General features: G+C 65.3%; 158 protein-coding genes, 5 tRNA genes and 2 pseudogenes (1 of these 165 running past the window's edge). 102 read left to right on the top strand and 63 right to left on the bottom strand.

Translation table 11 applies throughout. The features are described from left to right. Window positions 1-2,743 (top strand): beta strand repeat-containing protein (locus J6500_RS02355; protein ID WP_225711042.1); only part of this gene is annotated, 2,743 nt, incomplete at its 5' end. Between the two features lie 140 nt (window positions 2,744-2,883). Here J6500_RS02355 and J6500_RS02350 read toward each other — a convergent pair. The 5 genes from J6500_RS02350 to J6500_RS02330 all read right to left on the bottom strand — a co-directional run bounded on the left by J6500_RS02350 (window position 2,884) and on the right by J6500_RS02330 (window position 7,623). Continuing rightward, a complete protein-coding gene (locus tag J6500_RS02350) occupies window positions 2,884-4,026 on the bottom strand; it encodes a hypothetical protein (protein WP_225711041.1) in 1,143 nt (380 codons plus the stop codon). A 110-nt stretch (window positions 4,027-4,136) separates the two neighbouring features. Continuing rightward, window positions 4,137-4,403: a hypothetical protein gene (locus J6500_RS02345; RefSeq protein WP_225711040.1), complete on the bottom strand. Its 267-nt coding sequence runs from the start codon at window positions 4,401-4,403 to the stop codon at window positions 4,137-4,139. After that, a complete protein-coding gene (locus J6500_RS02340; RefSeq protein ID WP_225711039.1) occupies window positions 4,396-4,572 on the bottom strand; it encodes a hypothetical protein in 177 nt (58 codons plus the stop codon). The genes J6500_RS02345 and J6500_RS02340 overlap by 8 nt, the downstream gene beginning before the upstream one ends. A 129-nt stretch (window positions 4,573-4,701) precedes the next feature. Next, a tRNA-Ser gene (locus J6500_RS02335) sits at window positions 4,702-4,795 on the bottom strand. 248 nt (window positions 4,796-5,043) lie between these two features. Next, window positions 5,044-7,623: a transglycosylase SLT domain-containing protein gene (locus J6500_RS02330; RefSeq protein ID WP_225711038.1), complete on the bottom strand. Its 2,580-nt coding sequence runs from the start codon at window positions 7,621-7,623 to the stop codon at window positions 5,044-5,046. A gap of 399 nt (window positions 7,624-8,022) precedes the next feature. On the opposite strand from J6500_RS02330, the gene dapA reads away from it, so the two are divergent. The 4 genes from dapA (at window position 8,023) to J6500_RS02310 (ending at window position 10,521) form a co-directional block, all read left to right on the top strand. Next, on the top strand, window positions 8,023-8,913 hold the full coding sequence (dapA, locus tag J6500_RS02325) for a 4-hydroxy-tetrahydrodipicolinate synthase (protein ID WP_225711037.1): 891 nt from the start codon (window positions 8,023-8,025) through the stop codon (window positions 8,911-8,913). 61 nt (window positions 8,914-8,974) lie between these two features. Then, window positions 8,975-9,391, top strand: a complete 417-nt coding sequence (gene mscL, locus J6500_RS02320; protein WP_225711059.1) for a large conductance mechanosensitive channel protein MscL — start codon at window positions 8,975-8,977, stop codon at window positions 9,389-9,391. Window position 9,392: 1 nt separating this feature from the next. Beyond that, on the top strand, window positions 9,393-9,866 hold the full coding sequence (gene smpB, locus J6500_RS02315; RefSeq protein WP_016843999.1) for an SsrA-binding protein SmpB: 474 nt from the start codon (window positions 9,393-9,395) through the stop codon (window positions 9,864-9,866). A 79-nt stretch (window positions 9,867-9,945) separates the two neighbouring features. Continuing rightward, on the top strand, window positions 9,946-10,521 hold the full coding sequence (locus J6500_RS02310) for a peroxiredoxin (RefSeq protein WP_225711036.1): 576 nt from the start codon (window positions 9,946-9,948) through the stop codon (window positions 10,519-10,521). 73 nt (window positions 10,522-10,594) lie between these two features. Here the strand turns inward: J6500_RS02310 and J6500_RS02305 are convergent, their stop codons facing one another. Then, the gene (locus J6500_RS02305) at window positions 10,595-11,254 is read right to left on the bottom strand and encodes a uracil-DNA glycosylase (protein WP_225711035.1); all 660 of its coding nucleotides are present in this window, start codon (window positions 11,252-11,254) and stop codon (window positions 10,595-10,597) included. Further along, window positions 11,235-11,867, bottom strand: coding sequence for a LabA-like NYN domain-containing protein (locus tag J6500_RS02300; protein ID WP_050400972.1), 633 nt, complete (start codon window positions 11,865-11,867; stop codon window positions 11,235-11,237). Before J6500_RS02300 ends, J6500_RS02305 begins: the two co-directional genes overlap by 20 nt. A gap of 363 nt (window positions 11,868-12,230) precedes the next feature. Here J6500_RS02300 and rpoZ point away from each other — a divergent pair, with 363 nt between their 5' ends. From rpoZ to J6500_RS02235, 13 genes and pseudogenes are all read left to right on the top strand, one after another. After that, a complete protein-coding gene (rpoZ, locus tag J6500_RS02295; protein WP_016844003.1) occupies window positions 12,231-12,623 on the top strand; it encodes a DNA-directed RNA polymerase subunit omega in 393 nt (130 codons plus the stop codon). Between the two features lie 217 nt (window positions 12,624-12,840). After that, entirely contained in the window at window positions 12,841-15,132 is a 2,292-nt protein-coding gene (locus J6500_RS02290; RefSeq protein WP_225711034.1) for a RelA/SpoT family protein, read from the top strand. A 100-nt stretch (window positions 15,133-15,232) separates the two neighbouring features. Then, entirely contained in the window at window positions 15,233-15,997 is a 765-nt protein-coding gene (locus tag J6500_RS02285) for a pyridoxine 5'-phosphate synthase (protein ID WP_225711033.1), read from the top strand. Further along, window positions 15,994-16,410 carry a holo-ACP synthase gene (acpS, locus tag J6500_RS02280; RefSeq protein ID WP_225711032.1) on the top strand — a complete coding sequence of 139 codons (417 nt, stop codon included), beginning with the start codon at window positions 15,994-15,996 and terminating at the stop codon, window positions 16,408-16,410. Before J6500_RS02285 ends, acpS begins: the two co-directional genes overlap by 4 nt. 289 nt (window positions 16,411-16,699) lie before the next feature. Next, the gene (gene lepB / locus J6500_RS02275) at window positions 16,700-17,458 is read left to right on the top strand and encodes a signal peptidase I (RefSeq protein ID WP_225711031.1); all 759 of its coding nucleotides are present in this window, start codon (window positions 16,700-16,702) and stop codon (window positions 17,456-17,458) included. Then, entirely contained in the window at window positions 17,455-18,276 is an 822-nt protein-coding gene (gene rnc, locus J6500_RS02270) for a ribonuclease III (protein ID WP_225711030.1), read from the top strand. Before lepB ends, rnc begins: the two co-directional genes overlap by 4 nt. Beyond that, window positions 18,269-19,189 carry a GTPase Era gene (gene era / locus J6500_RS02265; protein ID WP_225711029.1) on the top strand — a complete coding sequence of 307 codons (921 nt, stop codon included), beginning with the start codon at window positions 18,269-18,271 and terminating at the stop codon, window positions 19,187-19,189. The genes rnc and era overlap by 8 nt, the downstream gene beginning before the upstream one ends. A gap of 15 nt (window positions 19,190-19,204) precedes the next feature. After that, window positions 19,205-19,585, top strand: coding sequence for a hypothetical protein (locus J6500_RS02260; protein ID WP_225711028.1), 381 nt, complete (start codon window positions 19,205-19,207; stop codon window positions 19,583-19,585). Window positions 19,586-19,807: 222 nt separating this feature from the next. Next, complete coding sequence (gene recO / locus J6500_RS02255) at window positions 19,808-20,557, top strand: DNA repair protein RecO (protein WP_225711027.1); 750 nt, start codon at window positions 19,808-19,810, stop codon at window positions 20,555-20,557. Window positions 20,558-20,629: 72 nt separating this feature from the next. Beyond that, window positions 20,630-22,885, top strand: a complete 2,256-nt coding sequence (gene parC / locus J6500_RS02250) for a DNA topoisomerase IV subunit A (RefSeq protein WP_225711026.1) — start codon at window positions 20,630-20,632, stop codon at window positions 22,883-22,885. Window positions 22,886-23,005: 120 nt separating this feature from the next. Continuing rightward, window positions 23,006-23,953 (top strand): cation diffusion facilitator family transporter, encoded by a 948-nt coding sequence (locus tag J6500_RS02245; protein WP_225711025.1) that lies wholly within the window; start codon window positions 23,006-23,008, stop codon window positions 23,951-23,953. A gap of 36 nt (window positions 23,954-23,989) precedes the next feature. After that, complete coding sequence (gene dmeF, locus J6500_RS02240; protein ID WP_225711024.1) at window positions 23,990-24,970, top strand: CDF family Co(II)/Ni(II) efflux transporter DmeF; 981 nt, start codon at window positions 23,990-23,992, stop codon at window positions 24,968-24,970. 10 nt (window positions 24,971-24,980) lie between these two features. Beyond that, window positions 24,981-25,117: pseudogene (locus J6500_RS02235) on the top strand (N-acyl homoserine lactonase family protein); the annotation flags it as partial. Window positions 25,118-25,127: 10 nt separating this feature from the next. Here the strand turns inward: J6500_RS02235 and J6500_RS02230 are convergent. Continuing rightward, window positions 25,128-25,274, bottom strand: a complete 147-nt coding sequence (locus J6500_RS02230) for a hypothetical protein (protein WP_225711061.1) — start codon at window positions 25,272-25,274, stop codon at window positions 25,128-25,130. Window positions 25,275-25,519: 245 nt separating this feature from the next. Between J6500_RS02230 and J6500_RS02225 the strand changes: the two genes are divergently transcribed. Then, window positions 25,520-26,776, top strand: a complete 1,257-nt coding sequence (locus tag J6500_RS02225; RefSeq protein ID WP_225711023.1) for an adenylate/guanylate cyclase domain-containing protein — start codon at window positions 25,520-25,522, stop codon at window positions 26,774-26,776. 108 nt (window positions 26,777-26,884) lie between these two features. Here the strand turns inward: J6500_RS02225 and J6500_RS02220 are convergent, their stop codons facing one another. The 4 genes and pseudogenes from J6500_RS02220 to J6500_RS02210 all read right to left on the bottom strand — a co-directional run bounded on the left by J6500_RS02220 (window position 26,885) and on the right by J6500_RS02210 (window position 30,780). Continuing rightward, window positions 26,885-28,126 carry an MFS transporter gene (locus J6500_RS02220; protein ID WP_225711022.1) on the bottom strand — a complete coding sequence of 414 codons (1,242 nt, stop codon included), beginning with the start codon at window positions 28,124-28,126 and terminating at the stop codon, window positions 26,885-26,887. A 215-nt stretch (window positions 28,127-28,341) separates the two neighbouring features. Then, entirely contained in the window at window positions 28,342-28,941 is a 600-nt protein-coding gene (locus J6500_RS32325; RefSeq protein WP_512699704.1) for a flotillin domain-containing protein, read from the bottom strand. Window positions 28,942-29,583: 642 nt separating this feature from the next. Further along, window positions 29,584-30,057 (bottom strand): annotated as a pseudogene (locus J6500_RS32320) (SPFH domain-containing protein); the annotation flags it as partial. Window positions 30,058-30,117: 60 nt separating this feature from the next. Then, on the bottom strand, window positions 30,118-30,780 hold the full coding sequence (locus J6500_RS02210) for an OB-fold-containig protein (RefSeq protein WP_225711020.1): 663 nt from the start codon (window positions 30,778-30,780) through the stop codon (window positions 30,118-30,120). A 350-nt stretch (window positions 30,781-31,130) separates the two neighbouring features. Here J6500_RS02210 and J6500_RS02205 point away from each other — a divergent pair, with 350 nt between their 5' ends. After that, window positions 31,131-32,507 carry an Nramp family divalent metal transporter gene (locus J6500_RS02205; RefSeq protein WP_225711019.1) on the top strand — a complete coding sequence of 459 codons (1,377 nt, stop codon included), beginning with the start codon at window positions 31,131-31,133 and terminating at the stop codon, window positions 32,505-32,507. A 76-nt stretch (window positions 32,508-32,583) separates the two neighbouring features. On the opposite strand, the gene J6500_RS02200 is transcribed toward J6500_RS02205, so the two are convergent. The 3 genes from J6500_RS02200 to hemB form a co-directional block, all read right to left on the bottom strand. Then, window positions 32,584-33,360 carry an arginyltransferase gene (locus J6500_RS02200; RefSeq protein ID WP_225711018.1) on the bottom strand — a complete coding sequence of 259 codons (777 nt, stop codon included), beginning with the start codon at window positions 33,358-33,360 and terminating at the stop codon, window positions 32,584-32,586. 104 nt (window positions 33,361-33,464) lie between these two features. After that, window positions 33,465-34,046 (bottom strand): RDD family protein, encoded by a 582-nt coding sequence (locus tag J6500_RS02195; RefSeq protein WP_225711017.1) that lies wholly within the window; start codon window positions 34,044-34,046, stop codon window positions 33,465-33,467. A 218-nt stretch (window positions 34,047-34,264) separates the two neighbouring features. Next, entirely contained in the window at window positions 34,265-35,329 is a 1,065-nt protein-coding gene (gene hemB / locus J6500_RS02190; RefSeq protein WP_225711016.1) for a porphobilinogen synthase, read from the bottom strand. Window positions 35,330-35,519: 190 nt separating this feature from the next. On the opposite strand from hemB, the gene J6500_RS02185 reads away from it, so the two are divergent. The 7 genes from J6500_RS02185 to J6500_RS02155 all read left to right on the top strand — a co-directional run bounded on the left by J6500_RS02185 (window position 35,520) and on the right by J6500_RS02155 (window position 41,201). Next, entirely contained in the window at window positions 35,520-35,981 is a 462-nt protein-coding gene (locus J6500_RS02185; protein WP_225711015.1) for a DUF6163 family protein, read from the top strand. Window positions 35,982-36,620: 639 nt separating this feature from the next. Beyond that, window positions 36,621-37,139, top strand: a complete 519-nt coding sequence (ldtR, locus tag J6500_RS02180) for a transcriptional regulator LdtR (protein ID WP_225711014.1) — start codon at window positions 36,621-36,623, stop codon at window positions 37,137-37,139. Window positions 37,140-37,338: 199 nt separating this feature from the next. Continuing rightward, window positions 37,339-37,569 carry a hypothetical protein gene (locus tag J6500_RS02175; RefSeq protein WP_225711013.1) on the top strand — a complete coding sequence of 77 codons (231 nt, stop codon included), beginning with the start codon at window positions 37,339-37,341 and terminating at the stop codon, window positions 37,567-37,569. A 22-nt stretch (window positions 37,570-37,591) separates the two neighbouring features. Continuing rightward, complete coding sequence (locus tag J6500_RS02170) at window positions 37,592-37,813, top strand: hypothetical protein (protein ID WP_139483136.1); 222 nt, start codon at window positions 37,592-37,594, stop codon at window positions 37,811-37,813. A gap of 423 nt (window positions 37,814-38,236) precedes the next feature. Further along, window positions 38,237-39,205: a Bug family tripartite tricarboxylate transporter substrate binding protein gene (locus tag J6500_RS02165; RefSeq protein WP_225711012.1), complete on the top strand. Its 969-nt coding sequence runs from the start codon at window positions 38,237-38,239 to the stop codon at window positions 39,203-39,205. Next, a complete protein-coding gene (locus J6500_RS02160; RefSeq protein WP_225711011.1) occupies window positions 39,202-39,702 on the top strand; it encodes a tripartite tricarboxylate transporter TctB family protein in 501 nt (166 codons plus the stop codon). The genes J6500_RS02165 and J6500_RS02160 overlap by 4 nt, the downstream gene beginning before the upstream one ends. Continuing rightward, complete coding sequence (locus J6500_RS02155; RefSeq protein ID WP_225711010.1) at window positions 39,702-41,201, top strand: tripartite tricarboxylate transporter permease; 1,500 nt, start codon at window positions 39,702-39,704, stop codon at window positions 41,199-41,201. Before J6500_RS02160 ends, J6500_RS02155 begins: the two co-directional genes overlap by 1 nt. A gap of 63 nt (window positions 41,202-41,264) precedes the next feature. Here J6500_RS02155 and J6500_RS02150 read toward each other — a convergent pair whose 3' ends face one another. The 4 genes from J6500_RS02150 to J6500_RS02135 all read right to left on the bottom strand — a co-directional run bounded on the left by J6500_RS02150 (window position 41,265) and on the right by J6500_RS02135 (window position 45,422). Beyond that, window positions 41,265-41,744, bottom strand: a complete 480-nt coding sequence (locus tag J6500_RS02150; RefSeq protein ID WP_225711009.1) for a hypothetical protein — start codon at window positions 41,742-41,744, stop codon at window positions 41,265-41,267. A gap of 365 nt (window positions 41,745-42,109) precedes the next feature. Continuing rightward, entirely contained in the window at window positions 42,110-42,448 is a 339-nt protein-coding gene (locus J6500_RS02145) for a hypothetical protein (RefSeq protein WP_225711008.1), read from the bottom strand. Between the two features lie 306 nt (window positions 42,449-42,754). Next, the gene (locus J6500_RS02140) at window positions 42,755-43,108 is read right to left on the bottom strand and encodes a DUF2200 domain-containing protein (protein WP_225711007.1); all 354 of its coding nucleotides are present in this window, start codon (window positions 43,106-43,108) and stop codon (window positions 42,755-42,757) included. 28 nt (window positions 43,109-43,136) lie between these two features. After that, entirely contained in the window at window positions 43,137-45,422 is a 2,286-nt protein-coding gene (locus tag J6500_RS02135) for a TonB-dependent siderophore receptor (RefSeq protein WP_225711006.1), read from the bottom strand. Window positions 45,423-46,055: 633 nt separating this feature from the next. On the opposite strand from J6500_RS02135, the gene glyA reads away from it, so the two are divergent. From glyA to J6500_RS02090, 9 genes are all read left to right on the top strand, one after another. Then, window positions 46,056-47,357 carry a serine hydroxymethyltransferase gene (glyA, locus tag J6500_RS02130; protein WP_225711005.1) on the top strand — a complete coding sequence of 434 codons (1,302 nt, stop codon included), beginning with the start codon at window positions 46,056-46,058 and terminating at the stop codon, window positions 47,355-47,357. 69 nt (window positions 47,358-47,426) lie between these two features. Further along, entirely contained in the window at window positions 47,427-47,909 is a 483-nt protein-coding gene (gene nrdR / locus J6500_RS02125) for a transcriptional regulator NrdR (RefSeq protein ID WP_225711004.1), read from the top strand. Further along, window positions 47,906-49,054, top strand: a complete 1,149-nt coding sequence (gene ribD, locus J6500_RS02120; RefSeq protein ID WP_225711003.1) for a bifunctional diaminohydroxyphosphoribosylaminopyrimidine deaminase/5-amino-6-(5-phosphoribosylamino)uracil reductase RibD — start codon at window positions 47,906-47,908, stop codon at window positions 49,052-49,054. Before nrdR ends, ribD begins: the two co-directional genes overlap by 4 nt. Continuing rightward, the gene (locus J6500_RS02115; protein ID WP_225711002.1) at window positions 49,054-49,662 is read left to right on the top strand and encodes a riboflavin synthase; all 609 of its coding nucleotides are present in this window, start codon (window positions 49,054-49,056) and stop codon (window positions 49,660-49,662) included. The genes ribD and J6500_RS02115 overlap by 1 nt, the downstream gene beginning before the upstream one ends. A gap of 217 nt (window positions 49,663-49,879) precedes the next feature. Next, window positions 49,880-50,371, top strand: coding sequence for a 6,7-dimethyl-8-ribityllumazine synthase (ribH, locus tag J6500_RS02110; protein ID WP_225711001.1), 492 nt, complete (start codon window positions 49,880-49,882; stop codon window positions 50,369-50,371). A 2-nt stretch (window positions 50,372-50,373) separates the two neighbouring features. After that, the gene (nusB, locus tag J6500_RS02105; RefSeq protein WP_225711000.1) at window positions 50,374-50,868 is read left to right on the top strand and encodes a transcription antitermination factor NusB; all 495 of its coding nucleotides are present in this window, start codon (window positions 50,374-50,376) and stop codon (window positions 50,866-50,868) included. 137 nt (window positions 50,869-51,005) lie between these two features. Further along, on the top strand, window positions 51,006-52,007 hold the full coding sequence (thiL, locus tag J6500_RS02100; protein ID WP_225710999.1) for a thiamine-phosphate kinase: 1,002 nt from the start codon (window positions 51,006-51,008) through the stop codon (window positions 52,005-52,007). Between the two features lie 224 nt (window positions 52,008-52,231). Next, window positions 52,232-54,352 (top strand): sodium-translocating pyrophosphatase, encoded by a 2,121-nt coding sequence (locus J6500_RS02095; protein ID WP_225710998.1) that lies wholly within the window; start codon window positions 52,232-52,234, stop codon window positions 54,350-54,352. Window positions 54,353-54,557: 205 nt separating this feature from the next. Then, complete coding sequence (locus J6500_RS02090) at window positions 54,558-56,105, top strand: peroxidase family protein (RefSeq protein ID WP_225710997.1); 1,548 nt, start codon at window positions 54,558-54,560, stop codon at window positions 56,103-56,105. 223 nt (window positions 56,106-56,328) lie between these two features. Here the strand turns inward: J6500_RS02090 and J6500_RS02085 are convergent, their stop codons facing one another. Together J6500_RS02085 and J6500_RS02080 are read right to left on the bottom strand one after the other, a co-directional pair. Beyond that, window positions 56,329-57,336, bottom strand: a complete 1,008-nt coding sequence (locus tag J6500_RS02085; protein WP_225710996.1) for a Bug family tripartite tricarboxylate transporter substrate binding protein — start codon at window positions 57,334-57,336, stop codon at window positions 56,329-56,331. An 86-nt stretch (window positions 57,337-57,422) separates the two neighbouring features. Then, window positions 57,423-57,896, bottom strand: coding sequence for an outer membrane protein assembly factor BamE (locus tag J6500_RS02080; protein WP_225710995.1), 474 nt, complete (start codon window positions 57,894-57,896; stop codon window positions 57,423-57,425). A 134-nt stretch (window positions 57,897-58,030) separates the two neighbouring features. Between J6500_RS02080 and J6500_RS02075 the strand changes: the two genes are divergently transcribed. The 7 genes from J6500_RS02075 (at window position 58,031) to J6500_RS02045 (ending at window position 62,870) form a co-directional block, all read left to right on the top strand. After that, window positions 58,031-58,582, top strand: coding sequence for a ubiquinol-cytochrome C chaperone family protein (locus tag J6500_RS02075; protein ID WP_225710994.1), 552 nt, complete (start codon window positions 58,031-58,033; stop codon window positions 58,580-58,582). After that, a complete protein-coding gene (locus J6500_RS02070) occupies window positions 58,579-59,157 on the top strand; it encodes a YceD family protein (protein WP_225710993.1) in 579 nt (192 codons plus the stop codon). Before J6500_RS02075 ends, J6500_RS02070 begins: the two co-directional genes overlap by 4 nt. A 405-nt stretch (window positions 59,158-59,562) precedes the next feature. Beyond that, entirely contained in the window at window positions 59,563-60,624 is a 1,062-nt protein-coding gene (plsX, locus tag J6500_RS02065) for a phosphate acyltransferase PlsX (protein WP_225710992.1), read from the top strand. Continuing rightward, window positions 60,621-61,598 (top strand): beta-ketoacyl-ACP synthase III, encoded by a 978-nt coding sequence (locus J6500_RS02060; RefSeq protein ID WP_225710991.1) that lies wholly within the window; start codon window positions 60,621-60,623, stop codon window positions 61,596-61,598. The genes plsX and J6500_RS02060 overlap by 4 nt, the downstream gene beginning before the upstream one ends. A 130-nt stretch (window positions 61,599-61,728) precedes the next feature. Next, window positions 61,729-62,061: an integration host factor subunit alpha gene (locus J6500_RS02055; protein ID WP_225710990.1), complete on the top strand. Its 333-nt coding sequence runs from the start codon at window positions 61,729-61,731 to the stop codon at window positions 62,059-62,061. 31 nt (window positions 62,062-62,092) lie between these two features. After that, the gene (locus J6500_RS02050) at window positions 62,093-62,698 is read left to right on the top strand and encodes a MerR family transcriptional regulator (protein WP_225710989.1); all 606 of its coding nucleotides are present in this window, start codon (window positions 62,093-62,095) and stop codon (window positions 62,696-62,698) included. A 94-nt stretch (window positions 62,699-62,792) separates the two neighbouring features. Next, a tRNA-Pro gene (locus J6500_RS02045) sits at window positions 62,793-62,870 on the top strand. Window positions 62,871-62,958: 88 nt separating this feature from the next. Here the strand turns inward: J6500_RS02045 and J6500_RS02040 are convergent. Further along, entirely contained in the window at window positions 62,959-63,471 is a 513-nt protein-coding gene (locus tag J6500_RS02040) for a MarR family winged helix-turn-helix transcriptional regulator (protein ID WP_225710988.1), read from the bottom strand. Window positions 63,472-63,921: 450 nt separating this feature from the next. Here J6500_RS02040 and J6500_RS02035 point away from each other — a divergent pair, with 450 nt between their 5' ends. The 3 genes from J6500_RS02035 to J6500_RS02025 all read left to right on the top strand — a co-directional run bounded on the left by J6500_RS02035 (window position 63,922) and on the right by J6500_RS02025 (window position 67,162). Then, complete coding sequence (locus tag J6500_RS02035; protein WP_225710987.1) at window positions 63,922-65,481, top strand: porin; 1,560 nt, start codon at window positions 63,922-63,924, stop codon at window positions 65,479-65,481. Between the two features lie 472 nt (window positions 65,482-65,953). Beyond that, the gene (locus J6500_RS02030) at window positions 65,954-66,175 is read left to right on the top strand and encodes a hypothetical protein (RefSeq protein WP_312018189.1); all 222 of its coding nucleotides are present in this window, start codon (window positions 65,954-65,956) and stop codon (window positions 66,173-66,175) included. 78 nt (window positions 66,176-66,253) lie between these two features. Beyond that, the gene (locus J6500_RS02025) at window positions 66,254-67,162 is read left to right on the top strand and encodes a dihydrodipicolinate synthase family protein (RefSeq protein WP_225710985.1); all 909 of its coding nucleotides are present in this window, start codon (window positions 66,254-66,256) and stop codon (window positions 67,160-67,162) included. A gap of 110 nt (window positions 67,163-67,272) precedes the next feature. Here J6500_RS02025 and J6500_RS31925 read toward each other — a convergent pair whose 3' ends face one another. Further along, window positions 67,273-67,401 (bottom strand): hypothetical protein, encoded by a 129-nt coding sequence (locus tag J6500_RS31925; protein ID WP_283842874.1) that lies wholly within the window; start codon window positions 67,399-67,401, stop codon window positions 67,273-67,275. Window positions 67,402-67,508: 107 nt separating this feature from the next. Continuing rightward, on the bottom strand, window positions 67,509-67,646 hold the full coding sequence (locus tag J6500_RS02020; RefSeq protein WP_225710984.1) for a hypothetical protein: 138 nt from the start codon (window positions 67,644-67,646) through the stop codon (window positions 67,509-67,511). Between the two features lie 216 nt (window positions 67,647-67,862). Here J6500_RS02020 and J6500_RS02015 point away from each other — a divergent pair, with 216 nt between their 5' ends. Further along, a complete protein-coding gene (locus J6500_RS02015) occupies window positions 67,863-68,831 on the top strand; it encodes an SDR family oxidoreductase (RefSeq protein WP_225710983.1) in 969 nt (322 codons plus the stop codon). Window positions 68,832-68,914: 83 nt separating this feature from the next. On the opposite strand, the gene J6500_RS02010 is transcribed toward J6500_RS02015, so the two are convergent. From J6500_RS02010 to J6500_RS01995, 4 genes are all read right to left on the bottom strand, one after another. Beyond that, entirely contained in the window at window positions 68,915-69,379 is a 465-nt protein-coding gene (locus J6500_RS02010) for a GcrA family cell cycle regulator (protein WP_225710982.1), read from the bottom strand. Window positions 69,380-69,425: 46 nt separating this feature from the next. Continuing rightward, window positions 69,426-69,626 (bottom strand): hypothetical protein, encoded by a 201-nt coding sequence (locus J6500_RS02005; protein ID WP_016844973.1) that lies wholly within the window; start codon window positions 69,624-69,626, stop codon window positions 69,426-69,428. 184 nt (window positions 69,627-69,810) lie between these two features. Next, window positions 69,811-71,634 (bottom strand): AMP-binding protein, encoded by a 1,824-nt coding sequence (locus J6500_RS02000; RefSeq protein WP_225710981.1) that lies wholly within the window; start codon window positions 71,632-71,634, stop codon window positions 69,811-69,813. A 218-nt stretch (window positions 71,635-71,852) separates the two neighbouring features. Then, complete coding sequence (locus tag J6500_RS01995; RefSeq protein ID WP_225710980.1) at window positions 71,853-72,794, bottom strand: acetamidase/formamidase family protein; 942 nt, start codon at window positions 72,792-72,794, stop codon at window positions 71,853-71,855. Between the two features lie 66 nt (window positions 72,795-72,860). Here J6500_RS01995 and J6500_RS01990 point away from each other — a divergent pair, with 66 nt between their 5' ends. From J6500_RS01990 to J6500_RS01980, 3 genes are all read left to right on the top strand, one after another. Next, window positions 72,861-73,661 (top strand): YdcF family protein, encoded by an 801-nt coding sequence (locus J6500_RS01990; protein WP_225710979.1) that lies wholly within the window; start codon window positions 72,861-72,863, stop codon window positions 73,659-73,661. A gap of 91 nt (window positions 73,662-73,752) precedes the next feature. Beyond that, window positions 73,753-74,538 (top strand): DUF169 domain-containing protein, encoded by a 786-nt coding sequence (locus J6500_RS01985; protein ID WP_225710978.1) that lies wholly within the window; start codon window positions 73,753-73,755, stop codon window positions 74,536-74,538. 159 nt (window positions 74,539-74,697) lie between these two features. Further along, window positions 74,698-75,876, top strand: a complete 1,179-nt coding sequence (locus tag J6500_RS01980; RefSeq protein ID WP_225710977.1) for a saccharopine dehydrogenase family protein — start codon at window positions 74,698-74,700, stop codon at window positions 75,874-75,876. A gap of 270 nt (window positions 75,877-76,146) precedes the next feature. Here J6500_RS01980 and J6500_RS01975 read toward each other — a convergent pair whose 3' ends face one another. Next, a complete protein-coding gene (locus J6500_RS01975) occupies window positions 76,147-77,343 on the bottom strand; it encodes an FAD-dependent monooxygenase (protein ID WP_225710976.1) in 1,197 nt (398 codons plus the stop codon). A 144-nt stretch (window positions 77,344-77,487) separates the two neighbouring features. Between J6500_RS01975 and J6500_RS01970 the strand changes: the two genes are divergently transcribed. Continuing rightward, a complete protein-coding gene (locus tag J6500_RS01970; protein WP_225711058.1) occupies window positions 77,488-77,961 on the top strand; it encodes a MarR family transcriptional regulator in 474 nt (157 codons plus the stop codon). Here the strand turns inward: J6500_RS01970 and J6500_RS01965 are convergent. The 4 genes from J6500_RS01965 to J6500_RS01950 form a co-directional block, all read right to left on the bottom strand. Next, window positions 77,933-79,204, bottom strand: a complete 1,272-nt coding sequence (locus J6500_RS01965; protein ID WP_225711057.1) for an O-antigen ligase family protein — start codon at window positions 79,202-79,204, stop codon at window positions 77,933-77,935. The two genes, J6500_RS01970 and J6500_RS01965, sit on opposite strands and share 29 nt — an antisense overlap. 137 nt (window positions 79,205-79,341) lie before the next feature. Then, on the bottom strand, window positions 79,342-80,883 hold the full coding sequence (locus J6500_RS01960) for an undecaprenyl-phosphate glucose phosphotransferase (protein WP_225710975.1): 1,542 nt from the start codon (window positions 80,881-80,883) through the stop codon (window positions 79,342-79,344). A 115-nt stretch (window positions 80,884-80,998) separates the two neighbouring features. Continuing rightward, complete coding sequence (locus J6500_RS01955; protein WP_225710974.1) at window positions 80,999-82,141, bottom strand: glycosyltransferase family 4 protein; 1,143 nt, start codon at window positions 82,139-82,141, stop codon at window positions 80,999-81,001. Window positions 82,142-82,144: 3 nt separating this feature from the next. Then, window positions 82,145-82,753: a polysaccharide biosynthesis/export family protein gene (locus J6500_RS01950; protein WP_225710973.1), complete on the bottom strand. Its 609-nt coding sequence runs from the start codon at window positions 82,751-82,753 to the stop codon at window positions 82,145-82,147. A 186-nt stretch (window positions 82,754-82,939) separates the two neighbouring features. On the opposite strand from J6500_RS01950, the gene J6500_RS01945 reads away from it, so the two are divergent. Beyond that, window positions 82,940-85,264, top strand: coding sequence for a GumC family protein (locus J6500_RS01945; RefSeq protein WP_225710972.1), 2,325 nt, complete (start codon window positions 82,940-82,942; stop codon window positions 85,262-85,264). Window positions 85,265-85,300: 36 nt separating this feature from the next. Here the strand turns inward: J6500_RS01945 and J6500_RS01940 are convergent, their stop codons facing one another. Next, window positions 85,301-86,494 carry a GNAT family N-acetyltransferase gene (locus J6500_RS01940; RefSeq protein ID WP_225710971.1) on the bottom strand — a complete coding sequence of 398 codons (1,194 nt, stop codon included), beginning with the start codon at window positions 86,492-86,494 and terminating at the stop codon, window positions 85,301-85,303. A gap of 165 nt (window positions 86,495-86,659) precedes the next feature. Here J6500_RS01940 and J6500_RS01935 point away from each other — a divergent pair, with 165 nt between their 5' ends. Then, window positions 86,660-87,676, top strand: coding sequence for a polysaccharide deacetylase family protein (locus J6500_RS01935; protein WP_225710970.1), 1,017 nt, complete (start codon window positions 86,660-86,662; stop codon window positions 87,674-87,676). Here J6500_RS01935 and J6500_RS01930 read toward each other — a convergent pair. Next, window positions 87,673-87,882 (bottom strand): DUF2842 domain-containing protein, encoded by a 210-nt coding sequence (locus J6500_RS01930; RefSeq protein ID WP_225710969.1) that lies wholly within the window; start codon window positions 87,880-87,882, stop codon window positions 87,673-87,675. The genes J6500_RS01935 and J6500_RS01930 overlap by 4 nt on opposite strands. 100 nt (window positions 87,883-87,982) lie before the next feature. Between J6500_RS01930 and J6500_RS01925 the strand changes: the two genes are divergently transcribed. Then, window positions 87,983-89,068, top strand: coding sequence for a COX15/CtaA family protein (locus J6500_RS01925; protein ID WP_225710968.1), 1,086 nt, complete (start codon window positions 87,983-87,985; stop codon window positions 89,066-89,068). A gap of 4 nt (window positions 89,069-89,072) precedes the next feature. On the opposite strand, the gene nadC is transcribed toward J6500_RS01925, so the two are convergent. The 8 genes from nadC to J6500_RS01885 all read right to left on the bottom strand — a co-directional run bounded on the left by nadC (window position 89,073) and on the right by J6500_RS01885 (window position 96,804). Further along, the gene (gene nadC / locus J6500_RS01920) at window positions 89,073-89,924 is read right to left on the bottom strand and encodes a carboxylating nicotinate-nucleotide diphosphorylase (protein WP_225710967.1); all 852 of its coding nucleotides are present in this window, start codon (window positions 89,922-89,924) and stop codon (window positions 89,073-89,075) included. Next, a complete protein-coding gene (locus J6500_RS01915; protein ID WP_225710966.1) occupies window positions 89,921-91,471 on the bottom strand; it encodes an L-aspartate oxidase in 1,551 nt (516 codons plus the stop codon). The genes nadC and J6500_RS01915 overlap by 4 nt, the downstream gene beginning before the upstream one ends. Then, on the bottom strand, window positions 91,468-92,454 hold the full coding sequence (nadA, locus tag J6500_RS01910) for a quinolinate synthase NadA (protein WP_225710965.1): 987 nt from the start codon (window positions 92,452-92,454) through the stop codon (window positions 91,468-91,470). The genes J6500_RS01915 and nadA overlap by 4 nt, the downstream gene beginning before the upstream one ends. Before the next feature lie 54 nt (window positions 92,455-92,508). Next, on the bottom strand, window positions 92,509-93,465 hold the full coding sequence (locus tag J6500_RS01905) for an NUDIX hydrolase (protein ID WP_225710964.1): 957 nt from the start codon (window positions 93,463-93,465) through the stop codon (window positions 92,509-92,511). A 14-nt stretch (window positions 93,466-93,479) separates the two neighbouring features. Continuing rightward, window positions 93,480-93,818, bottom strand: a complete 339-nt coding sequence (locus J6500_RS01900; protein WP_225710963.1) for a hypothetical protein — start codon at window positions 93,816-93,818, stop codon at window positions 93,480-93,482. Between the two features lie 118 nt (window positions 93,819-93,936). Further along, window positions 93,937-95,217 carry an O-acetylhomoserine aminocarboxypropyltransferase gene (locus J6500_RS01895; RefSeq protein WP_225710962.1) on the bottom strand — a complete coding sequence of 427 codons (1,281 nt, stop codon included), beginning with the start codon at window positions 95,215-95,217 and terminating at the stop codon, window positions 93,937-93,939. A 144-nt stretch (window positions 95,218-95,361) separates the two neighbouring features. Continuing rightward, complete coding sequence (locus tag J6500_RS01890; protein ID WP_225710961.1) at window positions 95,362-95,946, bottom strand: CoA-binding protein; 585 nt, start codon at window positions 95,944-95,946, stop codon at window positions 95,362-95,364. A 33-nt stretch (window positions 95,947-95,979) separates the two neighbouring features. Further along, window positions 95,980-96,804, bottom strand: coding sequence for an enoyl-CoA hydratase (locus tag J6500_RS01885; RefSeq protein ID WP_225710960.1), 825 nt, complete (start codon window positions 96,802-96,804; stop codon window positions 95,980-95,982). A 70-nt stretch (window positions 96,805-96,874) separates the two neighbouring features. On the opposite strand from J6500_RS01885, the gene J6500_RS01880 reads away from it, so the two are divergent. From J6500_RS01880 to J6500_RS01860, 5 genes are all read left to right on the top strand, one after another. Continuing rightward, window positions 96,875-97,303: a PaaI family thioesterase gene (locus tag J6500_RS01880; protein WP_225710959.1), complete on the top strand. Its 429-nt coding sequence runs from the start codon at window positions 96,875-96,877 to the stop codon at window positions 97,301-97,303. Between the two features lie 153 nt (window positions 97,304-97,456). Continuing rightward, window positions 97,457-97,921 (top strand): 50S ribosomal protein L13, encoded by a 465-nt coding sequence (gene rplM, locus J6500_RS01875; protein ID WP_225710958.1) that lies wholly within the window; start codon window positions 97,457-97,459, stop codon window positions 97,919-97,921. Further along, a complete protein-coding gene (rpsI, locus tag J6500_RS01870) occupies window positions 97,921-98,397 on the top strand; it encodes a 30S ribosomal protein S9 (protein WP_225710957.1) in 477 nt (158 codons plus the stop codon). The genes rplM and rpsI overlap by 1 nt, the downstream gene beginning before the upstream one ends. A gap of 233 nt (window positions 98,398-98,630) precedes the next feature. Beyond that, window positions 98,631-99,845, top strand: coding sequence for a GGDEF domain-containing protein (locus tag J6500_RS01865; protein WP_225711056.1), 1,215 nt, complete (start codon window positions 98,631-98,633; stop codon window positions 99,843-99,845). Window positions 99,846-99,892: 47 nt separating this feature from the next. Continuing rightward, window positions 99,893-100,129: a hypothetical protein gene (locus J6500_RS01860; RefSeq protein ID WP_225710956.1), complete on the top strand. Its 237-nt coding sequence runs from the start codon at window positions 99,893-99,895 to the stop codon at window positions 100,127-100,129. A gap of 5 nt (window positions 100,130-100,134) precedes the next feature. Here the strand turns inward: J6500_RS01860 and J6500_RS01855 are convergent, their stop codons facing one another. Then, a complete protein-coding gene (locus J6500_RS01855) occupies window positions 100,135-101,277 on the bottom strand; it encodes an AI-2E family transporter (protein ID WP_225710955.1) in 1,143 nt (380 codons plus the stop codon). A 167-nt stretch (window positions 101,278-101,444) separates the two neighbouring features. On the opposite strand from J6500_RS01855, the gene J6500_RS01850 reads away from it, so the two are divergent. The 4 genes from J6500_RS01850 to J6500_RS01835 all read left to right on the top strand — a co-directional run bounded on the left by J6500_RS01850 (window position 101,445) and on the right by J6500_RS01835 (window position 106,843). Continuing rightward, on the top strand, window positions 101,445-102,140 hold the full coding sequence (locus tag J6500_RS01850; RefSeq protein WP_225710954.1) for a hypothetical protein: 696 nt from the start codon (window positions 101,445-101,447) through the stop codon (window positions 102,138-102,140). Window positions 102,141-102,298: 158 nt separating this feature from the next. Continuing rightward, window positions 102,299-103,066 carry a gamma-glutamyl-gamma-aminobutyrate hydrolase family protein gene (locus J6500_RS01845; RefSeq protein ID WP_225710953.1) on the top strand — a complete coding sequence of 256 codons (768 nt, stop codon included), beginning with the start codon at window positions 102,299-102,301 and terminating at the stop codon, window positions 103,064-103,066. A 292-nt stretch (window positions 103,067-103,358) separates the two neighbouring features. Continuing rightward, complete coding sequence (locus J6500_RS01840) at window positions 103,359-105,629, top strand: hybrid sensor histidine kinase/response regulator (RefSeq protein ID WP_225710952.1); 2,271 nt, start codon at window positions 103,359-103,361, stop codon at window positions 105,627-105,629. A 146-nt stretch (window positions 105,630-105,775) separates the two neighbouring features. Further along, window positions 105,776-106,843, top strand: coding sequence for an extracellular solute-binding protein (locus J6500_RS01835; RefSeq protein WP_225710951.1), 1,068 nt, complete (start codon window positions 105,776-105,778; stop codon window positions 106,841-106,843). 389 nt (window positions 106,844-107,232) lie between these two features. On the opposite strand, the gene glnA is transcribed toward J6500_RS01835, so the two are convergent. Both glnA and J6500_RS01825 read right to left on the bottom strand, forming a co-directional pair. Next, on the bottom strand, window positions 107,233-108,642 hold the full coding sequence (gene glnA, locus J6500_RS01830) for a type I glutamate--ammonia ligase (RefSeq protein WP_139483224.1): 1,410 nt from the start codon (window positions 108,640-108,642) through the stop codon (window positions 107,233-107,235). Between the two features lie 147 nt (window positions 108,643-108,789). Next, the gene (locus J6500_RS01825; protein WP_011441447.1) at window positions 108,790-109,128 is read right to left on the bottom strand and encodes a P-II family nitrogen regulator; all 339 of its coding nucleotides are present in this window, start codon (window positions 109,126-109,128) and stop codon (window positions 108,790-108,792) included. A 356-nt stretch (window positions 109,129-109,484) separates the two neighbouring features. On the opposite strand from J6500_RS01825, the gene J6500_RS01820 reads away from it, so the two are divergent. Beyond that, a complete protein-coding gene (locus tag J6500_RS01820) occupies window positions 109,485-110,984 on the top strand; it encodes an NAD(P)H-hydrate dehydratase (RefSeq protein ID WP_225710950.1) in 1,500 nt (499 codons plus the stop codon). A 57-nt stretch (window positions 110,985-111,041) separates the two neighbouring features. On the opposite strand, the gene J6500_RS01815 is transcribed toward J6500_RS01820, so the two are convergent. Then, on the bottom strand, window positions 111,042-112,127 hold the full coding sequence (locus J6500_RS01815) for an enolase C-terminal domain-like protein (protein ID WP_225710949.1): 1,086 nt from the start codon (window positions 112,125-112,127) through the stop codon (window positions 111,042-111,044). Between the two features lie 18 nt (window positions 112,128-112,145). Continuing rightward, a complete protein-coding gene (locus tag J6500_RS01810; protein ID WP_225710948.1) occupies window positions 112,146-113,411 on the bottom strand; it encodes a multicopper oxidase family protein in 1,266 nt (421 codons plus the stop codon). 191 nt (window positions 113,412-113,602) lie between these two features. On the opposite strand from J6500_RS01810, the gene J6500_RS01805 reads away from it, so the two are divergent. From J6500_RS01805 to lon, 5 genes are all read left to right on the top strand, one after another. Then, window positions 113,603-113,687 (top strand) — tRNA-Leu (locus J6500_RS01805). Between the two features lie 163 nt (window positions 113,688-113,850). Beyond that, complete coding sequence (gene tig / locus J6500_RS01800; RefSeq protein ID WP_225710947.1) at window positions 113,851-115,212, top strand: trigger factor; 1,362 nt, start codon at window positions 113,851-113,853, stop codon at window positions 115,210-115,212. 221 nt (window positions 115,213-115,433) lie between these two features. Continuing rightward, a complete protein-coding gene (locus tag J6500_RS01795) occupies window positions 115,434-116,069 on the top strand; it encodes an ATP-dependent Clp protease proteolytic subunit (protein WP_016847729.1) in 636 nt (211 codons plus the stop codon). Window positions 116,070-116,508: 439 nt separating this feature from the next. Next, window positions 116,509-117,783, top strand: coding sequence for an ATP-dependent Clp protease ATP-binding subunit ClpX (clpX, locus tag J6500_RS01790; RefSeq protein ID WP_024506813.1), 1,275 nt, complete (start codon window positions 116,509-116,511; stop codon window positions 117,781-117,783). Window positions 117,784-118,104: 321 nt separating this feature from the next. Continuing rightward, complete coding sequence (gene lon / locus J6500_RS01785; RefSeq protein WP_225710946.1) at window positions 118,105-120,531, top strand: endopeptidase La; 2,427 nt, start codon at window positions 118,105-118,107, stop codon at window positions 120,529-120,531. A gap of 72 nt (window positions 120,532-120,603) precedes the next feature. Here lon and J6500_RS01780 read toward each other — a convergent pair whose 3' ends face one another. Next, complete coding sequence (locus J6500_RS01780; protein ID WP_225710945.1) at window positions 120,604-121,827, bottom strand: MFS transporter; 1,224 nt, start codon at window positions 121,825-121,827, stop codon at window positions 120,604-120,606. A 1-nt stretch (window position 121,828) separates the two neighbouring features. Beyond that, window positions 121,829-122,497, bottom strand: a complete 669-nt coding sequence (locus J6500_RS01775; protein ID WP_225710944.1) for a GntR family transcriptional regulator — start codon at window positions 122,495-122,497, stop codon at window positions 121,829-121,831. A gap of 163 nt (window positions 122,498-122,660) precedes the next feature. Between J6500_RS01775 and J6500_RS01770 the strand changes: the two genes are divergently transcribed. The 5 genes from J6500_RS01770 to J6500_RS01750 all read left to right on the top strand — a co-directional run bounded on the left by J6500_RS01770 (window position 122,661) and on the right by J6500_RS01750 (window position 124,893). After that, the gene (locus J6500_RS01770; protein ID WP_225710943.1) at window positions 122,661-123,065 is read left to right on the top strand and encodes a GFA family protein; all 405 of its coding nucleotides are present in this window, start codon (window positions 122,661-122,663) and stop codon (window positions 123,063-123,065) included. Window positions 123,066-123,121: 56 nt separating this feature from the next. Further along, window positions 123,122-123,198, top strand: a tRNA-Val gene (locus tag J6500_RS01765). 200 nt (window positions 123,199-123,398) lie between these two features. Next, window positions 123,399-123,704, top strand: a complete 306-nt coding sequence (locus J6500_RS01760) for a hypothetical protein (RefSeq protein ID WP_225710942.1) — start codon at window positions 123,399-123,401, stop codon at window positions 123,702-123,704. 23 nt (window positions 123,705-123,727) lie between these two features. Next, the gene (locus tag J6500_RS01755; protein WP_225710941.1) at window positions 123,728-124,033 is read left to right on the top strand and encodes a YciI family protein; all 306 of its coding nucleotides are present in this window, start codon (window positions 123,728-123,730) and stop codon (window positions 124,031-124,033) included. Continuing rightward, window positions 124,033-124,893, top strand: coding sequence for a class I SAM-dependent methyltransferase (locus J6500_RS01750; protein WP_225710940.1), 861 nt, complete (start codon window positions 124,033-124,035; stop codon window positions 124,891-124,893). Before J6500_RS01755 ends, J6500_RS01750 begins: the two co-directional genes overlap by 1 nt. Window positions 124,894-124,902: 9 nt before the next feature. On the opposite strand, the gene pepT is transcribed toward J6500_RS01750, so the two are convergent. Together pepT and J6500_RS01740 are read right to left on the bottom strand one after the other, a co-directional pair. Continuing rightward, a complete protein-coding gene (pepT, locus tag J6500_RS01745; protein ID WP_225710939.1) occupies window positions 124,903-126,159 on the bottom strand; it encodes a peptidase T in 1,257 nt (418 codons plus the stop codon). A gap of 282 nt (window positions 126,160-126,441) precedes the next feature. Continuing rightward, a complete protein-coding gene (locus tag J6500_RS01740; protein WP_225710938.1) occupies window positions 126,442-126,741 on the bottom strand; it encodes an HU family DNA-binding protein in 300 nt (99 codons plus the stop codon). 310 nt (window positions 126,742-127,051) lie between these two features. Here J6500_RS01740 and J6500_RS01735 point away from each other — a divergent pair. Together J6500_RS01735 and J6500_RS01730 are read left to right on the top strand one after the other, a co-directional pair. After that, window positions 127,052-127,128, top strand: a tRNA-Asp gene (locus J6500_RS01735). A gap of 346 nt (window positions 127,129-127,474) precedes the next feature. Next, entirely contained in the window at window positions 127,475-129,868 is a 2,394-nt protein-coding gene (locus tag J6500_RS01730; RefSeq protein ID WP_225710937.1) for an FG-GAP-like repeat-containing protein, read from the top strand. A gap of 153 nt (window positions 129,869-130,021) precedes the next feature. On the opposite strand, the gene J6500_RS01725 is transcribed toward J6500_RS01730, so the two are convergent. Continuing rightward, window positions 130,022-130,894 (bottom strand): right-handed parallel beta-helix repeat-containing protein, encoded by an 873-nt coding sequence (locus tag J6500_RS01725; RefSeq protein ID WP_225710936.1) that lies wholly within the window; start codon window positions 130,892-130,894, stop codon window positions 130,022-130,024. Here J6500_RS01725 and J6500_RS01720 point away from each other — a divergent pair. After that, on the top strand, window positions 130,878-131,081 hold the full coding sequence (locus J6500_RS01720) for a hypothetical protein (RefSeq protein WP_225710935.1): 204 nt from the start codon (window positions 130,878-130,880) through the stop codon (window positions 131,079-131,081). The two genes, J6500_RS01725 and J6500_RS01720, sit on opposite strands and share 17 nt — an antisense overlap. A 53-nt stretch (window positions 131,082-131,134) precedes the next feature. Here the strand turns inward: J6500_RS01720 and J6500_RS01715 are convergent, their stop codons facing one another. From J6500_RS01715 to J6500_RS01700, 4 genes are all read right to left on the bottom strand, one after another. After that, window positions 131,135-132,442, bottom strand: a complete 1,308-nt coding sequence (locus J6500_RS01715; RefSeq protein WP_225710934.1) for a hypothetical protein — start codon at window positions 132,440-132,442, stop codon at window positions 131,135-131,137. 226 nt (window positions 132,443-132,668) lie between these two features. After that, a complete protein-coding gene (locus J6500_RS01710) occupies window positions 132,669-132,860 on the bottom strand; it encodes a hypothetical protein (RefSeq protein ID WP_225710933.1) in 192 nt (63 codons plus the stop codon). A 14-nt stretch (window positions 132,861-132,874) separates the two neighbouring features. Further along, window positions 132,875-133,075, bottom strand: a complete 201-nt coding sequence (locus J6500_RS01705; RefSeq protein ID WP_225710932.1) for a hypothetical protein — start codon at window positions 133,073-133,075, stop codon at window positions 132,875-132,877. Between the two features lie 186 nt (window positions 133,076-133,261). After that, window positions 133,262-133,465, bottom strand: coding sequence for a hypothetical protein (locus J6500_RS01700; RefSeq protein ID WP_225710931.1), 204 nt, complete (start codon window positions 133,463-133,465; stop codon window positions 133,262-133,264). Between the two features lie 201 nt (window positions 133,466-133,666). Here J6500_RS01700 and J6500_RS01695 point away from each other — a divergent pair, with 201 nt between their 5' ends. Next, on the top strand, window positions 133,667-134,680 hold the full coding sequence (locus tag J6500_RS01695; protein ID WP_225711055.1) for a TRAP transporter substrate-binding protein: 1,014 nt from the start codon (window positions 133,667-133,669) through the stop codon (window positions 134,678-134,680). Window positions 134,681-134,685: 5 nt separating this feature from the next. On the opposite strand, the gene J6500_RS01690 is transcribed toward J6500_RS01695, so the two are convergent. Further along, window positions 134,686-135,978, bottom strand: a complete 1,293-nt coding sequence (locus J6500_RS01690) for a spinster family MFS transporter (protein WP_225710930.1) — start codon at window positions 135,976-135,978, stop codon at window positions 134,686-134,688. Window positions 135,979-136,019: 41 nt separating this feature from the next. Then, window positions 136,020-137,210: an aromatic ring-hydroxylating dioxygenase subunit alpha gene (locus tag J6500_RS01685; RefSeq protein WP_225710929.1), complete on the bottom strand. Its 1,191-nt coding sequence runs from the start codon at window positions 137,208-137,210 to the stop codon at window positions 136,020-136,022. 130 nt (window positions 137,211-137,340) lie between these two features. On the opposite strand from J6500_RS01685, the gene J6500_RS01680 reads away from it, so the two are divergent. The 22 genes from J6500_RS01680 (at window position 137,341) to mtnK (ending at window position 157,886) form a co-directional block, all read left to right on the top strand. Then, a complete protein-coding gene (locus J6500_RS01680) occupies window positions 137,341-137,856 on the top strand; it encodes a MarR family winged helix-turn-helix transcriptional regulator (RefSeq protein ID WP_225710928.1) in 516 nt (171 codons plus the stop codon). A 212-nt stretch (window positions 137,857-138,068) separates the two neighbouring features. Further along, on the top strand, window positions 138,069-138,434 hold the full coding sequence (locus tag J6500_RS01675) for an NADH-quinone oxidoreductase subunit A (protein WP_225710927.1): 366 nt from the start codon (window positions 138,069-138,071) through the stop codon (window positions 138,432-138,434). Beyond that, window positions 138,425-139,030 (top strand): NuoB/complex I 20 kDa subunit family protein, encoded by a 606-nt coding sequence (locus J6500_RS01670; RefSeq protein ID WP_225710926.1) that lies wholly within the window; start codon window positions 138,425-138,427, stop codon window positions 139,028-139,030. Before J6500_RS01675 ends, J6500_RS01670 begins: the two co-directional genes overlap by 10 nt. 12 nt (window positions 139,031-139,042) lie before the next feature. Further along, window positions 139,043-139,660, top strand: a complete 618-nt coding sequence (locus J6500_RS01665; protein WP_225710925.1) for an NADH-quinone oxidoreductase subunit C — start codon at window positions 139,043-139,045, stop codon at window positions 139,658-139,660. After that, window positions 139,657-140,853, top strand: a complete 1,197-nt coding sequence (locus tag J6500_RS01660; RefSeq protein WP_225710924.1) for an NADH-quinone oxidoreductase subunit D — start codon at window positions 139,657-139,659, stop codon at window positions 140,851-140,853. The genes J6500_RS01665 and J6500_RS01660 overlap by 4 nt, the downstream gene beginning before the upstream one ends. A gap of 43 nt (window positions 140,854-140,896) precedes the next feature. Beyond that, window positions 140,897-141,508: an NADH-quinone oxidoreductase subunit NuoE gene (gene nuoE / locus J6500_RS01655; protein ID WP_225710923.1), complete on the top strand. Its 612-nt coding sequence runs from the start codon at window positions 140,897-140,899 to the stop codon at window positions 141,506-141,508. Then, window positions 141,508-141,717 carry a hypothetical protein gene (locus J6500_RS01650; RefSeq protein ID WP_225710922.1) on the top strand — a complete coding sequence of 70 codons (210 nt, stop codon included), beginning with the start codon at window positions 141,508-141,510 and terminating at the stop codon, window positions 141,715-141,717. Before nuoE ends, J6500_RS01650 begins: the two co-directional genes overlap by 1 nt. Before the next feature lie 19 nt (window positions 141,718-141,736). After that, on the top strand, window positions 141,737-143,062 hold the full coding sequence (gene nuoF, locus J6500_RS01645; protein ID WP_225710921.1) for an NADH-quinone oxidoreductase subunit NuoF: 1,326 nt from the start codon (window positions 141,737-141,739) through the stop codon (window positions 143,060-143,062). Window positions 143,063-143,070: 8 nt separating this feature from the next. Beyond that, window positions 143,071-143,559 carry a hypothetical protein gene (locus J6500_RS01640; RefSeq protein WP_225710920.1) on the top strand — a complete coding sequence of 163 codons (489 nt, stop codon included), beginning with the start codon at window positions 143,071-143,073 and terminating at the stop codon, window positions 143,557-143,559. Window positions 143,560-143,566: 7 nt separating this feature from the next. Continuing rightward, window positions 143,567-145,642 carry an NADH-quinone oxidoreductase subunit NuoG gene (gene nuoG / locus J6500_RS01635; RefSeq protein WP_225710919.1) on the top strand — a complete coding sequence of 692 codons (2,076 nt, stop codon included), beginning with the start codon at window positions 143,567-143,569 and terminating at the stop codon, window positions 145,640-145,642. Between the two features lie 10 nt (window positions 145,643-145,652). Next, window positions 145,653-146,723: an NADH-quinone oxidoreductase subunit NuoH gene (gene nuoH, locus J6500_RS01630; RefSeq protein WP_225710918.1), complete on the top strand. Its 1,071-nt coding sequence runs from the start codon at window positions 145,653-145,655 to the stop codon at window positions 146,721-146,723. Between the two features lie 7 nt (window positions 146,724-146,730). Next, the gene (gene nuoI / locus J6500_RS01625; RefSeq protein WP_225710917.1) at window positions 146,731-147,225 is read left to right on the top strand and encodes an NADH-quinone oxidoreductase subunit NuoI; all 495 of its coding nucleotides are present in this window, start codon (window positions 146,731-146,733) and stop codon (window positions 147,223-147,225) included. A 9-nt stretch (window positions 147,226-147,234) separates the two neighbouring features. Continuing rightward, complete coding sequence (locus J6500_RS01620; protein ID WP_225710916.1) at window positions 147,235-147,873, top strand: NADH-quinone oxidoreductase subunit J; 639 nt, start codon at window positions 147,235-147,237, stop codon at window positions 147,871-147,873. Beyond that, complete coding sequence (gene nuoK, locus J6500_RS01615; RefSeq protein ID WP_076857700.1) at window positions 147,870-148,178, top strand: NADH-quinone oxidoreductase subunit NuoK; 309 nt, start codon at window positions 147,870-147,872, stop codon at window positions 148,176-148,178. The genes J6500_RS01620 and nuoK overlap by 4 nt, the downstream gene beginning before the upstream one ends. Before the next feature lie 7 nt (window positions 148,179-148,185). Then, a complete protein-coding gene (nuoL, locus tag J6500_RS01610) occupies window positions 148,186-150,264 on the top strand; it encodes an NADH-quinone oxidoreductase subunit L (RefSeq protein WP_225710915.1) in 2,079 nt (692 codons plus the stop codon). A 1-nt stretch (window position 150,265) separates the two neighbouring features. After that, window positions 150,266-151,780, top strand: coding sequence for an NADH-quinone oxidoreductase subunit M (locus J6500_RS01605; RefSeq protein WP_225710914.1), 1,515 nt, complete (start codon window positions 150,266-150,268; stop codon window positions 151,778-151,780). 11 nt (window positions 151,781-151,791) lie between these two features. After that, window positions 151,792-153,228: an NADH-quinone oxidoreductase subunit NuoN gene (gene nuoN / locus J6500_RS01600; RefSeq protein WP_225710913.1), complete on the top strand. Its 1,437-nt coding sequence runs from the start codon at window positions 151,792-151,794 to the stop codon at window positions 153,226-153,228. 53 nt (window positions 153,229-153,281) lie between these two features. After that, window positions 153,282-154,088: a biotin--[acetyl-CoA-carboxylase] ligase gene (locus J6500_RS01595; protein WP_225710912.1), complete on the top strand. Its 807-nt coding sequence runs from the start codon at window positions 153,282-153,284 to the stop codon at window positions 154,086-154,088. Beyond that, window positions 154,088-155,758 carry a ribonuclease J gene (locus J6500_RS01590; protein ID WP_225710911.1) on the top strand — a complete coding sequence of 557 codons (1,671 nt, stop codon included), beginning with the start codon at window positions 154,088-154,090 and terminating at the stop codon, window positions 155,756-155,758. The genes J6500_RS01595 and J6500_RS01590 overlap by 1 nt, the downstream gene beginning before the upstream one ends. A gap of 40 nt (window positions 155,759-155,798) precedes the next feature. Continuing rightward, complete coding sequence (gene mce / locus J6500_RS01585; protein ID WP_139862514.1) at window positions 155,799-156,203, top strand: methylmalonyl-CoA epimerase; 405 nt, start codon at window positions 155,799-155,801, stop codon at window positions 156,201-156,203. Window positions 156,204-156,209: 6 nt separating this feature from the next. Then, window positions 156,210-156,494: a DUF1467 family protein gene (locus J6500_RS01580; RefSeq protein ID WP_225710910.1), complete on the top strand. Its 285-nt coding sequence runs from the start codon at window positions 156,210-156,212 to the stop codon at window positions 156,492-156,494. An 87-nt stretch (window positions 156,495-156,581) separates the two neighbouring features. Continuing rightward, on the top strand, window positions 156,582-157,886 hold the full coding sequence (gene mtnK, locus J6500_RS01575) for an S-methyl-5-thioribose kinase (protein ID WP_225710909.1): 1,305 nt from the start codon (window positions 156,582-156,584) through the stop codon (window positions 157,884-157,886). Window positions 157,887-158,090: 204 nt separating this feature from the next. On the opposite strand, the gene J6500_RS01570 is transcribed toward mtnK, so the two are convergent. The 4 genes from J6500_RS01570 to J6500_RS01555 all read right to left on the bottom strand — a co-directional run bounded on the left by J6500_RS01570 (window position 158,091) and on the right by J6500_RS01555 (window position 162,182). Beyond that, complete coding sequence (locus J6500_RS01570; RefSeq protein ID WP_225710908.1) at window positions 158,091-159,125, bottom strand: ABC transporter permease; 1,035 nt, start codon at window positions 159,123-159,125, stop codon at window positions 158,091-158,093. A gap of 12 nt (window positions 159,126-159,137) precedes the next feature. Further along, window positions 159,138-160,640 carry a sugar ABC transporter ATP-binding protein gene (locus tag J6500_RS01565; RefSeq protein WP_225710907.1) on the bottom strand — a complete coding sequence of 501 codons (1,503 nt, stop codon included), beginning with the start codon at window positions 160,638-160,640 and terminating at the stop codon, window positions 159,138-159,140. A 9-nt stretch (window positions 160,641-160,649) separates the two neighbouring features. Continuing rightward, complete coding sequence (locus J6500_RS01560) at window positions 160,650-161,657, bottom strand: sugar ABC transporter substrate-binding protein (protein WP_376707741.1); 1,008 nt, start codon at window positions 161,655-161,657, stop codon at window positions 160,650-160,652. Window positions 161,658-161,756: 99 nt separating this feature from the next. Continuing rightward, window positions 161,757-162,182: a globin gene (locus tag J6500_RS01555; RefSeq protein WP_225710905.1), complete on the bottom strand. Its 426-nt coding sequence runs from the start codon at window positions 162,180-162,182 to the stop codon at window positions 161,757-161,759. Between the two features lie 461 nt (window positions 162,183-162,643). On the opposite strand from J6500_RS01555, the gene J6500_RS01550 reads away from it, so the two are divergent. Both J6500_RS01550 and J6500_RS01545 read left to right on the top strand, forming a co-directional pair. Next, window positions 162,644-163,009, top strand: a complete 366-nt coding sequence (locus J6500_RS01550; protein WP_225710904.1) for a DUF2946 family protein — start codon at window positions 162,644-162,646, stop codon at window positions 163,007-163,009. An 87-nt stretch (window positions 163,010-163,096) separates the two neighbouring features. Then, a protein-coding gene (locus J6500_RS01545; RefSeq protein WP_225710903.1) for a TonB-dependent receptor family protein crosses the window boundary here: on the top strand, window positions 163,097-164,358 show its 5' portion. 1,129 nt of this gene lie beyond the right edge of the window; 1,262 of the gene's 2,391 nt are visible here — the first part of the coding sequence; the start codon lies at window positions 163,097-163,099; its stop codon lies beyond the right edge, outside the window.

The following is a 164,358-nucleotide window of genomic DNA, read 5'->3' as shown; positions in this document are numbered from 1 at the left end:
CTCGGTCACCGCCGGCAGCTACACCGACGTGGCCGGCAATCTCGGATCGACCGGCGCCGACACGGTGGCGATCGACACCCAGAATCCGACCGTGGTGGTCGAGATCGCCGATGCATCGCTGAGCGACGGCCACAACAGCTCGAACGTGACCTTCACCTTCTCGGAGGCGGTCAGTGCGGCGACGGTTGCGACGCTGGCCGGGGGGGCCGGGATCACGGTGGCCGGCGGCACGCTGTCGGCCTTGAGCTGGGCGGCGGATCACACCTCGGCGACGGCGACCTTCACCGCCACCGACGGCGTCACCGCCTCGGGCTCGGTCACGGTTGCCGCTGGCGGCTACACCGACGTGGCGGGCAATCTCGGATCGACCGGCGCCGACACGGTGGCGATCGACACCCAGAACCCGACCGTAGTGGTCGGGATCAGCGATACAGCGCTGAAGATCGGCGACGTGGCGACGGTGACCTTCACCTTCAGCGAGGTGCCGTCGAACTTCAGCGCCGCCGACGTGACCTATGACACCACCAGCGCCACGCTTGGCGCGATCACGGCGACGGCCAATCCGCTGGTCTTCACCGCCAGCCTGACACCGATCGCGTCGATCACCGATGCCACCAACATCATCACGGTGGGTACCGCCTGGCAGGATCCGGCCGGAAACGCGCCGGCAGCGTCGGTCAACTCGGTCAACTACACGGTCGACACCGTCGCGCCGACGGTTGCGGTCAACATCGTCGACACGTCGCTCGACAACGCAGATCCGAGCTCAGTCGTGACGTTCACCTTCTCTGAAGCAACATCGGATTTTCTTCTTACAGACATCACGGCTGTCGGTGGGACGGTCTCCGGCCTCACAGGGTCGGGGACGACCTATCAAGCAACGTTCACGGCCACACCGGGCTTTACTGGAACCGGCTCTGTCTCAGTGACGAACGGGAGCTACACCGATCCGGCCGGAAATACCGGCGCATCAGGCTCCGACACCGTGGCGATCAGTCGTCCAAATGACTCGACGCCGCCGACGCTTAATTCCATTACTGCGACCAACCTCGGTAATACCCAGGGTGCAACCGCAACGGTCACTTTCACTTTCTCGGAGCAGGTCACCAACTTCGACTTGACCGACGTCACGATAGATCAGCCGACCCGGATCTCGCTATCCAACCTTCACGTTACGGCAGATCCCCTGGTGTGGCAGGCAACGGCCACGAGATTGGCGGCCAACGGCTCGTATAAGCTGACGGTTGCGAGCAACACCTTCACGGACCTGGCGGGCAATGCCAACACCACATCCACTACGAGCGGACAGCTCGCGCCCGCCGGCGTTGCCGGCTCCGAGATCAATCTTGCCTTGACGGATCAGGCCGATCACATCGGTGCCACCTCGGTCACGGTCTCCGGTGTGCCGATCGGCTGGATGTTGAGTGATGGTACAAGCAATGGCGACGGTACCTGGAATATCGTGACCAACGATCTTTCGTCGCTCACGATTACGACGCCGAGCAACTATACCGGCGCTCTCGTGCTCTACGTTACCGAAAGCTGGACCAACATCGACGGCAGCATCGGGCAGGCGACGATCGCCGACAACATCGAAGCCTTCGCGGCAGGCAATCCGATCTTTGCGATATCGGGTGACGACACGCTCACCGGCTCGAGCGGCCATGATACGTTCGTGTTCTCGCAGCCGATCGGCCATGATGTCTTGTACAGCTTCGAGGTGTCCGCCGATGTCATTGACCTGATCAGCTACGGCTGGCAGACCTTCGCGGACGTTCAGGCCCACACCGCGGACGACGTGAGAGGAAATGCAGTGATCACGTTGGCGTCCGGCCAGACGATCACGCTCGATGGCGTGCACGCGGCGGACCTAACCGCTGCAAACTTCGAGTTCGACGTGACGCCGACCACCGAAAATGCAGGCCAGATGACCATCGGCGACGGCGCGATACTGCCGCTGTCCGGCATCATCGACAACACCGGTTCGATCGAACTGCAGGCTTCCGGGGACGGTACGCTGCTGCAACTGATCCAGACCGGGATCACGCTCAACGGCGGCGGCCACGTGACGCTGTCCGACGATGACCACAACTTCATCGCCGGCACCACCACAACCGTCACGCTCGACAACGTCGACAACGTGATCTCGGGCGCGGGCTGGATCGGGCAGGGCAATCTGGTGCTCAGCAACGCCGGCACCATCGATGCCACCGGCACGCATGCGCTGGTGATCGACACCGGCGCGAGCGTGATCGCCAACACCGGCACGTTGGAGGCGTCCGGCTCGGGCGGCCTCGTGCTGAACAGCGCGGTCGACAACAGCGGCCTGATCTGGGCCAATGGTGGCATGGTCACAGCAGAGGGGGCGGTGAGCGGCAACGGCAACGCTCTGATCAGCGGTGCGGGCACCATCGACTTCGGGGCGAGCGCGACAGCGAACGTCACCTTCGATGCAACTGCCGCCGGCCACCTGATCCTGGACGACGCCTTCCACTTCTCCGGCACGGTGAGCGGCTTCGACGGCAATGACATCATCGACATCAAGGGCGTCAGCTTCGGCGCCGGCACCACGTTGAACTTCTTGGAAAACGAGGCCGGAACTGGCGGCACTCTGACCGTGTCGGACGGTGCCCATACGGCGAACATCGTTGTGCTCGGTCAATACGATCCGACGGGCTTTGCCGGGAAGGCCGATGCGACGAACGGCGTGGTGATCACCTACGATGCGTATCATCTCGTCTGAGCAAGCGAACGCTTTCCAGCGCGCGGCGCTCGAGGCGATCGCTAAAGCGCGATGAGATTGGGTTGAATCCTCATCGCGCTTTCGCTCCTTGTTTGAGCATGATCTGTTCGGAAAACCGCTTCACTTTTCCGGATCATGCTTTAGTTCGGCATCAGCACCGCGTCGACGCGGCGGCTGTTCCGCGTGCTGATGATGATGGCGCCGTTGCGGGTCGCGAACCTGGCGCCGACAAGTCTCGGCAATTTCTCCGTCAACGAGGAGGGCAGCGGGATCATTCCGCCGGTGACGGGATCGCCGACCTTGGCCGTCACCGCCGTCGCGCCCGGCGATGGAGCGGCCTTGATGTATTCCCTGACCAGCTGGACTTCTTCCCGCGAAAGGTTGAGGGCGCTCTGCTCGCTGGCGCTCTCGGAGGCCTTCCTTTCGGCCTCCGCCCTGGCTTGCGCCTCTTCCTTCTCGGCGGCTTCGCGCCTCGCGCTTTCGGCCTGCTCGAGTTTTGCAAGACGCTCCCTGAGCGGAGCCTGCTCGCGGCGGAGCGCGGCGATATCCGATCTCAGCGAGGAGATCTGGCCGATTGCAACCGCCGCGGCGAGGCCGGCGATGACCGAGATCACGCTGAGGCCGGCAACGGCGAGGCGCGACGTTCCAGCTCCGCCCTCCAGCTTGCGAGCCGGGACGTTGCGCGCGGAACGCCGTCGCCAGATCCGGGTAAATCCCGGCGCTTCGGTGCCGAGCAAGCCGGCGAGCGCCGCCAGCCGTGAATCGCTTCGGTCCGTCCGCTGAATGGAGCCGAACGCCGGCCCGGGGATAATCGGGGTCTCCGGTGCAGAGGGCTCGCGCGAGGGGAGCTCGGGAGCTGCGGCCGAATGGCTCGGCGCCGGCATTGGGTGATCGGCAAGGTGATCGCTGGTCAGAGCAGGGAGCCCGAGACCGAGATCGTCCGAGCGGACGATCGCGGCTGCCGCATCGGCACGGCGGGCGTCGGCAGCAACCATTTCCAGCAGATCGGATGGCTGCGCCTCGCGTTCCTGCTCGGCACGCGAGGCCTCGAGCGCGTGCCACAGCGAAAGGCCCTTGTCGGTGATTTGCAGGCCGGCGTCGCTGATCGAGGCCCATCCCGACTCGAAGATGTCGGCATCGCCGAGCTTCGACGATCGGTTGAGCCTTGCGGCGTCATCGCCGCTTGCGATCATGCGCCTGACCTCGCGGCTGACATCGTCGATCGGAATGCGCTGCTCGGGCTTCGCAGCCAGCACGGTCAGGATCGCGAGATTGAACTTCATGCGGCGCCTCCGTCAGCCAGAGCGCCGGGCGATTGTAAACGGTCGCATCGGTGCGAACAATGCAGGCGCGGCGCGGGCCGATCGATGCGATCGCCCGCGCGCGCGGCTGTTCACAGGAAATCCCGAAGGCGGGACAATTCGACGATGTGCTCCGGCGACAGGATCTCCGGCACCAGCGGTGCCTGAGGCACCGTACGGATTTCATAGAGGTGGCGCGCCTTCTCCGGCTTGGCCATGAATTCGCGGATGCATTCGTCCAGCGTGGCCTCGGCAACCATGTATGGTGCGCGATCCTCGCGGCGGGCATTGCCGAGCGAAGGCCATTTGTAGAGGCGGGCGGACGCACCGAAGTTCAGTTGGGATATGTCGTCAGACATGGATCATCGCAGCCTGGGCAAGTGGATCAAACTTCAAATCGGCATTCGCGAACGCAATGAGCAAGGTCAGGCGCGAGGCAATGATTGCGCGGCAACGTCGAGGGCCAACCGCGCCCGGGGGCTTGGCCGTCTGGCCCAAATTGCAATCGGCCAGGCCGGTCACCATCATGATCGCATCTTCTTACCAAAGCCCACACGCGGCTTCATTCGCACGTCGTGCGGGGAGAAATTTGTCACCGATCCGCGCTGTCGGCGGATTCCGAATTCCGGTGAAAATCCAGGTGCTGCACATGCAGGCTGGCGGAGACGGAGGGATTCGAACCCTCGATAGGCCTTTACAAGCCTATAACGGTTTAGCAAACCGCCGCCTTCAGCCACTCGGCCACGTCTCCGGTGGCGCCGATATGCCCGAGCGGGCGCCAAGCCGCAAGCGGCAGATTGAGATTGCGGCTGGATGATTTGGTGGCGGCTCCGGGGGCAGCGGAGCCTGACATAGCCCTGCACCTTCACCGCGCGACCGGGAGGTGCGCCGTTGACGCAGCGGCGCGTCGAAATATGTCAGTAGTAACAAATAGTTATATCGATATTCGTCGCAAACGGGTGAGGCCGCCCATAACCCTGTTGAAAAACCGCTGCGCGGTCATTCCACGCTGGCGCCGCGGCGCAGGTCGGCCTCGATCTGCAATCTGGTCCCGCCGCCGAAGCGGGCGCGATAGACCTGCAGGTTCTCCATGATGCGTTGGACGTAGTTCCGCGTCTCCGAGAACGGAATCAGTTCGACCCAGTCGACCGCATCGACCTTGGGATCGCGCGGATCGCCGTAGCGCTCGATCCACTTCTTCACGCTGCCGCGGCCGGCATTGTAGGCGGCGAAGGTCAGTATGTAGGAGCCGCGATAGTCCTCGAGCAGGCCACCGAGTTCGGCGGCGCCAAGCATCGCGTTGTAGACCGGATCGGTCTTCATCCGGTTGAGGTCGAAGCCGATGCCGGCACGCTTGCAGACGTAACGACCGGCATCCGGCGTCACCTGCATCAGGCCGTAAGCCTGGGCCGGGGACACCACGGCCGGATTGAACGCGCTCTCCTGGCGCGCGATGGCGTAGACGATGCTCTGCTCGACCTCGGGCCCGACCTGGCGGAACGAGGGGATGCCGTTGATCGGATAGGCGTAGTGGTCGAACGGCAGCCCGCGGTTGAGCGCGGCCTTGCCCATCAGCAGCATGCCGCGCGCATCGCCGTGCCGCGCCGTCAGCTCGCCGAGCCCGGCCAGTGCTTCCGGATCGCCATTCTCGCCCATGTCGGCGAAGATCGGGATCGCGAGCTCGCGCTCGTCGATGTCGTAAAGCAGCGCCACCGCGCGCACGATCTCGAGCCGGTCGGCGCCGCGGCCGCGCGGCACGCCGTTCAGCTCGATCTGCGGCAAGCCGAGCTTGGCGCGCGCGAGCTGGCCGTAATAGCTGGTCGATTGCTCGGCGGCGCGGCCATAGGCGGCGCGCGCCTCCTGGCCGCGGCCGGCGGCTTCCGCGGCGCGCCCCTGCCAGTAGCCGGCGCGCGCCAGCGCAGTCGGATTGGTGCTGCCGACGCCGATCCGCGCGAAGTGCTGGGCGGCCAGTGCGGGATCCTTGAGGAAGCGCAGCGCGATCCAACCTGCGGTGAATTCCTGCTCGGTCTTGTAGATGTCGCGCGCCGGCAGTGCCGCGTCGCGTGCGATCAGATAGGCCGAGCGATACTCGCCGACGTCGATCATCTTGCGCGCCAGCAGGCGGCGCTCGATCCACCACTCGTCGACATTGAACAGCCGCGCGGCGTCCTTCGGCGCGCTCAGCATCAGCTGCGCGGCTTCGCTGAATTTCTCCTCGCGGCGCAGCAGCTGGATCCTGGCAAATATATATCCGGTGTCGCCGGACAGTTCGCGCGGCACATCCTCCAGCAGCGCGCGCAGGTTGCCGCCCTTGCGGTTGGCGGCGATGCGCGCCTTGGCCAGCGCCACATAGCCGGAGCCGAGGCGTTTTGCCGCGCGCATGCCGGCAGCCTCGTTGTCGGTGCCGTAGAGCATGGTGTCCATGCGCGCCTTGTGGTCGCCGGCGGTCAGGAACGATCCGAACAGGTCGAGCGCGGCGGTCTCGGTGTCCTCGCTCATCGGGTCGTTGCGCCAGGCCTCGCGCACCAGGCGCTCGGCATTGCCGCGGTCGCCGCGGCCGATCATCACCTTGGCAAGCGCGAGGCGGCCCTTGGCCGAGACGGGCGATTCATTCTGGAACCAGGCCCAGACAGCGGAATCGTCGCGGCGGTCGTCCCACAGCGCCGCCTCGATGCGGCGGCGGAGGAAGATCTGCGACGGCCAGCTCGGATTGGCGTCGAGGAAGGCGCGGTAGCGCTCGACCGAGGCGCCGTTGTTGTCGCTGCGCAGGATCAGCCATTCGGCCAGCTTGCGCGCGACCGGATCGGAGATCGAGGCCTCGACGTCGGTCGCATCGCTCGGCTTGCGCTTGCGCAGCAGTTCGACGACGTTTGCGAGTGCCTCCTTGTCCGACTGCGAGGTCGACGAGGTCGCGGCTAGCGCCGCGGGCGCGACCGGCTTGCGCACGGCAGGCGTGGCGTGCTGCCGGGTCGCCGGGACCAGTGCGGGGGCGGCGGGACTGGCGGGCAGCGACCTGGTCGTCACGGTTCCCGTTGCAGCCGGCGCAGCGGTCCTGGAAGGGACAGTCTTGGAAGTGGTCTTCGCAGTGCTGTCCTTATGAGCACCGGCCTTGGGTGCCGGGCTCTTGTCATGATTGGCCCTGTCATGAGCGGCCTTGGCGTCACCAGCTTTGGTGTCGCCCGACTTTGCAGTGCTGGGCTTGGCGGCAGTGGCCTTGTCAGCGCTGGACTTGTCGCCATTCGACTTGTCGCCGCCCGACTTGGCAGTGCCGGACTTCGCGTCGCTCGACTTTTCGCCGCTGGTCTTGGCTGCAGCTGGCTTGGGAGCCGTCTTGGCAGCAGGGGTCTTGTCAGCAGCGGTCTTGGCAGCAGGGGTCTTGGCAGCAGGGGTCTTGGCAGCGGCAGCCTTCGGAGCCGCCTTCGGCTCGGCAGCCTTTGATGCCGCGCTGTGGGCTGCCGGCTTCGCATCATCATCGCCGGCCCACGCATCAGCCGTGACGGCCGCGAGGCCGACCACGAGCGCCAGGCTGGTGGCCAGCGCGGTCGATCGCAATATGCCTGCGCGGGGGAAGCGGATCACGGTGTCCTCTGCGGCCGCCGAATCACCTGGTCGTTCGGGCCATGAGTTCTTATTTGATTGAATATGTGCACAAAATACTAAGAAGCGTCGCCGTGCGGCTGTTTGCGCCAGCACCACGGCAAAATCGCGGCCAGGGCGCCTCAGTGTGATCCAGGCCCAAGAAACCGTACCAAAACAAGACCCTGGAGTTTCAGCCTCAGATTCCCATCAGGAACGGGCGCGAAAACAGGCCCCTGGGAATAGGTACGGTGCGGCCCTTTCGCCGGTCCGCCAGACCCGGTATGAATTGCGTTTCCCGGCGCTTTTCGCAGGCGCCGGTGCTCGGTCGCGCGGACGACATTACGCTGAAACGACGCTCCGCCGACCTAGCCTTACGCCTGAAGCAATCGGAGGAACTCCATGGCAGCCAAGACAAAATTCCGAGGATCATTCACTGCCTTGGTGACGCCCTTCAAAAACGGTGGCGTGGATGAGGCCGCGTTCCGCAGCCTGGTGAATTGGCAGATTTCCGAGGGGACGCACGGTCTGGTGCCGGTCGGCACCACCGGCGAGAGCCCGACGCTGAGCCACGACGAGCACAAGCGGGTGGTCGAATGGTGCATCGAGGAGACCAAGGGCCGGGTGCCGGTGATCGCCGGGGCCGGCTCGAACTCGACCAAGGAAGCCATCGAACTCGCCGAGCATGCCGAGAAGGCGGGCGCGACCGCCGTGCTGGTCGTGACGCCCTATTACAACAAGCCGACCCAGGAAGGTCTGTACCAGCACTTCAAGGCAATCAACGACGCGATCGGCATTCCGATCATCATCTACAACATCCCGCCGCGCTCGGTGATCGACATGTCGGTCGCCACCATGAAGCGGCTGTTCGAGTTGAAGAACATCGCCGGCGTCAAGGACGCTACCGCGAGCATGGTGCGAGTCTCGCAGCAGCGCGCGGAGCTGGGCGAGGACTTCAACCAGCTGTCGGGCGAGGACGCCACCATCATCGGCTACATGGCGCATGGCGGCCATGGCTGTATCTCGGTAACCTCGAACGTCGCGCCAAGGCTGTGCTCGGAATTCCAGACCGCCTGGCAGAAGGGCGACGTGAAGACTGCGCTTGCGATCCACGACAAGCTGATGCCGCTGCACACCAACCTCTTCATCGAGAGCAATCCCGCACCGGTCAAATACGCGATGTCGCTGCTCGGCAAGCTGGACGAGAAGCTGCGCCTGCCGATGGTGCCGGTCACCGAAGCGACCCGCGACGCAGTCCGCAGCGCCATGGTGCATGCCGGCCTGATCAACTGAGAGGCTGATCGAGGCCGTCGTGAGCGACACAGTGCGTAACGTTGAACAGAAGGGGATGGGCATGCTGAAGGAATTCCGCGAGTTCGCCATGAAGGGCAACGTCGTCGACCTCGCGGTCGGCGTCATCATCGGTGCAGCCTTCGGTGCGATCGTGACGTCGCTGGTCGGCGACATCATCATGCCGGTCATCGGCGCGATCACCGGCGGCCTCGACTTCTCCAACTATTTCACCGGGCTTTCCAAGGCGGTGACCGCGACCAATCTGGCCGACGCCAAGAAGCAGGGCGCGGTGCTTGCCTGGGGCAACTTCCTGACGCTGACGCTCAACTTCCTGATCGTCGCCTTCGTACTGTTCCTGGTCATTCGCGCCATGAACCAGTTCAAGCGCAAGGAAGAGGTCAAGCCCGCCGAGCCGCCGAAGCCGACCGCCGAGGTCGTGCTGCTGACGGAAATCCGCGATCTCCTCAAGAAGAGCTAAAGTGGCCGAGAAGAACGAACGCCCGATCAAGGTTGTCGCCGAAAACCGAAAGGCCCGCTTCAACTACGCAATCGAGGACACCATCGAGGCCGGCATTTCGCTGACCGGCACCGAGGTGAAGTCGATCCGCAGCGGCAAGAGCACGATCGCGGAATCCTATGCGGATTCCAAGAACGGCGAGCTGTGGCTGATCAACGCCAATATCCCGGAATATCTGCAGGCCAACCGCTTCAACCATGAGCCGAAGCGGCCGCGCAAGCTGCTGCTGCACCGCAAGCAGATCAACAAGCTGCTCGGCGCGGTGGATCGCGAGGGCATGACCCTCATTCCGCTAAAGCTCTATTTCAACGAGCGCGGCCGTGCCAAGCTGCTGCTCGCGGTCGCCAAGGGCAAGAAGCTGCACGACAAGCGCGAGACCGTGAAGAAGCGCGACTGGGGCCGCGAAAAAGGCCGCCTGATGCGGGCGAGGGGATAGAAGCGAGTAGGAAATGGCGACTAGCGAATAGGGCGCAGGTGCCCGCTCTCCATTCGCTATTCGCCTTGCGGAGCCGGACATGACTCAATCCAGCCTCACCGACGTCGACTGGAGCAAGATCCCGGCGCCGGCGGACGACGGCGGCGCGGCACACCTAAAGGGCATGGCGGTCCCGCCGATTAGCCTGCGTGCAACCAACGATACCTCGGTGATGCTGTCCGCGCTCGACGGCCGCACGGTGGTGTTCGCCTATCCGCGGACCGGCGAGCCTGGCAAGATCGGTCTGGTCGATGACTGGGACATGATACCCGGTGCACGCGGCTGCACGCCGCAGGCCTGCGCGTTCCGCGACCTGTTCGCCGATCTGAGGGCGGCCGGTGCCGCGCAGGTGTTCGGCCTGTCGACCCAGAGCAACGACTACCAGACCGAGATGGCCTCGCGGCTGCACCTGCCGTTTCCTGTGCTGTCGGACGAGGCGCTGGAAATGACCCGTGCCCTGAGGCTGCCGACGATGTCGGTCGCCGGGCTGACGCTGATCAAGCGGCTCGCGCTTGTCATCGACGATGCGCGCATCACCCACGTGTTCTACCCGGTGTTCCCGCCCGACCGGAACGCCGGCGATGTGCTGGATTGGCTGAAGCACAACCCACGGTAGTTCCGGTCCCGATTGCGTAAGGCTCGGCAAAGGAGCGTCCGCGACCTGCCCACCCTACGAATTGGCTACGCGATCAGCCCAGATCCTTTCGCACGTTCGCGAACACCTTGCGGAACATGTCGGCCGTCAGCACACCGGTGTTCGTGTTGTAGCGCGAGCAATGATAGCTGTCGTAGAGCTTTACCTGGCCGGACTTATGCACTGCACCATGCGCAAAGGGTGCCGCGGCCAGACGAAGCCCCAGCGCCTTCAAGGTCGATTCGTGGGCGATGCGGCCGAGCAGCACGATCGCGCGCAGCTTCGGCATCGTGGCGATGGTCGCGCTGAGAAACTGCCGGCAGGTGTTGATCTCCGCCGGCAGCGGCTTGTTCTGCGGCGGCACGCAGCGTACCGCGTTGCTGATCCGGCAGTCGACGAGCTTCAGGCCATCGTCTGGCCGCGCCTGATAGACCCCGCTGGCAAAGCCATATTCGAGCAAGGTCGCGTAGAGCAGGTCACCGGCGTAATCGCCGGTGAAGGGACGGCCGGTGCGGTTGGCGCCCTGCAAGCCCGGAGCGAGCCCGACGATCAGCAGCCGCGCATTCGCCTCGCCGAACGAGTCCACCGGTGAGTTGAACCAGCCCGGCTGCCGCGCCCGTGCCTCGGCACGGAAGGCGGCGAGCCGTGGACAGAGCGGACAGTTGCTGTCGGGGCGGGTGGAGGCGGTGACGAGATTACTCGTCGAAATCGTCATCGGCTCCCCGTGGGGCCATGGTGGTCGCGCGCTGCAGGAATTGCGGGGAGTGGTGGCGGGGCTCGCGCGGCGCCGGACGCTCGGAGGGATCGCGGCCAAGCTTGGATTGCAGCTCGACCAGGTCGGTGAAGACGTCGGCCTGGCGGCGCAGCTCGTCGGCGATCATCGGCGGCTGGCTGGCGATGGTGGAGATCACGGTGACGCGGACGCCGCGGCGCTGCACCGCCTCGACCAGCGAGCGGAAATCGCCGTCACCGGAGAACAGGATCATCTGGTCGATGTGCTCGGCGAGTTCCATGGCATCGACGGCGAGCTCGATGTCCATGTTGCCCTTCACCTTGCGGCGGCCGCTGGCGTCGATGAATTCCTTGGTCGCCTTGGTGACGACGGTGTAGCCGTTGTAGTCGAGCCAGTCGATCAGCGGACGTATCGACGAATACTCCTGATCCTCGATGATCGCCGTATAATAGAACGCTCGAAGCAGCGTGCCGCGGCCCTGGAATTCCTTGAGCAGGCGCTTGTAGTCGATGTCGAATCCCAGCGTCTTTGCGGTTGCGTAAAGATTCGCGCCATCGATGAAGAGCGCGATCTTGTTGGAAACAGGTGACGACATCAAAGTGTTCTCGCGTGGTTGTTAGTGTTCTTAGCGCAGCGGCAACGGACCGCGCGCAATTTCCTTAGTCGCTGCCTAAAGTTCGGTGAATCTTTCCCCACGACAGTCACCACTGGAATTATGGTGAGGCGAGGGCAAAAAGCCCAGACTTTTGACATCGCAATGAGAGATTTACTTCTCTGGCTCGGCAACCTGGCCATGCATGTAGCCTGCTGCCTCGGCCGTCCCGCCCCCAATATACCCGGTTATCAGAGCCTGTTCGGAAGGCAAATCACAAATTTTACCTTGCGAAACCGAACCCGGCCCTATAACTAACCCTCATAACCAACATGTTCGGTCCCTTTTACCACGGAGCGCCTCGCAATGGCTCGCGTCACCGTCGAAGATTGCATTGATAAGGTCGACAATCGCTTCGACCTCGTTCTGCTGGCGGCCCATCGCGCCCGGATGATCTCGTCGGGCTCACAACTGACGGTTGATCGCGACAACGACAAGAATCCGGTCGTTTCGTTGCGGGAAATTGCCGACTCCACGATCTCGCCGGAAGACCTCAAAGAGGAACTCGTGCACTCCCTGCAGAAGTTCGTCGAGGTGGACGAGCCGGAGCCCGACACCGTGCCGCTGATCGGTTCCGCCGGCGCCAGCGTCGATGCCGACGATACCGAGGTCGCGGTCGAGCGGATGACCGAGGAGGAGCTGCTGAAGGGGCTCGAGGGCCTCGCGCCGCCGGAGGAGCAGCCCGAGGAAGACGAGTAAGGCTTCCAGCCCCGCAAACTTTCGCAATCAATATGGCACGGCCCGGACATCGCTCCGGGCCTTTGCTTTTGTTGACAATTTTGCAGTTAAGATGCGTCCTATGCGGGCGCGGGAAATTGAACGGTTCTGCTCTCGCGCGGGGTGCTGCTTCATTCGAAGACGCACTAGATTGAGCAGGCAGGGGCCATTGGGCCCCGCGTGGGAGGCATCATAGTCCATGGCGTACCGACGCCGCAGTTCCAGCCAGATGCAGGCTGCGACCGAGACGGTCGCGGTGGCGCCGGCTTCGTCCATGACCGAAAAGCCGGCCAGGCCGCGGGCCCGGATGATGCGGCAATATGACCTCGTCGAGCGTGTCCGCTCCTACAACCCCGATACCAACGAGGACCTGCTCAACCGCGCCTATGTCTATGCCATGAAGGCGCATGGCACCCAGACCCGGGCCTCCGGCGATCCCTTCTTCTCGCATCCGCTCGAGGTCGCCGCGATCCTGACCAACCTCAAGCTCGACGACGCCACCATCGTCGCGGCGCTGCTGCACGACACGATCGAGGACACCGAGGCGACGCGGGCCGAGATCGACCATGTGTTCGGCCACGAGATCGGCGCACTGGTCGAGGGCCTGACCAAGCTGAAGCGGCTGGAACTGGTCTCGCGCGAGGCCAAGCAGGCCGAGAACCTTCGCAAGCTCCTGCTTGCGATCGCAGACGACGTCCGCGTGCTGCTGATCAAGCTCGCCGACCGCCTGCACAACATGCGCACGCTGGAGTTCGTGCCGCCGGCATCGCGCCGCCGCATCGCCGACGAGACGCTCGACATCTACGCACCGCTGGCCGGCCGCATGGGCATGCAGGAGATGCGCGAGGAGCTCGAGGACCTGTCCTTCTTCGTGCTCGATCCGGAGGCCTATGCGGTGGTCAAGCAGCGCCTCGACGCGCTGGCCGACCGCAACCGCAACCTGATCGGCGAGATCGAAACACAGCTTTCCAAGAACCTGCAGAAGAACGGCATCACCGCGCGCGTGGTGGGCCGCCGCAAGCAGCCGTTTTCGATCTGGACCAAGATGGAGCGCAAGTCGGTCGGCTTCGAACAGCTGTCCGACATCTACGGTTTCCGCATCATCCTCGACGACATCGGCGCCTGCTACCGCGCGCTCGGCATCGTCCACACCACCTGGCCGGTGGTGCCGGGCCGTTTCAAGGACTACATCTCGACGCCGAAGCAGAACGACTACCGCTCCATCCACACCACGGTGATCGGGCCGGGCAAGCAGCGCGTCGAGTTGCAGATCCGCACCGAGGAGATGCACCGGATCGCCGAGTTCGGCATCGCGGCGCACGCCTTCTACAAGGAAGGGATGGGCTCGCCGAACGAGCGGCTGAAGCACGAATCCAACGCGTTTGCCTGGCTGCGCCACACCATCGGCATTCTCTCGGAAAGCGCCAACCCGGAGGAATTCCTCGAGCACACCAAGCTCGAATTGTTCCACGACCAGGTGTTCTGCTTCACGCCGAAGGGCAAGCTGATCGCGCTGCCGCGCCAGGCCACCGCGATCGATTTCGCCTATGCGGTGCATACCGACGTCGGCGCCAGTGCGGTCGGCTGCAAGATCAACGGCAAGTTCGCGCCGTTGTCCTCCGAGCTGCAGAACGGCGACGAGGTCGAGGTCCTGACCTCCAAGGCGCAGTCGGCGCCGCCATCGGCCTGGGAGGCGCTCGCCGTCACCGGCAAGGCGCGCGCCGCGATCCGCCGCGCCACCCGCAATGCGGTGCGCGACCAGTATGCCGGCCTCGGCCGCCGCATCGTCGACCGCCTGTTTGCCCGCGCCAAGATCGAATATGCCGACGACAAGCTGAAGGGCGCGCTGCCGCGGCTCGCCCGCACATCGATCGAGGACGTGATGGCCTCGGTTGGGCGCGGCGAGATCAAGGCTTCCGACGTCGCGCGGGCGATGTACCCCGACTACAAGGAAGAGCGGCTAGTCCGCTACGGTGCCAAGAAGGGCGCCGGCGCCAAGCCGAAAACGGAGGCCGCGCCGCATCCGACCCGCGTCGCCTCGGTCATCCCGGTGCGCGGCATCAATTCCGACCTGCCGGTGAAGTTCGCGCCGAACGGCGGCGCGGTGCCGGGCGACCGCATCGTCGGCATCGTCACGCCGGGCGAGGGGATCACGATCTATCCGATCCAGTCGCCGGCGCTGAAGGATTTCGAGGAGGAGCCGGAGCGCTGGCTCGATGTGCGCTGGGATATCGACGAGACCATGCCGCAGCGTTTCCCGGCGCGCATCCTGGTGCACAATGTCAACGAGCCCGGCAGCCTTGCCCAGATCGCCACGGTGATCGCCGAGCACGACGGCAATATCGACAACATCCATATGTCGCGCCGCTCGCCCGACTTCACCGAGCTGACCATCGATCTCGAGGTCTATGACCTCAAGCATCTCAGCGCTATCATCGCGCAGTTGCGCGCCAAGGCCGTCGTTGCGCGGGTCGAGCGCGTCAACGGCTAGGTTCTCGTCGTTGCCGGGCGGACCCGGCAACCCATCTTTCATGGCAATGGCTGCACGGCTGATGTCCGCGCGTCATTGGTTGGAATTGCAGGTCAGGGACATGTCAAAGCCTCCTCCGCTGCGTCTCGGTATCAATGTCGATCACGTCGCGACCCTGCGCAATGCGCGGGGCGGGGCGCGGCCCGATCCGGTGCGGCTGGCACTGGCCGCGATCGCGGCAGGCGCCGACGGCATCACCGCGCATCTGCGCGAGGATCGCCGTCACATCCGGGATGAAGACATGGCGCGGCTCAAGGCCGAGATTTCCAAGCCGCTGAACTTCGAGATGGCGGCGACCGACGACATGCTGCGGATTTCGCTCGCCACCAAGCCGCATGCGGTCTGCCTGGTGCCGGAGCGGCGCCAGGAACTCACCACCGAGGGCGGCCTCGACGTGGTCGGCCAGCACAATGCGCTGGCGCCGTTCATCGCCCGGCTCAGCGACGCCGGCATCCGGGTGTCGCTGTTCATCGCCGCCGATGTCAGGCAGATCGAGATGGCTGCCAAGCTGAAGGCGCCGGTGATCGAGATCCACACTGGCGGCTGGTGCGACGCGGTGGTCGACGGCCACACAGACAAGGCCGAGGCCGAATGGACGCGCATCGTCGAAGGGGCGAAGCTGGCGCATTCGGCCGGGCTCGAGGTCCATGCCGGCCACGGCCTCGACTATGAGACATCAGAGACGATTTCGGCGCTGCCGGAGATTCGCGAGCTCAACATCGGCTACTTCATGATGGGGGAGGCGCTGTTCGTCGGCATCGCCGAGACCGTGCGCGCCATGCGGGCGGCGATGGACCGCGGCCGCGCCAAGGCCGCCGGCGCATGATCATCGGCATCGGCTCTGACCTGATCGACATCACCCGCGTCGCCAAGGTGATCGACCGCCATGGCGAGCGCTTCCTCGAGCGCATCTTCACCGAGACCGAGCGTGCCAAGGCGATGCGCCGCGCCAACAGCGAGAAGATGGTGGTCGCGACCTATGCCAAGCGCTTCGCCGCCAAGGAGGCCTGCTCCAAGGCCCTCGGCACCGGTATCCGGCGCGGGGTGTGGTGGAAGGACATGGGCGTCGTGAACCTGCCTGGGGGGCGGCCGACCATGCGGCTGACCGGCGGGGCCCTGGCGCGGCTGCAGGAACTTACCCCCGAGGGAATGGAAGCCCGGATCGACCTCTCGATCACGGATGACTGGCCGTTGGCGCAGGCTTTCGTCATCATTTCGGCGGTTACCCCAGGTAAATGAGTCGGGTGGCCCCGCGGCGTCGCCGGAAAACTTCAGAAAACTAAAAAGTCATTGATATTTCAATGGATTGCGAAGTTTTGAGGCGGCGATTGATTGCACCCTTGCGAACAACCGTCTAAAACGCCGCAGGGATAGACATCGAGCGAGACGCGGATTTCGGGTTTACGCCGGAATTTGCCCTCAAGATCAGAATTCAAGGCCATTTTCCTCACGCGAGGGCCGAACGCTTCGCGTGGTGAGAACGTTCTGCCACCGCGCGGGCTCTGGGCTTGCGGGAATTGGGATAGCAATGAGCGCGACCACCGGGACCAAATCTGAGAGCGGCTTGGGCGAGACCATCCGCGTCGTCATCCATGCCCTTCTGATCGCGCTCGTGATCCGGACCTTCCTGTTTCAGCCGTTCAACATCCCCTCGGGATCGATGAAGGCGACGCTGCTGGTCGGCGACTATCTGTTTGTGTCGAAATACTCCTACGGCTACAGCCACTACTCGATCCCGCTGTCGCCGCCGCTGTTTTCCGGGCGCATTTTCGGCTCCAACCCGAGCCGCGGCGACATCGTCGTGTTTCGCCTGCCCAAGGACGACACCACCGACTATATCAAGCGCGTGATCGGCCTGCCGGGCGACCGCATCCAGATGAAGGAGGGGCTGCTCTACATCAACGACGTCCCGGTCAAGCGCGAGCGCGTCAGCGATTTCGTCGGCGAGGATCCCTGCGGCTCGGATGCCGTGGCGCGGGTCAAGCGCTGGAAGGAGACGCTGCCGAACGGCGTCAGCTATGAGACGCTCGATTGCGTCGACAACGGCTTCTACGACAACACCAACGTCTACACCGTGCCCGAAGGCCATTTCTTCATGATGGGCGACAACCGCGACAATTCGACCGACAGCCGGGTGCTGTCGGCGGTCGGCTACGTGCCGCTCGAGAATGTCATCGGCCGGGCCCAGATGATCTTCTTCTCGATTGCCGAGGGCGAGCAGGCCTGGATGTTCTGGCGCTGGCCCACCGCAGTGCGGTGGAATCGCCTATTCTCCATCGTGCGATGATCGACGAGACGACAGCCATCGAGAATCAACAGCCGCCCGGCGAGCCGAGCCAGACCCCTGCCGCCGGCGGCACGGCTGCGCCCAGAAAGCGGCGCAGCAAGGCCGCCAAGGTCGCGGAGGAGAAGGCCGCGATCGCGGGGATCGAGGCGCGCCTCGGCTACAGCTTCTCCGATCCGGCACTGCTGACCACCGCGTTCACCCACGTCTCCGCGCTCAAGCCGGCCAGCCGCAACCGCGCCGACAGCTACCAGCGGCTGGAATTCCTCGGCGACCACGTGCTCGGCCTGATCGTCTCGGACATGCTGTTCCGCGCCTTCCCGAAGGCCGACGAGGGCGAATTGTCGAAGCGGCTCGCCGACCTCGTGCGCAAGGAAAGCTGCGCCGACGTCGCCAAGTCGCTCGGACTGCTCGACGACATCAAGCTCGGCATGGTGAAGGCGGTGGAGGGCGCGCGCCTGCGCAAATCCGTGCTCGGCGACATCTGCGAGGCGGTGATCGGGGCGATCTACCTCGACGGCGGCGTCGAGGCCGCGCGCCAGTTCGTCGAACGCAACTGGACCGAGCGGATGAACAAGCCGCGCCGGCCGCTGCGCGATCCCAAGACCGTGCTGCAGGAATGGGCGCAGGGCAAGGGACTGCCGACGCCGGTCTATCGCGAGGTCGAGCGCACCGGGCCGCATCACGATCCGCAATTCCGTGTCGCCGTCGATCTGCCGGGACTGGCGCCCGCCGAGGGCCTCGGCGGCAACAAGCGCGCGGCCGAGAAGGCCGCGGCATCCGTGATGATCGAGCGCGAAGGCGTCGGTACCCATGACTGACACGAAAGGGCAGCCGGACGCGACGCGCTGCGGCTTCGTCGCGCTGATCGGGGCGCCCAATGTCGGCAAGTCGACGCTGGTCAACGCACTGGTCGGCTCCAAGGTCACGATCGTCTCGCGCAAGGTGCAGACGACGCGCGCGCTGATCCGCGGCATCGTCATCGAAGGCAATGCGCAGATCATCCTGGTCGACACGCCCGGCATTTTCGCGCCGCGGCGCAGGCTCGACCGCGCCATGGTGTCGACCGCCTGGAGCGGCGCCCATGACGCCGATCTCGTCTGCGTGCTGATCGATGCCAAGGCCGGGCTCGACGAGGAGGCGCAGGCCATCCTGGCCAAGCTCGAATCCGTCGCGCATCCGAAGATCCTGGTCCTGAACAAGGTCGACCTCGTCCAGCGCGAGAAGCTGCTGGCGCTGGCGCAGGCGGCCAACGAACGGATGCGCTTCGAGCACACCTTCATGATCTCGGCGCTGTCGGGCGACGGCGTCGACGATCTCAGGCGCACGCTGGCGCAGATGGTGCCGGCGGGGCCGTTCCACTATCCCGAGGACCAGATGTCGGACGCGCCGATGCGGCATCTGGCGGCCGAGATCACCCGCGAGAAGATCTACGGCCATCTGCATCAGGAGCTGCCGTACCAGTCGACGGTCGAGACCGACAGCTGGACCGACCGCAAGGACAAGTCGATCCGCATCGAGCAGACGATCTATGTCGAGCGCGAGAGCCAGCGCAAGATCGTGCTCGGCAAGGGCGGCGCCACCATCAAGTCGATCGGCGCGCAGGCGCGTGCCGAGCTCGCCGAGATCATGGGCGTGCCGGTGCACCTGTTCCTGTTCGTCAAGGTGCGCGAGAACTGGGGCGACGACCCGGACCGTTACCGGGAAATGGGGCTGGAATTCCCCAAGGAATAGAGCCGGCGTCCTGCGATGAACGTGCCCAGAAACGTGCTGTGGTTTGAAATCCTGCTCTATCTCTCGCTGGCGCTGGACGCGCTCTCGGTGGCGTTCCAGGATCGCACGCCGCACGGCGAGATGACCGAGCAGATGGTCATGGTTGCGGCGCTGATGGCGGGCGGCATGATCCTGCTTTTGATGTATTTCGTCTGGCTCGCCGCGCAGCATCGCAAGAACTGGCCGCGCTGGGTGCTGGCCGCGGTGCTGGTGCTGTCGGTGATGTCGCTGATCCAGGTGATCGGCGACCGCGGGCTGGAGCTCGACAGCGGCATCGAGGTGGTATCCTGCATCCTGACCACGGCAGGGCTATATTTCTCCTTCACCGGCGACGCGCACGGCTGGTTCGACGCGTAGGCGACGGCCGCCGCAGGGGCGCGCCGTCAAAATGGCGAAAACAACCCCATGCAAAGGAGTCGGCGGCGGCCGCGCCCGGCCAGGCAACTCGCCAGGCCCTTGACACGTCGGGCAACTCAACCCTGTTATTCCAATATTCCGAAATCGTGCAGACGCCCCCGTTCACGGGATACCGGCGCATCGTGACTGCGCGATACGCTGGAATCCTGTAATCTATCCCTCATGGAATGGACCGACGAAGGCATCGTGCTGGGCGTGCGGCGGCATGGCGAATCCTCCGCCATCGTCGAGCTCCTGACGCGCGAGCACGGCCGCCACCTCGGCCTCGTGCGCGGCGGCGCCGGCTCGCGGATGCGGCCGCTGCTGCAGCCCGGCAACAGCGTTACCGCGGTATGGCGGGCGCGGCTCGACGAGCATCTCGGCATGTACACGGTGGAGGGGACGCGGCTGCGCGCCGCAACGCTGCTCGGCTCGTCCTTCGCGGTCTACGGCGTGACGCATCTAGCCGCGCTGGCGCGGCTATTGCCGGAGCGCGATCCGCACGAGGACATCTACGAGATGCTGCAATGGACGCTCGACGATTTCGAGGATGCCGGCACAGCCGCGGTGCATTTGATCCGCTTCGAGCTGGCCATGCTGGCCGAGCTCGGCTTCGGGCTCGATCTCGAAAACTGCGCCGCGACGGGCGCGACCAGCGACCTGATCTACGTCTCGCCGAAATCCGGCGGCGCGGTGTCACGCGCGGCCGGCGAGCCGTGGGCCGATCGGCTCTTGCCATTGCCGGCCTTCCTGCGCGAAGGCGAAGTAGCCACCAACAGCTGGTCGGAGCAGGATCTGCGCGACGGCTTTGAGATCACCGGCCTGTTCCTGCTGCGCCACGTGCTGGAGCCGCGCGGCCAGGGCCATTCCGACGCCCGCGATGGATTTATCAACGCCGTGACCAGGCGACGGAGCCGCACGGCGGTTCCGTAGGGCCGATTCGCACCCTAAATTGCCGGTGATTCGCGTCTTGCCCGATTCATCGTCTCGGTTTAACGCCTGCCCATGGGAAAACGACAGAAACCGCCGGAAGAGCCGGCCGAAATCCACGAGGTGCCGCTGCGTGACGCGCTCGAGGAGCGCTATCTCGCCTATGCGCTCTCGACCATCATGCATCGCGCGCTGCCGGACGCCCGCGACGGGCTGAAGCCGGTGCACCGGCGTATCCTCTACGGCATGCGGCTGCTGCGGCTCGACCCCGGCACCGCCTTCAAGAAATCTGCAAAGATCGTCGGCGACGTGATGGGCTCGTTCCATCCGCACGGCGACCAGGCGATCTATGACGCCATGGTGCGCCTGGCCCAGGACTTCAACTCGCGCTATCCGCTGGTCGACGGCCAGGGCAATTTCGGCAATATCGACGGCGATAACCCCGCTGCCTACCGCTATACCGAAGCGCGCATGACCGAGGTCGCGCGGCTCTTGCTCGACGGCATCGATGAGGACGGCGTCGAGTTTCGTCTCAACTATGACGGCCAGTCGAAAGAGCCGGTGGTGCTGCCCGGTGGCTTCCCGAACCTGCTCGCCAACGGCGCGCAAGGCATCGCAGTCGGCATGGCGACCTCGATTCCGCCGCACAACGCGGCCGAGCTCTGCGACGCTGCGCTCCACTTGATCGAAAAGCCCGACGCCAAGTCGAAGGCGCTGCTGCGCTGGGTCAAGGGTCCGGATTTCCCGACCGGCGGCATCATCGTCGATTCCAAGGAAGCGATCATCGAGGCCTACACCACCGGCCGCGGCTCGTTCCGCACCCGCGCGCGCTGGAGCCAGGAAGAGGGCGCCCGCGGCACCTGGGTCGTCGTGGTCACCGAGATCCCCTGGCTGGTGCAGAAATCGCGGCTGGTCGAGAAGATCGCCGAGTTGATCGACCAGAAGAAGCTGCCACTGGTCGCTGAGGTCCGCGATGAATCGGCGGGCGACGTCCGTCTCGTCATCGAGCCGAAATCTCGCACCGTCGATCCGGCGCTGATGATGGAATCGCTGTTCCGGCTGACCGAGCTGGAAAGCAAGATATCGCTGAACCTCAACGTGCTGGTGCAGGGCCGCATCCCCAAGGTGATCGGCCTCGCCGAGTGCCTGCGCGAATGGCTCGACCATCTGCGCGACGTGCTGATCCGCCGAACCAACTTCCGCAAGGGCCAGATCGAGCATCGGCTGGAAATCCTCGGCGGACAGCTGATCGCCTATCTGAACGTCGACAAGGTGATCAAGATCATCCGCACCGAGGACGAGCCGAAGCCGGTCCTGATGAAGACCTTCAAGCTTTCGGACGTCCAGGCGGAAGCCATCCTCAACATGCGGCTGCGCAACTTGCGCCGGCTGGATGAAATGGAGATCAACCGCGAGGACAAGGAGCTGCGCAAGGAGCTGAAGGGCATCGAAGGCCTGCTCGGCTCGGAGCCGCAGCAATGGGCCAAGGTCGCCGAGCAGGTGACGAAGGTCCGCGACATGTTCGGGCCGAAGACGCCGCTCGGCAAGCGCCGCACCACCTTCGCCGACGCCCCCGAGCACGATCTCGCGGCCATCGAGGAGGCGTTCGTCGAGCGCGAGCCCTGCACCGTCGTGGTGTCCGAGAAGGGCTGGGTGCGGACGCTGAAGGGCCATGTCGAAGATCTCTCGGGGCTCGCCTTCAAGACCGACGACAAGCTCGAACACTCGTTCTTTGCCGAGACGACCTCGAAGCTGCTGCTGTTCGCGACCAACGGCAAGTTCTACTCGCTCGATGTCGCCAAGCTGCCGGGCGGCCGCGGCCATGGCGAGCCGATCCGGATGTTCATCGACCTCGAGCAGGACGCGGCGATCGTCGCGCTATTCGTCAACAAGGGCGAACGCAAGTTCCTGATCGCGAGCAGCGAGGGCCAGGGCTTCGTCGTCAAGGAAGAGGACTGCGTCGGCAATACCCGCAAGGGCAAGCAGGTGCTCAATGTCGAGATGCCGAACGAGGCCCGCGCGATCGCGACCGTATCGGGCGATACCGTCGCCGTGATCGGCAGCAATCACAAGATGGTGCTGTTCGGTCTCGACCAGGTGCCGGAAATGGCCCGCGGCCGCGGCGTGCGATTGCAGAAATACACCAGCGCGACGCTGTCGGACGTCGCGGTGTTCGACTCCAAGACCGGTCTGACCTGGAGGGATTCCGCCGGCCGCGAGCGCAGCATGACCATGAAGGAACTGGCCGACTGGCGCGGCAGCCGCGCCGACGCCGGCCGGCTCGCCCACGGCCTGCCGACGTCGAACAAGTTCAACCGCGGCGTGGAGTAAGAAGACCCGTAGCCCGGATGGAGCGCAGCGCAATCCGGGCTACGGGACCGATCGCGGTGTGATAGTATCCACATTCTGCCGCGCTATAACCGTCGCCAGCGATAGCGGGCGACGGTTGCCATGGCGCACAATCACGACCACGACCACACCGGTCATTCTCATTCCCACGATCCTTCCCATGCCGGGCACAGCCACGCGCCGGCGAGCTTCGGCACCGCGTTTGCAATCGGCGCGTCGCTGAACACGGCGTTCGTCGTTGCGGAACTGATCTTCGGCTATGCCGCCAATTCGCTGGCGCTGGTCTCCGACGCGGTTCACAATCTCTCCGATGTGATCGCGCTGCTGCTGGCCTGGGGCGGGGTTTGGCTGGCGGGCAGGCGGCCGACCGATACCCACACCTATGGCTATCGCCGCGCCTCGATCCTGGCCGCGCTGGCCAATGCCGGGCTGCTGCTGATCGCGGTCGGCGGCATCGCGGTCGAGGCGATCAACCGCTTTCGCGAGCCGGCCGAGGTCGCGAGCTGGACGGTGGTCTGGGTTGCCGCGCTCGGCATTCTGATCAATGGCGGCACGGCGCTCTTGTTCATGCGCGGCCGCGACACCGACCTCAACGTCCGCGGCGCCTATCTGCACATGGCGGCGGATGCCGGCGTCTCGTTCGGCGTCGTGGTCGCCGCGCTGCTGATCATGGCGACCGGCTGGCAATGGCTCGATCCCGCGATCAGCCTCGTCATCGCCGTGGTCGTGCTGCTGAGCGGCTGGGAGCTGGCGCGCGACAGCGTCAACCTTGCGCTTGACGCCGTGCCGAAAGGCATTGATCTCAAACAGGTGAGGGACTACCTCATCACGCTGGAAGGCGTCACCGAGGTGCACGACCTGCACATCTGGGCGATGAGCACCAGCGAGACCGCGCTGACTGCGCATCTGGTCCGCCCCGGCGGCCATGACGATGCCTTCCTGCATCTGGTTTGCGCGGAACTCTCGCACCGCTTCAGCATCCACCATGCGACATTGCAGGTCGAGATCAGCAGCGAGACTTGCCGGCTGGCGCCGGCTGAAATGGTGTAGCAGCATCGCCAGCAAAGCACGTACCGGAGAATTCTCATGCACTCGCATTCGATCGACCAATGGACCCACGAGCACGTCTTCCTCGGCGATACGCATACCCGCAACGAGCGCCGCACCTGGATCGTGGTGGCGCTGACGGCGGCGATGATGGTCGGCGAGATCGTCGCCGGATGGCTGTCGGGATCTATGGCGCTGCTGGCCGACGGCTGGCATATGGCAACCCATGCGGCCGCGCTCGGGATTGCCGGGCTGGCCTACCTGCTGGCGCGGCGGCAGGCGCGCAACGCGCGCTTCTCGTTCGGCACCGGCAAGTTCGGCGACCTGGCAGCGTTCTCCAGCGCCATCATCCTCGCCATGGTCGCGATCCAGGTCGCCTGGGAAAGCGTCGACCGGCTGCTGCACCCGGTGCCGATCGCCTACAGCGAGGCGATCGCCGTCGCGGCGCTCGGCCTCGTCGTCAACCTCGCCAGCGCCTGGCTGCTGCGCGGCGACCATGACCACCATCATCATGGCCACGCGCACGGCCACGATCATGATCATGACGATCACCACGATCATGATCACCACCACCACCATCATCACGACAACAATCTGCGCGCCGCCTATGTCCATGTGCTGGCCGACGCCGCGACCTCGATCCTGGCGATCGGCGCGCTGCTGGTGGCGATGGGTGCGAACTGGGTCTGGGCCGACCCGCTCGTTGGCATCGTCGGCAGCATCGTGATCGCGAGCTGGGCCTACGGCCTGATCCGCGCGGCCGGCGCCGTGCTGCTCGACGTCAGCGCCGACGATCGTCTGGAAACCACCATCCGCGAGCGGATTGAGGCCGAGGGCGACCGCGTCACCGATCTGCATCTGTGGCAGGTCGGCCCCGGCCACCGCGCCGCCGTGATCTCGCTGGTGTCGGATCATCCGCTGGCGCCGGCGGCCTACAAGCACCGGCTCGCCGGGCTGCGCGGCCTCAGCCACATCACGGTCGAGGTGCAGCTCTGCCCGCATCACGATCACGCGCATTAAGCGGGCAGTGTTGACCATTCTGTCGGCGCCTGGCCATACGCTCGGCCGCCAGTCGCTGCTGGTGAAGTTGCCGAAAACCGACGCAATCGTGCTGTCGGGCGACACCGTCCATTCAAGGACAATTGGGACAGTCGGCGCGTGCTGAGTAGCGAGCCCGTCAGCTCCGCGGCGCCGACGTCGTCGGTGCCGGGGCGGGCGCCTGCTTGGGCTTCAGCGTGCCGGCGTAGAACGAGAAGATGAACACCACGACCAGGGCGACGAGGTAGACCCCATAGGATTGCGGCGGGGTGATCGCCCATTGCACGAGGCGCCGGATCGGGTTTGCTGGGCCGGGGGTCGCTGTCTATGCAGCTTTGTGCGCGAAGGCCGCGGCAAAGGGAAGCGGAATCGCCGCTGCTCGATGGGCGTGATCGGTGCGCAAATGGTGAAACCGGCCGGTCTTGCAATGCCGTATCCGCATCTGCATCTGTAGGCGGACCGTCGCCACGGCAAGGCCACGTCGACGGACCAGCCCTTTCTCCCGCAGCAATTGCCCGGCATACTCAGCCCATGGAACTGACGCCCCGTTTGCGCCTTTCGAACTGGCTGGTCCGGCAGGGTCTCACGGGCCTGCCCGAAAACGACCTGCTGCGCGGCTTCTGCGAGCGCTGCCGGGCCGCCGGCATGCCGCTGTCGCGCGCCATCGTCTTCATCGACACCCTGCATCCGATCTTCGAGGGCCGCGGCTTCCGCTGGAACGACGGCGAGAGCAACGAGGCCGACATGTTCGAATACGGCTCGACCAGCACCGGCGACGCCAACCAGAACTGGCGCAGATCGGCCTTCTACCACATGCTCGAAAATGGCCATGAGGAGATGCTGATCGATCTCGCCGACACGTCTCACGGCTTCTCGATGATCGGCGAGCTTGCCGAAAAGGGCCACAAGCACTTCGCCGCCTTCGTGCATCGCTTCGGCGAGGCCGGCACGATCGGCGAGATGGACTGCTTCTACTCCTACTGGACCACGCGGCATTCGAACGGCTTCGAGCAGGCCCATATGGATGCGCTGCGCGAGCTGGTGCCGGTGCTCGGGCTCGCGGTCAAATCCGCGGCGCAGGTCGAGATCGCCCGCACACTCGGCCGGGTCTATCTCGGCCGCGACACCGCCGAGCAGGTGCTGCGCGGCCGCATGCAGCGCGGCGTCACCGAGAAGATCAAGGCCGTGCTGTGGTACTCCGACGTCCGCGGCTCCACCGCGATCAGCGAACGCATCGGCCCGGACGAGATCATCCCGTTCCTCAACGATTATGCGCAGGCCTCGATCGACGCGATCCATGACGCCGGCGGCGAGGTGCTGAAGCTGATCGGCGACGGCGTGCTGGCGATGTTCACCGGCGAGAACATGGGCGGCGCCAAGCGGGCGGCGCTGCGCGCCGAACACAGATTCCGGCACAATATGCGGGTGCTGAACGATCGCCGCGAGAACGAGGGGCGGCCGACCACCACGGCCTATGTCGGCCTGCATGTCGGCGAGGTGTTCTACGGCAATATCGGCAGCGAGGACCGGCTCGATTTCACCGTCGTCGGCCCCGCCGTCAACGAGGTCAGTCGCATTGCCTCGATGTGCGCCTCGGTCGACCGCGAATTGCTGACCTCGACCGCGTTCCGCACCGGGCTCGACGCCGCGGGCCGCAACTATCTGGTCTCCACCGGCCGTTTCGTGCTGCGCGGCATCAGCCATGCGCAGGATCTCTACACCCTCGATCCGGCGGTCGCCGCCGACGAAGTGGTCGGCGGCAAATACGAACGGTATCTGGCGAGCTGAAGTCGGCTCTGACCCCGTCATTGCGAGCGAAGCGACGAAGCAATCCATCCATCCGCAAGCGGAGAAAATGGATTGCTTCGCTCCGCTCGCAATGACGGAGGCAGTGGATCAGCACCGCGCCGGTTCGCCGACCATGTCGGGCTGCCGGGTCAGCGACACCGCCGGTGACATCAGGATCACCAGCGCCTGGGCGGCGAAGATCGCGGCTGCCAGATAGAGGCAGGCTTCGGCGCCGTAGAGGCCGCCAACGACGGCGCCGAGCGCGGAGCCGAGCGGGCGGGCGCCGTAGCTCATGATGTTGATCGCCGAGACCCGGCCGAGCAGCGAGGGCGGCGTCACCGACTGCCGCAGCGTGGTGGTGGAGATCACCCACAGGATCGGGCCGACGCCGAGCAGGAAGAAGCTGAGGCCGGCGAGCAGCGGCGTCGGAATCCAGGTGGTCAGCGCCATCACCGCCGCGGCGACGAAACCGGTGACCGGGCCGAGTCCGATCACGGTGCCGAACGCCAGCCGCTTCATGACGCGAGTCGCGAACAGCGCGCCGACCACCATGCCGACGCCGTACATCGCGAGCACAGTGCCGACGCCGGTGGCGCTGAGGCCGAGATGGCGCACGGCGTAGGGCACGAACACCGCGAGCAGCAGGAACGATGCGGTGTTGAAGATGAACTGGGTGACGAACACCGGCCGCAGCAGCGCGTGATGCAGCACGAAGGCGGCGCCTTCCTTGATGTCCTGCAACGGATGGCGCTGCGGCGCCGGCGCGCGCGCGGGCTCGTAGATGCCGGCGAGCAGCACGACCGCGATCGCGGACAATGCAGCGGCGAAACCGAAGGCCGGCGCGGCGCCGACCCAGCCGACCAGTACGCCGCCGAGCGCCGGGCCGCTGGCGAATGCGACTGTGCGCGCCAGTTCGATGCGGGCGTTCGCCGCGGGCAATTGCTGCGCGGTGACCAGCGATGGGACCAGCGCCGGCGCTGCGACGCTGTAGGCGACCGTGCCGCAGACCGCGACAAAGCCGAGCAGAGCCAGCAGCGGCAGGGTCATCAGGCCGAGCCAGAGCAGCAGCAGGATCGCCGCCAGCGCCGCCGCGCGCAGCGCCTCGGAGCCTGCCATCACCCAGCGTCGCGACACCCGGTCGGCCAGCAGGCCGGCGGGGATCGCGAACAGGATGAAGGGCAGCGTCAGCGCGGTCTGCAACAGGCCGGTCTGGCCTTCGCCGACCCCGAGCAGCAGCACCGCGACGATCGGCGCTGCCGCAAGCGCGATCTGCTCGGCCGATTGCGCGGCGAGATTGGACCAGGCGAGGCGGTTGAAGGTCGCGGGCAGGCGAGGCGTGTCGGCGGACATGGCAGAATCCCTTGGAATTTAAATCTGCCACAGTGTGGGGGAGGAGGAGGCCCGATCCCACCCGTTTCCCGACAAGGCAAGCCCGCTGCGCAATTGCAGCGGGCGCTTGGAGCACCGTCAACGAACGCGCGGACTACGCTTTGACGGGGCATTCGTCTCCGGTCGTTACGTGGGATGTAACCCGACATGATCCGCATTCACGCAGCCGCCCCATGTCAGGACTTCGGGCCAAGCGTCGCCTTGCCGATCCCCGAGATGGCCGCGGGCTGCGGCGTTGCGCTATCGGCAAGTGCGCCCTTGGCTTGCGTTTCGGTCGGGTCGATCGGCCCAGTTGCGGCACGCAGCGCGCTCAACAGGCTCAGCATGTTGTCCTGTCCGGGCGCGAAACCAGCCTCGTCGAGGATCTTGTCGATGATCGGCTTGAACGCCGACACCGACAGCAGCTGCGCCGCGAGGCCGTCGCCGAGCCCAAGGCCGCCATTGCCGCCACCATGGCCATTGGCACTGCCATTGCCGCGGCCGAGCAGGCCGCCGGTGTCGAAGATGCGGATGTCGGAGATCTTCTCGATCGGCTTCACCGCTTCGGCGAGCGCGTTCGGGATGATGTTGATGCGCGCGAGCGTGAGATCGTAATCCACCATCGCCGCGCTGAGCTTGTTGCGCGCTTCCGCCTTCAACTGCGCCACTTCCGCCTCGGCCTGGCCGAGTGCCTTGACGCCGGCGGCGCGGGTGGTGGCCGCATCGGCGTCGGCCTTGGCCAGCACGTTGGTGGCTTCGGCCTTGTTGGCCGCGGCCAGCCGTTCGGCTTCGGCCATCACCGTGATCGGCATCGCGTTGGTTTCCGCGACCTTGCGCGCGGCGATCACGTTGATGATCTTGTCGCGCTCGGCGACCTCGGTGGCGCGCGCGGTGGTGACCTTTTCCTCGGCCGCGATCGCCAGTGCGCGCGCGGTTTCGGCGATGGTCTGCGCCTCCGACTGTTCCTTGCTCTTGGTCGAGACCGCGATGGCGGCTTCCTGCGCCACGATCTGCAACTCGCGCTCCATCTCGGTGGTGCGGCGCTTCACTGCGAGATCGGCCTCGATCTTGCGGGTGTCGCGGGCCTGGTTGGCCTCGGTCTGCTTGTTGGCGACCGCAAGCTCCTGCTGAATCCGGTACTCGGCCTCGTTCTGCAGCGCGGCCTGTTCGACCTGCGCGGTCTGCGCGCGCATCGCCGCTGTCTTGTTGGCGATGTCACGCTGCTGCGCCAGCTCGGCCTCGCGCTTGGTGCTTTCGATCTGCAGCGTGGTCTGCCGCGCCACCAGGTCCTGCTGGGCGATGTTCACCTCGGTGGTGCGGACGATTTGGTTGCGCTCCTGCTCGCGCTGTTTTGTGATTTGCGTCAGCGTGGTCAGGCCGTGCGCATCGAAGAAATTGCTCGGGTTGAAGTGCTTGATGTCGCTCTGGTCCAGCCTCGTCAGCGACACCGATTCGAGCTCGAGGCCGTTGTTTTGGATGTCGGCGCCGACCGCGTCCTGCACCGCCTTGACGAAAGTCGCGCGCTGCTCCTGCAATTCTTCGAGGTTCATGGTTGCGGCGACCGAGCGCAGGCCGTCGACGAACTTGGCCTCGACCAGCTCGCGCAGCTCGGCGGCATCGTTGGTGCGGTTGCCGAGCGTCTGCGCGGCGAGCGCGATCGACGACGAGTCCGGTTTGACGCGGAGATAGAACTCGGCGCCGATGTCGACGCGCATGCGGTCCTTGGTGATCAGCGAATCCGGGCCGCCGCGCGCGACCTCGAGCCGCAGCGTCTTCAGGTTCACCGCGGCGGTGGAATGGAAGATCGGCAGCACGACGGAGCCGCCGTCGAGCACGACCTTCTGGCCGCCGAGCCCGGTGCGGACATAGGCCTCGTCGCGCGTCGATCGCTTGTAGAGTCTGGCGAACAACACGCCGATGACGAGGATGGCGATGACGGCAATGAGGACGGGTATAGCAAATTCCCACATGTGTTATGTCCTGTTGAAGGATTGTCGTTGCTCGATGAGGCCGCCGCTTGCGGCAACCGCGATGAAGCTCTTGGCGTCGCGATTGACCAGCAGCACGTCGGCGCCGACCGGGAGCGCATCGGACTCCGGGCCGGCCCGCGCCACCACCGTGTGCCAGTTGCCGTGGACGTCCTTGACGCGGACGCGCCCGGGCAACCCGTGGTCGAGCGGGCCGACCGAGACTTCGCCGATATGGCCGACGAAATCGGCCTCATCCACCGCATAGCTCTCGTCGCGCGGGATGATGCGCGCGATGCGCCGGCTGGTGACGCGCGTCATCGGCAGACTCCAGACGCCCGCGACCAGCGCGGCGACCCAGGCCGGCACGGAAAGGCCGATGCCATGGGCGATGCCCTGGACGAAGAAGCCGAGGATCGAGAAATAGCCGAGCACCAGGATGATCAGGATCAGCAGCGGCAGGTGTCCGGTATTGACCCAGAGGAACAGCCCTTCGAGGACACCGGGGTGCTCGCCCTCGACGGCGACTTCCTTGCCGAACATGTCGTTGATCGAGAACCCGACCAGCATGCAGAGGATTTCGATGCCGCCGAGCGCAACCATGATCGCGGCCGCCACCGCGAACGGCCGCACGTCGGGGGCGAGCAGAAGGTCGCCAATTGCACTCATCGCCGTGACTTGATCCTTTCAGGCCGCGCCGCGGGAACTCCGGTGATCCGGCGATCGCCGCCATGCTGCGCAAGCACTCAGCTCTTTGTCGCCCATGGGGCTCAGCTGGTTTCGTTGCCGAGCGTCATAATCCTGGGCATCTCAAGATGTGTCGGACGACAATGCTAATGGTCGGTGAAGTTGGGCCGTCGATCGCAGACAACCTGTCGTCGAGCGGTATTAGGCTGACGGAAGCTCCAACGCCGCAGGCAGGCCAGGGAACGGGCAGCTTCCGCCGGTAGCGGTATCGTGAGTCCAGATGCAGTTGCAAATGAGTTGCATTAACGGGGCGGATCAGCCATCTTTTCAGTATGGACGCTCGCACGCCTGAAATGCCCCCGGCTTCCCTGTCTGCGGCGCTGCCGGCCGAATCCGGCTGGCGCGGCGACGCCGGGCGTGCCCGCAGCCTCCCGGAAGTGAACTCGACGGTTGCGGTGCCCTCGGGGGGGCTGTGGTGGCGCCGGCTGCTGGCCTTCGCAGGGCCCGGCTATCTTGTGTCGGTCGGCTACATGGACCCCGGCAACTGGGCCACCGACCTCGCGGGCGGCTCCAAGTTCGGCTACACGCTGCTGTCGGTCATCCTGCTCTCCAATTTGATGGCGATCCTGCTGCAGGCCTTGGCGGCGCGGCTCGGCATCGCCACCGACCGCGATCTTGCACAGGCCTGCCGCGCCACCTATTCGCGCCCGGTCAATTTCATGCTGTGGCTGGCCTGCGAAGCCGCCATCATCGCCTGCGATCTTGCCGAGGTGATCGGCACCGCGATCGCGCTGAAGCTGTTGTTCGGCATTCCGCTGATCGGCGGCGCGCTGCTCGCGGCGCTCGACGCGTTCCTGCTGCTGCTCCTGATGAACCGCGGCTTCCGCTTCCTGGAGGCCTTCGTCATCGCGCTCCTGATCGTCATCGCGGTCTGCTTCGTGGTGCAGATCGCCGCTGCGGCCCCGCCGGTTCGCGCCGTGCTCGGCGGCTTCATCCCGTCGCGCGAGATCGTCACCAATCCGGAGATGCTCTACATCGCGATCGGCATCATCGGCGCCACCGTGATGCCGCATAACCTCTATCTGCATTCCTCGATCGTGCAGACCCGCGCCTATCCGCGCACCGAGGAGGGCAGGCGGGACGCCATCAAATGGGCGACCACCGACTCCACCATCGCGCTGATGCTGGCGCTGTTCATCAACGCCGCAATCCTGGTGGTGGCGGCCGCGACCTTCCACAAGAGCGGCCATTCCGACGTCGCCGAGATCGACCAGGCCTTCGAGCTGTTGTCGCCGCTGCTCGGCCTCGGCATCGCCTCGACCTTGTTCGCGGTGGCGCTATTGGCCTCCGGCCTCAACTCGACGGTGACGGCAACCCTGGCCGGCCAGATCGTGATGCAGGGCTTCCTCGACCTGCGGCTGCCGGACTGGGCGCAGCGGCTGGTGACGCGCGGCATCGCCATCGTCCCGGTCATCGCCGTGACTGCACTCTACGGCGAGAGCGGCACCGCGCAGCTTCTGGTGTTCAGCCAGGTGGTGCTGTCGATGCAGCTGCCGTTCGCAGTGATCCCCCTGGTTCGCTTCGTCTCCGACAAGCGCAAGATGGGCGCGTTCGCGATCCCGCTGCCGGTTGCGATGGCGGCGTGGACGGTCGCCGGAGTGATCGTGATTTTGAACGTGAAGCTGCTGATCGATACGTTCTTCGGCTGAGCGCGGCGAATAGTGAATAGGGAGTAGCGAATAGGGTCGCGACCATTCGCTATTGGCTACTCGCCATTCGCCCTCTTCAATCCTGCGGCTCCGCCAGCGCCTCGCCTGTTGCGTCGACGCGCAGCCAGCCGCTCGGGGCGAGGCGCTGCTGCGGCAGGAAGCGGCCCTTGTAGTCCATCTTCTTGGAGCCCTCGATCCAGTAGCCGAGATAGACGTAAGGCAGGCCCTGGCGGCGGGCGCGGGCGATGTGGTCGAGGATCATGAAGGTGCCGAGCGAGCGGCTCTCCTGCGACGGCTCGAAGAACGAATAGACCATCGACAGCCCGTCGCTGAGCACATCGGTCAGCGCCACCGCCAGCAGTTCGTCGCCGCGGCCGGTGATGGCGCTGTCGGCGTTGCGCCGACGGTACTCGATGATCCGGGTCTCGACATGGCTGTCCTCGACCATCATCGCGTAGTCGAGCACGGTCATGTCGGCCATGCCGCCGTTGCGGTGGCGGCGGTCGAGATAGGCGCGGAACACCGAATATTGCTCTGAGGTCGGCACCGCGCTGCGCTGCTCGCCGATGATGTCGGCGTTGCGGGCCAGGATCTTGCGGAAATTGCGCGAGGGGCGGAATTCGTTGGCGACCACCCGGACCGAGACGCAGGCCCGGCACTGGTCGCAGGCCGGGCGGTAGGCGATCGACTGGCTGCGGCGGAAACCGCCATGGGTCAGGAGGTCGTTGAGATCGCCGGCCTTTTCACCGACCAGATGCGTGAACACCTTGCGCTCATGGCGGCCCGGCAGGTAGGGGCAGGGCGATGGCGCCGTCAAATAGAACTGGGGGGTATCACGCGAGTGCTGGGTCACGTCAGATCGTCAGGCTCCACAACAATACAGGCAGCCAAAGGCTCCACAACAATACCGGTCAGCATCGCCTCCCGAAGGTTAACGGTCAATTGGTTTAAGCGGACCTAATAGGCCCGCGCCGCCGGCGCCACCGAGGCCCGGACCGAGCTGTTGATCATGACGGTTCCGAGGATGACGTCGTGCAGCAACTGACGGCGGCGGCTGAACAGGCTCACCAGCAGCACCAGCGGCGTCAGAAACGAGATCGTCGCCCAGAACAGCACCGCATGGACGGCGCCAAGCACGAAGTAGCCGCGGGCGCCGTACCAGGTGCGCAGTTCCAGATCCATCATCCGCATGCCGATGGTCGCCGAATGCGGCCCGCCGATCGACCAGCCATAATAGACGATCGCCCAGATGATCGAGAGCGGGGAGAGCAGGCCGAACAATGTCCAGCCCAGGAAGAAGGTGACGAAGCCGAGCAGGAAGATGAAGATCACCGCCAGGATCACCGGCACCGCGATCACCACGAGGTCGATCAGGAACGCGAACACCCGCCGGGTCAGCACGCCGCGGAACAACTCCGGCTGCGACATCGGATCAAACGCATGCGGGGGAATGCCACCGTCGCTGCGCCAAGTATCGTTGCGAGTATTGTTGCGAGAAGCATCGTTCCGCCCACGGTCGCCGTCATTGCTGTAGGACATCGCATCCTCCAATTCCGGTCCCGGCAGGACATGGGAACTGGAGGCTCGCCTGCCAAGCCGGGCAAACATTAACTTGCCGAAATATTCCGGCGATTCGGCGGCGGGTGGAGCGGCGCTGCCTCCACCGCGTCATTGCGAGCGAAGCGAAGCAATCCACGCTTCCCCGAGCCGAGAGATGGATTGCTTCGCTTCGCTCGCTACGACGGAGGAAACGGTCGTCAGCTCTCGGCCTTGATCTTTTCCGCCGCCCGCGGCGCGAAGTAGGTCAAGATGCCGTCGGCACCGGCACGCTTGAAGCCGATCAGGCTTTCCATCATCGCGCGCTCGCCGTCGATCCAGCCATTGGCGGCGGCGCCCGCGATCATCGCGTATTCGCCGGACACCTGGTAGACGAAGGTCGGCATCGCGAAGGTGTCCTTCACGCGGCGCACGATGTCGAGATAGGGCATGCCCGGCTTCACCATCACCATGTCCGCCCCCTCGGCGATGTCGAGCTCGACCTCGCGCAGCGCCTCGTCGGTGTTGGCGCTGTCCATCTGATAGGTGCGCTTGTCGCCGGTCAGCGTCTTGGCCGAGCCGATCGCATCGCGGAACGGTCCGTAGAACGCCGAGGCGTATTTCGCCGCATAGGACATGATCTGCACGTCGACGAAACCATTGTCGTCGAGCGCGTCGCGGATCGCGCCGATGCGGCCGTCCATCATGTCCGACGGTGCGATCACGTCGCAGCCGGCCTCGGCCTGGGTCAGCGCCTGCTTCACCAGGACCGCGACCGTCTCGTCGTTGAGGATCTTGCCGTCCTCGATCAAGCCGTCATGGCCGTGGCTGGTGAAGGGATCGAGTGCGACGTCGCAGAGCACGCCGATATCGGGAAACTCCTTCTTGATCGCGCGCACCGACTGGCAGACCAGATTGTCCGGGTTGAGCGCCTCGGAACCGGCCTCGTCGCGCAGCGACGGCTCGGTGAAGGGGAACAGGGCGATACAGGGGATGTTGAGCTTGGCCGCGCGCTCGGCGTCGCGCACGATCTGGTCGACGGTGAGGCGCTCCACGCCGGGCATTGAGGCCACCGGCGTGCGCGCGTTGCGGCCGTCGACCACGAACATCGGCCAGATCAGGTCGTTGGTGGTCAGCACGTTCTCGCGCACCAGCCGCCGCGCCCATTCGGTCTTGCGATTGCGGCGCGGGCGGATTGTCAGGTCGAGCGACGGCGAGGCGAGGGTATCGGCCTGGCGCCGCGGCGCATCGCGCAGTTCGATCGGGCGCCCGAATTTGATCGCCATGATGTTCTCCCCTTCGGCGGCCGGCCGGTCTCGATTTGATATAGGTCCACTTCTAGCACCTGTCAGGGGTGCCGTCATTGTGCCCCTCGGCGGCCCCTGATCTGCCGCAACGGCAATTGATTTTGCCGGCTCCACGGGCCAAGACTGGCCGCCATGAATACCTCCTTGCAGCCCGGCCGCGGCGATTCGCATGTCTGATACCTCCGCACGCGATCCGGCGCGGGACAGCGCCATGACGGTCGCCGGCCTCTCGTCCGACCGCATCGAGGCTGACGACAATGCATGGACACGGCGGCTCGTCATCTTCCTGCGCATCATGGCGGTCGTCTCGATCGCCAAGGGCCTTTATCACTGGGCCCAGGTGACCGGCTTCGTCGGCGGCGAGGAGGAGGCCTTCGAAAACCAGTCGATGGCCTGGCAGACTGCCACGATCTATTTCGCCGTGATCGAACTCGTCGCTGCCGTCGGGCTGTGGCTCGCGACGCCCTGGGGCGCCGTGGTCTGGCTGACGACCGTGGTCTCGATGGCGGTCATCGAATTGATGTTCCCGGGCATCTATGGCGGCAGCCTGCTGGTGGTCGGGCTCGAGGCCGTGATGCTCGCGGCCTATCTGGCGCTGGCCTGGATGGCCGCCCGCGAACGGCCCCCGTAGCAGCCGGCCGCCGCGACGGCCACGCGGACGCTGCCAATGAATCCTTGCCATCGCCGCCAAGATAGTGGCGTGCGTGCGCGCAATGAGAAGACAGGACATGCCGGTCTGGTAGGTGAGCGGCCACAGACCGCGCACCCAAGACCTCGGTCGCGGAGCGCTTCTGCGGAACCGCCGTCGGGACCGATATTCCCGGTCTCGGCATCTGTGTCAGCCGGCGTTGCGCTGGCCGACGGCGGGACCGGTCTGATCCGAACGGCCAGCCCACCTCACTCCATCGGTGACGTCGCGACCCGGGCGGGGCGGTCCCATAAAATTTTCGAAGAATTTTCCGGCCGCCTTTTGCGCAGCGGTAAGGGTTCCCTCACACCCGTTACGCGGCCGTTTCGATTTCAAACGAAGCTGTTTCCGAATGCGACAGGACACGCAGACGAAGCGTGAACAACGGCGTTGCACCGTCAATGAAAAGTTGCGAAAAGTCCTTGATCCATGGGCTTAATCCGCGATTCACTGTCTTAAATTCATGATCTCTTTATTCTCTTATTTAAGCGGATATTCAAACGGCCCCGTTACGTTGGACCTATCAGGCGGGACACAAGTTTCGTCGAATAAGTCGATAAAAACGACAACAGGGGAAGTGTCATGATGAAAGCCGTTGCATCAACGGCGGTGGATGCCGCTGATCGCGCTGCCGGTCAATCGCCGGTGCAGCCGCTCTATCTGGAAGCTTTGACCTTGGTGGAGCGGCTGCATCGCCGGCTGCTCGACGTGATCAAGGACGAGTTCGATCGTCGCGGTCGCGCCGACATCAACTCGGTGCAGGCACTGCTTCTCTACAACATCGGCGACAAGGAGCTGACCGCCGGCGAACTGCGCACCCGCGGCTACTATCTCGGCTCCAACGTCTCCTACAATCTGAAGAAGCTCGTCGAGCTCGGCTTCCTCGATCACCAGCGCTCGCGCGTCGACCGCCGCTCGGTTCGCATTCGCCTCACCGCGCAGGGCCAGGAGGTCCGCCGCATCGTCGAGGCGCTCTACCAGAAGCACGTCAAGACGGTCGAGCAGGTCGGTGGCATCTCGAACGAGGAGTTCGCCAGCCTCAACAAGTCGCTGCACCGCCTCGAGCGGTTCTGGACCGACCAGATCCTGTATCGGCTCTGATCTTTCTTTTCGGCCTTCCTTTCTTCGCCTGATGGGCCAAGCCGGCCGAGCAGAAGACTGGCAGCCTTCCTCCAGACAGCGCATCGGCCATGCCCGGCCGGTGCGCACTGTCATGCTGCAACTGCGAGAAAAACGCCCCCAGACAGGGAACCAGGACATTCCCGGCGACTTATCCCATGTCCAATGGAGACGCAGGGATATGCTGGTCGAGCGTGGAATTGAGGTGGTCAGTGTCGAGGTGGTCGGTGACGCCTACGCGATTGCCTCCAATTACCTGCGCAAATCCGGCGCCATTCCCGACAATTTCGCGACCAACGAGCGCCTGCTCGGCATCATCGTCAAGCTCGCCCAGCGCGGCGAGATGAACCGAATCCGCCTCGCCAACAAGGCGATCGCCAGGTTCGAGGCCGAGACGCTGGTGGTTGCCTGAGCTTCAACTCCCGGAGACCGCAATGGAAGCCGCGATCGATCGCATCATGCAGACCTATGACCTGCTGCTCAACCGCACGGCAGCAGCGAGCGACGAAGCGCGCGCCAAGGTGACCGAGTATGTGCGGACGCTGGTCGAGGCGGGTGAGACCGACACGCACCGTCTGACCGTGTGCGGCCTGACCTATCTGCGCCAGCTCGACGGCAGCACCGACCACGTGAAGGCCGGGTATACCGGGCTGTAGGCGTCTGCCGCATGCGGAATGCCGCTGTCTTGTCCTGCTTTGAATAGGGGCAACGCTGCAGCTTTAGGACCCGTCACCCTAGGAGGGTGTGAAACTTTGTCCTCATCTACCGCTATCATCCGCCCGGCTTGATGTTCAGCTCGGGCGATGACAGTGCAGCGGGGATGCGGCGTCATTCCTGGGCAAGCGCCGCAACCGGCGCGGGCCTCATAAAAGCAAGCGAAAAAACGGAGCGATGGGTGCGACGATTTGCTGCATAAGCTTGTCGCCCTCGTTGGCTTGCCGACGGCTGTGTCAAATGGTCGCTAGAGGAATCCGAGATCGGCGGCGCTGCCAGCAGACGGCGCCGCCGGTTGACGATCCAGCCACGTGACGAAAGCGCCGCCAGCGCGCTGCCTTTCGCGAAAATCAGGAGGAAGCCCAATGATCCCGTCCCACAAGCGCCTGTTCGGCGCCGTCGTCGCGCTGTTGCTCGGGGCGGGCGGTCCTGTGGCCGCGCAGCAGCTCGAGCTGAAGGTGATGGCGCCGGCCGCGCCCGGCGGCGGATGGGATCAGACCGCGCGCGCGATGCAGCAGGCGCTGGTGGCCTCCGGCATCGCGCGAAGCGTCCAGGTCACCAATGTCGCCGGCGCCGGCGGCAGCGTCGGCATCGCGCAGTTCGTCAACGGCGCCAAGGGCGACGGCAACCAGCTGATGGTCAACGGCTTCGTCATGGTCGGCGCGCTCGCGATGAACAAGTCGCCGGTGACGCTCGAGCAGGTGACGCCGATCGCGCGGCTCACTGAGGAGATCCAAGTCATCGTGGTGCCGGCGAACTCTCCGCTGAAGACGGCGCAGGATCTCGCCGCGGCGGTCAAGGCCGATATCGCCAAGGTGACGTTTGCCGGCGGCTCGGCCGGCGGTGTCGACCATGTGATGGCCGCGCTGTTCGCCGGCACGATCGGCGCCGACGCCAAGAAGATCAATTACATTCCGTTCTCCGGCGGTGGCGAGTCGCTTGCCGCGATTCTCGGCGGCAAGGTCACGGCCGGCATCTCGGGGCTCAGCGAGTACGAGGGCCAGATCAAGGCCGGCAAGCTGCGCGCGCTTGGCGTGACCTCGGAGAAGCGCCTGCCGGGGTCGGATATTCCGACCTTCAAGGAGCAGGGCATCGATCTCGTGCTGGCGAACTGGCGCTCGGTGGTCGCGCCTCCCGGCATCACACCGGAGCAGCGCAAGACGCTGAGCGACGCCGTGGAGAAAATGGCAAAGTCTGACGCCTGGAAGGAGATCCTCAAGCAGAAGGGCTGGGATGACGCCTATCTCGGCGGCGATGCGTTCGCCGATTTCCTCAAGAAGGAGATCGTCCGCGTCACCGACGTGCTGAAGTCGGTCGGCCTCGTGAAGTCATGAGCTCCGAGGACGCTCCCGGCGATCGTCCGGCAGAGCCGGCGCATCACGTCGATCGCGCCGGCCTTGTGATCGCGGCGGCGCTTGCCGCGCTCGCCGCCGTGCTGGTGTGGGACGCCAGCAAGCTGCCGGCGACCTCGATGTACGGCATGGGGCCGGAGGCGATGCCGGTCGTCATCGCCGTCGGTCTCGTGCTGCTGGCGATCGGCAATCTCATCGACGCGCTGCGCGGAAACCTGCCGCCGCGCGAGAGCATGGATCCGAAACCGGTGTGGCTGATCCTCGCGGGCCTGGCGCTCCTGATCGGCATCATCGGCTTCGGCGGCGGCTTCATCCTCGCGACCTCGGCGCTGTTCGTGACGACGTCGGCAGCATTCGGCCGGCGTGCGATCCTGACCGACACCGCGATCGCGCTGGTCATGACCACGCTGATCTATCTGGCGTTCGACAAGCTGTTGACGCTGAGCCTTCCCGCCGGCCCCCTGGAGCGACTGCTGTGATGGACACCTTTGCCGCGCTGGCGCATGGCATGGCGGTTGCCGTCCAACCGATGAACCTGTTGTACGCGCTGATCGGCGTGTTCCTCGGCACCGCGGTCGGCGTGCTGCCAGGCATCGGCCCGGCGCTGACCGTCGCACTGTTGCTGCCGGTCACCTACAAGCTCGATCCCGGCGGCTCGCTGATCATGTTCGCCGGCATCTACTATGGCGGCATGTATGGCGGCTCGACCACCGCGATCCTGATCAACACGCCTGGCGAGAGCGCCTCGATGGCGACCGCGCTCGAGGGCAACAAGATGGCCAAGGCCGGCCGGGGCGGGCCGGCGCTGGCGACCTCGGCGATCGGCTCGTTCGTCGCCGGCACTATCGCCACCATCGGGCTCGCGTTCCTCGCGCCCTGGCTGGTCGATTTCGCGGTGCGCTTCGGGCCCGAGGACTATTTCGCGCTGATGTGCGTCGCCTTCGTCACGGTGTCGGCGACCTTCGGCGACTCGCCGATCCGCGGCCTCACCAGCCTGTTCATCGGGCTGACGCTCGGGCTGATCGGCATCGACAAGCTGACGGGGCAGCCGCGGCTCGCGTTCGGCATCCCCGAGCTGCTCGACGGCGTCGAGGTGACGACCTTGGCCGTCGGCCTGTTCGCGGTGGGGGAGGCGCTCTACGTCGCCTCGCGCCGCCATCACGCCGAGGAGAAGCTCGAGCCGGTGCGCGGCTCGCTGTGGATGACGAAGGAGGACTGGAAGCGCTCCTGGAAGCCGTGGCTGCGCGGCACGCTGTTCGGCTTTCCGATCGGTGCGCTGCCTGCCGGCGGCGCCGAGATCCCGACCTTCCTGTCCTACTCGACGGAGCGGCGGCTCACAAAACATCCCGAGGAATTCGGCAAGGGCGCGATCGAAGGCGTCGCCGGGCCCGAGGCCGCCAACAATGCGTCCGCCGCCGGAACGCTGGTGCCACTGCTGACGCTGGGGCTGCCGACCTCAGCAACTGCCGCGATGATGTTGGCGGGCTTTCAGCAATACGGCCTCAACCCGGGACCGCTGCTGTTCGCCGAACGGCCGGACCTGGTGTGGGGCCTGATCGCCAGCCTGTTCATCGCCAACGGCATGCTGCTGGTGCTGAATCTGCCGCTGGTCGGACTATGGGTGCGGCTGCTCGCGATCCCGCAGCCCTGGCTCTATGCCGGCATCCTGGTGTTCGCGACGATGGGCACTATCGCGGCAAAACCGTCGGTGGCCGAACTGTCGATGCTGGCCGCGTTCGGCGTGATGGGTTTTCTGATGCGCCGGTTCGATTTCCCGATCGCGCCGGTCGTGATCGGATTAATCCTGGGGCCGATCGCCGAAAGCCAGCTGCGCCGGGCGCTGGCGATCAGCCTCGGCGACCCCATGGTGCTGCTGCAAAGCCCGATGTCGGCGACGCTGCTCGGCATAGCCCTGATCGCGCTGCTGGCGCCGTTCGTGCTTAAGGGGCTGGGGCGGTTCAAGGCGAACGAGGATTGACCTTGCGCCGAGTAAAGAAGGCGGCCGTTACGGCCGCCTTCTTCGCTTCCCTGGTGCGAGGAGCTACTGGCAGAGATGTTGCCGGCCGTCCGGCCCCTTGAACGTGGTGCCGGGCGTGCAGGAGAGGTTGTTGCGGGACGCGTAGGTCTTCCAGTCGCGGCCGCCATAGCCATAGCCATGGTAGCTGTAGCTGCCATCGAAGGCCTGGAACGGGGCGGTTGCGATCGCCCCCGCGGTCGCGACGGCGCCGCCCACGACATTGCCCGCCGCCTCAGCAGGCCCGGCAGGCCTGCGGTACGCTCTTTCGCTCGGCAAGGCGGCGTTGGCGCTGCGCATCCGGTGGCTGCGATAGGTCGCGTGGCGCTGTCCGGTGGCGAGAGCGTGAGCTCCCTTGCTCTTGCCTTGGGTCTGCGTGTACCTCGCCTGCGTGTATTTGGCCTCCTTGGCCATCTTGCCCTCGGCCATCGCCGGGCTCGAGAGCACCGAAGCGACAATGGCCGTGGTGCCGAGGATGGCAAGACTTGCAGCCTTCAGTTTCGTCATTGGACGCTCCCTTTTCCATGATTTGCGACCGAGGCAAGCGCGGAGGAGCGACGTATGTTCCTGGCGCCCCTCCTCACACCCATGTGATCGGACACCGAGTTCTTGGAAGCTGGGAACATGAGGGAACGGGCCAAGTCGCCAATGCTGGCAAGGATGAGTTACCAGGGCCAGGGAACGGGGTGATCGGAGAACACTGATCCTTCCGGCCACACCATGATCGGCTCGTTGAAGTTCGCGGCGGGCCGGCCGACGAACACCATTGTTGTGAAAACCAGGTCGAAAACCCGCGCCACCATGGACGTGTCTTGCGCGCAAAAGAAGAGGCAGCTGCGAGGCTGCCTCTTCGATACTTATGCCGATTGCAATTACTGGCAGAGGTGCCGCTGTCCATCGGCACCTCTGAATACGGTGCCGGGCTGACAGACGAAGCCCTGACGGTAGTAACCGTCATTGTAGGCATAGCGGTCATAGCCGTAATCGTTGCGGAACGGCGCCGTTGCGATTGCGCCGGCCGTGCCGATGGCGCCGCCCACCACGCCTGCCGCAACATCACCCGGCCAGAAGCCGCTGTTGTAGTGCTGATGATAGATCTGGGTTCGCGGATGCTGAACCGGCGCTGATCGCGCCGCCGGGTCCTGGGCAAACGCCGGTGTCGCCACCGCCGCCGTCAACGCAGCCGCGGCTACAAGCCTCTTCAGTTCCATTGTCGACTCCTTTCGTCGTCGTTTTGCATGAGCCAACGACAGACGAGGGGAGATGTTGCGGGGAACGCGAAGTTTCATCGTGAACAAATGGTCACGTTCCCTGTTCCGTCGAGAAACCGATCGGGCTCGTGAAACCGGTGGTCGTGAAACCATGCGGCTGCTGTCCCGTAGCTGGACCGCCGGCCCATTTCTTCCAATGGTCCTACGAGCCGGCTGGGGCCGTTCGGATAACCCAGTCACGAGCGGCCCCAACCTGTTTCGTCCCTTGACCCGGTCAAGGAGACGGATCAGGCCGCTCGCTCGACATCATTGTTGCCGCAGGATCTTGTCCATGGCTTTGCCACGGGCCAATTCGTCGATCAGCTTATCCAAATAGCGGATCTCCCGCATCGTCGGTTCTTCGATCTCCTCCACCCTGACGCCGCACACCACGCCCTTGATCAGGGCGCGCGACGGATTGAGCTCGGGGGCCTTTGCGAAGAAGGTTTCGAAGTCGGTTTTCTTGTCCAGCTGGGTTTTCAGGTCCTTCGCACCGTAGCCGGTCAACCAGGTGATGACCTGGTCGACTTCGGCCTTGGTGCGTCCCTTCTTCTCCGCCTTCGCAACGTAGAGCGGATAGACGCTTGCGAAGCTGGTCGTATAGATCCGATGTTTCGCCATGAACTGCTCCGGTATGCGCCGGCGCGGTTCACCACTTGTAGCCAATGCTCGCGGTGATGCGGCGGCGATCGCCGTAATAGCACGAACTGACGGTCGCGCAGCTCGCGACATAGGTCTTGTCGGTCACGTTCAGCACATTGAGCGCGGCGCGCCAGTGGTTGTCCCACTCATAGTGCACGGCAAGGTCGCCCAGCACGAAGGCGGGGACCGCCGCGGTGTTGGCCTGATCGGCGAAGGACGAGCCGACATAGCGGATGCCGCCGCCGAGGCCGAAGCCGCGCAGCGGGCCGTCGCTGAACGTATAGTCGGTCCAGACCGAGGCGAATTCGCGCGGTACGTTGGTCGGAACGGTGCCGATCAGCGCGGGATTGAGGTCCTTGCTGACGAACAGGTCGTAGTTGGTGTAGCTCGCCACCAGCTTGAAATCCGGTGTGATGTTCGCGACCGCCTCGAGCTCGATGCCGCGCGAGGTGACTTCGCCGTTCTGGGTCTGGAACAGGACGTTGTTCGGATCCGTGGTCAGCGCATTCTTGCGCTTGAGGTCGAAGTAGGCGATGCCGAACCGCGCATTGAGCCCGGCCGGCTCGTACTTCACGCCGACCTCACTCTGTTCGGAGGTCTCGGGCAGCAGCAGCTGTCCGGCGGAATTGACGCCGATGATCGGGTTGTAGCCGGTCATGTAGGAGACGTAGGGCGCGATGCCGTTGTCGAAATTGTAGATCGCGCCAACGCGACCGGAGAACTTGCTGTCGTCGCGGCTCTGGTCGGCGCCGATCCGGTTCTGGTTGTTCAGCCCAACCCAGTCCTGGCGGCCGGACAGCACCACGGTCAGCCGGTCGAGCTTGACCTGATCCTGGAGATAGAGGCCCGCCATGCCCTGGGTGAGGTAGGTGTCCTGATACAGCGGCCCGCTGTAGGGCGCGTTGGTGCCGTAGACCGGATTGAACACGTTGAAATTCGTGCCCATGCCAAAACCCTGGCGGTCGTCGATGGCATAGTGCTTGAGGTCGACGCCAATGAGAGCGGTGTGCTGCAGTATGCCGGTGGTGAAGCGATATTCGAGCTGGTTGTCGAGGTTGAACTGGTTGGCGACGCCGCGGGCATAGAAATTGCCGCGGCTGATGTCGCCGGCGGCCGGCGTCGTCGCCCAGCCGAGCCCGTAGAGGCCGGTGTAGTAGACGTCGACATGGCCGAAGCGCGCGTTCTGCCGGAAGTCGACGTTGTCGGTGAGGCTCTTCTCGAACTGGTAGCCCAGCGTCTCCTGCTCGCGGCGGAACTGGTCGGCGCTGGGATCGCCGATGAACTGGCTGGTCGAAATGCGGCCGAACGGCGCGTTGGTGACGGTGCCGACATAGGGCAGGAAGTTCAGCGCCCGCGTGTTGTTGTGCGCGGCGGTGGCGTAGACGGTGAGGCGGGTGTCGGCGTCCGGTCTATAGGTCACCGACGGGGCGAAGAAGAAGTTGTTGTCGTAGATGTAGTCGGTCTGGGTGCCGCCGCCCTGGACCTGGCCGACCATCCGGTATTGCAGCTGCGCGTTGCCGGCCTGCGGGACGACGCCGCCGATATCGAACGCGGTGTAGCCGTTGCCGAAATTGTTGATGCCGGCCTCGATATAGCGCACGGGCTCCGCCTGCGGCAGCTTGCTCACGGCATTGACGAGGCCGCCGGGCGCCGAGCCGCCGTACAGGATGCCGGACGGGCCGCGCAGGATCTCGACGCGCTCGAGGTTGAACGGCTGCAGCTTCCAGCTCGCATAGGAGGTGTAGAACAGCTGCAATCCGTCGAGGAACAGCGACTCGTTCTGCGCCGGGAAGCCGCGGATCAGGAACCAGTCGTTGCGGAAATCGGTGCCGTAGGTGCCGCCGATCACGCCCGGCGTGTAGCGCAGCACCTCGTCGAACTTGCTGACGATCTTCTGATCGCGGATCTGCTCGGCGCCGACCACGGTGATCGATTGCGGGGTCTGGATGATCGGCGTGTTGGTCTTGGTGCCGCTGGCGCTGCGGCGCGCCAGATAGCCGTTCACCGGACCAGTGGCGGTTTCGCGCGCGCCGCGCACCGCTCCGGCGGCCGGTTGCGCGGTCTGTGTTGCGGCTGCTGCGGGAACGGCTGCGGCGCGCCGCGGGGCGCTTCGCGTGCGCGCGGCGCGTTGCGCCTGCGACGGCCGCGTCGATCTGGCGGATTGTTGGTTCGGCGCGTCGACGGTGACCGACGGCAATTGCGATTGCGCCAACGCATCGTCCGTACCGATCACTGACAGCACCACCAGACCCGACGCAGCAAACCGCGCCGGTCGCAACCACGTGCCCGACATTTATTCCCCGCTCGTTCAAAAAAATCTTCGAGCGAGTCGTTATCATGTTGATTTCGGCGAACAGGCTTGTGGCGCTTAGAACCCATCCAAGCCGTGCGCAAAGCTTGCGTGTGTGACCGAACGACAACGTTGTATCCAGCATTATCGCATGCAGCGCGCGAAAGTTTTGAATCGATCCAGACTGGAGCGATTCAAAATCATTCCGCTGCGACATTTTGCGCCATGATCGAAGACGCCGGACGCGCACGAGATGAGTGAGGTACAAACAGAGTTCATATTCTGTAGGACAGAATTGGCCTGGCGAAACTGAAAGTGTGGTCAGGATTGGCCATGCGAGCTCTTGCCGGTGGCGAGGCTGCCCGGTCGCGCGACGGCGAGGAACGATGTCGATCCCTGCCTGTAGAGACGGGGAGGCGATATCGACCTGCTGGCCCGGGGGTGGTTGGACGCGGGCAGGGACCGCCCCTCGCAATCCCCGCCATCCCCACCATATCTGGCATAATTGGCGGGGGGACACCGCAATGGCTTGGCCGTTGTGGGGTGATGTGATAACGCTCTGGGACCAGCTTCGACCGCCACTTTGGACCGTCCGCACCCGTCTTAAGGGCTTGCGGCGGTGGAGATATTTCGCCGATGACCGCTTCCTCGAAAACCGCTTCCGCGCCCGATTCCTTCTTCACGGCTGGTCTTACCGAGGCCGATCCGGAGATCGCCGCCGCGATCAAGGGCGAGCTCGGCCGGCAGCGTCATGAGATCGAGCTGATCGCCTCGGAGAATATCGTCAGCCGCGCCGTGCTGGAGGCGCAGGGCTCGGTGATGACCAACAAATACGCCGAAGGTTATCCGGGCGCGCGCTACTACGGCGGTTGCGAGTGGGTCGACGTCGCCGAGACGCTGGCGATCGAGCGCGCCAAGAAACTGTTCGGCGCCGGCTTCGCCAACGTCCAGCCGAACTCCGGCAGCCAGATGAACCAGGCGGTGTTCCTGGCGCTGCTGCAGCCCGGCGACACTTTCATGGGCCTCGACCTGGCCGCCGGCGGCCATCTCACCCACGGCTCGCCGGTCAACATGTCCGGCAAGTGGTTCAAGGCCGCGCACTACACCGTCCGCCGCGACGACCAGATCATCGACATGGACGAGGTCGCAAGGCAAGCCGAGCAGGTCAAGCCGAAGCTGATCATCGCCGGCGGCTCGGCCTATTCGCGTGCCTGGGACTTCAAGCGCTTCCGCGAGATCGCGGATTCCGTCGGCGCATATCTGCTGGTCGACATGGCGCATTTCGCCGGCCTCGTCGCCGGCGGCGTGCATGCCTCGCCGGTGCCGCACGCCCACGTCACCACCACCACGACGCACAAGTCGCTGCGCGGCCCGCGCGGCGGCCTGATCCTGACCAATGACGATGCGCTGGCCAAGAAGCTGAACTCGGCGATCTTCCCCGGTTTGCAGGGGGGCCCGCTGATGCATGTGATCGCGGCGAAGGCGGTGGCGTTCGGCGAGGCGCTGCGGCCGGACTTCAAGGTCTATGCGAAGAACGTGGTCGAGAATGCCAAGGCCCTGGCCGAGACGCTGCGCAGCCACGGCCTCGATATCGTCTCGGGCGGCACCGACAACCATCTGATGCTGGTCGACCTCCGCCCGAAAGGGCTGAAGGGCAACGTCTCCGAGAAAGCCTTGGTGCGCGCCGGCATCACCTGCAACAAGAACGGCATCCCGTTCGATCCCGAAAAACCGTTCGTCACCTCGGGTCTTCGGTTGGGCACGCCGGCGGCGACCACGCGCGGCTTCGGCGTCGCCGAGTTCAAGCAGGTCGGCGGCATGATCGCGGAGGTGCTGAACGCGCTGGCGCAGTCGCCGGACGGCAAGGCGCCGCTGGTCGAGGCCGCGATCAAGGAACGCGTCAAGGCGCTGACCGATCGCTTTCCGATTTATCAATAGGACCGCACGATCCGGAAAAGCGGGCACCGGTTTCCGAATAGATCGTGCGCAACGTAAGGGCTGGGTTGGATGCGTTGTCCGAGCTGCAATTCTCTCGATACGCAGGTCAAGGACTCGCGTCCGACCGAGGACTCCTCGGTGATCCGCCGCCGGCGCGTCTGCATGGCCTGCAATTTCCGCTTCACGACCTTCGAGCGGGTGCAACTGCGCGAGCTCACCGTGATCAAGCGCAACGGCCGCCGCGTGCCGTTCGACCGCGACAAGCTGGTGCGCTCGCTGCAGATCTCGCTGCGCAAGCGCCCGGTGGATTCCGAACGGCTGGAGAAGATGGTCTCGACCATCGTGCGCGAGCTCGAAAGCGGCGGCGAAGCCGAGGTGTCCTCGGAGGCGATCGGCGAGATCGTGATGGAGCATCTGCGCGGGCTCGACGACGTCGCCTATGTGCGCTTCGCCTCCGTCTACCGCAATTTCCGCGAGGCCAAGGACTTTGAAGCCGTGCTCGACGAGTTGACCGGCGAAGAGGACCCGCGGGTGGCGACGTTGCGAAAATGATCTTCCGGATCCTGGAAGACCAGTTCGCGCAGAAGTCCAAGGACGCGAAAGCCGCCGACCTGCGCTACATGCAGCTGGCGCTGGCGCTTGGCCGGCGCGGGCTGGGGCGCACCTGGCCCAATCCGGCGGTCGGCGCGGTCATCGTCAAGGACGGCGTGATCGTCGGGCGCGGCTGGACGCAAGCAGGTGGACGCCCGCATGCCGAGGTCGAGGCGCTCCGGCGTGCCGGTGATGCCGCGCGTGGCGCCACGCTCTATGTGACGTTAGAGCCTTGTTCGCATTTCGGCCGCTCGCCGCCCTGCGCCGATGCCGTGGTCGCGGCCGGGCTGGCCCGTGTCGTGTCGGCGATCGAGGATCCCAATCCGGAAGTCGCCGGGAAGGGCCATGGCAAGCTGCGCGCCGCCGGCATCGCGGTCGATATCGGGATGTGCGCCGCGGAGGCCGCGCGCGACCATGCCGGGCATTTCCGCCGCGTCAGGGACAAGCGCCCGCATGTGATCCTCAAGCTGGCCGTCTCCGCCGACGACAGGATCGCTGCCGCCGGCCACCGGCCGGTCGCGATCACGGGCGATATCGCGCGGACCCGCGTGCACCTGCTGCGGGCGCAGAGCGATGCGATCCTGGTCGGGATCGGCACGGTGCTGGCGGACGATCCGCTGTTGACCTGCCGCCTGCCGGGCATGGCGCCGCGCTCGCCGGTCCGCGTGGTGCTGGACCGGGCGCTGCGGATGCCGGGCGACAGCCGCCTCGTGCATTCGGCGCGGCAGACGCCGCTCTGGGTGATGACCTCGGATATCGCCGAGGCGGCTGCCGCGATGAAGCTCGGCGCTGCCGGCGCCGAGGTGATCCGCATCGCCTCGACCGCGCCGGCCGGGCTCGATCTGCCGGCCATGCTGCACGCGCTGGCGGAGAAGGGGATCACGCGGCTGATGGTCGAGGGTGGCGCGCGGGTCGCCGCATCCTTCGTGGCCGAAGGTCTCGTCGACGAAGCCTGGCTGCTGCGCGGGCCCGAGACGATCGGCGCCGGCGGTGTTCCCGCGCTGGACGCATTGCCGCTGGCCGCAATCACGCAGTCGCCGGCTTTCCGCCTTCATGCTAGCGAGATGCTCGGCAAGGACCATTTCGAAATCTACGAGCGTGCCTGATGTTTACCGGAATTGTCACCGATGTCGGTGAGATCACCAGCCTGAAGCAGGTCGCGCAGGGGCAGTTGCACCGGATGCGGATCGCCTGCGACTACGACCAGGCCACGATCGCCGACGGCGCCTCGATCGCCTGCAACGGCGTCTGCCTCACGGTGGTGGCCTCAGGCACGTCAGGCGGCAAGACCTGGTTCGATGTCGATGCCGCCGCCGAGACGCTCGGCATGACCACGGCCAAGCATTGGCGCGAGGGCGGCAGGCTCAACCTCGAGCGCGCGCTCAAGATCGGCGACGAGCTCGGCGGCCATATCGTGGCCGGCCACGCTGACGGCATCGCCACCATCACAAGGCGCGACGATCTGCCTGACATGGCGCGCTTCGAGCTGAAAACCACGCGGGAGCTGGCGCGGTTCATCGCGGCCAAGGGATCGGTGACGCTGGATGGCGTGTCGCTGACCGTGAACACGGTCGACGACGTCACGTTCTCGGTGCTGATCATCCCGCATACGCTTGCCGTGACGACGCTGAGCGGCTGGAAGGCGGGAAGCGAGGTCAATATCGAGGTCGATCTGATGGCCCGCTATGCGGCGCGGCTGGCGGAGATGAAGTGACGGCATAGGGCGTCACGCAGGCGTCGCAAGGCCGTCATTCCGAAGCACGCGAAAGCGTGAACGCTGAGATACGTGATGGCGTCCGAAAATCTCGAGATTCCGGGTTCGATGTTGGCGCATCGCCCCGGAATAACCGCACCAGGCAGCATTCCCTGCTTGGCTTGATTACCGCCGGCGACTACATAGCGTCCGGTACCAGAACGAAACGGATCGAATAATGGCTGACGCGCGGCGCGCACCCCTGAAGGACCAGACCGACATATCAGGCGCGCGCGCGCTGATCGTCGAGGCGCGGTTCTATGATGATATCCAGGACGCGCTGCTGGAGGGCGCGCTGGCCGAGCTGAAGGCTGCCGGCGTCAGCCACGACATCCTCACCGTGCCGGGCGCGCTGGAAATCCCGGCCGCGATCGCGATCGCGATCGATGCGGCGGAGGCCAACGGCAGGCCCTATGATGCGGCGATTGCGCTCGGCTGCGTGGTGCGCGGCGACACCATCCATTTCGAGATCGTCTCGCAGGAATCCTCGCGCGGCCTGATGGAGCTGGCCGTCGCGCGCAAATTCCCGCTCGGCAACGGCATCCTCACCGTCAACACCGAAGCGCAGGCCTGGGCACGGGCGCGCGTGAGCGAACTGAACAAGGGCGGCGATGCGGCGCGGGCGGCGCTCGCGATGCTGCGCATCAAACGCCGTCTGGCAAAGGCCTGACCATGGCAGACAGCAACAAGCCCGGCAAACCTCCCGAACGCAAGGCCAACCGGCGCGGCGCCGCGCGGCTCGCGGCGGTGCAGGCGCTCTACCAGATGGACATCGGCGGCGCCGGGATCAACGACATCTTCGCCGAGTTCGAAAGCCACTGGCTCGGCAACGAGGTCGAGGGCGAGAAATATCTTCCCGCCGAGGCCGCGTTCTTTCGCGACGTCGTCTCCGGCGTGGTGCGCGACCAGGCGAGGCTCGATCCGCTGATCGACGATGCGCTGTCGAAGGGCTGGCCGCTGAAGCGGATCGACGCCATCCTGCGCGCCGTGCTGCGGGCCGGCTCCTACGAGCTCGAGCATCGCAAGGACGTGCCCGGCCGCGTCGTGGTGTCGGAATATGTCGACGTCGCGCACGCCTTCGTCGAGAAGGACGAGACCGGCATGGTCAACGCCGTGCTCGACCAGATCGCGCGCCAGTTCCGCGGCGACGAGTTCGTACGGGGTTAACCGCGCATTTCGCTGCCATCACCCGCGAAGGCGGGTGATCCAGCACGCTGCGGCGGTCATGATAGATTACAGGCGACCCGGCGTACTGGATCGCCCGGTCAAGCCGGGCGATGACAACTGAGGGTGCTGCGAGCATCATGGCTGATCGTCAACACATAGCCTCCGGCGAAGACTCCCTGATCGCGCGCTTCTTCAAGCCGCTGGCGACCGATGCTGGCGCGTTCGGTCTCGATGACGATGCGGCCGCGCTGCAAGCGGGCGGCGAGGAGATCGTGGTCACCACCGATGCGATCGTCGAGGGCGTACATTTCCTGGCCGGCGATCCGCCGGACACGCTGGCGCGCAAGGCGCTGCGGGTGAACCTGTCCGACATCGCGGCCAAGGGCGCGGTGCCGGCCGGCTTCGTGCTGACCCTCGCGCTGCGCGGCGCCGGCGAGCAATGGCTTGTGCCGTTTGCGCAGGCGCTCGGCGAGGATGCCGCCAATTACGGTTGCCCGCTGCTCGGCGGTGACACGGTGTCGACCCCGGGCCCGCTGATGATCTCGATCACCGCTTTCGGCCGGCTGCCGCGGGGGCGGATGGTGCATCGCTCAGGCGCTGCCGTCGGCGACCGCGTGTTCGTGACCGGCACCATCGGCGATGCCGCGCTCGGCCTCGACGTGCTCCGGGGTGGCGCGGCCGCGGCGGCGCTGGCCGGCGATGCCGCCGCGCGAGACTGGCTCGCATCCCGCTACCGCGTGCCGCAGCCGCGCAACGCGCTGGCGCTGGTGGTGCGCGAGCATGCCAGCGCGGCCATGGACGTCTCGGACGGATTGGCGGGCGACCTCGCAAAACTCTGCGCGGCTTCCGGCGTCTCGGCCGAGATCGCGCTGCCGCGCATCCCGCATTCCCCTGCCGCCGCCACGCTGCTGGCGCGCGGCACCGTCGGCATCGAGGCGCTGGTCGCGGGCGGAGACGACTACGAAATCCTCTGCACGGTGCCAGCGGCGCGCGCCGACGCGTTCGCAGAGGCCGCGCAGGGCGCAGGCGTCGTCGTCACCGCGATCGGCCAGATTGTCACGGGCGGCGCTCTTCCCCGTTTCCTCGACGGGCAGGGCGGGGAACTGGCACTGAAGCGGCTGTCCTACAGCCATTTCTAGACTTCATTCCGGCGTGGACCGGCTTTCGATCTAAATACCTGCCGAAATCGGCGTTTTCAGCCTTGGGTGGCGTTGCGCCGCGGTAACGATTTTGGCAAGGTCGCGCCCGATTTGAGGCGATCCCTTTTTGGGGAGGGATCGGTCCTCAAGAAACAAGCGCCTGCCGCCCTGAGCGGCACAAAAAAGGGCGCGGGGGTTACATCAAGGATCTGAGGCAACATTCAATGACAGCTTTATGGGTGATTGTGCTCTGCGGGGCGCTTTCCATCGTCTACGCGATCTGGGCGACGCAGTCGGTCTTGAACGCGGATGCGGGCACACCGCGCATGCAGGAGATCGCAGGCGCCGTGCGCGAGGGCGCGCAGGCCTATCTGCGCCGGCAATACACCACGATCGGCATGGTCGGTATCGTGATCTTCCTGCTGCTCGCCTACTTCCTGGGCGTGCTGGTCGCCATCGGGTTCCTGATCGGCGCCGTGCTGTCCGGCGCCGCCGGCTTCATCGGCATGAACGTCTCGGTGCGCGCCAACGTCCGCACCGCGCAGGCGGCGACCACCTCGCTCGCCGGCGGACTCGAACTCGCCTTCAAGGCGGGCGCGATCACCGGCCTCCTGGTGGCCGGCCTCGCGTTGCTCGGCGTCACCATCTACTTCATGGTGTTGGTCAAGTTCATGGGTCTGGCGGCGAGCAGCCGCACTGTGATCGACGCCATGGTGGCGCTCGGCTTCGGTGCCTCGCTGATCTCGATCTTCGCCCGTCTCGGCGGCGGCATCTTCACCAAGGGCGCCGACGTCGGCGGCGATCTCGTCGGCAAGGTCGAGGCCGGCATTCCCGAGGACGATCCGCGCAACCCGGCCACCATCGCCGACAACGTCGGCGATAATGTCGGCGACTGCGCCGGCATGGCCGCCGACCTGTTCGAGACCTATGCGGTGACCGCGGTCGCCACCATGGTGCTCGCCGCGATCTTCTTCGCCAAGACGGCGATCCTGGAGAACATGATGACGCTGCCGCTGGCGATCGGCGGCATCTGCATCATCACCTCGATCGTCGGCACCTTCTTCGTCAAGCTCGGCGCCAGCCAGTCGATCATGGGCGCGCTGTACAAGGGCCTGATCGCCACCGGCGTGCTGTCGCTGTTCGGCGTCGCGCTCGCGATCCAGTGGCTGGTCGGCTTCGGCAAGCTCGAGGGTGTCGACTACACCGGCATGGCGCTGTTCTGGTGCGGCGTGGTCGGCCTCGTCGTCACCGGCCTGATCATCTGGATCACCGAGTACTACACCGGCACCGACTATCGCCCGGTGAAGTCGATCGCTTCGGCCTCGGTCACCGGCCACGGCACCAACGTGATCCAGGGCCTCGCGGTCTCGATGGAAGCGACCGCGCTGCCCGCGATCGTCATCATCGCCGGCATCCTCGTCACCTACAGCCTGGCCGGCCTGTTCGGCATCGCGATCGCGACCGCCACCATGCTGGCGCTCGCCGGCATGATCGTCGCGCTCGACGCCTTCGGCCCGGTCACCGACAACGCCGGCGGCATCGCCGAGATGGCGGGGCTGCCGAAGGAGGTGCGCAAGTCGACCGACGCGCTCGATGCGGTCGGCAACACCACCAAGGCGGTGACCAAGGGCTACGCGATCGGCTCCGCCGGTCTCGGCGCGCTGGTGCTGTTTGCGGCCTATAACCAGGATCTCAAATTCTTCATCAGCGACTCCAACGCCCATGCCTATTTCAAGGGCGTCAATCCGGACTTCTCCCTGAACAACCCCTACGTCGTGGTCGGCCTCCTGTTCGGCGGCTTGCTGCCGTACCTGTTCGGCGCGATGGGCATGACGGCCGTCGGCCGTGCCGCCGGCGCGATCGTCGAGGAGGTGCGCCGCCAGTTCCGCGAGAAGCCCGGCATCATGCAGGGCACCGACAAGCCGGATTACGGCAAGGCGGTCGACCTTCTGACCCGGGCGGCGATCAAGGAGATGATCATCCCGTCGCTGCTGCCGGTGCTGTCGCCGATCGTGGTCTACTTCGTGATCTACGCGATCGCGGGCGGCGGCGCGGCCGGCAAGTCGGCGGCGTTCTCCGCGGTCGGCGCCATGCTGCTCGGCGTGATCGTCACCGGCCTGTTCGTCGCGATCTCGATGACCTCGGGCGGCGGCGCCTGGGACAACGCCAAGAAGTATATCGAGGATGGTCACTACGGCGGCAAGGGCTCCGACGCTCACAAGTCAGCAGTGACCGGCGACACCGTCGGCGATCCCTACAAGGACACGGCGGGCCCCGCGGTGAACCCGATGATCAAGATCACCAACATCGTGGCGCTCTTGCTGCTCGCGATCCTCGCGCACTGAACGTGATGCGGTCACGCATCGCGCGCTGACAAGGCAAACACAGGCCCCGCGGCATCGCCGCGGGGCTTTTTGCTTTGGCTCACGTCGTCGCGGCTGTCGTTATGTCGCAGCCGACTGTGGGGTCAATTACAGATTGCAGGATAAATATAACGTAACTCCGTGGCCGATCAGCGCGATCATTCATTTTGCCCTCACGGAGGCGTGCATGACACAGATTGCGAATATCAACCCAAAGCATGGCAGAGCAGGGCGTCAGCCGACCAAGGCCGGATTGCGGCCGTTCAAGGACAACGCCGACCCCGGCATGTTCGGCCGGATGTTCGATCTTCCGGCCTTTGCGCCGTCCGAAGCATCACTGCATGCGCTGGCCGACGCGATGCGCGACGCCCAGCCCAACAATGCCGCCGGGGACAATCCCAATATCCCGTCGGGCTTCACCTATCTCGGCCAGTTCGTCGACCATGACATCACGCTCGACCTGACCTCGCTCGCCGAGAAGCAGGAAGACCCGCATGCCACGACGAACTTCCGCACCCCGCGGCTCGATCTCGACAGCGTCTACGGGCTCGGGCCTGACGGCAGCCCGCAGCTCTATGCGCGCGACCCCAACAACGTCACGCAGCCGAGTCCGAAACTCTTGCTCGGCAAGACCGCTGCGACGCCGCGTGCGGCCGGCGACCCGCCCAACGACCTGCAACGCAACGCGCAGGGGCGTGCGCTGATCGGCGATCATCGCAACGACGAGAACCTGCTGGTGGCGCAAACCCACCTCGCGTTCCTCAAATTCCACAACAAGGTGGTCGACCGGCTCGCCGGCGGCGCCAATCCGCCGGCACCGGACAGACTTTTCACCGAGGCGCGCAAGCAGGTCACCTGGCACTATCAGTGGATGGTGCTGCACGACTTCGTCGAGCGGCTCACCGAGCCCGGCATCGTCGCGAAGATCCTGGACGAGGGGCGCAAGTTCTATCGCTTCGAGAAGGTGCCCTACATGCCGGTCGAGTTCTCGGCGGCGGCCTACCGGCTCGGCCACAGCATGGTTCGCGAGGCCTACAGCCACAACCGCGTCTTCACGCCCGGCGGCCTCACGGCGGCGACGCTGAAGCTGGAGTTCGCGTTCTCCGGGCTGTCGGGAATCATCCTCGGCCAGGATGCCGCGGCGCTGCCGAATTCGCCGGGAGTACCGCCGAATGTCGCCACGCTGCCGACCGACTGGATCATCGACTGGAGCCGCTTCTACGAGTTCGATCCGCCGGTCGCGGCGACGCCGAACTTCCTGTTCAACCATTCGCGCAAGATCGATCCGTTCCTGATCCCGCAACTGCACGATCTGCCGGGCGGCGGCGGTAGCCTGCCGTTCCGCAATCTGCAGCGCGGCGTCAATCTCGGATTGCCGTCGGGCCAGGATGTCGCGAAGGTGATGGGGATCCCGCCGCTCACCCCGGCCGAGATCGCAACCGGGAGCGACGGCGCGGTCGCGGCCGCCCAGGGCTTCGATAAGAAGACTCCGCTCTGGTACTACATCCTGAAGGAAGCGGCGGTGAAGAAGGGCGGCCAGCGGCTCGGCCCGGTCGGCGCGCGGATCGTCGCCGAGGTGTTCATCGGCCTCGTCGCCGGCGACAGCCAGTCCTATCTGAGCGATCCGAACTGGAAACCGACGCTCCCGGCGAAGACGCCAGGCTCCTTCCTGATGAGCGACCTTTTGCGCTTCGTCGGAGATATCAGCCCGATCGACGGCGTCACCACGGGCTAGCTAGCGGCGATTTGCTGAAACCCGGCACGGTCGATCCACGACAAACCCGCGGTGCAAGCCGCGGGTTTTTGCTGTCGGATCGGGCATGCGACGCCCTGAAAGGTCAGCCGCGCCATGAAGTTCGAGATGACGAAGTGCTACCAATGCGGCGGCGAGACGGTGATGGGCCTCACCGTCTGTCCAATCAACTGGTGCGAGGGGCCGGCGTCGCCCGTGCATCCGGTCACTTCACCTCCATCTGCAGGCCTTCCTTCTCGATGATGGCGGCGAACTTCCTGGTCTCCGCGTCGACGAAGTCGGAGAACTGCTGCGGCGAGCCGTAGTCGGCGCGGGCGCCCATGCCGGCGATGTTCTTCTTGACGTCGTCGCGCTCCAGCATCGCCTTGACCTGCCGGTTGAGCTCATCGAGCACGTGCGCGGGCACGCTCTTCGGCAGGAATACGCCGAACCAGGACGAGACGTCGAACTTGGCGAGCTCCGGCGCGCCCTCGCGCATGGTCGGCAGGTTGGGCGCGGAATCGCTCCGCTCCGGCGTGGTGACGCAGAGGCCGTTGAGTTTGCCGTCCTGCACCTGCGGCAGCGACGGATAGAGATTGTCGAACAGGACCTGAATGTCGCCGGCAAGGGCCGCCTGCAGCGCCGGGCCGGCGCCGCGGAACGGCACATGCGTCATCTTCAGCCCGGTGAGCTGCAGGAACCAGGCGCCGGTGAGGTGAGGGCTCTGTCCGGTGCCGGACGAGCCGTAGGTCAGCTTGTCGGGGTTCTTTTTCAGGTAGTCGATCAGCCCGGGAATCGATTTGATGCCGGTCGAGGGATGCGCCGAGACGATGTTCGGGATCCGGATCATGTTGGAGACCGGCTGGAGCTGGTCGGCCTTGTAGGTCAGGTTCTTGAAGATGCTGTAGGCGATCGCATTCGGTCCGGGATTGCCGATCAGGATGGTGTGGCCGTCGCCTTTGGCGCGCGCGACTTCCGAGGTGCCGATGGTGCCGCCTGCACCCGAGCGGTTCTCCACGATTACCGACTGGCCCCAGAGCGGCTGCAGATGCGCCGCCAGCAGCCGGCCCATCACGTCGGTCGAGCCGCCGGCCGCCGCCGGCACGATGATCCGCACCGTCTCGGTCGGCCGCCAGTCGCCGGCGCCGAGGCTGGCGCGCGGCAGGATCGAAGCGGCCGACAATGCGGTCGCGCCCGACAATACCGTACGACGGGAAAATCTCTTGCTGGTCATGCGTTTACCCCCTGCTCAGGTGTTCTTTGCAGACGACCGTAGGGGACCGCTTGCCGTCTGGGCAAGCGACAACTTGGCGCAGCGGGCTAGTTGAAGCTCAGCAGCTTGAACAGCGGCGTCAGGTACGACATTTCCTGACCCGAGGTCGGCGTGGTGCGGCTGACGAAGTCGAAGATCTTGCCGTCCTTCAGGCCGTAATTCGCAAGCCGGCGCACCTGGCGGTTCTTGTCGAAATAGACCGCGATCACGCGCTGGTCGATCACCTGCTGGTTCATGAAGGCGACCGGGCGCGAGGTCCGCTGCGAGATGTAATAGAACACCTCGCCGTCCAGCGTGGCGACGGTCGACGGTGTGCCGAGCACAATCAGAACCTGGTCCTGGCTGGCGCCGATCGGGATCTGCTCCAGCGCGCCCTGCGGAAGGATATAGCCCTTCTGGAACTGCTCGCCGCTGCACCCTCCGAGGGCGGCGCAGACGAGGCCGACGGCGGCAACCGCGCACAAGCGCGAGAACAGGCCGCGCGAGGCGGGGCGGGTTGATCTTGAAATGCTTTGGCTCATCGGCGGAACTGATCCGTCCCCTTGCATCGGGCGAGGCGTTGACGTACCGGGCAGCTCACTGGATTGCAATATTGCCGAGCCTCCGACGGGCCGCCCTCAACAGGCGACCCTTGGGCCCGCAGCCGGAACCCATCATGCTTTGGCCGTTCAATCGCTTCAGGAAACCCCAAGCGCCCGCGCGCAGCACCATTGAGGCCATCTATGGCATGATCGTGACGCAGGCGCGAGAACCGTTATTTTACCGTGACTTGGGCGTCCCGGACACGGTTGACGGGCGTTTTGACCTGCTTTTGCTGCACCTTTGGCTGGTGCTGCGGCGGCTCAAATCCCTTGATGCGGCCCCGGAGCTGTCGCAGGCCCTGTTCGACCATTTCTGCACCGACATGGACGACAATCTGCGTGAGATGGGCGTCGGCGATCTCACGGTGCCGAAGCGCATGCAGGCCTTCGGCGAGGCGTTCTACGGCCGGACCGCGGCCTATGACCTCGCGCTGACCGACAGCGACGAGGCGCTGGCCCAGGCGCTCTGCAAGAATGTCCTCAACGGCCAGCACATCGAGCAGGCGCGCGAGCTCGCCGCCTACGCCAAGCAGGCGCTGGCGGCGCTGGGGCGCGCCGACCTTGCCGGGCTGAGTTCAGGCACCTGGCGTTTCCCGGCGCCGCAGACCGCGAGGGCCACGGCATGAGCGGCGATTCTTCACATGATACTTCAAGGGATCCGTGGCGCGTCCTCGTCAATGTGGCGCAGATCCCGGAGACCGGGCTGCATCGCGAGATCGAGGCCGACGCCGCGGCGCGTCGGGCGATGGCCGCCATCGCCGAGTTGCGCGAGGTGATCTCCGCGCGCGCGGCGTTCGACGTCCAGCCGAAGCGCGACGGCAGCTACCACGTCACGGGCCGGGTGCAGGCGCGGATCGGCCAGACCTGCGTGGTGACCCTCGATCCGATCGAGAACGACATCGATGAAGACATCGACGTCGTGTTCGCGCCACCGGAGCAGATCCCGCAGATGGCCGACCTGGTCGACGACGCGGAGGACAGCGACGAGGATACCCCGGATCCGCCGGAGCCGATCGTGGGCGGCTTCATCGATCTCGGCCGGCTCGCCACCGACGCGCTGTTTCTCGGCGTCGACCCGTATCCGCGCAAACCCGATGCGGTGTTTGAACAAAAGCTTGAAGCACCTGATCCTGAGGATCATCCCTTTGCCGCCCTCAAGGCCCTGAAGGAAAGGGACGGCAAGACGCCGAAGGGGAGCTAATGCGCGATGAGATTTGGTTGAATCGTCATCGCGCGTTAGCTCTTTGTTTGAGCATGATCTTTTCGGAAAGCCGCTTCGCACCTTTCCGGATCACGCTTTAGCCGTCACATTTGCGGGGATGGCTTGCCTGCGCGGCCGCGCGAGCGGTATCCGGCGGAACTTGAAATAACGCCATCAATATATTGAAATATCGGTATATTTTTGCTATATAACGACCTTGTTCCTTGGTCGGTTCAACGACTCGGCCGGCCAAGCTCAAGAGGTTGTGTCGGAGCAAGGACACGCTATTGTCGCGGCCCGGCCGGGACGTCAGTTGGCGTTTGGCCGCGCGCCGCTCGCGGCGGTGACTTCAAGCTTGCGGCTTGCGTTCGACAGGCTGCGGGAGAGCAGGTTTCCGGGACGTTCATGCCTCAAAAGGTTCGAATCGCGCTTGACGCCATGGGGGGCGATGTCGGCGCAGCCGTCGTCATTCCCGGCGCCGCGATCTCGTTGAGCCGTCATCCCGGCAGCGAATTCCTGCTGGTCGGAGACCGGACCCAGATCGAGCCGGAGCTTGCGAAGCATCCGGCGCTGAAGGCGGTATCGAAGGTGATCCATACCGATGTCGCGGTGAAGAATGACGAGAAGCCGAGCCAGGCGCTGCGGCGGACCCGCAGGACGTCATCGATGTGGCTGGCGATCGATGCCGTGAAACATGGCGAGGCCGACGTCGCGGTCTCCGCCGGCAACACCGGCGCGCTGATGGCGATGGGCGGGCTCAATCTGCGAACGCTGCCCGGCGTCGACCGCCCGGCGCTCGCCGCGGTGTGGCCGACGCTGCGCGGCGACTCGGTCGTGCTGGACCTCGGCGCCACGATCGGCGGCGATGCCCGCCATCTGGCGACGCTGGCGGTGATGGGCAGCGCCATGGCGAGCGTGCTGTTCAACCTCGAACGGCCGACCGTCGGCCTGCTCAACATCGGGTCCGAGGAGATCAAGGGCCATGAGGAGATCCGCGAGGCGGCCGGAATGCTGCGGGCGATGAACTCGCCGCAATTCAACTATATCGGCTTTGTCGAGGGCGACGGCATCGGCAAGGGGGACGCCGACGTGATCGTGTCGGAAGGTTTCTGCGGCAACATCGCGCTCAAGACCGCGGAAGGAACGGCGCGCCAGATGTTCACCCTGCTGCGCGAGGCCATGAGCTCGAGCTGGCTGGCCCGGATCGGCTATCTGCTCGCCCGCGGCGCGTTCCAGAAGCTACGCGACAAGCTCGATCCCAACAAGTCGAATGGCGGGGTGCTGCTCGGCCTGCAGGGGGTGGTGGTCAAGAGCCATGGCGGCACCAGCGCGGAAGGCTTTGCCTATGCGGTGGATGTTGGCTATGAGATGGCCCACTACGATCTCCTCACCAAGATCAATCAGATGCTCAATCGCGACGGCAGTGCGCTGGTGCAGGCGCAGACCGCGCAGGAGGCTGTCTCGTGACTGCGATACGTTCGGTAGTGCTCGGCTGCGGCTCCTATCTGCCGGAGCGGGTTTTGACCAACGCCGAACTGGCCAGCCGGATCGACACGTCGGATGACTGGATCGTGCAGCGCACCGGCATCCGCGAGCGCCACATCGCCGCGGACGGTGAGTTCACCTCGCATCTGGCCATCAAGGCGGCGCAGGCCGCGCTCGCCGATGCCGGGATCGACGCGCAGTCGATCGACCTGATCGTGGTGGCGACCTCGACCCCCGACAATACGTTCCCGGCCACCGCGGTCGCGGTCCAGCACGGGCTCGGCATCAATCACGGCGTCGCGTTCGACCTCCAGGCGGTGTGCTCCGGCTTCGTGTTCGCACTCACGACGGCCGACAATTTCCTGCGTGCCGGCAGCCACAAGCGGGCCCTGGTGATCGGCGCCGAGACCTTCTCGCGCATCCTCGACTGGAACGACCGCGGCACCTGCGTGCTGTTCGGCGACGGCGCCGGCGCCGTGGTGCTGGAGGCGCAGCCGGGGACCGGCACGACCGCCGATCGCGGCGTGCTGACCACCCATCTGCGCTCCGACGGACGCCACAAGTCGAAACTGTTCGTCGATGGCGGCCCCGGCTCGACCAAGACGGTCGGGCACCTCCGAATGGAGGGCCGCGAGGTGTTCAAGCACGCCGTCGGCATGATCACCGACGTGATCGTCGACGCCTTCAACGCCACCGGCTTCAATGCCGAGGACATCAACTGGTTCATTCCGCACCAAGCCAACAAGCGAATCATCGATGCCTCGGCGCACAAGCTGCATATTGCGCCGCAGAAGGTGGTGCTGACGGTTGACCTGCACGGCAACACGTCGGCCGCCTCGATCCCGCTGGCGCTGGCGGTCGCGGTGAAGGACGGACGCGTCAAGAAGGGCGACCTGGTGCTGTTCGAGGCGATGGGCGGCGGCTTCACCTGGGGTTCGGCGCTCGTGCGCTGGTAGGCCGATCGCTCAAAAGCGCTGATATCTGCCGGTGCCTTTCATGCGACTGCATGTTGGTCGCTGTTGACCATTGCGCGCTAAGCTTTTAATTTCAGTCAAGAAATTGTTCGCCGAGAGTGCGGGGCAGGCGATGACCAATGGAACCGGGAAAACAGTTACGCGCGTCGATTTATGTGAGGCGGTCTATCAGAAGGTAGGTCTGTCGCGCACCGAATCGTCGGCGTTCGTCGAACTTGTGCTGAAGGAGATCACCGATTGCCTGGAGAGGGGCGAGACGGTGAAGCTGTCGTCGTTCGGCTCGTTCATGGTGCGCAAGAAGGGGCAGCGCATCGGGCGCAATCCGAAGACCGGCACCGAGGTGCCGATCTCGCCGCGCCGTGTCATGGTGTTCAAGCCGTCGGCGATTCTCAAGCAGCGCATCAACGGCCACCTGGCTGCCAATGGCAGCGCCAAGGCCGAATGAACATTTGAACTGAGGTCAGAGGAGCCAGCATTTGGACAAGGCGCCGGATGCGTTCCGTACCATCAGCGAAGTCGCTGACGAACTCGACATTCCCCAGCATGTCCTGAGATTCTGGGAGACCCGTTTCGCGCAGATCAAACCGATGAAGCGCAGCGGCGGCCGCCGTTATTACCGGCCTGACGACGTCGACCTGCTCAAGGGCATTCGCCGGCTGCTGTACGGCGAGGGCTATACCATCCGCGGCGTGCAGCGGATCCTGAAGGAACACGGCATCAAGTCGGTGCAGGGCATCGCCGATCAGTCCGCGGCGATTTCGTTCGGCGCGGTCGAGGAAGCGGTCGGCCATAGCATGGCCGAGCCCGACGATGCCGAGCTCAACGACGGTCTCGATCTCGACGGCGAGGAGGGCGACGGCGACGAGGGCGGCATCGACTACCGCTTCGTCGATCCCGACGAGGACCCGATCCTGTCGACCTACAAGGCGCGCGCCCAGCCCAAGGTCCAGCTCAAGGAGCCGGCCATGGCGCCTGCGGCGCGGGCCGGGGTGACGGCCGCCGATCGGGCCCGGCTCGAGCGCGTGCTGCAGGACCTCGTCGCCTGCCGGCAGATGATCGACGCGGCGCTGAAGGACGGCTGAGGCCGCGGAACCGCGCCGCGACCTGTGCTTTAGGCCTTGCTGGACCCTGCGGCCGCCTTGCGCGAACGCCGGATCGCAGCTAATGGAACGGCATCGGAGCGTGGCGCAGCCCGGTTAGCGCACTAGTCTGGGAGACTAGGGGTCGGAGGTTCAAATCCTCTCGCTCCGACCATTTTTCCTCATAGCAACTGCTGGAGCATCTCGGGCCGGACAGCCATGGCGCGTCGTTCGCAGCTGAACCGAGATGCAATCGCGGACCTCTAAAAATTGAAATCCAGCGCGACGCGCTGGCAGGCTTTCTGAAGACGGCTATTGAGCGTGGCGAGCTTGGTGGTGAACTCGGCCAGCTCCTTTTCGCTGAACTCCTCGAACACCGTCTTGCGGAAGGCTTGGTGCTGATCGGCGAGGCTCGCCAGATGCTTTCTTGTCTTGTCGGTCAGCGACAGCCGCACCACGCGCGCGTCGGCCGGGGAGGGCGTGCGGCGCAGCAGTTCCTTCTGCTCGAGCAGCTTGGACTGCGTGGTGACGAACGACGGATCGACATGCAGCGCCTTCGAGACGACGTTGATCGGCACGCCGTCATCCTTGTCGAGATCGGAGACGGCGATCAGGATCATCCATTGCGGGCCGCTGACGCCGAGCGCCTTGCCCCAGAACTGGCGCACGTCTTCGAGGTGCGAGTTGATGGAAGATATTTCAAGCGTAAAGCGTTTAATGATATCGAGATTTGCGGTGGCGCGTTGGCGCGTCGCGTCCTTCCTGGTCACTGACACGAATTCCTCTCCTCTCGCCGACGCAGCTTTGCGCTGCTTTGATTCTTTTTTCTCTCGCGGCGTAGGTAAATTCTTCTCGCAACTCGCCTACGAACGCAAGTGACATTGAAGCAATTATGATGGCTGTATGACGGCGGGGCTTTTCCGGGTGCGGCAAGTTTTCGCTCGTGCATCCAAGGGGCTTAGCGGGCCAGCGTTGCTGGTGAGACACAGTGTGGCAGCATTCGTATAGCTGACTTTATAAACTATTTTGATTAGGGAATTGGGCAATGCATATTGAACCCGGCGGTAGGGGAATCTCGATCGTCCCGTTGCGTTGGTCGTTTCAGGTTGTCGGGCCCGGTTTTTTTTGAGGGGGGCGAGGCGGCCCGGCGGTCAGCGACAGTGCGGGGGGATCACGGGGCGGTAACGGTCCGGACTCTCCGCATATGAGCAACTTGGAGGTTTAATATGAAATTGGTGAAGAGCCTTATCCTGGGCTCGGCGGCTGCTCTGATGGCGGTCGGCGGAGCGCAGGCGGCTGATCTTCCCGTCAAGGCCAAAGCGGTCGAGTACGTGAAGGTCTGCTCCCTGTACGGTCCCGGCTTCTACTACATCCCGGGCACCGACACCTGTATCAAGCTGGGCGGCTATCTGCGCGTCGACGTCGTCGCGAACGCGAACAGCGTTGCCGGTCCGAACTACAACGGCCCTGGCGGCGCCAACAACCGTTTCACCAACGGCTACACCTGGCGTTCGCGTGAAGACCTGAACATCGATACGCGCACCGCGACCGAGTACGGCGTGGTCCGCACCTACTTCGATGCGGTGTTCACCTGGACCACCGACAATTACGGCGTGAACGGTGCGGCTCCCGGCGCGACCGTCTACGCTCCGCTCGGCGGCGGCGGCACGGTTGCCCCGGCTTCGGCTCCGAACAACGCGGGCGCCGGCAACGGTTCCTACGGCACGGTCGGCGTCTACTTCGCCTTCATCCAGTTCGCCGGCTTCACCATCGGTAAGGCGGTGTCGCAGTTCTCGGCTCCGTGGACCAACTATCCCGGCAACAACTTCGACGGTCTCGTCGGCGGCGGCGGCACGGTCACTGGTGTCAACCAGTTCACCTACACCGCGCAGTTCGGCAACGGCGTGTCGCTCTCGCTGTCGGCTCAGGATCAGGCCGCCTACTACCAGGCTGGCGTGAACAACCTCAGCGCCGGTGGTGCTTACGGCGCCAGCGACTATGCCGGCACGATCTCGCCGGACTTCGTCGCAGCCCTCAAGGTCGAGCAGGCCTGGGGTCTGTTCCAGGCGTCGTTCGCTGCGCATGACAACCACGCTGCCTACTACGGCGCCACCGAGTTGACCGGTCATCCGGACGACAAGTGGGGCTGGGCTGGTCAGCTGGCCCTGTCGATCAAGAACATCCCGACTGGACCTGGCGACACGATCAACGTCCAGGGCGTCTACACGGATGGTGCGACCCGCTACAACATCCAGGACCTGGCCAACCAGGCCGGTGCGGTCGCGATCTACAGCGGCTCGAGCCTCCCGTTTGCCTATGGCAGCGTCGGCTTCGGCACGGCGCCTGACACTGTGTTCGCGGCTGGCACGCAGCAGCAGACCGTCAAGACCTGGGGTATGCGCGGTGCGTACACCCACAACTGGGATCCTTACTGGAACACCAGCATCTACGGTGCTTATGCCGCGGTCATGTACAACGACACGGCGAAGACCCTCATCTGTGGCGTCGGTGGCGTCGGTGGCTCGTTCCGCACTGCCTTCGGTGGCGGCGCTGGCGTGACCACCTGCAACCCCGACTACAACATTGCCCAGCTCGGTTTGATCACCCGCTGGACCCCGGTCAAGAACCTCACCTTCTCGGCGGACGTGACCTACACCATGCTCGATCAGAAGTATGCTGGCACGATCACGACCTCCGCTGGCTCGATCGGCAAGCCGAGCGCGACCTACGAGCTGAAGGATCAGAACACCGTGATGCTGCTGCTGCGCGCGCAGCGCAACTGGTAATACCGGTTGAACTGATCACGGCACAAAACAGAACCCCGGCAGGCAACTGCCGGGGTTTTTCTTTGGCGAGGCGTGGTTCTTCTCAGGTGAAGAAAGCGGCAAATGCGGCTGCGACAACGTCGCCTCCTGCCGATCACGAAGACGTGCCATGCGATTCATTCGCCGCAAACTTATTTACTTAGCTGATCTACTAAACTATATAGGTTCCGGCCAACAATTGAATGATGGCTCTTAGCTTCAGCTAAGCCTCCCAAACCTCCGGCAATGCCCTGCCGGAGGTTTTTGATTCCGGGCCCATCACATCAGCTACATTCCTCGTGCCGGCTTGCGTCGCGTTCTGCCACTGCGCGCCCCGATGACGTGAGCCGACGGCCGCCGTTCCGTCGATTCGGAGCCGTCAAGATTTGACGGAATCAATCCGCAATGCATTCTCGCCGGCATGCGACGGTTGAAGGACAGCCGCCTGGCGCGCATGAGCAGTGGCCATTACTGCCTGATACGCGATCTCGGGCCGGTGAAGGGGGGCAAGGGATTGCGGCACCATGAGGTGGTCCTCGACCTCTCGTGGCGCGGCCTGCTCCGGCTGCTAATCCCGTCGCTCGGGCGTCCCGCCGCGCCGCGCGCCTTGGCCATGTCCGGATCGGGCACCAGTTCCGCCGTCGCGGCCGCTGGACGCCGCAACGACAATCAGTAGGCTTGGCTGGCCGGATCGACACCGCCGCCCTCGAGAGCGGGGATCGGATCTGCGGGATGAAACAGCGAGGGCCAGCCGATGACGATGCGTCCGACGGGCGTGATACCGCCGATGACGACGCCGTTCCGCAAGGACGGCGAGATCGATTTCAAGCTGGTGGGGCCGCAGGTCGACTGGCTGCTCGGCGCCGGCTGCCACGGCATGGCCGCCGGCGGCTCGACCGGCGAGGGCCACGCGCTCGACCACGAGGAATATCGCGACCTGATCGCGGCGACGGTGGAGGCGGCGAGGGGCCGCGCGCCCGTGATCGCAGGCATCATCGTCGATTCGACGCGCGACGCCGTCAGGCGCGGCAGGCTGGTGCGCGACATGGGTGTCGCGGCGCTGCAGGTGACGCCGGTGCATTATCTGTTCAAGCCGGACGAGGAGGCGATGGTCGGCCATTTCCGCCGCATCGCCGACGACACCGGCATGCCCATCATCATCTATAACGTGGTGCCGTGGTCCTACCTGTCGCCGGCGCTGCTGACCCGGATCATGACGGAGGTGCCGCTGGTGATCGGCGTCAAGCAGAGCGCGGGCGACCTGAAACTGTTCGCCGATCTGATGATGATGGCGCCGGACAAACTGATCTACAGCGCCGTCGATGCGCTGATGTATCCGTCCTACACGCTCGGCGCCCACGGCTCGATCGCGGCGATCCTGACCGCCGCGCCGCATGCATCGGTGGCGCTGTGGGACGCCGTGAAGGCCGGCGATCATCCGCGCGCGCTCGACCTGCACAAGAAACTGCTGACGCTGTGGAATGCCGTCATCGCCGACAATCTGCCGGCCTGCACGCGCTATGCCCAGATATTGCAGGGCCTGCCGCAGACCTATCCGCGCACGCCGATGCCGGAGGCATCCATGGCGCAGCAAGCCGCAATTGCGAAAGCGCTGGAAGGATTGGGGGCATTCACCGGCAAGCGCGTCGAGGCGGCGGAGTAGGCGGACGCTTAAACTTTGCGTCTTATTTGCAAATCGGCGTTCGGCCGAAACGGTTCAGGCGCGGGGTCATCGCGCCGGATGCGCTCTGCGCTGGAGGACCGGTAGCCGGCTCAGATCCCGAGCAGCCAGACGCCGAGGACGACGCCGAGAACCGCCAGTCCGCTGATGGTCCAGCCGGCGGCATAGGCCGCGCCTGAAGTGTCGGGTTGATCGACCATCGAATCATGCCAGTGGGTCATTCCAACCTCCCTGGAAGAAAGCACTCCCTGTCGGGTAGGTCTCGGCCGCAGGGACAAGGTTCAACCATGACGAGCGATTTCGGTTCCCGGCTTGCTGGCGGGGGCGCCTACCAACTCGCCCGCGCCGGCGGCACGCCCCGGACGCTGCGCGGCTGCGGTGCCGCCTCGGCGGCCGCGGCCGAGCCCGAGATGCCGGCCGCGATCGCCATCAGCATCGCTGCGACCGCCTTGTTGAGAACCACCATGATTGTTGTCTCCGATTGCCCGAGAGAGCTTCCATGACGGTTTGTTCGCGACGCGGAATGAGCTTGTTACGTCGGCCGCGGCTCACCAGCGCGTGAGCGGCGCGCGGCGTTGATGGCCGACAAATCCGTGATGTAGAGTGCAGCGCGAAACGGTTGGGACCGCGATCCGCGCGCCCACTGATCCGAAGAAAAAAACAGGGACGAAACGGATCTCACATGAAGGATTTTGCCGGAAAGATTGCCGTCATCACCGGTGGCGGCACGGGGATGGGACGCGAACTGGCGCGCCAGCTCGTCGCCGAGGGCTGCAACGTCGCAATGTGCGACGTCTCGGCCGAGGCGATGGCCGAGACCAAGCGGCTCTGCGAGGTCGAGAAGCTGCCGCAGGGCCTGCGCATCACCACCCACGTCGCCGACGTCTCGATCGAGGATCACTACAAGCGGTTTCGCGACGAGCTGATCGAGCAGCAGGCGACGGACAAGATCCATCTGTTGTTCAACAATGCCGGTATCGGCGGCGGCGGCAGCCTGTTCACCAATACCCGCGAGCAGTGGGAGCGCACCTTCAACATCTGCTGGGGTGGCGTCTATCTCGGCGTCCGCACCTTCCTGCCGCTGCTGGTGAAGGCCGACGAGGCGCACATCGTCAACACCTCGAGCGTCAACGGCTTCTGGGCCTCGGTCGGCCCCGGCGTGTCGCACACCGCCTACTGCTCCGCGAAATTCGCCGTAAAGGGTTTTAGCGAAGCGCTGATGAATGATCTTCGCCTCAACGCGCCGCACGTCAAATGCTCGGTGGTGATGCCCGGCCATATCGGCACCTCGATCGTGTCGAACTCGCGCAAGGTGCAGCTCGGCACTACCTCCGACCAGCTCAGCGCCGACGAGCTGACGCAGGCGCGCCAACGGCTGAAGGGGCAGGGCCTCGACGTCGCCAGGATGTCGGATGCCGATATCCAGCAGCTCGCGCTCGACCGCGCCCGCATCTTCCACGACGAGGCGCCGACCTCGGCGGCCGCCGCCGCCAAGATCATCCTCGACGGCGTCAAGGCCGACCGCTGGCGCATCCTGGTCGGCGACGATGCGCACCTGCTCGATGAGCGCGTGCGCAAGACGCCGGAGCAGGCCTACACGCCGGAGTTCTATCAGAGTATCGTCGCCGAGACCGGCTGGAAGGTCGGCTGATATCTGCGTCGCAAGCGGCGCCAAACATTCGGTGTCGTCCCGGCGAAGGCCGGGACGACGCTTGGGGAGGTGTCTCGGCCCACCTAGCCGCGCATCGCGCGCTGCCGCGACCCGACCTGATAGGCGAGGCGGTAATGTCCTGAGCAATAGGGCATGCCGCCGAGCGGGGTGTTGCCGCAGAAGCAAAAATCCTCGGCGCCGGGCGTGCTGATCGGCCAGCGGCAGCGCTGCTCGCTCAGCTCGAACAGCGAGCAATTGTTGGTGCTGACGATCGGTGCATCGTCGGCCTGCTCGTAGACCTCCTGGAGCATCCGGAACTGCTGCTTTGTAGTCGGCGCCGGTGCGGCACGCCCGGCGGATTTCTTCCGCCGTGCCCGGCGCTCCTCGGGCGTGGTGCGGGTGAGGTTGAGCCGCGACAGCTTGCCGATCACGGCATTGCGGCTGACGCCGATGTTGACGGCAATGTCGCGGCAGGAGAGGCCGGCTGCGAAATAGCTTTTGAGTTGTTCGACGCGCTCGGGCGTCCAGGTCGCTTGAAGGGCAATCATTTGACGGTTCCACGTTCTGTGTTGAACCGCCGCGCCGGTACACCCGTCAGGGCGTGCGTCCGTTGTCGCGGATTGCAAGCAACCCGTCCTTGATGGCGAGCCGAATGCCTTCCTCGATCAATGTCCGTGCGACGCCCGGGACGCTCGTGCCGTGGGTGCCCTGCCGCACCAGCTTCTCGAGATAACCGATGGTCGAGAGTGCCAGCGTGACCGGGACGCGGTCGGTTTCGGCCTTTTCCGTAGCCATAAGGAAACGCTTAACCTTGAACGCAGTTACTGAAAAGTATCTATTTAGACTCTATTTAGGATTGGGCCTGCCCGTCAAGCCGGGCTATTGCGGTCTGTGCGGGCCGCGCGCCGCCATCCGCCGGAGACCCATTCCGGCCGCCGGCGGCATCGACGCTGACGGATTATCCAGTTGAACGAAGGCGTTAGGCGCGTAATTCAACCTTGACCGGAAACTTCTTGAGCAGCCGCTCAGCGGCCTCGGCCTTTCCGGGCGGCGCGGTCACACTCAAATACAGGCCGCGCGACGGATCGGTGATCGCGTCCACGCTGACCTCGCTGAGCCCTTCCAGCTTCAGCAGCTCGCGCGCGGCGTCGCCGGCGGCGATCTCGCGCAGTTTCGGCTTGAAGATCTTGCCGACCGGGGTGACCGGCATGTCCGGAATCACCGAGACCACGCGCGGCCGCGCCGGCGGTTCCAGAATGTTGTCCTGCACGAAGGCGGCGAGTGCCTGCGCATCGATTTGGGCGCCGGGCTGCGCCGAGACGAACAACATCGGCACTTCGCCGGCATAGGCGTCGGGACGGCCGACCGCGGCGGCGAGGGCCACGCCGGGGAATTGCAGCGCCGCGTCCTCGATCGCGCGTGGGTCGATGTTGTGGCCGCCACGGATGATGACGTCCTTGGCGCGGCCCAGGATGTAGACGAAGCCGTCAGCGTCGATCCGGCAGATGTCGCCGGTGCGCAGCCAGCCGTCGCGGAATGCCTCTTCGGTCTGTTTCTGGTCGACGTAGCCGGCGAACACCTGCGGCCCGCGCGTCAAGAGCTCGCCGACCGGCGAGGGCCATGGTCCGGTGTGCAACTTGCCGCCCTCGAGGATCGCGAGCTCGACCATTGGATTGCGGGTGCCGACGCTTTCGGGGCGCGGCTTCACGCCGTGCACGTCGTGGGTGATGGCGCCGGCGAGCTCGGTCATGCCGTAGAGCTGCTGGATGCAGTCGCCGCCCCAGGTGGCGAGGTAGCGTCGTTCGATCTCCGGCGGACAGATCGAGGCGCCGGTCGCGGTGACGCGCAGGCACGAGATGTCGCTGTCGGCGACCGGCACGTCGGCCAGCGCGCCGAGCGTGGTCGGCACGTTGCCGGCGATGTTGACCTGATACTTCTCGACGATCCGCCAGAAATTCGTGATCAGCGCCGGATCGCGCGCGCCGGCCGGGCCGGGGATGAAGATCGTCGTGCCGGCCGACAGGCAATTGGCCGTGGTGCAGAACAGGCCGCCGACATGGAACAGCGGCAGCGTGATCATCGCCCGTTCGCCGCCATGGAAGTCGAGCGCCATCCGCGAGGACAGGGTGGAGGCAATCATCGCGCGGTTGGTGAGCCGCGCCACCTTGGGATGGCCGGTGGTGCCGCCGGTCGGCAGCATCACGGCGACACGGTCGGCCTCGCTCATATCGGTCGACTTGCCGTAATCATTGCGCCAGGCCGGATCGGGCTTCAGCACCTCGCCGTCGAACGCGATGCTGCCGTCGAGCGGCGCGATCACGATGCGCTTCAGCGAGGGCACTTCGCGCTGCAGGCCATCGACCTTCTCGTAAAGCCCGCCCGGCATGCCCGGCGGCGGCGCCAGCAGCAGCTTGGCCTTGATGGCATTGAGCTGGGCGACGATCGCCTCGCGCGTGAACAACAGGTTGAGCGGCTCGGCGACGCCGCAGGCGGCCGCGCCGAAGATCGCGACCACGGCGACCGGGCTTGCCGGCAACAGGATGGCGACCGGATCGTCCTTGCCGATCCCTTGCGCGCGGAAATAGGTCTCCGCCGCCTTGACGCAGCCCATCAGATGATCGTTCGAGATCACGACCGGGTTGGGATCGAGCGGCGCGCGCAAGTAGATCACGGCTTCCGCCTCGGGCGCGCCCTGCGGGCCGCGGGCGATCAGATCGAGGATGCGCGGGCAGGCGGCGAGCGTCTCCTGCATCTCCTTGTCGCGCGCGGCCTCGTCGGCCGGCGAAAGCCTCTCCTTCAGCATGTCCGTCCCATCCGTTTGTGTTCGTTGGGACGGAGTGTATCGAGGCGTTCGCGCGGAACACAAGTGCGGCCATTTGGCACTTCGTCATTCCCCGGTGCGCAATTTGCGCACCTGAGGGCTCGCGAAGCGAGAACCCGGAATCCACCAGGTCGCAGGCTCCGTAGACGAACGGATTCCGGGGTCGACGCTGCGCATGACCCCGGAGTGACGGCGGGTCGTCAGCCGTGCACGACCGACTTCGCGATCATGCAGTGAATGCCCTTGGAGCCGTTCACCGTCTGCGTCACCCGGAGGTCGGCGGCGAGGCTGCACAGCGTGTAGGCGTCCTCGCCCGAGAGATTCCGCTTCTCGCCGAGCAGCACGATCATGTCGCGCAGCGCCTTGACCACGCACTGGTCGAGATCGGGATCCATCGCCATGGTCATGTAATGGTCTGAAGTCTCGGCGCGCGGATAAGCGAGCTTGAGGTCCTTGCGCAAGGTCAGGCGGAAGCGGCCGGTGAGCGCGGTCTCGATCGCGGTGACGCAGACCTCGCCGTCGCCCTGCACGCCATGGCCGTCGCCGCAGGAGAACAGCGCACCCGGCACGAACACAGGCAGATAGAGCTTTGCGCCGGCGCCGAGCTCCTTGTTGTCGAGATTGCCGCCCATCGCGCGTGGGATCAGCGAGGAGATGCGGCCCCAGGCCGGCGGCGGCGACACGCCCATCACGCCGAAGAACGGTTTGAGCGGCAGGTCGAGGCCCCACGGCATGCGGCCGACCATGCGGTCGCGATCGAGCGGGATGTTGAGGATGCGCGTCTCGTGGAAATCGTCGGGCAGGGTGCCGGACAGCGGCTTGATCAGATTGTAGCCCCAGTCCTGGCGCAGCTGCACGTCGAGGATGTCGACCTCGAGCACGTCGCCGGGGAAAGCGCCATCCACTGCGATCGGGCCGGTGAGGATGTGCCCGGGCACCATCCGCTCGTTCTTCGCATGGATATCGTCGAGTTCGGGCGGGACGTGAAACTTGCCGCGGTCCGGCACCACGTCGGGGCCGCCGCTGACGGTCTCGATCGTGACCTCGTCGCCGCTCGCAATGGTGAGCACCGGCTTCAGCCTGGCTTCAAAGAAGCCCCAATGGCAGGTTTCGGGGCTGGACTTCAGGTGATGATGGGGCATGTGACGTCTTTTGATTGCTTGTCCGGCAGCGTATGACGCTGTAGCAGAACTTCGCAGAGGCTTCCCTTGTTTTTTGTGCTCTCCAAGACGCTCGGCATCATGCTGCTGCCGGTGAATCTCTTGATCGGCCTTGGCGTGCTCGGCGCCGCGTTGCTGCTGACGCGGTTCGCTACGCTTGGCCGCAGGCTGATGGTCACGGTAGCGGCTGTGCTGGCGCTGAGCGCTTTTTCGCCGGTAGGTAATGTCCTGATCTATTCGCTGGAGCAGCGCTTCCCGCCATGGAATCCGGCGCACGGCGCGCCCGACGGCATCATCGTGCTCGGCGGATCGATCGATCCGGATATCTCGCGCGCACATCGGACGCCGGTGGTGCGGCAGGCCCCCGACCGCATCATCGTCGCGGCCGAGCTGGCGCGCAAATATCCCGATGCCCGTATCGTCTTCACCGGCGGCAACGCCAATCTGATCTCGCACGATGCCAAGGAAGGCGACTACGCCGGCGAGCTGCTTGCGGGCCTCGGCATCGCGGGGCCGCGCGTGATCATCGAGCGGCAGTCGCGCAACACGGTGGAGAATGCCGAATTCTCCAAGGAGCTGATCAAGCCGAAGCCGAACGAACGCTGGCTGCTGGTCACGTCGGCCTATCACATGCCGCGTTCGGTCGGGTTGTTTCGCAAGGCGGGATTTGCGGTCGAGCCCTATCCAGTCGATTGGCGCGTCGGCGGGGTGGACGATCTGTTCATCATCAACATGGGCATGGACGGGCTGTCGCGCACCGAGATCGCGATCCGCGAATGGCTCGGGCTCGTCGCCTATCGGCTGAACGGCAAGACCGACGCCCTGTTCCCCGGGCCGGACGCGCCGTGAAGCGCGACGCGCGGGTCGCCTCCGCCGGCCAATCCGGCTAACATCGATGCAAACAGGCGGCGCTAGAGCCGCTGGTCACGGGAGCTCACGCATGCAACAGCAGACACCGCCGGAACAGTTCGATCTCGCCGCGATCGTCGCCGATCTCAACAGCCTGTTGCGGCTGAAGACCACGGTGATCGGCATCAAGATGTTTGCGCGGGTCGAGGACATGGAGGCGATCCCGAAAATCCGCCGGCCCAGCGCGGTGCACACCACCGACCAGATCGTCAGCATGGCCTCGCGGCTCGGCTGGACCGTCGGCATCACCGGCGATGATCTGGTCGGCGCGCAGTGCCGCGCGGTGATCGGGCTGGCGCCGCAGGACGAGAAGTGGCTCGCCGGCGAAAGCTATGTCGGCGTCTGGCACGGCACCGCGGAGGACGCGCGCAAGCGCCAGGAGGCGCTCGACGTCGTGCCTTACGGCCGGTACCAGGCCATGGCGGTGAGCCCGCTCACCTCGGGCCGGCTCAATCCGCCCGACATCTGCCTCGTCTATGCGACACCGGGGCAGATGATCATCCTGATCAACGGACTGCAGTATACCGGCTACAAGAAATTCGAATGGGGCGTTGTCGGCGAAACCGCATGCGCGGATTCGTGGGGCCGGGCGCTGAAGACCGGCGAGCCGAGCCTGTCGCTGCCGTGCTTCGCCGAGCGCCGCTATGGCGGCGTGCCGGACGAGGAGATGCTGATGGCGCTGCCGCCGGCCTATCTCGTCAAGGCGATCGCCGGCATGAAGCAGCTCGCCAAGAACGGCCTCCGCTATCCGATCGCGCCTTACGGCATCCAGGCCGATGTGCGCGCAGGAATGGGCGTGTCGTACGCGAAGAAATAGTCCAACCATCCGTCATTGCGAGGCGCTCGCGACAAAATTGCACAGCAAGTTTGCGCTGAAGTGACGAAGCAATCCATCTGCGCGCTTGGAGATAATGGATTGCCTCGCTTCGCTCGTAATGACAGAACGAACAGTATCCGCTCTCCAGGAACCCGATTTATGGCTTCGTCGAAATTCGACATCATCGTTTACGGCGCCACCGGCTTCACCGGTCAGCTCGTCGCCGAGTATCTCGCCGCTCATTACAAGGCTGATCGTGCGCTGACATGGGCGATGGCCGGGCGCAGCAAGGACAAGCTCGCCGCGGTTCGCGATGCGATCGGCGCGCCGTCGGATACACCGCTGATCGTCGCGGATTCCGGCGATGCCGCCGCCCTGAAGGCGATGGTCGTGCAAGCCAAGTCGGTGATCTCGACGGTCGGGCCGTATCAGCTCTATGGCAATGAGCTGGTCGCGGCCTGCGTCGAGACCGGCACCGATTATTTCGATCTCTGCGGCGAGCCGGTCTGGATGCGGCAGATGATCGACAAGCACGAGGCCGCCGCCAAGGCGAGCGGCGCGCGCATCGTGTTCTCCTGCGGCTTCGACTCGGTGCCGTTCGAGCTCGGCACCCTCTTCGTGCAGGACGAGGCGAAGCGCGTGTTCGGCGCGCCGGCGCCGCGCGTCAAGGGCCGCGTCCGCGACATGCGCGGCACGCTGTCCGGCGGCACCGCGGCGAGCGCCAAGGCGACGTTCGATGCCGTGGCCAAGGACCTCAGCCTTGTCGCCATCCTCAACAACCCGTTCGCGCTGACGCCGGGCTTCGAGGGCCCAAAGCAGCCGCGCGGCAGCAAGCCGGCCTTTGAAGAGGATCTGCAATCCTGGACCGCGCCGTTCATGATGGCGCTGATCAACACGCGCAACGTCCACCGCTCCAACATGCTGATGGGCTTTCCCTACGGCAAGGAGTTCGTCTACGACGAGATGGTGCTCACCGGTCCCGGCGAGAAAGGCGAAGCCAACGCCAAGAAGGTGATGGCGCTGAACGCCGAGAAGACCGGACCCGGCGCGCCGAAGCCGGGCGAGGGCCCCTCGAAGGAAGAGCGCGAGAACGGCCGCTATGACCTGCTGTATCTTGCGATCGCGTCCGACGGCCGCGCCGTCCGCGCCGGCATCAAGGGCGACCGCGATCCCGGTTACGGCTCGACCTCGAAGATGATCTCCGAATGCGCGATCTGCCTGCTGCGCGACACGCCCGACGTGGCCGCCGGATTCTGGACCTCGGGCGCGGCGATGCAGCACAAGCTGATCAAGCGGCTGGTCGACAATGCCGGCCTGACGTTCACGGTCGAAGCGTAGGGTGAGCACGTCGCTATCGCTCCATTGCCCAGCCTACGGATGCCTGTCGTCGCCCGGCTTGCCGCCCCGCTAAAGCTTCGGCGAGCCCAAGACCGGAGGCCCGGTCGAAGCCTTGGCGTAGACGGGACCGGGCGACCCGGTATTCCAGAGACGGTTGTGATCGACCAATGGGCCGCGGCGTACTGGATCCCCCGGTCGAGCCGGGGGACGACACAGAGTATGTGGCGGCAATCCGCTGTTATCGTCGGCCTTCGCGGGCTCAGCAGTGGTCTACGCCGCGCGGGGATTGTACGCGTACATGAAATCCATGCCCTTCGACGCCAGGGGCAGCATCAGCTTCATCACGTGATCGCGCAGCCATGCGCCGGCCGGGCTGAACTCGCGCTTGCTGTTGCCGTTGCGGCGGGCGAGGGCGACGATCTTCTCGGCGCGCGGGCGCCGCTCGTGCTCGAAGGCCTGGAAGGTCAGGCCGAGCTCCTGGCCATCGCGCATCAGCATTCCGAGCCGCAGCGCGTCTTCCAGCGCCAGCGACACGCCCTGGCCGGCATGCGGGCTGGTGGCGTGCGCGGCGTCGCCGATCAGCAGCGTCCGCTTGCGCGACCAGGTCGGCAGCGTCGCGACGTCGAGCGTGTCGGTGACCACGATATTGTCGGCGGCGTCGATGATCGCGGGGATCGGATCGTGCCAGCCGGCGTGGAAATCGCGCAAGTGTTGCCGGATCGCGTCCTGGCCCTGCAGGCGGAAGGCCGCGGCCGTCATGCCGCGCGACGGCTGCGTGCTCCACCACATCGCGCCCTCGTTTGGATCCGGGCTGCACAGGCCGTAGCCGAAGAAGCCGCTCTGACCGAAGGTGGTTTCCATCCGCTGGCCGATCGAGAGCTTCTCGAGCATCGCGCGCGGCACGAAGCCGCCGAATCCGAGCAGCCCGGTATCGAACGGCGTCGGTCCGTCCGGAATCACGTGCCGCCGCGCCACCGAATGCACGCCGTCGGCACCGATCACGAAATCGCCCTCGGCGGTGGTGCCGTCGGCGAAATAGGCGATCACCGGCTGGTCGCCGCGATCCTCGATCTTGACCAGCCGCTTCTCGAAGAACACCGAGACGTTCGAGGACCAGGCCTTGTCGATTAGCGTCTCGCACAGCGTCGCGCGGCACATGTTCACCGCCGGCTGGCCGAAACGCTCCTGCATGTTGCGATTGAGCGAGCCGAGCTTCTTGCCGCCCTGCGAGTAGAAGTCGAAGGATTCCGCGATCGAGCCGCGGCGGATCAGATCGTCGGCGAGGCCGAGCTCCGCCAGCACATGCATGCCGTTCGGCGCGATCTGCAGGCCGCCGCCGATCCCGGTGGAGTAGGGCCAGGCTTCATAGAGTTCGGCCTCGAAGCCGGCGCGGGTCAGAAACATCGCGGTCGCGGGACCCGCGATGCCGGCGCCGATGATCAAAGCTTTACGGGAACGGCGGGTCATGCCTTGCTCCATGCGTCGGTGTAGGATAGGAAAGATCAGCGGCTAATCTTCTTAGTAACTAAGATATAAATCTTGTAAGATAAGGAAATCGCATTGTCAAGGACGGAGTCGCGCGCGGCGCTGATGCAGGAGCTGGAAGTGGCCATGCGGCGGTCGTCGGCGCAGGGCGTCATGTACGGCCAAGCCGTTGCGAACATGGCCGGAATCTCCAATTCCGACATGGAATGCATGGACATCCTGCACCTTGAGGGGCGCGTCACCGCCGGCCGTCTCGCCGAAGTCACCGGGCTCACGACAGGGGCGATCACCGGGGTGGTGGACCGTCTGGAGAAGGCGGGCTACGTGCGCCGCGAGCGCGACGAGAGCGACCGGCGCAAGGTCTTCATCTCGGTGGTGGAGGAGAAGGCCGAGGAGCTCGGCAAGTTCTACGTGCCGATGCAGCAGGCGATGCAGAAGCTGTGGAGCAGCTACACCGAGGACGAACTGCGCCTGCTATTGCGCTTCGCCAATGACGGCCACAAGGGCGTGCTCGAGGCCACCGAGGCGCTGAAGGCGATCATCGACATGCCGCCGGAGAAGCGCCCCAGCCTCAAGAAGCCGCCGCCGCCTCGGCGCTGATCGCTACGGCCGAAATGGCGCGATAGCGCTCCGCCGCCGCATACATGCCCCACATCGTGCCCAGCATCATCCAGAAGTGCCGCCAGTGGTCGGTGTCGATGATGAAGCTCTCGGCGACGGTGCCGAGGAACGCCGAGAACACCACGAGATAGGAGCGCTGCCACGGCACGCGCATGAAGACGTAGCGGAAGCCGACGATCACGCTGACGAAGACCAGCGCCGGATAGCAGACGCCGGAGATCCAGCCGCCCGACATGAAGGCGTTGAGGAAGGAATTGTGGGTGTCCTCGGGGAAGTAGGTGTGGAATTGCAGCGGCCCGATGCCGAACGGCATTTCCAGCGCCATCTGGGCGCCGAGGATGTGGCGGCCGAACCGGCCGAAGCGTCCTTCGTCGTAGCTCTGGTCGAAGCTCGCGCGCTGCTTGAACATGTCGGCAACCGAGCCGATCGAGAGCAGCACCGCGATGAGCGCGACGGCGAGGACCATCGCGATCAGCGCCATGACAATGATGCGCGAGCGCTGCGCCTGCGAGCGGCTGGTCAGCACCATCAGCACCAGCATGAACACCGATGTCAGGACGAGGCCGCCCCAGGCGGCGCGCGAGAACGACAGCAGGATCGCAAGCGAGATGATGCCGAAGGCGACGGCATTGCGGAATGCCTTGCCGAGGCGGTCGGAGACCACGCTCTGCAGCGCGAACAGCGCCGGCAGGATCAGGAATGCGCCGAGCACGTTGGGATCCTTGAAGGTGCCGCGGGCGCGGTCATACAGCGTCAGCAGTTCGTAGCCGCCCGGGACCAGGCGGAAATAACCGGCAATGCCGGCGAGCGCGGCGATCATCGCGCCGACCAAGAGGCCGCGGCGCAGCATGTCGAGCCGTGCTTCGGTATCTTCCGAGATCACCATGGCGAAGAAGATCACGGTGACGGCCATGTACCAGGAGGTGAACACCCAGGTCACGACCTCCGGCTTGTCGAGGAACGGGATGGCGCCGATGCTGTAGCCGACATTGAGCACGATCAGCGCGAACAGCAGCGGCATGAAGACCAGCCGCATCCGCAGGCCGGTGGCGAAGAACAGCACCGCGGCGGTCAGCGTGACGAGTTCGTACGGGCTCGGCTCGATGAACACGATGGCGCCGGAGGCGCCGGCCAGCCACACCAGCGCGCGCTGCAGCGCCAGCACGCCGGGCGGCGCGGTGATCGGCGGATAGGTCGTTCCGGCTGTCGCCGCATAGGCCATCGGATACTCACGCAACGCTACAAACAAGATCACTCGCGCCCGTCATTGCGAGGAGCGAAGCGACGAAGCAATCCATCTATCCCAGCGCTGCGAGATGGCTTGCTTCGCTGCGCTCGCAATGACGGCAGTTGTGGCTCTCAGTACGCGTTCTCGTTCTTGGTCAGCAGCGAGAACGGTGTCTTGAGCAGAATGTAGAGGTCGAAGAGCACCGACCAGTTCTCGATGTAGTAGAGATCGTACTCGACGCGCTTCTGGATCTTCTCGTCGGTGTCGACCTCGCCGCGCCAGCCGTTGACCTGGGCCCAGCCGGTGATGCCGGGCTTGACGCGGTGGCGGGCGAAATAGCCGTCGACGGCCTCGTCGAACAGCCGGTTCTGCAGCTTGCTCTGCACCGCATGCGGACGCGGACCGACCAGCGACAGGTTGCCCTTCAGCACCACGTTGAACAGCTGCGGCAGCTCGTCGAGCGAGGTCTTGCGGATGAAGCGGCCGACACGGGTGACGCGCGGGTCGTTCTTGGTCACGACCTTGGAGGCGGTCGGATCGGCCTGATGGTGGTGCAGCGAGCGGAACTTGTAGACGTCGATGCGCTCATTGTTGAAGCCGAAGCGCTTCTGGCGGAACAGCACCGGCCCGGGACTGTCGAGCTTGACCGCGAGCGCCACCAGTCCCATCACCGGCAGCGCCGCGAGCAGGATCAGGCCGCCGACGATGCGGTCGAACAGCCACTTCATCACCAGGTCCCAATCGGTGATCGGCGCCTCGAACACGTCGAGCGTCGGCACCTTGCCGAGATAGGAGTAGGAGCGGGGACGGAAGCGCAGCTTATTGGTGTGCGCCGACAGGCGGATGTCGACCGGCAGCACCCACAGCTTCTTCAGCATCTCCAGGATGCGGGTCTCGGCCGAGATCGGCAGCGCGAACAGCACGAGATCGACGCGGGTGCGGCGGGCGAATTCGACGACATCGTCGACCTTGCCGAGCTTTGGCGAGCCGGCACAGGTGTCCATGGCGCGGCCGTCGTTGCGGTCGTCGAACACGCCGAGCACATGGATGTCGGTGTCGTCCTCAGCCTTCAGCGCCTCGATCAGCTTCTCGCCGTTCTGGTCGGCACCGACGATCACGGTGCGGCGGTCGAGCCGGCCGTCATGCGCCCAGGAGCGCACCATCGCGCGCAGCAGCAGGCGTTCGGCGATCAACAGCGCAAGGCCGACGAAGAAGAACGACGACAGCCAGACGCGCGACACCTCGCCGCCGAGCTTGACGAGGAAGGATACGCCGATGAACAGCAGGAACACGAAGGTCCATGACGAGATCATCCGCGTCATCTGGCGGAGCTGGCCGCGGAAGATCTGCACCTGGTAGATGTCGGCGGCCTGGAAGCAGATCACCGCGGCAAGCGCCATGCCGAGGATCGCCGCGATGTATCCCCAGGAGAAGTAGCCGGAGAGCGGCTTGACGTAGCCGAGATACAGGCCGACGCCGACCAGACTGAGCAGCACGAAATCGGCAACCCGCACCGCGCCGGCGATCACGACCGGCGAATAGGCGCCGCGGACTTTCTGGTTGGTGACGGCGAGCGCGGCCGGCGACAGGCGCCGGCGGCGTTCGACCTGCGGATGACCGGCCGTTGCTGACGCAGCGTCATCCAGCATCGAGCGTGCGTTAAACGGTTCCACGTGTCCACGTCCATTCCTGCGCATGCAGATGGGCATCCGCGCGCAGCAGCGAAATTCCCCTGGGGGTGAATTAACGGGACAAATCGGAAGAAACGGTTACGTGCGTAAGGAATGGTTAACGCTTGGCAAATGCGTCGCGATAACCGGCGAGCACGCCCTCGACCATCGCGCCCTGCGAGAAGTGCTGCGAGATCCGCTCGCGCAGCTTTTGCGCCCGCGCGGCAGTGGCCGCAGGGTTGTCGAGCGCGGCCTTGATCGCATCGGCCATCGCGGCGGCATTGCTCGGCGGAAACAGGGCGTCGGTGTGGCTGTCGAAGATCTCCGGGATGCCGCCGACATTGGCGGCGATCATCGGAACGCCGGCGGCGGCGGCTTCGATCACCACATAGGGCATCGAATCGCCGCGTGACGGTACGACCAGCAGGCTGCCCTTGGAGAAGCCGTAGCGCGCCTTGACGTGACCGATGAAGCGCACGGCGTCGCCGAGCGCCAGCCGCTTGACCTGGGCCTTGAGCCGCTCGGTCTCCTCGCCGTCGCCGCCCAGCGTCAGCGTCACCGGCTTGCCCTCGGCGCGCAGCTTCGCCACCGCGTCGATCAAGAGATCGGCGCCCTTGATGTGCCTGAACTCGCCGACATAGACCACGTCGGTGGCGTCCTCGGCCTTCGGCACCGGCTCGAATTCCTCCGCCGTGACGCCGTTGAACACGCAATGCACCACGCCGGCCGTCGGCACGCCGACGGTGCGCTGATAGGTATTGCGGGCGAACGCGCTCTCGAACAGGAACAGGTCGGTGCTGTTCATCAGCGTGCGCTCGAGCTGACCGTAGAAGGCGCCCTTCAGCGTGTCGAGCGGGTAGTGCAGCGAGCCGCCATGCGGCGTGTAAACCCGGATCACCTTGCTGGAGCGCCGCCGCATCCGGACATAGGCGCCGGCCTTGGCGCCGTGGCCATGCACGACGTCGGGCTTCAGCTGCCAGATCAGGCGCGCGATGCGCGCCCAGACCGCGAAGTCGGCAAGGCGCGGCTCGCGGCGGATCGCCACCCGGCGCACGCCGAGCGAAAGGCGCGGCTCGATCTCGGCGAGCGCGGCGTCGGCCCGCGCGCCGCCGGTGAGGCTGTCGGCGACGATGCCGACATGATGGCCGCGCGCGATCTGGCCGTTGGCGACGTCGAGGATGTGCCGGATGATGCCGCCGACCGGGGCGCGGACGACATGCAGGATGCGGAGCGGCGGTTCCTGGTTCTGCTGCTGCGCCATCGGTCAGAACCAGCGCTCGCTGACGAACACGGTGTCGCCGGGACCGATCGGCGTGCTCAGCGGCACGAGGAAGCGGCCGGATCCCGATGCGTCGGTGTGGGTGAGGGTGACGGCGCCACGCTTGGCGCGCGTCGAGAAGCCGCCGGCGATCGCCACCGCGCTCTCCACCGTCATGTTGGGAACGTAGGGATATTGGCCGGGAGCCGCGACCTCGCCGAGGATGAAGAACGGGCGGTACGATTCGATCTCGACCGCCACCGATGGGTCGCGGATATAGCCGTTGCGCAGCCGCGCGGTGATCTCGCTGGCAAGCCCGGCCGGGGTGCGGCCGCGTGCCGGCACCGATCTGATCAAGGGCAGGGTGATCGCACCCGCGGCGTCGATCGCGTAGGTGTTGGTGAGGCCTTCCTGGCCGTAGATCACGACGCGCAGCCGGTCGCCGGGACCGAGCTGGTAGGCGCCGCCGACTGCCGGCATGGGCCCGGCATAGGCCATCGGGGCGGGCGCCCCGTAGGTGGCCGGCGCCACGGCGACCGGCGCGGTCCGGCCCATGCAGCCCGACAGCGCGAGCGCAGCGATCAGACAGACAATGGGAGCGCGCCGGTTGCGCATGTCGGGAATCCCGCGGGGAAATATCGGCGTCGATTAACGGCACCCATGGTTAACAAAGGATGACGCGGGCCGACCGGGCGGCGGATGCGCCCGCCTGCAACCTGCGGGCGATTAACCCGGCGGCAACCTTAATGGACTGTAATCGCCGCCATTGAGATGGAGTCGCGGCGTCCGCGGGAGTGTGTGATGCGTTTTGCATTTTGGCGTAGAGGCAAAGAAAAGGCCGTCGTGCAACGGGCGTTGCCGAAGTCTGCGCCCGTTGCCGACAAGGCTGTCGCCAAGCCGGTTGTCACCAAGCCGGTTGCCGCGAAGCCCGCCCCGCAGCCTGTCCAGGCAACGGAGGCCGGTGATCTTGACCTGCATGCGCTTGGACGTGCGCTGGCGCGCAAGCGCGGCTGGATCATCGTGCCCACCGTGCTGGTGTTCGCGCTTTCGCTCGCCGCCGTCAACATCGTCACGCCGCGCTACAAGTCGGAAGCGCGCATCCTGGTCGACAATCGCGAGAACGCTTTCCTGCGCCCGAACGGCGAGCGCGACACGGAGCGCACCTCGCTCGATGCCGAAGCCGTGACGAGCCAGGTGCAGCTGCTGCTGTCGCGCGATCTCGCCCGCGAGATCATCAAGAAGAACAAGCTCGCCGAGCGGCCGGAGTTCGATCCGGTGCTGAAAGGTTTCTCGCCGCTGAAGTCGCTGCTGGCGCTGTTCGGCATCGGCCGCGATCCGTTCAGCCTGACGCCGGAAGAGCGGGTGCTCGATTCCTTCTACGAGCGCTACCAGGCCTACGCCGTCGACAAGTCGCGGGTCATCGTGATCGAATTCCAGTCCGAGGATCCCGACCTCGCCGCGCGCGTCACCAACTCGATCGCCGACGGCTATCTCGTGCTGCAGCAGGCGGCACGGCAGGACCAGGCCAAGAACGCCAGCGCCTGGCTGCTCGGCGAGATCGACAAGCTGCGCAACAAGGTTGCGGAGGCGGATTCGCGGGTCGAGGATTTCCGCTCGAAGTCGAGCCTGTTCGTCGGCACGAACAACACGTCGCTGTCCAACCAGCAGATGGGCGAATTGAACACGCAGCTCAACAATGCCCGCGCGCTGCTGGCGGACGCCGAAACCAAGGCGCGGCTGATCCGCGAGATGCTGCAGGGCGGCAAGCCGATCGAGGCGTCGGAAGTGCTCAATTCCGAGCTGATCCGCCGGCTGGCCGAACAGCGCGCCACGCTGCGCGCGCAACTCGCCGAGCAGTCGTCGACGCTGCTCGACAACCATCCGCGCATCAAGGAATTGAAGGCGCAGGTCGCCGATCTCGACCGGCAGCTGCGCGAGGAAGCCGGCAAGATCTCGCGCTCGCTGGACAACGACGCCCGCCTCGCGCGCGGCCGTGTCAATGAATTGCAGGCGAGCCTCGACCAGTCGAAGAAGCAGGCGTCCTCGAGCAACAGTCAGGACGTGCAGCTGCGCGCGCTGGAGCGCGAAGCGAAGGCGCAGCGCGACCTGCTGGAGGCCTATCTCGCCAAATACCGCGAGGCGACGGCGCGCGAAAACATCGAGGCCGCGCCGACCGACGGCCGCATCATCTCGCGCGCCACGGTCTCCAACACGCCGGCCTATCCGAAGAAGCTGCCGATCGTGCTGATCGCGACGCTGGCGACGCTGCTGCTGTCGTCGGGCATCATCGTCACCGGCGAGCTGCTGCGGATTTCCGCGCCCGGCGCGGTCGGCCGTGCCTTCGCTCCGGCTGCCGTCGTGCTCGGGCGCCGCGAGCCGGTGATGGAAGTCGAGAACGAGCCGGCGCCGCAGCCGTCGCCCGATGCCGACGCGCCGCGCGCACCGAAGCTCGCGCCAAAGCCTGACCTGCCGGCGCAGGCTGAGGCCGTATCCGACCCCGTCATCAGCGAGCCGCCTGCGATGCCCGCACCGGCCGCCGGCGAGATCGAGGAGGTAGCCGCGCGTCTGGTCGCGGCCGGTGCTGCCGAGCCCAAGATCACGATCCTCGGCACGGCGGCAGGAGAAAGCGTCACCGAGACCGCGCTGGCGCTGGCCCGCCTGATGGCCCGCCAGGCCAAGGTGGTCGTCGTCGATCTCGTCGGATCCTCGCCGGCGCTGGCTTCGGCCTCGGTCGATCCGGCCGCGCCCGGCCTCGCCGAGCTGATGCAGGGCGAGGCGTCATTCGCGCAGATCATCACCAAGGACCGGCAGTCGCGCGTTCAGCTCGTCAGCGCCGGACGGCCGGGCTTCGATCGCGCGCATCTGCAGTCGCCGCGGCTGACGCTCGCGATCGACGCGCTGCTTCGGGTCTACGACCACGTGCTGCTCGACGCCGGTTCGGCCGTCGACCTGCCGGCCGAATTGTTGACCACGCAGGCACAGGCCGTCGTCGTCCCCGATGCCGGCATGGCGCAGGATGCCCGCCGGCTGATGGTCGATCAGCTCAAGGCCGTCGGCTTCGCCAACGTCACGCTGCTGAGCAAGCCGCACCAGCCCTCGGCGGGCCCGCGCGTGGTGGCGGCGTGAGGGCTGGTCACGGTGACGGCGGGATGAGCGCCGGCCTCAGCGGAACATGCCGCGCAGGTTCTGCGCGATCTCGAGCAGATGCGGGTTTTGCTTCACCGCGCGCTTGGCGCGGTTGAGGCGCGACAGCACGCTTGCGGCCGGCCGGCCGCGCAGGCTGAGCGGAACGAAGCTGTCGAAGATCGCCTCGTCGTCCTTGCAGAACAGCCGCTTGTATTCGTCCGAGCCGATGCCGAGGTCGAGCGCGCGGTAATTCTCGGCGGCATGCCGGTCGATGATGTCGCGCATCAAGATCAGGCCGGGGCTGTATTTGGCATTGCCCGACATCGTGTAGGTGTTGAACATCATCGAGAAGCGATGACCGTCGGCCACGCCGGCGAAGATCGCGATCACTTCCTCGTCGCATTCCAGCGCGTGGATGTCGATGGCGTAGCCTTGGCCGTCGGCGCGCGGCGCAAGGCAGGCGGTGCGGATGAACTGCTCGACGCCGGGCTCGGCGAACACGTTCGGCAGCTTCTGCTCGGCCATGCGCAGCGGCTTGACGCGGAAGAACCAGTCGAGCAGCCGGCAGACGTCGGCGCTCTCGGTCGCGACGTAGTAGCGATAGCCGGGCAGCGCCTGCAGCTTGCGCTCCTTGCCCTTGAGGCGGCGGCGGAACGAATTGCTGACCAGCGTCGCGGGCTCCGCGCCCGGCGCGATCGCCAGCACCGGACAATCATTCACCGACGGCTGGTGCGGCAGCAACGCCAGCGGGTTCGGCAGCTCCTGCCAGCGCAGCGGCTGCTGATGCAGCACCAGCGCATCGACGCGGGAGCGTTCCGTAATCAGCGCGAGCAGGGACGCAAGGTCGGCCTCGGTCGCATTGGCGGCGAAATCCTTATCATACAGCGGCATGTTGAAGGTCGAATGCTTACCGCCCATGAAGGTCGCGCACTGTGCGCCGAGCCGGGACTCGATGGCCAGCGGCAGCAGCAGCAGCGGCCGCCGCTCGCTGTCATGGGCGACGACGATGAACGGCCGCAGCCCGTCGCGTTCGCCGACCTGGCGCTGCCAGGCGGCCAGGAAATCGAAGCGCTGATAGGGGGTGAAGGAGTGTGCCGCTGTCTCAAGGCTGCGCCAGATCGCTTCGGCCGCGGCCAGATCATGGAAGATGTCGACGCCGGTGATGCGGATCGCGTTCGACCACGTCCGCGCGCCCGCCGTCTGGCCTTCGATTGCCGCAGCTGTGATCATCTCGGGATCCAATTGTTTTAGGTAATTATTTACAGTTCGCGACGGCGCGACCTTCGCAGGGAAATGTCAACAAAGGGTAATAACAATGCCGCGGCGGTGTGTGCGAACCGCCGGGACGGGGCGGGGATCTTGACGTCGGATCATGGACTAGTGCGGCGGGCCTGCATGGAACTCGCCTATTTCAGCGGCGCGTTCCGCCTGCGCCAGCACGCGGCCGGCGGCGCCGGGGCGATCCTGCGCTTCGAGCGGGTCCGTCCGCGAAGCTCGGCGCGATTTCAGCCGCTGCGCGCGCGCGAGATCACGCCCGACTTCCTCGATCGCACCATCACTGCCCTGAAGCGCTGGGGCTACGATATCGTCGGCATCGACGAGGTCTGCCGCCGCGCGGTGACGCAGCCGGAGCGGCGGCGCTTCGTCTGCCTGACCTTCGACGGCGCCGGCAAGGACCTCGTCACCCATGCCTATCCGGTGCTTGCGAAGCACCGCGTGCCCTTCACGCTGTACCTGCCGACGGCATTTCCCGACGGCGTCGGCGTGGCCTGGTGGCTGGTGCTGGAGCAGGTGATCGCCCGCGAGAGCCGCATCAGCCTGATGGTGGACGGTAGGGAGCGACACTTTGCGGTCCCGAAGCTCTCCGACAAATACGAGCTGTTCGAGTTCCTGTCCGGCTGGATGCGCAAGCTGCCGCCGGCCGAGCTGTCCTATGCCGCGAGCGATCTCGGCACGCGCTATTCGGTCGACATTGCCGAGGTGTCGCGTAGCACCTCGCTGGACTGGCAGGATCTCGCCAGGTTCGCCGCCGATCCGAACGTCACGATCGGCGGCGCCACGGTGAACTACCCGGCGCTGTCGAACCTCGCCGATGCCGATGCAAGGCGCGAGATGGCGATGGGGCAGGCGGTGGCCGAAAGCGCGTTCCGGCGGCAGGTCAAGCATTTCGCCTTTCCGTTCGGCGACCGCGACTCTTTCCGCCGCGCCCATGTGCTGATGGCGGAGCAGGCCGGCTTTGCCAGCGCCGTCTCGACCATCCCGGGAATCGTCCAGCCGCAGGGACGCACCAACCTGCACGCGCTGCCGCGCATCGCGTGGGACGGTCGCAATCGCTCGTTGCGCATGATGCGGGTGCTGCTGTCGGGCATCATGTTCGCGCCGGTGCGGCCGACGCAGAACGCGCGGGGCTAGATGCGATCCGGCCGCGACATCCAGGCGACGATCGGCATCGCCGGCAGCACCCAGCCGAGCCCGGCGACGACATAGAAGATCGCCTGCAACAGGCCCGAATTGGCGAGCCACGGCGTCTGCGCAATGGTCATGCCGAGCAGCGACCACACCACGACCAGGATCAGCAGGAAGATGGTTCCGAACAGTTTGCGGGTGCGTATGGCCATGGCGGATGTGCGACTCGTGATCCCAGCGATTTCTGCGGCGCTTGCGCCGCTGGCGGGGCGGACTATAAGGGGCGCGAAATTCCAATCAAGTCAGGGCGAAATGGCCGGTATTTCCGCAAAGACATCGCAGCTTCGTGCCGTGCGGGTGTGGCTGACGGCCGTCGCCGCCCTGATCGCGTTGATGGTGCTGGTCGGCGGCGCCACGCGGCTCACCGAGTCCGGGTTGTCGATCGTCGAATGGAAGCCGGTGACGGGCGCGCTGCCGCCGCTGACCGAGGCGCAGTGGACGCAGGCCTTCGAGGGCTACAAGACCATCCCGCAGTATCGCGAGCTCAACGCCGGGATGACGCTCGACCAGTTCAAGACGATCTTCTGGTGGGAGTGGAGCCACCGGCTGCTCGGCCGCTTCATCGGCGCCGCCTACCTGCTGCCGTTCCTGTATTTCCTGTGGCGCGGCGCGGTCAGCGGTGAGCTGGGCCGCCGGCTCTGGATCATCTTCGGGTTCGGCGCGCTGCAGGGCGCGGTCGGCTGGTGGATGGTGGCGTCAGGCCTGACGCATCGCGTCGAGGTGTCGCAATATCGGCTGGCGACGCATCTGGTGCTGGCGCTGTTGATCTTCGCCGCCATCGTCTGGACGCTGCGCCGGTTCATCGAGCGGCCGCCGCTGATCGCGCCGCTCAGGCTCAAGATCACGAGCGCGGTGCTGCTCGCGCTGACCTTCCTGCAGCTCTATTTCGGCGCGCTGGTCGCGGGCCTGCGCGCGGGCAAGGTCTACAACACCTGGCCGGAGATCGACGGCGCGTTCATTCCGTCCGCCGACCGTCTGTGGTTCGAAACGCCGTGGTGGCGCAACCTGTTCGACAACACGCTGACGGTGCAGTTCGAGCACCGCATGACCGCCTATCTGCTGTTCGCGCTGGCGATCGCGCACGCGATCGATGCGGTGCGCTCGCGCGCCGGCGGCGGTGTGATCGCGGGCGCCTGGTGGCTCGTCGCCGCGATCACCATTCAGGCGACGCTCGGCATCCTGACGCTGCTGCATCAGGTGCCGATCGATCTGGCGCTGACGCACCAGGCGGTCGCGATCGTCGTGCTGACGCTCGCGGTGCTGCAGGTCGAGCGCTTCGCCGCACGCCGGACCGTCCGGGACGAGCCGACGCTGGTTGCCGTCGGACAGCCCGGCTGATCGCTCAGGACAGATAGTCCAGTCCGATATCGAGCGCGGCCGAGCTGTGGGTCACCCAGCCGGCCGAGATCAGGTCGACGCCGGTCGCTGCGATCGCGGGCGCCGTTGCCGCGGTGATGCGGCCCGAAGCCTCGGTGATCGCCTTGCCGCGTGCCATCGCCACCGCCTGCGCCATCTGTTCGATCGTCATGTTGTCGAGCAGCACGGCGTCGACGCCAAGCGCGAGTGCCTCTTCGAGTTGCGACAGCGTATCGACTTCGACCTCGACCTTCACGAGGTGCCCGACATTGGCCTTGGCCCGTTCGATCGCAGGACGGATGCCGCCGGCGAGGGCGATGTGGTTGTCCTTGATCAGCACCGCGTCGTCGAGCCCGAAGCGGTGATTGCCGCCGCCGCCGGCGCGCACGGCGTATTTCTCCAGCGCGCGCAGTCCCGGCGTGGTCTTGCGGGTGCAGACGATTTGCGCGCGCGTGCCGGCGACGGCCTTGACCAGTGTTGCAGTCGCGGTGGCAACCCCGCTGAGATGGCAGAGGAAGTTGAGCGCGGTCCGCTCCGCGGTCAGCAGGCTGCGGGCCGGGCCGTCGATGATCGCGATCACCTGATCCGGCTCGACCGCGCTGCCATCGGGCCGCTCGGCGCGCAGCGCGATGACCGGCGACACCATCTGGAACGCGGAGCGTGCGACGTCGAGTCCGGCGACGACGCCGGGTTGCCGTGCCCGCATCACCAGCCGGGCCTGCTGGCTCGCGGGAACGATGGCATCCGCGGTGATATCGCCGGCGCGGCCGAGGTCCTCGCGCAGGGCGGTCTGCACGATCGGTTCATACAACAAAGGCAACAACGGATTGAGGGTCATGACCGGGCACTCCTGACTGATGGAACTGAAGCGACGATGTCGCGCGATAGCGCCAGTGCTTCGGAACGTGTGAGGGAGGACGGGACCGCTGACGCCGCGGTGTCGGGAAAGTCGGTGCGGAAATGGCCGCCGCGGCTTTCCTCGCGTTTCAGCGCGGCGACGGCGATCATCAGTCCGACCAGCGCCGCATCGGATGCCGCGCTTTCGCGGCGCGCCAGCGGATCGAGGCTGCGGATCGCGCGTGCGATCCCGGCGCGGTCGCGCAACACGCCGAGTCCATGGGTGAGAATCGGGCGCACTGCCGAGGGATCGGCTGCCGGCGGCGAAGCGTCGGCGCGGAGCATGATGCGCGGACCTTCGCTTGCGGCACCAATGCTTGCGGCGACCCATTGCGCGCAGACAATCGCTTCCATCAGCGAGTTGCTGGCGAGCCGGTTGGCGCCATGCAAGCCGGTGCGCGCAGCTTCGCCGCAGGCCCACAGGCCCTGTACCGTGCTGCGTCCCTCCGCATCAACGGCGATGCCGCCCATGTGGTAGTGGACCGCCGGCCGGATCGGGATCGGATCGCTGGCGGGGTCGATCCCGGCCATTTTGCAGAACGCGCTGATCACGGGATAGCGCTGGGCGAAATCCGCGCCCGGATGCAGGCGTGCATCGAGAAAGGTGCGATGCCCCGTGGCGCGGTGACGCCACACCGCACGCGCGACGATGTCGCGCGGCGCAAGCTCGGCGCCGGGCTGATCGGCCATGAAGCGCTCGCCGTTCTCGTCGATCAGCACTGCGCCATCGCCGCGGATCGCCTCGGTCAGCAGCGGCATCGGCCGCGACGGACCGTCGAAGGCGGTGGGGTGGAACTGGATGAATTCGAGATCGGCGAGTCTTGCGCCGGCATGGGCCGCGAGCGCGAGGCCCTGGCCGAAGCATCCGGCGGGATTGGTGCTGTCGGCGAACAGTCCGCCGATGCCGCCGGTGGCGATCACGACGCGGTTGGTGGCGATCGTCAGCGGGCCGCGACCGTTCGCGGCGAGCACGCCCCTGACCGCGTTGTCCTCGACCAGCAGCCGCCGCGCCTCGACGCCTTCGAGCAGCGTGATCGACGGTGTGCGCCTGACGGCTGCGATCAGCGCGCGCATGATCTCGCGCCCGGTGCCGTCGCCGGTGGCGTGAACGATGCGGTTGCGGCCATGCGCGGCCTCGAGCCCGAGGCGCCAGCTTCCGTCGGCTCGCCGGTCGAAAGCGACGCCAAGCCTAGCGAGACGTTCGACTGCTGCCGGGGCCGCATCGACGATCCGTCCAGCAGCGGCCTCGTCGCAGAGACCTGCGCCGGCGGCGAGTGTGTCGGCGAGATGCAGGGCAGGGCTGTCGTTGTCGCCGACGGCGGCAGCAAGCCCACCTTGCGCCCACATGCTGGAGGCTTCGGCGCCGAGCGGCGATTTTGACAGCAGCACGACCGGCTCGGGCGCGAGCTCGAGCGCGGTCATCAGGCCCGCGGCGCCGCCGCCGATGATGACGGGGCGGCCGCTCAGATCGATGACATCTGTGCTCATATTGCCAGCATCCTTTCGACGCTCCGCCGTGCGCGGTCGGCGATGTTAGGGTCGATCGTGACCTCGTGCCGGTTGGTTTCCAGCGCGTGACGGATGTTCTTCAGCGTGATCCGCTTCATGTGCGGGCAGAGATTGCAGGGCCGGACGAATTCGATGTCTGGATTCCGGGCTGCGATGTTGTCGCTCATCGAGCATTCCGTCAGCAGCACCACGCGCGGCGGACGCTTGGTCTCCACGAATGACTGCATCCCGGCGGTCGAGCCGGCATAGTCCGCCTCGGCGACAACCTCCGGCGGGCATTCCGGATGCGCAAGGACCGTGACGTCGGGGTGGGCCTCGCGGAGCTGGCGCACGTCGTCGGCCGTGAACAGCTCATGCACCTCGCAGTGGCCCTTCCACGCGATGATCTTCTTGCTCGTCTGCTTGGCGATGTTCTGCGCCAGATATTCGTCCGGCAGCATGATTACGCGCTCGGCGCCGAGCGATTCAACGACCTTCAGCGCATTGCCCGAGGTGCAGCAGATGTCGGACTCTGCCTTTACCGCGGTCGACGTGTTGACATAAGCGACCAGGGGCGCGTCCGGATAGCGCGCGCGCATCAGCCGCACGTCCTCGGCCGTGATGGAATCCGCCAGCGAGCAGCCGGCGCCGAGATCGGGGATCAGCACGGTCTTGGCCGGGTTGAGCAGCTTTGCCGTCTCAGCCATGAAGTGCACGCCCGCGAGCACGATGACGTCGGCATCGACTTTCGTTGCTTCGCGCGCCAGCAACAGACTGTCGCCGACGATATCGGCGACGCCGTGGAAGATCTCCGGCGTCTGGTAATTATGCGCCAGCACCACCGCGTTGCGGCGGCGTTTCAGTGCGAGGATCGCATCGACGTCCTCGGCGAAGGTGGCCCATTCGAAGGGCGGGATGACGCGTTTGACGCGCTCGTAGAGCGGTGCGGTGCGCTCGAGCAGCGCGGTGTCGACGGTTGCCATTTATACTCTCCGTGAGCATAAGATGGCTTATACTTATCCTGAGCATAAGGCCTGTCAAGTGCGCGTCAGCGGCAGCTTGGTGCCGGCGACCGCCCGTTCGGCCAGCACGGCGTGGCGGAAGCGGAACAGCTTGGCCGGGCGGCCGACGGTATCGGCGGCCATTGCGCCAGTTTCTTCAACGAGTTCCTGTTGTTCGATGAGGCGGCGAAAGTTCTGCTTGTGGACCAGCCGGCCTGCGAGCGCCTCAACACTGCGTTGCAGTTGCAGCAGGGTGAACTCGGCCGGCATCAGCTCGAACACGACCGGGCGGTACTTGATCTTGGCGCGCAGCCGCGCGATCCCGGTGGCGAGGATGCGGCGGTGGTCGGCGGTCATCGGCTTGCCCGGCACAACAGCAGTGTCGCGGCCATGCTCGCGGCCGGCTTCCGGGATCAGGCCGGCCTCGTAGAGCAGCTCATAGCGCTGCAGCACCAGTTCTTCGTTCCAGGCGCGGTCGTCGAGGCCGAAATTGATGGCGCAGCGCTGCCAGCGCTCGCGCTGCAGGGTGGGCGACGGCGCCGACTTCGCCCAGGCCTTCAGCTTCGGCGTGATGACCTTGGCAAGGAACGGCGGCACCCCGGCGCGGTGGTCCTCCCACGGGAAATAGCCGTACCAGCCGGTCCAGTGCGCCTCAAAGCCTTCGCCGACCTGGTCCTCGCGGGTCAGGCCGAGATAGCTGATCGAGACGCTGTGCGGCGTCCTGGCGTCGCCGGAGCGGCCGCGATCGGCGAACGTGTAAAGCTGCTCGACATAGCCGAGCGGGTGACCGGTCTGCGCCTCGACCCAGGCCCGCAGTGCGGTTTGCAGCGAGCGGTGGCTGAACTCGAACGGGCCGCTTGGCAGCGCCGAGCCGCCGGCGATGGTCATGATCTTCGGCGTGCCGTCGGTGACGGCGACCAGCACGGCGACGAGATCGGCGGTGATCGCGTTGCCTGACGGTGCGGTGCTGGGCTTCTGCGGCGTTCGTGCCACGCGATCGTCCCGCGCTAGCAATAACCGTAGACGCCGCAGGCGTAGGGCAGGCGGTCCCAATAGTCGACATAGGCGCCGCCGTAATACGGGCCGAGATAGCTGTAGGAACGGGAGTTGCCGTAGTAGCCGGGCAGCGACGACGACCCCGGCAGCAGCGGCTCGCCCGGCACGTGCGGGATGTAGGGCTCGGAGTTGAGCGGCACCACGACCACCTTGGGCTCGACCACAACGAGCTGGCGACCGACGCGCGCATAGGTCGGCGGAGCCTTCCCGGTGGCCGAGGGGACGTCGGCGGCCTCAGCAGGCGGAACCGCGACAAGCGCGATCGCGAGCGGCATCATCCAGCGCAGCATCAATGGTCTCCCGAATCATCCGGAGCCTATCACTGCCACTTTATGCCGGAATGAGCGTTAATGTTTCGGCCAAAACGGCCGGAGCGATACGGTGCACCGCCCCGGCGATCGGTCCGGATCAGGCGCGCAGGGCCTGGTCGAGGTCCTCGATCAGATCTTCCTTGTCCTCGATGCCGATCGAGAGCCGCACCACGTCGGGCGCCGCGCCGGACTTCACCTTGGCGGCATCGTCGAGCTGGCTGTGCGTGGTGGAGGCCGGGTGGATCACCAGCGAGCGGGTGTCGCCGACATTGGCGAGGTGCGAGAACAGCTTCAGGTTCGACACCAGGTTGACGCCCGCGTCATAGCCGCCCTTGAGGCTGAAGGTGAACACCGCACCGGCGCCCTTCGGGGAATATTTGCGCTGCAGATTGTTGTAGCGGTCGCCGGGCAGGCCGGCATAGTTCACCGCCGAGACCGCGGGATGCGCGGAGAGGAATTCCGCCACCGCCTTGGCGTTGTCGCAGTGCTTCTGCATGCGCAGCGGCAGCGTCTCGATGCCGGTCAGGATCATGAAGGCGTTGAATGGCGACAGCGCGGGCCCGAGGTCGCGCAGGCCGAGCACGCGGCAGGCGATCGCGAAGGCGAAATTGCCGAAGGTCTCCTGGATCCGGATCCCGTGATATTCCGGGCGCGGCTCGCTGAGCATCGGATATTTGTTGTCCTTGGCCCAATCGAACGTGCCGGCGTCGACGATGATGCCGCCGAGGGAGTTGCCGTGACCGCCGAGGAATTTGGTCGCCGAGTGCACCACGATGTCGGCGCCGTGGTCGATCGGCTTGATCAGATAGGGCGAAGCCAGCGTGTTGTCGACGATCAGCGGCACGCCGGCGTTGCGTGCGATCGCCGCGATCGCCTCGATGTCGGTGATGCTGCCGGCGGGATTGGCGATCGACTCGATGAAGATCGCCTTGGTGTGCGGCGTCACCGCGCGCTCGAAGCTGCCGATGTCATCAGGGTCGGCCCAGGCCACGTTCCAGCCGAACGCCTTGAAGGCGTGGGTGAACTGGTTGATCGAGCCGCCATAGAGTTTGCGCGCGGCGAGCACCTCGTCGCCGGGCCGCATCAGCTGTTGCAGCACGACGACCTGCGCCGCATGGCCGGAGGCGACGGCGAGCGCCGCGGTGCCGCCTTCGAGCGCGGCGACGCGCTCTTCCAGCACCGCATTGGTCGGGTTGCCGATCCGCGTATAGATGTTGCCGAACGCCTGCAGGCCGAACAGCGAGGCGGCGTGATCGGCGTCGTTGAACACGAAGGACGTGGTTTGGTAGATCGGCGTCGCCCGCGCGCCGGTGGTCGGATCAGGCTGTGCACCGGCGTGCACGGCGATGGTGGAGAAACCCGGAAGGCGATCGGTCATTAGCTAGCGTCCTGTTGTTCGAAAATGCGCGGCATGCTGATGGCGGCGGCGTCCGTCGTCAAGCCGCGTCGGCAAGCGCCCACGTGTTTGAAACGGGCATGCTGCCCCATATAGCGCGATCGCGAGGAATATTCCGCCGGTACGTCAGGTCGACTCGGTTTTGTTTTTCGCGGCGCGGTCGGATGCCGCAGTCTGGCCGCCGCCGAAACTCGTGCGATTCAGCGACAGCCGCATGCCCTGCGTCGGCACCGGCGCGCGCTTGGCGCTCAGCGTGCGCGAATTGACGCCCATCCAGGAGATCTCCGACGACAGCCGGCCATACTCGATCTTCGGGCAGCGGTTCATCACCACCTTGAGTCCCGCGGCCTCGGCCTTCTCGGCGGCGGCATCGTCGCGCGCGCCAAGCTGCATCCAGATCACCCTTGGTGGCGGCGACAGCTTGAGCGCCTCCTCGACCACGGGCATGATGTGACTCGAATTGCGGAAGATGTCGATCATGTCGATCGGGCGGCCGATGTCGGCGAGCGAGGCGACGAACGGCTTGCCCATCAGCGTCTTGCCGACATGGCCGGGATTGACCGGGATCATGTCGTAGCCGCGCTGCGCCAGATATTTGAACGCGAAGTAGCTCGGACGCACATTGACCGGCGAGGCGCCGACCATCGCGATCGACTTCACGCCGTTGAGAATGCTGCGGATGTAATTGTCGTCGTAGGCGTCGTGGTTCATTTGTGAAGAGATATCCAGTTATGCCGTGACGCGTTATCTGTCCTGCCATTTCGGCTCGCGCTTCTCGATGAAGGCGCCGATGCCTTCCTCGGCGTCGCGCGCCATCATGTTCTCGGTCATCACCTCCGCGGCGAAGCGATAGGCGTCGGCGAGATTCATCTCGGCCTGGCGGTAGAACGCCTCCTTGCCGAGCTTGACCGTATAGGCCGATTTCAGCGCGACCTTCTGCGCCAGCGCGAGCGCTGCGTCGCGCTCGGTGCCGGCGGGCACCACGCGGTTGACCAGGCCGATATCTTTCGCGGTGGCGGCAGAGATCGGCTCGCCGGTCAGCAGCATCTCCATCGCCTGCTTGCGCGGCACGTTGCGCGACAGCGCCACCATCGGCGTCGAGCAGAACAGGCCGATGTCGACGCCCGGCGTCGCGAAGCTCGCAGCTTCGGAGGCGACCGCGAGGTCGCAGCTTGCTACCAGCTGGCAGCCGGCCGCAGTTGCAATGCCCTGGACGGAAGCGACCACCGGTTTCGGCAGATGCACGATCGCCTGCATCATGGCGCTGCAGGCGTTCATGATCTCGGCGAAATAGGCGCGGCCGCGATCGGCGTCGCTGCGGCGCGCGGTGAGCTCCTTCATGTCGTGGCCGGCCGAGAAGGCCGGGCCGTTGCCGGTGAGCACGACGCCGCGGACGCTGTGGTCGTCGCGGATCTCGTTCAGTGCCCCGTGCAACTCGGCGATCATGCCTTCCGACAGGCTGTTGCGGGCCGCAGGGCGATTGAGCGTCAGTATTGCGATACTGCCGACTTTCTCACGAAGCAGGATCGGGATTTGCGGCGCTGCTGCGCGGACGGCTTGAGCGGACATGGTGAAATTCCATTATGACCTCGATGACTATTTAATGTAACAGGCGAGCAGACGCGAGGGCGGGCATGGCATGGCAACAGCGAAAATGAGCGTGGCTGATCTGGAGGAGTTCCTGCGCAAGGAGTTTCCGCAGGCATTCAGCGGCGACGATATCAAGATCGAAAGTGCCGATGGCGAGACCGCGCTGCTGCGCCAGCGCTTCAGCGAGCGGATGCTGCGGCCCGGCGGCACGGTGTCCGGCCCCACTTTGATGGGCCTCGCCGACTTCGCGATGTATGTGGTGCTGCTGTCGGCGATCGGCCCGGTCGGCCTCGCCGTCACCACCAACCTCAACATCAACTTCCTGCGCAAGGGCCAGCCGGGGCAGGACGTGCTGGCGGTGGCAAGGCTGCTGAAACTCGGCAAGCGGCTCGCGGTCGGGGAGGTCAATCTGCTGTCGGGCTCGTCGCCCGATCCGATCGCCCATGTGACGGCGACCTATTCCATTCCAAATACGTAGGCTTTTTTCTGGTAATATAACACCATATTTTTAAGCCTTTGTTCTGATTGGCCTAATTTGCACGCACAAGCGTTGACGTGCGCCGGTACCTTCTCTAGAAGCCTGCCCAGTTCGGCGCATTCGGCGCCGATTTCCTTTTTCACGGATTTCACCATGAGCACGTTCTCGGCCAAGCCCGCCGAAGTGACGAAGAAGTGGGTCGTGATCGACGCCAAGGGTCTGGTCGTCGGCCGTCTCGCCACCCTCGTTGCGATGCGCCTGCGCGGCAAACACCTGCCCACCTACACCCCGCATGTGGATTGCGGTGACAACGTCATCATCGTCAACGCCGCGCATGTGGTGCTGACCGGCCGCAAGCGCGACCAGAAGACCTACTACAAGCACACCGGTTTCATCGGTGGCATCAAGGAGCGCACCGCCAAGCAGATCCTCGAGGGGCGCTTCCCCGAGCGCGTCGTCGAGAAGGCGATCGAGCGCATGATCCCGCGCGGCCCGCTCGGCCGCATGCAGATGGGCAATCTGCGCGTTTATGCCGGTGCCGATCATCCGCATGAGGCGCAGAGCCCCGAGAAGATCGATATCGCTTCCCTGAACCGCAAGAACACGAGGGCCGCATAATGTCCGATACGTTGCAGTCCCTCGACCAGCTCGCGCAGGTCAAGCCGGCGGCTCCCGGGGCGCCGAAATACGTCAAGAAGGTCGATAAGTTCAATCGCGCCTATGCCACCGGCAAGCGCAAGGACGCCGTCGCCCGCGTCTGGGTCAAGCCCGGCTCGGGCAAGATCTCGGTCAACACCCGCGAGTTCGAAGTCTACTTCGCCCGCCCGGTGCTGCGCATGATGATCCAGCAGCCGCTGGTCGCCGCTGCCCGCAACGGCCAGTATGACGTGATCTGCACCGTCGCCGGCGGCGGCCTGTCCGGCCAGGCCGGCGCTGTCCGTCACGGTATCTCGAAGGCGCTGACAAACTTCGAGCCGGAGCTGCGCGGCGTGCTCAAGAAGGGCGGTTTCCTGACCCGTGACTCCCGCGCGGTCGAGCGCAAGAAGTACGGCAAGGCGAAGGCCCGCAAGTCCTTCCAGTTCTCGAAGCGCTAATTCGCGAACCAAAATTTGCGGCAATTGCCGCGAGCACAGAGTTGAAGAGGGCGCCGCGAGGCGCCCTTTTTTGCTGCGCGGTTAGATGCGAATTGACGCAGATTTTCACGAAACTTGGCTGTGCATACAAACGAAATTGGAACTCGGCCCGTCCTAGCGTGCGCCTCAGCAGTAGCGCCGCATCACATTTAAAAATCGCGCCTGCGATTGTTGCATCACAGCGGGCTGGGTCAATCATGTCGTTCGACACGTCGACACTGTATCTGTTCGCTACCATGGTCGCGAGCATGCTCGGCGCCATGCTCTTGTTGTTCGGCCGCCAGGAGAGCATTCCGGCGCTGAAATGGTGGGGCACCGCCTATCTGCTCGGCGCGGCCTCCGTTGCGCTGTGGACGATCGGCGGTCCCGCGCTGGGGGCTCCGGTCCTGCTCGGATTGCATGCGGTCGGCTTTGCCGCCTGCGGCATGGTCTGGAACGCCTCACGCATCTTCCACGGCCGCAAGCCCAATCTGCCCGGGCTCGTGCTCGGCCCGATCGCCTGGATCGGCGCGGTAACGACGGTGGAAGATCCCGCGCTGCGGCTGATCATCGGCGCTGCGATCGTCGCGATCTATGCCGCGCTGACCGCAGCCGAACTGTGGAGCGAGCGCCGCCGCGCGATGCAGAAGCGCTGGCCCGCGATCGTCGTCCCGGTCGTGCATGGCTGCGCCCTGATGATCCCGATCCTGATCGGCGCGCTGCTGCGGCCGCATGACGAGAATTTTGCCAGCAGCTTCTGGGTCACCCTGTTCGCGATCGAGCTCGTGCTGTACGCGATCGGCACGGTGTTCGTGATCTTCATGATGGTGTCGGACCGCGCGGTCGCCGTGCACAAGACCGCGGCGTCGATCGATCCGTTGAGCGGTATGCTGAACCGGCGCGGCTTCTCCGAGGCCTGCGCGCGGGTGATCGAACGCGAGGCCACCGCCGGCCGCCCGGTCACGGTGATGATCTTCGACATCGATCATTTCAAGTCGATCAACGATCGCTTCGGCCACCCGGCGGGCGACGAGATCCTGAAACTGTTCTCCGCCGTCGTGGTCAACAATTTGCGGATCAGTGATCTGTCGGGGCGCATCGGCGGTGAGGAATTCGCGGCGCTGCTGCCGTGCTCGCTCGAGGAGGGCGTGCTGGTCGCCGAGCGGGTGCGCGAAGCCTTCGAGTCCAGCAACATCGTCTGCGAAGAGGGCGCCGTCGACACCACGGTCAGCATCGGCGTCGCGGGCGGACCCGCCGGCACCGAGCTCGAGGTGCTGCTGGCCTCGGCCGACACCGCGCTCTACCAGGCAAAGCGCGGCGGCCGCAACCGCGTCGAGGCGGCAGAGGAATTGCCGCTGTCGCTGGAGAACTGGCGGCGCAAGACGGCCGGCTTGCCGGCGTCGGCGCGGCACAAGCCTGTCACCGCGTAGGGCTGGACGTAACCAGGCGTTAACCATTCGATCCCATGCTTTTCGGCATGGAGTCGTTCCGTACCCGCAACCCGCAGGCTGCCCTGATATCGCTCGAAGCGTCGGCCGCCTCGGCGCGCGGCGGCTTCGCCTGTCTGTTCTCGAACTCCGACGAATATGAGCGGGCGCTGATCGACGAACGGCGCGCGCAGGGCCGCTACGCGCAGCCGAAGCGCCGCTGGCCGCTGCTGATGCTGATCGGCGTCATGCTGATGATCGCCGGCACCGTGCTGCTGTTCGCCTGAGAGCCTCAGGCGGCGCGCGACCGCGCCGTCTCCTCCGCCTTGAAGTGGTCGATCATCACCTTGACGATCGCCATCAGCGGCAATGCCAGCGCCAGACCCCAGACGCCGAACACGACGCCGAGCAGGATCTGGAACGCGAACAGCGTCGCCGGCGGGATGTCGAGCGCCTGGCGCTGGATGATCGGCGTCAGCACGTAGCTTTCCAGCGCGTGCACGCCGAGGAACAGGATGAAGGCGGACAGCGCCGCGATCCAGCCGCTCGCAAGGCTTGCCAGCACCACGATCAATCCGCCGAGGATCGCGCCGACCGTCGGGATGAAGGCGAGCAGACCGGCCTGGATGCCGAGGATGAACGAACTCGGGATGCCGATGATCGCAAGCCCGATCCAGGTGACGAGGAACACCGCGACCATGGTGATGATCTGCGCGATCAGCCAGCGCTCCAACGTCTCGCCGATGCGATCGACGATGATCGTCGCCTGGCTGCGGTATTTCGCGGGCGCGATGAACAGCAGCCCGGCGCGGTAGATGCTCGGCTGCGCCGCGAAGGCGAGCCCGAGGAACAGCACGATGAAGAAGTTGCCGACCACGCTGACGGTGCCGAGCAGCACCTTCAGCGTCTGGCCGATGATGGCGCCGCCGCTCGAGGCCAGTGCGCTTGCGCCGCTCGGCAGGCCATGGCTCTGCTGCGCCGCCGGTGCCGTGGTGGTCGTCACCACAGTGCCTTCCGGCTTCGCTTCGGCGGCGGCGTTGCTGAAGTCGAAATAGCTGGTATCGACGCCGTGCTGCTCGAGGAACTCCTTCACGCTGCCAAGCTGGGACTTGATGGTGTTGGTCAGCACGGTGGCTTGCTGCGCAATGGTGGTGCCGCCGAGGAATACGATGCCGGAGAGCAGCCCCGCCAGCGCCAGGCAGACGATCGCGAGCCGCAATGCGTGCGGCAGTCCTGCCAGGCGGCCGAGCAGGGCGGTCATCGCGTTCAGCCCGACGCCGAGCAGCATGCCGGCGAACAGCAGGAACAGCGTGGCGGCGTAATGCCAGGCGAAGACCAGCAGCGCAGCGAACAGCAGGACGCCGATGCCGCCGACGGCGATCGCCCAAGCCATGTCGTTGCGCGCCTGCAGGCGATTGTCAGCCGAATCTGTCACAGGTGATTCCTTCTCGCGCCGGTGCCTCGCCACTTTGTCGCGAAAAAGCCGCAGGGATCAAGCTGCGACGGCACGGCGGTTTGACGCTGGCATCCCGGATGTGCCAAGCGGGACGAAAGATCGATCGGGGTGGAAACGGCAAGCTCGAGACACGGGCGAGGGCGGATATGGTTTTGAAATGGCTCGGGCCGCTCGCTCTGCTCGCTGCGCTTGTGGTCGGCGACCAGATCCGGATCCACCGGCCCGGCCACAAGTACCGGCTCTCGGTCGAGGTCGAGACGCCCGACGGCATCAAGTCCGCCTCCGGCGTGCTCGCCGTGCATCCCGACCGTGGCTACAGCCGCGGCGGCCACACCCGCACCGCGGGCGATGCAGTGTATGTCGATCTCGGCGGCGGCAAGAACCTGGTCGCGCTGCTGGCGCATGTCGACAAGGCGACCGCCCTCGACGACATCAGCTACGTCGCGCTGCGCGCCTACACCGAGGCCCGCGGCGGCCGCGTCGCGTTCAGCACGATGAGCAATCAGAGCGGCGTGGTGCCGGTGACCGGCAAGCTGATCCCGGTGCTGGTGACGTTCGGCAACCCGGCCGATCCCGGCACCGCGCGGGCGGTGTCGCCCGACGACAGCGAGGCCGTGCTGGGCAACGGGTTCCGGCTGCACGGGCTCACCGCCGAGGTGGTGCCGAACGGCTATTGGCCACTCGATTTCGGCGGCAGGCTCGGTGAGCCCGTCACGCGCGGGATCAGGGCCCGGCTGCCCTGGGTCGATGGCGGCAACGGTCCCGCCGCCTCGGCGCTCCGGGCCGCGGGTCTGCCCGGCGTCGAGAGCATCGATGCCGGGGCGGCATTTTCGCGAAACTGACCGCTTTTCGAGCTGCCGCGGCCATTCTGCGCAGGGCCGCATGCCGCCGCTTGCAGACATCGCAGTTGATCCTGCGGGAACTCGAAGGCATGATCGTCTCGGAATCGCTCCCAAGATAGAAAATTCATTTCGCAAGACTTGAATGTGAGATCTGACGAATGAGACGGCCCGTGGTTGGCGTGATCGGAAACGCCCATCGCATCGAGAATCGCTTCACAGTCCACATGGTCGGAGAGCGCAACCTCCGCGCGGTTGCTGAAGTGTCGGGCGCGGTGCCGCTGATGTTCGCGGGAAGCCCTGAAATCACCGATGTCGGCGCCTTGCTCGACGTCGTCGACGGCGTGGTGCTGACCGGCGCCCGCGCCAATGTCCATCCGACCCGTTTCAACACCGAACCCTGCGCAGCTCACGAGCCCTATGATCTGCACCGCGACGATGTCGCGCTGGCGCTGTCGGAGGCCTGCGTTGCGCGCGGCGTGCCGATCTTCGGCATCTGCCGCGGCCTGCAGGAGATGAACGTCGCGTTCGGCGGCTCGCTGCATCCCGAGATCCGCGAAATCCCCGGCCGCATGAACCATCGCATGCCGCGGCTCGAGAACGGCGAGATCCATCCCGATCCCACGGTGATCTTCGCCGACCGCCACGACGTCACGCTGACGCCCGGCGGCGCCTTCGCAAGGATTCTCGGCCGCGAGACCATCCGGGTCAATTCGCTGCACGGGCAGGGCATTCTCGTGCCCGGCGAGCGCGTCGTGATCGAGGGAGTTGCCGAGGACGGCACCATCGAGGCGATCCGCATCGCCGATGCGCCGGGATTTGCGCTCGGCGTGCAGTGGCACGCCGAGTACGACCCGCAGCGCAATCCGATCAACCGCGCTCTGTTCGAGGCCTTCGGCGATGCGCTCCGCGAGCGCCGGGCGGCGTAGGTAGCACTGCTGTCGTCCCTGCGAGAGCAGCGGCGAACGGCCCCACCAGCATACTCGCCGTCATCGCCCGTCAAGCCGGGCGATGACAGCTGTGGGTGAGGACGCGGTCATGGAGCGCCGGAGCATGTCTCCGTAATTCTACGGATGCGAAATTGGCGGATTGCCGGGCCGGATTCGGCTAATCAAACACGACAGCAGCCACCGGACATTTCCCGGCGCCGACGATCCTTTCCGAATTTCCTTTTTTCCTTTTCCTGTCTCCGGTGTGGCTGATCACGATGAGTTGGTCGGGATGAAGTTGTCGGGCCGTCTGGCGCTCGGGGTGACGTTCCCGGCCGTCGCGATGCTGCTGGCGCTGGGCTCTATCCATGGCTTCTCCTGGCCGGGCCTTCTGCTCGCTGCGGGCGCAATCGCCGTAGTGCTGATGACTGCCGAGATCATTGGCAGGTCGCGCTCGAAGCCGCTCGCGCAGGTGACGCAGGCCGCGGAGCGCAGCGACGCGGCACGTCACGAGATTGCAAGCTTGACGGGCGCGCTCGCCGTGCTGTCGGCGCAGTTGGGCAGCAGGCAGAACCTGCTGGAGAAAACCGTCGAGAGCATCCGCGATCCGGTCGTGGTGGCGGATGAGACTGGTGCCGTCGTGGTGGTCAACGCCGCCGCGCGCCGCCTGTTCGCCGTCGAGGCCGGCTTCAACAGCCTGACCGATGCGCGGACCTTCCAGTGTTGCTACGCCGACGGCACGACCGCGATGCCGATTGCCGAGTCGCCGCTGGCGCGCGCGTTGCGCGGCGAGGAGATCGATGATCTCGAACTGGTCGTGAAAGTTCGGCCGTCAGGTCCGGATGTCTGTCTGCTGGCCAACGCGCGGCCGCTGCGCGACGATGCCGGCCAGCTGCGCGGCGCGGTCGCGGTGCTGCACGACATCACCGCGCAGCGGCGCGCGCATCAGGCGCTGGTCGAGAGCGAGCAGATGGCGCAGGCCATCATCAGGACCGCGCTCGATGCGTTCATCCAGACCGATCAGGACGGCGTCGTTCTGGAGTGGAGCCCGCAGGCCGAGGCGATGACCGGTTGGGCGCGGTCCGAGGCGCTCGGGCGCCGCGCGGTGGACCTCATGGTTCCGCAAGAGCTGCGGGAAGTGAACCACCAGCGGGTCGTCCGCTTCCTGCAGGAGACCGCGGCCGGCGGCATGGGCATGCGCTACGAATCCCCGTCGCTGCACCGTGACGGCCGGCAATTCTACGCCGAGGTGTCGCTCAACGCGCTCAAGCGCGGCGACGGCTATGTCGTCAACGCCTTCGTCCGGGACGTCACCCAGCGGCGCATCGCCGAGGAGCAGTTGATCCAGGCACAGAAGACGGAATCGCTCGGGCGATTGACCGGCGGCATTGCGCACGATTTCAACAACATGCTGACTGTCATCACCGGCACGATCGAGATCCTCGCCGACGGCGTCAAGGAAAACCCGCAGCTCGCGGCGATCGCCAAGCTGATCAGCGACGCCGCCGATCGCGGCGCGCAGCTCACCTCGAGCCTGCTGGCCTTCGCCCGCAAGCAGCCGCTGCAGCCAGCCGAGACCGACGTCAACGAATTGATCGGCGATGTGGTGCGGTTGTTGTCGCAGACTTTGGGCTCGCAGGTCGCGATCACGACCGAGCTCGGCCGCGACGCCTGGCTGGCCTTCGTCGACCGCAGCCAGCTCTCGGCCGCGCTGGTCAATCTCGGCATCAATGCGCGCGATGCGATGCCCGAGGGCGGCACGCTGAGCTTTGCCACCCGCAACGTCCAGCTCGGCATCCGCGAGGCGGTGGCGCGCGGCGTCGAGCGGGCGGGCGACCATCTCGTCATCGAGGTGAGCGACACCGGCACCGGCATTTCGCCGTCGCATCTGGAGAAGATCTTCGATCCGTTCTTCTCAACCAAGGAAGTCGGCCAGGGCACCGGGCTCGGCCTCAGCATGGTGTTCGGCTTCGTCAAGCAGAGCGGCGGCGGGATCGAGGTGCAGAGCGAGGAGGGGCGCGGCACCACGTTCCGGATCTATCTGCCGAAGGCCGACCGCACCGCGCCGCGGGCGGCCGAGGAGGATGATCAGCCGATCCGCGGCGGCGCCGAGACCATCCTGTGTGTCGAGGATGACCCTCGAATCCGCGACTACGTCATCGGCCAACTGGAAGGCTTCGGCTACAAGGCGCTGGTCGCGGCGAACGCCGATGCCGCGCTCGAGATCGCCAAGGGCGGCGCTGCGTTCGATCTGCTGTTCACGGACATCGTGATGCCCGGCAGCATGAACGGCCGGCAACTGGCCGAGACGCTGATGGCCGGGCGGCCGACGCTCCGGGTGCTGTTCACATCCGGCTATAGCGACGGCGCGCTGCCGCTGCAGGGCGCCGGCCATGGCATCCCGCTGCTGATGAAGCCCTACCGGCGCAGCGAGCTGGCGCGGATGCTGCGGCGCTGCCTCGATCTCGCGGTCGACATCGAGGGCGATCCGGTTCCGATGCCATACTCCGTGCAGCCCGACCTCGAACGCTTCCTGCGCGAGAATCCGCCCGACAAGACGTAGCTGTGATGGGCGGAGCCCGCGATACCCATCATCTCGCCGCACCGGCATGCTTTCCATGGGTATCGCTTCGCTCCACCCATCCGACTATCATCACGCACCCAACAACAGCGCGGCCGGTCAACGGCCCGATCCCAGGGAGAGTTTAGATGCAGGACCGCAAATGGTCGCGACGCGACTGGCTCAAGACGACGGCAGCCGGCGTCGCGGGCATGGTGTTCGCCGAACCCTTAAGGGCGGCTGCGCCGCCGGCCGCGGCGGTCACATCAGAGCTGATCGCGGCGGCGACCAGGGAAGGCAAGGTCTCGTTCTACACCGCGCTGGAATTGAACACGGCCGAACGTTTGGCGCGGAGCTTCGAGCAGAGATATCCGGGGATCAGCGTCCGGGTCGAGCGCTCCGGCGCCGAGCGCATCTTCCAGCGCATCGCGCAGGAGCAGGGCAGCGGCATCAACGCCGTCGACGTCGCCAACTCGACCGATCCTGCGCATTATCTCGACTGGAAGAAGAACGACTGGCTGGCGGCCTATGTCCCCGAAGACGTTGCAAAGCACTTTCCGGCCGATCAGATCGATCCGGACGGCACCTCGGCGACGTCGTGCGCTTGGTTCGAGGTGATCGGCTACAACACCGAGCAGGTGAAGGCCGAGGACGCGCCGAAGAGCTATGCCGATCTGCTCGACCCGAAATGGCGCGGCAAGATCGTCAAGGGCCACCCCGGCTACTCCGGCGCGATCATGACCGCGACCTTCGTGCTGGCGCGTGATCTCGGCTGGCCCTATCTCGAAAAACTCGCGCAGCAGCGCGTGATGCAGGTGCAGTCGGCAGCCGATCCGCCGAAGAAGATCCTGCTCGGCGAGCGCGCCGTGATGGCCGACGGCAACGACTACAATCTGGTGCTAGCCAAGGAGCAGGGCAAGCCGGTCGAGGTGGTCTATCCGACCGAAGGCGCGCCGCTGATCATCGTGCCGAGCGGCATCTTCAAGGGCGCGCCGAACCCGAATGCCGCAAAACTGTTCCAGAGCTTCTTCTTCAGCGCCGAGACCCAGCAGATGCTGGCCGACGAGTTCGCCCACCGCTCGTTCCACGCCAAGGTGAAGGAGAAGGCCGGGCACGTGCCGCTCGACCGGCTGAAGATGCTGAAGGCCGACCCGGCCCAGGTGCAGGCGCAAAGCGAAGAGATCAAGGCACGGTACGCGAAGCTGTTTCGGGTGTAGAAGGCCGTCCACAACTCCCTGATCCGTCATCCTCTGAGGTGCGAGCTCTTGCGAGCCTCGAAGGATGCACGGCCATCAGCCGGGCCGTCGACCGACGACCGCTTCGCGGTCTCCCTTGGGTGACGGTGTGAGAATTGTAGTGAGCGGCCTGCCCACATCGTCGTCCTGGCGAAAGCCAGGACCCATAACCAGCGAATTCGATTGAGAGCGGGATAGCGGCTCCAGCGTCGCACAACAGCAAGCGATAGGGGTAATGGGTCCTGGCTTTCGCCAGGGCGACGCTGGATATTTTAGTGACGCCCGTGAAGCTCGGGGTGATGGATCGGGCCATCAAAAACAAAGGGCGCTTCCACCGGAAGCGCCCTTCGCATTCGTGAGAACCGTAAACCTTACAGCGAGTAGTACATCTCGAACTCGACCGGGTGCGGGGTCATCTCGAAACGGGCGACCTCGGTCATCTTCAGCTCGATATAGGCGTCGATGAAGTCGTCGTCGAACACGCCGCCGTTCTTGAGGAAGGCGCGGTCCTTGTCGAGGTTTTCCAGCGCCTCGCGCAGCGAGCCGCAGACGGTCGGGATCTGCTTCAGCTCTTCCTTCGGCAGATCGTAGAGGTCCTTGTCCATCGCCGGACCGGGATCGATCTTGTTCTTGATGCCGTCGAGGCCGGCCATCAGCATCGCGGCGAAGCCGAGATAGGGGTTGGCCATCGGGTCGGGGAAGCGCACCTCGACGCGCTTGGCCTTCGGGTTCGCGGTGTAGGGGATGCGGCACGACGCCGAGCGGTTGCGCGCGGAGTAGGCGAGCAGCACCGGCGCCTCATAGCCCGGGACCAGACGCTTGTAGGAGTTGGTCGACGGGTTGGTGAAGGCATTGATCGCCTTGGCGTGCTTGATGATGCCGCCGATGTAGTGCAGGCAGGTCTCCGACAGGTCGGCGTACTTGTTGCCGGCGAAGGTCGGCTTGCCTTCCTTCCAGATCGACTGGTGGACGTGCATGCCCGAGCCGTTGTCGCCATAGACCGGCTTCGGCATGAAGGTGGCGGTCTTGCCGTAGATGTGCGCGACCTGGTGGATGCAGTACTTGTAGATCTGCATCTGGTCGGCCATCAGCGTCAGGGTGTCGAACTTCATGCCGAGCTCGTGCTGGGCCGAAGCGACCTCGTGGTGATGCTTCTCGACCTTGACGCCCATCTTGGCCATCGCCCCGAGCATTTCCGAGCGCATGTCCTGCACCGAATCCTGCGGCGGCACCGGGAAGTAGCCGGCCTTGGTGCGGATGCGGTGGCCGAGATTGCCGCCTTCATATTCGGTGGCGGAGTTGATCGGCAGCTCGGAGGAATCGAGGCGGAAGCCGGTGTTGTAGGGGTCGGCCGAATAGCGCACGTCGTCGAACACGAAGAACTCGGCCTCAGGGCCGACGAACACGGTGTCGCCCACGCCCATCGACTTCACCATCGCCTCGGCCTTCTTGGCGATGCCGCGCGGATCGCGGTTGTAGGGCTCGCCGGTGGTTGGCTCGAGCACGTCGCAGGTGATGACCATGGTGGTCTCGGCGAAGAACGGATCGATCGTCGCGGTGACCGGGTCGGGCATCAGGCACATGTCGGATTCGTTGATCGCCTTCCAGCCGGCGATCGAGGAGCCGTCGAACATCTGACCTTCGGCAAAGGTATCCTCTTCGATCATGCCGACATCGAAGGTCACGTGCTGCCACTTGCCGCGCGGATCGGTGAAGCGCAGGTCGACGTATTTGACGTCGTTGTCCTTGATCATTTTCAGGACGTCTTTGGCGGTCTTCATGAATACCCCTTATGGATGTGCGGGTCGGTTTCCAGCGGCGACATTATTCCCGCTTTTGGCGAGTTGGTGTGACCGCTCAAACGAAATCAGGCTGCCGAAGCAGCCTTTATTCTCCTTGAGCGTCGGAAAATGCCGATAGCACCGCCCTCAAATAGCGTCCAGCCCGGATTCGCCGGTCCGGATACGGATGGCTTCCTCGATGTTGGAGACGAAGATCTTGCCGTCGCCGATGCGCCCGGTCTGGGCGGCGCGACGGATCGCGTCGATCGCCTTCTCGACCAGGTCGTCGCCGATCACGATCTCGATCTTCACCTTGGGCAGGAAGTCGACGATGTATTCTGCACCGCGATAGAGTTCGGCGTGTCCCTTCTGGCGTCCGAACCCCTTGGCCTCGGTCACCGTGATACCCTGTAGTCCGACTTCCTGGAGCGCTTCTTTCACCTCGTCGAGCTTGAAGGGCTTGATGATGGCTTCAATCTTCTTCACTGAGCGCCTCCCGGGCATTGCAGATTGCAGGGTCGTATTTTCGATGCGCGTGGGGCGCAGTCTGGTGAGGTTCTAGAGCTTCCGGTATCTGGCCGGAAACGCGCATCAGGTCGCATGGAGTGGCCCTTCTGCGCGGCTTCCTCGAAAGCAGGGTCTATGCCAAGTTGTAGGGGTCCCCGATTTTGGAATGTTATCAGCCTTTTAACAGGCAATCGGCAGATTTCGAACCTCCGCGTCAGGATATCCAAGCCTAACGAATAGGCAAATAGATCAATCCGTATGCAATTGAACAGTCGAAACCGTGGGAACGTGATCGGAATTGCCTCTGGAAAAGGCGAAGAGATCGAGGAATCGGCATGGATGTGCTGACCACCACCGAGATGGAACGCGCCGACCGGCTGACCATCGCAGCCGGCACGCCGGGCTTCGCATTGATGATGAGCGCGGGTCAGGCGGTCGCCGAGGCGGCGATGGACCTCGTCGAGGAGGGGCCGATCGTCGTCGTTGCCGGCCGCGGCAACAATGGCGGCGACGGCTTCGTCGCCGCCGCTGAACTCGCGGCGCGCGGCCGCGAGGTCTCCGTCGTCCTGCTCTGCGAGCGCGACAGCCTGCAGGGCGATGCGGCGCTGGCGGCGAAGGGCTGGAAATATCCGGTGCTGCCGTTCAACCCGCAGGCGCTCGGCAAGCCGGCGCTGATCATCGACGCCCTGTTTGGCGCCGGCCTCAACCGGCCGGTGAAGGGCGATCCGCTGGAGATGATCGTGGCGATCAACGCCAACGGCGCGCCGGTGCTGGCGGTCGACCTGCCGAGCGGCATCAACGGCACGACGGCCGCGGTGATGGGCGCCGCGGTGCAGGCGACCGAGACCGTGACCTTCTTCCGCAAGAAGCCCGCGCATCTATTGTTGCCGGGGCGGATGCATTGCGGCCGCGTCCGCGTCGCCGACATCGGCATCGATCTGACCGTGCTCGACGAGATCAAGCCGCTGACCGCGGAGAATGTGCCGCAGGCCTGGCGCTGGTCGTTCCCGGTGCCGCGGATCGACGGCCATAAATACGCACGCGGCCATGCCGTGGTCGTATCAGGCGATATCGCCTCGACCGGCGCGGCGCGGCTCGCAGCGCGTGGCGCGCTGCGAGCCGGCGCCGGCCTCGTGACGCTGGCCTCGCCGCGCGATGCGCTCGCCGTCAACGCGGCGGCGCTGACCGCGGTGATGGTGCGAGCGGTCGACAATCCGATCCAGTTCGCCGAGCTGCTCGGCGACAAGCGCTACAATGCCTGCGCGATCGGCCCGGGTCTCGGCGTCAACGCGCGCACCCGCGACTTCGTCCACACCGCGCTCGCGGCGCAGCGCCACCTCGTGCTCGATGCCGACGCGCTGACCAGTTTTGCCAGCGCGCCGGACCGCCTGTTCGACACGATCAAGGCCTCCGACGGCCAGCAGGTGGTGCTGACGCCGCACGAAGGCGAGTTTCCGCGGCTGTTCAGCGACATCTCCAACAAGCATCCGGGCCGCTCCAAGCTCGAGCGGGTGCGCGCCGCCGCCGAGCGCTCCGGCGCCGTGGTGCTGTTGAAGGGCGCCGACACCGTGGTCGCATCGCCCGACGGCCGCGCCAGCATCGCCGCCAACGCGCCGCCTTGGCTCGCCACCGCCGGCGCCGGTGACGTGCTGACCGGCATCATCGCGGGCTTCCTAGCGCAGGGCGTTGCGGCGTTCGAAGCGGCCAGCATCGGCGTCTGGATGCACGGCGAGGGCGCGAGAGAGGCCGGCCCGGGCCTGATCGCCGAGGATCTCACCGAGGTTCTGCCCGCGGTGTTTCGCCGGCTCTATGACGAGTTCGGGATTGACTATTAGACGGCTCGCGCTCTCGGACGTGGATGCGGCGGCGTAAGTTGGCGCGAAGGCTAGCTCCTAGCTCACCAGATACTTCGCCACCGCCGGCTCATTCCACTCGATGCCGAGGCCGGGGCCGTGTGCGGTCACCGCGCCGTCGACGATCTCGGCCGGCTTTGCCAGGATCGCGCCGGCGAAGTCGAGGAATTCGAGCCAGTGCGCGGTCGGCGTCACCGCGAGCAGATGCGCGCTGACCTCGGCGAACAGATGGCTCGACATCGGGATCGAGGCGGCGTCGGCCTGGCCTGCGACCTGGAGCCAACCCGAGACGCCCCCGACCTTCATTACGTCGGGCATGATGAAGTCGGACGCGCTGGCGGCGATCGCTTCGGCAAAGCCGCGCGGAAACCACCAGTTCTCGCCGGCCTGGATCGGCGTCGGCGAGGTCTCGCGGACCTTGGCGTGGCCGGAGAGATTCTCCTGCGGCACCGGCTCCTCGATCCAGTGCAGATCGTAGGGCGCGAGCCGCGCGATGCGGCGGGTGGCTTCTGCCGGATCGAGCGACTGGTTGAAGTCGATCATCAGCGCGATGTCCGGGCCGAGCAGGGCGCGCACGCTCTTGACCACGCGCTCGTCATTGGCGGCATCGCCGTCGCCGCCCTTGATCTTGATGCCCTTGAATCCCTGGTCGAGCGAGCGGCGTAGCGCGCGCTCGTCGGCCACCGGATCGACCACGCCGTAGCTGTCGTAAGCCTTGATCGGCGTTGCCGAGCCGCCAAGCAATTCGACCAGCGGCCGGCCGGCGAGTTGGCCGAGCACGTCCCAATAGGCCATGTCGAGGCCCGACACCGCCATGCCGACCAGGCCCTGCCAGCCGAGCAGGCGAAACTTGGCGTCCATCGCTTTCATCAGCTCGAACGGCGCGACCGGCTTGCCGACGAGCTCGCGGCCGATCTCCTCGATCAGGTAGCAAAGTGGGTTAAGTGTGAGCTTGCTGTAGGCGAAGATATAGGTGCGGCCGGTAACGCCTTGATCGGTCTCGACGTCGATCAGCACGAGCGGGCCGGAATCGATCACGCCGAAGGCGTTCTTCACAGGGCGCTTGAGCGGCACCACGACGCTTCGCGCGGTGACTTTGCGGATCGCGGCAACTGCCTGGCTCATGGGTGTTTCCTCTTGTTGTTATTGAACGCCATACCATCGCACGAGCCGCGGCGCTGCCCAATCCGTCGCGACCTGCTCGATCAGATAGCGACCCGGATATTCGGCGAGGAAGGCGGTGCGCTGGGTCTGGCCGGGTTCGATCGCGAGCGTGTCGAGCCAGAACGGCTTCCAGCCGTCGTCGAGCCGGTCGAGCAGGCGGAAGTGGTGACCGTGCAAATGGAAGACGGTGGTCACGGAGGCGCGGTTGGTCAGGGCCAGTACGACGGCGCGGCCGATCTTGGCTTGAAAGGCGGGCGCGGAGGACGGCTTGAAGTCTGCGGCGCGCGTCCAGTCGCCGGGCCCTCCGAGCGCCAGCTCGAACCTCGCGGCATTCTTGAGGTCGAACTGGGCCGGCAGGTCGTTGGCCGGCAGCGGGGGGGCGGGCGGAAATGGCGCGGGACGGAGCGGCGGCTCGGCCGTGACGGTGACCTTGCCGACCGACCGGGCCTGCTTGCCGTCGTGGAGCAGGATCGGGAAACTCGTGCCCGCCGGCCCAACGGCGTCGACGAAGACGTCCGTGCGGCTTCCCGGCGCCAGCACCAGCGCGCCGTTACGTGCCGGAAACGGCTCGGCAGGCTGGCTGTCGATCGCCATCACCCTGATGTCGGCATTCTCAAGCTTGACCGCGAGTACGCTGCGCGGGCTGCCGTTGACAAAGCGGAGTCTCAGCCGGGCATTGGCCTGGGCCGAGATCTCGAATGAGGTTCGGCCGTTAACTGTATGAAATAACGTCGTATCCTCTGGAACGATTCCGGGCGGAACCGCGCTGCCGTCGGGGCGGAGCCGCCACTCCTCGATCAGCAGGACCTCGTCGCGGTCGATGGCGACCGGCGCCGTCCCGGTGACGACCACGGCGCACGGCCGCACCGGCAAGGCGCCGTCGCCGAGCGGGCTCGCTTCGCAGAACAAGGTGCCAGCCTGCCGCAGCGCGAGCTGGAAGGTATCCTTTGCTCCCGTCGCGAGCGGTGCCCGGGAGGTCAGCGGCTCCGCCGCCGGCGCGCCGTCGAGCCCCCGGCAGTTGAACGCGACCGGCAGCGGAAGCTCGTTGCTGAGGGTCACGTCGAGGGTCTCGCCGCGCTTGAAGCGGAGTTCGCCGCCGCCGAGCAACCAGACCGGCGTCTCGGGGCCGCCGGAGCGTAGCGCGACGCGGTCTGCCTTGGCTTGCAGCGCGACCGCGGTCCGGCCCTGCGCCAGGCTTTGGGCTGGCCACACGGGACAAAGCGCCGCGGCGCCGAGGCAGGCCATCATGTCGCGCCGGGTGAGGGAAAAATCGGGACTTGCCATCGGACCGATGCGGACCATTTTTAATTAGACCTGTCCAGTCGCGATCGGTCGCAGGGCAGGGTGCATAGCGGCCATTTTTTTGCTGCGAACCGGTGGGCGCATGTTATAAGCCCGGCCGCCCGCGGCATCGCGGCCGGAGTGGATGCTTTCACGCGGGCGTGGCGGAACTGGTAGACGCGCTGGATTTAGGTTCCAGTGACGAAAGTTGTGGGGGTTCGAGTCCCTCCGCCCGCACCAAGCGCTTACAGCGTTTGCATGACGATTCCTTGGAGGACCTTGAGCCCTGGCGGGCCGCGGGTCCACCGAACCACCGGCGTCAGGCTCAACGGCCGCGCGTCGACTTGATTGAACACTGCCACGGCCGCAAGGCCGGCGGCGAAAGCGGAAGAAGATTGACACCATGCAGGTCACCGAGACCCTCAACGAGGGACTGAAGCACGAGTTCAAGATCAGCGTTCCGGCATCCGATCTCGATGCCAAGGCCGGCGCCAAGCTGGTCGACCTCAAGGACAAGGTGCGTCTCAACGGTTTCCGTCCGGGCAAGGTGCCGGTGGCGCATCTGAAGAAGATCTACGGTCGCTCGGTGATGGCCGAGACCATCGACCAGACCATCAGCGACACCAACAAGCAGATCTTCACCGACCGCGGCTTCCGCCTCGCCGGCGAGCCGAAGATCACGATGCCGACCGAGAAGGCTGAGGTCGAGGATCTGCTGTCGGGCAAGACCGATCTGACCTACACAGTCGCGATCGAGGTGGTGCCGCCGATCACGCTCGCCGACTTCAAGACCTTCGCGGTCGAGAAGCCGGTGGTCGACGTTTCCGACGCCGACGTCGACGACGGCATCAAGCGCATCGCCGACAGCAACCGTCCGTACAATGCCAAGTCCGAGGGCGCCAAGGCCGAGAACGGCGACCGCGTCACCGTCAACTTCAAGGGCACCATCAACGGCGAGGCCTTCGAGGGCGGCACCGGTGAGGGCATCCAGGTCGTGATCGGCACCGGCCAGTTCATCCCGGGCTTCGAGGAGCAGCTGATCGGCATCGGCGCGAACGAGACCCGCACGCTGAAGGTCTCGTTCCCGAAGAACTATCTCAACGAGAAGCTCGCCGGCCAGCCGGCCGAATTCGAGACCACCGCGACGCTGATCGAGGCGCCCGGCGAGACCACGATCGACGACGAGTTTGCCAAGACGCTGGGCCTGGAATCGCTGGACAAGCTCAAGGAACTGATGCGCGAGCGTCTGAAGGCGGAGTTCGCCGGAGCCACCCGGCAGCGCGTCAAGCGCGCGCTGCTCGACCGGCTCGACGAGAACCACAAGTTCGAGGCGCCGCCGTCGCTTGTCGACGAAGAGTTCAACCTGATGTGGAACTCGATCAAGGCCGAGATGGAATCCTCCGGCAAGACCTTTGCCGACGAGAACACCACCGAGGAGGCGGCCAAGCAGGAGTACCGTACGATCGCCGACCGCCGGGTCCGGCTTGGCCTCGTGCTCTCGGAGATCGGCGAGAAGAACAAGATCACCGTGACCGACGAGGAGGTCTCGCGCGCGGTGATCGAGCGTGCCCGCCAGGTGCCCGGCCGCGAGAAGGAAGTCTGGGATTACTACCGCAACAACGCCCAGGCGCTGGCTCAGCTGCGTGCCCCGATCTACGAGGACAAGGTGGTCGACTTCATCCTCGAGCTCGCCAACGTGACCGAGAAGAAGGTCACCAAGGAGGAGTTGTTCAAGGATGACGACGCCGAGAAGACTGCCGCTTAATTCCGGCACCTCGCGTTAATGATGAACCGCGAAAGCGCGCCGGCGGCGGGACCCCGTCGCTAGGCGCGCCGCTGCGAATCAGCTTGAACTTCGGCGGCCGATCGTCTTGCCTGAGTTCGCCTGCCCAGGTGGCTAGTGCCGGTCTTGTCGGCCGGAAATTGGCCTATATCTGGGTTAACCGTAAGCTTCCTTCGCATCACCCCTAACCCCTGGGTCCTTCCATGCGCGATCCCGTTGAAACCTACATGAACCTCGTCCCGATGGTCGTCGAGCAGACCAATCGCGGTGAACGCGCCTACGACATCTTCTCGCGCCTCCTCAAGGAGCGCATCATCTTCGTGACCGGTCCGGTGGAGGACGGCATGTCGACCTTGATCGTCGCGCAGCTCCTGTTCCTCGAGGCCGAGAATCCGAAGAAGGAAATCTCGATGTACATCAACTCGCCGGGCGGCGTGGTGACGTCGGGCCTTGCGATCTACGACACGATGCAGTTCATCCGTCCGCCGGTATCGACGCTGTGCACGGGGCAGGCCGCTTCGATGGGCTCGCTGCTGCTGGCGGCCGGCGAGAAGGACATGCGCTTCACGCTGCCGAACTCCCGCATCATGGTGCATCAGCCCTCCGGCGGCTTCCAGGGCCAGGCCACCGACATCATGCTGCACGCGCAGGAGATCCTGAATCTCAAGAAGCGTCTCAACGAGATCTACGTGAAGCACACCGGCCAGACCTACAAGGCGATCGAGGACGCGCTCGAGCGCGACAAGTTCCTGACCGCCGAGGACGCAAAGGCGTTCGGCCTCGTCGACAAGGTGATCGACAAGCGCCCGGACGATCCGGCGGCCGCCAAGGCGGCCTGAGTCAGGGCAGGCATTCCGAGGCGTCGTGTGATCTCCACATTGGCGCCTCACATAACCGGCAAACGGGACTGCGGAGCTGCGCAAGTGCATGCGTGCGGGCCGAAAGTTCCGCTTTCGTGCTCATTGGCCGGCGTGGCAATCCCGCAACGTTTCGTGGATTTCGACGCGTATTCCACGTGCGATCGTTGAAAATCACGGTATTGTCACGGTCTTGAGCTGGCCCCGCGATTAGCGAATTCTTGATAGTCGGGTGCCAGCATGGTTGGCTGTGACGCATCGACTATGATCGCGGGGGATTCGAAGGCACCGTGATTCGCACGGTCAGTACTGCGTAGGGTCTTTTTTGGTACGGAATTTGCTCTATCTACCCATCAGCCCCGGTTTGTGCCGGATTGGGTCGATCTGGCAAACGAGATCGAACGGCGGACGGAGATAATGGATGAGTAAGGTCGGCACGAGCGACTCCAAGAACACGCTATATTGCTCGTTCTGCGGCAAGAGCCAGCATGAAGTTCGCAAGCTGATTGCCGGACCGACTGTCTTCATTTGCGACGAGTGTGTCGAACTGTGCATGGACATCATCCGTGAGGAGAACAAGTCCTCGCTGGTGAAGTCGCGCGACGGCATCCCGACGCCGAAGGAAATCTGCAAGGTGCTGGACGACTACGTGATCGGCCAGAGCCATGCCAAGAAGGTGCTGTCGGTCGCCGTCCACAATCACTACAAGCGGCTCAACCACCAGACCAAGCACAACGACGTCGAGCTCGCGAAGTCGAACATCCTGCTGATCGGTCCGACCGGTTCGGGCAAGACGCTGCTCGCGCAGACGCTGGCCCGCATCCTGGACGTGCCGTTCACCATGGCCGATGCGACCACGCTGACCGAAGCCGGCTATGTCGGCGAGGACGTCGAGAACATCATCCTGAAGCTGTTGCAGGCGGCCGACTACAATGTCGAGCGCGCGCAGCGCGGCATCGTCTATATCGACGAGATCGACAAGATCAGCCGCAAGTCGGACAATCCCTCGATCACCCGCGACGTGTCGGGCGAGGGCGTCCAGCAGGCGCTGCTCAAGATCATGGAAGGCACGGTGGCCTCGGTTCCGCCGCAGGGCGGCCGCAAGCATCCGCAGCAGGAGTTCCTGCAGGTGGATACCACCAACATCCTGTTCATCTGCGGCGGCGCCTTCTCGGGCCTCGAGAAGATCATCTCCGCGCGGGGACGTTCGACCTCGATCGGCTTCGCGGCGCAGGTGCTCGCGCCGGAGGATCGCCGCACCGGCGAGATCTTCCGTCACGTTGAGCCGGAGGACCTGCTGAAGTACGGCCTGATCCCGGAATTCGTCGGCCGTCTGCCGGTCGTCGCGACGCTGGAAGACCTCGACGAGACCTCGCTGAAGAAGATCCTGACCGATCCGAAAAACGCGCTGGTGAAGCAGTACCAGCGGCTGTTCGAGATGGAGAACATCGAACTGACCTTCGCCGACGAGGCGCTTGGCGCGGTCGCTCGCAAGGCGATCGAGCGCAAGACCGGCGCGCGCGGCCTGCGTTCGATCCTGGAGAGCATCCTGCTCGAGACCATGTTCGACCTCCCGGGCCTCGAAGGCGTCGAGGAAGTCGTGATCTCGCGCGAGGTGGTCGAGGGAACGGCGCGTCCGCTCTACATCTACGCGGATCGTTCCGACCGCGCGGTCGAGAGCAGCGCGAGCGCGTAAAGATCCGCATCGCGAACCGTCAAAAATGCACGGCTGCCGGCTGTTCCGGCGGCCGCTGCCGTTCAGCAGCGCCGCTCTTTCGGCGTAGCACCAAATCGCTGTTTAGCCTGACTTTCCCGACACTTCTCGTACTTGACACCCCTGTGCCCGATAGCCACCTAATGCAATCAGCGGCGGGGCTCATGCGTTGAGATTCGTCGCCTCCCGATGCGGAAAGAGCGGCGGCCAATGCCTCACTTATTCCGGATCATCAAGGCACCTTGTGGCGGTTGCGCGAGCAGGCGGGCTGCGTGCAAGGGGGCATAACAAGAGGATTAGGCCATGACGACTTCCAAACCCCGGCCAACGATCGTTCACGGCGAAAGCCACTCCTATCCGGTGCTGCCGCTCCGCGACATCGTCGTCTTTCCGCACATGATCGTGCCGCTGTTCGTCGGCCGCGAGAAATCGATCCGCGCGCTCGAGGAGGTCATGAAGACCGACGCGCTGATCATGCTCGCGACGCAGAAGAACGCGTCCGACGACGATCCGGCACCCGATGCCATTTACGAGACCGGTACGCTCGCCAGCGTCCTGCAGTTGTTGAAGCTGCCCGACGGCACCGTTAAGGTGCTGGTCGAGGGCCTCGAGCGCGCGCGCGTCGCGACCTATTCCGACCGCGCCGAGTACTATGAGGCGACCGCAGTCGCACTCGCCGACACTGACGCCAATTCGGTCGAAGCCGAGGCGCTGGCGCGTTCGGTGGTGTCCGACTTCGAAAACTACGTAAAGCTGAACAAGAAGATCTCCGCCGAGGTCGTTGGCGTGGTGCAGGCGATCACCGATTTCGCCAAGCTCGGCGACACCGTTGCTTCGCATCTTGCGGTGAAGATTTCCGACCGGCAGGCGATCCTGGAGACGCTGTCCGTCACGCAGCGCCTGGAGAAGGTGCTGGGCCTGATGGAGAGCGAGATCTCGGTGCTGCAGGTCGAGAAGCGCATCCGCTCGCGCGTCAAGCGCCAGATGGAGAAGACCCAGCGCGAGTATTACCTGAACGAGCAGATGAAGGCGATCCAGAAGGAGCTCGGCGACGACGAAGGTCGCGACGAGCTGGCCGATCTGGAGGAGAAGATCTCCAAGACCAAGCTCTCCAAGGAAGCGCGCGAGAAGGCCCAGCACGAGTTGAAGAAGCTGCGCCAGATGTCGCCGATGTCCGCGGAAGCGACCGTCGTGCGCAACTATCTGGATTGGCTGCTGTCGATCCCGTGGGGCAAGAAGTCCAAGGTCAAGAAGGACCTCGCGGCCGCGCAGGCCGTGCTGGACAGCGATCACTACGGATTGGAGAAGGTCAAGGACCGCATCGTCGAGTACCTCGCCGTGCAATCGCGCGCCAACAAGTTGACTGGACCGATCCTGTGCCTGGTCGGGCCTCCCGGCGTCGGCAAGACCTCGCTCGGCAAGTCGATCGCGAAGGCGACCGGGCGCGAGTTCGTGCGCGTGTCGCTCGGCGGCGTGCGTGACGAGGCCGAGATCCGCGGTCACCGCCGCACCTATATCGGCTCGATGCCCGGCAAGATCATCCAGTCGATGCGCAAGGCGAAGACCTCGAACCCGCTGTTCCTGCTGGACGAGATCGACAAGATGGGCGCCGATTTCCGCGGCGATCCGTCGTCGGCGCTGCTCGAGGTCCTTGATCCCGAGCAGAACTCGACCTTCAACGACCACTACCTCGAGGTCGATTACGACCTGTCCAACGTGATGTTCATCACGACCGCGAATACGTTGAATATTCCGGGCCCGCTGATGGACCGCATGGAGATCATCCGGATCGCCGGCTACACCGAGAACGAGAAGGTCGAGATCGCGCGCAAGCACCTGATCCCGTCCGCGCTCTCCAAGCACGGCCTGGACTCCAAGGAATGGTCGATCGACGACGATGCGCTGCTTCTGATGATCCGCCGCTACACCCGCGAAGCGGGCGTGCGCAATCTGGAGCGTGAGCTCTCGACACTCGCCCGCAAGGCGGTGAAGGAGCTGATGATCTCCAAGAAGAAGTCGGTCAAGGTCACCGAGGCGAACATCGAGGAGTTCCTCGGCGTGCCGAAGTATCGCTTCGGCGAGATCGACGACGAGGATCAGGTCGGTATCGTGACCGGTCTTGCCTGGACCGATGTCGGCGGCGAGCTGCTGACCATCGAAGGCGTCATGATGCCCGGCAAGGGCAAGATGACGGTCACGGGCAATCTGCGCGACGTGATGAAGGAGTCGATCTCCGCGGCGGCGTCCTACGTCCGCTCGCGCGCGATCACCTACGGCATCGAACCGCCGATGTTCGATCGCCGCGACATCCACGTTCACGTGCCGGAGGGTGCAACCCCGAAGGACGGTCCGTCCGCCGGTGTCGCGATGGCCACCGCGATCATCTCGGTCATGACCGGCATTCCGGTCCGCCACGATGTCGCGATGACCGGCGAGATCACGCTGCGCGGCCGCGTGCTGCCGATCGGCGGCCTGAAGGAGAAGCTCCTGGCTGCCGCGCGCGGCGGCATCAAGACGGTGCTGATCCCCGAGGACAACGCCAAGGATCTCACGGAGATTTCCGATGCGATCAAGGGCGGCATGGACATCATTCCGGTCTCGCGGCTGGACGAGGTCGTCGCCAAGGCGTTGATCCGCGTGCCGACGCCGATCGTCTGGGAAGAGGAGACCAAGGTCGACGTCAAGCCCGACGCTGCGGACGAAGCCGCCGGCGGCCTGACGGCGCACTGAGCAAGCTCCATCGACAAACAATCAAACGGCGCCTTCGGGTGCCGTTTTTTGTCTTGCGTCCTGCGGGGCGGGCTATCGCTTCGTCTCGATCATCCAGTTGCCGATCGCGCCAAGCGCCATCAGCAGGCTGGTGCCGAGGAACACCGCAGGCATGCCGATATGGCCGCCGACAAAGCCCCCGCCGAGCGGCCCGATCACCTGTCCCGCGTACTGCGCCGACACCGAATAGCCCAGCATGCTGCCGGTGACGGTGTCAGGCACGTTGTGCCGGATCACGCTCGCGATGCACGGCAGCAGGCCGCCGAGCGCCAGCCCCATCAGGAAGCGCAGCAGGATCAGCTGCCAGCCGCTGGTCACGAAAGCCTGCGGAATTAGTAGCAGCGCCGAGACCGCAAGGCAGATGATGATGATCCGCCAGTGCCCGACGCGGTCGGCGAGCTTGCCGAGATGCGACGACGACAAAAGGCTGCCGAACGCCGCCGCCGACATCACGAGGCCGGCGACGAACGTCACCTGCGGCGCCTCGACCAGCTGGGCGACATAGACCGTGATGATCGGCTCGATCGACATGTTGGCGATCATCAGCAGCAGGCCGGTCGTCCACATCGCGATCAGCGGCCGTTTGTCGGATACCTGCGCCCAGCCGCCGCGCGCTTTGCTGCCGCCCATGGTCTTCGACCGCGGTCCCTCGCGAAGCAGGAAGGTGGTGCCGAGGAAGGTGACGAAGATGACGCCGCCGATCAAAAAGAACGACGCGCGGATGCCGATCAGGGGCGGCAGGATGCCGCCGACCAAGGGGCCGACCAGGCTGCCGGCCATGATGCCGGCGGACAGGACACCGATCGCCCAGCCGGAGCGGGACCTCGGCGTCTGCGCTGCGACCAGCACGGTCGAGCCCGAGGCGTAGCCGCCGAGCAGGCCGGTCAGGAGCCGCAGCCCGACCAGCTCATAGACGTTGTGCGCCATGCCCATCAGCGACATCGCGATTGCCATGCCGAGGCTGGCGCGGATCAGCATCAGCTTGCGGCCGTAGCGGTCGGCGAGGCGGCCCCATAGCGGCGCGGTCAAGGCGGCAGAGAAGAAGGCGGCGCCATAGGCGACGCCGGACCATTGCACGATCGCGGCGTGATCCGACACGCCGAGCTGCTCGACATAAAGCGGCAGGAACGGCAGCAGCAGCGTCATCCCCACGATGGTCGTGAAGGAGCCGTACACGCAGACGATCAGGTTACGCTTCCAGGGACCGGCCTCCAGCGCTGCTTCGCGCTCGATCTCGGCGTTGACGTGAGCGTCCATCTCAGCGGAGCCCGACCACGGCGTAGCCGCGCGCCTTCAGCCCACGGCGGTCCTCGCGCAGCGAGCGCAGCAGGCGATCGCGTGTGTCGCGGATATGATCGGCGGCCTCGCGCGCGGCCGCCTCCGGATCGTTGGCCTTGATGAAGGATAGAATGCGCCGGTGCTCGCGCCAGGCCTGCTCGCGCGACGGCTCAGTCCACACCTCCAGCCAGCGCGCCCGCGACAGTCGGGTCATCGCCCCGGAAATCGCCTTGAGGACGAACGGATTGCCGGTGAGCCGCGCGATCTCGACATGGAAATCGGTGCCGACTCGGTGCCATTCCTCGCGCGGCGCGCCGGCCTGGCAGGCGTCCAGCATCGCCTCGATGCCGGCGATCTCGGCCGCACTGGCCCGCGTGCAGGCGAGGCGGACCGCGGTGGTCTCCAATGGCAAGCGAAACTCGGCCAGCGCCTCCAACTCGCCGAGGTCGATCGGCGCAACGATCCAGTTGCGGCCGTCGCGCTGCACCAGCTCTTCGCCCTCGAGTCGTACCAGCGCCGCGCGGATCGGCGTCCGCGAGCCTTCGAAACGGCTCTCCAGCCAGCGCTCGGTCAGCCGCTCGCCGGGGCCGAGGTCGAGCGACAGGATCATCTCGCGAAGCTGATCGTGGATTTGCAGCATCTGCGACATGGGACGGTTCTCAGCCGGAATGGATGATGTCCACCGATATCCCGTTTTGGTATCCCAAACAAGGTCACTTTGGGATGCCAAACCGCGAGCCGGACCTCAAGGCGAGTGGAACGGTGCCTGCCGGCATCATCTTGTTTCGAGGGCGAGGGAATGGAGCAGCAAGATGCAGATCGACGGGCAGTGCCAGTGTGGAGCTGTGGCCTATCAGGCCGACATCGATCCCGAACGGGTCTCGATCTGCCATTGTACGGACTGCCAAACTCTGACCGGTTCGCCCTACCGCGTCACGGCGCTCTGCGCCGGCGAAAAGCTTCGCCTGACCCGCGGGGCGCCGAAGGTCTACGGCAAGCGCGGCGACAACGGCCAGATCCGCTTCCAGCATTTTTGCGCCGATTGCGGTTCCCCGCTGTTCACCAGCGGTGAGGCCGGCGGGCCCGACGATTGGGGCATCCGCTGGGGCAGCATCCGCCAGCGCGCCCAATTGACGCCCAAGCGACAGATCTGGTGCCGTTCCGCCGCGCCCTGGATCCACGATCTCAAGGGATTGCCGGGCCGCCCGATGGATTAGGGCCCGCCGACCTTGCGCCGCAGGGGTGGGCAAGGCTAAAGAGGCGGCGCAGGTGAGGGCGGCTAGCTCAGCTGGTTAGAGCATCTCGTTTACACCGAGAGGGTCGGGAGTTCGAATCTCTCGCCGCCTACCAGCCTTCGCCCTGCGGGCTACGGCTCGGCAGGCCAGCCTTCGCGGCAGTTTCACCGCATACGCGCCTTCGCAGGGCGAAGGCTGTCACGCCGAAGAGCGAAGGCGGACCGGCTCCAGTATCGATCGCCGTCATTCTTTCCACGCAGTTTGCCGCCCAACTGGGCGCGATGATAAGTTCGCCGCGCAATTGGGAGCTGATGCATGCGCACAATCATTGCCGCCGTCCTGATGGCCCTGATCGCCGGACCTGTTCTGGCGCAGGACCACATCCAGCAGTATCGCGAGGAGGACAAGCCGAAGACCGAGGCGCAGAAGGCCGAGGACAAGCGCGCCGAGCGTGCCTATCAGCGCTCGCTCAGCAACGTGCCGGACCAGAAGCAGACCGATCCGTGGGGCATCGCCCGCCCCGACAACGCGCCGCAGGCCGCGTCCCGGCCGCACGCCAAGCCCGCGGCAAAGATGGCCGCGCCGAAGCCGGCGGCGCCGGCGGGCACCGCCACCAAGTAGTTGCGCGACGGCGGGGCTGAACCATGAAGTATTACGTCTGCCGGCTGACCGGTCCGCGTCCGACCTTTCCGCAGGACATGACGCCGCAGGAGGCCGAGATCATGCAGGCGCATGTCGCCTATTGCGGCGAGCTGCTCCGCGCCGGCAAGGCGCTGGTGTTCGGGCCGGTGGCCGATCCCGCGGGCGTCTGGGGGCTCGGCGTACTGCAATTGCCCGACGATGCCGATCCGCAGGAGATCGTCGCCAACGATCCCGTCACCAAGGCCAACGCCGGTTTTGTCTATCAGGTGATGCCGATGCTGCGCGCCGCGACGAAGGAAAGCTGCTGATGGACCTCGCACAAGGCCACGAGCGCAACGCCGACCAGATCGCTTATTGGAACGGACCGGGCGGGCAGCGCTGGGCCGACCGTCAGGCGGTGCAGGACATCCTGCTCGCGCCGATCCTCGACCTGCTGCTCGATCGTGCCAGACCTGCGCCCGGCGAGCGCGTGCTCGATGTCGGCTGCGGCAGCGGCGCGTCCACGATCGCATTGGCGCGTAAGGTGGCGCCGTCGGGCCACGTGTTCGGCGTCGACGTGTCGGGCCCGATGCTGGAGCGGGCGCGACAGAACACGCCGAACGATGCGCCGGCCAGCTACGCGCTGGCGGACGCCACCGTCTATCCGTTCGATCCGGCCAGTTTCGACCTGCTCGCATCGCGCTTCGGCGTGATGTTCTTCGCCGATCCTGCCGCCTCCTTCGCCCATCTGCGCAAGGCGATGAAGCCGTCGGGGCGGCTTGCCTTCATCTGCTGGAAGGAGCCGCGCGAGAATCCGTTCTTCATGGCGCCGCTGCAGGCGGTCTACAAGCACGTGCCGAAGCTGCCGCAGCTCGGGCCCGAGGACCCTGGTCCGTTTTCCTTTGCCTCTGAGGCGCGCGTGCAGCGCATCCTCGGCGAGGCCGGGTTTACCGGGGTGGCGATGGAGCCGTGCCGGCTCGAGCTCGACGTCGCAATCGGACGCGGCATGGACTTTGCGGTGCAGGGTGCGCTCGAGATCGGCCCGGCCAGCCGCGCACTGGACGGCCACCCGGACGAAGTGCGTACCGCCGCCGTCAGCTCGATCCGCGAGGCGCTGACGCCGTTCGCGAAGGGTGGTTCAGTGCTGTTGCCGGCCGCGATCTGGGTCGTGACGGCGCGGGCGTCGTAGCCCCGAAGGCTACGCCTTTTCTTCCCAGATCATCGCCAGATGCACGATGGTCTGCACCGCCTTTTCCATGTCCTGCCGGCTGACCCATTCGAGCCGCGAGTGGAAGGCGTGCTCGCCGGCGAAGATGTTGGGGCAGGGCAGCCCCATGAACGACAGCCGCGAGCCGTCGGTGCCGCCGCGGATCGAGGTCTTCACCGGCGATAGCCCGGCGCGCTTGATCGCCTCGATCGCGTAGGCGACGACCTCGGGATGGCGGTCGATCACCTCTTTCATGTTGCGGTACTGCTGCTTGACTTCCATCCGGTAGCTCGAACGCGGATAGGATTTCATGACGTCCTTCACGATGGCCTCGAGCAGCGCTTCCTTCTGCTTCAGGCCGGCCTCGGTGAAGTCGCGCACGATGAAGTCGACCCGCGCCTTCTCCAGCGCGCCCGAGATCGCGACCGGATGCAGGAAACCTTCCTTGCCCTCGGTGGTCTCCGGCGAGCAGGTGTCCTTCGGCAGGCGGTCGACGATCGCGGCGGCGATCTTGATGGCGTGCTCCATCTTGCCTTTCGCGAAGCCCGGATGGGTCGCGACGCCCTCGATGATGATGCTGGCGCCGTCGGCGGAGAAGGTCTCGTCCTCGATATGGCCGGCGCTCTCGCCATCCATCGTGTAGCCGAAATCGGCGCCCAACTTCTTGATGTCGACCTTGTCGACGCCGCGGCCGATCTCCTCGTCCGGCGTGAACAGGATCTTGATGGTGCCGTGCTTGACCTGCGGATTGGTGACGAGGAAATGCGCGGCATCCATGATCTCGGCGAGGCCGGCCTTGTTGTCGGCCCCCAACAGGGTGGTGCCGTCTGATGTGATGATGTCGTTGCCGATCTGCTCGCCCAGCGCCTCGTGCTCGGCGGCGCGGATCACCTGCGAGGGATCGGCCGGCAGCACGATGTCGCCGCCGCGGTAGTTGGTCACGATCTGCGGCTTGACGTCCTTGCCGGTGCAGTCGGGCGAGGTGTCCATGTGGGAGCAAAAGCAGATCACCGGCACCTTCTTGTCGGTGTTGGCCGGGATCGTCGCATAGACATATCCATGCGCGTCGAGATGCGCATCCGCAATCCCCATCGCCTGCAACTCGGCGACCAGGACGCGGCCGAGGTTCTTCTGCTTTTCGGTGGAAGGACAGGTCGGCGAGTCCGGATCGGACTGGGTGTCGATCACGACGTAGCGCAGGAAGCGCTCGGTGACGGTGTGCTTGAAGTCGAGGACCGGTGCCAGCATGAAGACCGCGCGAGGTGAGGGGTACGACAGGATCGCGTTTTCGAGCGACGTGGAGCCGTTCGCACGACGCCAGCACGTAAACGAAAACCTAAAGGCTCTATAACAGAAAAGCGCCATCCCGGGGCCGCGTTCCAACCCGGAATGGCGCTTCGTTAACGAAGCGTGCTCTGCGAACGCGGCGGTCTAAAGCATGATCCGAAAAAGTGCGAAGCGGTTTTCCGAAAAGATCATGCGCAAACAAAGAGCTAAAGCGCGATGACGATTCCCCAATCTCATCGCGCTTTAGACGGCTTCCTTCAGCTCCTTGGCGGGGCGGAAGGCGACCTTCTTGCTGGCCTTGATGTGGATCTGTTCGCCGGTGGCGGGGTTGCGGCCCATCCGGGCGGCGCGCTTGCGCACCTGGAGGATGCCGAGGCCGACGATGCGGATCCGCTCGCCCTTCTTCAGGTGCTTGGTGATCTTGGTGACCACGTCGGTCAGGATCGTTTCGGCCTGCTTTTTCGAGATGTCCTGCTCTTCGGCGATGGCCGCGGCCAGGTGCTTCAGCGTGATGGTCGCCGGGGTCGCTGCTTTCTTCGCCATGTGTGGCCCTCCTCAAAGCTGAATGGCTGGAATTGCTGCTCGCGCGCGAATGGGCAAATCGTTCGCGTCCGTCCCGGCCAAGTCCTGAAACCGCCGGCTCCGACCGGGGGCAGCATCCAGGATACCAGAACGCATCAGGCGTATTTGATTCGGGGCTTTGCTGACTACGCCGCTTCCCCCAAAACAGGGCATTATGGGGGATCGGCGGCGCAAAACGCCTGCCTTGTGAGGACTTCTGCAACCTCCTTGACTAACGGGATGAGGGCCTTTATGCCCTCGGTCCTGCGCGGATCAGTCCTGATCGGCATCCGCGGGAGTAGCTCAGTTGGTTAGAGCGCCGCCCTGTCACGGCGGAGGCCGCGGGTTCGAGTCCCGTCTCTCGCGCCATCTTTTCAAAGGCTTAGCGCAGGTTCCCGATTTCGAGCGTGGCATAAGGGCGTCGGTTTGACGCGTCTGGGCGCGCCTGTTCGGTCCATCTCGCGGTCGCGTCTGCCGACGGATGCGATCGATCCGGACCAGCCCTCGGACCCACATCCTTCAATCCGACTCTGCGGCCATGCTGGCGTTCGTTCCCCTGGGCACGCAGTGCGCTGCCCGCGGGGATCGGGCACGAACTGATCTCACCCATTGGGGTGATGACATCGATGGTCGGCACTTCTTGAATACAGCTCGCGAGCTGATCGTTGATTGACGATATCGCCTCGATCGCTCGGCGGAGCTGGTGGAGAGTGGGATGACGACGGTTTCCTATGGCATTGTGAACGTCAAACCGGAATTCGATGGCTCCATCAACTCGGATGTCTTCCTGGGCTCGGAATCGTCGCCTGCGCTGACGACCTTCGACGACGGGTCATTTGCGCTCGCATACGGCTACGAACCTGCCCCGAGCGAGGTCATCAAGAACACCATATTCATCAATCGCTACAATCCCGACGGATCGCAGGCGATGGGAGCCGGGGTCTATGGCGGAAGCGATTTCAGCACGTCCACTTATGCGTTCTATCCGGCCATCACGAGCCTGCCGGGCACGAGCCGCTACTTGGCGGTTTGGACGACCTCCTCCGGATCCAATAGCACCACGATGTTCGGTTTCTCCAAGACGTTGGGGACGACCGGTGGCGTCGGCTACAACCAGATCTTCAGCCGGGAAGGGGTACTGCCCGGCTCCGGCAGTGAATTCGTTGTGGCCTTGCCGGGCAACAAATTCGCCGTCGCCGGCACAAGCAGTGTGCGGGTTTTCGGTTACGATAGCGCTTACAACGTCAATCTGGTGACGCAGTGGCAGCTCGGCGATGGTTCGGATGGCGTCAATGCGACCAAAGCCGCACTCCTGGACGGCGGCAACATCGCCACCACCTATGTGCAGTCCCATAGCGGCGCCTATGCCGCCTTCATCGAGATCGATACCGCGAGCGGCGCGCGAATTCTTGCGCCCACCGCGCTGAATAGCCTCGGCAGCACTCACAGCCCCACCATCGCGGCACTACGAGACGGTGGCTTCGCAGTCGCCTATCTGCAATCCGGCAGCGGAGCCAACAGCGAATTGCGGCTGGCATTCTACAGCTCGACCGGCGCGCTCTGCGGCAATCAGCTGGTCGCGACGGTCAACTTCATGACCGACACCGACCCGACGTTGTCGGTTCTGTCCAACGGGTTTGTCGACCTGACGTGGACCAGCGGCGTCAACATGACTCAAGGCCAAAACTATTACGACAACATATCGGCCGCGATATTCGATCCCGCCACCATGATCAAGGTGGCTGCCGCCGACCTTGAAACACAGGACGGGGCGCAATATTCGCCGGCGGTGACCGCGCTCTCGGGCGGGCGATTTGCGACGGCATGGACCGATCAGAACGCCGACCTTTCCGACGGCAATGTGGACAATCACGGCTCCCACATCTCGCTACAGATCGATGCAGTGGCGAGGACGTCGGTCGGGACCGGCGCCGCCGAGACGATCCTTGGCGACTCGCTGCGCGATACGTTCACCGGCGGCGGCGGCAACGACACGTTCGTGTTCGGTGCCGGTGGTTCGACCGATACCATCACCGACTTCGTGCACGGCCAGGACAAGATCTATCTCGCCAACTTCTTTTCGCTGCACAGCTTCACCGACGTGATGAACCACATCTACTCCGGCCCGACCGCGACGTTCAGCCTCGGCTCCGATTCACTGACGCTGACCGGCGTCAACAAGACCAGCTTGACGGCGGATGATTTCATCCTCGCCCGGCAGAAGGCCGATTTCGACGGCAACACCCGCAGCGACGTCGTCCTGCTGGGCGACAACGGCACGGCGACGGTTTGGGACAACGGCGCGCCGGCAAGCGCACACCAGATCGCTCCAGCCGGCACCATCTCGAACGGCTGGCATTTCGCCGGCAGCGGCGACTTCGACGGCAACGGCAAGAGCGACATTGCCTGGGTCAACGACGCGACCGGCCAGGCGTCGATCTGGGACGACGGCCAGATCGGCGGCGCCCACATCATTGCGCCTGCCGGCACCATCGCCAATGGCTGGCATTTCGCCGGCACCGGCGACTTCGACGGCAACAGCAGGACCGACATTCTCTGGGTCAACGACACAACCGGCCAGGCGTCGATCTGGGACGACGGCCAGATCGGCGGCGCCCACATCATCGCTCCTCCGGGCACCATCGCCAACGGCTGGCATTTCGGAGGCACCGGCGACTTCGACGGCAACGGCAGGAGCGACATTGCCTGGGTCAACGACAACGGCAAGGTCTCGATCTGGGACAACGGCCAGATCGGCGGCGCACATATCGTTGCCAATCTCGGCGGCGACATCACCGGCTGGCATCTCGCCGGCACCGGCGATTTCGACGGCAACGGCAGAAGCGACTTTCTCTGGGTCAACGACAACGGCCGGACCTCGATCTGGGACAATGGCGACATCGCCAAGGCTCACACGATCGCGCCTGTCGGCACCATCTCAAACGGCTGGCAGTTCGCCGGCACCGGCGATTACGATGGCAACGGCCGCAGCGACATTCTCTGGCAGAACAGCAACGGCCAGGCTTCGATCTGGGACAACGGCAGCATTGCAAGCGCGCACATCATTGCCGCCGCCGGCACCGTTCCGGCGGGTTGGCATATTGTCTAGGTCTGGATCGCCGAAGGTCCGAGTCGTGTCTCGCGCGCGATTTCCCAAAAACAACTCGCCCCAGCAATGCGGCGCTGCCGGGGCGAGCCTTGCTGAAGTGCTTCCGGGGCACCTCAGTCGACCCCGGGGAGGAGTGGGCCCGGGCAGGGCTGACTATTGCTGCGCGGCCGTATTGAACGCGCCCGTCGCGGCATTGCCGACGAGGCGGTTGGTGCCGAAACTCGTCGGCGTACCGGCGAAGGCGGCGGTCGTGTTGTAGTTGATGTCTGAATCCGACACGCGAATGCCACTGCCGTTCAGGCCGGTTGCGTTGCTGTTGATTGCGCTGCTGTTAACGGAGATTTGCGCACCAGGATCGGCTGTGACTCCGATGCTGTTGCTGGAGAAGTCCGAGCGCTTGACGGTGACGTTGTTGCCGTTGCCGACGGCGAGCCCGAAGGCGTTGTTGTACGATCGCACGCCGTCGAGCGTCGCATTGTTGGTCGCCGCGCCGGCTATCGAAATTGCGGAGCCGGTGTTGTGGGTGATGAGGGTGTCCTTGATCAACAGTTTACCGCCGGCATTGGAGCGCTGATCAAGGATGCCCTGCTGACCGAATTGCGTGATCATACAGTCTTCGATGGAGACCGAGCCGGCCGAGTTGATCTTGATGCCGACGAGGCCGGCATTGACTCCAGGACCGATGCCCTGGACCTGGATGTTGCGGAGAACAACTCGGTCGGACGCGCCGGCCTGGATGACGATGCCGTTGGTGCCGGCGACGAGCACGGAGGCGAACATGTCATGGCAATTAACGGTGATCGCCTTGATGATGGTCAGTCCGCCGAACCCACCGGGATCCAAGCAATTGATCTCGCCTTGTGCGGCGGTCTTCGAGATTGCGCCGGCAAATGTCTTACAAGGCGCCGTGCGGCTGCACGGGTTGGCGTCATCGCCGACGCCGGAGACCCAGGTTCGGGTCGCCTGGGCATGCGCCGGGGCGGATGCGAGCGCGGGCAGAAGCAGGCCAATGGCCAGAATCAGCAAATGGAAACGCCGCATAATTGAAAACTCCCCTGAAAATGGAAATCAGAATCCGAACCTTCCCCTCAGCTCGAAATATCGCATTGCAAAATTGAAAGCGGTTCAGCAACTGAACGACAAGGTTGCGGGACATCCGCCGGGCTCGAAAAAATCCGGCCCGGCCGACGCGAATGCTGCAGGAAGTCGCTAGCTGATTCAACTGGAAACGTGCCGGGCACCCTCCGTGGCTTTACGGCCATCCGTTCAGGATGCTGCGAGACCGAGACGCTTCACCGGCTGCGCCGTCAGTGCCGGGCTGGGCGAGCATTCCGCCCGCCATTCGGGGGTCAGCCACCACAGCAGGAACAGCAGCCCGATTCCGTTCGACAGCAGCGCGGTGGTGAGCGGGACGTTCATGATCGCCTGGACGGCGATCCCTGACGACACCGCGACGAAGCGCGGCGACAGATGTCGCGAGGCCATCGACCCCGCCGACAGGATCACGCCGCATAGGAAGGCCGAGACCGGGGCGAAGACCAGGCCGACCGACGCGATGCCTTCGGTGGCGAGGAACGAGGCGTTGAAATTGCCATCGCGATAGACCGCCGCGAACTCCGGCCCGAGCTCGCCGTAGCTACAGCCATTGAGGTGCCGCAGGATCGATACCTGGCAGAAATGGGTGAGTTCGCGGCGGGCAAAGAAGTCGGCATAGTGATCGAGTGCCAGCGAGGGGATCGCGATGAAGCGCAGGTTGATGGCGCTGAACAGCACGTAGTCCTTATCGGCAGCAAGCACGACGAAGGCGACGAGGCCAATGGTCATCGGGATGAGCAACGCCAGCACGGTCGCCAGCCGCGGATTGACGCGGCCGAACAGCCAGAACAGGAACGGCAGCCAGATCGGCAGCAGCAGGATCGTCTTGTTGTTGACGACCGGATAGAAGCACAGCGCGAGGAACAGGACGCAGGCTGCCGCACCCCATCGACGACGTGTCGCGAAATGAGCGAACAGATAGGGCAGCGGCGCGCCGATGATGATGCTGGTGAGATAGTTGAGCAGCAACGGCCGCGTGACGGCATTACGGGCCGGCCCGTAGGGATCGCCAAGGCTGGTGCCGTAGGAGACGTCGGCGATCAGCACCGCGAACGATGCAGCCAGCAGGGCGAACACGATGCGGTTCAAGGCTGCTTCCGACAGTTCGGGCCGCCAGATCCGGAAGTGACGGAACAGCAGCGGGATCATCGCGGCGGCAAGCGCGGCGATCATGGCCCAGCGGGCGAAGCCGTGCGGATAATCGAACCCGCTGAAGAAGCTGAGCCAGACGAAGCCGAACACCGCCGAAAGCAGCGCGAAGGCGACGAGATAGCCGAAGCTGAACCGGCCGGCCACGAACGCCGGGACAAACGCCACCATGACAGCGGTGCCGAGAACGGCTTGTGCCGTGATGCCGTCGGAGCGCCAGACATGCATCGCCGGAAAGACGTAGCCGCAGGCGATCAGCGATACGAGGCTCAACAGGAAGAAAGCGAGAATGGAGCTTCCGACAGCCAGGTCTTCGCGCGTCAATTTCATCGGCGGGTTTGATCCTCGAAGCTGTGACAGACAGCCAGCAAACCCCGGACGAGGCAAGTTAAGGTGAGTCTCGGATTTTGTTTTTATGTTTCTGAATGTACGGCCCACGAAATACACAGGTCCCGCTGGAGGGGACTTGAAGCGCTGGCGGCACACAAGCCGCGATTCGCTGCATGGCGATCGCTGCGCCGACGTCGATTATTCCGGAATGCGAAGCCCGCGCGGATTATGCGAAGAAGGCCGAGATCGCGGCGAGGTCGGATTGGCGGGGCGCGTCGCCGCGCAGGTTCGCATCGATGGCGCGGCGGCAAGCGTCGACCGTGGGAGCGTCGTTCAGTTCGTTGGCGGCCTCGAGGATCGACCAGATCGTATCGATCGGGATGTCGCTTTGCACGGCGGCGCTCTGGTCTGACAGCATCGGTCGCGCCCGAACTAGAATTCGAAGAGGTCGCGGCTGTGCTGCGCCAGCCTGTGTAGGTCTGCCATCGTGCCACGCACTGCGCTGCAGCGGCGGCATTCGATGACCGTATCGTCGGACGCACGCGCCGGATCGGTCGCCTTGATCGACAGGCTGCCGCAATCGCTGCAGATGATCTTGAACCCCGTTGAAATCGCTTGCTGCTCTAAAATCATGATGGCCTGAGCCCCTGTTGACGCCGAACTTAGGGAACAATTTTTAAGACTGGGGTCGCGGAGTGGATCGCAATCGAGCGACCGGATTAGCAGGCAGTTAAGGTTGGGCCTGACCGCCCCGGCGACGTTCGACCAACAAAAAAGCCGCCCAGGGGCGGCCATTTTTTGCCGGAGCCCTGGAAAACCTTAGCGGACGGTCGAAGTCCCCGACGAGGTGATCACGACTGGCTTGCCGGCCTTGATGACCTGGGTGGACTGGGCGGTCTGGGTGAAGTCCGCATTGTTGCGGGCCGAAATGCCGAGGGCTGCGACCGCGATGCCGGCCACGAGCGCGACGACCACAATCTTCAGATGGGTCGAACGATCGGCTGAATGGATCGAGTGGTTCATGATCGCCTCCGGGCGTCTATGCGCCGTCTGTTGCACGGATTCGTAAGGCCGATCTGTTTCCGGATCGTTTCGTGGGGTCCGCGAAATGGTTTCATCCCGTCCGCGGATTGGTTTCGCCGCGGCTTGCGCGGCACGGCTGCAGGGCCGAAACTGGCACTGGGCGCGGGAATGCGCCCGGGGAGAAAAACAATAATGAAAACAATGAAGGTGACCCGCAGGGGCGTACTCGGGGCCGGCTCCGGGGCGCTCGCCGCCGCGATGCTCGGTAAACGCGCCCTTGCCGCCGCCGAGTTCGATTTCAAGCTGGGCGTCAACACCCCGGAAACCCATCCGCTAACGATCCGCCTGGCCGAGGCGGCCAAGGCGGTCGGCGCGCAGTCGTCGGGCCGGGTCAACATCACGGTGTTCGCCAACAGCCAGCTCGGCGGCGATCCCGAGATGCTGTCCCAGGTCCGCGCCGGCGGCATCGAGCTGCTGGCGGCGCCGAGCATGACGCTGTCGACGCTGGTGCCGCTCTCGGGCCTGCCGAGCATCGGCTTCGCGTTCCAGTCCTACGACCAGGTCTGGGCGGCGATGGACGGCGGCGTCGGCGACCTCGTGCGCGAGGCGATCGCCAGGGCCGGCGTGGTGCCGTTGAAGAAGGTCTGGGACAACGGTTTCCGCCAGATCACCTCATCGTCGAGCCGGCAGCTCAACAGCGTCGACGACCTCAGGGGCTTCAAGATCCGCGTCCCGGTGACGGCGCTGCTGACCTCGCTGTTCTCCGGCCTCGGCGCGCTGCCGTCGAGCATCTCCTACAGCGAGCTCTATTCGGCGCTGCAGACCCACATCGTGGAGGGCCAGGAGAACCCGCTGGCGCAGGTCTCGACCGGCAAGCTCTACGAGGTGCAGAAATACTGCGCGCTGTCGAACCATTGCTGGAGCGGCTACTGGATCCTCGGCAACCGCCGCGCCATGGCCGGCCTGCCGCCCGACCTGCTCGACATCATCAACGCCGCCTTCGACGCCGCGGCGGTGAAGGAACGGGCGGACCTCGTCGAGATGGACCGCTCGTTGCAGGCCGAGCTGACCGGGAAGGGCATGACCTTCACCAAACCCGACCCGCTGCAGTTCAGGGCGGCGCTGGTGAAGGCCGGCTTCTACACGCAGTGGCAGAAGACTTACGGCGTGGAGCCGTGGGCGGCGCTGGAGAAATACACCGGTAAGCTGAGCTGAACGATCTAGGTGGCGCGGGCGATATCCGACCGGATCCAGCGCGCGGCCCAGACGAACAGCAGGGCGCCGGCCGTCGTCGTCACCGCGGCCGACAGCAGCGAGTAGCGCACCGCGTCGACGCCATAGGCGCCCTTCAGCGCGTCGTTGATCATGCCAACGGCGAGGGGACCTATGCCCTGGCCGAAGCAGGTCGCCGTCAGGAGTACGATCGCCGAGGCCAGCGCCCTCATGCTGGGTTTTGCCACGGTCTGCGCGATCGCGAAGATCGGGCCGAGATGGAAGCCGACCATGAACGAGGTCAGCGCCAGGGTGGCGACCATGATCGTGAAGCTCGGCGTCAGCATGCACAGCGCGAACACCGGGCCGGCGAGGCCGGACATCATCGCCGGCGCCCATAATTTCCAGCGGTCGTCGCGGCGGCTGATCTGCGCCACCACGAGGCCGCCGATCAGCGTGCCGGCCATGCCGGCAAGGCCCTTGAAGGTGCCGGCATAGGTCCCGATCTCGGCGCTGGTCAGATGATGGATGCGCGCCAGGAACGGCGGGATCCACACCGCGGTGGCGTAGTTGGTGTAGGTCGTGAGACAGAAGCCGATCAGCACGATGACAAAGCTCGGCTGCGAAACCAGAAACCGCAGCGTCGGCCCGATCGGCTCGGCCTTGAAGGTCTCGGCCATCGCGCCGCGCTTCGGCTCGGCGATGGTCAGCCACAAAATCGCGGCGAGCGCGACGCCGGGCAGGCCCGCGGTGAAGAACGCGGTCCGCCAGCCGTAATGCTGGTTGACATAGCCGCCGATGAAATAGCCGAGGAAGACGCCGAGATAGGTGCCGATCGCGTAGATGCCGAGCGCGCGCGGCCGTTCGTTCTTGCTGAAGAGATCGGCGATCATCGATTGCGACGCCGGCGTACCGGCGGATTCCCCGATGCCGACGCCGATCCGCGCCAGCGCCAGCGTGGTGACGCTGATGGCGAGGCCGCACAGATAGGTCATGGCGCTCCAGAACGCGAAGGCGACAGCGACGATGTTGCGGCGGTTGAGGCGGTCGGCCATCCGCGCGATCGGAAGGCCGAGCAGCGAATAGAACAGCACGAAGCCGAAGCCCGCGAGCAGGCCCATGGTGGTGTCGCTGAGCGCGAACTCCTTCTTGATCGGCTCGATCAGCACGTTGAAGATCGTGCGGTCGAGGAAGTTGAGGGCATAGACGATGGTGAGCAACCCCAGCACGTAATAGCGCCGGGCCGACGGCCTGACGGCGGCCTCAGCCGGCGCAGCCGCCTGCGGTGCGAGATCGACCATGGCATTTCCCCCTGATTTGTTTCTGTTTTGAGCGTGGGCCGTCAGGCCTCGCGAATAAAATTCCCCGCCTCGAATTCGATCGGCTTCGCGTCGGCATCGAACGATACCCCGATCGGGTCGCGGCCGGCGGCGATGGCGTCGAGCTGGTCCGAGAGCATGCGGCGGATCATCAGGATGCCGCGGTCGCTCTGGCCGAAATGCTCCTCGGAATGAACAGTCACCGGGCCCTGGCCGACCTGCGCCTCGTAATCGCCGGGGAATTGCTGGTGCTCGCGCTCGGTCATGTCCCACCAGAATTTTCCGTTGAACTTCGAGCGCATCCGGCCGATATCGCCGGAATTCTTGACGCGGCCGGCGACATAGATGCGGAACGAGGTGTCGTCGATCGGCAGGGTCCAGCCGATCGATTCCACCCGGGCGAATTGCGCGACCCGCGGATTGGGCACGACGCGCAGCGTGGGGAAGGCAGCCTCGGTGACACGGTAGAACACCTTGCCGTCGTCCTGTTTGCGGATCGAGCGCACCGCGACGCCTCGCGGCGTCATCTCGAACTTCACCTCGGGCATCGAGGCCATCATGGTGGTGAATTGCGGGCCGGAGAACGAGCCGTGCAGCACCGGCACATGGTAGGGGTCCACCACGTTCTCGAAATGCTGCAGCCAGTTGCAGGGGATCACGGCGGGCCCGCCGCCTCCGATGGAGGAATCATCGGCTTCGACGAACTCACCGTCGTCCATCGTCTCGAGGCACTCGTAGCGCGGCAGCACCGGCCGTTTCTCTGATGGGCCCATATAGGCGAAGATCAGGCCGTAGCGCTCCTGCACTGGATACCAGGGCTGCCGCACCTTGTCCTTGAACAGGCCGCCTTCGGGGTCGCAGGGCTGCTCGAGGCAATGGCCCTCGGTGTCGAATTTCCAGCCGTGATAGCAGCAACGGATGCCGTCATCCTCGACCTTGCCATAGTAAAGCGTGGTGCCGCGATGGCAGCAGCGGGCGTGCAGCAGGCCAGGCCGGCCCTGCTTGTCGCGGAACAGGATCAGGTCCTCGCCGAGCGCGCGGACTTTCCTGGGGATATCGGTGGCGTCGCTCACAAGACCGATCGGGTGCCAGTAGCGGCGCAGCAATTCGCCCATCGGCGTGCCGCGGACCACCGAGGTCAACTCGGTCCGGGTGACGGATGGCTTCATTGCATAGGCGGTGCCGAGGTCGCGGTCTCGCTGGGTGATCGTCATGTCATTTCCTCCCGCCGCGGGCTCATGGCCGTGGTTGGCTTATCGTTGATCAAGTCAACGATATATCGATGACAGTGTCAACGACATCGTTTAACTTGGCAGCGGGCCGCTTTATTGGCAGAGGTTGGCGATGACCGAGAAGCTGAAGACTGCGAAGGCTTTGCCCCCGGCGATTGCGATCGACGCCGAACTGGCGCCGATCACCGCGATGCTGTCGTCGCAGCTGATGGTGCTGGCCAATCTGCTCAAGCGCGGCGCCATCCTGCGCTACAAGCGCCTCACCGGACTGTCCTCGGTCGAGTTCGGTCTGGTCGCCTCGCTCGGCCGGCGGCCGCCGATGAGCGTGGTGCGGTTGGCGGAAGCCGTCGGCATGGACAAGGGCCAGATCAGCCGGGCGCTGGCCGAGCTCGTCGCGCGCAGACTGGTCGCCAAGGCGCCCAATCCGCGGGACAACAGGGAGACGCTGGTTTCGCTCACCAAGGCGGGCCTCGCTGCCCACGATGCGATCGTGGCCGGCGCACAGGAGCGCAACCGCCGTTTGCTGGAACAGCTCGATCCACAGGAACTTGAGGTGCTGCTGGGACATATCGACCGCCTGACCGCTGCGGCCGCGGACATGCTCGCCGCCGAGAAAGAGCTGGGCTGAATGGGCTGGAGGAGGGCACCGGAAGCCCTCCGCGGCGTTGCCCCGTACAGCAAGCGCATCTGCCCGATGGGGCCGAGAGCCCGCGGAGACGACGGTAAAAGCGTCAAAATAGCTTGTCTTGCGCCCCCTGTTGCGCTGCGCTAAAGCCTCAAGAACAATTCCAATCAACGAATCTGCGGCACGTCCGAAACCGCAGCAAGAAGGCCTCGCCGATGACCGGCATCCTGCAGAATTATCTCCCACTTGTGGTCTTTATCGGGGTCGCCGGCCTGATCGGTCTGGCGCTTCTGATCGCCCCGTTCCTGGTCGCGTTCCAGCAGCCGGATCCGGAAAAGCTGTCCGCCTATGAATGCGGATTCAATGCTTTTGACGACGCCCGCATGAAGTTCGACGTTCGCTTCTATCTGGTAGCGATCCTCTTCATCATCTTCGACCTCGAAGTCGCGTTCCTGTTCCCTTGGGCGATCGCATTCGGAAAGCTCGGCGCAACCGGCTTCTGGTCGATGATGGTGTTCCTGGCCGTGCTGACGGTCGGGTTTGCGTATGAATGGAAGAAAGGCGCGCTCGAATGGGATTGAGCCCCACCGCCGCAACCTCGCAGCCGACGATTGCCAAACCCGAGATCGCCATGGCTCCGAAGGGCATTCTCGATCCGTCGACCGGCAAGCCGGTCGGCGCCAATGATCCGTTCTTCCTCGAGGTCAATCACGAGCTGTCCGACAAGGGCTTCTTCGTCGCCGCGGCCGACGACCTCATCACCTGGGCGCGCACCGGCTCGCTGATGTGGATGACCTTCGGTCTCGCCTGCTGCGCGGTCGAGATGATGCAGGTCTCGATGCCGCGCTACGACGTCGAGCGCTTCGGCTTCGCGCCGCGCGCCTCGCCGCGGCAGTCCGACGTGATGATCGTCGCCGGCACGCTGACCAACAAGATGGCGCCGGCACTGCGCAAGGTCTACGACCAGATGCCGGAGCCGCGCTACGTCATCTCGATGGGCTCCTGCGCCAATGGCGGCGGCTATTATCACTACTCCTACTCGGTGGTGCGCGGCTGCGACCGCATCGTGCCCATCGACATCTACGTGCCGGGCTGTCCGCCCACGGCGGAAGCGCTGCTCTACGGCGTGCTGCTGCTGCAGAAGAAGATCCGCCGGATCGGCACCATCGAACGCTAAGGTTTTTACGTCATGGACGACGGCAAGCTCGACGCCCTTGGGCAGACGATCGTGAGCGCGCTTTCGGGCGCGGCCTCTGCGCACTCGGTCGCGTTCAACCAGCTCACTATCGATGTCGAGATTGGCAGAATCGTGGAGGTCGTTACGTTTTTGCGTGACGACCCCAACTGCCGTTTCGTCAACATTACCGACGTCACCGCGGTCGATTATCCGGCCCGCGAGAAGCGTTTCGACGTGGTCTACCACCTGCTATCGCCGACGCTGAACACGCGTATCCGCGTGCGCGGCCAGGCCGACGAATCCACGCAGGTGCCCTCGATCATCGGCATCTTCCCCGGCGCCGACTGGTTCGAGCGCGAGACCTACGATCTCTACGGGGTGATCTTCATCGGCCATCCCGACATGCGGCGCCTCCTGACCGATTACGGTTTCGACGGCCATCCGCTGCGCAAGGATTTCCCGCTTACCGGCTTCGTCGAGGTCCGCTACGACGACCAGGAGAAGCGGGTGCTGTACGAGCCGGTTCGGCTCAACCAGGAATTCCGCAAGTTCGATTTCCTTTCTCCGTGGGAGGGGGCTGACTATCCGCTGCCCGGCGACGAGAAGGCCAAGGCGGAGCCGAAGCCATGAATGAACAGCCGCAAAATCTGCGCAACTTCACCATCAACTTCGGTCCGCAGCATCCTGCCGCGCACGGCGTGCTGCGCCTCGTGCTGGAGCTCGACGGCGAGGTGGTCGAACGCGTCGATCCGCATATCGGGCTCTTGCATCGCGGCACCGAGAAGCTGATCGAGCACAAGACTTATCTGCAGGCGATTCCGTATTTCGACCGGCTCGATTACGTCGCGCCGATGAACCAGGAGCATGCGTTCTGCCTCGCAGCCGAGAAGCTGCTCGGCATCGAGGTGCCGCGCCGCGGCCAGCTGATTCGCGTGCTCTATTGCGAGATCGGCCGCATCCTCTCGCACCTCCTCAACGTCACGACACAGGCGATGGACGTCGGCGCGCTGACCCCGCCGCTGTGGGGCTTCGAGGAGCGCGAGAAGCTGATGGTGTTCTATGAGCGCGCCTCCGGCTCGCGCATGCATGCGGCGTTCTTCCGCGTCGGCGGCGTGCACCAGGACCTGCCGCCGAAGCTGATCGACGATATCGATGCGTGGTGCGACCCGTTCCTCAAAGTGGTCGACGACCTCGACACGCTGCTCACCGGCAACCGCATCTTCAAGCAGCGCAACGTCGACATCGGCGTGGTACCGCTAAAGGAAGCCTGGGAGTGGGGTTTCTCCGGCGTGATGGTGCGCGGCTCGGGCGCGGCCTGGGACCTGCGCAAGTCGCAGCCATATGAGTGTTACGCCGAGATGGAATTCGATATCCCGATCGGCAAGAACGGCGACTGCTACGACCGCTATTTGATTCGCATGGAAGAGATGCGCCAGTCGGTGCGCATCATGAAGCAGTGCATCCAGAAGCTGAAGGCACCTGACGGGCAGGGCCCGGTAGTGGTCGAGGACAACAAGATCGCGCCGCCGCGCCGCGGCGAGATGAAGCGCTCGATGGAAGCGCTGATCCACCACTTCAAGCTCTACACCGAAGGCGTCCACGTGCCGGCCGGCGAGGTCTATGCCGCGGTCGAGGCGCCGAAGGGCGAGTTCGGCGTCTATCTTGTCGCCGACGGCACCAACAAGCCTTACAAGTGCAAGATCCGCGCACCGGGTTTTGCTCACCTGCAGGCGATGGATCACATTTGCAAGGGCCATCTGCTGGCCGACGTTTCTGCCATTCTTGGCTCGCTGGACATCGTGTTCGGCGAGGTCGACCGGTGATGATGCCTGCATCCGCACCGCGCGCTAATTGAGAGTTTGAACGATGTCCGTCCGCCGCCTTGCCCCGAAGGAATTGCAGCCCGCGAGCTTCACGTTCACCGACGAGAACCTCGCCTGGGCCAAGAAGGAGATCGCGAAATATCCGCCGGGCCGCCAGGCCTCGGCCGCGATCGCGATCCTGTGGCGCGTGCAGGAGCAGCATGACGGCTGGGTGTCGGAGGCCGCGATCCGCGCCGTTGCCGACCTGCTCGAGATGCCGCACATTCGCATGCTGGAGATCGCGACCTTCTACACCATGTTCCAGCTGTCGCCGGTCGGCAAGAAGGCGCACGTCCAGGTCTGCGGCACCACGCCGTGCCGGCTGCGCGGCGCTGCCGATCTGATCGAGGTGTGCCAGCATCGCATCCACCACGATCCCTTCCAGCTGTCGAAGGACGGCAACTTCTCCTGGGAGGAGGTCGAGTGTCTTGGCGCCTGCGTGAACGCGCCGATGGTGCTGATCTGGAAGGATACCTATGAGGACCTGACCAAGGAAAGTTTTGGCAAGGTGCTCGACGGCTTTGCCGCCGGCAATCCGCCGAAGCCGGGTCCGCAGGTCGACCGTCAGTTCTCGGCCCCCGCGGGCGGGCCGACCACGCTGAAGGAAACCACCTGATGCGTGGTGACGTGCTGGCGAGCGGAACCGGGAGGGAGGCTGCGATGCATGCCTGGCGCACGATCGCCCTGCACAGCTCGGTTGCCGCCGGCTTCATGTTCCTGCTGCAGCGTTACGGGCTGAGCGCCTCGCTGGAATCAAGTCTGCTGTGGGCCATCGTGTTCGGCGGCTGCGCTGCCGGGCTCGCTTATTCCCAAGCCAAACGGTGATGTTCGGAAAGTTTTGAGCATGCTCGACGACAAGGACCGCATCTTCAAGAACCTCTACGGCCTCCACGATTGGGGCCTCGAGGGCGCGCGCCGCCGCGGCGCCTGGGATGGCACCAAGGGGATCATCGACAAGGGCCGCGACTGGATCATCAACGAGATGAAGGCGTCCGGCCTGCGCGGCCGCGGCGGTGCCGGCTTCCCGACCGGCATGAAGTGGTCGTTCATGCCCAAGGAGTCCAAAGACGGCCGGCCGAGCTATCTCGTCGTCAATGCCGACGAGTCCGAGCCCGGCACCTGCAAGGACCGCGAGATCATGCGGCACGATCCGCACCTGCTGGTCGAGGGCTGCCTGCTCGCCAGCTTCGCGATGGGCGCGCATGCCTGCTACGTCTACATCCGCGGTGAGTTCATCCGCGAGCGCGAGCGGCTGCAGGCGGCGATCGACCAGGCCTATGAGGCCAGGCTGGTCGGCAAGGACAACATCAATGGCTGGCCGTTCGACATCTACGTCGCCCACGGCGCCGGCGCCTATATCTGCGGCGAGGAGACCGCCTTGCTCGAGAGCCTCGAGGGCAAGAAGGGCCAGCCGCGGCTGAAGCCGCCGTTCCCGGCCAATGTCGGCCTCTATGGCTGCCCGACCACCGTCAACAACGTCGAGTCGATCGCGGTCGCGCCGGACATCCTGCGCCGCGGCGCTGCCTGGTTCGCTGCCATCGGCCGGCCGAACAATGTCGGCACCAAGCTGTTCTGCATCTCCGGCCATGTCGAGCGGCCCTGCAACGTCGAAGAGGCGATGGGGATCCCGTTCCGCGAACTGATCGAGAAACATTGCGGCGGCATCCGCGGCGGCTGGGACAATCTGAAGGCGGTGATCCCCGGCGGCTCGTCGGTGCGCATGGTGCCGGCCGAGCAGATCATCGACACGCCGATGGATTTCGACAGTCTGAGCAAGCTGCGCTCGGGCCTCGGCACCGCGGCCGTGATCGTGATGGACAAGTCGACCGACCTGATCCGCGCGATCGCCCGCATCTCCTATTTCTACAAGCATGAGAGCTGCGGCCAGTGCACGCCGTGCCGCGAGGGCACGGGGTGGATGTGGCGTGTGCTGACCCGGATGGCCGAGGGCCGGGCCCACAAGCGCGAGATCGACATGCTGCTGGAGGTGACCAAGCAGGTCGAGGGCCACACCATCTGCGCGCTCGGCGACGCTGCGGCGTGGCCGATCCAGGGTCTGATCGCGCATTTCCGTCACGAGATCGAAGAGCGCATCGACCAGTATTCGCACAAGGCCGATCTCGATGATCAGGGCGTTCGCGATCCCATGCACATGGTGGCCGCGGAGTAATGACGGCGATGACGCAGCAGGCCGCATGGTGGCAGAGATACGGGACGCTTGCGCAGATGGCGCACGCGACCGTGGCGCTGCTCGGCTTTGGCGCCGTCCTGCTGCAGATCAACGAGATCCGGTCGTCGAACCGTGCCTCCGCCGCGCGCACGGCGTATCTGGGCTACACCGATCTCGCCTTCAAGAATCCGAAGTTCGCGCAGCCCGACTACGAGGCCATCAAGGCCGGCAGCCGCGAAGAGCGGTCGCAATATGAGAGTTTCGTGTCGTATTTCCTCTATGCCTGCGAGGAGACCTTTGCGGCGTTCGCGGACAAGCGCGAATGGCAGGCATCCTGCGACTACGAGCTGAAGCCGCATTTGCCGTTCCTCTGCGAGAAGAACCAGGCGCAGCCCGCGTATCTCGCGACCTACGGCGCTGAGACCCAGCAATGGGTGAAGACCACTATGAAAACCGCGAGCGTCGCACCGCCCGACTGCAAGCTCGGAAAGACCTGAGACAGACATGAGCAAGATCATCATCGATGGCAAAGAGATCGATGTGCCGCCGGAATACACGCTGCTGCAGGCGTGCGAGGAGGCCGGCGCCGAGATTCCGCGCTTCTGCTATCACGAGCGGCTGTCGATCGCCGGCAATTGCCGGATGTGCCTCGTCGAGGTGAAGGGCGGCCCGAAGCCGGTGGCGAGCTGCGCCTGGGCCGTGCGCGACTGCCGGCCGGGCCCGAAGGGCGAGCCGCCCGAAGTCTCGACCCGTTCGCCGATGGTCAAGAAGGCGCGCGAAGGCGTGATGGAGTTCCTGCTGATCAACCATCCGCTGGACTGCCCGATCTGCGACCAGGGCGGCGAATGCGACCTGCAGGACCAGGCGATGGGCTACGGCGTCGACACCAGCCGGTTCGCCGAGAACAAGCGCGCGGTCGAGGACAAGTATCTCGGCGCGCTGGTCAAGACCTCGATGAACCGCTGCATCCAGTGCACGCGCTGCGTCCGCTTCTCTGCCGAAGTCTGCGGCGCGCCGGAAATGGGCGCGACCGGCCGCGGCGAGGACATGGAGATCACGACCTATCTGGAACAGGCGCTGAGCTCGGAGCTGCAAGGCAATCTCGTCGACATCTGCCCGGTGGGCGCGCTGACCTCGAAGCCCTATGCGTTCGCCGCGCGGCCCTGGGAGCTCGGCAAGACGCAGTCGGTCGACGTGATGGACGGCGTCGGATCGGCGATCCGCGTCGATACTCGCGGCCGCGAGGTGATGCGCATCCTGCCGCGCATCAACGAAGCCGTGAACGAGGAGTGGATCTCCGACAAGACCCGTCACATCGTCGACGGCCTGCGCACGCAGCGCCTCGACCGCCCCTATGTGCGCGTGAACGGCCAGCTCCGGCCGGCATCGTGGCAGGAAGCTTTTGCGGCGATCGCGGCCAAGGCCGGCCGCATCGACGGCAAGCGGATCGGCGCCATCGCCGGCGATCTCGCCGCGGTCGAGGAGATGTACGCGCTGAAGGAGCTGCTGGCGAAGTTCGGCTCGGTCAATCTGGCGGTTCAGGGCGGCGACGCCTTCGACGCCAAGGCGGGCCGCGGCTCCTACATCTTCAACCCGACCATATCAGGCATCGACCAGGCCGACGCGCTCTTGATCATCGGCTCGCATCCGCGCAAGGAAGCCGCGGTGCTGAACGCGCGGATCCGCAAGCGCTGGCGCAATGGCGGGCTCAAGGTCGGCCTGATCGGCAGCACCGCCGAGTTCACGTATCCCCATGAGTATCTTGGCGCGGGCACCGACACGCTGGCCGATCTCGCCGCCGGCAAGCATTCCTTCGCCGACGTGCTGAAGAACGCCAAGAACCCGATCGTCCTGGTCGGCGCCGGCGCCTACACAAGGCATGACGGCCCGGCGGTGCTGGCGCAGGCCGCCAAGCTCGCGCTCGACGTCGGCGCGGTCAAGGACGGCTGGAATGGTTTTGCCGTGTTGCACGATACCGCATCGCGCGCCGGCGCGCTCGACATCGGCTTCTCGCCGGCTTCGGGCGGCCTGACCACGGCGCAGATGACGACCTTCGGGACGCTCGACGTGCTGTTCCTGCTCGGCGCCGACGAGGTCAGCGTGCCGGAGGGCACCTTCGTCGTCTACATCGGCACCCATGGCGACCGCGGCGCGCATCGCGCCGACGTCATTCTGCCGGGCGCGGCCTACACCGAGAAGTCCGGCATCTACGTCAACACCGAGGGAAGGGCGCAGATCGCCAACCGCGCCGCCTTCCCGCCGGGCGAGGCCCGCGAGGACTGGGCGATCCTGCGCGCGCTGTCCGACGTGCTCGGCAAGAAGCTGCCGTTCGACTCGCTGCAGGCGCTGCGCCAGGCGTTGTTCAAGGCCACCCCGCACCTGATGCGGCTCGACCAGATCGAGGCCGGCAAGGCCGACGACGTCAGGGCGCTGGCGGGCAAGGGCGGCACCGTCGACAAGGCGGCGTTCAAGCCGACCGTCGAGGACTTCTATCTGACCAACCCGATCGCGCGGGCATCTGCCGTGATGGCGGAATGCTCGCGGCTGGCGTCGGGCAAAATGCTGACGGCAGCGGAGTGAGCGTGACCTGATGGCTGATTTCTTCGCAAGCTCGTTCTGGACCGGCTTCCTCTGTCCGCTGATCGTCATGGTCGCGGAGAGCGTACTGCTGCTGGTCGTGCTCTTGATCGCGATCGCCTACATCCTGCTCGCCGACCGCAAGATCTGGGCGGCAGTGCAGATCCGCCGCGGCCCCAACGTGGTCGGCCCGTTCGGACTGCTGCAATCCTTCGCCGATCTCCTGAAGTTCGTGCTGAAGGAGCCGGTGATTCCGGACGGCTCCAACAAGGGCGTGTTCCTGCTGGCGCCGTTGGTCTCCTGCGTGCTGGCGCTGGCCGCCTGGGCCGTGATCCCGATGGATTGGGGCTGGGTGATCTCCGACATCAATGTCGGCATCCTCTACATCTTCGCGATCTCGTCGCTGTCGATCTACGGCATCATCATGGCAGGCTGGTCGTCGAACTCGAAGTACCCGTTCCTCGCCGCGCTGCGCTCGGCGGCGCAGATGGTGTCCTACGAGGTCTCGATCGGCTTCGTCATCATCACCGTGCTGCTCTGCGCCGGCTCGCTGAACCTGTCGGCCGTGGTCGATGCGCAGAACAGTCGCGGCCTCGCGCACCTGATCGGCCTGCCGCAGCTCACCATCCTGAACTGGTATGTATGGCCGCTGCTCCCGATGTTCGTGGTGTTCTACGTCTCGGCGCTCGCCGAAACCAACCGTCCGCCGTTCGACCTCGTCGAAGCGGAGTCCGAGCTGGTCGCCGGTTTCATGACCGAATACGGCTCGACGCCGTATCTGTTGTTCATGCTCGGCGAGTATGTCGCGATCACCACGATGTGCGCGCTGGCGACGATCCTGTTCCTCGGCGGCTGGCTGCCGCCGGTCAACCTGCCGCCGTTCACCTGGATCCCGGGCATCGTCTGGTTCGCCCTCAAGGTGTTCTTCATGTTCTTCTTATTCGCGATGGCGAAGGCGATCGTGCCGCGCTACCGCTACGATCAACTGATGCGGCTCGGCTGGAAGGTGTTCCTGCCGCTGTCGCTGGCGATGGTGGTGATCGTGGCCGGCGTGCTGCAATTCGCCGGCATCGCGCCGAAGTGAGGCCGTCATGAGTGTCAACGTCAACGCAACAGCCCGCTCGGTTCTGCTCTCGGAATTCGTCTCGGCGTTCTTCCTCGCCATGCGCTATTTCTTTAAGCCGAAGCCGACGCTGAACTATCCCTTCGAGAAGGGCGCGATCTCGCCGCGTTTCCGCGGCGAACACGCGCTGCGCCGCTATCCGAACGGCGAGGAGCGCTGCATCGCCTGCAAGCTGTGCGAGGCGATCTGCCCGGCGCAGGCGATCACGATCGAGGCCGGTCCGCGCCGCAACGACGGCACCCGCCGCACGGTGCGCTACGACATCGACATGGTGAAGTGCATCTATTGCGGCCTGTGCCAGGAGGCCTGCCCGGTGGATGCCATCGTCGAGGGCCCGAACTTCGAATTCGCGACCGAGACCCGCGAGGAGCTCTACTATGACAAGGCCAAGCTGCTCGCCAATGGCGACCGCTGGGAGCGCGAGATCGCGAAGTCGATCGCGCTCGACGCGCCGTACCGGTGAGGTGAGGGTATGATCCTTCCGGCGCTGTTCTTCTATCTGTTCGCCACCATCTGCGTGGCTTCGGCGGTCATGGTGATTGTCTCGCGCAATCCCGTGCACTCCGTGCTGTATCTGATCCTGGCCTTCGTCAACGCCTCCGGCCTGTTCATCCTGATGGGCGCCGAGTTCCTCGGCATGATGCTGATCGTGGTCTATGTCGGCGCGGTCGCGGTGCTGTTCCTGTTCGTGATCATGATGCTCGACGTCGATTTCGTCGAGCTGCGCGAGGGCTTCATGCAGTACCTGCCGATCGGCATCGTGATCGGCGGCATCTTCATGTTCGAGCTGTTGATGGTGGTCGGCGCCTGGGTGATCAACCCGTCCGTCACCAAGACCATCACGGCCGCGATCCCGACCAATGTCAGCAACACCGAGGCGCTCGGCCTCGTGCTCTATACGAAATACATCCACTACTTCCAGCTGGCCGGCATGGTGCTGCTGGTCGCGATGGTCGGCGCCATCGTGCTGACGCTGCGCCACAAGGCCAACGTCAAGCGGCAGAACATCAACGTGCAGAACGCGCGCACGCCCGAGATGGCGATGGCGCTGCGCAAGGTGGCGTCGGGGCAGGGCCTGCAGGACGCCGATGCGGCGGAGTGGGTGAAATGACGATCGGGCTCGGGCACTATCTCGCGGTCGCCGCGATCCTGTTCACGCTCGGGATCCTCGGCATCTTCCTCAACCGCAAGAACATCATCATCATCCTGATGTCGATCGAGCTGATCCTGCTCTCGGTCAACATCAACCTAGTGGCGTTCTCGACCTTCCTCGGCGACATCGTCGGCCAGGTGTTCGCGCTGCTGGTGCTGACGGTGGCGGCCGCCGAGGCCGCGATCGGCCTTGCCGTGCTGGTGGTGTATTTCCGCAACCGCGGTTCGATCGCGGTTGAAGACGTCAATCTGATGAAGGGCTAGCACGCAGATGTACCAGGCAATCGTATTCCTGCCTCTGCTGGGAGCCATTCTCGCGGGGATCATCTCGCTAGCCGGGGCGCATGCGCGCAACCCGAGCGGCGACACGGTCGATCATCACGACGATGCGCATGGCGATGCCCATGCCCACGCGGCTGCAGCCCATGACGATCACGGCCATGACGATCATGGCCACGATGACCACCACGTCTCCGAGCCGCCGGCTGCCGGATCGCGCGCCGCCGAGCTGATCACCACGGCGCTGCTGTTCGTCTCGGCGGCGCTGTCCTGGTTTGCGCTGGTCGATGTCGGCTTTCTGCACCATGACGCCCGCGTCGTGCTCTTGCCCTGGATCACCTCGGGCGACCTGCAAGTGGCCTGGTCGCTGCGGGTCGACACGCTGACTGCGGTGATGCTGGTCGTCGTCAACACGGTGTCGGCGCTGGTCCACCTCTATTCCATCGGCTACATGGACGAGGATCCGAACCGGCCGCGCTTCTTCGGCTATCTCTCGCTGTTCACCTTCGCGATGCTGATGCTGGTGACCTCGGACAACCTCGTGCAGCTGTTCTTCGGCTGGGAGGGCGTCGGTCTGGCGAGCTACCTGCTGATCGGCTTCTGGTACCAGAAGCCGTCGGCGAACGCGGCTGCGATCAAGGCCTTCGTGGTCAACCGCGTCGGCGATTTTGGCTTCGCGCTCGGCATCTTCGCGATCTTCGCGCTGGTCGGCTCGACCGATTTCGAGACCATCTTCCACGCCGCGCCCGGGCTGACCGGCAAGACTATCGACTTCTTCGGCTGGCATCCCGATGCGCTGACCCTGACCTGCCTGTTGCTGTTCATGGGCGCGATGGGCAAGTCCGCTCAGTTCCTGCTGCACACTTGGCTGCCGGACGCGATGGAGGGCCCGACCCCGGTGTCGGCGCTGATCCACGCCGCGACCATGGTCACCGCCGGCGTCTTCATGGTGGCCCGGCTGTCGCCGCTGTTCGAGCTGTCGCCGACCGCGCAGGCGGTCGTGATGTTCTTCGGTGCCACCACGGCGTTCTTCGCCGCCACCATCGGCCTCGTGCAGAACGACATCAAGCGCATCGTCGCTTATTCGACCTGTTCGCAGCTCGGCTACATGTTCGTTGCGATGGGAGCAGGGGCCTATTCGGTCGGCATGTTCCACCTGTTCACGCACGCCTTCTTCAAGGCGCTGCTGTTCCTGGGCTCCGGCTCGGTGATCTACGCGATGCACCACGAGCAGGACATCCGCAACATGGGCGGCCTCTGGCGCAAGATTCCGTACACCTTCACTGTGATGTGCATCGGCACCATGGCTCTGACCGGCGTGCCTGGCTTTGCAGGCTTCTTTTCGAAGGATGCCATCATCGAGGCGGCTTATGCTTCGCACAATCCGTTCGCAGTCTATGCCTATTTGCTAACGATTGCGGCGGCCGGCCTGACCTCGTTCTACTCCTGGCGTCTGATCTTCAAGACCTTCTTCGGCGAGCCGCACGACCAGAAGCACTACGAGGCGGCGCATGAGAGCCCGATCTGGATGCTGGTGCCGATCGGCGTACTTGCCGCCGGCTCGATCCTCTCCGGCTTTCCCTTCAAGGAAATTTTCGCCAGTCCGCACGGTGTCGAGGAGTTCTTCCGCGAGTCGGTGAAGATGAATCCTCACATCCTCGAAGACATGGAGCACATGCCGTTCCTGCTTGGGCAACTGCCGTTCATCATGATGGTTTTGGGCTTCGCCATCTCCTACATGTTCTACATCAGCAGGCCCTATCTGCCGGTCGAGCTGGCTCGCCAGCAGCCGATGCTGTACCAGTTCCTGCTCAACAAATGGTACTTCGACGAATTGTACGATCTGATCTTCGTGCGCCCGGCGAAGTGGCTCGGCTACACGCTGTGGAAGAAGGGCGACGGCTTCGTCATTGACGGTTTCGGGCCCGACGGCGTCTCGGCCCGGGTGCTCGACGTCACCCGCAACGTCGTCAAATTGCAGACCGGCTACCTCTATCACTATGCCTTCGCGATGCTGATCGGCGCCGCCGGCTTGATCACCTGGTTCATGTTCGGCTTGGGAGGCCAGTAAGATGACGACCTGGCCTATCCTTTCGGTCACGACCTTCCTGCCGGCGGTCGGCGCGATCCTGGTGTATTTGCTGGCACGGGGCGGGGACGAGAGCGCCAACCGCACCGCGCGTTGGATCTCGCTTTGGACCACGCTGATCACCTTCGTGGTCTCGCTGATCCTGGTGGCGCGGTTCGACCCGGCGCAGCCCGACTTCCAGTTCGTCGAGAAGGCGTCCTGGCTCGCCACCGGCATCACCTACCACATGGGCGTCGACGGCATCTCGCTGCCGCTGGTGATCCTGACCACCGCGATCATGCCGCTCTGCATCATCGCGAGCTGGAAGGCGATCACCAACCGCGTCGGCGAATACATGATGGCGTTCCTGATCCTGGAAACGCTGATGGTCGGCACCTTCTCGGCGCTCGACCTCGTGCTGTTCTATTTGTTCTTCGAGGGCGGCCTGATCCCGATGTTCCTGATCATCGGCGTCTGGGGCGGCCCACGCCGGGTCTACGCCTCGTTCAAGTTCTTCCTCTACACCTTCCTCGGCTCGGTGCTGATGCTGCTCGCCATCATGGCGCTGTACTGGAATGCCGGCACCACCGACATCCCGACCCTGATGCACACCGCGGTGCCGCGCTCGTTGCAGACCTGGGCGTGGCTGGCCTTCTTCGCCTCGTTCGCCGTGAAGATGCCGATGTGGCCGGTGCACACCTGGCTGCCGGACGCCCACGTCGAGGCGCCGACGGCGGGCTCGGTGATCCTGGCCGCGATCCTCCTGAAGATGGGCGGCTACGGCTTCCTGCGCTTCTCGCTGCCGATGTTCCCGCTGGCCTCGCACGACTTCGCGCCGTTCGTGTTCACGCTCTCGGTCATCGCCATCATCTACACCTCGCTGGTGGCGATGATGCAGGACGACATGAAGAAGCTGATCGCGTACTCATCGGTCGCGCATATGGGCTTCGTCACCATGGGCATCTTCGCAGTGACCACGCAGGGCGTCGCCGGTGGCATGTTCCAGATGATCTCGCATGGCATCGTGTCCGGCGCGCTGTTCCTCTGCGTCGGCATCGTCTACGACCGCATGCACACCCGCGAGATCGCGGCCTATGGCGGCCTCGTCAACCGGATGCCGCTCTACGCGCTGACCTTCATGGTGTTCACGATGGCCAATGTCGGTCTGCCCGGCACCAGCGGTTTCGTCGGCGAGTTCATGACGCTGCTCGGCACCTTCAAGATTTCGCTGCCGACCGCGTTCCTCGCCACCACCGGTGTCATCCTGTCGGCGTGCTATGCGCTCTGGCTGTACCGCAAGGTGGTGTTCGGCGCGCTGGTCAAGCCGTCGCTGATGTCGATCAAGGATCTCACCTTGCGCGAATGCGTGACGCTGGTCCCGTTGATCGTGCTGACCATCCTGTTCGGCGTCTATCCGAAGCCGGTGCTCGACATGTCGGCGGCCTCGGTGCAGCAGCTCGTCAATAATTACAATACCGCCGTGACGGCCGTGAAGGCCGCTTCGCTGGTCGTGCAATAAGGCCTCCGCCCATGAGCTTTTCCAGTGCAGGTTATCAGTTGCAGCCGGTGCTGCCGGAGCTGGTGCTCGCGGTCGGCGCCATGGTGCTGTTGATGATCGGAGCCTATCGCGGGCAGGGCACCACCCGGCTCGTCACGGCGCTTTCGGTGTGCCTCTTGCTCCTGACCGGCGTGCTCGAGCTGTGGCTGCCGGCCGGCAAGCTCGTCACCTTCGGCGGCAGCTTCATCGTCGACGACTTCGCCCGCTTCCTGAAGGTCCTTGCCCTGATCGGTTCGGGCGCGACGCTGATCCTGGCCACCGAATTCCTCTCGGTTCCGTCGCAGCGAAACTTCGAGTTCGCGATCCTGGTGCTGCTGTCGACCCTCGGCATGCTGGTGCTGATCTCGGCCGGTGACCTGATCTCGCTCTACCTTGGCCTCGAACTGATGAGCCTTGCGCTCTACGTCGTCGCCGCCAGCCAGCGCGACAATGCCAAGTCGAGCGAAGCCGGCCTGAAGTATTTCGTGCTCGGCGCGCTGTCGTCGGGCATGCTGCTCTATGGCTCTTCGCTGATCTACGGCTTCACCGGCACCGTCAGCTTCGCCGGCATCGCCGCGGCTGCGACCAAGAGCAATGTCGGCCTCGTGTTCGGCCTCGTGTTCCTGCTCGCCGGGCTCTGCTTCAAGGTCTCCGCGGTGCCGTTCCATATGTGGACGCCGGACGTCTATGAGGGCGCGCCAACGCCGGTGACGGCGTTCTTCGCCTCGGCGCCGAAGGTCGCCGCGCTCGCCGTGTTCACCCGCGCGACGCTGACCGCATTTCCGGGCATCGTCACCGAGTGGCAGCAGATCCTGGTGTTCGTTGCCATCGCCTCGATGGCACTCGGTTCGTTCGCGGCGATCGGCCAGACCAACATCAAGCGGCTGATGGCCTATTCCTCGATCGGCCATATGGGCTTCGCCTTGGTCGGTCTTGCCGCCGGCACGGTCGAAGGCGCGCAGGGCGTGCTGGTCTACATCGCGATCTACGTCGCGATGACGCTCGGCACCTTCTCCATCATCCTCGCCATGAAGCGCAACGGTCAGGCGGTCGAGCAGATCTCCGATTTCGCCGGCCTGTCCCGCACCAATCCGCTGCTGGCCTTCGTCTTCGCGATGTTGCTGTTCTCGCTGGCCGGCGTGCCGCCGCTCGCCGGGTTCTTCGGCAAGTGGTACGTCTTCGTCGCCGCGATCAAGGCCAACCTGTTCACGCTCGCGGTGATCGGCGTGCTGACCAGCGTGGTGGGTGCGTTCTACTATCTGTCGATAGTCAAGGTGATGTATTTCGACCAGCCGCTTACCAAGCTCGATCCGATGCGGATCGAATTGCGCACCGTGCTCGCGGTGGCGGGCGTCTTCAACATCTTCTTCTTCGCCTATCCGGGTCCGCTGGTCAGCATGGCCACAGCGGCGGCGAAATCGCTGTTCTGATCCCGAAAAAGTCGAGACTGGCGTTCGGGGACAATCATGCGCAGAATATCAGGATGACATTCGCGCTCGGTCCCCGCGCCATAGCGGCCGGCTACAAGCTCGCCGCCTTTGATCAGGTCGGCTCGACCAACACGGAGGCGATGCAGCACGCCCGTGACGGCGGACAGCAGCCGACGTGGTTCGTGGCCGCGGAGCAGACCGCGGGGCAGGGGCGGCGGCAGCGGGCGTGGATCGCGCCGCGCGGCAACCTCGCCTGCAGCATCCTCGAGGTGATGGACGTTGCGCCGGCCGTGGCCGCGACGCTCGGCTTTGTCGCCGGGCTCTCGCAGGAGGCCGCCCTGGAGCAGGTCAGCGTCGAGGCCGCGCTTCGCCTCGGTCCCGACCGCCCCAGATATGCGCTGAAATGGCCGAACGACGTGCTTGCGGGCGGAGCGAAGCTCGTCGGCATCAACGTGCTGGCCGAAGCCGTCGGCAACCGTCTCGCCGTCGTCGTTGGCATGGGCACCAATGTCGTGGCGGCGCCCGAGGGCATGCCGACACCCGCGGTGTCGCTGGCTGCGCTCGGCGTCCAGATCAGTGCGGAAGAGCTGTTCACGGCACTGACTGACGCCTGGGTCGAGTTCCACGGTGTCTGGGACAATGGCCGCGGCTTTGCCGAGATCCGCCGGCGCTGGCTGGAGCGTGCCGCCGGGCTCGGCGACAAGGTCGCGATCAACACCGGTGCGGCCACCATCGAGGGCATCTTCGACACCATCGACGAGACCGGTTGCCTGATCGTGCGTACCGCTGACGGCAGACGCACCCCGGTCGCGGCGGGCGATGTCTATTTCGGCAACGCAGCCTCGGCGAGGGCGGTCTGATGGCGCGGCCGGACGAACTGACCTTTGCGCCGCTCGGCGGCGTCGGCGAGATCGGCATGAACCTGTCGATCTACGGGCTCGGCAACCGCCATCAGCGTTCCTTCCTCGCGGTAGATCTCGGCGTCTCCTTCGGCGACGAGGAGCACCTGCCGGGCATCGACCTGATCATGCCCGACATCCGCTTCCTGGAGAAGGAGCGAAACAACCTGATGGGCCTCGTGCTGACGCACGCCCATGAAGACCATTTCGGCGCCATCATCGATCTCTGGCCGAAGCTCGGCTGCAAGATCTACGCGACGCAGTTCAGCGCCGCGCTTTTCGAGGCCAAATGCGCCGCCGAGCGCAACCCGCCGAAGATCCCCGTCACCGTGATCCCGTCGGGCGGCCGGGTCGACATCGGCCCGTTCAATGTCGAGTTCATTCCGGTCGCGCATTCAATTCCGGAGTCGCACGCGCTGGCGATCAAAACCGAGGTCGGCACGGTGCTGCATACCGGCGACTGGAAGATCGACCCGACCCCGATCATCGGCCCGCCGACCGACGAGCGGCGGCTGCGCGAGCTCGGCGATGAAGGCGTGCTGGCGCTGGTCGGCGATTCCACCAATGCCGTGCGCGACGGCCGCTCGCCCTCGGAGACCGAGGTCGCCGCGACCATCAAGAAGCTGGTCAAGGCGGCCAAGGGCCGGGTCGCCGTCACCACCTTCGCCTCCAACGTCGCCCGCGTCAGGGCGGTGGCGGATGCCGCCAACGCCGCCGATCGCGAGGTCGTGGTGGTCGGCCGCGCCATGGAGCGCGTGGTGCAGGTGGCGCGCGAATGCGGCTATCTCGACGGCTCGCACAGATTCCGCAGCACCGACCTCTATGGCCATTTTCCGCCGGACAAGGTGCTGGCGCTGTGCACCGGCAGCCAGGGCGAGCCGCGCGCGGCGCTGGCGCGCATCGCCAATGACGACCATCCGGAAGTCACTCTGAACAAGGGCGATACCGTGATCTTCTCCTCCCGCACCATTCCCGGGAACGAGAAGGCGGTGGGCAGCATCATCAATGGGCTGGTGGCGCAGGGCGTCGAGATCATCACCGACCGCGAGCACCTCGTGCACGTCTCCGGCCATCCGCGCCGCGACGAGCTGCGCGACATGATCTCCTGGGTGCGGCCGCAGCTCCTGATCCCGGTGCATGGCGAGGCGCTGCACCTCGCCGAGCACGCCAAGCTCGCCCGCTCGGCGGGGGTGCCGAAGGTGCTGACCTGCCGCAACGGCGATTTGATCAAGCTCGGGCCTGGCGAGCCCGGCGTCATCGGCGAGGTGCCGGCGGGCCGGCTCTACAAGGACGGCACCATCCTGGAGGATTCCAAGTCGCGCGCGGTGGTCGAGCGGCGGCGGATGGGCTTTGCCGGTTGCGCCTTCGTCGCGATCGCCATGACCGAGCAGGGCCAGCTGGCCGACGATCCCGAGGTTGATCTCGTCGGTATGCCGGAGAAGAATGCCGCCGGCGAGCTGCTCGACGACATCGTGTTCGACGTGGTGGTCTCGACGGTCGAGGGCCTGCCGAAACCGCGGCGGCGCGATCCGGATGCGCTCGGGGAATCGGTGCGCCGCGCGGTGCGTGCCGTTATCAACGAGCACTGGGGCAAGAAGCCGATCTGCGTCGTGCACGTTCTGACGGTGTGACGCGGCACGCGCTACGACAAGAACGATCAGGGAGAAAGATATGCTGGGCCGGCTCAATCACGTCGCGATCGCGGTCAAGGACGCCAAGAGCGCCGCGAAGATCTATGGCACGGCCTTCAATGCCGAGATTTCCGATGCCGTGCCGCTGCCCGAGCACGGCGTCATCACCGTGTTCGTGACCCTGCCGAACACCAAGATCGAGTTCATCGAGCCGCTCGGCGAGGCCTCGCCGATTGCGAAGTTCGTCGAGCGCAATGCCGACGGCGGCATCCACCACATCTGCTATGACGTGCCCGATATCATCGCCGCGCGCGACCGCCTGATTGCCGACGGTGCTCGCGTGCTCGGCGACGGCCAGCCGAAGATCGGCGCCCATGGCAAGCCGGTGCTGTTCTTCCACCCCAAGGATTTCTCCGGCGCGCTGGTCGAGATCGAGCAGGCCTGAGGCCACATGAGTTTCTCGGCGTACCAGATCTCCACCGGGCTCGCGATCTACTTCGTGCTTTGGTGGCTCACGCTGTTCCTGACGCTGCCATTCGGCGTGCGCAGCCAGCATGAGGACGGCGGCGGCGCACCCGGCACCGATCCTGGCGCGCCGGTGCTGGCGCGAATGGGCCGCAAGCTGCTGTGGACCACGCTGATCTCCGCCGTCATCTTCGCGATCGCGATGTGGGCCTACTACGCCGGCTACCTCTCGATCGAGCGGCTGTCGAAGCTGATGGGGATGCCGTTCTAGCAACTTGATGCAGGATGGGCCGCCGCACGGCCCGGGCAACGGGAGTGGGGATCAACCCGCCCCGGGACACGCGGAGGAGGAAACACGATGAACCTGCAGGCGCAGCCGGGCAGCCCGCCGAGCCAATACCGCATCTTGCGGGAAGCCGATCTCCGCGACTATCTCGCCGCGTTGCCCGCCATCGTCACGCAACTTCGCGGTGCGCCGGCCGACTGGTCGATCAGCGAGGTCGGCGACGGCAATCTCAATCTCGTCTTCATCGTCAAGGGAAAGACCGGCGGCATCGCCGTGAAGCAGGCGCTGCCCTATGTGCGGCTGGTCGGCGAGAGCTGGCCGCTGCCGCTCTCACGCGCCCATTACGAGCACACGGCCCTCCGACATCAGGCGCGGCTGGCGCCGAAGCTCGTTCCGGCCGTGCTGCATCACGACGGGCCGCTGGCGCTGACCGCGATGGAATTGCTCGAGCCGCACATCATCATGCGCAAGGGGCTGATCGGCGGGATCAAGTATCCGCGGTTCGTCGACGACATCTCGACCTTCCTAGCGCGGACGCTGTTCTTCACATCAGACCTCGCGCTGACAGCCGCGGAGAAGAAGGAGGGGATCGCGGCGTTCGCCGGCAACCATGCGCTGTGCAAGATCACCGAGGATCTGATCTTCACGGACCCTTACCGCATCGCCGAGCAGAACCGCTGGACCGCGCCGTACCTCGACGCGACGGCGGCAGCGTTCCGTGAGGACTTTGATCTGCATGTCGCGATCTCGAGGCTCAAGCTGAAGTTCATGGCAAGCCCCGAGGCGCTGCTCCATGGCGACCTGCACACCGGCTCGATCATGGTCACCGCATCAGCGACGAGCGTGATCGATCCTGAATTCGCGTTCTATGGCCCGATGGGTTTCGATATCGGCGCCGTCATCGGCAACCTGCTGATGGCCTATCTCGCCTCTGCAGGCCACGAGCGGGCGCCCGGCGAGCGGGCCCCGTTCGAGGCTTGGCTGCTGGAGACCATCGAGGGCGTCTGGACCGAATTCGCCCGGAAATTCCTGGCGCTGTGGCGCAGCGAGGCCAAGGGTGACGGCTATCCCGAGTCGCTGTTCGCAGGCAAGGCGGGGGCTCTCAGGCTGGAGACCGAGCGGCAGGCCTACATGGCCCGCCTGTTCCAGGACACGGTCGGATTCGCCGCCGCCAAGACCATCCGCCGCATCCTCGGCCTCGCCCACAACATCGATTTCGAGTGGATCGCCGACGAGAAGCAGCGCGCGATCTGTGAGGCGCGCAGCCTCAAGCTCGCGCGCACCATGATGCTCGAGGCACCGTCATTCACCACGATCGGAGCCGTCACCGCGGCTGCGCGCGAGGCCCGTGATTGGCAGCCGGATTTCGCATCGTAGCAGCGTAGGGTGGGGTCATATCGCGACAGCACAAGGCTCTGTCCCCGTGCACGCTGTTATCGCCCGGTCAAGCCGGGCGATAACAGCGAGCGAGTTGAGCAAACCAACCCGGCGTCCGAGGCTCGCACGAGCTCGCACCTTTAGCGACAATGGTGAAGCCATTGCGCGGGGATGACGTGTCTAACAGTGAATCCCTCCGCAGACCTAATCCGCCGCCTGCTCGCGCAGCCGCTGCGCGTAGACGTTGATGATCAGCGCCGCGAGCAGGATCAGGCCGCGGATCAGGATCTTCAGGAAGCTGTCGATGTTGACGTGGTCGAGGCCATTGTTGAGCACGCCGAGCACGAACAGGCCAACGATGGTGTTGCCGATACCGCCGCGGCCGCCGAACAGGCTGGTGCCGCCGACCACCACGGCCGCGATGGAATCCAGCAGATAAGTGTCGAACTCGTTCTGCTGCGCGCTGCCGAAATGCGCGACGCCGAGCATGCCGCCGATTCCCGAGCACACCGCCGAGATCACCATCACGGCGCCGAGGATCAGCTTGACGTTGAGGCCGGCGAACTCCGCGGCTTCGCGATTGCCGCCGACCATGTAGACGTAGCGGCCGAACCGCGTGTAGGTCAGCACCAGGTGGCCGCCGAGCAGCATCACCGCGGCGACGATCACGATCCAGGGGATGCCGCCGATCGAGCCGGAGCCGAGCGTCGTGATCAGCGGGGGCACTTTGTAGGCGATCTGGCCGCGCACCAGCATCGCCGAGACGCCGGCCGCGATCTGCATCATGGCGAGCGTCATGATGAAGGAGGGGATGCCGATCACGGTCAATCCCAGCGCGTTGACGAGGCCGAGCAGCGCGCACAGCGCCAGCGCCAGCAGGATCGCGGCCCAGCCGGGCATCGGAACGTTGGCGATGTTGACGTAGGATTCCTGCAGCGTGAAATACGCCACCGCGATGCCGGTGACGTTGGCGATGCTGGCGATCGACAGGTCGATCTCGGCGCACAGGATCACGAAGGTGAGGCCGACCGCGATGATGCCGGTGACGGAGACCTGGGTCAGGATGTTGCCGACATTGTCGAGCGTCGCAAAGGAGGGGCTTGCGATCGCGAAGAAGCCGCTGAGCAGGATCAGGGTCAGGAACGGCGCGATGTTGCGCATCTGCGAGCGCAGGAAGCTGCCGAGCCCGCGCGGCCGCTGGTGATCCGCGGGCCTCGTCGCGCTGTCACTGCTTGCCATCATGCCTCTCCATCACGCCGCCTCCAAGAGGCGGTCCTTGCTCACGGCTTCGCACGCAAATTCACGCACCACTGCGCCGCGCTTCAGCACCAGGATCCGGTCGGCCAGCGACAGCACCGTCTCCGGCTCGGTCGACAGCACGATGATCGCCAGCCCCTTGGCGCGGAGGTCGCGGACGATGTTGATCACGTCGTTCTTGGCGCCGACATCCATGCCGCGGGTCGGCTCGCACAGCACTAGCAGCCGCGGCGGGTAGGTCAGCCATTTCGCCAGCGCCACCTTCTGCTGGTTGCCGCCCGAGAGCATGCCGAGGTCGAGCCCGACCACCGGCGGCCTGATCTGCAACTGCTCGACCTGGCGTTTGGCGATCGCGCGTTCGGTGACCGGCTTGAGCAGCAGCGCGGAGATTCGCTCCAGGATGCTGATCGAGATGTTCTTGTAGACCGGCTCCTGGTGGAACAGCATCGCCCGCCGGCTCTCCGGCACCAGCGCGACGCCGGCACGCCGCGCGTCGGCGGTGCTGCGGAACGTCTTCGCGGCGCCATCGACCGCGAGCGTGCCGTGATCCGGCTTCAGCTTGCCGAACAGGATGCGCGACAGTTCGAGCTGCCCGCAGCCCATGAAGCCGTAGACGCCGAGCACCTCGCCGGCGCGCGCCTCGAAGGACACATGCTGCAAGCTGCGGCCGAACGAGAGCTGATCGGCTTTCAGGACAACCGAACCGCCGCCCGACGGCGGCAGCATCAGGTCGTCGGTATAGCTGTGCTCCAGCGTCTCGCCGCCGCGGCCGATCATGGCCTCGATCAGCGCGCCCTTGCTGGTGTCGGCGGACCTCGTCTCGGCGACCTTGCGGCCGTTGCGGAACACAGTCACGAGATCGGAGACGCGCAGGATGTCCTCGATGAAATGCGAGATGAAGACGATGCTGGTGCCTTGGTCGCGCAGGCGGCGCAGCGTCGTGAACAGACGCTCGACCTCGGGCGGGGAGAGCGCGGAGGTCGGCTCGTCCAGGATGATGAGGCGCGCGCCCGAGAACAGCACGCGGGCGATCTCAATCAGTTGCTGCAACCCGATCGGCAGGTCGCCGAGGCGCGTCATCGGGTCGACGTCGATGCCGAAACGGGACAGCTGCTCGCCGGCCTCGCGCGCCATCCGCCGCCATTGCACAAGGCCGAGGCGGTTGGTCGGCTGGTTGCCGAGGAAGACGTTCTCGGCGACGGTGAGATCAGGCGCGACGCTGAGCTCCTGATGCACCATGCCGATCCCTGCGGCATGCGCATCACGGGTCGAGCGGAAGCGGGTCTCCTTGCCGTCAAGCATGAAGCGGCCGGAGAATTCGGGGTGCACGCCGGCGATGATCTTCATCAGCGTGCTTTTGCCCGCGCCGTTCTCGCCGACGAGACCGTGGATTTCGCCGGCGTGAAGCGCGAAGTCGACGCCACGAAGGGCTTCGACACCGCCGAAGGCCTTCGTGATCTCCTTCAATTCCAGGATAGGGAGGCGTCCCTGCGACATGCGGGCCGCTCAGATCAGGAAATGATCCTCCATCCACTGCATGCCGGGGGCGTTGGCCTTGGTCACGACCGGACCGTCGGTGATGACGTGCTTGGGGATGCCCTGGCCGCTCTTCTCGCCGCCCACCACGGCCGCGACGCCGGCGATGATCGCGCCCCCATGGATGCGGCAGGACGGATTGCGGACGGTCGCGAACATGCGGCCTTCGCTGACCGCCTGGATCGCCGGTGGCATGGCGTCGACGCCGCCGATCAGGATGTTGGTGCGGTTGCGCGCCTTCATGATGTTGTAGGCGGCGAGCGCCATGTCGTCATTGTGGAAGAACGCCGCGTCGATCTGCGGATATTTTGTGAGATAGGTTTCCCACAGCCGTGCGGTCTTGGAGACGTCCCAGTCGGCGGGCTGGGTGTCCAGCACCTCGATGTTCGGGAACTGCTTCACCACCGTATTAAAGCCCTTGGCGCGGCCCTGCGCGCCGGTGTGGCCGAGCGCGCCCTGGGTCATGATGATCTTGCCCTTGCCGCCCATCGCGTTGCACAGCGCCTGCGTCACCGATGCGCCCATGAACTCGTTGTCGGGAGCGAGAAAAGAGTGGACGTTGATCTGGTCGAGCGGCGCTATCAGCGTGTCCATGTCGATCACGGGCGTGCCGGCGTCGATCATCTTCTGCACCGGCTGGGTGAGGGTGCCGATGCCGAAGGCCTGGATGGCGACGAAGTCCCATTTTTGCGAGGCCATGTTGTCGATCGCGGCGCGCTGCTTCACGGCGTCGAGCTGGCCGTCGAACCAGGTGACTTCGACGTTGAACAGCTTGCCCCAGAACTCGGCGGCCTGCTTGCCCTGCGCGCACCACGTCGCCTGCAATCCGGCGTTGGAGAAGGCGGCCTTCAGCGGCTTTTCCGAGCGGCCCATCTCGGCGGCGAGCGCCGGGCCCATGGCGCCGAACATCGCTGCGGCTGCGCCACCGGCGGCCGCAAGCTGCAGTAGGTCGCGCCTCGTCGTCGACGACTTGTCCATCCCTGGCATCGTTGCTTGCTCCCTCTTCATTTTTTGACCGTCGGCGTCAGTTGCACGCGCCGCGGATCATGGGAGTGTGTCACAATCGGAACGGCGACGCTACGGTGTCTCGCCGACTAGATGTTTCTGCTGCAGCACGACGGCTTCGACGTCGCGCAACAGCTTGTGCCACGCAGCATCGATTTCGCCGGACCATTGTTCGCCGAGGATCTCGCGCAGTTCGTCGGCGATCACGCCGAAAAACGCGACGAACAGATCGCGCGGCGTGCCGTACGCATCATGCGAGGATACTTCGCATTCGATCAACCGGAAGTGTCCGCGGCGGTCGCCGGCGAAATCGATGATGGCTTCGATGGTCAGCGACAGCATCGAGCCTCTCACGTGGTCAGAGCCTTCGCTGCGAAACATCGCCTGCGCCTCGGGATGTTTGCGAAACAGGCGGCGATAGATCGATGGCGTCAGATCATCGGAGCGTTCGGCGGCGAGTTCGAAACTGCGTTCGATTGGATTCGATGATGAGGTCATAGCGCGATGCGATCATCACACAAAAAAAGAGCAGGGCTTCAAGCCCTGCTCCAAAAATTGTGTCGACCCTATTTGCCCCAAAAATTCGATTTGATCTTGATTGATGGGGTGACGCTGCTTCTGCGCGTCGGGCTCCTCCCGAGACTTGGACCACCAGGACACGCCTCGCGGCTGGCCTGAGCACAAATTGGTAGACCATCTTTCCAGGCTTGTCACCATTTTCGGCAACGATTGTTCAAATTTCGAGCAATTTGCGAAATGATTGGGATGCTGCCACTGCCGGTTGTGAGAACGGGCGGAAAACGCGTGATGGGGTAAGGACATACAGCAGGGTTATCGACCGGACGTGACGCGCGTGCCACGTCCCGCCGTCATTTCCACCGGCTGGAATAAAGGGAGCTCTGCTTTGTCTCGACTTCCAGCGGATGAGGTGGTTAGTTCCTCCCGGGATGGGTTTTGCGATGCGCCGGCGGTTCAAGAATTTCTTGCCGATCGTCCTGGTTGCCCTGTTGGTGCAGATCTTCGCACCGATCGGGGCCTGCTGGGCGGCGAGCCTTGCCGCGTCCGATCCGCTGGCCGGAGCCACCATCTGTCACGGCGATGCGAGCCCCGCGACCGGGCAGGGCGATCAGACCGCTGCCCATGCCGGCTGCTGCTCCGCCTGTAGCGTGTTGCAGACCGGTGCGCCGGTCGATGGTCCGCAGCCGTCGGTCGCGGCCTTTGAGCGTGTGCCGAGCCAGGTCGCCTGGCACGATTTCACCACGGAGCTCGACTGCTCACGCGCCGGCACGCCGGCTCAGGCCCGCGCGCCACCGATCCTCTCCTGACGACAGTCTCGCAGCCCGTACGCACGTTGCGCGCGGGCAAGTGCCCTTGAGCAAGCCGGCCGCAGAGCCGGTGTCAGGATTCATCCCATGCTACGTCATCTTGCGCTGGGTCGAGCAGGCGTGCTCGCACTCGGCTGCGTGCTTGCCGGCGGTCCGTCCGGGACGAACGCCCAGACGTCAGGCTCGGAACTGCCGGCCGTCACCGTCGACGCTCCCCAGGCGGCGCGCGCCAAGCCGGCCGCAGCAAAGCCGCGTGTCCGGTCCGCTGCAGTGCGTCGCGCGCCGAAGCCGACGGCCGCACCGGCCGTCGCAGCGGCAGCAACCCGGGTCATGACGCCGGGCGAGACGCTTGCGGCCACCCGCGACGGTCTGAACCGGGCGCCTGCCGGCCAGACCCAGACCACCATCGATCGCAGCCAGTTCGATAACCGGCCGGCCTTCTCGGTCGCCGACGTGCTGCGCGACAGCCCGGGCATCTCGATCAAGCAGGGCAATGGCCCCCGCGATTTCGGCATCTCGATCCGCGGCTCAAACGCCCGCAACGGTTTTGGTATCCGCAACCTCGTGATCTTCGACGATGGCTTCCCGGTTACCCAGCCGGACGGCCTGTCGCGCAGCGACCTGATCGATCCGCACGCCTATGGCGCGATCGACGTGATCCGCGGGCCATCCTCGGCGCTGTACGGCAATTACGCAACCGGCGGCGCGCTGAATTTCCGGACCCGGCCGGGCGGCAGCATCGACGGTATCGAGTACGGTGTCGACGGCGGTAGCTTCGGCTACCTCAACAACTATCTCGCCGCCGGCAAGAAGGTCGGCAATTTCGAGGCCTCGCTATTCGCCAGCGACGCGCGCGGCGACGGCTACATCCAGAACAGCTGGTTCAACACGCAGACGGTAAATTTCCTTGCCACCTTGCAGGCCACGCCCGACGACCGCTTCACCGTCAAACTGATCAACAACGATCTGTCCGCGCGTCTGCCGGTGCGGCTGTCGCTCAATCAATATTATCAGAATCCATTCCAATCCGGCTGCGAAGTGCCGGGCACGCCAGGCTGCGGAACGCAATCGCTGCTCATCAATGGCTTCAACGGCCCGAGGTCAGCTCAGCCGGCGATCTCGGCCGGTTTCGGACGGGATGACCGTCGCACCATCGTCGGGGGTCGCTGGGAGCACGACTTCGACAACACGACCACCTGGCGTAACCAGTTCGTGTTTGACGACCGCAACATCAACCAGCCCACGGGTGCGACCAGCGCGATCGGCGATTTCCCCTCATACAACTACATGAGCGACATCACCAAGCGCGGCGAGCTGTTCGGGATGGATTCCACGACCTTCGTCGGCGC

It is taken from the genome of Bradyrhizobium semiaridum, from assembly GCF_020329505.1.
Classification (GTDB): domain Bacteria; phylum Pseudomonadota; class Alphaproteobacteria; order Rhizobiales; family Xanthobacteraceae; genus Bradyrhizobium; species Bradyrhizobium semiaridum.
The sequence above is the reverse complement of the archived record's forward strand: the minus strand, read 5'-3'. Positions and strand labels throughout refer to the sequence as shown.

Bases quoted from the DNA above. Each gene is read 5' to 3' on its own strand.
- J6500_RS01565 (WP_225710907.1), bottom strand. From the start codon at position 160,640: ATGTCGCAGGGACGCCTCCCTATCCTGGAATTGAAGGAGATCACGAAG.
- J6500_RS02350 (WP_225711041.1), bottom strand. From the start codon at position 4,026: ATGAAGTTCAATCTCGCGATCCTGACCGTGCTGGCTGCGAAGCCCGAG.
- nusB (WP_225711000.1), top strand. From the start codon at position 50,374: ATGGCAGACAGCAACAAGCCCGGCAAACCTCCCGAACGCAAGGCCAAC.
- nrdR (WP_225711004.1), top strand. From the start codon at position 47,427: ATGCGTTGTCCGAGCTGCAATTCTCTCGATACGCAGGTCAAGGACTCG.
- J6500_RS01700 (WP_225710931.1), bottom strand. From the start codon at position 133,465: ATGAACCACTCGATCCATTCAGCCGATCGTTCGACCCATCTGAAGATT.
- J6500_RS01850 (WP_225710954.1), top strand. From the start codon at position 101,445: ATGGTTTTGAAATGGCTCGGGCCGCTCGCTCTGCTCGCTGCGCTTGTG.
- J6500_RS02090 (WP_225710997.1), top strand. From the start codon at position 54,558: ATGACACAGATTGCGAATATCAACCCAAAGCATGGCAGAGCAGGGCGT.
- mce (WP_139862514.1), top strand. From the start codon at position 155,799: ATGCTGGGCCGGCTCAATCACGTCGCGATCGCGGTCAAGGACGCCAAG.
- J6500_RS01665 (WP_225710925.1), top strand. From the start codon at position 139,043: ATGGACGACGGCAAGCTCGACGCCCTTGGGCAGACGATCGTGAGCGCG.
- J6500_RS01965 (WP_225711057.1), bottom strand. From the start codon at position 79,204: ATGGCCTATGCGGCGACAGCCGGAACGACCTATCCGCCGATCACCGCG.
- J6500_RS01810 (WP_225710948.1), bottom strand. From the start codon at position 113,411: ATGGCCTGCCTCGGCGCCGCGGCGCTTTGTCCCGTGTGGCCAGCCCAA.
- rpoZ (WP_016844003.1), top strand. From the start codon at position 12,231: ATGGCTCGCGTCACCGTCGAAGATTGCATTGATAAGGTCGACAATCGC.
- J6500_RS32325 (WP_512699704.1), bottom strand. From the start codon at position 28,941: ATGGCCGAAGCCGAACGGCTGGCCGCGGCCAACAAGGCCGAAGCCACC.
- J6500_RS02285 (WP_225711033.1), top strand. From the start codon at position 15,233: ATGTCAAAGCCTCCTCCGCTGCGTCTCGGTATCAATGTCGATCACGTC.
- J6500_RS01680 (WP_225710928.1), top strand. From the start codon at position 137,341: ATGACCGAGAAGCTGAAGACTGCGAAGGCTTTGCCCCCGGCGATTGCG.
- lepB (WP_225711031.1), top strand. From the start codon at position 16,700: ATGAGCGCGACCACCGGGACCAAATCTGAGAGCGGCTTGGGCGAGACC.
- ribD (WP_225711003.1), top strand. From the start codon at position 47,906: ATGATCTTCCGGATCCTGGAAGACCAGTTCGCGCAGAAGTCCAAGGAC.
- J6500_RS01980 (WP_225710977.1), top strand. From the start codon at position 74,698: ATGGCTTCGTCGAAATTCGACATCATCGTTTACGGCGCCACCGGCTTC.
- J6500_RS01815 (WP_225710949.1), bottom strand. From the start codon at position 112,127: ATGAGCCAGGCAGTTGCCGCGATCCGCAAAGTCACCGCGCGAAGCGTC.
- J6500_RS01670 (WP_225710926.1), top strand. From the start codon at position 138,425: ATGGGATTGAGCCCCACCGCCGCAACCTCGCAGCCGACGATTGCCAAA.
- clpX (WP_024506813.1), top strand. From the start codon at position 116,509: ATGAGTAAGGTCGGCACGAGCGACTCCAAGAACACGCTATATTGCTCG.
- J6500_RS02345 (WP_225711040.1), bottom strand. From the start codon at position 4,403: ATGTCTGACGACATATCCCAACTGAACTTCGGTGCGTCCGCCCGCCTC.
- recO (WP_225711027.1), top strand. From the start codon at position 19,808: ATGGAATGGACCGACGAAGGCATCGTGCTGGGCGTGCGGCGGCATGGC.
- J6500_RS01590 (WP_225710911.1), top strand. From the start codon at position 154,088: ATGGCGCGGCCGGACGAACTGACCTTTGCGCCGCTCGGCGGCGTCGGC.
- J6500_RS01915 (WP_225710966.1), bottom strand. From the start codon at position 91,471: ATGAGCACAGATGTCATCGATCTGAGCGGCCGCCCCGTCATCATCGGC.
- J6500_RS01650 (WP_225710922.1), top strand. From the start codon at position 141,508: ATGCGTGGTGACGTGCTGGCGAGCGGAACCGGGAGGGAGGCTGCGATG.
- J6500_RS01605 (WP_225710914.1), top strand. From the start codon at position 150,266: ATGACGACCTGGCCTATCCTTTCGGTCACGACCTTCCTGCCGGCGGTC.
- J6500_RS01710 (WP_225710933.1), bottom strand. From the start codon at position 132,860: ATGCTGTCAGACCAGAGCGCCGCCGTGCAAAGCGACATCCCGATCGAT.
- J6500_RS01695 (WP_225711055.1), top strand. From the start codon at position 133,667: ATGAAGGTGACCCGCAGGGGCGTACTCGGGGCCGGCTCCGGGGCGCTC.
- glnA (WP_139483224.1), bottom strand. From the start codon at position 108,642: ATGAAGACCGCCAAAGACGTCCTGAAAATGATCAAGGACAACGACGTC.
- J6500_RS02220 (WP_225711022.1), bottom strand. From the start codon at position 28,126: ATGTCCGCCGACACGCCTCGCCTGCCCGCGACCTTCAACCGCCTCGCC.
- pepT (WP_225710939.1), bottom strand. From the start codon at position 126,159: ATGCTGGCACCGGTCCTCGACTTCAAGCACACCGTCACCGAGCGCTTC.
- J6500_RS01730 (WP_225710937.1), top strand. From the start codon at position 127,475: ATGACGACGGTTTCCTATGGCATTGTGAACGTCAAACCGGAATTCGAT.
- J6500_RS01705 (WP_225710932.1), bottom strand. From the start codon at position 133,075: ATGATTTTAGAGCAGCAAGCGATTTCAACGGGGTTCAAGATCATCTGC.
- J6500_RS01715 (WP_225710934.1), bottom strand. From the start codon at position 132,442: ATGAAATTGACGCGCGAAGACCTGGCTGTCGGAAGCTCCATTCTCGCT.
- J6500_RS02010 (WP_225710982.1), bottom strand. From the start codon at position 69,379: ATGATTGCCCTTCAAGCGACCTGGACGCCCGAGCGCGTCGAACAACTC.
- J6500_RS01820 (WP_225710950.1), top strand. From the start codon at position 109,485: ATGGATGTGCTGACCACCACCGAGATGGAACGCGCCGACCGGCTGACC.
- J6500_RS01770 (WP_225710943.1), top strand. From the start codon at position 122,661: ATGCAGATCGACGGGCAGTGCCAGTGTGGAGCTGTGGCCTATCAGGCC.
- J6500_RS01880 (WP_225710959.1), top strand. From the start codon at position 96,875: ATGGCAACAGCGAAAATGAGCGTGGCTGATCTGGAGGAGTTCCTGCGC.
- rpsI (WP_225710957.1), top strand. From the start codon at position 97,921: ATGTCCGATACGTTGCAGTCCCTCGACCAGCTCGCGCAGGTCAAGCCG.
- J6500_RS02155 (WP_225711010.1), top strand. From the start codon at position 39,702: ATGGACACCTTTGCCGCGCTGGCGCATGGCATGGCGGTTGCCGTCCAA.
- J6500_RS02195 (WP_225711017.1), bottom strand. From the start codon at position 34,046: ATGTCCTACAGCAATGACGGCGACCGTGGGCGGAACGATGCTTCTCGC.
- glyA (WP_225711005.1), top strand. From the start codon at position 46,056: ATGACCGCTTCCTCGAAAACCGCTTCCGCGCCCGATTCCTTCTTCACG.
- J6500_RS01660 (WP_225710924.1), top strand. From the start codon at position 139,657: ATGAATGAACAGCCGCAAAATCTGCGCAACTTCACCATCAACTTCGGT.
- mscL (WP_225711059.1), top strand. From the start codon at position 8,975: ATGCTGAAGGAATTCCGCGAGTTCGCCATGAAGGGCAACGTCGTCGAC.
- J6500_RS31925 (WP_283842874.1), bottom strand. From the start codon at position 67,401: ATGACCCACTGGCATGATTCGATGGTCGATCAACCCGACACTTCAGGC.
- J6500_RS01570 (WP_225710908.1), bottom strand. From the start codon at position 159,125: ATGGCAAGCAGTGACAGCGCGACGAGGCCCGCGGATCACCAGCGGCCG.
- J6500_RS01995 (WP_225710980.1), bottom strand. From the start codon at position 72,794: ATGCCCCATCATCACCTGAAGTCCAGCCCCGAAACCTGCCATTGGGGC.
- J6500_RS02020 (WP_225710984.1), bottom strand. From the start codon at position 67,646: ATGGTGGTTCTCAACAAGGCGGTCGCAGCGATGCTGATGGCGATCGCG.
- ribH (WP_225711001.1), top strand. From the start codon at position 49,880: ATGGCTGACGCGCGGCGCGCACCCCTGAAGGACCAGACCGACATATCA.
- J6500_RS02115 (WP_225711002.1), top strand. From the start codon at position 49,054: ATGTTTACCGGAATTGTCACCGATGTCGGTGAGATCACCAGCCTGAAG.
- nuoI (WP_225710917.1), top strand. From the start codon at position 146,731: ATGAGTGTCAACGTCAACGCAACAGCCCGCTCGGTTCTGCTCTCGGAA.
- J6500_RS02145 (WP_225711008.1), bottom strand. From the start codon at position 42,448: ATGGAACTGAAGAGGCTTGTAGCCGCGGCTGCGTTGACGGCGGCGGTG.
- J6500_RS02135 (WP_225711006.1), bottom strand. From the start codon at position 45,422: ATGTCGGGCACGTGGTTGCGACCGGCGCGGTTTGCTGCGTCGGGTCTG.
- J6500_RS02245 (WP_225711025.1), top strand. From the start codon at position 23,006: ATGGCGCACAATCACGACCACGACCACACCGGTCATTCTCATTCCCAC.
- J6500_RS02205 (WP_225711019.1), top strand. From the start codon at position 31,131: ATGGACGCTCGCACGCCTGAAATGCCCCCGGCTTCCCTGTCTGCGGCG.
- J6500_RS02080 (WP_225710995.1), bottom strand. From the start codon at position 57,896: ATGAGCCAAAGCATTTCAAGATCAACCCGCCCCGCCTCGCGCGGCCTG.
- ldtR (WP_225711014.1), top strand. From the start codon at position 36,621: ATGATGAAAGCCGTTGCATCAACGGCGGTGGATGCCGCTGATCGCGCT.
- J6500_RS02015 (WP_225710983.1), top strand. From the start codon at position 67,863: ATGAAGGATTTTGCCGGAAAGATTGCCGTCATCACCGGTGGCGGCACG.
- J6500_RS01840 (WP_225710952.1), top strand. From the start codon at position 103,359: ATGAAGTTGTCGGGCCGTCTGGCGCTCGGGGTGACGTTCCCGGCCGTC.
- J6500_RS01580 (WP_225710910.1), top strand. From the start codon at position 156,210: ATGAGTTTCTCGGCGTACCAGATCTCCACCGGGCTCGCGATCTACTTC.
- J6500_RS02140 (WP_225711007.1), bottom strand. From the start codon at position 43,108: ATGGCGAAACATCGGATCTATACGACCAGCTTCGCAAGCGTCTATCCG.
- J6500_RS01930 (WP_225710969.1), bottom strand. From the start codon at position 87,882: ATGGCCATACGCACCCGCAAACTGTTCGGAACCATCTTCCTGCTGATC.
- J6500_RS02070 (WP_225710993.1), top strand. From the start codon at position 58,579: ATGAGCGGCGATTCTTCACATGATACTTCAAGGGATCCGTGGCGCGTC.
- J6500_RS01685 (WP_225710929.1), bottom strand. From the start codon at position 137,210: ATGACGATCACCCAGCGAGACCGCGACCTCGGCACCGCCTATGCAATG.
- hemB (WP_225711016.1), bottom strand. From the start codon at position 35,329: ATGGCGATCAAATTCGGGCGCCCGATCGAACTGCGCGATGCGCCGCGG.
- thiL (WP_225710999.1), top strand. From the start codon at position 51,006: ATGGCTGATCGTCAACACATAGCCTCCGGCGAAGACTCCCTGATCGCG.
- nuoK (WP_076857700.1), top strand. From the start codon at position 147,870: ATGACGATCGGGCTCGGGCACTATCTCGCGGTCGCCGCGATCCTGTTC.
- J6500_RS02005 (WP_016844973.1), bottom strand. From the start codon at position 69,626: ATGGCTACGGAAAAGGCCGAAACCGACCGCGTCCCGGTCACGCTGGCA.
- J6500_RS01775 (WP_225710944.1), bottom strand. From the start codon at position 122,497: ATGTCGCAGATGCTGCAAATCCACGATCAGCTTCGCGAGATGATCCTG.
- J6500_RS01720 (WP_225710935.1), top strand. From the start codon at position 130,878: ATGGCCAGAATCAGCAAATGGAAACGCCGCATAATTGAAAACTCCCCT.
- J6500_RS01750 (WP_225710940.1), top strand. From the start codon at position 124,033: ATGGACCTCGCACAAGGCCACGAGCGCAACGCCGACCAGATCGCTTAT.
- J6500_RS01760 (WP_225710942.1), top strand. From the start codon at position 123,399: ATGCGCACAATCATTGCCGCCGTCCTGATGGCCCTGATCGCCGGACCT.
- J6500_RS01985 (WP_225710978.1), top strand. From the start codon at position 73,753: ATGCAACAGCAGACACCGCCGGAACAGTTCGATCTCGCCGCGATCGTC.
- J6500_RS01955 (WP_225710974.1), bottom strand. From the start codon at position 82,141: ATGGCGCAGCAGCAGAACCAGGAACCGCCGCTCCGCATCCTGCATGTC.
- J6500_RS01795 (WP_016847729.1), top strand. From the start codon at position 115,434: ATGCGCGATCCCGTTGAAACCTACATGAACCTCGTCCCGATGGTCGTC.
- J6500_RS01755 (WP_225710941.1), top strand. From the start codon at position 123,728: ATGAAGTATTACGTCTGCCGGCTGACCGGTCCGCGTCCGACCTTTCCG.
- nuoF (WP_225710921.1), top strand. From the start codon at position 141,737: ATGCTCGACGACAAGGACCGCATCTTCAAGAACCTCTACGGCCTCCAC.
- J6500_RS01925 (WP_225710968.1), top strand. From the start codon at position 87,983: ATGGCCGGTATTTCCGCAAAGACATCGCAGCTTCGTGCCGTGCGGGTG.
- J6500_RS02300 (WP_050400972.1), bottom strand. From the start codon at position 11,867: ATGTCGTCACCTGTTTCCAACAAGATCGCGCTCTTCATCGATGGCGCG.
- nuoH (WP_225710918.1), top strand. From the start codon at position 145,653: ATGGCTGATTTCTTCGCAAGCTCGTTCTGGACCGGCTTCCTCTGTCCG.
- rplM (WP_225710958.1), top strand. From the start codon at position 97,457: ATGAGCACGTTCTCGGCCAAGCCCGCCGAAGTGACGAAGAAGTGGGTC.
- J6500_RS02310 (WP_225711036.1), top strand. From the start codon at position 9,946: ATGACTCAATCCAGCCTCACCGACGTCGACTGGAGCAAGATCCCGGCG.
- J6500_RS01885 (WP_225710960.1), bottom strand. From the start codon at position 96,804: ATGTCCGCTCAAGCCGTCCGCGCAGCAGCGCCGCAAATCCCGATCCTG.
- J6500_RS01845 (WP_225710953.1), top strand. From the start codon at position 102,299: ATGAGACGGCCCGTGGTTGGCGTGATCGGAAACGCCCATCGCATCGAG.
- J6500_RS02305 (WP_225711035.1), bottom strand. From the start codon at position 11,254: ATGACGATTTCGACGAGTAATCTCGTCACCGCCTCCACCCGCCCCGAC.
- acpS (WP_225711032.1), top strand. From the start codon at position 15,994: ATGATCATCGGCATCGGCTCTGACCTGATCGACATCACCCGCGTCGCC.
- J6500_RS02165 (WP_225711012.1), top strand. From the start codon at position 38,237: ATGATCCCGTCCCACAAGCGCCTGTTCGGCGCCGTCGTCGCGCTGTTG.
- J6500_RS02035 (WP_225710987.1), top strand. From the start codon at position 63,922: ATGAAATTGGTGAAGAGCCTTATCCTGGGCTCGGCGGCTGCTCTGATG.
- J6500_RS02055 (WP_225710990.1), top strand. From the start codon at position 61,729: ATGACCAATGGAACCGGGAAAACAGTTACGCGCGTCGATTTATGTGAG.
- J6500_RS01560 (WP_376707741.1), bottom strand. From the start codon at position 161,657: ATGGACAAGTCGTCGACGACGAGGCGCGACCTACTGCAGCTTGCGGCC.
- J6500_RS02260 (WP_225711028.1), top strand. From the start codon at position 19,205: ATGAACGTGCCCAGAAACGTGCTGTGGTTTGAAATCCTGCTCTATCTC.
- J6500_RS01780 (WP_225710945.1), bottom strand. From the start codon at position 121,827: ATGGACGCTCACGTCAACGCCGAGATCGAGCGCGAAGCAGCGCTGGAG.
- dapA (WP_225711037.1), top strand. From the start codon at position 8,023: ATGGCAGCCAAGACAAAATTCCGAGGATCATTCACTGCCTTGGTGACG.
- nadC (WP_225710967.1), bottom strand. From the start codon at position 89,924: ATGACCCTCAATCCGTTGTTGCCTTTGTTGTATGAACCGATCGTGCAG.
- J6500_RS02175 (WP_225711013.1), top strand. From the start codon at position 37,339: ATGCTGGTCGAGCGTGGAATTGAGGTGGTCAGTGTCGAGGTGGTCGGT.
- J6500_RS02210 (WP_225711020.1), bottom strand. From the start codon at position 30,780: ATGAGTGCAATTGGCGACCTTCTGCTCGCCCCCGACGTGCGGCCGTTC.
- J6500_RS01935 (WP_225710970.1), top strand. From the start codon at position 86,660: ATGGAACTCGCCTATTTCAGCGGCGCGTTCCGCCTGCGCCAGCACGCG.
- J6500_RS01550 (WP_225710904.1), top strand. From the start codon at position 162,644: ATGCGCCGGCGGTTCAAGAATTTCTTGCCGATCGTCCTGGTTGCCCTG.
- J6500_RS02075 (WP_225710994.1), top strand. From the start codon at position 58,031: ATGCTTTGGCCGTTCAATCGCTTCAGGAAACCCCAAGCGCCCGCGCGC.
- J6500_RS02025 (WP_225710985.1), top strand. From the start codon at position 66,254: ATGACGATGCGTCCGACGGGCGTGATACCGCCGATGACGACGCCGTTC.
- J6500_RS02170 (WP_139483136.1), top strand. From the start codon at position 37,592: ATGGAAGCCGCGATCGATCGCATCATGCAGACCTATGACCTGCTGCTC.
- J6500_RS01860 (WP_225710956.1), top strand. From the start codon at position 99,893: ATGGAGTCGTTCCGTACCCGCAACCCGCAGGCTGCCCTGATATCGCTC.
- J6500_RS01945 (WP_225710972.1), top strand. From the start codon at position 82,940: ATGCGTTTTGCATTTTGGCGTAGAGGCAAAGAAAAGGCCGTCGTGCAA.
- J6500_RS01975 (WP_225710976.1), bottom strand. From the start codon at position 77,343: ATGACCCGCCGTTCCCGTAAAGCTTTGATCATCGGCGCCGGCATCGCG.
- J6500_RS01895 (WP_225710962.1), bottom strand. From the start codon at position 95,217: ATGACCGATCGCCTTCCGGGTTTCTCCACCATCGCCGTGCACGCCGGT.
- J6500_RS02340 (WP_225711039.1), bottom strand. From the start codon at position 4,572: ATGATGGTGACCGGCCTGGCCGATTGCAATTTGGGCCAGACGGCCAAG.
- J6500_RS02150 (WP_225711009.1), bottom strand. From the start codon at position 41,744: ATGACGAAACTGAAGGCTGCAAGTCTTGCCATCCTCGGCACCACGGCC.
- plsX (WP_225710992.1), top strand. From the start codon at position 59,563: ATGCCTCAAAAGGTTCGAATCGCGCTTGACGCCATGGGGGGCGATGTC.
- J6500_RS01950 (WP_225710973.1), bottom strand. From the start codon at position 82,753: ATGCGCAACCGGCGCGCTCCCATTGTCTGTCTGATCGCTGCGCTCGCG.
- nuoG (WP_225710919.1), top strand. From the start codon at position 143,567: ATGAGCAAGATCATCATCGATGGCAAAGAGATCGATGTGCCGCCGGAA.
- era (WP_225711029.1), top strand. From the start codon at position 18,269: ATGACTGACACGAAAGGGCAGCCGGACGCGACGCGCTGCGGCTTCGTC.
- J6500_RS01890 (WP_225710961.1), bottom strand. From the start codon at position 95,946: ATGAACCACGACGCCTACGACGACAATTACATCCGCAGCATTCTCAAC.
- nadA (WP_225710965.1), bottom strand. From the start codon at position 92,454: ATGGCAACCGTCGACACCGCGCTGCTCGAGCGCACCGCACCGCTCTAC.
- nuoL (WP_225710915.1), top strand. From the start codon at position 148,186: ATGTACCAGGCAATCGTATTCCTGCCTCTGCTGGGAGCCATTCTCGCG.
- J6500_RS02160 (WP_225711011.1), top strand. From the start codon at position 39,202: ATGAGCTCCGAGGACGCTCCCGGCGATCGTCCGGCAGAGCCGGCGCAT.
- J6500_RS01595 (WP_225710912.1), top strand. From the start codon at position 153,282: ATGACATTCGCGCTCGGTCCCCGCGCCATAGCGGCCGGCTACAAGCTC.
- J6500_RS01675 (WP_225710927.1), top strand. From the start codon at position 138,069: ATGACCGGCATCCTGCAGAATTATCTCCCACTTGTGGTCTTTATCGGG.
- parC (WP_225711026.1), top strand. From the start codon at position 20,630: ATGGGAAAACGACAGAAACCGCCGGAAGAGCCGGCCGAAATCCACGAG.
- J6500_RS01940 (WP_225710971.1), bottom strand. From the start codon at position 86,494: ATGATCACAGCTGCGGCAATCGAAGGCCAGACGGCGGGCGCGCGGACG.
- J6500_RS01740 (WP_225710938.1), bottom strand. From the start codon at position 126,741: ATGGCGAAGAAAGCAGCGACCCCGGCGACCATCACGCTGAAGCACCTG.
- J6500_RS01640 (WP_225710920.1), top strand. From the start codon at position 143,071: ATGACGCAGCAGGCCGCATGGTGGCAGAGATACGGGACGCTTGCGCAG.
- J6500_RS01555 (WP_225710905.1), bottom strand. From the start codon at position 162,182: ATGACCTCATCATCGAATCCAATCGAACGCAGTTTCGAACTCGCCGCC.
- J6500_RS01970 (WP_225711058.1), top strand. From the start codon at position 77,488: ATGCGGCGGTCGTCGGCGCAGGGCGTCATGTACGGCCAAGCCGTTGCG.
- J6500_RS01835 (WP_225710951.1), top strand. From the start codon at position 105,776: ATGCAGGACCGCAAATGGTCGCGACGCGACTGGCTCAAGACGACGGCA.
- J6500_RS02290 (WP_225711034.1), top strand. From the start codon at position 12,841: ATGGCGTACCGACGCCGCAGTTCCAGCCAGATGCAGGCTGCGACCGAG.
- mtnK (WP_225710909.1), top strand. From the start codon at position 156,582: ATGAACCTGCAGGCGCAGCCGGGCAGCCCGCCGAGCCAATACCGCATC.
- J6500_RS02085 (WP_225710996.1), bottom strand. From the start codon at position 57,336: ATGACCAGCAAGAGATTTTCCCGTCGTACGGTATTGTCGGGCGCGACC.
- tig (WP_225710947.1), top strand. From the start codon at position 113,851: ATGCAGGTCACCGAGACCCTCAACGAGGGACTGAAGCACGAGTTCAAG.
- J6500_RS02000 (WP_225710981.1), bottom strand. From the start codon at position 71,634: ATGCTGAAGGAGAGGCTTTCGCCGGCCGACGAGGCCGCGCGCGACAAG.
- rnc (WP_225711030.1), top strand. From the start codon at position 17,455: ATGATCGACGAGACGACAGCCATCGAGAATCAACAGCCGCCCGGCGAG.
- J6500_RS02225 (WP_225711023.1), top strand. From the start codon at position 25,520: ATGGAACTGACGCCCCGTTTGCGCCTTTCGAACTGGCTGGTCCGGCAG.
- nuoN (WP_225710913.1), top strand. From the start codon at position 151,792: ATGAGCTTTTCCAGTGCAGGTTATCAGTTGCAGCCGGTGCTGCCGGAG.
- nuoE (WP_225710923.1), top strand. From the start codon at position 140,897: ATGTCCGTCCGCCGCCTTGCCCCGAAGGAATTGCAGCCCGCGAGCTTC.
- dmeF (WP_225711024.1), top strand. From the start codon at position 23,990: ATGCACTCGCATTCGATCGACCAATGGACCCACGAGCACGTCTTCCTC.
- lon (WP_225710946.1), top strand. From the start codon at position 118,105: ATGACGACTTCCAAACCCCGGCCAACGATCGTTCACGGCGAAAGCCAC.
- J6500_RS02095 (WP_225710998.1), top strand. From the start codon at position 52,232: ATGACAGCTTTATGGGTGATTGTGCTCTGCGGGGCGCTTTCCATCGTC.
- J6500_RS01690 (WP_225710930.1), bottom strand. From the start codon at position 135,978: ATGGTCGATCTCGCACCGCAGGCGGCTGCGCCGGCTGAGGCCGCCGTC.
- J6500_RS01620 (WP_225710916.1), top strand. From the start codon at position 147,235: ATGATCCTTCCGGCGCTGTTCTTCTATCTGTTCGCCACCATCTGCGTG.
- J6500_RS02030 (WP_312018189.1), top strand. From the start codon at position 65,954: ATGAGCAGTGGCCATTACTGCCTGATACGCGATCTCGGGCCGGTGAAG.
- J6500_RS02185 (WP_225711015.1), top strand. From the start codon at position 35,520: ATGTCTGATACCTCCGCACGCGATCCGGCGCGGGACAGCGCCATGACG.
- J6500_RS01900 (WP_225710963.1), bottom strand. From the start codon at position 93,818: ATGCTGCGCTGGATGATGCCGCTCGCGATCGCGCTTGTCGCGGTTCCG.